General features: G+C 59.5%; 181 protein-coding genes, 1 tRNA gene, 30 pseudogenes and 1 riboswitch (2 of these 213 cut by a window edge). Of the genes and pseudogenes, 148 read left to right on the top strand and 64 right to left on the bottom strand.

The features are described from left to right. Positions 1 to 976 carry the 5' portion of an isocitrate lyase gene (gene aceA / locus EJ072_RS07085; protein ID WP_126079087.1) on the bottom strand. The gene continues 314 nt to the left of window position 1, outside the view, so only the first 976 of its 1,290 coding nucleotides appear in the window; the start codon lies at positions 974 to 976; the stop codon falls past the left edge of the window. Between the two features lie 248 nt (positions 977 to 1,224). Between aceA and EJ072_RS07080 the strand changes: the two genes are divergently transcribed. The 6 genes from EJ072_RS07080 to EJ072_RS07055 all read left to right on the top strand — a co-directional run bounded on the left by EJ072_RS07080 (position 1,225) and on the right by EJ072_RS07055 (position 8,490). Next, positions 1,225 to 2,667, top strand: a complete 1,443-nt coding sequence (locus EJ072_RS07080; RefSeq protein ID WP_126079086.1) for an XRE family transcriptional regulator — start codon at positions 1,225 to 1,227, stop codon at positions 2,665 to 2,667. A 211-nt stretch (positions 2,668 to 2,878) separates the two neighbouring features. Beyond that, on the top strand, positions 2,879 to 3,829 hold the full coding sequence (locus EJ072_RS07075) for a DMT family transporter (protein ID WP_126079085.1): 951 nt from the start codon (positions 2,879 to 2,881) through the stop codon (positions 3,827 to 3,829). Between the two features lie 558 nt (positions 3,830 to 4,387). Continuing rightward, positions 4,388 to 5,485: a polyamine ABC transporter substrate-binding protein gene (locus EJ072_RS07070; RefSeq protein WP_126079084.1), complete on the top strand. Its 1,098-nt coding sequence runs from the start codon at positions 4,388 to 4,390 to the stop codon at positions 5,483 to 5,485. Between the two features lie 79 nt (positions 5,486 to 5,564). Continuing rightward, complete coding sequence (locus EJ072_RS07065; RefSeq protein WP_112131118.1) at positions 5,565 to 6,704, top strand: ABC transporter ATP-binding protein; 1,140 nt, start codon at positions 5,565 to 5,567, stop codon at positions 6,702 to 6,704. Between the two features lie 8 nt (positions 6,705 to 6,712). Continuing rightward, positions 6,713 to 7,675, top strand: a complete 963-nt coding sequence (locus EJ072_RS07060) for an ABC transporter permease subunit (protein ID WP_126079083.1) — start codon at positions 6,713 to 6,715, stop codon at positions 7,673 to 7,675. Next, complete coding sequence (locus EJ072_RS07055; RefSeq protein WP_042640957.1) at positions 7,672 to 8,490, top strand: ABC transporter permease subunit; 819 nt, start codon at positions 7,672 to 7,674, stop codon at positions 8,488 to 8,490. Before EJ072_RS07060 ends, EJ072_RS07055 begins: the two co-directional genes overlap by 4 nt. Before the next feature lie 32 nt (positions 8,491 to 8,522). Here the strand turns inward: EJ072_RS07055 and EJ072_RS07050 are convergent, their stop codons facing one another. Continuing rightward, positions 8,523 to 10,403 (bottom strand): AsmA family protein, encoded by a 1,881-nt coding sequence (locus tag EJ072_RS07050; protein WP_126079082.1) that lies wholly within the window; start codon positions 10,401 to 10,403, stop codon positions 8,523 to 8,525. Between the two features lie 265 nt (positions 10,404 to 10,668). On the opposite strand from EJ072_RS07050, the gene EJ072_RS07045 reads away from it, so the two are divergent. Then, positions 10,669 to 12,627, top strand: coding sequence for an acetoacetate--CoA ligase (locus tag EJ072_RS07045; protein ID WP_126079081.1), 1,959 nt, complete (start codon positions 10,669 to 10,671; stop codon positions 12,625 to 12,627). 249 nt (positions 12,628 to 12,876) lie between these two features. Here EJ072_RS07045 and EJ072_RS07040 read toward each other — a convergent pair whose 3' ends face one another. Beyond that, on the bottom strand, positions 12,877 to 16,911 hold the full coding sequence (locus EJ072_RS07040; protein ID WP_126079080.1) for a PAS domain S-box protein: 4,035 nt from the start codon (positions 16,909 to 16,911) through the stop codon (positions 12,877 to 12,879). A 270-nt stretch (positions 16,912 to 17,181) separates the two neighbouring features. Here EJ072_RS07040 and EJ072_RS07035 point away from each other — a divergent pair, with 270 nt between their 5' ends. The 3 genes from EJ072_RS07035 (at position 17,182) to EJ072_RS07025 (ending at position 19,551) form a co-directional block, all read left to right on the top strand. Next, entirely contained in the window at positions 17,182 to 17,649 is a 468-nt protein-coding gene (locus tag EJ072_RS07035) for a phasin (protein ID WP_126079079.1), read from the top strand. Between the two features lie 334 nt (positions 17,650 to 17,983). Beyond that, positions 17,984 to 18,060: transfer RNA gene (locus EJ072_RS07030), tRNA-His, on the top strand. Positions 18,061 to 18,189: 129 nt separating this feature from the next. Further along, on the top strand, positions 18,190 to 19,551 hold the full coding sequence (locus EJ072_RS07025; RefSeq protein WP_095814960.1) for a DUF6538 domain-containing protein: 1,362 nt from the start codon (positions 18,190 to 18,192) through the stop codon (positions 19,549 to 19,551). A gap of 379 nt (positions 19,552 to 19,930) precedes the next feature. On the opposite strand, the pseudogene EJ072_RS07020 reads toward EJ072_RS07025, so the two are convergent. Then, positions 19,931 to 20,086 (bottom strand): annotated as a pseudogene (locus EJ072_RS07020) (ribonuclease Z); the annotation flags it as partial. 490 nt (positions 20,087 to 20,576) lie between these two features. Between EJ072_RS07020 and EJ072_RS07010 the strand changes: the two are divergent. From EJ072_RS07010 to EJ072_RS07000, 3 genes and pseudogenes are all read left to right on the top strand, one after another. Continuing rightward, positions 20,577 to 20,840: pseudogene (locus EJ072_RS07010) on the top strand (glutamate synthase-related protein); the annotation flags it as partial. 316 nt (positions 20,841 to 21,156) lie between these two features. Further along, on the top strand, positions 21,157 to 22,347 hold the full coding sequence (locus EJ072_RS07005) for a hypothetical protein (RefSeq protein WP_245429457.1): 1,191 nt from the start codon (positions 21,157 to 21,159) through the stop codon (positions 22,345 to 22,347). Between the two features lie 61 nt (positions 22,348 to 22,408). Beyond that, positions 22,409 to 22,906, top strand: a complete 498-nt coding sequence (locus tag EJ072_RS07000) for a GNAT family N-acetyltransferase (protein ID WP_095814958.1) — start codon at positions 22,409 to 22,411, stop codon at positions 22,904 to 22,906. Positions 22,907 to 23,088: 182 nt separating this feature from the next. On the opposite strand, the gene EJ072_RS06995 is transcribed toward EJ072_RS07000, so the two are convergent. Both EJ072_RS06995 and EJ072_RS06990 read right to left on the bottom strand, forming a co-directional pair. Continuing rightward, positions 23,089 to 23,451: a hypothetical protein gene (locus EJ072_RS06995; RefSeq protein ID WP_126079078.1), complete on the bottom strand. Its 363-nt coding sequence runs from the start codon at positions 23,449 to 23,451 to the stop codon at positions 23,089 to 23,091. 213 nt (positions 23,452 to 23,664) lie between these two features. Next, a pseudogene (locus EJ072_RS06990) lies at positions 23,665 to 23,822 on the bottom strand (transposase); the annotation flags it as partial. Between the two features lie 401 nt (positions 23,823 to 24,223). On the opposite strand from EJ072_RS06990, the gene trxA reads away from it, so the two are divergent. Next, the gene (trxA, locus tag EJ072_RS06985) at positions 24,224 to 24,544 is read left to right on the top strand and encodes a thioredoxin (protein ID WP_095814957.1); all 321 of its coding nucleotides are present in this window, start codon (positions 24,224 to 24,226) and stop codon (positions 24,542 to 24,544) included. Between the two features lie 63 nt (positions 24,545 to 24,607). On the opposite strand, the gene EJ072_RS35850 is transcribed toward trxA, so the two are convergent. Further along, positions 24,608 to 24,781: a hypothetical protein gene (locus EJ072_RS35850; protein ID WP_189343237.1), complete on the bottom strand. Its 174-nt coding sequence runs from the start codon at positions 24,779 to 24,781 to the stop codon at positions 24,608 to 24,610. A 62-nt stretch (positions 24,782 to 24,843) separates the two neighbouring features. Here EJ072_RS35850 and EJ072_RS06980 point away from each other — a divergent pair, with 62 nt between their 5' ends. Continuing rightward, positions 24,844 to 30,021 carry a shikimate kinase gene (locus tag EJ072_RS06980; RefSeq protein ID WP_126079077.1) on the top strand — a complete coding sequence of 1,726 codons (5,178 nt, stop codon included), beginning with the start codon at positions 24,844 to 24,846 and terminating at the stop codon, positions 30,019 to 30,021. A gap of 143 nt (positions 30,022 to 30,164) precedes the next feature. On the opposite strand, the gene EJ072_RS06975 is transcribed toward EJ072_RS06980, so the two are convergent. Next, positions 30,165 to 30,806, bottom strand: a complete 642-nt coding sequence (locus tag EJ072_RS06975; protein WP_126079076.1) for an XRE family transcriptional regulator — start codon at positions 30,804 to 30,806, stop codon at positions 30,165 to 30,167. A 47-nt stretch (positions 30,807 to 30,853) separates the two neighbouring features. Between EJ072_RS06975 and EJ072_RS06970 the strand changes: the two genes are divergently transcribed. The 7 genes from EJ072_RS06970 (at position 30,854) to EJ072_RS06950 (ending at position 33,702) form a co-directional block, all read left to right on the top strand. Then, a complete protein-coding gene (locus tag EJ072_RS06970; RefSeq protein WP_126079075.1) occupies positions 30,854 to 31,450 on the top strand; it encodes a PLP-dependent transferase in 597 nt (198 codons plus the stop codon). 2 nt (positions 31,451 to 31,452) lie between these two features. After that, positions 31,453 to 31,689 carry a hypothetical protein gene (locus EJ072_RS06965; RefSeq protein WP_126079074.1) on the top strand — a complete coding sequence of 79 codons (237 nt, stop codon included), beginning with the start codon at positions 31,453 to 31,455 and terminating at the stop codon, positions 31,687 to 31,689. A 234-nt stretch (positions 31,690 to 31,923) separates the two neighbouring features. Next, positions 31,924 to 32,601, top strand: a complete 678-nt coding sequence (locus EJ072_RS06960; protein WP_210211641.1) for a VOC family protein — start codon at positions 31,924 to 31,926, stop codon at positions 32,599 to 32,601. An 88-nt stretch (positions 32,602 to 32,689) separates the two neighbouring features. Further along, positions 32,690 to 32,980 (top strand): hypothetical protein, encoded by a 291-nt coding sequence (locus tag EJ072_RS36355; RefSeq protein ID WP_210211640.1) that lies wholly within the window; start codon positions 32,690 to 32,692, stop codon positions 32,978 to 32,980. Then, positions 32,977 to 33,150 carry a hypothetical protein gene (locus tag EJ072_RS36350; RefSeq protein WP_210211639.1) on the top strand — a complete coding sequence of 58 codons (174 nt, stop codon included), beginning with the start codon at positions 32,977 to 32,979 and terminating at the stop codon, positions 33,148 to 33,150. Before EJ072_RS36355 ends, EJ072_RS36350 begins: the two co-directional genes overlap by 4 nt. A gap of 46 nt (positions 33,151 to 33,196) precedes the next feature. Further along, complete coding sequence (locus EJ072_RS36345; RefSeq protein WP_210211638.1) at positions 33,197 to 33,388, top strand: hypothetical protein; 192 nt, start codon at positions 33,197 to 33,199, stop codon at positions 33,386 to 33,388. 11 nt (positions 33,389 to 33,399) lie between these two features. Continuing rightward, positions 33,400 to 33,702, top strand: coding sequence for a hypothetical protein (locus EJ072_RS06950; RefSeq protein ID WP_210211637.1), 303 nt, complete (start codon positions 33,400 to 33,402; stop codon positions 33,700 to 33,702). A gap of 817 nt (positions 33,703 to 34,519) precedes the next feature. On the opposite strand, the gene EJ072_RS06945 is transcribed toward EJ072_RS06950, so the two are convergent. Continuing rightward, positions 34,520 to 35,029: a hypothetical protein gene (locus EJ072_RS06945; protein WP_126079073.1), complete on the bottom strand. Its 510-nt coding sequence runs from the start codon at positions 35,027 to 35,029 to the stop codon at positions 34,520 to 34,522. A gap of 117 nt (positions 35,030 to 35,146) precedes the next feature. Here EJ072_RS06945 and EJ072_RS06940 point away from each other — a divergent pair, with 117 nt between their 5' ends. Further along, positions 35,147 to 36,385, top strand: a complete 1,239-nt coding sequence (locus EJ072_RS06940; RefSeq protein WP_210211636.1) for a Shedu immune nuclease family protein — start codon at positions 35,147 to 35,149, stop codon at positions 36,383 to 36,385. A gap of 123 nt (positions 36,386 to 36,508) precedes the next feature. After that, entirely contained in the window at positions 36,509 to 37,261 is a 753-nt protein-coding gene (locus tag EJ072_RS06935) for a helix-turn-helix transcriptional regulator (RefSeq protein WP_126079072.1), read from the top strand. Here the strand turns inward: EJ072_RS06935 and EJ072_RS06930 are convergent. Beyond that, positions 37,258 to 38,136 (bottom strand): TIR domain-containing protein, encoded by an 879-nt coding sequence (locus tag EJ072_RS06930; protein ID WP_126083528.1) that lies wholly within the window; start codon positions 38,134 to 38,136, stop codon positions 37,258 to 37,260. The two genes, EJ072_RS06935 and EJ072_RS06930, sit on opposite strands and share 4 nt — an antisense overlap. Positions 38,137 to 38,450: 314 nt before the next feature. Between EJ072_RS06930 and EJ072_RS36340 the strand changes: the two genes are divergently transcribed. Then, complete coding sequence (locus EJ072_RS36340) at positions 38,451 to 38,897, top strand: NYN domain-containing protein (protein WP_210211635.1); 447 nt, start codon at positions 38,451 to 38,453, stop codon at positions 38,895 to 38,897. A 486-nt stretch (positions 38,898 to 39,383) separates the two neighbouring features. Here the strand turns inward: EJ072_RS36340 and EJ072_RS06920 are convergent, their stop codons facing one another. The 4 genes from EJ072_RS06920 to EJ072_RS06905 all read right to left on the bottom strand — a co-directional run bounded on the left by EJ072_RS06920 (position 39,384) and on the right by EJ072_RS06905 (position 41,198). Then, a complete protein-coding gene (locus EJ072_RS06920) occupies positions 39,384 to 39,893 on the bottom strand; it encodes a hypothetical protein (protein ID WP_126079071.1) in 510 nt (169 codons plus the stop codon). A 16-nt stretch (positions 39,894 to 39,909) separates the two neighbouring features. After that, positions 39,910 to 40,146, bottom strand: coding sequence for a hypothetical protein (locus EJ072_RS06915; protein WP_126079070.1), 237 nt, complete (start codon positions 40,144 to 40,146; stop codon positions 39,910 to 39,912). A 13-nt stretch (positions 40,147 to 40,159) separates the two neighbouring features. Next, the gene (locus EJ072_RS06910; protein ID WP_126079069.1) at positions 40,160 to 40,687 is read right to left on the bottom strand and encodes a hypothetical protein; all 528 of its coding nucleotides are present in this window, start codon (positions 40,685 to 40,687) and stop codon (positions 40,160 to 40,162) included. Positions 40,688 to 40,811: 124 nt separating this feature from the next. Then, entirely contained in the window at positions 40,812 to 41,198 is a 387-nt protein-coding gene (locus EJ072_RS06905; RefSeq protein ID WP_126079068.1) for a hypothetical protein, read from the bottom strand. A 158-nt stretch (positions 41,199 to 41,356) separates the two neighbouring features. Here EJ072_RS06905 and EJ072_RS06900 point away from each other — a divergent pair, with 158 nt between their 5' ends. Next, positions 41,357 to 41,536, top strand: a complete 180-nt coding sequence (locus EJ072_RS06900) for a hypothetical protein (RefSeq protein ID WP_126079067.1) — start codon at positions 41,357 to 41,359, stop codon at positions 41,534 to 41,536. Positions 41,537 to 41,670: 134 nt separating this feature from the next. Here the strand turns inward: EJ072_RS06900 and EJ072_RS06895 are convergent, their stop codons facing one another. From EJ072_RS06895 to EJ072_RS06880, 4 genes are all read right to left on the bottom strand, one after another. Further along, positions 41,671 to 42,408: an ATP-binding protein gene (locus EJ072_RS06895; protein WP_126079066.1), complete on the bottom strand. Its 738-nt coding sequence runs from the start codon at positions 42,406 to 42,408 to the stop codon at positions 41,671 to 41,673. 61 nt (positions 42,409 to 42,469) lie between these two features. Further along, positions 42,470 to 44,902, bottom strand: coding sequence for an AAA family ATPase (locus tag EJ072_RS06890; protein WP_126079065.1), 2,433 nt, complete (start codon positions 44,900 to 44,902; stop codon positions 42,470 to 42,472). Further along, the gene (locus EJ072_RS06885; protein ID WP_126079064.1) at positions 44,899 to 45,534 is read right to left on the bottom strand and encodes a hypothetical protein; all 636 of its coding nucleotides are present in this window, start codon (positions 45,532 to 45,534) and stop codon (positions 44,899 to 44,901) included. Before EJ072_RS06885 ends, EJ072_RS06890 begins: the two co-directional genes overlap by 4 nt. Continuing rightward, complete coding sequence (locus EJ072_RS06880) at positions 45,531 to 47,288, bottom strand: SIR2 family protein (protein ID WP_126079063.1); 1,758 nt, start codon at positions 47,286 to 47,288, stop codon at positions 45,531 to 45,533. The genes EJ072_RS06885 and EJ072_RS06880 overlap by 4 nt, the downstream gene beginning before the upstream one ends. A gap of 459 nt (positions 47,289 to 47,747) precedes the next feature. Here EJ072_RS06880 and EJ072_RS06875 point away from each other — a divergent pair, with 459 nt between their 5' ends. From EJ072_RS06875 to EJ072_RS06845, 7 genes and pseudogenes are all read left to right on the top strand, one after another. Beyond that, positions 47,748 to 52,592 (top strand): hypothetical protein, encoded by a 4,845-nt coding sequence (locus EJ072_RS06875; protein WP_126079062.1) that lies wholly within the window; start codon positions 47,748 to 47,750, stop codon positions 52,590 to 52,592. 484 nt (positions 52,593 to 53,076) lie between these two features. Continuing rightward, positions 53,077 to 53,202: a hypothetical protein gene (locus EJ072_RS37265; protein WP_281058981.1), complete on the top strand. Its 126-nt coding sequence runs from the start codon at positions 53,077 to 53,079 to the stop codon at positions 53,200 to 53,202. A gap of 180 nt (positions 53,203 to 53,382) precedes the next feature. Beyond that, positions 53,383 to 54,444, top strand: a pseudogene (locus tag EJ072_RS06870) (IS91 family transposase); the annotation flags it as partial. A 1,744-nt stretch (positions 54,445 to 56,188) separates the two neighbouring features. Then, positions 56,189 to 57,310, top strand: coding sequence for a histidinol-phosphate transaminase (gene hisC / locus EJ072_RS06865; RefSeq protein ID WP_126079061.1), 1,122 nt, complete (start codon positions 56,189 to 56,191; stop codon positions 57,308 to 57,310). 110 nt (positions 57,311 to 57,420) lie between these two features. After that, positions 57,421 to 58,455 (top strand): LLM class flavin-dependent oxidoreductase, encoded by a 1,035-nt coding sequence (locus EJ072_RS06860; RefSeq protein ID WP_095814947.1) that lies wholly within the window; start codon positions 57,421 to 57,423, stop codon positions 58,453 to 58,455. 493 nt (positions 58,456 to 58,948) lie between these two features. Beyond that, a complete protein-coding gene (locus tag EJ072_RS06850; protein ID WP_245467241.1) occupies positions 58,949 to 59,629 on the top strand; it encodes a transposase in 681 nt (226 codons plus the stop codon). Between the two features lie 209 nt (positions 59,630 to 59,838). Continuing rightward, positions 59,839 to 60,051 (top strand): cold-shock protein, encoded by a 213-nt coding sequence (locus EJ072_RS06845; RefSeq protein ID WP_095777381.1) that lies wholly within the window; start codon positions 59,839 to 59,841, stop codon positions 60,049 to 60,051. 1,068 nt (positions 60,052 to 61,119) lie between these two features. Here EJ072_RS06845 and EJ072_RS36650 read toward each other — a convergent pair. Further along, positions 61,120 to 61,435 (bottom strand): annotated as a pseudogene (locus EJ072_RS36650) (transposase); the annotation flags it as partial. A gap of 139 nt (positions 61,436 to 61,574) precedes the next feature. On the opposite strand from EJ072_RS36650, the gene EJ072_RS06835 reads away from it, so the two are divergent. Continuing rightward, positions 61,575 to 62,627 carry a cytochrome-c peroxidase gene (locus EJ072_RS06835; RefSeq protein ID WP_126079058.1) on the top strand — a complete coding sequence of 351 codons (1,053 nt, stop codon included), beginning with the start codon at positions 61,575 to 61,577 and terminating at the stop codon, positions 62,625 to 62,627. Here the strand turns inward: EJ072_RS06835 and EJ072_RS06830 are convergent. Next, on the bottom strand, positions 62,603 to 62,962 hold the full coding sequence (locus EJ072_RS06830; RefSeq protein ID WP_126079057.1) for a hypothetical protein: 360 nt from the start codon (positions 62,960 to 62,962) through the stop codon (positions 62,603 to 62,605). The two genes, EJ072_RS06835 and EJ072_RS06830, sit on opposite strands and share 25 nt — an antisense overlap. A 1,906-nt stretch (positions 62,963 to 64,868) precedes the next feature. On the opposite strand from EJ072_RS06830, the gene EJ072_RS06825 reads away from it, so the two are divergent. The 3 genes from EJ072_RS06825 (at position 64,869) to EJ072_RS06815 (ending at position 68,641) form a co-directional block, all read left to right on the top strand. Beyond that, positions 64,869 to 65,558: a hypothetical protein gene (locus EJ072_RS06825; RefSeq protein ID WP_245429452.1), complete on the top strand. Its 690-nt coding sequence runs from the start codon at positions 64,869 to 64,871 to the stop codon at positions 65,556 to 65,558. Positions 65,559 to 65,782: 224 nt separating this feature from the next. Beyond that, complete coding sequence (virD4, locus tag EJ072_RS06820; RefSeq protein WP_095814941.1) at positions 65,783 to 67,513, top strand: type IV secretion system ATPase VirD4; 1,731 nt, start codon at positions 65,783 to 65,785, stop codon at positions 67,511 to 67,513. 117 nt (positions 67,514 to 67,630) lie between these two features. Continuing rightward, positions 67,631 to 68,641, top strand: a complete 1,011-nt coding sequence (locus tag EJ072_RS06815; protein ID WP_245467240.1) for a hypothetical protein — start codon at positions 67,631 to 67,633, stop codon at positions 68,639 to 68,641. Between the two features lie 442 nt (positions 68,642 to 69,083). Here the strand turns inward: EJ072_RS06815 and EJ072_RS06805 are convergent, their stop codons facing one another. From EJ072_RS06805 to EJ072_RS35835, 14 genes and pseudogenes are all read right to left on the bottom strand, one after another. Beyond that, positions 69,084 to 69,995, bottom strand: coding sequence for an SIR2 family protein (locus tag EJ072_RS06805; protein WP_126079056.1), 912 nt, complete (start codon positions 69,993 to 69,995; stop codon positions 69,084 to 69,086). A 40-nt stretch (positions 69,996 to 70,035) separates the two neighbouring features. After that, a complete protein-coding gene (gene nifT / locus EJ072_RS06800) occupies positions 70,036 to 70,248 on the bottom strand; it encodes a putative nitrogen fixation protein NifT (protein ID WP_126079055.1) in 213 nt (70 codons plus the stop codon). After that, positions 70,245 to 70,571 carry a nitrogen fixation protein NifZ gene (locus EJ072_RS06795; RefSeq protein ID WP_126079054.1) on the bottom strand — a complete coding sequence of 109 codons (327 nt, stop codon included), beginning with the start codon at positions 70,569 to 70,571 and terminating at the stop codon, positions 70,245 to 70,247. The genes nifT and EJ072_RS06795 overlap by 4 nt, the downstream gene beginning before the upstream one ends. 91 nt (positions 70,572 to 70,662) lie before the next feature. After that, positions 70,663 to 70,857, bottom strand: coding sequence for a 4Fe-4S binding protein (locus EJ072_RS06790; RefSeq protein ID WP_066993254.1), 195 nt, complete (start codon positions 70,855 to 70,857; stop codon positions 70,663 to 70,665). Between the two features lie 32 nt (positions 70,858 to 70,889). Next, positions 70,890 to 72,371, bottom strand: coding sequence for a nitrogenase cofactor biosynthesis protein NifB (gene nifB, locus EJ072_RS06785; protein WP_126079053.1), 1,482 nt, complete (start codon positions 72,369 to 72,371; stop codon positions 70,890 to 70,892). Between the two features lie 251 nt (positions 72,372 to 72,622). Further along, complete coding sequence (nifA, locus tag EJ072_RS06780; protein ID WP_126079052.1) at positions 72,623 to 74,380, bottom strand: nif-specific transcriptional activator NifA; 1,758 nt, start codon at positions 74,378 to 74,380, stop codon at positions 72,623 to 72,625. Between the two features lie 156 nt (positions 74,381 to 74,536). Further along, a complete protein-coding gene (locus EJ072_RS06775; RefSeq protein WP_126079051.1) occupies positions 74,537 to 74,836 on the bottom strand; it encodes a ferredoxin family protein in 300 nt (99 codons plus the stop codon). Between the two features lie 12 nt (positions 74,837 to 74,848). Further along, positions 74,849 to 76,155, bottom strand: a pseudogene (locus EJ072_RS06770) (FAD-dependent oxidoreductase). 11 nt (positions 76,156 to 76,166) lie between these two features. Continuing rightward, the gene (locus tag EJ072_RS06765; protein WP_126079050.1) at positions 76,167 to 77,273 is read right to left on the bottom strand and encodes an electron transfer flavoprotein subunit alpha/FixB family protein; all 1,107 of its coding nucleotides are present in this window, start codon (positions 77,271 to 77,273) and stop codon (positions 76,167 to 76,169) included. Then, complete coding sequence (locus EJ072_RS06760) at positions 77,267 to 78,139, bottom strand: electron transfer flavoprotein subunit beta/FixA family protein (RefSeq protein WP_126079049.1); 873 nt, start codon at positions 78,137 to 78,139, stop codon at positions 77,267 to 77,269. The genes EJ072_RS06765 and EJ072_RS06760 overlap by 7 nt, the downstream gene beginning before the upstream one ends. Before the next feature lie 184 nt (positions 78,140 to 78,323). After that, positions 78,324 to 78,707, bottom strand: a complete 384-nt coding sequence (gene nifW / locus EJ072_RS36645; RefSeq protein ID WP_126079048.1) for a nitrogenase stabilizing/protective protein NifW — start codon at positions 78,705 to 78,707, stop codon at positions 78,324 to 78,326. 102 nt (positions 78,708 to 78,809) lie between these two features. Further along, positions 78,810 to 79,945, bottom strand: a pseudogene (nifS, locus tag EJ072_RS06750) (cysteine desulfurase NifS); the annotation flags it as partial. 63 nt (positions 79,946 to 80,008) lie between these two features. After that, complete coding sequence (locus EJ072_RS35840) at positions 80,009 to 80,155, bottom strand: hypothetical protein (RefSeq protein ID WP_189343234.1); 147 nt, start codon at positions 80,153 to 80,155, stop codon at positions 80,009 to 80,011. Between the two features lie 298 nt (positions 80,156 to 80,453). Further along, positions 80,454 to 80,603 carry a hypothetical protein gene (locus EJ072_RS35835; RefSeq protein ID WP_189343233.1) on the bottom strand — a complete coding sequence of 50 codons (150 nt, stop codon included), beginning with the start codon at positions 80,601 to 80,603 and terminating at the stop codon, positions 80,454 to 80,456. 73 nt (positions 80,604 to 80,676) lie between these two features. Here EJ072_RS35835 and EJ072_RS06745 point away from each other — a divergent pair, with 73 nt between their 5' ends. From EJ072_RS06745 to EJ072_RS06730, 4 genes are all read left to right on the top strand, one after another. Further along, complete coding sequence (locus EJ072_RS06745; protein WP_126083527.1) at positions 80,677 to 82,533, top strand: ABC transporter ATP-binding protein; 1,857 nt, start codon at positions 80,677 to 80,679, stop codon at positions 82,531 to 82,533. A gap of 634 nt (positions 82,534 to 83,167) precedes the next feature. Further along, positions 83,168 to 83,371, top strand: coding sequence for a CCE_0567 family metalloprotein (locus tag EJ072_RS06740; protein WP_126079047.1), 204 nt, complete (start codon positions 83,168 to 83,170; stop codon positions 83,369 to 83,371). After that, positions 83,368 to 83,685 (top strand): ferredoxin III, nif-specific, encoded by a 318-nt coding sequence (fdxB, locus tag EJ072_RS06735; protein WP_126079046.1) that lies wholly within the window; start codon positions 83,368 to 83,370, stop codon positions 83,683 to 83,685. Before EJ072_RS06740 ends, fdxB (EJ072_RS06735) begins: the two co-directional genes overlap by 4 nt. Beyond that, positions 83,682 to 84,335 (top strand): nitrogen fixation protein NifQ, encoded by a 654-nt coding sequence (locus EJ072_RS06730; RefSeq protein ID WP_126079045.1) that lies wholly within the window; start codon positions 83,682 to 83,684, stop codon positions 84,333 to 84,335. Before fdxB (EJ072_RS06735) ends, EJ072_RS06730 begins: the two co-directional genes overlap by 4 nt. Here the strand turns inward: EJ072_RS06730 and rpoN are convergent. Next, on the bottom strand, positions 84,332 to 85,792 hold the full coding sequence (rpoN, locus tag EJ072_RS06725; protein ID WP_126079044.1) for an RNA polymerase factor sigma-54: 1,461 nt from the start codon (positions 85,790 to 85,792) through the stop codon (positions 84,332 to 84,334). The two genes, EJ072_RS06730 and rpoN, sit on opposite strands and share 4 nt — an antisense overlap. Positions 85,793 to 85,878: 86 nt before the next feature. Next, positions 85,879 to 86,415 carry a peroxiredoxin gene (locus EJ072_RS06720; protein ID WP_126079043.1) on the bottom strand — a complete coding sequence of 179 codons (537 nt, stop codon included), beginning with the start codon at positions 86,413 to 86,415 and terminating at the stop codon, positions 85,879 to 85,881. A gap of 1,025 nt (positions 86,416 to 87,440) precedes the next feature. On the opposite strand from EJ072_RS06720, the gene EJ072_RS06715 reads away from it, so the two are divergent. The 32 genes and pseudogenes from EJ072_RS06715 (at position 87,441) to EJ072_RS06555 (ending at position 120,599) form a co-directional block, all read left to right on the top strand. Further along, on the top strand, positions 87,441 to 87,893 hold the full coding sequence (locus EJ072_RS06715; protein ID WP_126079042.1) for a hypothetical protein: 453 nt from the start codon (positions 87,441 to 87,443) through the stop codon (positions 87,891 to 87,893). A gap of 17 nt (positions 87,894 to 87,910) precedes the next feature. After that, positions 87,911 to 89,128 carry a cytochrome P450 gene (locus EJ072_RS06710; protein ID WP_126079041.1) on the top strand — a complete coding sequence of 406 codons (1,218 nt, stop codon included), beginning with the start codon at positions 87,911 to 87,913 and terminating at the stop codon, positions 89,126 to 89,128. A gap of 42 nt (positions 89,129 to 89,170) precedes the next feature. Next, entirely contained in the window at positions 89,171 to 89,416 is a 246-nt protein-coding gene (locus tag EJ072_RS06705) for a ferredoxin (RefSeq protein ID WP_126079040.1), read from the top strand. Between the two features lie 210 nt (positions 89,417 to 89,626). After that, entirely contained in the window at positions 89,627 to 90,166 is a 540-nt protein-coding gene (locus EJ072_RS06700; RefSeq protein ID WP_126079039.1) for a nuclear transport factor 2 family protein, read from the top strand. Positions 90,167 to 90,173: 7 nt separating this feature from the next. Next, complete coding sequence (locus tag EJ072_RS06695) at positions 90,174 to 90,410, top strand: hypothetical protein (protein ID WP_126079038.1); 237 nt, start codon at positions 90,174 to 90,176, stop codon at positions 90,408 to 90,410. Beyond that, complete coding sequence (locus EJ072_RS06690; RefSeq protein ID WP_245467239.1) at positions 90,401 to 90,946, top strand: hypothetical protein; 546 nt, start codon at positions 90,401 to 90,403, stop codon at positions 90,944 to 90,946. Before EJ072_RS06695 ends, EJ072_RS06690 begins: the two co-directional genes overlap by 10 nt. Positions 90,947 to 91,267: 321 nt before the next feature. Continuing rightward, the gene (locus tag EJ072_RS06685) at positions 91,268 to 91,747 is read left to right on the top strand and encodes a hypothetical protein (protein ID WP_126079036.1); all 480 of its coding nucleotides are present in this window, start codon (positions 91,268 to 91,270) and stop codon (positions 91,745 to 91,747) included. Then, positions 91,744 to 91,989 (top strand): hypothetical protein, encoded by a 246-nt coding sequence (locus EJ072_RS06680; protein WP_126079035.1) that lies wholly within the window; start codon positions 91,744 to 91,746, stop codon positions 91,987 to 91,989. Before EJ072_RS06685 ends, EJ072_RS06680 begins: the two co-directional genes overlap by 4 nt. Before the next feature lie 4 nt (positions 91,990 to 91,993). After that, positions 91,994 to 92,320 (top strand): hypothetical protein, encoded by a 327-nt coding sequence (locus EJ072_RS06675; protein WP_126079034.1) that lies wholly within the window; start codon positions 91,994 to 91,996, stop codon positions 92,318 to 92,320. A 987-nt stretch (positions 92,321 to 93,307) separates the two neighbouring features. After that, positions 93,308 to 94,129 (top strand): phage portal protein, encoded by an 822-nt coding sequence (locus tag EJ072_RS06670; RefSeq protein ID WP_245467237.1) that lies wholly within the window; start codon positions 93,308 to 93,310, stop codon positions 94,127 to 94,129. Positions 94,130 to 94,673: 544 nt separating this feature from the next. After that, the gene (gene nifH, locus EJ072_RS06665; RefSeq protein ID WP_126079033.1) at positions 94,674 to 95,534 is read left to right on the top strand and encodes a nitrogenase iron protein; all 861 of its coding nucleotides are present in this window, start codon (positions 94,674 to 94,676) and stop codon (positions 95,532 to 95,534) included. A gap of 104 nt (positions 95,535 to 95,638) precedes the next feature. After that, positions 95,639 to 97,144, top strand: coding sequence for a nitrogenase molybdenum-iron protein alpha chain (gene nifD, locus EJ072_RS06660; protein WP_126079032.1), 1,506 nt, complete (start codon positions 95,639 to 95,641; stop codon positions 97,142 to 97,144). Positions 97,145 to 97,270: 126 nt separating this feature from the next. After that, positions 97,271 to 98,812 carry a nitrogenase molybdenum-iron protein subunit beta gene (gene nifK, locus EJ072_RS06655; protein ID WP_126083526.1) on the top strand — a complete coding sequence of 514 codons (1,542 nt, stop codon included), beginning with the start codon at positions 97,271 to 97,273 and terminating at the stop codon, positions 98,810 to 98,812. A gap of 62 nt (positions 98,813 to 98,874) precedes the next feature. After that, a complete protein-coding gene (nifE, locus tag EJ072_RS06650) occupies positions 98,875 to 100,365 on the top strand; it encodes a nitrogenase iron-molybdenum cofactor biosynthesis protein NifE (protein WP_126079031.1) in 1,491 nt (496 codons plus the stop codon). A gap of 10 nt (positions 100,366 to 100,375) precedes the next feature. Beyond that, positions 100,376 to 101,758 carry a nitrogenase iron-molybdenum cofactor biosynthesis protein NifN gene (gene nifN, locus EJ072_RS06645; RefSeq protein WP_126079030.1) on the top strand — a complete coding sequence of 461 codons (1,383 nt, stop codon included), beginning with the start codon at positions 100,376 to 100,378 and terminating at the stop codon, positions 101,756 to 101,758. Next, the gene (gene nifX / locus EJ072_RS06640) at positions 101,724 to 102,221 is read left to right on the top strand and encodes a nitrogen fixation protein NifX (RefSeq protein WP_126083525.1); all 498 of its coding nucleotides are present in this window, start codon (positions 101,724 to 101,726) and stop codon (positions 102,219 to 102,221) included. The genes nifN and nifX overlap by 35 nt, the downstream gene beginning before the upstream one ends. A gap of 17 nt (positions 102,222 to 102,238) precedes the next feature. Then, positions 102,239 to 102,718, top strand: a complete 480-nt coding sequence (locus EJ072_RS06635; RefSeq protein ID WP_126079029.1) for a NifX-associated nitrogen fixation protein — start codon at positions 102,239 to 102,241, stop codon at positions 102,716 to 102,718. A 24-nt stretch (positions 102,719 to 102,742) separates the two neighbouring features. After that, positions 102,743 to 103,525: a response regulator transcription factor gene (locus tag EJ072_RS06630; RefSeq protein WP_126079028.1), complete on the top strand. Its 783-nt coding sequence runs from the start codon at positions 102,743 to 102,745 to the stop codon at positions 103,523 to 103,525. Positions 103,526 to 103,822: 297 nt separating this feature from the next. Continuing rightward, entirely contained in the window at positions 103,823 to 104,509 is a 687-nt protein-coding gene (locus tag EJ072_RS06625; RefSeq protein WP_245467236.1) for a universal stress protein, read from the top strand. Positions 104,510 to 105,320: 811 nt separating this feature from the next. Further along, a pseudogene (locus tag EJ072_RS06620) lies at positions 105,321 to 106,506 on the top strand (FAD-binding oxidoreductase). A 673-nt stretch (positions 106,507 to 107,179) separates the two neighbouring features. Further along, a complete protein-coding gene (locus EJ072_RS06615) occupies positions 107,180 to 108,484 on the top strand; it encodes a lysine N(6)-hydroxylase/L-ornithine N(5)-oxygenase family protein (protein WP_126079026.1) in 1,305 nt (434 codons plus the stop codon). A 192-nt stretch (positions 108,485 to 108,676) separates the two neighbouring features. Then, positions 108,677 to 109,455: pseudogene (locus tag EJ072_RS37495) on the top strand (phytanoyl-CoA dioxygenase family protein). Between the two features lie 313 nt (positions 109,456 to 109,768). Further along, positions 109,769 to 111,766, top strand: a complete 1,998-nt coding sequence (locus tag EJ072_RS06605) for a class I tRNA ligase family protein (RefSeq protein WP_126079025.1) — start codon at positions 109,769 to 109,771, stop codon at positions 111,764 to 111,766. Positions 111,767 to 112,092: 326 nt separating this feature from the next. Beyond that, a complete protein-coding gene (locus EJ072_RS06600) occupies positions 112,093 to 112,476 on the top strand; it encodes a hypothetical protein (RefSeq protein ID WP_126079024.1) in 384 nt (127 codons plus the stop codon). 22 nt (positions 112,477 to 112,498) lie between these two features. Next, a complete protein-coding gene (locus EJ072_RS06595) occupies positions 112,499 to 113,653 on the top strand; it encodes a TlpA disulfide reductase family protein (RefSeq protein WP_126079023.1) in 1,155 nt (384 codons plus the stop codon). A 778-nt stretch (positions 113,654 to 114,431) separates the two neighbouring features. Further along, complete coding sequence (locus tag EJ072_RS06585; RefSeq protein ID WP_126079022.1) at positions 114,432 to 114,635, top strand: CCE_0567 family metalloprotein; 204 nt, start codon at positions 114,432 to 114,434, stop codon at positions 114,633 to 114,635. Continuing rightward, positions 114,632 to 114,942: pseudogene (gene fdxB / locus EJ072_RS06580) on the top strand (ferredoxin III, nif-specific). The gene EJ072_RS06585 and the pseudogene fdxB (EJ072_RS06580) overlap by 4 nt, the downstream one beginning before the upstream one ends. A gap of 93 nt (positions 114,943 to 115,035) precedes the next feature. After that, positions 115,036 to 115,314, top strand: a complete 279-nt coding sequence (locus tag EJ072_RS06575) for an exopolysaccharide production repressor protein (RefSeq protein ID WP_245467229.1) — start codon at positions 115,036 to 115,038, stop codon at positions 115,312 to 115,314. A gap of 365 nt (positions 115,315 to 115,679) precedes the next feature. Next, positions 115,680 to 116,325, top strand: a pseudogene (locus EJ072_RS06570) (pyridoxal-phosphate dependent enzyme); the annotation flags it as partial. A gap of 1,492 nt (positions 116,326 to 117,817) precedes the next feature. Further along, entirely contained in the window at positions 117,818 to 118,174 is a 357-nt protein-coding gene (locus EJ072_RS36630) for a hypothetical protein (protein ID WP_245467227.1), read from the top strand. Positions 118,175 to 118,179: 5 nt separating this feature from the next. Then, the gene (locus tag EJ072_RS36625) at positions 118,180 to 118,851 is read left to right on the top strand and encodes a hypothetical protein (RefSeq protein ID WP_245467226.1); all 672 of its coding nucleotides are present in this window, start codon (positions 118,180 to 118,182) and stop codon (positions 118,849 to 118,851) included. A gap of 356 nt (positions 118,852 to 119,207) precedes the next feature. Next, positions 119,208 to 120,599: a hypothetical protein gene (locus tag EJ072_RS06555; protein WP_126079020.1), complete on the top strand. Its 1,392-nt coding sequence runs from the start codon at positions 119,208 to 119,210 to the stop codon at positions 120,597 to 120,599. Between the two features lie 284 nt (positions 120,600 to 120,883). On the opposite strand, the pseudogene EJ072_RS37260 reads toward EJ072_RS06555, so the two are convergent. Then, positions 120,884 to 121,024, bottom strand: a pseudogene (locus EJ072_RS37260) (ATP-binding protein); the annotation flags it as partial. A gap of 578 nt (positions 121,025 to 121,602) precedes the next feature. Further along, positions 121,603 to 122,346 carry a class I SAM-dependent methyltransferase gene (locus tag EJ072_RS06540; protein WP_126079018.1) on the bottom strand — a complete coding sequence of 248 codons (744 nt, stop codon included), beginning with the start codon at positions 122,344 to 122,346 and terminating at the stop codon, positions 121,603 to 121,605. 602 nt (positions 122,347 to 122,948) lie between these two features. Here EJ072_RS06540 and EJ072_RS06535 point away from each other — a divergent pair. Further along, a pseudogene (locus tag EJ072_RS06535) lies at positions 122,949 to 124,140 on the top strand (transposase). 289 nt (positions 124,141 to 124,429) lie between these two features. Beyond that, positions 124,430 to 124,589: pseudogene (locus EJ072_RS06530) on the top strand (ISNCY family transposase); the annotation flags it as partial. Positions 124,590 to 124,707: 118 nt separating this feature from the next. Here the strand turns inward: EJ072_RS06530 and EJ072_RS06525 are convergent. Continuing rightward, complete coding sequence (locus EJ072_RS06525; protein WP_126079017.1) at positions 124,708 to 125,682, bottom strand: LysR family transcriptional regulator; 975 nt, start codon at positions 125,680 to 125,682, stop codon at positions 124,708 to 124,710. Between the two features lie 435 nt (positions 125,683 to 126,117). Here EJ072_RS06525 and EJ072_RS06520 point away from each other — a divergent pair, with 435 nt between their 5' ends. Both EJ072_RS06520 and EJ072_RS36620 read left to right on the top strand, forming a co-directional pair. Beyond that, complete coding sequence (locus EJ072_RS06520; RefSeq protein WP_126079016.1) at positions 126,118 to 127,389, top strand: CapA family protein; 1,272 nt, start codon at positions 126,118 to 126,120, stop codon at positions 127,387 to 127,389. A gap of 110 nt (positions 127,390 to 127,499) precedes the next feature. After that, entirely contained in the window at positions 127,500 to 127,793 is a 294-nt protein-coding gene (locus EJ072_RS36620; RefSeq protein WP_245467224.1) for a hypothetical protein, read from the top strand. Between the two features lie 123 nt (positions 127,794 to 127,916). Here the strand turns inward: EJ072_RS36620 and EJ072_RS36615 are convergent, their stop codons facing one another. Next, the gene (locus EJ072_RS36615) at positions 127,917 to 128,069 is read right to left on the bottom strand and encodes a hypothetical protein (protein ID WP_245467223.1); all 153 of its coding nucleotides are present in this window, start codon (positions 128,067 to 128,069) and stop codon (positions 127,917 to 127,919) included. A gap of 142 nt (positions 128,070 to 128,211) precedes the next feature. Between EJ072_RS36615 and EJ072_RS37255 the strand changes: the two genes are divergently transcribed. Further along, complete coding sequence (locus EJ072_RS37255) at positions 128,212 to 128,343, top strand: hypothetical protein (protein ID WP_281058980.1); 132 nt, start codon at positions 128,212 to 128,214, stop codon at positions 128,341 to 128,343. Between the two features lie 224 nt (positions 128,344 to 128,567). Here the strand turns inward: EJ072_RS37255 and EJ072_RS06510 are convergent, their stop codons facing one another. Then, positions 128,568 to 129,953 (bottom strand): PLP-dependent aminotransferase family protein, encoded by a 1,386-nt coding sequence (locus EJ072_RS06510; protein WP_126079015.1) that lies wholly within the window; start codon positions 129,951 to 129,953, stop codon positions 128,568 to 128,570. Positions 129,954 to 131,100: 1,147 nt separating this feature from the next. Between EJ072_RS06510 and ectB the strand changes: the two genes are divergently transcribed. The 25 genes and pseudogenes from ectB to EJ072_RS06385 form a co-directional block, all read left to right on the top strand. Beyond that, positions 131,101 to 133,017 carry a diaminobutyrate--2-oxoglutarate transaminase gene (gene ectB / locus EJ072_RS06505; protein WP_126079014.1) on the top strand — a complete coding sequence of 639 codons (1,917 nt, stop codon included), beginning with the start codon at positions 131,101 to 131,103 and terminating at the stop codon, positions 133,015 to 133,017. A gap of 10 nt (positions 133,018 to 133,027) precedes the next feature. Continuing rightward, positions 133,028 to 133,414, top strand: a complete 387-nt coding sequence (locus tag EJ072_RS06500; RefSeq protein WP_126079013.1) for an ectoine synthase — start codon at positions 133,028 to 133,030, stop codon at positions 133,412 to 133,414. 65 nt (positions 133,415 to 133,479) lie between these two features. Then, positions 133,480 to 134,208 (top strand): annotated as a pseudogene (locus tag EJ072_RS06495) (IS5 family transposase); the annotation flags it as partial. Between the two features lie 114 nt (positions 134,209 to 134,322). After that, the gene (locus EJ072_RS06490) at positions 134,323 to 135,705 is read left to right on the top strand and encodes a PLP-dependent aminotransferase family protein (RefSeq protein ID WP_126079012.1); all 1,383 of its coding nucleotides are present in this window, start codon (positions 134,323 to 134,325) and stop codon (positions 135,703 to 135,705) included. 817 nt (positions 135,706 to 136,522) lie between these two features. After that, a complete protein-coding gene (locus EJ072_RS06485) occupies positions 136,523 to 138,109 on the top strand; it encodes a CocE/NonD family hydrolase (protein ID WP_245467221.1) in 1,587 nt (528 codons plus the stop codon). A gap of 81 nt (positions 138,110 to 138,190) precedes the next feature. Beyond that, positions 138,191 to 139,858, top strand: coding sequence for an ABC transporter substrate-binding protein (locus EJ072_RS06480; RefSeq protein ID WP_126079011.1), 1,668 nt, complete (start codon positions 138,191 to 138,193; stop codon positions 139,856 to 139,858). A 27-nt stretch (positions 139,859 to 139,885) separates the two neighbouring features. Further along, the gene (locus tag EJ072_RS06475; protein WP_126079010.1) at positions 139,886 to 140,860 is read left to right on the top strand and encodes an ABC transporter permease; all 975 of its coding nucleotides are present in this window, start codon (positions 139,886 to 139,888) and stop codon (positions 140,858 to 140,860) included. Next, positions 140,857 to 141,786: an ABC transporter permease gene (locus tag EJ072_RS06470; RefSeq protein WP_126079009.1), complete on the top strand. Its 930-nt coding sequence runs from the start codon at positions 140,857 to 140,859 to the stop codon at positions 141,784 to 141,786. The genes EJ072_RS06475 and EJ072_RS06470 overlap by 4 nt, the downstream gene beginning before the upstream one ends. After that, complete coding sequence (locus tag EJ072_RS06465; RefSeq protein WP_126079008.1) at positions 141,783 to 142,793, top strand: ABC transporter ATP-binding protein; 1,011 nt, start codon at positions 141,783 to 141,785, stop codon at positions 142,791 to 142,793. Before EJ072_RS06470 ends, EJ072_RS06465 begins: the two co-directional genes overlap by 4 nt. Then, complete coding sequence (locus EJ072_RS06460) at positions 142,786 to 143,787, top strand: ABC transporter ATP-binding protein (protein WP_126079007.1); 1,002 nt, start codon at positions 142,786 to 142,788, stop codon at positions 143,785 to 143,787. The genes EJ072_RS06465 and EJ072_RS06460 overlap by 8 nt, the downstream gene beginning before the upstream one ends. Positions 143,788 to 144,227: 440 nt before the next feature. Beyond that, a pseudogene (locus EJ072_RS06455) lies at positions 144,228 to 145,187 on the top strand (IS5 family transposase); the annotation flags it as partial. Between the two features lie 361 nt (positions 145,188 to 145,548). Next, positions 145,549 to 146,775, top strand: a complete 1,227-nt coding sequence (locus EJ072_RS06450) for an acetyl-CoA carboxylase biotin carboxylase subunit family protein (RefSeq protein ID WP_126083524.1) — start codon at positions 145,549 to 145,551, stop codon at positions 146,773 to 146,775. A 599-nt stretch (positions 146,776 to 147,374) separates the two neighbouring features. Then, entirely contained in the window at positions 147,375 to 147,626 is a 252-nt protein-coding gene (tnpB, locus tag EJ072_RS06445) for a transposase (RefSeq protein ID WP_245467343.1), read from the top strand. A 121-nt stretch (positions 147,627 to 147,747) separates the two neighbouring features. Then, positions 147,748 to 149,020 (top strand): annotated as a pseudogene (locus tag EJ072_RS06440) (IS66 family transposase); the annotation flags it as partial. An 812-nt stretch (positions 149,021 to 149,832) separates the two neighbouring features. After that, positions 149,833 to 150,996, top strand: coding sequence for an alanine racemase (alr, locus tag EJ072_RS06435; RefSeq protein WP_126079005.1), 1,164 nt, complete (start codon positions 149,833 to 149,835; stop codon positions 150,994 to 150,996). 96 nt (positions 150,997 to 151,092) lie between these two features. Beyond that, complete coding sequence (locus EJ072_RS06430) at positions 151,093 to 151,911, top strand: ABC transporter ATP-binding protein (RefSeq protein WP_066993418.1); 819 nt, start codon at positions 151,093 to 151,095, stop codon at positions 151,909 to 151,911. 40 nt (positions 151,912 to 151,951) lie between these two features. Beyond that, the gene (locus EJ072_RS06425; protein WP_066993421.1) at positions 151,952 to 152,734 is read left to right on the top strand and encodes a transporter substrate-binding domain-containing protein; all 783 of its coding nucleotides are present in this window, start codon (positions 151,952 to 151,954) and stop codon (positions 152,732 to 152,734) included. A 151-nt stretch (positions 152,735 to 152,885) separates the two neighbouring features. Beyond that, positions 152,886 to 153,638 (top strand): ABC transporter permease, encoded by a 753-nt coding sequence (locus EJ072_RS06420; RefSeq protein ID WP_126079004.1) that lies wholly within the window; start codon positions 152,886 to 152,888, stop codon positions 153,636 to 153,638. Continuing rightward, positions 153,638 to 154,444, top strand: coding sequence for an ABC transporter permease (locus EJ072_RS06415; protein ID WP_126079003.1), 807 nt, complete (start codon positions 153,638 to 153,640; stop codon positions 154,442 to 154,444). The genes EJ072_RS06420 and EJ072_RS06415 overlap by 1 nt, the downstream gene beginning before the upstream one ends. Positions 154,445 to 155,015: 571 nt before the next feature. After that, complete coding sequence (locus tag EJ072_RS06410) at positions 155,016 to 156,017, top strand: FAD-binding oxidoreductase (protein WP_210211633.1); 1,002 nt, start codon at positions 155,016 to 155,018, stop codon at positions 156,015 to 156,017. A gap of 296 nt (positions 156,018 to 156,313) precedes the next feature. Further along, the gene (locus EJ072_RS06405; RefSeq protein ID WP_126079002.1) at positions 156,314 to 157,306 is read left to right on the top strand and encodes a GlxA family transcriptional regulator; all 993 of its coding nucleotides are present in this window, start codon (positions 156,314 to 156,316) and stop codon (positions 157,304 to 157,306) included. 809 nt (positions 157,307 to 158,115) lie between these two features. Continuing rightward, positions 158,116 to 159,489, top strand: coding sequence for a hypothetical protein (locus EJ072_RS06400; RefSeq protein ID WP_126079001.1), 1,374 nt, complete (start codon positions 158,116 to 158,118; stop codon positions 159,487 to 159,489). A gap of 44 nt (positions 159,490 to 159,533) precedes the next feature. Then, entirely contained in the window at positions 159,534 to 159,857 is a 324-nt protein-coding gene (gene fdxA / locus EJ072_RS06395) for a ferredoxin FdxA (protein WP_126079000.1), read from the top strand. 19 nt (positions 159,858 to 159,876) lie between these two features. Then, positions 159,877 to 161,202: an aspartate aminotransferase family protein gene (locus tag EJ072_RS06390; protein ID WP_126078999.1), complete on the top strand. Its 1,326-nt coding sequence runs from the start codon at positions 159,877 to 159,879 to the stop codon at positions 161,200 to 161,202. Positions 161,203 to 161,263: 61 nt separating this feature from the next. Continuing rightward, a pseudogene (locus EJ072_RS06385) lies at positions 161,264 to 161,481 on the top strand (CoA transferase subunit A); the annotation flags it as partial. 376 nt (positions 161,482 to 161,857) lie between these two features. Here the strand turns inward: EJ072_RS06385 and EJ072_RS06380 are convergent. After that, the gene (locus EJ072_RS06380) at positions 161,858 to 162,775 is read right to left on the bottom strand and encodes a LysR substrate-binding domain-containing protein (RefSeq protein ID WP_245467219.1); all 918 of its coding nucleotides are present in this window, start codon (positions 162,773 to 162,775) and stop codon (positions 161,858 to 161,860) included. Between the two features lie 771 nt (positions 162,776 to 163,546). Here EJ072_RS06380 and EJ072_RS06375 point away from each other — a divergent pair. Continuing rightward, on the top strand, positions 163,547 to 165,103 hold the full coding sequence (locus EJ072_RS06375; RefSeq protein ID WP_126078997.1) for an aldehyde dehydrogenase family protein: 1,557 nt from the start codon (positions 163,547 to 163,549) through the stop codon (positions 165,101 to 165,103). Between the two features lie 475 nt (positions 165,104 to 165,578). Then, the gene (locus EJ072_RS06370) at positions 165,579 to 166,328 is read left to right on the top strand and encodes a LuxR family transcriptional regulator (protein ID WP_126078996.1); all 750 of its coding nucleotides are present in this window, start codon (positions 165,579 to 165,581) and stop codon (positions 166,326 to 166,328) included. 268 nt (positions 166,329 to 166,596) lie between these two features. Here the strand turns inward: EJ072_RS06370 and EJ072_RS06365 are convergent, their stop codons facing one another. Further along, the gene (locus EJ072_RS06365; RefSeq protein WP_066993458.1) at positions 166,597 to 166,878 is read right to left on the bottom strand and encodes a DUF2285 domain-containing protein; all 282 of its coding nucleotides are present in this window, start codon (positions 166,876 to 166,878) and stop codon (positions 166,597 to 166,599) included. 117 nt (positions 166,879 to 166,995) lie between these two features. On the opposite strand from EJ072_RS06365, the gene EJ072_RS06360 reads away from it, so the two are divergent. The 5 genes and pseudogenes from EJ072_RS06360 to EJ072_RS36600 form a co-directional block, all read left to right on the top strand. Beyond that, positions 166,996 to 167,229 carry a helix-turn-helix transcriptional regulator gene (locus EJ072_RS06360; protein WP_126078995.1) on the top strand — a complete coding sequence of 78 codons (234 nt, stop codon included), beginning with the start codon at positions 166,996 to 166,998 and terminating at the stop codon, positions 167,227 to 167,229. A gap of 181 nt (positions 167,230 to 167,410) precedes the next feature. Beyond that, positions 167,411 to 167,755 (top strand): annotated as a pseudogene (locus EJ072_RS06355) (transposase); the annotation flags it as partial. A gap of 582 nt (positions 167,756 to 168,337) precedes the next feature. Then, positions 168,338 to 168,742: a hypothetical protein gene (locus EJ072_RS36605; RefSeq protein ID WP_245467218.1), complete on the top strand. Its 405-nt coding sequence runs from the start codon at positions 168,338 to 168,340 to the stop codon at positions 168,740 to 168,742. Between the two features lie 63 nt (positions 168,743 to 168,805). Then, positions 168,806 to 168,892, top strand: coding sequence for a hypothetical protein (locus tag EJ072_RS37490; RefSeq protein WP_292278680.1), 87 nt, complete (start codon positions 168,806 to 168,808; stop codon positions 168,890 to 168,892). Then, positions 168,864 to 168,977, top strand: a pseudogene (locus tag EJ072_RS36600) (transposase); the annotation flags it as partial. The gene EJ072_RS37490 and the pseudogene EJ072_RS36600, both read left to right, overlap by 29 nt. 61 nt (positions 168,978 to 169,038) lie before the next feature. Here EJ072_RS36600 and EJ072_RS36595 read toward each other — a convergent pair. Next, positions 169,039 to 169,229, bottom strand: a pseudogene (locus EJ072_RS36595) (IS110 family transposase); the annotation flags it as partial. 3 nt (positions 169,230 to 169,232) lie between these two features. Here EJ072_RS36595 and EJ072_RS36590 point away from each other — a divergent pair. After that, positions 169,233 to 169,413: pseudogene (locus EJ072_RS36590) on the top strand (IS91 family transposase); the annotation flags it as partial. Positions 169,414 to 170,606: 1,193 nt separating this feature from the next. After that, positions 170,607 to 171,122 carry a DUF2285 domain-containing protein gene (locus tag EJ072_RS06335; protein WP_189343230.1) on the top strand — a complete coding sequence of 172 codons (516 nt, stop codon included), beginning with the start codon at positions 170,607 to 170,609 and terminating at the stop codon, positions 171,120 to 171,122. Positions 171,123 to 171,279: 157 nt separating this feature from the next. Here the strand turns inward: EJ072_RS06335 and EJ072_RS06330 are convergent. Further along, a pseudogene (locus EJ072_RS06330) lies at positions 171,280 to 172,357 on the bottom strand (IS256 family transposase); the annotation flags it as partial. Between EJ072_RS06330 and EJ072_RS06325 the strand changes: the two are divergent. Then, positions 172,279 to 172,647, top strand: a complete 369-nt coding sequence (locus tag EJ072_RS06325) for a hypothetical protein (protein WP_126078993.1) — start codon at positions 172,279 to 172,281, stop codon at positions 172,645 to 172,647. The pseudogene EJ072_RS06330 and the gene EJ072_RS06325 overlap by 79 nt on opposite strands. 367 nt (positions 172,648 to 173,014) lie before the next feature. On the opposite strand, the pseudogene queC reads toward EJ072_RS06325, so the two are convergent. The 4 genes and pseudogenes from queC to EJ072_RS06295 all read right to left on the bottom strand — a co-directional run bounded on the left by queC (position 173,015) and on the right by EJ072_RS06295 (position 175,077). Continuing rightward, positions 173,015 to 173,736 (bottom strand): annotated as a pseudogene (gene queC, locus EJ072_RS06320) (7-cyano-7-deazaguanine synthase QueC). A 4-nt stretch (positions 173,737 to 173,740) separates the two neighbouring features. Then, positions 173,741 to 173,983: a 6-carboxytetrahydropterin synthase gene (locus tag EJ072_RS06315; protein ID WP_126078992.1), complete on the bottom strand. Its 243-nt coding sequence runs from the start codon at positions 173,981 to 173,983 to the stop codon at positions 173,741 to 173,743. A 288-nt stretch (positions 173,984 to 174,271) separates the two neighbouring features. Further along, positions 174,272 to 174,730 carry an iron-sulfur cluster assembly scaffold protein gene (locus tag EJ072_RS06300; protein ID WP_126078990.1) on the bottom strand — a complete coding sequence of 153 codons (459 nt, stop codon included), beginning with the start codon at positions 174,728 to 174,730 and terminating at the stop codon, positions 174,272 to 174,274. 26 nt (positions 174,731 to 174,756) lie between these two features. Beyond that, on the bottom strand, positions 174,757 to 175,077 hold the full coding sequence (locus EJ072_RS06295) for an iron-sulfur cluster assembly accessory protein (RefSeq protein ID WP_126078989.1): 321 nt from the start codon (positions 175,075 to 175,077) through the stop codon (positions 174,757 to 174,759). 1,295 nt (positions 175,078 to 176,372) lie between these two features. Between EJ072_RS06295 and EJ072_RS06285 the strand changes: the two are divergent. The 4 genes and pseudogenes from EJ072_RS06285 to EJ072_RS36585 all read left to right on the top strand — a co-directional run bounded on the left by EJ072_RS06285 (position 176,373) and on the right by EJ072_RS36585 (position 180,915). Further along, a pseudogene (locus EJ072_RS06285) lies at positions 176,373 to 177,561 on the top strand (aminotransferase class I/II-fold pyridoxal phosphate-dependent enzyme). A gap of 55 nt (positions 177,562 to 177,616) precedes the next feature. Continuing rightward, positions 177,617 to 178,783 (top strand): methionine adenosyltransferase, encoded by a 1,167-nt coding sequence (metK, locus tag EJ072_RS06280; protein WP_126078988.1) that lies wholly within the window; start codon positions 177,617 to 177,619, stop codon positions 178,781 to 178,783. 98 nt (positions 178,784 to 178,881) lie between these two features. Then, positions 178,882 to 179,874 (top strand): adenosine kinase, encoded by a 993-nt coding sequence (locus tag EJ072_RS06275; RefSeq protein WP_126078987.1) that lies wholly within the window; start codon positions 178,882 to 178,884, stop codon positions 179,872 to 179,874. A gap of 774 nt (positions 179,875 to 180,648) precedes the next feature. Next, positions 180,649 to 180,915 (top strand): cold shock domain-containing protein, encoded by a 267-nt coding sequence (locus EJ072_RS36585; protein ID WP_348639285.1) that lies wholly within the window; start codon positions 180,649 to 180,651, stop codon positions 180,913 to 180,915. A 165-nt stretch (positions 180,916 to 181,080) separates the two neighbouring features. Here EJ072_RS36585 and EJ072_RS06265 read toward each other — a convergent pair whose 3' ends face one another. Beyond that, positions 181,081 to 181,542, bottom strand: a complete 462-nt coding sequence (locus tag EJ072_RS06265) for a MucR family transcriptional regulator (RefSeq protein WP_095811547.1) — start codon at positions 181,540 to 181,542, stop codon at positions 181,081 to 181,083. A 241-nt stretch (positions 181,543 to 181,783) separates the two neighbouring features. Between EJ072_RS06265 and EJ072_RS06260 the strand changes: the two genes are divergently transcribed. Next, entirely contained in the window at positions 181,784 to 182,086 is a 303-nt protein-coding gene (locus EJ072_RS06260; protein WP_126078986.1) for a DUF982 domain-containing protein, read from the top strand. Between the two features lie 265 nt (positions 182,087 to 182,351). Beyond that, entirely contained in the window at positions 182,352 to 182,600 is a 249-nt protein-coding gene (locus EJ072_RS06255) for a DUF982 domain-containing protein (protein ID WP_126078985.1), read from the top strand. 728 nt (positions 182,601 to 183,328) lie between these two features. Here EJ072_RS06255 and metE read toward each other — a convergent pair. The 7 genes and pseudogenes from metE to EJ072_RS36325 form a co-directional block, all read right to left on the bottom strand. Continuing rightward, a complete protein-coding gene (gene metE, locus EJ072_RS06250) occupies positions 183,329 to 185,683 on the bottom strand; it encodes a 5-methyltetrahydropteroyltriglutamate--homocysteine S-methyltransferase (RefSeq protein ID WP_126078984.1) in 2,355 nt (784 codons plus the stop codon). An 89-nt stretch (positions 185,684 to 185,772) separates the two neighbouring features. Then, positions 185,773 to 185,973, bottom strand: a riboswitch (cobalamin riboswitch). Positions 185,974 to 186,728: 755 nt separating this feature from the next. Further along, positions 186,729 to 187,502: an HAD-IIA family hydrolase gene (locus EJ072_RS06245; protein ID WP_126078983.1), complete on the bottom strand. Its 774-nt coding sequence runs from the start codon at positions 187,500 to 187,502 to the stop codon at positions 186,729 to 186,731. A 488-nt stretch (positions 187,503 to 187,990) separates the two neighbouring features. Then, on the bottom strand, positions 187,991 to 189,421 hold the full coding sequence (locus EJ072_RS06240; protein WP_245467341.1) for an NAD-dependent succinate-semialdehyde dehydrogenase: 1,431 nt from the start codon (positions 189,419 to 189,421) through the stop codon (positions 187,991 to 187,993). Positions 189,422 to 189,741: 320 nt separating this feature from the next. Then, positions 189,742 to 191,004, bottom strand: a complete 1,263-nt coding sequence (locus EJ072_RS06235) for a cytochrome P450 (protein ID WP_126078981.1) — start codon at positions 191,002 to 191,004, stop codon at positions 189,742 to 189,744. A 93-nt stretch (positions 191,005 to 191,097) separates the two neighbouring features. Continuing rightward, positions 191,098 to 191,790 carry an OmpW family protein gene (locus EJ072_RS06230; protein WP_126078980.1) on the bottom strand — a complete coding sequence of 231 codons (693 nt, stop codon included), beginning with the start codon at positions 191,788 to 191,790 and terminating at the stop codon, positions 191,098 to 191,100. Positions 191,791 to 192,775: 985 nt separating this feature from the next. Next, on the bottom strand, positions 192,776 to 193,084 hold the full coding sequence (locus tag EJ072_RS37250) for a macro domain-containing protein (RefSeq protein ID WP_281061015.1): 309 nt from the start codon (positions 193,082 to 193,084) through the stop codon (positions 192,776 to 192,778). 576 nt (positions 193,085 to 193,660) lie between these two features. After that, positions 193,661 to 193,963: pseudogene (locus EJ072_RS36325) on the bottom strand (TIR domain-containing protein); the annotation flags it as partial. 1,163 nt (positions 193,964 to 195,126) lie between these two features. Here EJ072_RS36325 and EJ072_RS06215 point away from each other — a divergent pair. The 29 genes and pseudogenes from EJ072_RS06215 (at position 195,127) to EJ072_RS06065 (ending at position 225,354) form a co-directional block, all read left to right on the top strand. Next, a complete protein-coding gene (locus EJ072_RS06215; RefSeq protein ID WP_126078979.1) occupies positions 195,127 to 195,321 on the top strand; it encodes a hypothetical protein in 195 nt (64 codons plus the stop codon). 1,048 nt (positions 195,322 to 196,369) lie between these two features. Further along, positions 196,370 to 196,587, top strand: a pseudogene (locus EJ072_RS36575) (IS481 family transposase); the annotation flags it as partial. Positions 196,588 to 197,048: 461 nt separating this feature from the next. Further along, positions 197,049 to 198,479: a phosphomannomutase gene (locus tag EJ072_RS06210; protein ID WP_126078978.1), complete on the top strand. Its 1,431-nt coding sequence runs from the start codon at positions 197,049 to 197,051 to the stop codon at positions 198,477 to 198,479. Beyond that, positions 198,479 to 199,894 (top strand): mannose-1-phosphate guanylyltransferase/mannose-6-phosphate isomerase, encoded by a 1,416-nt coding sequence (locus tag EJ072_RS06205; protein WP_126078977.1) that lies wholly within the window; start codon positions 198,479 to 198,481, stop codon positions 199,892 to 199,894. The genes EJ072_RS06210 and EJ072_RS06205 overlap by 1 nt, the downstream gene beginning before the upstream one ends. A 655-nt stretch (positions 199,895 to 200,549) precedes the next feature. Beyond that, positions 200,550 to 201,524: a hypothetical protein gene (locus EJ072_RS06200; RefSeq protein ID WP_126078976.1), complete on the top strand. Its 975-nt coding sequence runs from the start codon at positions 200,550 to 200,552 to the stop codon at positions 201,522 to 201,524. Between the two features lie 204 nt (positions 201,525 to 201,728). After that, positions 201,729 to 201,938: a hypothetical protein gene (locus EJ072_RS06195; RefSeq protein WP_126078975.1), complete on the top strand. Its 210-nt coding sequence runs from the start codon at positions 201,729 to 201,731 to the stop codon at positions 201,936 to 201,938. Continuing rightward, the gene (gene ubiM, locus EJ072_RS06190) at positions 201,938 to 203,119 is read left to right on the top strand and encodes a 5-demethoxyubiquinol-8 5-hydroxylase UbiM (RefSeq protein WP_126078974.1); all 1,182 of its coding nucleotides are present in this window, start codon (positions 201,938 to 201,940) and stop codon (positions 203,117 to 203,119) included. Before EJ072_RS06195 ends, ubiM begins: the two co-directional genes overlap by 1 nt. Positions 203,120 to 203,910: 791 nt before the next feature. Next, positions 203,911 to 204,504, top strand: coding sequence for a NodA family N-acyltransferase (locus tag EJ072_RS06185; protein WP_126078973.1), 594 nt, complete (start codon positions 203,911 to 203,913; stop codon positions 204,502 to 204,504). Between the two features lie 127 nt (positions 204,505 to 204,631). Further along, positions 204,632 to 205,144, top strand: a pseudogene (locus tag EJ072_RS06180) (glycosyltransferase family 2 protein); the annotation flags it as partial. Between the two features lie 87 nt (positions 205,145 to 205,231). Then, positions 205,232 to 206,175 (top strand): IS630 family transposase gene (locus EJ072_RS06175; RefSeq protein ID WP_189510039.1). Its coding sequence is split into 2 segments (ribosomal slippage): positions 205,232 to 205,568 and positions 205,568 to 206,175, totalling 945 coding nucleotides; the frame shifts between segments, so codons are not numbered across the junction. An 11-nt stretch (positions 206,176 to 206,186) separates the two neighbouring features. Then, positions 206,187 to 206,951 (top strand): annotated as a pseudogene (locus EJ072_RS06170) (glycosyltransferase family 2 protein); the annotation flags it as partial. Between the two features lie 43 nt (positions 206,952 to 206,994). Then, on the top strand, positions 206,995 to 208,017 hold the full coding sequence (gene nodI / locus EJ072_RS06165; protein ID WP_126083523.1) for a nodulation factor ABC transporter ATP-binding protein NodI: 1,023 nt from the start codon (positions 206,995 to 206,997) through the stop codon (positions 208,015 to 208,017). A 3-nt stretch (positions 208,018 to 208,020) separates the two neighbouring features. Next, positions 208,021 to 208,809 (top strand): ABC transporter permease, encoded by a 789-nt coding sequence (locus tag EJ072_RS06160; RefSeq protein WP_126078972.1) that lies wholly within the window; start codon positions 208,021 to 208,023, stop codon positions 208,807 to 208,809. 291 nt (positions 208,810 to 209,100) lie between these two features. Then, positions 209,101 to 211,116 carry a carbamoyltransferase gene (locus EJ072_RS06155; protein WP_126083522.1) on the top strand — a complete coding sequence of 672 codons (2,016 nt, stop codon included), beginning with the start codon at positions 209,101 to 209,103 and terminating at the stop codon, positions 211,114 to 211,116. Between the two features lie 761 nt (positions 211,117 to 211,877). After that, positions 211,878 to 212,072, top strand: coding sequence for a hypothetical protein (locus tag EJ072_RS06145; protein WP_126078970.1), 195 nt, complete (start codon positions 211,878 to 211,880; stop codon positions 212,070 to 212,072). 224 nt (positions 212,073 to 212,296) lie between these two features. After that, complete coding sequence (locus EJ072_RS06140) at positions 212,297 to 213,766, top strand: PLP-dependent aminotransferase family protein (RefSeq protein WP_126083521.1); 1,470 nt, start codon at positions 212,297 to 212,299, stop codon at positions 213,764 to 213,766. Positions 213,767 to 214,306: 540 nt separating this feature from the next. After that, positions 214,307 to 214,960, top strand: a complete 654-nt coding sequence (gene nodB, locus EJ072_RS06135) for a chitooligosaccharide deacetylase NodB (protein WP_126078969.1) — start codon at positions 214,307 to 214,309, stop codon at positions 214,958 to 214,960. 913 nt (positions 214,961 to 215,873) lie between these two features. Then, the gene (locus EJ072_RS06130) at positions 215,874 to 216,374 is read left to right on the top strand and encodes a hypothetical protein (protein ID WP_126078968.1); all 501 of its coding nucleotides are present in this window, start codon (positions 215,874 to 215,876) and stop codon (positions 216,372 to 216,374) included. 15 nt (positions 216,375 to 216,389) lie between these two features. Beyond that, positions 216,390 to 216,773: an excalibur calcium-binding domain-containing protein gene (locus EJ072_RS06125; protein WP_126078967.1), complete on the top strand. Its 384-nt coding sequence runs from the start codon at positions 216,390 to 216,392 to the stop codon at positions 216,771 to 216,773. Between the two features lie 9 nt (positions 216,774 to 216,782). After that, positions 216,783 to 216,992: a hypothetical protein gene (locus tag EJ072_RS06120; protein ID WP_126078966.1), complete on the top strand. Its 210-nt coding sequence runs from the start codon at positions 216,783 to 216,785 to the stop codon at positions 216,990 to 216,992. Further along, positions 216,989 to 217,795 (top strand): thermonuclease family protein, encoded by an 807-nt coding sequence (locus tag EJ072_RS06115; RefSeq protein ID WP_189343229.1) that lies wholly within the window; start codon positions 216,989 to 216,991, stop codon positions 217,793 to 217,795. Before EJ072_RS06120 ends, EJ072_RS06115 begins: the two co-directional genes overlap by 4 nt. Positions 217,796 to 218,120: 325 nt before the next feature. After that, positions 218,121 to 219,698 carry a hypothetical protein gene (locus EJ072_RS06110; RefSeq protein WP_126078965.1) on the top strand — a complete coding sequence of 526 codons (1,578 nt, stop codon included), beginning with the start codon at positions 218,121 to 218,123 and terminating at the stop codon, positions 219,696 to 219,698. Next, a complete protein-coding gene (locus EJ072_RS06105) occupies positions 219,682 to 220,857 on the top strand; it encodes a PAN domain-containing protein (RefSeq protein WP_126078964.1) in 1,176 nt (391 codons plus the stop codon). Before EJ072_RS06110 ends, EJ072_RS06105 begins: the two co-directional genes overlap by 17 nt. Beyond that, a pseudogene (locus EJ072_RS36570) lies at positions 220,854 to 221,123 on the top strand (hypothetical protein); the annotation flags it as partial. The gene EJ072_RS06105 and the pseudogene EJ072_RS36570, both read left to right, overlap by 4 nt. A gap of 85 nt (positions 221,124 to 221,208) precedes the next feature. Next, complete coding sequence (locus tag EJ072_RS06095) at positions 221,209 to 221,454, top strand: hypothetical protein (protein ID WP_245467402.1); 246 nt, start codon at positions 221,209 to 221,211, stop codon at positions 221,452 to 221,454. 949 nt (positions 221,455 to 222,403) lie between these two features. Continuing rightward, complete coding sequence (locus tag EJ072_RS06080; RefSeq protein WP_095811574.1) at positions 222,404 to 222,697, top strand: DUF2604 domain-containing protein; 294 nt, start codon at positions 222,404 to 222,406, stop codon at positions 222,695 to 222,697. Next, positions 222,690 to 223,307 carry a putative metal-binding protein gene (locus tag EJ072_RS06075; protein WP_095811716.1) on the top strand — a complete coding sequence of 206 codons (618 nt, stop codon included), beginning with the start codon at positions 222,690 to 222,692 and terminating at the stop codon, positions 223,305 to 223,307. Before EJ072_RS06080 ends, EJ072_RS06075 begins: the two co-directional genes overlap by 8 nt. Further along, the gene (locus tag EJ072_RS06070; RefSeq protein WP_126078963.1) at positions 223,304 to 223,792 is read left to right on the top strand and encodes a Mov34/MPN/PAD-1 family protein; all 489 of its coding nucleotides are present in this window, start codon (positions 223,304 to 223,306) and stop codon (positions 223,790 to 223,792) included. The genes EJ072_RS06075 and EJ072_RS06070 overlap by 4 nt, the downstream gene beginning before the upstream one ends. A gap of 2 nt (positions 223,793 to 223,794) precedes the next feature. Beyond that, on the top strand, positions 223,795 to 225,354 hold the full coding sequence (locus EJ072_RS06065; protein WP_126078962.1) for an E2 ligase fold family C protein: 1,560 nt from the start codon (positions 223,795 to 223,797) through the stop codon (positions 225,352 to 225,354). Positions 225,355 to 225,421: 67 nt separating this feature from the next. Here the strand turns inward: EJ072_RS06065 and rlxS are convergent, their stop codons facing one another. The 7 genes from rlxS to EJ072_RS06035 all read right to left on the bottom strand — a co-directional run. Next, a complete protein-coding gene (rlxS, locus tag EJ072_RS06060; RefSeq protein ID WP_126078961.1) occupies positions 225,422 to 227,389 on the bottom strand; it encodes a relaxase/mobilization nuclease RlxS in 1,968 nt (655 codons plus the stop codon). A 191-nt stretch (positions 227,390 to 227,580) separates the two neighbouring features. Beyond that, positions 227,581 to 228,264, bottom strand: a complete 684-nt coding sequence (locus tag EJ072_RS06055) for a lytic transglycosylase domain-containing protein (protein ID WP_126078960.1) — start codon at positions 228,262 to 228,264, stop codon at positions 227,581 to 227,583. Continuing rightward, positions 228,252 to 228,800: a S26 family signal peptidase gene (locus EJ072_RS06050; protein WP_095811579.1), complete on the bottom strand. Its 549-nt coding sequence runs from the start codon at positions 228,798 to 228,800 to the stop codon at positions 228,252 to 228,254. Before EJ072_RS06050 ends, EJ072_RS06055 begins: the two co-directional genes overlap by 13 nt. Further along, on the bottom strand, positions 228,797 to 229,057 hold the full coding sequence (locus tag EJ072_RS06045) for a helix-turn-helix domain-containing protein (RefSeq protein WP_095811580.1): 261 nt from the start codon (positions 229,055 to 229,057) through the stop codon (positions 228,797 to 228,799). The genes EJ072_RS06050 and EJ072_RS06045 overlap by 4 nt, the downstream gene beginning before the upstream one ends. Positions 229,058 to 229,207: 150 nt before the next feature. Then, the gene (locus EJ072_RS06040; RefSeq protein WP_095811581.1) at positions 229,208 to 229,531 is read right to left on the bottom strand and encodes a DUF736 domain-containing protein; all 324 of its coding nucleotides are present in this window, start codon (positions 229,529 to 229,531) and stop codon (positions 229,208 to 229,210) included. A gap of 536 nt (positions 229,532 to 230,067) precedes the next feature. After that, a complete protein-coding gene (locus EJ072_RS36555) occupies positions 230,068 to 230,568 on the bottom strand; it encodes a hypothetical protein (RefSeq protein ID WP_245467213.1) in 501 nt (166 codons plus the stop codon). Further along, on the bottom strand, positions 230,559 to 230,686 hold the 3' portion of the coding sequence (locus EJ072_RS06035; protein WP_245467211.1) for a ParB/RepB/Spo0J family partition protein. 1,111 nt of this gene lie beyond the right edge of the window; the window shows 128 of its 1,239 coding nt (coding positions 1,112-1,239); its start codon lies off the right edge, out of view; the stop codon is at positions 230,559 to 230,561. The genes EJ072_RS36555 and EJ072_RS06035 overlap by 10 nt, the downstream gene beginning before the upstream one ends.

The following is a 230,686-nucleotide window of genomic DNA, read 5'->3' as shown; positions in this document are numbered from 1 at the left end:
CGATCGTTGCGTCGTCGAGGTTCTTCTTCCAGTTGAACGACGGCGAGCAGTTGTAGGCGAGCAGCTTGCCCGGATGATGCTTGTGCACGCCTTCGGCGAACTTCCTGGCCTGTGCCAGATCCGGCTTCGAGGTCTCGCACCAGATCAGGTCGGCATGCGGCGCATAGGCCACGGCGCGCGCGATGCAAGGCTCGATGCCGTTCCTCACATTGTAGAAGCCCTCGACCGTGCGGCCTGCATCGTAATCGACAAAAGCCCGGTCGCGTTCGTCGATATCGGAGGTCAAGAGCTTCGCCGCTTCCGCGTCCGTGCGCGCCACGACCAGCGTCGGCGTGCCCATCACGTCGGCCGCCAGGCGCGCCGCGTTGAGGTTGCGGATATGCGCCACGGTCGGGATCAGCACCTTGCCGCCGAGATGGCCGCACTTCTTTTCCGACGCCAGCTGGTCCTCATAGTGGACGCCGGCAGCACCCGCCTCGATGAAGGCCTTCATGATCTCGAAGGCGTTGAGCGGGCCGCCGAAACCGGCTTCGGCATCGGCGACGATCGGCGCGAACCACGTCTCGACCGAAAGCCCGTTGCCTTCGGATGTCTCGATCTGGTCGGCGCGCTGCAGGGTGCGGTTGATGCGCTTGACGAGTTCCGGCGCCGCATTGGCCGGATAAAGCGACTGGTCCGGATACATGGCCGAAGCCGTGTTGGCGTCCGCTGCCACCTGCCAGCCCGAGAGATAGATCGCCTTCAGCCCGGCCCGAACCTGCTGCATGGCCTGGTTGCCGGACATCGCGCCGAGCGCGTTGACGAAATCCTCCTCGTGGATGAGCTTCCACAGCCGGTTCGCACCCATCTCGGCTAGCGTCTGGCGGATTTGCACGGAGCCGCGCAGCCGCTTCACATCCTCTGGCGAGTAGGGGCGCTCGATGCCATCGAAACGGCCTTCCGGCGCGGAGGGGACGAGGTTGTAAAAATCGGTCATTGGTCACTCCGGATCGTTTGAAAACTGCTTCAGCGCCACATCGCAAGGCCATATCCCCGACGTCTGTGTATGACAACGTTTACATTGCAGCGCGAAATAGGCCAGAGAAACCGCCGCTTGGTGCCGAAAATAAAGGAAAAGCTGTGTTGCCATTGACAAGTCCGCTCTGTTAATTTGTCATGATTGTAAAAGCGGCAAGGCGGGCGTTGGGTTCGATGCGCCTGTAAATCTTGTCAAAGGTGGAAGCGATGGCCGACCAGAAGATCTTTGCCGGGCCTCGGCTGCGCCGGCTGCGCAACGCCAGGGGGCTGACCCAGACGGCAATGGCCGAGGGATTGGGCATCTCGCCCTCCTACCTCAATCTTATCGAACGCAACCAGCGGCCGCTGACGGTGCAACTCATCCTCAAGCTGGCCTCCGTCTACAAGGTCGATCCGCATGAATTGCAGGGAGAGACCAAAGGCTCGATCGCGGCCTTGCGCGAAGCGTTCAGCGATCCGCTTCTTGCCGGCGAACTGCCCGGTGATCAGGAGCTGATCGACCTTGCCGAGACGGCGCCCAATGCCTCGGCGGCGATGGTGAAGCTCTTTCGCGCCTATCGCGAGCAGGCCGAGCGCCTGTCCGATCTCAACCAGCTGCTGGCCAAGGAGGGCAGGGCGACCGCCCTGTCCGGCGCGCGCCTGCCCGCCGACGAAGTCCACGAAGTGTTCGAACGTCGGCCGAACCACTTTGCTGCGCTGGAGGAGGAGGCGGAGGCTTTCACATCGCTCCTCGAGCCCGGCGACGATCTGTTCGGCGCGCTGAAGGCCTGGTTGAGGCGCGAGCACGGCATCGTCGTCAAGGTGCTGCCGGTCGCCACCATGCCCAACTGGCGCCGCCGCTATGACCGTCATTCGCAGCGCCTGTTCCTGTCGGAGCGTCTGTCGCCCTTCGATCAACTGCGCGAAGTCGCCATGGAGGCGAGCCTGATGCGCATGTCGGTGGCCGTCGCGGGCGAGATCCAGGGGCTGAAGCTCGGCACGGACGAGGCCCGCCGGCTCGCCCGCTTCGAGCTCGGCCGCTATGCCGCGCATGCGTTGATGATGCCCTACCAGGCTTTCCACGCCGCCGCCGTTCGCGCCCGCTATGATATCGATGTCTTGCGTTCCCGCTTCGGCGTCTCTTTCGAACAGGCGGCCAACCGCCTGACCATGCTGCAGCGGCAGGGCGCGGCGGGCGTGCCGTTCTTCATGCTGGAAGTCGACAATGCCGGCAACCGCTTCCGCAAGGCCGGCAGCCAGGGTTATCCGCAAAGCCGCTTCGGCGGCGGCTGCCCCAAGCTTCCCATTCACGCGGCCTTCTCGCAGCCGGGCCAGATCCTGGTCGAGGCGGTGGAAATGCCCGATGGCGCCGAGTTCCTTTGCATCGCCCGCACCCTGGAAGGCCCGCAAGGCGCCTTCTCCGAACGGCCGCGCCGCACCGCGCTCCTGCTTGGTTGCGATATCGGCTTTCGCGACGAGATCGTCTATGGCGCGGCGCTGCCGGCCGGATCCCCCGGCAAGCCCGGGCAAGGTTTCGCCACTCCGGTCGGCCCCGCCTGCAGGCTTTGCGAGCGCGCCGGCTGCCTGGCGCGCGCCGAGCCGCCGGTGACGCGCCCGCTCGGCCTTGACGAGATGGTGACGGGCCTCAGCGCCTTCGATTTTCAGGGATGATACACGCCGTCCGGACCTGCGCGTGGGCGCAGTTTCGACCTGTGTCGAAGTAAACCGCTGCGACGTTGTCCCACATTTCAGTGAATGCTGGATCACGCACGGCTTTCTACTTTGCGCTACGCGATTGAGACACAGTTCTGTCGTTTGAGACGCAGAGTTCCTGTTGTCCTTGGTGCACCATAGCGCGCATAACTCGCTGACAATCATGTCCATGACCGATACCGCATCGCCTCGCGTCGCCCTACCAGACGTCTCGCCGCGCGAGGAGCGGATCGGCATGCTGCTGGTCTTCCTCTCGGCGCTGATGTGGAGTTTTGGCGGCACCATCGCCCGTTTCATCCATGTCGACGACAGCTGGGCCGTGGTGTTCTGGCGCTCGCTCTGGGCGGTGGCCTTCCTCGTCGCGTTCATGGTCTGGCGCGACGGCTGGCGGGGCACGTTGAGATTGTTCCGCGACATGGGCCTGCCTGGTCTCGGCGTGGCCTTGTGCTTTGCCACGGCCTCGACCAGCTTTATCGTTGCGCTTGCCTATACGACGGTTGCAAACATTCTCCTGATGCAAGCCGGCGTGCCGCTTCTGGCCGCCTTGCTCGCCTGGCTGCTGTTTCGCGAGCGCGTGAGCCAAGCCACCTGGATTGCCATCGCCGCCGTCATCGCTGGGGTTGCCATCATGGTCTCTGAATCCCTCGACGGGGCCGTGTCCCCGATCGGCGACGGCCTGGCGCTGCTGATTGCGGTGATGTTTTCGTTCGCGACGGTGATCACCCGGCGCTTTGCTCATGTGCGCATGGTGCCGGCCACCTGTCTCGGCGCGCTGCTTGCCGGTATCTTTGCCGCCGCCCAGGCCTCGCAGTTTGCGGTGTCCGCACGCGACATGGGCTTCCTCTTCGCCTTCGGCGTCGTCAACCTCGGCGTCGGCCTCGCCTTTTTTGCCATGGGCGCCCGGCTCGTGCCGGCGGCAATCGCGGCGCTGCTCGGCACTTTCGAGCCGATCCTCGGGCCGATCTGGGTCTGGCTCGTCCATTCCGAGGTGCCGTCGGTGCGCACCATCATCGGCGGCGCGATCGTGGTCACCGCGCTGCTCGTCCATATCGGCCTGGAGTTCAAACGTCAGGCGCGGCCGGCGCGCCCCGGCATCACCGGCCTGCCGTCACCCAATTGACCAATGCATGTCGCCCAAAAGTGCGCAGCGGTTTTGGGAGAACGACATGCATCAAGACAACAGCATGTCACCCAGAAGTGTGCAGCGGTCCTGGGACAACGACATGCGATCAAGACAACAGCATGTCGCCCAAAAGTGCGCAGCGGTTTTTGGGCGAACGACATGCATCAAAACAAAGACCGAAAGCGCGTCGCCTGAACCCCTCTCGGCGCGACGCGCTTTAGGCAGCCTTCCCCATTGACAACCCCGCTGCCGGGCGGGCAGGCTGCGATCACGGCAACAACAAGACAGGCGTATCTTGCCAAGTGTCTCTGCCGGCCCGACCAGGGCCGGATCACATCGTCGTATCTCTGCCCACGCCACGGCGAACGCCGCTGACGCCGCCCGGGTACCTTACAAGGGCGCCCTGCGGGAGGTCTTTGACCACCGACCGGCAACCCGGCGCAGCGCCGACAGGTCGCGCTTGTTGCCCTTCGGAAAGCCCAATAGCCTGAAATCAATGCCGCGCCGCCATATCGCGACGAGCCGGCAAGGGAACACTCACCAAAGGAGAACATTATGATCCGCAAAGCGCTCTGGCTTTCGGCGACGTCGGTATTTCTGACGCTTTTCACGGCAGGCGGCCATGCCGAGGACCGCGTTGTCAACGTCTACAACTGGTCGGACTATATCGACAGCTCGATCATCGACGACTTCACCAAGAAGACCGGCATCAAGGTCGTCTACGACACCTTCGATTCCAACGAGATCCTCGAAACGAAGCTGCTGGCCGGCGGCAGCGGCTACGACGTCGTCGTGCCGAGCGCGAACTTCCTGGCGCGCCAGATCCAGGCGGGCGTGTTCCAGAAGCTCGACAAGTCGAAGCTGCCGAACATCTCCAACATGTGGGACGTCATCTCCGAGCGCACCGCCAAATACGATCCGGGCAACGAATATTCGGTCAACTACATGTGGGGCACCGTCGGCCTCGGCTATAACGTCAAGAAGGTGACGGCTGCGCTCGGCACCGACAAGATCGACAGCTGGGATGTTTTCTTCAATCCGGACAAGCTGGCCAAGCTGAAGGATTGCGGCGTCTATGTGCTGGATTCTCCCGCCGACATCATTCCGGCGGCGCTGAAATATCTCGGCCTTGATCCCAACAGCACCTCGCCCGATGACATTGCCAAGGCCGAGGACGCGTTGCTCAAGGTCCGGCCCTATATCCGCAAGTTCCATTCGTCCGAATACATTAACGCCTTGGCCAATGGCGACATCTGCCTGGCGATCGGCTGGTCGGGCGACGTCTTCCAGGCGCGCAACCGCGCCGAGGAAGCCAAGCAGGGCGTCGAGATCGGCTATTCGGTGCCGAAGGAAGGCGCCCAGATGTGGTTCGATCAGATGGCGATCCCGGCGGACGCGCCGCATGTCGCCGAAGCGCTCGAGTTCATCAACTACATGATGACCCCCGAAGTCATCGCCAAGTCGTCGAACTACGTGCTCTACGCCAACGGCAACAAGGCTTCGCAGCAATTCGTCGACAAGGCGATCCTGGAAGATCCAGCGGTCTATCCCGACGAAGAGACGACCAAGAAGCTTTATACCGTCAAGCCATATGATCCAAAGACACAGCGCGTCATCACGCGCACCTGGACCAAGATCGTCACCGGTCAGTAAGCATTGAGACACGACCCTGGCAGCCAACTGCCGGGGTCGCTTTCTTTTGGGGAATCAAAAAAGTAACGGAGTGGGGATCATGAAATCGCTTGGCAGCATCCGCAGGGATTTCGCGCCATGGAACGACCCGAACGCCAAGCCATATATCCAGTTCGACAAGGTCACCAAGAAGTTCGGTGACTTCACCGCCGTGAACAATCTGTCGCTGACCATCTTCGAGCGCGAATTCTTCGCGCTGCTCGGCGCCTCCGGTTGCGGCAAGTCGACCCTGCTCAGGATGCTCGCCGGCTTCGAGGAGCCGACGGCGGGCCGCATCCTGCTGGACGGGCAGGACCTGCGCGGCATCCCGCCCTACAAGCGGCCCGTCAACATGATGTTCCAGTCCTACGCGCTGTTCCCGCATATGACGGTGGAGAAGAACATCGCCTTCGGCCTCAAGCAGGAAGGTATGCCGGGGCCTGATATTGAAAAACGCGTCGCGGAGATGCTGAAGCTGGTCAAGCTCGAGCAGTTCGCCAAGCGCAAGCCGCATCAGCTCTCGGGCGGTCAGCGCCAGCGCGTGGCGCTTGCGCGCTCGGTCGCCAAGCGGCCCAAGGTTCTGCTGCTCGACGAACCTCTCGGCGCTTTGGACAAGAAGCTGCGCGAGGAAACGCAATTCGAGCTGATGGACCTGCAGCAGGAGCTCGGCCTCACCTTCGTCGTCGTCACCCACGACCAGGAAGAAGCCATGACCATGGCCGATCGCATCGCCATCATGGACAAGGGCGAGGTCATGCAGGTCGCCACGCCGGCCGAGATCTACGAGGCGCCGACCTCGCGTTTCGTGGCGCATTTCGTCGGCAACGTGAACATGTTCGAGGGCAAGGTTGCCGAGCACACGGCAAACGCGACGCGCATCACCGGCGCGACCGGCGCCCAGATCGTCGTCGACAATGGCGGCAACGCCGCTGCCGGCTCCGACATCGTCTTCGCGATCCGGCCGGAGAAGATCAAGGTCTCCTCGAAAAAGCCCGCCGATGCCGTCAATGCGCTGGAAGGCGAGGTCTATGACGTCGCCTATCTCGGCGACATGACCGTCTTTCACATCAGGCTCGACGACGGGCAGATCGTGCGGGCAAGCGCCTTGAACGCCTCGCGCGTCACCGAGGATCCGCTGACCTGGAATGACCGCGCCTGGGTCTCCTTCCGGCCCGATGCCGGCGTCGTGTTGACCCGATAGAGGCTGAGATGACCGATATCGCAGCGACTGCCGCCCCATTGACGCAAACCACGACACTGCCGGCGAGGCTGGCGAAAGGCTTCGTCAACCGCCTCGTCATCATCATCCCCTATCTCTGGCTGCTGTTCTTCTTCCTCGTTCCCTTCATCATCGTCTTCAAGATCTCGCTGTCGCAGACGGCGATCTCTATGCCGCCCTATACGCCGGTGCTCAACTTCAGCGACGGCATCTCGGGATTCCTCGCCGGCTTCCGCGAGCTCAACTTCGATAACTACACCTGGCTCACCCAGGATGCGCTCTATTTCAACGCCTATGTGACGAGCCTGGTCATCGCGGGGATCTCGACGATACTCACCCTGATCGTCGGCTATCCGATCGCCTATGGCATGGCGCGTGCGCCGGCGACGATCCGTCCGACCCTGCTGATGCTGGTGATCCTGCCCTTCTGGACATCGTTCCTGATCCGCGTCTATGCCTGGATCGGCATCCTCAAGCCCGAAGGGTTGCTCAATCAGTTGCTGATGTCGCTGCACATCATCAGCCAGCCGCTGGTGATCCTGAACACCTACACGGCGATCTTCATCGGCATCGTCTATTCCTACCTGCCCTTCATGGTGCTGCCGCTCTATTCGTCGCTTGAAAAGATGGACTATTCGCTGGTCGAGGCCGCGGAGGATCTCGGCTGCCCGCCGATCGGCGCCTTCTGGAAGATCACCTTCCCGCTGTCGCTGCCCGGCGTAGTCGCCGGCTGCCTGCTGGTGTTCATCCCGGCCGTCGGCGAGTTCGTCATCCCCGACCTTCTCGGCGGCTCGCAGACGCTGATGATCGGCAAGACGCTCTGGAACGAATTCTTCTCCAACCGCGACTGGCCGGTCTCCTCGGCGGTGGCCGTCATCCTGCTCCTGGTCCTGATCATCCCGATCATGTTCTTCCAGCAGGCGCAAGCAAAGGCACAGGAGCAGGGCAGATGAACTCGACCTGGAGCCGCTTCAACATCACCTCGATCGTGCTGGGCTTTGCCTTCCTCTATCTGCCGATCGTGCTTCTGATCGTCTTTTCCTTCAACGAATCGAAGCTCGTCACCGTCTGGGGCGGCTTCTCGACCAAGTGGTACGTGTCGCTATTCCACAATCAGGGCCTGATGGACGCCACCTGGGTGACGGCGCGCGTGGGCGTCATCTCGGCGACGGTGGCGACCGTGCTCGGCACGCTCGCCGCCATCACGCTGACGCGCTACACGCGCTTCCGGGGGCGGGTGCTGTTTTCGGGCATGGTCTTCGCGCCGCTGGTCATGCCGGAGGTCATCACGGGCCTCTCGCTGCTCTTGCTCTTCGTCGCCGTCGGGCTGGACCGCGGCTTCTTCACGGTGACGCTCGCGCACATCACCTTCACCATGTGCTTCGTCGCCGTCGTCGTGCAGTCGCGGCTGGTCTCGTTCGATCGCTCGCTCGAGGAGGCGGCGATGGATCTCGGCGCGCCACCGGTGAAGACCTTCTTCCAGATCACCTTGCCGGTCATCCTGCCGGCGATCATCTCCGGCTGGATGCTGGCTTTCACGCTCTCGCTCGACGATCTGGTCATCGCGAGCTTCTCCTCGGGCCCGGGCGCCACCACGCTGCCGATGAAGATCTACAGCCAGGTGCGTCTCGGCGTGACGCCGGAAATCAACGCCGCCTGCACCATCCTGATCGCGGTCGTGGCTGTCGGCGTCATCATCGCCTCGATCGCCAACAAGCGTCGCGAGATCCAACGCCAGCTCGACGAGCAGGCCGCGCAACGCGGTTGAGCAGTGGGTACGGGGACGCTTTGCGCCCCGCCTTACTGGCCTGAAACGCCGGGAGCGATCGGCGAGATGAACGGCGCGCTCCAGTTGCCGCCGACGAAGAACAGCGACTGGTTCGGCTGAGCGGGAGGCGGATTGGCCGCCTGGCCGTTGGCCTGCTGGGGCTGCTGTGCGGGCTGTCCGCTGGGCATCACGCCGCCCGAGAGCGCCAGCCCACGTCCGGCGTAGGAGGCGATGCCCGACAGCCAGATTTTGTATTTCTGCGCATTGATCTCGGCCTTGTCGAGGCGCGCCACGCCCTTCGAGATGCTTGCCTTGATTTCGGCGCCATCGATCGGCAGGGAACCATTGGCGACGTCGTCAAGCGCGAAGAAGCCGCCTTGCTGGTTGCGCTTGAGGAAGGCCGGCAGGTCGAGCCCGTTGAGCGTGCCCGGCCCGAACGTCGCGGAGAACGATCCGTCGGCATTCTCAAAAATCGAATTCCACGCCTTGCCCGGTCCCTTGAGGATGACCGACACCGTGCCGGTGCCGGCCGGCACCAGCCGCGTCATTCCCGCCGCGGTGGCAAAGGCTCCCGTATCCACATCCGACGCCAGGAGCCGCAGCTCCACCTGCGTGCCCTCAGGCTTACGGTCGAAGCGCAGGCTGCTCTGGATGGTGCCGTTGAAGGCCGACGCGTCGGATATGTCGAAGACGGCAAGACCGTTCTTGACCTGCGCGGTCGCCGCGACGTCGGCGAGCTGCACCGGTCCCGCCATGGCATGCGCCGCCGACAGCCTGAGGTCGAGGTTGATACGGTCGGCGAAGCTGGTGTCGATGTCGCCTGGGCCGGCCTCGCTGGTGGGCGCGACGGGCGTGAAGGCCGACAGGAAAGATCTTAGATCCAGCGTATCGAAGGCGAGCGTGCCGGCGATCACCGGGCGCCCTTCCGCGAAGGAGAAATCCAGCGCTCCCATGCCCGGATTGTTGTTCAGCGTGACGGTCGTGTTCTCGAATTTCGCGCGCCCCGCCGAGGCGTTCACCTTGCTGGCGACCGAGACCGCCCCGATCGCGGCGCCCGGCGCGAGGCCGGCCTGCGACCACTCCAGCACGCGCCGCAGCGACGGGGCTGCGAACTTGGCCTGTCCGTCCAGATAGGCATTGTCCGACATCGAGGCCGTTCCGTCGAAGGAGAATGTCGCTGGTGCCGCCTTGAAGGAGAGGGTGACGGGCGCCGCGCCTCCGGCAAACAGCACCAGCGGTTTCGCCGAGGAGAAATCGAGCTGCACGGTCTCGCCGCGCCAGATTCCGGTCGCGGTCAGCGATGCATCGCTGTTCATCGCCTCCCAGTTCACCTGGCCGCTCAGGCTGCTCAGGATTTCGGTGTCCTTGCCGTCGGCCGTCGTCACGACGCGGCCATCGCGGAACTCGACGGTGCCGAACGGATCGGAAGGCAATCTGCCGAGGTCTGGCTTCTGCGGGTTGGCCGCGACCACACCGCGCGCGGTATCGATCGAGCGCGTGATGCGCCCGCCGGTCGGAAGCGGTGGCAGATAGAAGCCGTTCGCCATGCGCTGCACCCTGATCGTCGGGCGCACCAGCCTTGCGGTCGAGAAGGCGACGTCGCCCTGCAAGGCGGCCATGGCTGAGAGATCGACCTCCACGCGATCGGCCTCGACCACCGGCGGCGCGTCGGTCTCTGTCCATTGCGACAGGGTCACGTCGCTGAGGATGGCCCGAAACTTCGGCCAAACCTCGATGCGCGGCGAGCCGTCGATCGTGACCCTGAAGCCGCTCCAGGCGCTCAATTCCCAGGCGATGCGGTCGCGCACGATGCGGGTCGAGGCAATCAGCGGCAGCGCCGCGACCGCGAGCGCGATGACGAGCACGGCAACGCCGATCGCCCACACCCCGCGCCGGATCAAAGATGATGGCATTTCGCCCCGTATGCTTCTATTGCCGACAAAATCGCCCGACGGTGTAACCGAGCGCCGACGCTTTTCAAGTCTTTATGGCCTTGCGATGGCATTTGCGCAGGGACAGCCATGGGTCGCGCGAACAAAATCTTGCTCTGCTGCGCTGCAATATGCATAAGCGAACCGTACGACCCCGGTCCACGGTTGCGCGCCGTTTTTGGAACGATGGCATAGGCGATGTTGAGCTTAACTGGCTCGTTCGCGACGCGCTTTGGGAGGAGCGATCATGGCCGCCGACACACCTTTGTGGACCCCGACGCAGGAGCGGATCGACGCAGCGCCGTTAACCGCGTTCATGAAGGCCGCGGCAGCGAAGGTCGGGGAGGCTTTCTCCAGCTACGCGGAACTTCACCGCTGGTCGATCGAGCATCGAGAAGCTTTCTGGAGCCTGGTCTGGGATTTCTGCGGGCTTGTCGGCGACAGAGGCGAGCGGGGCCTCATCGACGGCGAGCGGATGCCCGGCGCGGCTTTCTTTCCTGACGCCAAGTTGAACTTTGCCGAGAACCTTTTGCAGAAGACCGGCGGCGGTCCTGCCATCGTCTTTCGCGGCGAGGACAAGGTCGAGCGCCGGCTATCCTGGAACGAGCTTCACGCGCTGACCTCGCGGCTGCAGCAGCTTTTCCTGTCGCTCGGCGTCAAGGCCGGCGACCGCATCGCCGCCATGATGCCGAACATGCCAGACACCATCGCCGCGATGCTGGCGGCGAGCTCGATCGGCGCGGTATGGTCGTCCTGCTCTCCCGATTTCGGCGGGCAGGGCGTGCTCGACCGCTTCGGCCAGATCGAACCGGTCGTCTTCATCGCGCCGGACGGCTATTGGTACAACGGCAAGGCGATCGAGGTGGCCGACAAGGTGCGCGCCGTGGTGGCCAAGCTCACCACGCTGCGCAAGGTGCTGATCGTCGATTATCTCGGCACCTCGGCCGACGTCGCCGCCACCATCGACGGGGCGACCGCGCTCGAAGAAGCGCTCTCGCCATTCGCCGCAAAGACCGTCAGCTTCGAGCGGCTGCCTTTCGCGCATCCGCTCTATATCCTGTTTTCCTCGGGTACGACCGGCATCCCGAAATGCATCGTGCATTCGGCCGGCGGCACGCTGATCCAGCATGTCAAGGAGCATCGCCTGCATGCCGGCCTGCTCGACGGCGACCGTCTGTTCTATTTCACCACCTGCGGCTGGATGATGTGGAACTGGCTGGTCTCGGGCCTCGCTTCCGGCGCGACGCTTTTGCTCTATGACGGCTCGCCTTTCTACCCCGACGGCAATGTGCTGTTCGATTTCGCCGATGCCGAGCAGATGACCTATTTCGGCACCTCGGCGAAGTTCATCGATTCCGTTCGCAAGGCAGGGCTCAAGCCGATCGCGACCCACGATCTGTCCAGCGTGCGCACCGTCTCCTCCACCGGCTCGCCGCTGTCGCCGGAGGATTTCCGCTTCGTCTATGACGGCATCAAGAAGGACGTGCATCTGGCCTCGATCTCGGGAGGCACCGACATCGTGTCCTGTTTCGTGCTCGGCGTTCCCACCGAGCCTGTCTGGATCGGGGAAATCCAGGGACCTGGTCTCGGCCTGGCGGTCGACGTCTGGGACGACGACGGCAAGCCGATCCGGCAGGAGAAGGGCGAGCTCGTCTGCACCAAGGCCTTCCCGTCGATGCCGATCGGCTTCTGGAACGACCCCGAGGGCAAGAAGTATCACGCCGCCTATTTCGAGCGTTTCGACAATGTCTGGTGCCATGGCGACTTCGCCGAATGGACGGCGCATGGCGGCATGATCATCCATGGCCGTTCGGATGCGACGCTCAATCCGGGCGGGGTCCGGATCGGCACGGCCGAGATCTACAACCAGGTCGAACAGATGCCGGAAATCCTCGAGGCGCTCTGCATCGGCCAGGATTTCGACAATGATGTCCGTGTCGTGCTGTTCGCGCGGCTGGCCGCCGGCGTGACCCTGGACGAGGATCTGGAAAAGCGCATCCGCGCCAGGATCCGCACCGGCGCCAGCCCGCGTCACGTGCCGGCCAGGATCGTCGCCGTCACCGACATCCCGCGCACCAAGTCCGGCAAGATCACCGAACTCGCGGTGCGCGACGTGGTTCACGGCCGTGCCGTGAAGAACAAGGAAGCGCTTGCAAACCCGGAAGCGCTGGAGCTGTTCCGCGACCTGCCGCAGCTGGCGGGCTGACGGATGGCATGGTTAACGAAATCGGTACGGCGAATTTACCTAGATTTCACGGGTGGTACACATTCGTAAACTTTTCTGAGGTCCGGTAAGGACTTGTTAAGGGACGACCCCGATAGTCGCGTGTAACTTGAGGGAGAAATCCCGTTCCTCGTCCCCTGAGGTTCAGCTCAAGCCCCCGTTGTGACAGCATCCCATTTCTCAAGGCGTCCTCCCGGACGCCTTTTTCTTTGGCTGGAACCGAGGACGATCTTATTCGGCAAGCACGCGGGTCGAGGGGAAGACGACCTCGACCAGCGTTCCTTCGCCCGGCGTCGAGGTGATGGCGAAGCGGGCTCGGTTCGCCTCCACCATGGCCTTGGTGAGGGGCAGGCCGAGGCCAGTGCCGTCGCCGCGTCCGCGCTTCAGCGCATTGATCTGCTTGAACGGCTTCAGCGCCTGCTCGATCTCGGCCGGGGTCATGCCGATGCCGGTATCGCGCACGCGCATGACGACATCGCCTGAGGCTTCGTACGCGGTCGAGACGATCACCTGGCCGCCGGCCTGGGTGTAGCGGATGGCGTTGGACAGGATGTTGAGGGCGATCTGGCGCACGCTTCGCAAATCCGCCACCACTTCCGGCAGCCGCGAGGCGAAGCTGGAGCGGATGATGACGCGCTCTCGATTGGCTTGCGGCTGCATCATCGCCACCGTCTCGGCCAGCGTGTCGTTGAGCGACACCGCCTCGTAGTCCATCTCCTGCTGCCCGGCCTCGATCTTCGAGATGTCGAGCAGGTCGTTGACGAGGTCGAGCACGTGATTGCCTGACCGGTTGATGTCGCGCAGATAGTCGCGATAGCGGTCATTGGCGATCGGGCCGAATTTCTCGTCCACCATCAGCTCGGAAAAGCCGATGATGGCGTTGAGCGGCGTGCGGATCTCATGGCTGATGCGGGCCAGGAAATCCGTCTTCTGCGAGGACGCGCGCTCGGCAACCGCGCGTGCCTGGGTCAGGTCTTCCTCGGCCCGCTTCCATTGCGTGATGTCGCGCACCACGGCGCAGAAGCCGCTGTCGTTCGGCAGCCTGCCGATGGTCATGAACAGCGGGATGAAACGTCCCTGCGCCTCGCGGCCGATGACCTCGCGGCCGTCATTCAAGACGCTCGCCACGCCCGGCTCCGAAAGGCCCGCGAGATAGTCGCGCGCCGCGCGCTGGCTTTCGATAGCGAACAGCGAGGCAAAGGGCTTGCCGGCGACCTCGTCGCTGTCGAAGCCGAAAAGGGCTTCCGCCGGCCGGCTGATCGAGCGGATGTTGCCGTCGCGGCCGATCAGTACGACGCCATCCGTGGCGGTGTCGATGATGGTGCGCATCTCGGCGATGCGCGATTTCAATTCCGGAACATCCGGCTGCAGCGCCGGCTCGTCATTGGCGGCGGTGAAATGCGCGGCATCGTCCTCGCCGGAACGCCGCACCACCAGCATGAGCGCCTTGCCGCCCCGCCATGGCACCGAGCGAAGCAGGGCTTCGATTGGAAATTCCAGGCCCTGGCGGCTCTTGAGCTTAAGCGAGTGGTCGCTTTCGTCCGCGCCGGCATCCTCGGCATAGGGATCGGCAAACAACGCGCCCAGGCCCCCCGCATCCGCGAGGTCGTCCAGCGCATCGTAGCCGGTGAGTTCGAGGAAGGCGTCATTGGCGTAATGGAGCTCGTCACCCGAATGGATCAGCAGCGGCACCGGCAGCCTGGCGAGGATGGACGTATCGGGCGCCTTGGCTTCCTCTCCGGTCGAAAAAGCGGAGGGCACAAAGCCTGCGAGCTTGAGTGGCGGCACGTCCAGGCGTGGCCGCGCCGGCGTTACGGGTTCTTCCGCGGCCGTCGCCGCGTCGGCGTCGGAGCCGGCCCAATCCTCGCTGTCTTGCGCATCGCGGAAATCGTCGGCGGTCATGCTGTCATCATCCGCCGTCGCATCGCGCGCCGGCTTTTCGGCGACCAGCTCGGTCACTGGCCGTTCGACCGGCTGCCGCGCCTCAGAATCGGCACGCTCGGCCGCCTGCCGGGTGGCCGCTGCCCGGCTGTCCTCGGAAGCAGGTTCGACGCCGGCTTCTTCCCTGGACTTCTCACCACCTGCGTAGCTGAGCAGCGAGCCGGAAGCGGCCGGCGTCACCGTCTTGCCGGCGTCGCTCGTCGCGGCGGCGTCATCGATACCGTCGAGCCTCGCCAGGTCTTCCTGGTCTTCCGCCTCGGTCTGTGCTTCAGCAGTCTCCGCATCAGCCTTCGCGTCGGAGGTTTCCGAGGCTTCCGGTGCCGGCGTCGCCTCCAGCGCGGGGTTCTCGTGCGCCGCCTCTTCAAGCGTCGTTGGCTGGTTGGCCTCGGCCTTCGTTGCGACGGCGGGCTCTTTCGCTGTTGCCTCGTCCTTGCCGGCAACAACCGCATCGGTCTGCTTGCCGGCTTCGGCGGCGCCCGGCTCGGCGGGCAGGGAATTGTCCTTGCGCAGCCGCTCGCCAATCTCGCGGAAGGCGCTGCGCTCAAGGATCGACAGGCTCTTCTGACTTGCGGGCGTGTCGCTCCCCGGCTGCTTGTCGTTGACCGGCTGGCGGTGCTCGGCCAGCCTTATCACCTTGTCGGCGAAGCGCCGCTCCGGCTTCGGCACGATGCTCAGCGCCGGCACTTCGCCCTGGAACGGATCTGCGGGCTTTGGCTGTTCCGGCTGCGCCTGCTCCGCGGCTGGCTGCTCGACCGACGGCTCGCTCCCGGCAGGCGCGGCATTAGGCACCAGCGCCATGCCGAGCGCTTCGGGATCGACCACGGCGTCGGCCGCGCGTGCGACGCCAAAGCCGCGAAAACCCTCGAAGGCGCGGCTGCGGCCATAGACGGGCAGCGCCGCCAGATCGACCGGTATCTTCAGATCGGTTCCGGCCACCGGCCACAGCACCGATCGGCCTGACCAAGTGTCGCGCCGCTCGAGCAGACCGGCGATCTCGCCCGAGGTGTCGAGACCGAAGATGGTGGCGACGTCCTTGAAGCGGCGGCCGATCACATCGGCGGCGGGCTGGCCGACGATGTCTGCGAATTCGGGCGACAACGCGCTGAATTTGCCGTCGGCGTCGGTGCGCCAGACGAAGCGCAAGGGTGGCGCCGAACGGTCGATGCCGCGGGGCAGGGCTGGCCGAGATGGCATGACGGTTTCGCGCGCGGCCGTCTCGCCAACACCCGGCCGCAGGCCTTCGGCCGCGACGGCCTCCTTCGGCTCATCCTTCGCCGGCGCCGCCGGTTGAGCCTGCCCGGCGTCATCGTCGCCGGCGTTGAAATACCAATGGTCATGCTGGCCGGCGCCGGCGTCCGCGGCCTGTTGGCTGGGCTCGGCGGCATCCGCCTGATGATCGGTCCGGGCAGGCTGCTGGCTGGGCACGACCCGGCTTCCAGCGTCAGTCTGTGCATCGCCTTCAGAAGGCTCCGGGACCAGCTTGGCTTGTCCGCCGGCTGTCACGACCGGTGCGGGGCTGTTGTCCTGGACCGGCCGGGGTTCGGGCTCGGCGGCCAGGCTTTCACCCGACAGCGTGGCTGCAACGGTGCCTGGCGTCGCGCCTTGCTCACCATCGGGCCGATCGCCCTGGCCGGCGGTCGGCTGTTCCCCTTGGTCGCCGTCGAGCTGGTCTTCATCGATCACCACCAGCAGATGCCGTGTGTCGGTGAGCCGCGCGAAACCGGCCGGGTAGGAAGTGCCGCTGCCAGGCACAAGGCGCTTGACGACACGGTCGCCGCTGCTTGCCACATCCGCAACCAGCGCAGCCAGCGTCCGCGGCTCGATGCCGAGCGCCGCGAAGCCGTCCGAGGCTGCCTCGACGCCGCCTTGCGCGTCGACGAAGGCGATGAAATGCCCTGCCTCGGTAAAACCACCGATGGCTCGGCCGGCGACTTCGCCGGCGCTGCGTGAGCTAGTCTGCGCCGCCGGCACCGCCAGCATGATTGCCTTCTCGCCGTCCGGCATCGTCACGGCGCTGGCCAGGAAGCCCACGGCCCGGCTCACCATGCCGGTGGCCAGCCTCACCGTGATGGCACGGTCGCTGCCAATCTCGGGAAAGCCGCTGGTCGCCATGATCTGCCGTCGGGCAATCAGCGGCAGCCGCGCCGAGGCGCCGATGATGGCCTCGATATCCGGATAGCCGAATACCGACGCCCCCGGTCCGTTCGCCCAGATCACCTGCTCGAGGTCGGCCGACAAAATGGCCAGGGCGTCGCCAGCGGCAAAGCGCTGACGCACCGCGTCGAGCACGGCGACGTCGAGGAAGGAGTAGTTTTCAGGCGGCATGCGCTGGGCAACCCTCCGGAGCGGGCATTTCAGTTAACGCTTTGTTAATAAAAGCCCGCGGTCCGAAGGTCCACAAGCCCTGGCTTGCATAGGTCGAAATCTCTGGGCTCTTGGTTAACGGCCCAGCGGCTGACGTTACGGTTGACGTACGGGAAGATTTTATGGTGCGCTGCAACAAAGATGTTGCAATGCACAAAAAAGCCTCTATATTGCCACCATACATGAACGAGACGGCTTTCTGTCAAAGCCGCTACCCGAAAAGGTTGGAAAATGTCCAAGACCACCGCTAAGACCGCTGCCGAGACCATCGAAAACGTTGAATTCCCGAGCTTCGACGCTTCCAAGGCCACCGACCAGATCCGCGCCTTCGCCGAGAAGGGCGTCGAGCAGTCGAAAGAGGCCTATGCCAAGCTGAAGACCGGTGCCGAGGAGACCCAGAAGGTTCTGGAGTCGACCTACGAGACCGCCAAGGCCGTCTCCAGTGACGTTTCGCTCAAGGCCATCGCCGCGCTGCGCGCCAATGCCGAAGCCGGCTTCTCGCACCTTGAAGCCCTGGTCGGCGCCAAGACCCTTTCGGAAGTCGTCGAGCTGCAGACCGCTTTCCTGCGCAAGCGCGCCGAATTGGCCGTGGAGCAGGCCAAGGAGTTCCAGGCCGTCGCCACCAAGGCGGTCGAGGATGTCTCCAAGCCGGTCAAGAGCGCCTTCGAGAAGGCGATCAAGGACGTCAAGGCTGCCTAATTTTCGCGCACAACTGTGCGCTGCATCAAAACGTCGCATTTCGTCAGACAAATAGTTATGCGATAGAGTTGAATAACCAGATACCCGGAAGCGGAACCTCCTCCCTCTGTTTCCGGGGTGACCAGCCAGCACCTCCTCCCGCTGGCTCGTAACAGGAAAAGGCCGGCACCTCCTCCCGCCGGCCTTTTCTTTTGCCTTATGAAAGGTGCGACGAGGACAACCCGTCCTTTGCCTTATTAAGGGCCTTGAATTAGAATCCGATAGCCCGTATTGGACGCATCGCCAACGATGGAGCGCATCCTCAGGATTCCTGGATAGCGCTCGCCTGGAATGTGCCGTTGTAGCTCAGTTGGTTAGAGCACCAGATTGTGGATCTGGGGGTCGCTGGTTCGAGCCCAGCCAACGGTACCATTGCCTTCTCGCGTAAGCCACTGTTTTTTCGAAATAAATTGGTCAATTCAATTGAATGCCTTGCGTCTGTTTGCGATTTTGTGTCACAAATTGTGCTACCTATTGTGATACAAACGGAAGGCCGAGACGTTGGGACGAAGGCGCGAAGAGCACCATCCTGATCGCTACCTGCAACTCAGAGGCGGGCATTTCCACTATCGCCGGCGCGTGCCCCAAGAAGTTCGCGATCTGGACCACCGCGGCAGATTCGTTCGCAAGTCGCTCAACACTTCGGACAGAATAAGGGCGAGAACCGTCCGCGACATGTATGAGGCGGCCGACAACGCACTCTGGGCGTCGCTAATGATTGGCGCCAATCCGCAAGCGGCAGGTATGCGCTACAAGCTGGCGATTAAGCGCGCTGAGTCTCTCGGTTTTGTCTATCGGCCGCTTGCCGAGATTCTTACCGCAGAACCGCTGGAAACCATCTTGCAGCGCGTAGAGAGCACCATTGGCGAGCCAGCTAAGTCGCCTGCGTTGGACGCCGTCGCTGGCATGGTCGAGCGACCTGACGACAAGATATCTGACGCACTGAAGGTTTATTTCTCCGACATCGTCCGTGACGAGTTGCGCACCAAGAGCCCTGACCAGCGCAAGCGCTGGAAAGCCAAGCGGCAGATGAGCGTCGATGTGTTCATTGATTTGGTCGAAGACAAACCTATGAGCAAGATCACGCGTGATGACGCTCTCAAGGTCCACAAGTACTGGCTCGACCGCATCGCGCCGGAGGAGGGGCCAGGCGATCGCTCGGCGTCGACCGGCAACCGCAATATGGGAAATCTTCGGACGCTCTACAGCGACTATTTCCGCCACTTGGGTTTTCCGGAGCAGAAGAACCCGTTCGCCGATCTCTCCTTCAGTGACAAATCGAAGCGAAGCCGGCCGCCGTTTCCTACCGACTGGATCAGAGACAAGATTCTCGCGCCTGGCGCATTGGCGAAGCTCAATGCCGAAGCTCGAGGGATTGCGTTGGCGTTCGTCGAGACAGGCTGTCGGCCGAGCGAACTGGCAAATCTTCATGAAGGCGTGATTCATCTCGATCACGAAGTTCCGCACATCTCGGTCGAGCCGCGCGAGGATCCAGAGGACCCACGCGAGATCAAAACAGCGTCGTCAGTGCGGAAAGTGCCACTGGTTGGCGTGGCGCTGGAGGTGTTCAAGAAGCATCCCAACGGCTTCCCACAATACAAGGACCGAGAGACGCAGCTGTCTGCTACCGTCAATAAGCATTTTAAGAAGCACAAGCTCTTTCCGAGCGACAAGCACACATTCTATTCGCTCCGCCACTCATTCGAGGATCGAATGAAAAATGCCCGGCTCGACGAGGAACTGCGGCGTATGCTGATGGGTCACGCCATCGACCGACCCAAATACGGCGAAGGCGGCGAGATGAAGATGTGGCAGGAAGAGCTCATGAAGATTGCGCTGCCGTTCGATCCTTCGATCGTGTGACGCGCTCACGTATCGCGGCCAGGCGCTCTTCCTTTGCTCTATGATCCAGCAGAGCCCGCTCCAAGTGATCAAAAAGTGGAAGCCATGCCTCGCCTCGATCGCCGCGGGCAACAATTATTTCGGCAATGCGATCGAGAGCGCGCTCAAGGCGCTCGGTAGTCACTGGCCGAAAACTTGGCGAGTTAGGCTTCACTGCTCTGCGATCTACTCAGTGCGGGTTCGTAGTACGCAGGTTCTCTGATTGTTTTGGAAGGCCGTGCCCTACAAAGGGGGATAGACGACGGCTACGGCGCGCGAAGACGTCTGTCGAAGATCCAGTCGCGCAGGACTGTTACCGGCATTGGTCCGCTCCGATCGATCCGCGAGGCGATAGCTAATCCGATGCAGCGTACGCATCGGGTAAAGCCTGCGCAGTCGTGAGATGACCATAGTCGCGCGCCATGGCCGCATCTCGTTCCAGGAAGGTGGCCTCGATCACCAGAAGGTCGGCGCCGCGGACATGGTCTGCCAGCTCATCGGTGGATTCCGTATCGCCGAGTGACTGGGGACATTTCGGCAGGGTCGAAATCCGTGCGGCCAGTCGGCGGGCGGCATTTCGGTTTGGTGAGCCACTACTCAGACGTCGCGTTCGGGGCCGCAGAACGAACCCGCTACGCGGGATGGGCTGGGGTGAGGTAGAGATCACGAGCGACGTCGCGCTCTCATTGATGGTGGTTCGGCAGCGGCAGAGCATCACCGGCTTCTTCAACAAGGAGCCTGACCATGCCCTATCCTGTTCTTGAGGCTACCTGTCAGTCCACTTCGTCAGCGGCTGATCCACGACACGATGCTGCGCCGGTTCAGCCAGGAGACGCAGCGCAACTCATCTCGGCGACATCGGACGCCTGGCGACCTTCCTCGGCTGGTCGCCGGTTACAGCGACCACCGACGACATGCGCCGGTTCCAGATCGAGCAGCAGGACGACGATGTTCCCGTGCCGACGATGAACAGCATCGTGTCGGCGCTACGCTTCTTCTTCACCCATGTGCCGATCGTAGCCAAGGAAGTGGGGTCGGGCCTGTCCGCCTCGGTGGCCTCTGCCCGCGTCGAGGCGGGCGTGGCGTTGATCGATGCCGCGGGCGCCGGCGGCACCACGTCGGCGCTGCCAACGGTGAAGTTGATCGCGTCGGGCGGTATCCGAGACGGCGGCGACGTGGCCAAGGCCATCCGCCTGGGCGCGGACTTCGCCGGCCAGGCGGCCGGCATGCTGCCCGCGGCGACGGTTTCCACCGAGCCGGTCCATTCCCACTTATTCAACGACTGTTTTACAGTTCAGCCAGTGCGGTCAAAAACGCGCTTGTTCGAAAACCGACGCTGAGGCCGCGAGTATCCCCGTCGGTGGGGCCATTTCCTGCCATGTTTACCCGTCTTTCAAGCAAGGTCCGCGAAAAACCTGTGTTGGCATGCCGGTTGCAAGGACACCGTAAAGGACCCGCACGACCACGGCGGTCTCGCGGTCCTTACGCCAGAGTTCAAATGAAACTTTCAAGCTGACAGCGATGTAGCGCGAGTGCAACTCCGTCGCGCCTTGACTTCCCAGGAAAAATCAAAGGAGCCCTGAAGAAATGAACGTGCCAAGTTATTCCGCGGCCTCGCCAGATCAGCGGGCGGTGCGGGGGATATTTTCTCACCTAGCGGACCGCATCGATCGCCGCCTGCGAATACGCCCGCTTGGGATTATTAGCGATTTTGTCGCCGACCAACTCCCGCACCGTATCGCGGAGATCAAAAATAGTGAACAGCGGGCTGAAGCTGTCAAGGCGCTTGGGCATAGCATCAACGCCATGCTAGCGGCAGGGAACTATGAGGCGCACTTGCTGAATCTGAAACAGTCGGAGTTTGGGGTAGCCAAGACAGACATCCAATATCTCCTCAATATTGCTTATCAGATGTCTGCATTTGCGGGACTTAACCATCACGATGCGGAGTTAACGGTGGGAGAGCCGCTGAAGCGCATTGCAGCCTTAAGTTGCGAGCGGGAGCCTAGCATAAATGTTCTTTCCTATGAAGATATGATCCTTACCAATCCGGTGGAGAGCGATCCGCGCGTATACTGCCTCGACTCAGCTGGGGTCGAGGAGCGAGATTTTTGCCTGGGTCATCAACTCATTGAGAGAGATTTGCAGTTCGCAGTGGACACCCTGCTTGAGTTGCGTGACGAGGTCGGGGCGGATGCGCGCCGGTGTCTTACACTGTGCCTAGAGCGCCTGGAGTCGGCGAATTACATTCTGACCCGCTTTCATAATCATATGTCGCCCGATCTATTTGGCGAATTTCGTGAGTTCTACGGAAAAAACCCTTATAAGAATAGGCTGGCTCCAAGTGGCCGATTCTCGGCGCGCGTTGTCGCGGTTTCTGTGCTACTAATCGGTGAAGAAATTTTCCGCCAAAAACCGAAATTCTATAGGGATGTTTATCGCCTGTCGGAATACTACCCGCGAGGATGTATTGGTGCGGTCTTTGGCTGGTTGTCTTCAGATAAGAGGAGCACGGGGGCCCAGCCAGACTGGCTTAAGGGGAAAGCGGCCTTTCCTAAAATAGCAACCGTCTCGCCCGTGATAGAGGGGAAATGCACTCAAATCCGAGAGCTGTACGCGTCCTGTGTCTATGCGCTGGACCGGTTCACCCGGATGCACCGAAAGACGGCTTTGAAATATACGGTTGAACCCGGTCGCCCCATCGCCGGAGTTGAGGAGTGGGAAAGCATGGACGCTGTGCTTTCACAGCGGCTGCTAACGGCGGCGGATCAAAGCTAACAGGCACAAACGTCTTGTGAGCGCGATGCCAGCCTCGCAGGCGTCCAATAGGTGATGGTCGATGTTTCAAGACGACGTGATCTTTCGTAGGTTTGAACGTGAGGATGTCGATAATGTATGGCACCTGCATAGGAGTGCATCTGAGGCTGTTGGTGTGTATGGTCCGGAAGGGATGTGGGAGGATGATTTACGCAACATCGGAGAAGCATATATCGAATCTGGCGGAGACTTCGTAGTTGCGCATATTGGTCCCCAGCTCGCTGCTATGGGCGGATTGCAACCTGTCGACGATGAAATCGCAGAACTCAAGCGTATACGGGTCGATCCCGCCTTTCAACGACGTGGGCTTGGAAGAAGGATTGTTAGCGAGTTGGAATCGCGAGCCGTTGCTCTCGGATTCAAATGCATAGTGCTCGAGACGACAACGATCCAAGTAGGGGCTCAAAGGCTTTATGAGACGGCCGGCTATATTCGCCGCGGGAAAGGGAGGTTGCACGGATATGCCGTGATCTTCTACGAAAAGCCTCTCTCCGGCCAGGATGCTCTTGGTTTCTGCTGAGAAGTGCCCCACCATCCGCTGCATGTATGTTTCGAGAGTCAGGTTGTAAGCGGGCGCGTCTATATGCAGACCGACAGACCTTCGGTTCCGAGTTCACCGACCGCGTAACTGCCCCGGTCTGATGAGCCGCAGTGTCCGTCCTGCTGAGGATCAATGGGGTGCCAAGCCGCCTGCTCAACTCGTCACCCGTATTTTCGCCGAAACACGCCGAGGAAATCCTCATCCAAGCAGAGCCAGAAATCGTCCTGGTCGTAATCCAAATCACTTGATTCGGGCTCAAATCCATACTTCTTCTGATTCCTGTGCCTGCTTGGACATCCGGCGGCATGGTGGCTGCCGATGCCCGGCTTTATAACCAAGCGCGACTTTGAAGAATGTTGGCGCCGGTTCCTCTTACCCAGCCGGGATCCTGAAATACGTGCCAGTTTGGTCAGAAGAACGTTAGGTGAAACCATGAACCCGGTCGCAAACCCGACCGGATCGACCTTAGGATAGACGTTGGCCACAAATGCGCGCGACCGGCCGGCCGGCGGCTCGAGCAGCATCGTCTGGCGGCAAGGTGTACCAGTCCAGGGTAGGGCCAACGGCGTTTGCATCGGTAGCCACTAAGCCCGGACCATTTATCTAGGAACGGCACGCGCGGATCTCATCATGGCCTGGCCGCAACAGCGGCCCACTTGCAAGAGGCTGGATACATTTGTGTAGACTGCACCGTCCTGATCAAGACGACCCTTGCACGGGCGGGGCGGGTCATACATTCTTGAAACCAGTTCGCGAAGCGCGGCCGCGTCGAGCACTTGCTGGGCCAGAAGCTTCTTCGGCCTCTCTTCCAGGGCCCCAGCCGCTTCGCCTCGGAAATTTCCACGCCGCCGAATTTGGCCTTCCAATTGTAGATCGTGGCTTCGGAGATCCCATGATCAGGAGCCAGATCCAGCATGTCCGATCTACCACATTACGAGTGTAACCCGTTTCGAGTTGACGCTTCAGAATTTTGGATCTTCATTAAAGGACACGCTCCAATCGGCGTTCGATATTGAACAAAGCGGAATACTTTTCAGACCACATACTAAGGCGAATCCTCCATGGCCAGACCGGGCGACTGCCGGAGCCAAACCCGATTACTCAGCAAGTCGCCGCATCTGCTACGCCATTGTAGTGGGGCAGAAGGGAGAAGAGATCGATGGCACAAGCAACGGCGGGTATTGTGCCGCTAATGAAGCAGATACTTTCTCGCCGGCTCCCAGTGCTGTCGGTGATAGCGGGAAATATCACCGCACCGTCACATGTGGTTCAACATCTTCGGTCAAAGGAACAGCCATGGTTACCGTGAAAGTCGATATCAATAACTTCGAGTCGGAAGTTCTGGAATCCGCAGCACCCGTCGTCGTCGATTTCTGGGCCGAATGGTGCGATCCCTGCAAGATGATTGCTCCGAGCCTCGACGAAATCTCCGTCGAGATGGAAGGCAAGATCAAGGTCGCCAAGCTCAACATCGATGAAAACCCGGAACTCGCCACTCAATTGGGCGTGCGCTCCATTCCGACGCTGGCGATCTTCAAGGGCGGCGAGGTGGCCGATTTCTCGGTCGGCGCCAAACCGAAGGCAGCTCTTTTGAACTGGATTTCGAACGCTGCCTGACCGATATCGCTCGATCTGTACCGCAACGAAAAACCGCAGATTCGCCACGTAAGTCGGGCGAGTTCATAGCGATTTATGGGCGTTTTGTACAGGATTCAGCCCGTTGAGCTTCAGCCTGATGTCGGAGCGATCGAAGGCGAAGAAGCTTTTCATTGCGGCGTTGTCGAGGCAGTTGCCGTTGCGTGAATGCTGCGGCTTTTCAAGCACGCCGCTGCAGGCTCGCGTGACCGCACTCAAACCAATGATGCCCTGTTGTTGACAGGCTTAGGCGATGCGTTTTGCTGGATCGGAGAGGGAATATGGGCATCACCGGAGAGTTGGCCGGACCAGCAGGGCGATCTGATAACGAAGGAGGCCCGCACCGCATCTCCGACGCAATGTCGGACCAGCGGAAGACGCGCGAAGCAACGCTTGCCATCGCCGGCGCGGTGGTTGCCCGCGACGGCAATCTCGACGGATTTTCGGATTCAGAGTTGGCCGATTTTGTGAACGGCTTCAGCAGATGGCCGGACCAGCAGAAGACGCGCGAAGCGACGCTTGCCATCGCCGGCGCGGTGGTTGCTCGCGACGGGAATCTCGACAGATTTTCGTGTTCAGAGTTGGCTGATTTGGTGAACGGCTTCAGCAGATGGCCGGACCAGCAGAAGACGCGTGAAGCGACGCTTGCCATCGCCGGCGTGGTGGTTGGCCGCGACGGCAATCTCGACGGATTCTCGGATCAAGAATTGGCCAATCTGGTGAACGGTTTCGGCAAGTGGCCGGAACAAGAAAAAGCACGCAAGGCGATCGTTGCCATCGCCGGCGAGCTCGGTTCCAAGGGCCGTCGCTTCAGCGCTTTCAGCACGCCTGCCCTTGTCAGGATCGCCAACGGTCTGTCGCGGGGCATCGAGGAGGGAGAGACCGCCGGCGAGGTCGCCGAACCCGCCTTGCTGAAGGACCGACTGCATCAACTGGCGCACTACCTCCAATATGCCGAGGATCGGCTGCAGCAGGCCGATGTCCATGCCATAGCGAGTATATTCAAGGCGTTGGGCAAGGCGCAGTTGTCGGACGATTTCGGTGCACTGGCACAGCCGGGGCTGGACAGGCTCGAGGTGTTACGTGCCAATCCCGGGTTTGAGCTCGACAACAACCTCGAGACGATGGGCAATCTTTGCGCCTCCCTGCTGCCCCTAGCTCGCAGCCCGAAGCCGGTGTTGCGCTGGCACCGCAGACCGGCGCTGAACCTGCTCAACGCCATCCAGCCGGTGGTGGAACACAAGATCGATGCCCATCTCAACGCAGGCCAGGCCGAGCGCACCAGCGGTCCCAATGCAAGCCGCTGCCCGGCGCTTTCGATCTATCAGGTGCTCAAGACCCGGGCGGTGCTGGAGACGCTCTACCGGCGGCCCTATGTCGACGGCGACGAACTCGCCTTGCAGGCCAGGCAGGAAGAGCTGCAGGGCAAGACCAGGCAGATCCTGGACAGCTCCCGGGCCCTCATCTACGCCGACCTTTCCTACATGAGCTGGAACGTGATCGCCGAGATCGAGGCGAAAGAGCCGCTCGAAGCGCTCGACACCTTCATGGCGCAGAACGCATCGATGGTCCAGGCCCAGCATGCGGCCGCCAGCTTCGATGTCCATCGGGTCCTTCATACCATGGACCACGAGCCGAGACCGCCGCAAGGCGATGCCGGACTGATGCGGCTGCCGGTGGTCGACATGCAAGGCCGGCCGCTGGCCAGCGAAGCCGAATTGCGGTATTCCATTTTCCACCGCTTGACCTCGGGCGCGGTGCCGGTGGTGGCGGTGCAACTAAAGGGAACTCCGACCGGCGCCATGCTGACACGCACGTTCCCCGTGGAGGGCGTGCCCTACCGCATGGACCTGTTCGGCGGCAGCAAACTGAAGCCGCCGCAAAAGAGCCTGAACCAGCTTGCCTCTCACCTGCCCTTTGCGCCCGAAGAGGCCCCAAGCGGCAAGCTTTTGGCGATCCCTTATGCCGAGACGGCTCCGGGTACGGCCTTTGAGCAGTTGTCGCGGGCCTGGGCGCCGTTCAAGGAAGCCTATTACTATACCCAGCGCCGCGGATTTGCCGCGCCGCCGGGCATCCCCGACATTGGCCCGCATGATTATGCGCTGGAAGGGTGCTTCAAGCTGTCCCTTCTCCCCGACCGCCCCGCAGGCGCAGGGCATCCCTTCCGGGTCGAGGGGCGAGACGGCGAGATCGCCTTGCGGCCGCATGACGGCTGCGGCTTCATCAGGGCCTCACTGGCCGAGCGCATGCCGGCCATTGCCCGGGCTCGCCACGACGCTCCCGAGCGGATGCCTGCCTATGCCGGTAATAGCCAATCGGCGCTACCGCCTTCGGCGCTGCAACATTATCCGCGCAGCGTCGAGGTGGCACAGGAGACCCGCGAGAAGGCTCTGGCTTGGCTCGAAACCCATCCAAGCCTCACCCTCGAGGAGGTGTTCCGGACCGTCACGGGCGGGCACATCGAGGGTTCGGGCGCTATCGCCGTACCGTCGAGCGACGAATGCCTGCATGTGCCGACGGGCAAGAGCAAGACCTTGACCCGTGACGCCGGCGTGCTTGTCGGACGCTCCCCCTATGACAAGCCCAACCTGCGCCCGTTCGCCCCCGACCGGGTCAGGTCGGCGCGCGATGGCGATCGGACCGCCGCGTTCCTGGATCGGTGCGTGGCCTTCCAATACAGCTTCAACGTCGCGCACAGGTCGGGGGCTGGGCTAGCCGCCGACGATCCGACCTTCTTTGCCAAAGGCATCTTGATCGTTGTGCCCGACGAAATGTGGCCGGCGGACTTCGCTGACCGCGGGGTGGTGATGTCTGCGGAGGACGTAAAGTGCCATTCGCGCTGGCTGGAGGAAAAGAACCGGGTCAAGGCCGACACCGCGCTGGAGTGCGTCGGCATCCTGCAGGCGACGGAGGTGTTCGCGCCCGGCTCTTTGGTTGCGGTTCCGAGCGTCGAACAAAAAATGCTCGACGGCGATTTTGACGGCGACGCCGTCGTCATCATCGGCAACCGGCCTCGCCTTTACGAGCATGTGCGCCAGTTCGACGCGCAGCTGCAGGCGCTCGGCATCGCCTCGATGAAGCCCCCGAAGTCGCACACGCCGGCCATTGAGAAAGGCGACTACCAGTTCAGCCGGTCCAAGCAGATCCTGTCGGCCACCGGGCTGGTGCTGGAGACCTACAGCTGCCTGCAGCGCAACGTGCTGGCGCAGCCGCAGGAGGCGCAACGCTGGTTTGCCGAGCGTGCCATCTTCGGCACCTACGAGGGCATTCATCCTGGGCTCAAGGCCGACATCCGCGCACTGTTGCAGGAAGATCGGCCGGATGGCCATACCCTCCATGATCTTATCACCAGGGCTGGGGAAGACAGCAAGGCCGCCAAGCATCCGGTGGCCTGCGAACTGGCCGCCTTGCTAGTGGCCGAGCTCCAGGACTGGAACCGGCAGCTCAGCGAGCCGGCTCATGAGTCGGACGTCAAGCAGCAGTTAGCGCGATCCGTGGCCTCAGCCGGCGCGAAGCCTGCCGTCAGCGCCGACGCGGCCGCGCTCTTCCCGAAACTCAGCGAATCCTTTCCGGCAACCGCTGACGCCAGGAAGCGCGTCGACTTCCTGCTCAACCACTACCAGCCGCGCATCGATCCGCGGCCCGACGGCTACAACCCCGACGATCTGCATAAAAGCGCCATCAACCTGTTGAGCGTCGGCATCAAGGTCGGCACGGACGCCTACAAGTCCGATACCGGTGCGCGGGTGTTCATGCAAAAAACTACCGAATTGCAGCGGCTCTTGGAGCGCAGGCCGGGCTTCAAGCCGGCCCCCTATGTCAAGGCGCAGGCGGCAAAGCTCCACCAGGGCCGGTTCGACGTCGATGGCAGCCTGGCGGATCTGAAGGACAACCCCACGCTGGCGGCCTCGGTCATGGAGGCCTCGATCAGACTCGCCGTCGAAAAGCGCATCCTGCCGAGCGCCCTAGCAATCTCGGCCGACGACCCTGCCAGCAGGATAACGCTGAGCAGCGAACAGGCCCCGGAGCGCGCCAGGCTCGAAGCCGCCCCCGCCGAAGCGCAAGAAAGCGCGATTACCGAAACTGTGCATGCTGTTGCCGAGCTTTTGCGGCACGACGGCATCGAGGTGAAGGTGCCGCATCTTGACCAACGGTCGCGCGGGCAGGTCTGGACAGCCGACGAGTTGACCGGCCAGAGCGTGAGCGCGGCGCCAGAGGCCCAGCTGGTCACCAATGCCGTGCGCCATGTCTTCGAGATCCCGGACGAGGCTTTTACGCGCGCATTCAAGAAGGCGGCACTAGCCTTCGAGGAGCGGGACTGCAGCGAGGTCGAGACCACCAACTGGTTCATCAGGATGGACACGCCGAGGTTACGCGGCGTTCACACGGCATTCAGAACTGCGCAGAACTATCGCTTCGAGGTCGAGTTCCATACGCCGGCCAGTTACCGGGCAGAGCTCGCGCAGCGCGCGCAGAGCGAATGCGAGTTGGTCCCTATTCCCCCTGGCGCCTGGGAGATATTACACTGGGGCTCGTCAGGAGAAAGCAGGTCGAGGGCTGCAGGGACCTCCAGGTCGCCCACAATCGCAAGACAACAGATTGCGGTCGCTCGCTCCCCGCAAGCGGGCGAGATCCTCGCGGCTCTCGGTACGCGGCCGGTCGTGCTCGTCGGGATGCCGGCGAGCGGCAAGTCGAGCATCGGCGCCCAGCTTGCCAAGGAGTTGGGGGTGGAGTTTGTCGACATCGATAAGCGTATAGTCGCCGAGCACGGCAATCTGATGGAGATGTTCGCCGACCCTGGCCGCGGCGAGGCGCACTTCAGGGACCTGGAGACCAAAGAGCTGGCCAAGCAGCTGGAGAGAGGGCCTATCGTCATCGCAACCGGCGGCGGCTGCTTTGGCAACGACACTAATCAAGCCCTGATCCTAAATAAGGGGAGGTCGATCTGGCTCGACACCGAGCTGAAGGAGCTCCGCAGGCGCCTCAAGAAAGACACCAGCCGTCCGCTGCTGCAGGGCGCCGAGATCGAGCAGAAGGTTGACCAGCTGTACGAAGAGCGCAGTCCGTTCTACCAAAAGGCCGACATCGTCCCGCCCTTTCAAAAAGACAAGAAGGACGCTCGCATTTGCGTGAAGGAACTCTACGCTTCCCTGTGCAGCGAAAGAGAAGCCGCTCTGCCCGCTGCCGAGATATCACATGTCTCCGGTGCCTCCGGCACTACCATCACCATGTCCCCAACAGCTCAGCGTATGCACGATAATCATCACCACGGCCACGATCGCGGGGTCGGCGCCGGGGAAACTATCCAGGCGCCGATGGCACCATTGGGTGTAGGGCAACGGCCGCCGCCCCTCGAGACCCTCACCGCCGACCCGCAGCCTTTGCTGGCCGGCAATAACGCACGAGCGCATTTAGCGTCTTCCACGAGAAGCAGAGAACGCTCAAGCCGAGGACAATAAGCCTTAGGCGGACAATCAAGGGATTTTTCGCAGGGTTGGTGCAGTGTGCGCGTTGGCGCCGAAGCTAATTAAAGTGGGAAGGCGGGTGCGCTGCGGCGCGCGACAGCGTGGGTTGGTCACAAGCTACGGCTCCTCGCGAAGGCCTAGTCATCACCCAATCCAACAATCCAGTCGCGCTTGCGAGCGAGTCGCTGCCCGCCGCGCTCCAGGACAGCCATCGTGAAGCGTGTCCAGACATCGGCCGTGCCGATGTAGGAATGCGGCTGGTCGGTGATGAGGTGGGCGCTTTCGCCTTCCGCCAAGACGGTCGACTCTCTCCCCACGACGATGGTGAGAGCGCCGGCGGTCACTGTCACCAGCTCCCGCGTGTCGGGGCTGTGGGCGTCGGCATGGAATTCGTCGCCGGGTGCCAAGACCCACGACCAGAGTTCAAACATGGTGCGACCCGACGTAGAGGCCTGCAACTGAGCGCTACTGCCAGCGGGGCTCGTCCAAAGTGTTTTCGTGACAGTACGCTCAATACGCTTGTCGGCTTCTCCTCTCGGCGCATCGTTGATCAAGTCGCCTACGGACAGGGAGAACGCGGCCGCCAGCCTGCAAAGGATGCCTATGCTGGGGTTGGCCTTCCCCTTTTCGAGCGCCACCACCGTTCCCTTTGAAAGGCCGGTCAGCTTGGCAACCCCATCAAGCGTCAGGTCCTGATCGCGGCGCAGGTTGCGCAGCTTGGTGGCAATCGCCTGCCCCAGCTCCTGCTCGCGATCCGGTATGAATGACATCTCGGTCATTATATTGACTTTAGCAGTCGTGCGGGCTACCGTCAGCAACTCCGGCACTGCAGCGCCCGCTCGATCTGGGCGCCGACGCGGTCGTCCATTCCGCGACCAAATACATCGGCGGCCACTCGGACATGATGGCCGGCATCGTTGTGGTGCCCGCTTCATCTCCCCTTGAGCGGCCCCTGCAGATGATCCAGAAGCACAAGGGCAGCGTTGCCGCGCCGTTCGACTGCTGGCTGGCACTGCGCGGGCTGCAGACGCTGCCGGTGAGGATGCGCGCGCACTGCGACGCCGCGCTTCAGGTTGCTGAAGCCCTGTCGAAGTCACCCCAGGTCGAGCAGGTACTTTACCCGGGACTTGCCGGTGATCCCGGCCATGCGCTTGCCGCCCGGCAGATGAGCGCATTCGGCGGCATGTTGTCCTTTATCGTGAAGGGCGGCGAGCCGGCCGCGATGTGTGCGGCCGCTCGCCTGAAACTGGTAGTGCGCGCCACCAGCCTCGGCGGCACGCACTCCCTGATCGAGCACAGAGCGTCGGTCGAAGGACCCGAGTCGATGGCGCCAGGTGGCCTACTGCGCATGTCGGTCGGGCTTGAGGATGTCCAGGACATCATCGATGATCTGATGCAGGCGCTCGTCGGTCCGGCGAGTTGAGCATGCAACACCTTCTGGTCTGGGCCGCCCATATCGTCGCTGCGGGCAGTCCCGGCCCAAGCGCCATGAGGATCATGGGCGTCGCAATGCGGCAGGGCCGTCAGGCCGGCCTCGCCATGTCTGCCGGCGTCGCGACCGGCTCGATCTTCTGGGTTAATGGCAGATACCGGTATCTCGGCTCTGCTGTTCAATTTGCCCACGCTCTCATTTTGCTGAAATCTTTGGCGGCCTTTATCTGATCTACCTCGCGGTCAAGGCGGGTAGGGCGGCGCTGACGACCGTTTGCCCGGACGCACTCGATCCCAAGGCCGAGGGTCACAAGAGCGATCATGCGAGGATTGCTGAGGTGCATGAACAGGCCACGATTGGTCGGATTGCTCTGACCGTGAACGACTGGATGTCGTTGCGGCGTTTATGAAGACGTCATCGGCCCAGCCCCGATTGGTCGTGACGGCGAATCCGCGCTTCTGGGCGTGAACGGCCTGCCATTGGTCGAACTGCGCAAAGACATGGCGGCACAACGCCGCCCCACCGAAGCGGGGCTGTTTCACACGGCCTTCCTACTGCGTTCGCGCCGCGATCTTAGTCTTTGGACACGGCACATTCGGCAAGCCGGTGTGCAGCTTGATGGCGCGTCGGACCCTCTTGTCAGTGAGGCGCTTTATCTCAATGACCCGGAAGGGAACGGGATCGAAGTGTACGTCGATCGGCCTCGGTCCGACTGGATCCGCCATGGTGACGAGATCGAGATGGCCACGTTGCCGCTGGATCTCTCCGACCTCGCCAAAGTTTCGGGGGATTGGGCGGGTGCGCCGGACGGAACAGTGATCGGCCACGTGCATCTGCGGGTGGGTGATGTCGAGACGGCGGATGCCTTCATGACCGGGACGCTCGGCTTGACGCGAACGGCCCGCTTGCCATCGGCGGGTTGGTACGGTTCGGGCGGCTACCACCACCACCTTGCCGGCAATGTCTGGCACTCCCGTGGCGCCAAACAGCGCAGTCCAGGCTCGGCAGGACTCGCCGAGATCGAACTCCTCGTGCAGCCGCATACCCTGCCTGTAGGTGTGATCGAGGACCCGTGGGGCACGATATTCACCATCTCCGCAGCCCAAACCCTCACCCTTTTGAACCCAACCCAGCCCAACTGAAAGGATTGATAATGACCCCGAAGGAAACCGTACTGAGCGCTGAACCGCGCTCTTCACCAAGTTTGATCCGGCGGCGGCAAGCCAGCTGTTGAAGGAAGATTACATCCAGCACAATCCCGGTGTGCCGACAGGGGCGGCTCCAATTCTCAGCTTCCTGCCTGTGCTCAAGGACGCCGGACTGACCGTGAAGACCCATCGTGTCCTGTCGGAAGGGGACCTGGTGGCCGTGCATTCGACCTATGACAATGCGCAGGCCTTTGGCGGCCAGACCATGGTGGCGTTCGACGTGTTCCGGTCGAGGACAACAAAGTCGCCGAGCAGTGGGACAATTTGCAGGCCGCGGTCCCTGCATCGAAGACAGCCAATGGCAATTCGATGACGGACGGCGCGACCGAAATCCAGGATATCGAAAGGACCGCCGAGAACCGTGCGCTGGTTGAAGCCTTCGTCAATGACGTCCTGCTTGGCGCCGCGCCACAGAAGATCACCGACTATATCTCGACCACGACCTACACCCAGCACAATTCGATGGTGGGGCAATGGGCTTGACGGTCTCGGTGCCGCACTCAAGGCGATAGCGGAAGCCGGGCAGGCTTTGGCCTACACCAAGCGGCACCTGATCGTGGCGGAGGGCAATTTTGTCTTCACCGCGTCGGAAGGCAAGCCGGGTGACACACCGACAGCCTTCTTTGACCTCTTCCGCGTCGAGGGCGGCAAGATCGTCGAACATTGGGATACGATTGCCGCTATCCCGACCGAGATGGCGCATGGCAACGGCAAGTTCTGAGGACGGATGCCATGAAATCTATCCTTTTAGCCAGTCTCATCCTCTTTTCCTCCATGACAGGTGCAGTGATGGCCCAAGACAAGGGTGTCGTAGAAATCGTGACGATGAATTTGAAAGACGGCGTCTCGGTCGAGGCCTTCGCCCCAGTCGACAAGGCCATCGAGGATCAGCATGTCAGCAACCCGGCTTCGTTTCGCTTGAGACGGCCGTCAGCGGGCGCAAGTGGCTCGTCGTCGTGCATTGGAAGTCGGTCGATGCCGCGCAGGCTTCGATGGACAGCTTCGCCAAGGCACCGGCTGCGGCCAAATTCATGAGCATGATAGACGCATCCTCAATGACGATGACGCGTTACGAGGCGAACCGATAAGCGACCAAACCGGGTGGTGAGCCCACACGAAAACCGGATTATCATCGACAAAGCACAGGCTCGGGCCGCTCCTGTTGGTGCCGAGGCGATGAGTGCGGCCGGGTCTTGAGATGCGCTGCCTGGCAACACGGTACCGTGCAAGCTCGGACACATGAGTGACGCTCTCGGCTCGATCGCGGCAGTCTCGATATGTTGATGAGGTGTCGGTTGTTTGTCGCCGGGGATGGCTGCTCGTCGATATGCGGCGGCTCAATAGCCACCCGTCTGCTCCCGGCCTCAAAGCCGTCACCACACCGTTCCACAAATCAGACGCCGACTGCGGGTTCTCGTAAGTTTTCATCCTCTCTTCATTGCGACCTCCGCTCGAATTGCGCGTGCACAACAATGGGTGTCTCGATCCGCAATGGTGCAAACGTGATCGAAGTTCCATTCTGAGGACGAGTAGAGCGTTACCGCCAATACATCTCTAGAACCGAGTTCATCCGTTGACCGGACTTCGCAAGCAGGCCCGACAGGTTCAAAATCCCGTCCCCGCAACCAATTTTGTCATAAATCAAGATTACCGTCCCGGTCTAACCGGGGCGGTTTTTGCGTTTGGAAGGGCGCGCAATCGCTGATATCTACGGTCGGTGCGCGGCTGTGGCCGGCAGCTAGTCGGCGCCTCGCGATAACGCGCGCGGGCATGCTCCTGCAAGTTCTCTGCCTCGAGGGAGTTCGAGCACAGTCTCATCGAAGTTCGCACCTCTCAGGCGATGCTGGCGATCTCAGCCCTCAAGCAGCGCACCGTGCCTGTCGAGCGTCTTCATCAGGGCAGCGTTCGCTGTGGCGAAGTTACCGACCTGGCCGGCGAGTTGGTACTGCCACTTCACGCCATGGAAGAGGTTGTTGCGGTAACGGAAGATGATGATCAGCACCGCGGCGACGCGGTTGCGTGGGTCGTTGTCGCTGCCGTCGACCACAGCCAGGACCAGCGGCTCCTGATCGTTCCTGCGCACATGCAAATGGCCGAAGTGATCGGTGAAGGCGCCACTGTCGAAGTAGCGCTGTCGGAAGTAGGCGAGCTCCGGGTCCAGTGATGTCGCGTCGAGCGTGCTGTCCTTTTGCCAGCCATCGACCAGATCGCAGATGGCTCGGGCACTTCCTTCGCTGTTGAGAAGGCGCGACTCGAACAAAGCCCAGAGCAGCGAAAAGTCGGAGATGGCGTCCACCTCCTCGTTCGAGAGGTGATTGAAGCCGTGCGCTTTGGCGCGAAGCCAGTGGGTGACGTCGGTCATGCCATCCCTGTATCTGAATGTCGGTACCGCTGGTAGGTAGCATTGTGGTGTCTTCGTTCCAGACGGAAATGACGGCGCGATAGACTGACCTGCAGAGGAAGAATCGGGCGAGTCTGGGTGACACGGGAACTCGAGGCAGCGGGCAAGGTGATGCTGGGCCGAGTGTTCTTCTTGCGCACATCCGACCTCGTGGCGGGGATGGCGCACGGCGTGACGCATGACGATGAGGCGGACGAAGACGAGCGCCCGCTCTATCGGTTTCGATTCGCGACTACGAAACACAGATATCACCGCATTCCCGGGCGGATCCTTGGGATCGACAGGGATGTGCTGATCGTCGCGAAGGGGATCGCGCTGGACCGGAAAGTGTTTGTCGCCGAGCGCAACATCAGCATCTTTCGGCGCATTGCAAAGCTGAGGCCCGGCAGCGAAATCGTCGTTGGCGGCGACCGGGCCGACAGCATCGCTGTCGAGGCCTTCGGCGAACTGCTCGAGAGGTTCCCGAACAGCACCGAGGTCGACCGCTATGCCGCGGCGCGCGTGGAAACCATCCTCGGCGAATTCTTCGACGGCACGACCAGCGCGCGCGATCACTACGAAAGCTACCTGAATCGCCGGAACGCCGGTACGCGCGGCCGCGCCTTGCGACGGGATGAGCTGCTTCGCGCCGAGATCGACAAGTTCGTCTATCTGCGCGCGACGCTATTCTCCTGGCTCACCAGGGCGGCTAGCTACTCCGAGAAGGAGTGGCAGAAGATGGTTGTCGGCGTCATCCTGCTGCTGTTCCCGAAGTATGTGGCGGTGTTGGAGAATATCCGGATCACCGACTTCTATTCGACCCCGGGCAAGCGAAAGAACCGATACGTCGACTTGTGCGTGGTCGACACCAACGGCAATATCGACGTCATCGAGATCAAGAAGCCTTTTGACGACATTCTCCTGAGCAGAGGCCTCTATCGCGGCAACAGCGTTCCAGCGAAGGAGCTGTCAGGCACCATCATGCAGGCCGAGAAGTACCTGTTCCACCTATCCAAATGGGGCGTTGAGGGGGAGCGCGAATTGTCGAAGCGATACGGGTCAGCGCTCCCCGCCGACCTCCAGATTCGGGTGACCAATCCCAAGGCGCTGCTTCTGCTCGGCCGCGATCGCCGAACGGATGGCACAGGCGCGCTCACCGAGAACCAATCGTTCGACCTAGAGGTCATCAAGCGGAAGTATGCGAATATGATGGACATCGTCACCTACGACGATTTGCTCCGCCGCCTCGACAGAATCATCGACTCGCTGACGGCGCGCGCAGGCTCGGCCAAACTGAGGCAACGCGCTGACAAGCGCGTCACTGAACGGCGGGATTGAACCGAACAGGTGTGCGCGGTCGGCGGGGATGGGTCGGAAGCTGATGCGTGGTGAAGGGCGTTTCGACCTCTTTTGCTCGGCGGAGTTGAGGCATGTTCGTGGGCACGAAAGGAGACTTCGTTCATGAATGCCTCGGAACTTCTCGCTAAGATCAAGGAACTGCCCAACAAGCCGGTGGATGTGCCCACGCCGCCGGCTATCGAGCTCGTCGCCATGGTGGTACGCTGGGGCCGCCATCTCAAGCAGTGGAAGGCCGCCACGCTTGCCGACTTCGCGCGTGTCTCGCTGTCGACGGTCGAGCGCGTCGAACGCGCGGAGAAGGTCAGCGTAGAAGCGCTCGACCGCATCGCCCAGGCGCTCGGCCACGAGCCGGGCGCGTTCACCACGCCGCGCCTCCCTATCGGCCCGGACAAGGCGGCGGAACGCCTCGTCGAGAGGTATGGCCATCTCGAACCGGTGGAAGTGTCGCCGATGAAGACGCACAAGGCCATCCGCGATGCCGCTAAGTGCGACGCCTACCTCATCCACCGTCCCGGCGTGTCCGACACCTATCACGACGACATCGCTAGTCTTGGCGAATGGCTCGACCTCGCCTCGTTCATCCTCTCCGACCTCGGCGAGGAGCCATTGTCGTCGGGGCGTGGGCGGCGCCAGCTCTACAACGACATTCTAAGCGCGGTGTCCGAACTGGAGCGCCATGGACTGACGGTCTTGTCCGGTGTCATGGCCGCGCCCCAGCCGGGCATGCCCGACTGGAAGGTCGCCATTGTCTCGGTGACGCCACGCCTCACCGATCCCGGCGCGCCGAAGCGTCGCTACGTCATGGTCGACCGCCGGGCGGTTGCCGTGACGCCGGGCTGGCTCATCGACGATTAGGGAATGAGTGCGAGGCGCTCGGTGATGAACTGGGCGATGTCGGCGGGTTTGAAACGTCGCGCGTCGACGTAGCCGTCGGTGCGGAGCACGCCATCGACGGAACCGTCGTCGACGCGCACGTACATGATGCGCTGTTCGTCCCGAGCCATGATGATTTCGCGGATCGCGCGGAACTCAACGCCGCACCAATCCTTGCGCTGATAGTCGGCGCCGATGAACACGACGATGAGCTTGGAGCGGTTGCGATAGATGTCCTGCAACAGGGTGTCGAGCGACGGCCGGGCAAGCTGGGAGACGTAGTTGTTGTCGTAGAAATAGGCGTTCGGGCCGAGACGCGCCTCAAGCTCGCGGGCCACCTGCTCAACCAGCCCGCGGGCTTCGCCTGGAAACGAGAGGCCAACATCGAAATGATGCTGGGTGATGTCGACGGCGCGGCTAGCCTGCCGCGTCCACGAGGGCAGGACGATGCCCCGCGCAGCGTGCAGCTCTTTCGGCAGGTTGACATCCTTGATCGCCCAATGCGTGCGATTCATCTCCCATTTTCCGATATCGAGCTCGAAGGCGAGGACGTCGAAGTCGGCCGCCGTCAGGAAGGGCTGGACCGGGATGAACTCGTATTCGATCCGCACTTGGCCGCGCCGCACAGTCACCTCGCGGATTAGCCCGAACTTTGGATCGAGCTGACAGGCATCTTCGTAGGCGAAGATGGTGGGCAGCCGCGTCAGTTCGGTCAGCGCGGTCCCGTCGAGTTTACCGAACCTCTCGGCAATCTTCTGATCGGTGTATTCGTGCTGGCTGACGCAACGCGATAGGTCGAAGGTGCAGGGCGCCCCTTGCCATTCCTCTTCCCAGCCGGATACCAGAAGGTTGTACATCGCGTCGTCCTTGGGAATATCGAGCGGGCCTATAGCACGCATGAAGCTGCGCGTACGAGACGTCAGCCAATTCGGGTTCGAGTCGATAGACCGCTACATCGCGAGTCCCTCGATGAAGCACTCTTCTGCTATCGGCGACGCTCTGCATAGCCCGCAATGTCGCCGAAGATCGATCGAAATTAGGTGGCATGACCCCATGGTGTCGATAGGCCAACTGCCCCTCACGGCGCACCCGAGGGTGCTGCTTGAACCGTCGTGCGCACATCGCACATAGATGCTATCAATGAAGATGCGCAGGGAGGGCGAACAATCGAATGGAAAATGAGGACAGGTCGCGAACCACATCTGATCGGCGAATCGCCTTGCTCATCGATGCGGACAATGTGTCCCACGGCAAGATTGCAGCGATACTGGCAGAACTTTCAAAATATGGCACAGCTAATATCCGCCGCGCCTATGGCGATTGGGCAAACGCCCATCTCAGGAACTGGAAAGACAAGCTGCACAATTTTGCAATTCGGCCCATTCAACAGTTCAGCTATTCAGCCGGCAAAAACGCCACCGATATTGCGCTTGTGATCGATGCAATGGAACTTCTCTACACGGAGAAGCTTGACGCCTTCTGTTGGGCTTCCAGCGATGCCGATTTCACGCCACTAGATGCAGTTGAAAGCCAATGGACACGATGTCTACGGATTTGGGGAACGCAAAACGCCCACACCGTTTGTGAATGCCTGCACGACTTTCCTCTATCTCGATAGCCTGGACGATGCTGAGCAACCGACGACTCCTGTAGCCCCCGACGAGGGACCAAAGACCAAAGCGAGGTCAGCGGCCAGATCTAAAACACCGGCTGAAAAGCCCGCCGACAAGCGAACCGGCAGGCCTCTATCGCAAGATACGACCCTCGTGACGATCCTGCGCGGCGCTGTGGAAGCCACGGCCCAAGACGATGGATGGGCAGCTATGTCATCGGCAGGAAGCGCAGCGAAACGGCAGGCGCCAATCGACCCACGAAACTATGGAGTGAAGAACTTCCCTGCACTCTTCGCGGCGACTGGCCTCTTCGACATAATGAAAATGGAGAGTGGGCAGAGCTATGTCGCGGACAAGCGGAACAAGGACCGCTTACCACAGCCGAGCCGATAGGGGTAAGAAATCCATCATTGCCGTTGATGGCAAAGGTGAGCCACTTAGTTCTGCGCAACATCAGAAAATGCGACTTCAATTCCTCTTTCTGGGAATATCTACGCGTGGCTCGCTGGTGGATGTGGACGCCGTCGTAGTTTCTTAAGAGGCGGCCGCAGCCGATGTTCCATGCGCATGTATGGTGCGAAAACATCGGAGCCTTCATAATAGAACTGGGTGATTTCCTGCACTAGCCGCAAATGGTCATCGATATGCGCCTTGCGCTCCTCACCCTCGGTCTCCTGCATCATCGCTGAGGCAGCGCCGAATTTGATGAACCGCTCCCACATTTTGTCGAGGTAGTCGCGCACGTCCTTGCCGAACAGAAACTCCGCAGAGTTCATGGCGGTGAGCAAATCAATCTCGGCCTCGCGGCTGGTGCGCCCGTGTGTGTTGACGAACGAAACGGCCTTCCGTGCTAGCTCATAAACTGCCAGCCGACGCTCAAAGAGTTCGAGCACCAGTTTACTGTGAGCGGTTCGCCACTGCCGATAAGCGATGAAGCCAACGGTCAAAGCGATCGTCGGCGTGAGCAGAGCCTGAAGATATTGGATCCAGATCGGAAGCATGGCGCGCTCGGAAGCATCAAACGATGTTGGCGGCGACTTGAAACGCCGTGCCCAGGACGATGAGGATCAACCCACCTCGTCCGTACTTTTGGTAGCGCCCTTCTAACTCTACTTCAGCCTCATCGATCTCGTGAGTGATGAGATGGGTGACGCCTCCAGTTCGGACTTTGTAGGGCATCCCGTAGCGGAAAAGGACAACAACGCCGATGAGGGAAAAGGCCAGGCCAAGGATGTTGAGCGTTGCTGCCATCATCTTTGCTCCATTGTCATTCTTGAAGCTCCTTCCATGCCCGATCAAGGCCGCTCGGCGATCGAAGGTCGTACGCGCTGCGTAGCCGGCCGGCGAGTTTCAGCGCTTCTAGCCCACGCTCTTTCGCAGTCGCATGGTAATCGAACGGGTTTCGCTCCCACACATGCGCATAGTTGGCGAGAGATTCGGAGATCTTGGTGATGTTGGAGAAGGACAGCACATCGTTGGCGAGTTGGGGCGCCAAGGCCTTCCAATCCACGTCATTCGGGAAGTCTGGAGCCGGCGGCAGGGAACCGTTGGTGATATCTTGGTGCATCTGAAACTCGCCATGCCCCATAATGAAGACATGCCAGCAGTCGACCGCGTACCGCTCCAGTTCTGTGGCGCAGCGCATCGCGCCATAGCGTGCGGCGTTCCTTTTGCTCCACCAAGTCTTGAACAGATCCACACACCAGGAGGCGGCCGCCGTCACCAGGCCGGTCGCGACGATCGCGGTGACGATGTCCTTTGAGGTCCAAATGCTCTCGACCGGCGTGGCGACCATTATTTAAGCTCCTTGCGCCCGGAATGTTTCACGGGAAGTTCACCGAAACAAGACTGCCGGTTGGCACCTTGCACCCCTTTGCGGCCGGTCTTCGCTCCGCAAGGAGAATGGCCGCGACCTTCAGTCATGGGATGGCTTTTACGGCGCCCACGTGGAGAAAGCCGGCTGCTAGCAGCCCGCATCCAATAATGAAGCACAACAACGATAGTGTGACCGTGACAAAGCCGGCATACATCAGCTTGTTCGAGACGATTAGATGCGAATGGCTGTTCTCCCGTTCGCTTTTGTCGACGTAGCGCGTGGACATGAATGCAACCAACCATGTTGCCGATGCGAAGAAAACACCGGCCGCCCAGGCGATCATCGCTCGGCCCGCCTGGTCCGCTAGCCCTTGCTCGATGAGCTTGGCCGCCTGCGTCAACAAGGACGCAGCTGCTGCCCCGTTGACCAACAGCGCGGCCTTGATACCTTCCTTTGCGTATTCCTGGGAGATAGTGCGATAATCGGCCATGGTTATGTTCAACCTTGCTAATTTGGGCGATCTTTTAAACGGGAGGTTTGGACTGTGCAAATACCGCAACACGCTTTCGAAGACTTCATGCATGATGTCTACATCGCACGGGTGAAATACAAAGAGACACTGAAGAGCGTTCAGTCGGGCTGATACCCATGATCATGGGTATCGGCCTCTCGTGCTTCGCAATGGCATTCGTGCTGTTTGCCGCCGATCCGCTCGACTTCCATCCGGACCCGTTCCTGCAGGCGTTGGTCTGGCTGGGCCTTGGCGCTTGGTGCCTCGCTACAGCTTGGCGGCAACGCAACTGGCGTCCGCCACCAGACGAGCGCTGACCTCATCCCTACTGCAAACGCCTTCATTGCTGATCTGGTGGAACTTCGGGCTCGGCCATTACCGATGGCCAGCTGGCTTGGACGTTGATTTAATGCAGGGCAGATTGCGTGGGTGTCGTACTGGTCTCAAACGCTCACGGCGTGTCTGAGCGGTTTAGATTCGATGGGAGAAGTTTGATCTTGGCCGGATTAATGACTGGCCTAATGTCGAAGCAGCGCGAAATGCCTTTACTCGTCGCCGTCCGCCAAGCGAACTGAAGATCATTGCGAGTGACAGCTCGTCGTGCACTAAAGAGTTCTTCGATGGCATTGCCGCGCCTATTTATTTCGAGGACTAGGTCTCTGACTTCGCGTACTGTCATTCTTACGCTCCGTTCACCTCTTCGCGTATAGAACTGGCCATCAGAAGCAAGCCTGTGTGGCCCGATGGACGAACGCCCAACGCGCAGAATCACGACGCCAGCATCGCCATCCAAAGGCAATGCTCGCGCGGCAACCAGTGGCAGGCGGGGCTCAATGACGTCTTCACACGAGTCAGCGAGCCGTTTTGCAAGATCCTCACACCGGGGCACGGGAGATATTGCTCGTGCTCGCCTGGGTTCATCATCGGTCTCGTCAATACCGAGAATCAATGTGCCGCGTTCGGCGTTGGCAAAGGCGATGAGCTCCGCAAGTATCTTGTCTCGGGCGTAGTCCCCCACCCGGTCGCCCCGCGTAACCCAGCGGTCAGCCTCTTCTGTCTGCCCTTTCACGCGCAAGAATGGCAGATCTTTCTTGAACTCAAGGTCGTAGGTCTCGCGAACCTGATGAGCACAGATCTGCTCCAGGTCGGAAACTACAACCTCATCGAGAGATTTTTGCAGGATGCTCATGGTGCAGAGTTTACGTTGCGAGCAGGCTATCGGTTGCTACGCCTTTCGGTTCGCTGCGCTATTACGCAGCTACAAAGAGCGCTGTCTCCTCTTTGAACGAAAGTCGCGTCGACAGGCATACGCTGTCTCTGCGCGGTCCACGCGATAGCTCAAGCGTTAGAAGGCTGTCATCGGGAAATGCTGGACTGAGCTCCAGCTTTAGATAGTCGAACAACTGGCGATCGTGAACAGCTATCACAACTTGGCGGCCGTGTTCCTTGGACAAGGTTCTCAACAGCGCGGCGAAATGGGCAATATGGACGTCGTCCATAGACTGCACCGGATCATCAAGAACCAACCAAGGCAGTTCCTTCGGCACGGAAAGATGCAGTGCAATGAACAAAGTCAGCGCAGCCGTGTTCAGATTGCCAGCGCTCAACATGGCGCCTGGCGTTCCGCCGGCCTCGCCACCATCACGGTGCTCGGTGATGAGCTTCGGTTGAAGTCTCTGGGTGGACGATTGCGGAATGCGAAAAGCTGGCACGAACGGCTCGCTAGGCGCCAGCCGAACGAACAGATCCCGCCACAAGCGATTGAGCCGGTCATTGAACTCCCGGCGAATGATGGCTGACCGGATCTTGTCGACAGCGCTGCGGATCGCTGGGCCTTGATCGCGCAATCCCTGCGCTTGCTCAAGAGCCTGATCGGCACTCTTCCAAGATGCGGAGTCGCTGGAGATCTGGGTGTCGATTTCTTGGCGGCGAGTCATCGCAGAGCGGATGTTATCTAGGTGAGCCGCTCCGCTGCGCCTCATCGAGAGGCGGCGTTCCAACCGGGCGACGTGGGTGCTTAGCAGCTCTTCCAGCCTAGACGCTCCAGCCTGGAAGGACTCACCTTCGTCAAGAGCAGTTGTTCCGATGGAGAGTGCAAATGCGCTCAATGTTTCGCGCGCGGCGGCCAGGGAGACGTGGCGTGACTGGGATTCGCTGACCGCGCGCCTTGCGGCGATGTCAGCAGCGCGCAATCGTGCCCCTGCCTGTAGCGTTTCGATCATGTCCTCAATGTCTACGATTAGCGCCTGGATCGAGGCTCGTCGCCGATCTAACTCGGCAAGGACATTGTCCTCCAGCCGGCGTGCAGCGATCGATTCAATCTCCCGTTCAAGACGTTCGATCGTGACCTGAACCTCGCCGCGGGTGCGGCCCAAAGTCAGCAGCCGCTCCGCCGATGCTGATAGAGCCCGCACTTTGCTATGGACATGTTCTGCGAGCGAGCCCTTGCTGACCTCGCTGAAATTCCGGTCGCAAACCGGACAGATGTCATCGACGAGAAACGATGTCAGCTCTGCCAGCACAGAACCGAGACTGCCCGCGCTGCTAGACAAACGGGCCAGCTCCTCGTCAATCGTGTCGCGCTGACGAAGCGCGACGTCGCGCTCATCCTGAGCCGTGGCATACCGCGCAATCTCGGCCCGGGCCTGCGACACGTGCTCCGTCAACTGATTTTGCTCGGTACGGAGACGCTTCACCGCCTCGTCGGCGAACTGTGACAGATCGCTGGGCATTGAGATGTTGGGAAGCATGCTTTCAACAGTACCGCGAAGGCCGGTAACGCGGGGACCGTATTCTGCATCCCAGCGCGCGAACTCCTTGCTGGCGTCTTCTGCATTGGTAGGAGAAGGTAAATCCTCAAAACCGGTCGCGCTTTGCGCTTCATCGATCTCACGGTTGATCGACGCAAGCCTTCGCTGCTGATCAGTCAGGCGCGCAAAGGCCTCCAAGTCACTGGTTTTTGCAAGCGCCTCGGCGACTTCGTCAAGTGTGTCCTCGCCGACTTTAACGGAAAACTCGAGCGAGGAGCAGAGGTTGGTGAGCTCGTGGAGCGCGCTCTGTATTTGCTCATTCAAAGAGTCGCGTCTCTGCCGCTCATCAGCAAGGAGACGATCAATCCGCGTCTTCTCGTTCTCAGTTGCCTGCCAGCCGTCGACGATTTTGCGGACATTGCGAACGTCAACTAGCGGCTTCAATCCAGCCTCTAGCGCATCCAACCTGTCGAGCCCCAGAAGCTTGCCAACAAACTGCGCCAACGGTGACGACGCATCGTTCCCGGCATCTTGATAGATCTGGAGCAGTTGACCGAGCAGCGACTGGGGCAAAAACGCTCGCTCCCTGAAGAAGGCTGCTACTTTCTCATCCAACACGTCGACTGATTCGACACCATTCGCGCTCAGGTTCGCCTTGAATATCCGCTCAGATTTTTCTTCGAGAGCCCGAAGCACGATGCTGCCCTCGCTCGCGGACCGGAAAAGCAGTTGCTTCTCGTACCCTGGATCCGCGCGGGCAAGCGACTGCACGCCTCCGGTTAGTGCGAGCTCAATTGCTGATAGCAAACTCGTCTTCCCCGCGCCGTTCTCTCCGTGGAGAAGCACGACTTTGGCGTCGAGTGGCGCATGGATATGGCCGCGGATGCTGCGGAAATTTGTGACGTCGAGGCTCTTGAGGATGAGGTCACTCATTCTTGATCCTCCACCGGGTGAGATTCGAACGCACCGCCGATTACGAGCGCCACTGCATCGGCGACGGCCTGCTCTCCAGCTGTTGAGGCGTTTATCACGGCGTCGACAACCACTTTGCTCGTACCGGCGGGCAGCGCTTGAACGAGTTGATCCATGGCCGCGCCGCCGCCAACTTGGTTGTCCGGCATCGACAAGGGAAGCGTCAACGGCAGCAATATACGGATTCGATCATCAAGCTGACGCTCAGCAACGGGATCAGCAGGCTTGCCCTCGGCATTCAAAGCAATGCCTTCAACCTGTAGGACACGGCAAGTTTCTGACAGCGCCTCGACCCCACTGGCCAGCACGGCACCCGCGAGGATGGCGGTGACGACATAGCGTGATCCGGTGACGTCGAGCGCTCGACTCAATGCCTCGATCCGCTGGCGAACGCGTCCACCATCACGGTCGCCGAAATCCCCAGTTGTGGTGTCTACGAGCAGGACAAGATCGAGGGCTCGACCATCGCGCCCGCGCATCGCCCCAGTGAATGCAAACTCGACCCCGGCAACTTTAAAGGGGGTCGACAGATCGCTGTAGCCGGCGCTGCGAAGCCGGCCTTGAACTGCCTGCACAAGGGGCGAGCCAGTCACAGAATCATCTCCGAAACAAATTCTTGTTGCAGCATCACCGCATCACCACAACGCGAAAGTAGGTCGCCAAGGCTAACATGTATCTCGCCGACTCGCCCGGTCCGTCCAGGAGCTGCGCGCACACGACGCGCACTTGCGCTACCGCCTGTCATGCGATGCCAGGTATCATCGGCGTGGACGATGATCGCATTGTCGTTTGCAAAAGCGCCATCGCTTTGCAGAGCAATGGCGTCCGTCGCCGACTTGACGAGAAACAGCGGGCGATTGACCGCTCCGGGGCGGGATGCCTTGGCGGTCATTGCCCCCGAGATCAGGTCGCTGGATGTGGGCTGACTGAGTTGCCAATGTCCCGCTGCGCGTCCGTATTGTAGGAGCGCAAGCGCGACCCCAAGCCGCCCCAACCCCATGGCCTGGGCATTCTGGTCGGCGGCAATCAAGTTCAGCGTTGAACTGGTCAAGGCCTCATAAGCTTCAGGATTTACCGGAAGCGTCCCGCTACGGAACAGCGAGAGCATCCGCGACCACAGGGAGATGGCCAGATTCGTAAACGCGGTCCGGTCCTTGCTCCCAGGCACGGGTACAGCGAGGCCAGCGATGTCGTCCCGGAGCGATTTGATCAGAGGACCGAGTACAACCGCAATCGGACCTTTTCCCATCGCATTGAGGCTAAGCTCCATCAATCGTGTGAGCTTGTCTCCTATTAGCTTCAGGACCAAGGCGATTAAAACCTTCTCGCCCCAGGCGCGTAGCAGCGTGGCCTCATGGACGGCCGCAGGATCGTGATTGTATCCGTCGCCGTATGAAAGACGCAGCACATCCCGCTGGCCCTGCTGGATCGTATTCTCGCAGAAGATATGCGCTGGGGCATGCGGCGCGCATGGCCAAGGCCAAGCATGAACTTCCTTCGCTCGCGCAAAGATCGTCTGTAGATTGTTGTCCTGAATCGAAAGTCCGAGTACCAACGTTTTGTGGGTCGTCGCAAGGCCAACAACCTCGTTGCGCATCGCCGCGAATGCGGCAGTTTCTGGCCAGTCCATAATCTGGGTGCGGCTCCCAGTAAGATATCGTCTGAAGGTCAACGGTTCGCGGGTCGCATGCACGATACATCCGTGGAACTTCAGTAGCCGCGCTCGGCCTGCAGGCCCACGAAGTTGGTCGGGATCGACAACGACCTGGAGGACGCCTGGAACGCCGTTGCTGACGCGCTCGATCGCCGCTTCGATGAAGCCGTCCCAATTGGCTGACGCAACTGCCTGGACGGCGCCTTCAAGGATCAGCACGGCAATGCACAAATGCTCCGCAGCAGGAGGCGCTGGATGCTCGAATGCACGCCGGACGTCTATCGCTTCCCACAGGACGAAGTCCGCGTCCTGTCCGGCGATGCGAATGTCGAGGACACGCGAATAATTGGTCCATAGCCGATTGATAATATCACCATGCTGTGGCCAGGCTGCAAGAGCTTGCCCGAATTGGGCTTGAACACTTGCCGGCTCGATTTCGGCAAGTACAAGTGCCTCCTCAAGTGCCGGCATATAGGTGGCCGCCGTTTCCGGATCGACTGCTCTCTGGCGAAGATAGTCGAACGCTCGCTCGATGAGGTTACCGAGATTAGGCGCCTGCCTCGAAATCCCTGAGCCAACCCAAAGCGCGAACTCGCCATCCTCGACCGCTCGCGCTACTGGGGCAAATTCGGCCTCGAACTTCGCAAGCACATGTTGCACGGTAATCTGATCGGCGGTTGGAGCCAGCGCCACGCGTATTCATACCTCCCCCATGACGCGAACAGCGTCACTCCCTTATATGGAGACACTATTCTTGCACGCGACATTGTCCAGTGGTCCTGGAAATAAATTCCGTTACCGCAATCCATCTGGGGTCAACATTGACAGTTCGCCACTGACATAAGATTAAGCGATTCCCTCGATTCAACAATAACACCGGAGCGTTCATGCTAAACCGGCGAGATCTAGATAGAGACCAACGGGTGGATCCCATCGTTCGAGCTGGCTATCTGCCAACACGCTCGCTGGGACGTGGACGAAGATTCTTGCGGCCCGTTGGCTAAGGGTGAAGTGACCTAGTTTCGTTTGCCGATCCATTCCTGAAAGGCTTGGCGAACGACTTGCGTCCGTCTTCACTCGACCTTCGCTAGCGCAGACCTTGCTTCGCTCGCATAATTGCCGATTATCTCTCGCTATTTCAGGGCAGAGCTCGTGGATATTCTCGACGCACAGATCAATGCGCCAAGCAAGTGGCAAACCTTCGAGGACCTGTCCCGTGCGTTGTTCGCGGAAGTATGGAGGGATCCAACCGCGCAGAAGAACGGCCGGCTCAGCCAGCCGCAGCATGGCGTCGATGTGTACGGTTCGCCCGAATGGAAGCCGGGTACCTATTTCGGTGTTCAATGCAAGGGCAAGGACCGGGGCTTGGGGGCAAAGGCAACCAAGACTGAGTTCAATAAGGAACTTGCCAGGGCAGAGAGGTTCACACCAACCCTCGGGAAATGGTATTTTGCGACGACGGCCGAAGTTGATGCGGAGCTCCAGGAGCACGCCCGCACTGTCTCTGCGGCGCGGGTTGCCGCCGGCAAGTTCGAGGTAGATATTCTTGGCTGGGGTGCTCTCAAGGCCTTGATGGCAAAGCATCCCTCGGTCATCCGGCAATTTTACCCCGAGCTTGCCGCAGGCGCCGCCGATTTCGAACGCGTCGCGGAGGCCGCCCAGTCCGCCTTGGGGTCAATCGAGGACCGCTTGCGCCGCGGCAGTGAAAGTCTTCAACTGCCCCGGTCGGATCTCGTGGCGCGCGCGTCGGTCTACCTTACTGAGCATAATATAGTCCGCCTCACCGGTGAGGGCGGAGGTGGCAAGTCGGCTATCCTGAAGCGCCTGGCGCTTGAGCATTTGGGTCCGCTTTTTGTTCTGAAGGACAATAGGGTTCGGGCCGGCTCGCTTGCCGAATATCTGGTACACCTCGGGATTGGCGAGACACCTACAAAGCTGTTCGAGCGCCTCGGACGCGGCGGCAATCTGCTGGTCCTAGTCGACGGGGCAGACCGACTCCTGCTCTCGGAGCGGCGCGGGGTCGTGACCGACCTCCTGGCGCTCGCGGCACGTTATCTGGATGCCGGCAGCTGGCGGATGATTACTTCCGCTCGCGCGTATCAGGACAGGGACCTTGTGCTCGCCGCGCTCGATGACGCGGGGATCAGCAAGTCGGCGAGCCTTCCGATCGATGCGATAGGCAAGGAGGATTGTGAAGCAGTGGCGGACGCGTTCCCGGCCTTTGCATCGTTACTCAGACGGGATGATCTTGCCCAGCAGAACCGACGGCTCTTTCTTCTTCGCGAGCTTTTAAAACTCGACGTGCCGCCTGAGGGGCGTATCACCGAAATGGATCTGGCCGGAAAATGGGCCAATGCAGAGCAGAATGATGCCCGCCTCACCGCTTGCCGGACCAGGGCTCTGTCCGAGATGGGGCGGTGGCTTGTCGAAAATCCGGCGCGGGCGCCTGGGAGCTCCGTTTTCGATCCGGAAGGAGCGCTCTGCCTCATAAGCGAAGGCACGCTGGTCTCAGACCCTCGTGCCGACGCAATCACGCTTGCTTTTGACGTACACGAGGATTGGCTCATCGCCCGCGGTCTGCTGCCCGACTGCGACCGGCTTAGCGAACGTTTGCGCGACAGCGGTGAGCCGTTGTGGTGGCTTCGAGCGGTGAGGCTCCTCGGCCAATTGTGTCTTGAGCAAGGCCACTATGTCCGTTGGCGCGAAGTGTATGCGGAACTCGAGGCCGACACCTCGATAGATCCTGCTTGGGCTCGGGCCTGGCTCGTGGCACCGCTCTATACCGAAGCCTCTAGCGCAATCCTTGACGATCTCGGTTCCGCCCTCGAAGCCGATGACTTCCGACTGATCCGCCGTCTTCTTGACACGCTCCTCGTATCCGAGACACGGCTAGACGAAACGCTCCTACATTCGCCTCGCCTTGCCCATCTTAGCGAAAGCCAACGCTATGCGATCGCAGGCTATGGCAAGCAGCCGGTGTGGCGAAGCTGGGTTCCCTTTCTACGTTGGTCGCTGCCGAAATGGTCCAATTGGCCGAAGAGTCTTGTCCCTCAGCTTGCCGAGACCGCGCGCGTTTTCTGCCGAGCGACGCTCAACATCCCGAACGCCCATAGCCAGGCCATAGGACAGATCGTACGCACTTGGCTGGACGAGATCGAGGAATGCCGTCACTTGCTCCGTTGGAGCGATAGACGTGATCCCTTCGGGATCGATTTGCCGGACCGCGACGCTTGGAAGCTAATCGAAGAGAAACTTCGGGAGGCTCTAATATTCTGCGCTGAGTCGGACGCACGCGGTGTCGAAGCCTACCTCGTGCGTCTGGCTAACGATCGCCGCCTTGACAGCCCAAGGGGCAAGCTTCTGAAATCCCCTGGTTTCCTACCAGGCAAGTTTCCAGAAACTTGGACCAAGCTTTGCGCCTGCCATTATTTGCCGCCGCGACGCCGCTCGCGTAACGATCAGTCGATCCTCGGGCGTGAGCTATTTCCTTTTTCCGACGCTCATAGCGCTGGGCTCCCTGACGGTCAGAGTTGCTACCCGCCTGGCCCTTCACGCGCGGGTTTCCTTGAGTTGTTCGACGCAGACGAGGTGTTGGCGCTGAATCTTTTCCATCGAATCGAACGGCGGGCCTCGGTCTTTTGGCGCTGGTACGCCCGCTGCCGCGAAGGGGAAAAACCGCTTGCGCTGACGCTCAAGATCGATGGGCACACAATCGCTCTTTGGGGTGACGAGACCGTTTACCGCTGGTCCCGAGCCGTACTCGGATCAAACATCCTGGGTTCGATGCATCTCGCGCTCGATGAATGGATGCATCGGCAAGCATCCAACGGACGGGATGTCGGCGACCTTATTAGGCTTGCTCTCCAGCCCAACGGTCTGGTGGCGACGGCGGGTCTGTGTATTTCTCTCCTCAAGGCGCATGTAAACACGCCTGGTGCGATTGATCATGCTGGGCCTTTTCTCGGCACGCCGCGGTTCTGGAACTACGACATTCGCAAGCATATCGACGACCAACAACCGACGCATCGCATAAGCTACAGTTTCTCAGAGCGTAACCACCACTTCGATCAGGTCGAGGCGATCTTCGAGCGACATAAGGCGCAGTCGCCAATGTCGCACACGTTGATGCTGCCTTTCCGCCTCAAGGCGGGCGGGGACGCCCAAGCCGAGTTCGACGCGTTGCGCGGCGCATGGAGTTTAGAGAATCTCGCCGAAGACGAACGACAGCTTGCCGATTCATCCTGGGTGGCGGCGAACAAAGAGCGGTTTGCCCGCATCCTCTCGGATAGCGACCGGAATCAGGTCGAGATCAGCTACAATGAGACCGAGCAGCGTATTGAAGCCCATATCAATCCTCCGGCCGAGCAACTCAAGTTTATCGAGGCTGCAGAAGAAAACCGCCGCAGAATGGGACAGGTAAATCGGTTGGCGATGTGGGCGGTCCACTCGCGCGAGAAAGGTGGTGTCGACGAAAGCTTGACCCTCGGAGAGGCTATCGAACTAGCTGATCAAGTAATGGCTGAACCGCCCGAGGATGCCGATGATGGCGGATTCGGGCTGGCCCGAAAGATGACTGCCTTCGCCATTGTCGGAGCAGCAGCAATTGTCGTTGCAAGGGCCGACATGGCGTTTCTCGATGCAAGGCTCGAATGGGCTCGCGAACGGCTTGAGGCTGGTTGTCAGAATCGGCGCTCGCCAGCGGAAGAACAGTTTACTGTTGATGAGGCGCTACTCAGCTTCGACCCTCAGGATATAGGAGCATGGGGGCTCGCCGCCTATGCCTGCCGCCAGCGCAACAACGCCATCGAGCGGCGTGTCCTCGAACTTGCCGTCGATCGGCTGCATGGCCTTCAAAAGGCAGTGCTCGATGGACTTCTCTGGGACGCAAACCCGGACTTTGCTCGCCGGGTGACCTTTGCTGCGCTGGATGTGTGCGTAATCGACATCGGCCATTTCTGGTTTGAGGGCAGCCAGGAAAAGGCTGCGAGACGCATGGCGACGAGGCGATTGAAGATTATCAAACGCGCTGCAAAGCCATGTCCGATGAGCCGAGTTCCAGACCTTCCGCCAGCACCCTATCGGTCTCAGTGGATACGCGGTCGCAAATGGTATCATCCGCCGCGCCGCATTCGGCTGATCTCGCCTGTCGTGCTCGACTGGGGACGCGTGGCGGAAATTCTAACCCGCCTCGACTGGCGTCGGCTTACGAGCGAGGCAACGGGGCGCGACGCTTTCGCGACCTATTTGAAGGGTCTCGTCGAATGGACTAGGGCCTATTCGGAAGGCGAGGAGTCGCGGCAGCACGACCGCCGCTATCCCTTCGAATGGGCCCACAAGATGGCGCGCGAGGTCGGGCGCTTTGCGGCCTTCCACGGCGATGGGGCGATCTGGAGCAGTCTGACCCGGTTTGAAGAAAGAGATCACGGTCGGGAACTTGTCGGCAACTATATGGAGGCGACCGCCCACGAACTAATGGTTAGCGAGCGCAGGCCCGACGCACGCTTCTGGTCCGCTTGGAAGCCCGCGGCGGAATGGGTCATGGCGACGGCCATCCCATCTCGGCAAACCAATTATGATTCACTCGACGATTGCGTGGAGGCTGCAGGGTTCGTGGGCCCTTGGTCGACTCCGATTCCGCCCGGTTGGCTTCATCTTGCAGATCTTCTGGAATGGATCGACACTTGGCAGCAAGCGACGCTCCATCTCCGCCGAGCGGCATGGTTGTCATTGCGTGTGGTCGAGCGCATGTCGTTGGACGAACGGGCTTCGATCTACACGCGGTGGCTTGGCCGCCTTGTCGAGGCGCATGGGCGCGATCCGAAATTCTGGCAGTATGAAGATCTTGGCGACCGCGCCGCCGCGCTCGCGAAGCCGTTGGCCGATCACGCGGGCTTCGACAGGCCCGAGATGCGGCGCATATTGGCCATTATGGCCGATGCTGGTTCGAATGCTGCGCTTGCGATTGTCCCATTATTTGCGCAGCGGAAGGGCCGTTAGCCGGGTCGCCATAGACCTTAGAGCGATGCTCAGCTTGCACCAGTCAAGACGCTGCAACGGGTGAAGTTCAGTCGGATCTGCCCGTCGTTCGACATCCGGTTGAGCAAGGTCGGACGCGCGGCTTTCGCGTAGGCAGTCCGCGCGGCTTTGGCATACGACCCACTGTCGGCCGAACTGATGGACGCTATTCTGTCGGACGCGCCGTGCTGTGGCGGGAGTATTGCCGGCGACTCGATCTCGTCGCGAAGATCGTCGCGCTTAACGAGACGTGCCGGCGCCTCATTGCCATTCCCGCTGACAGCGCTGCCGCTCACTGCGGCGATCGAGGGTCAATCGCGCTTCCGCCGCTCGCGTGATGTCGCGGCCCACGTCGGCGGGTCGTCGCGGCGCCGCGGTCCGGCTCCCCGACTGATGTCCAGAACGCATCGCAAACGCTGGCGACGCGGCCGTACGGGGCACGCGCTCCGCAGGCGACGTCTGGTCGATGGCGCGCATCAAGGGCAAGAACAAGGTCAAGGGCTGGGGCCAGCCGATCGCCAAACGCTCCTCTCATCGCATGTCCCGTGCTGCAGAGGGGCGCAAACTGGCGTTGATCATGCGCGCGTTGTGAAGCGACGGAACGTTCTACGTCTGCCATCCGGCGGGAGCTTCGGCCGACACCGCGCAACGCGCGCATGGCAAGCCCGCGATCCTCTAGGCGCCTATAGATGAGCGGCGCGACGGAAATTGAAACGCATCGCGTTCGCACGGTGATGGGGCGCCATCTGACACAAGAAATCCGCTGCAGCGAATGAGGACCGATGCAGACCAGGAACGACGGAACGCACGTTATTGCCTGCGGCCGCGCCGATCTCGACACGTCCGGACCGTCGAGGCCTGCGAGGACTGCGGCCAGTGGCGCATCGCCTACAACTCCTGCCGCAACCGGCATTGTCCCGAGTGCCAAGGCGCGGCGGCGCGGACATGGCTTGCCGAGCGGAAGGCCGACCTGCTGCCGGTGGGCTACTTCCATGTCGTGTTCACGCTGCCGGCCGAGGTCGCCGACATCGCCTTCCACAACAAGGCGGCGGTCTACGACCTGCTGTTCAAGGCGGCGTCGGAGACGATGCTGATCATCGCCGCTGATCCGAAGCACCTCGGCGCGCGCATCGGCATCACCGCCGTGCTCCACACATGGGGCTCGGCAATGACGCACCATCCCCATGTCCACATGATCGTGCCGGGCGGTGACATCGCGCTCGACGGGAGGGTCTCCTCGCGAGCGGCCTTCCTGCTGCCGGTGAAGGTGCTCGGCAAGCTCTTTCGCCGCCTGTTCCTCACCCGGCTGCTCACGCTGCACGACGCTGGCCGGCTCGCCTTCTTCGGATCGATGGCGCACCTCGCCAAGCGACGGGCGTTCCTACGCCACCTGTCCCCGGTCAGGAAGAAGCGCTGGGTGGTCTACGCCAAGCCGCCCTTCGCCGGTCCTGAGGCGGTGCTAGCCTATCTGTCGCGCTATACGCACCGGGTCGCCATCACGAACCGCCGCCTGATCTGCTTCGAAGAGGCTGGCGTCACCTTCCGCTACAAGGATTATCGCCGCCCTGACGCCGACCGGCAGCAGGTCATGACGCTCGCGACCGACAAGTTCATCCGCCGCTTCCTGCTCCATGTCCTGCCGCGCGGCTTCCATCGCATCCGCCACTACGGCTTGCTCGCAGGCGGCTCTCGCAAGGACTGCCTCGCGCTCGCTCGCCAACTGTTGGCGGCCGCGCCTCCCGTCACGAACGATCCTCCGGCGGAACCGGACGACTTCCGCCTGCCGTACCCGTGTTGTGGCGGACGCATGATCCTCATCGAGGTGTTCGAACGCTGCAGGCAGCCGCGCGGACCGCCGGGCGCACGGACGACGAACCGGGAGACCGCCCCAACCGGCATGGCCCGTTTGGCCACACGACCGCGCTGCGTCGGCGCCGGTCAACGGAAACACATGTGCGCTTCGCTGTGGCGCCGGTCGCCCGGCACCCGAACCCCAGCGTCGTTATCGACAGGCTTCCCGACCCGGTCGGAAAGCTGCTTCCTCGACGCGCTGACAGCACCGAGCGCGGACGTTCGCGACAGTCGCTGGCACACCTCGAAACACAAATCCCCATAGCTCACCGCCCGCTGCCCGCGGGTTCCTGCATGAGAGGCTGCTTTCGGGCATCGGCACAGCGTAACTGAGTGGCTGATATGCTGAAGGGTTTCGGGTGGCTTTCGTACGCCTGACGGCACACAGAGCAATGGATTAAGCAAAACTCTCCGCTCCCTGGCCGCCGCACGCGCCTTCGGTGAACAAGCCGAGGAAACTGCCTTCGCTGATTTCGGCGGTCGTGAAGAGCAGGAATCGGCCATCATATAGGGTGCCCGCATTCTTGCGGAAAACCATGTTCAGACCGATTTTCGGAGATCGGCCGAGAGGTTTGTCAGGTTATCGCCTTCGCCTTTATGCTTGAGTGAGCCGAACCGGATGCCATTCTCGACAATGAATTCGATGTCGTCGTCCTTTTCGAGACCTTAGGTTCGGGGAGACACATCGGGGCGAATTGACCCGATCAACATGAACTTGGAACAACCATGACGCGGCAAAGGTGCTATCATGCGTCCACTGACCTCCGCCCGAGGCCATCCTGCACCGAACGGTCTCGCCAGCAATCAGTTAGACCCTGGTAGGCCACGCCGAGGACTGCCTTATTGCTTTCGACCGCGATTTCATGCGGCACGCTGATGGAATTCTATCATGAGCGCCGAGTTTCCTTTCGCAAATGAAAGAAAGCTCGATTGACTCTCCTGCCCCATTCCGGTCTGTTGAATCAACGTGCGGTTGCGGCGTGCAGAAGCCAGTCGACGGTCGCGATCCATGAAAGGAAAGCCATGCGCCTGCCATCGCCCCGCTGTGCACCCGACCACGTTCTGGCGCCCCGACTTATAGCCCGGACGTTTTTCGCGCTTGCCCGTGATCAGGTGACCGACCTCGAAACCCGCAATTGCATGCAGCGGACATGCGTACTAGCGCGGGGCCGTCGATGGGCAGAAACTACTTCGCCTGCACCACGGACAGTGTTTTTCCGCGGCGTCGTGGAAGAGCGGATCGGGCAACATGGTTGGTGCAACGGGGGCCGACGATGCCAGCAGGCCGGCCACACCGCCGAATGAGGCTGCTCCTTGGGCCGCCGCTACGGGGGTCCCGCCCGTCGTCAGCGATCAGAAACCGCTGGCGCCCGCCAGCGAAGCCTCGTTAAAGGTGCGAGTAGGTGAGATCGCGAGCGTGTCATCGCGGCCATGGAAAGATGTGGGGCAGTGCAGGCAAAGGCGGCGCCTGCTTGGACCGACGCCGCGCCACATTGGGTACACGCTGAGGAAATACTGCATCAAGCGTCCTTGAAAGGACCACCGAGGCACCATGACGAGTAGATGCGGACCTGAGCGTCGGCGTCAATTCGACCGGGACGACAGCCCGCCCGAGCTCACGGTGTCAATATGCTGACAGAGGCGGTGTAAACGTACCGTCAGTCGGCCAACTGCTCTCGACCATCGGTTCATCCCGGATTCCCTCTGCGACCGACACGGAGAAAAACATGTCCGATGCAAAACTGCAGAGTGTGCTCTCGTCCCTTTCTCAAGTGACGAGACAGTTAGATCCTCTGCCATCCAATAGAGCAGCGCCGGATGCAAGTTGGGTAAAACTAAATACGAATGAGAATCCATTCCCGCTTCCAAATATCATAATGCAAAGTGCGATTTCGGCTCTCGAACGCCAATATCTATATCCAGAAGACGATAACATCAGCTTGAGGGAAGCCGCCGCAAACGCCTACAGCGTCTCCGTGGATCAGGTGATCGCTGGTAACGGATCGTCTGAACTGCTTGGACTTGTCTACAGAGCTTTTCTTGCTTCGGGAGATAGCGTGGCGATGATGTCGCCAGGGTTTTCGTTCAACCGCAAACTTGCCATGTTGCAGGGTGCTCAATTTCTCGAAATCGAGTTTAGCGAAGATCATTCCTTGCCGATGGAGCAATTGCTCTTCGGTCCTGCAAAGGACGCCAAGTTCATTCTGTTGGCCAATCCGAACAATCCGACCGGAACGTTCATTCCGGTGGCCCATATCGAGCGCCTGCTGGCGAAATCGGACCGCTTGATCGTGCTGGATGAGGCCTACGTCGACTTTGCACCCGAGAATGGTCTGCGCCTCATCAATCGTTATTCGAACCTTCTGGTCCTTAGAACATTTTCTAAAAGCTATGCTGCCGCGGGCATTCGCGTCGGTTTTGGTTTCGGTCACCCCGAAATTATTGGCAGGCTACGCAACATCCAGAACGTCTTCAACATGAATGTGATCGGGCATGCGATTGGTATCAGCGTCCTTGCGCATCGCGCCGCCTATGCAGACAATCACAAACAAATCAAGCATCAACGACAGCGAGTGACGCTCGCGCTATCGCAACTTGGATTTTCCGTAACGCCTTCCCACACAAACTTCTTGCTAGCCCGCGTGCCCGCACCGGACGGCTCATGGTGGCAATCAGCCTTTGCAAAGGAAAAAATACTTGTTGCTTACTTTCCCGATAAAGGCTTGGAAAATCACATCCGCGTCAGCATCGGTACAAAAGAGCACATGGATGCTTTTCTCAGTGCTGCTGGGCATATTAGTAGGGCACTTAAGATGCCAGCATCAACACCTCATCTAGCACGGGGCTAGTCTCGGCGTCGTCAGTCAAATAATCAACGCGATACGTGGCGGAAAGACGTTTGAATTGCTTGTGACATGCAGGCAGTGGGGCTTGTCGTTTAAAATCTGGAGAAAATTTGATGAATAAGATCTTTCCTTCAGACCTAGCTGTCGGCATCTTCGATCATCTGGACGAGGACGGCCTTGATATAGCCCGACAATACGAAGATCGCCTGAAGTTAGCGGAGGCGTGCGATCAGCTTGGGTTCTATGCATATCATCTCGCAGAGCACCATTGTACCCCACATGGGAGAGGTCCATCACCGAATCTGTTCTTGTCGAGCGTAGCCCAACGAACCCGACGCCTTCGTGTGGGTCCATTGGTAATGCTGCTCGCCCTCTATCATCCGCTACGTGCGTTCGAAGAGATCTGTATGCTGGATCAATTGAGCGGTGGCAGGCTCGAACTTGGGATAGGGCGCGGCTCGCTCCCGATCGAATTAGGTTATTTTGGGATTGGCTCGGACGCGGCGCCAGACCACTATGCGGAAGCCAGCGAAATTCTTATGAATGCGCTGAAAGGCGGCACGCTATCTTATCAAGGCCGCCATTTCGAGTTGAACAGCGTTCCGCTGACGCTAAGAGCTCATCAGCGTCCGCATCCGCCGACTTGGATCGCCACGAACCGACCCGAACCAGCAGCCTGGGCCGCTGCGAATGGCGTGAACATCGCGTGCGTGGGACATTCCTCTTCCGTTCGCAGAATTACTGATGCCTTCCGCGCCGGTCGAGAGCACACCAGCGACGCGGGCGACCAAGCGCCATTTCTTGGATTGCTCCGAATGGTCGTGATTGGGCGTTCTGAAACGGATGCACGTTCACTCGCCGCACCTGCTTACGAACGGTGGCTTAAGAGCTTTAAATTCCTTTACGATCTCAACGCCATGCCGACTCCACCAAACCTGCCGCTGACTTTCGATGCGGCAATCGAGAAGGAATTGTGCGTAGTAGGAACGGCAGCTTCTGCGGGACAAGCTCTTCTTGACCAGCTGGAAAAGGCAGGTGCAAACTACCTCCTTTGTCAACTTGCATTTGGGAATCTGTCGTTAGATGCTTCCCTATATACGGCAGCGGCAATTCAATCGGCAATTATGGCTCGAGTTGACCGACCTTGATGCGGCAGCACTCCTTAAGACGCGTCCATCATGGATTCTGTCCATGTGCTCCTGAATCCGACGGAGCACGCATTCGGTCACAGCCAAGCCGACAATAGGGCGACACTCTTTGCGACTGAGCGCGGAAGATTGATCCCTGACAAGTTGACCGTAACACGGTGATCCACCATCAGAATATGAAAGAGAGGGTCTCCACTGTCGGCGCCGAAGCGACCTTCCGAAGTTATGAATTTGCCAGTAAAGTCACGTGGTGATCAGCTTGGGGTCAACCTTCGGCGCTTGCTCACAATCAATCGAGCGATGGGGCGAAAGTTCACAGCGGCAGCCTACCTGCTCACAAGCTTCATAAAAACGGTCTGTTCAGGGTGTGAATAGCCAGCAGGCTTGCTCGTGCCGTCGGATGCATATAGCTCGGGCGACAGCAGAAGGGCCAGACGTTCGTTCGTCGTCTGCCGCGACTTCCGCTTAATGCGTGTCCAACAAGGAAGAAATTATGAGGCGGCAGACCCGACCGTTCACCGTGGAGATAAGACAGAAGCGCAGTTCTCAAAAACGGGGTCGTTCCATCTGGAGCGATGTCGATCTCTCCGCAGCAATGGCCGAGACAACAAGGGAACTAGAGGAGATGGAGTTCCCAAATCGTCGCCTTGTTGACTCTAGTGCCGTAGCGCTTGATGCTGAACCCATGCCGAAACCGCGAGCGGAGCATCTCATGGCAAATCCCTTGGACGCTGAATCAGTAATAACTGCAACGGAACCGGCAGCCAAAGGGGAGACGCCTGGAAAGAAGGTAGCCGCACGGTTGCGGAAGGCGAAGGCTGAGTCTAGGCAGCCTGCTGGGAAGAATGCTGCCAATACGGCGCCTCAGGCGGAGGAAGCACCAGCAGTGGCCGTGCGGACTCGGAAGATTTACTCTGCAAAGGAGCGTCCCCAGATGCTCGCCCAGATAGAGAAGTCTATCAGTGGCGGCGCCACTCACAAAGCTGCCGTAAAGCAGGCCGGCATCTCGGAACAGACCTACTATCAATGGAAGAAGGCTGCGCAGCCTGCATCGGATGGTGACAATCTGAAGGACCTCGTGGCGCTTGAGGAAGAAAACAAGCGACTGAAGAGCCTGCTCGCGGAACGCTTGCGCAAGGAGAACGCGGAACTCAAGAGGAAACTGGGGTTGTAATAACGTTGAATCGCAGACCGGAGCGATGCGTATTCGGTCGCCGACGCTGTCCGAGCGCTCATCGTTTGGTCCAACGCCCGAGGTCGCGAGCCGCTTTGCGATTGAGCGGGGCTTTTGCATTTTCGCTTTTGCTGCTCCTGAAATCTCGGATATGAAGCGGAATGGCTTATGGCCTGCTCACATCGACATGGTTACAAAGGAATACGATTATGGCGACCGGAACGGTAAAGTGGTTCAACAGCACCAAGGGATTTGGATTTATCCAGCCCGACAATGGCGGTCAGGATGTTTTCGTCCACATTTCGGCTGTCGAGCGAGCGGGCCTTTCGACCCTTAATGAAGGCCAGAAGATCAACTACGAGATCGAACAGGACCGTCGTACCGGCAAGTCCTCCGCTGGCAGTCTCAGCAAAGCTGGCTGAACTTTCTGCGTCTGCCCGTCAAGAGCCGGGCAGACGTGCCACCGACCGCTCGCAAAGAGCGGCAAGAACATGGATCCCGTAGCGGGGGCAGCAGATTGTGGGAAGCTGCTAGTTCCTACTGAAACAAGATGTTGTGCGGGGGCAGGTTCCCGGTTTCTCATGTTGTGCTGTGAACCTCGCCATTGTGCTTGTTCCTGGGATGTGGGTCTGACGCTCTCTCGATCGAGTGTGGCCGGAGAATGAACGAGCAATTCAAGCGGCCTCCAGCGATTGACACCTCGGGGATCAAGAGGGCCGGGTACATTGGCCCCGACGGTACTTGGACCATCAAGCAGAGCAAAACCTCAGTTATGTACTGAAGATGTTCTCAAAGGAAAATTTATTCGTTCTCAACATCTATGAGCGTCCGACATGCGAGCGACTGGACACCCATCAGTATGTCATCGATGTCGCTGGACATGTTTCGACGAACCCGGCGCTGGCTGCGTTGGCGGCGATCGATGGCATTAGGATTCTGGGATCGTACCCACGTCTTTACTAGCTATTAGACGTCATGTTCCCAGGCGGAGAACGATGGCCCGCCCTTCGTGCGATCAAAAGCGAGGATTGCTTTTCGGCGTGTTGAAGTCAGCGCTTCTTGAGCTTTTCCGCTTCGCGGGCATCTGAGGTCTTTCGCTGGTCTTGCTTCTCTGCGGGATCGGCGCGCGACCGTCGCCTTGACGGGAATCAGAAGGAATCAGCGGAAACAATCTCGGAAGTGTCCTGATCGTGTGATGCGATCGTACTGCAACCCTCGCGAACTCACCTCATTGATCTTCCCGCGACGCTCTTTCCACCGGCTGGTGGAACCCTACGGGGTCATCCTTGTCACGCTCGCTCTGCGACCATGTTTCATCTCCCGTGTTCGACCGTCGCTACCTGGTTTCGGCTCGGCCGTCACGCGCAAGTGGCCGGTCAAGGGTGGCCGAAGGTCAGAGTGCGCCGCGACTTGCCCTTGACAGGCCCACTGCACGCGCCGGCAGGCTGCAATGGTCGGGCGCACGACCAGGCAGCTTTCGGCATGATGTCTTGTCGCTTCCAAAGAAACTCTGTGCCGTCGCGTGACATGCGATGCATGATCACCGCCAGCCGGCGAGCCAATGCGAGCATGGCCTTCTGTCGGCCGCGCCGCCTGCACATTCATCGCCCACGCCCTCAGCCAGGATCATTTCGTCATGCGCGTTAGCAGTGCCTGCGCGGCTTCGTAAAGCAGCGTTCGCGTCATGCCGTCGCCGCAGCGGGAGTTCCGGCCAATGCGGTGGTTTTCGCCCGACTCATCGAGCACTGGCGTCAGCCCAAAGATCGCTGGGATCGCCTTGCAGTAGCGAGAGCGGGCCGGAATTTCATGGTCGCCGTTCAGGCTGCGGCTCGATGCCGAAGAGCCCGGTCGGCAGGCCAGATTCGCTCGATCCGCTGATCTAGCGCAAGGCGTCAGCGAACCGCATGTGGAGAATGGTTGCCTGCTCACCGCAAGGAAACCATTTATGAAAATGCTATTCACTGCGACGGCCCTTGCCTTTCTGGTGGCCACTGCAGTTGCTGCGCAACTGATCCCAGTAGATCTCAGACAAATGGCACTGGCCACATTCAAGCCTTTGCCATCCAGGCCGGCGGTCGCCGACAACCCGATCACACCGGAGAAGATTGCCCTCGGCAAGGCACTGTTCTTCGATCCGCGCCTCTCCTCGTCAGGCGTCTTCTCGTGCAACTCGTGCCATAACTTGGCGACCGGAGGCGACGACAATCGCGAAACGTCGATAGGCCACGGTTGGCAGATGGGATCGCGCAATGCGCCGACGGTATTTAATGCTGTCTTCAACAAAGGGCAGTTTTGGGATGGTCGCGCCGCGGACCTGAAGGCTCAGGCCAAAGGACCCATACAGGCCGGTGCCGAAATGGCCAACACACCGGATCAAGTCATCGACACGGTTAAGTCGATGCCGCAGTACGTCGAGTGGTTCAATTCTGCTTTCCCGGATGAAGTGGATCGCATTTCCTTCGATAACGTTGCTAAAGCAATCGAAGCCTATGAGGCGACACTGATCACGCCGGCCCCCTTCGACGCCTTTCTCAATGGCAATGATGCCGCCATCAGTTCCGAACAGAAACAGGGCCTGGCGCTTTTCATCGAAAAGGGCTGCTCGTCTTGCCATTCCGGTATTAACGTTGGAGGCGAAGGGTATTACCCATTCGGCCTCGTTGAGAAGCCCAGCGCGGATGTTCTGCCCGAGTACGACAAGGGCAGATTTGCCGTCACCAATGCAGCTGACGATTCCTATGTTTTCCGCGTGGCACCGCTGCGGAACGTAGCAATCACGGCGCCGTACTTTCATTCGGGCAAGGTTTGGGACCTGAGACAGGCCGTCGCCACCATGGGGACCACCCAGCTCGGCGAAGACTTAACGGGATACGAAGTCGACCGGATCGTTGCCTTCCTTAGTTCACTGACCGGAAAGCTACCCGAGATATCTTATCCCGTCTTACCCGCTGAAACGGCGACAACACCTCGACCTCAATCGCAGATCTTGAGAAAATAGCGAACGCGTCGGGCGCGTGAGCATTTGATTTCCGTCATTGACTGGGCCAATTGCCACCAGCGCGACGTCATCGGATCGGGCCGCGATGCGTCGGGCGAAGATGGGAGAGCGCAGGTGGCTGGGGCAATAACTTTGCACCCAGCCGCGTTGGGTGAAGGCAGACCGGACACCAGCTGCTCGCCGAAATGCTGCACCATGTCGTTTCGTTCGAAGTCGCCGTGCACCAGCACGTCCGGCTCGATGTCCTCCTGCCAGAGGATCTCCGCCTCAGTCTCCTTCTTCAACGTCTGGTCACATTTGACAGGCGCGTGTTGGAAACGGTGATTCCCTGACACACATCGCCACCGTTTAGCCGCGCAGTGAACCTAATTTTCCACGAGGTAGCCGGCGTTGCCTGAGACGGTTCGGTCCGGCACCGGCTCAAACCCAGCCCCCTGCGCAAGGGTCGGTGCCGGATCGATCCACCCTGCAGCTCTTGCTTCGAGGAAGCAGGTGCTATGCCCGAACTGCAAATGGCGTGCTTCAAAAGCAAGCTGATCCGCTCTATTGATCGATACTGGTTCCCGATTTCGCAGCCCGCCAAAGACCTACACAGCCAGGGATTTGGGGCGGTCTCGGCCGGCAGGGGAGACGCATCTCGGGCCGGATCAGGCCAGAGGGGGAATCAAAGCGACCCAAGCTCGCATTGGGCGAGCCGCTCACGCTGGTGCCCGCTCGGGATACGGCCCCGTCGTTCCGATCAGCGGCTCAAGCCGGCAAGGAGGCTGCCCGCAAATGCGGAGCGCAGAACGGCTTCGAATGCTTCAGCTACAGCTTTTGCGCGCCATCCCGCTCCCGCCAACAGGCCTGTTAGAACCAGCATGGCCGGTGGATGGGTGACGGTCGAAGCGGGAAACTGACCCTGACGGCGCGAGGAACTGACCCTCTCTTTGTGAGTCCTGCCGTCGAGGGGCGATGCAGGGTAACCGGCGCCCCCGGCAAAGGGATATGCGTTTCCGTTGGCGCGCGCCGGATAGCGCGATCTGCCTTCGGCAGAGTGCTTGGTGCATCGGGTGGCGAGGTAAGCGCTGAAATCGCGATCAGCCAGGGCGGCAAGACTTGCCTCCCTATAGTGACCGAATCGACTGAGCTTGCGTTGGTTTGCCGCAGAGATTGTCCTTCATACCCTCCAGAAACGGGACGAGTTTGCCTGTAAGGGCGGCGACCCTTTGCCGAAAATGAGAACCGCCTAGATCCGGCAACCTATTTCCAGCAACTACCATATTCGGCGAGGCGCGGCGGCCACGCCACATATCTAAACCGATCGCGAGATCGTCGCACTGCTGGGGCGCTGCGACAATCGCAACCGATCAACCTCCATAACACGGGCCAACAATGCCTCGTTATGAGGTATCCACAGGCGCAGCGGCCTGTTCTCATCCGGTTGCAAGCAGCGCCGCGACAAATCATGTTGCTCCGGAGCTGGCACTTCTCGTTGAGAGAACCCGGCGGCCCAAGGCATTGAAATTGAAGATGTCGCGATTGCGTCTAGAGCTGCGATCGGCTCGCTCGGTCTAGCCCGCGGGCAGGACGGACGGACCGGCCCCGGTCGCCAGCGCTGGCCCCGACTGCCGCTGCACGACAGGCGGCGTCGAGGAGGGGCGGCGTTGCGCGCGGGGCTGTGCAAATAGCCGAGCGGGTCGCGACTGATTTGCTTGCAAGGGGAGGAGGACAGCCCGGGTGATTGGCTGGAAAAGGCGATGGTCGTCATCGAAACGCTCGAGCATATAGGAGAAGCTGCTGCGGACGACATCATGCCGGGGTTTTCCAACGGCGGTAGGAGCAGGCGAAAGAGGCCGCATCTGCCGTGCCATTCGTGCCGTCAGGCTGCGAAACATGCATGCCTTTGAGGCCAACTTCATCATATTTCTTTGGCTTAGACCGGCTCTCGGCGTGACGCAGAGAGCGGGGAGAAGCCTCTGCGAGACTACAAGTGTAACACCATATTGGTTTAGCAGATCAAGCTTGGGTGGTAACCTCATGGGGTAGAGAAACGCCTTTGGAGGCCGATCAATGGATCGCGATAGCAGACCAAAACGTGCAGCCGGAAGTTCATCCCGCGACGGGAGGAGGGCCGAGGAACAGCGCAACCACGATGGCCTTCCAGGGGGGCCACTGACCAATGTTGCCGAACGGTTAGTAACCGCTAACCCGCGCGATACAGCACGCGATCTTGGGAGCTTCAAATCCGCCGAGAGGCAAATGCGACGTGCCGTTCAGGACGTGGCACCCGGGCAAGAATCTGACCTCGGCAGATTTGATAGGCGCAACAACCAGCTCGGACGAGCAGCCAACGATCTGGTCGACAGATTGACGGCCGGGCTGGGGTTCAACTCGGATGATGTAGCATTGTTCCAAGTCCAAGCGGCTAGTAATGTAGGCCATTTTCTAGGGCCCCAGAAGCAGACTGCTCTTGTTAATCGCATTGGCAACATGGACCCAATGGAGCAAGCTCTAGGGGTTATGTTTGTGGCGCAAAACTTCAGTAAGTTTAATGACCAAAATAAATCGCGCATTTTTGAGCAGGCCATTGAATTGGCTGCTGATCCTCATCAGCACCACATGGTCAAGGTGACCGCCCAAAATGCCATTGTGACCGCGTATCACCAGCTGGACGCAAATCAGCAAGCGCAAGCTAACTCACTTCCCGACCTGCATGGCCTGTTGCAGAACATGCCTCCGCCGCGGCATGCAGCAGAGGAACGGAGTGTGAATTTGGACGACCGCATAGCAGGTATTGCGGCTTCAGTCCGTGATACAGTAGGACCGCAAACCTCCCATGAACAGCTGCGGCGAGGTGGCCAAGTCGGGCAGTCCATAAGCCAAGCCTACAATCACGCCCGAGAGGATCTAATGGCTGCTTCCAGAAGCAGAGATCGCTCCGGCCGTTGAGGTCTTGGCCGTGGTAAGTGACGCTTACTGCCCGATCCGTGCACGGCCTTGCCCTTTCCACTTCGCTGGCCGTTGACGCACCTGCTTTAGGGTAACTTTCAAAAACAACGTCTGCTGGGTGGTGCGATGCAAGCATCCCCCCGCTCCGGCATTGATCTGTCGAGCGGCGACATCGGGACGTCGGTTCAGTGTCTGAAAGCAAGCGCAGCATTAGCTACCGAACGATGGCTTCAACAAAAACGACCCCCAACATAGCTCTTAGCATCGCGTGCTCGCTCGCCTTGGGCTTCTGCGCGGCAAGTTTGTACGCGACGTTCCGCCACTGGCGTAGCGGCGCGGCTTTGATGACGTTTGACGTCCGGGCCTTTTGGTTTGAGACGCCCTTCTATCTGGGTTTCGCGACCCCCGTCTTCTATCGGGGCGTAGCTATCGTGCTTTCAACGTCCGCGGTGGTGTTGCTGATTCAGCAGATCGTAACACGGCGCAACCTCGAACATCACGGGACGGCGCGCTGGGCGCGAGTGGATGAGATGAGACGCCCGGGTTTTCTACGACGATACCGTGGCGTAACAGGCCCGGTATTTGGCAAGACGAGTGGCCCTTTCTGGCCTGGCTACTACCTAACCAATGGCGAGCAGCCTCACAGCCTTATCGTCGCACCGACCCGTGCTGGTAAGGGCGTCGGCATAGTCATTCCAACGCTACTTACATTCAAGGGCTCGGTTATAGCTCTCGACGTCAAAGGGGAGCTCTTTGAGCTTACCTCGAGGGCGCGCCAGGCTGCCGGCGCCGAGGTGTTCAAATTTGCGCCGCTGGATTCTGAGCGGCGCACGAATTGCTTTAATCCGTTATTGGACCTTATTGCGCTGCCTCCGCAGCAGCAATTCACCGAGGCCCGCCGCTTGGCGGCAAACCTAATTACGGCGAAGGGGGAGGGCGCCGAAGGTTTCGTCAACGGCGCGCGAGATCTCTTTGTGGCGGGGATCCTTGCCTGCATCGAGCGGGGCACGCCAACAATCGGCGCCGTCTATGACCTCTTCGCCCAGCCGGGGGAGAAGTTTAAGCTCTTCGCGCGACTCGCCATGGAAACCCGGAACAAAGAAGCGCAACGCATCTTCGACGACATGGCTGGGAACGATACAAAAATCCTAACTTCCTACACGTCCGTCCTTGGCGATGGCGGGCTCAATTTGTGGGCGGATCCCGCTGTAAAGGCAGCGACAAGTCGCTCAGATTTTTCGGTCTATGATCTTCGCCGTCGCAGAACGTGCATCTATCTTTGCGTTAGTCCGAACGATCTTGAGGTGGTCGCGCCTTTGGTCCGCCTGTTCTTTCAGCAAGTCGTTTCAATTCTACAGCGGTCGATGCCTCGCCAGGATGAAAAATACGAAGTCCTGTTTCTGCTCGATGAATTCAAACACTTGGGTAAGCTGGAGGCGATCGAGACCGCAATTACGACCATCGCCGGCTACAAGGGTCGCTTTATGCTCATCATCCAAAGCCTCTCGGCACTGACGGGGGCCTATGGTGAGGCTGGCAAGCAGAATTTTCTCAGCAATACGGGCCTGCAAGTGTTCATGGCGACTGCCGATGACGAGACTCCGAACTACATTTCGAAGGCCATCGGTGAATACACGTTTGAAGCCAAATCGATTTCCTACAGCCAAGCGCGAACGTTCGACTGGAACATTCAGAAGTCAAATCAAGGTGCACCGCTGTTGCGTCCGGAACAGGTTCGGCTGCTCGATGACGACTACGAGATTGTGCTCATCAAAGGTCTGCCACCATTGAAATTGAGGAAGGTGCGATATTTTTCGGATCGCATTCTGAAACGCATCTTCGAAAGCCAGGCGGGCGTCCTCCCGGAGCCGGCACCCTTGACGATAGCAGACGAGGGGCTCTCGGCAGAATCTCAACTCGATGACCCGCTGCCTGAATTGACGCAGCGACTTTGACGATACAGTTTGATGTGAGGCTAGTATGGACCCGCTAAATCGCAATCCATCCCGTGTGACAGCTTCCGTGCAGGACGCCGGCGTGGAAGAGGGGGGCAAGCGGTCCAGGCGCGGCAAATGGGCGTTGAGCAGCACCTTGCCGAGGCCCGGAGGCTGTTCGATCAAGCTGACGAATCGCCAACCAATCCAGAGGAGCTTCTGCGGCTGGAACAGGGGTTCCGCGAAGTGCTTCAGCAAGCGCAGGATGGTCAAGCCGCCTCGTCTTTTTTCAGTGGCCCAAGGATGCCCGCTGGACCGGGTGACCTCAACAGCATCGTGGCGGACGCTTTCGCAGCGACCGCCTCTGGGCACGCCGGGGTTGAGGCCGCCGCCCCGCCAGAATTAACTGCCAGCCGACAGCAGATCCGGCCCTCACCGGATCCGGGCCAGGGCGACCACCTGCCAACCGGGTGGGTCATCAACAATGAACATTCCGCGGCACAGTTGCGGCCAGCGGAGATGCAGAGGGCCCTCAATACGCCGCAAGCCGCCGTCACTCAGCAGCCGCTCAGCGAAGTCGGCGTTTCAGGCGGCCGCGTGCCGATGCATCTCCCCATGCAGCAGTTGGGTGGATGGCCATTGGAAGGGGTACCCGTTCAAGGGACAGGGTCCGAACACATCGGAAGGCTGCATGCGGAGGCCGCGCGCTCCGCATGGCCTGAGCTCCCGGCTGCGCACTCCATAAACGTTTCATTCGCCGTCCCCAAAGGCTTCTTCCATGGGGCCCAACGCGTGCCTGACGCGATGCTCTCTTTCTCGGGCCGCTATAACCTCTTGCCGGATGCGGGCAAGGCCCGGCAAGTGAGCTTTGAGCAGCACGGGGCCGACCCGCTCCAAGGTGAACCTGTCGCGAGTGGCACCCGTGATCCCTTCTATCCCCATCTCTCCGACGAACACCTGGACTTTATTGATAATGTGATCCTCCACGGGGAGGGCAACTTGGTTTTCGACACGGCGAAGCCAGACGGTACTCCGCGCAAGTTACTGGACGTAACGCGCATGCGCAATCTTGGCTGGAAAGCCAAAACCTCCCTTGGTGTCGGGTTGCGAGCGATGTATGAGGATTTTCTGCGCGTTCATGCGGCTTGACGTTGATGCACGCATCCTGGTTGGACTGCGCGGCCGACCGGGTGCAAGCTTGTTCAGTCAGGCCAAACAGAAGAGAGGGACGCATACACGCCTAGGCGGCCACAATATTGGCCTGCGCTAACGGTGCAAACCGGACCTATCCGCGACCGGCGATGCAGAGGATCAGTCGGAACCTTGCCCAAATGGGCCGCATTACCGGCCGCACCTGGAGGCTGTGCGTGAGCGCCGTCGACTCAAGCCGCCAGTTAGAACTGCTGCCGCAGCTTAGGAACCTGGCATCGCTACGAACGCCAACCGGGGCCCGCCATGCTCGGGGCATGCCTTATGGCAAGGCGGTACATGCGGTAATGGCGGACGTGGATGTATGCTGCTCGCAGCCGCAGGTGGGATCGTGTCCCCTAGGTGGTGTAGCTGACGGCCGTGCTCTCCGTCTGGGAATGGATCAAGCGATTGCACTTTTGCTTTCATGCAATGTCTTGCCCAGTCCGACCAGACGGGCCGCCGCTTGACCCGTAGGCATGTCAATGACCGTGATTGCCCTTTCTGCAAGGAAGCGCCGCTCGTTCCTGGTCAGCGTTGCTGTATCGATTGCCGCAAAATGTGGGCCATGAGAGCGCTTCATAATCTGTCGGGCATAGGTGCGTAGCATCTGATCGTTGAAGCGGCAGCCGAGGAAGAAAAGACCACGGCTGGCTCGCCGTTCCTTCACCAGGTCAGGGATCGGCGTTTGGATGTCGATTTCGCTCAGCACTTCAACGTAGTCGGAATCTGCCACGAGGAAGTTTGCGGCCGGCCTGGCACCGCCGTGAGGGGCGTAGAGAACCGTCTTCGCCGCTGGTGCGGATTCGAGTAATATCCCGGACAAATCGTAGGCTTTCGTCCAAATGTCACCGATCTCGTGCGCCCGTGTCACGCCCTGTATTTCGACGACGTCCGTTCGGCGGGCCTGTATTAGAGCCGCGCGCATGGCACCGTCGTACCAGCTGTCGACGATCACGGAGAGCGGCAGCGTTGCAAGCCAGGCATGCAAGATGGTCGGCACCACTGGGGCCGCGAATATTTCGGCCATCCAAACTTGAAGGGTCCGGCGGTGCCGGCGCTGTTCGATATACTGCGCTACCGACCACATGTTGGTGCGAATCTTCGAAGGGGCCGGCGTGCGCTTGTTGAGCGCTGCGGCAACGGCTTCGGGGGTATGCGGTACGGGCGGTCCCGCGGAGCGGATCTCAAGCAGACCTGGGCCGAGATAGGGGATGACCTCGTCGGCCGCGAGCGCTTTCTTCAAAAGGTCAAGCTGCCTTTCGGCAAAACTGTCCCGAACGACCACGAGGTGGCCTGAGGTCATTGTGTTCATGCTCGTATCCCTTTGCCGCTCTCTTGTGTCAACCCGACGGTCAGTCCTCGTCGGAAATCTTCCTTGCCTCCACGGTAATCGGCAAAGGCGTATCCCGCGGAAGGTCGGGCAGGACTAACCGCCAGCCGTTCTTCAGCGTCACAGCTCCACCCCATAAGTGTTCGTTGTCGACCTTGATGATCGGCTCTTCGATATCCTTTTTGGGAATATATGCCGACAAGCCAGCACCGGTCCTGCGGATCATTACCTTCATCCGGCCGTTCCTTCGTCAAACCCAGCGCCGATTTCGGCAGTGCAAGCAATCCCAGCCGTATCAAGGCTCATGAGTTCACGTGCACGCATGCCGACGACGGTGCCGCGATCGACCCATTCCACCGCATAGATGTAGAACTGCTGGAGAAAGGTGCCGATGTCGCGCACATAGCCTTGATCGCCCTTGCGCACCAGGTTTTCGCCGATCTCCTTGCCAGGATAGGTGCCGTCATTTTTTACGTGGCGAATGGCGCGGACACGCTCACCCGGCATGAATCGCGGGGGTGAACGGATTTCGACGTCCTGATCGCGTCCGAGGCTCATGGCCGTTCCTTTCTCGCGGCTGCAGCTTTTCAACAGCGGATCAATGGTCCGGCGCAGGCGCCTCGACCGTGTCGGTGGCCGAAATGGAGGTTCAGGCGGGGACGCAAGTCTTCGACACCGGACATACCGAGGCGCATTGCTGCGTTTCGAAGGCCCCCTCGCATTCGGTGCACTTTTTCGGATCGATCACGTAGGCCTCGCCCTTGAACTTGATCGCTCCGGAAGGGCATTCAAACTCGCAAGCGCCGCACTGGGTACATTGGGAAGCGATGATCTTAAAGGCCATTTTCAACTCCGGTTCGGTTGGAATGAGACGGCTCAGGCCGTCGCCGCCAGTGGCTCGCCCCCAAATTCGGCGGCGTAAAGCGCGCCGATGGCGGTCTCGATGTAGTCATACCCGTAAGCATCCGTTGCTCGGATGCCGCCTTCCTTGAGTCGATCCTCTGGGCAATTTCCAATTCTCGCGCACAGCAAGATGTCTACGCCTTCGAGCGTAGAGATGAGGCCGTCGAGACTCTTGTCCTCGGCCCAGCCGCCGAGGCAATACTGCTCGACCTTGCGATGACCGACGAAGCTGATCCCTTTCGGCGAGGCCTCATAAACCTGGAATTCCTTCGCATGGCCGAAATGCACGTTGATGCGGCCGCCACCCTTGGTCGCTACCGCGACAAGAAGCGACTTGCCGGAGCTCGCGGTCTTCACCATCCCGAGCGCCTCGCTCTTGGCCGCCATGCGATCGCCCCGCTCGCGCGCGACCACCGCCCGATAGGTCTCGCGCTTGCTGGCGTTGTAGGTGACCTTGTCGGGAAGCCGGTCGAGCGTGAATTCCTGGCCGCGATCCTCGCCGAGCAGGCCGACAGCATCGGCCCGGCACTGCCGGCAGTGGCGCATCAGCTTGGCGCCGCCCTCGAGACGATCCTGAAGGGCCTTCAGCTCCATTGCCTTGGGCCAGCGCTGCCCGCTCAGGCCGTAATGCGTACCGTGTGCCGGGTCGGAAATCAGCGGCATGACATTGTGCAGGAACGCGCCGCGCTCCTTGACCCATTTATTCACCTCGATCAGGTGCTCGTCGTTCACCCCGGGGATCATTACCGAATTGATCTTGGTCAGGATGCCGCGCGCCGTCAGCATCTCCAGCCCCGACATCTGTCGTTCGTGCAGGATCGTGGCTGCCTCGACGCCGGTATAACGGCGGTGATCATAGAAGATCCACGGGTAGATCTTGGTACCGATCTGCGGGTCGACCATGTTGATGGTGATCGTCACGTGATCGACATTCATTTCGGCAAGCTCGGCGACGTGGTCTGGCAGCGCGAGCCCGTTGGTGGAGATGCACAGCTTGATATCGGGGATTTCCTTGGCGACCCGTTCAAATGTCGCCCTTGTGTTCTTCCAGTCGTAACAGGCATCGCCCGGTCCGGCGATGCCAAGTACGGAAAGCTGCGGCACTTCGTTGGCGACCTCGATCACCTTGCGCAGCGCCTGGTCGGGCGTCAGTCTTTCCGAGACGACCCCGGGCCGGCTCTCGTTGGCGCAGTCATATTTGCGATTGCAGTAGTTGCACTGGATATTGCACGCCGGGGCGACCGCCACATGCATTCGCGCGAAATAGTGGTGCGCTTCCTCTGAAAAGCAGGGATGATCCTTGATCTTCTCCCAGACAGCTGTGTCCATCTCGTGCGGTTTTGCGGAGGAGCCGCAGGATGAAGATGCGCAACCAGTGGATTTCGCTCTCGCCGGCGACTGATCGAAAAATGTCGTGCCGGAAAGGTCCTGTGGCGAAATCATCGGTGCGGACATCGACCGGCTCCGTGCGTGGTGTGAACATCGCACTTCAGAGCGCAAGAGATATGCCAACTCGAAAAGCGGTCTTTATCCATTATGTTGGCTCTTACGTCGGCCTTTTGTGCCCAATTGTGTCAGTTTCCTGCGACACGGGTTTGTCAGGTCCCCGACAACAACAAAACGTGGTCGCGAAACGTACCGTGTTGTCTCAGTTACGTCCGTTGCGGGGAGCAACCGTACCCCAAATGTGATGTCATCAATGACGTTTAGAACTTCTTCACGCCGATACGATGCCGGCGCAAAGCATAGCCGACCTGGCGCGGCGTGAGACCGAGGACACGAGCCGCCCTGGCCTGAACCCAGCCGGCCTTCTCCATCGCATCGATCAGCCGGTCGCGTTCCGTCAGACGCGGGTTCATTGCAGGGCAGGCGGGATGGTTGGGGTCGCAGGTCTTGCCGGGCGATGCCTCATCCTGTGAGGCGCCGACTCGCGGGGCAGGCATCGGCGATGCAACCGGCATCATATTGCCACGTGCGGACTCGTCGACGGCATAGCCGCCATGTGAACGGGCGACTCCTTTCCACAGAAGCGAAGAAAGGCACTGGCTGTTCTGGCAGGCGAAATCCGACGGAGTTATTGTCGTTGAACGCGCAAGTGTAGCCGTCCGTCGCACACAATTCTCCAACTCACGCACGTTGCCAGGGAAATAGCATTGCGAGATCAGGTCAAGCGCCGACGGCGTGAAGGCAAGATCGCGATGGTTCTCCTTGTTGAATCGGTCGAGGAGAGCTTTCGCAAGGCGTGGAATATCGCCCGGCCGTTCTCTGAGGGGAGGCAGGACTATTGGCACCACATTGATGCGGTAATAAAGGTCGGCCCTGAACTCTCCATTCCGGACAGCCGCCTCGAGGTCCTTATTGGTGGCGCATATGAGCCGCACATCAACCTTTAGGGTCCTAGTGCCGCCCACTCGCTCCAGTTCTCCTTCCTGCAAGACGCGCAACAGCTTGGCTTGAAAGGCAGGCGAAATCTCGCCGATTTCATCAAGCAGCAGGGTTCCGCCATTCGCCAATTCGAACCGGCCGGCGCGCTGCAGGATAGCCCCGGTGAAGGCGCCCTTCTCGTGCCCGAAGAGCTCCGATTCCAAAACACTTTCGGGCAGTGCGGCGCAGTTCAATTTGACGAAGGATTTCTCACTTCGATGTGAAAGCTTATGGATGGCCTGCGCAAAGAACTCCTTGCCGGTACCGCTTTCGCCTCGCAGAAGCACGGTGGAATTGGTCCTGGCCACGACCGAGACGATCTCGAGCACCTGCTTGAGTGCGGGACTTTCTCCAATGATTCCGTCGATCTTGACATGCGGACGCGGGGCCGAACGGGTCCTATCCTCGTCGAGCGACTCCTCTGGTCTCGGTTGCTCGATAAGTGGCTGACGAGCTGTGCTTAAAGTGCGATGGAGGCGGATGGTCCGGCCGACCAGATTGGCGACCATGGCCAGGAAGCGTAAGTCCTCCTCGTAGCAGAACCTGGTGGTACCGTTCCTGACGCGGTCAATCGACAGTGCCCCGAAGATCTTTTCCTCTGCCTTTAGCGGGACACCGATAAAGGCAGTTGCGGTCGTATCGCTGCTCGATTGAGGATCAGCCTGAAATAGCTCAGACGTGCGTGTGTCTTGTATGACGATCGGCACTCCGGTAGCGGCGATCTTGTCTATTACGGCCTGGGGTACGACGCTGCCGGCGCCTGATTGAGGCACAGTGCCGCCGCTAGTTGCGCTAATCTGCGGCTGACCTTCAGCGTCCAGGACGACGATTGCACCACGACGCATTTGCACAAACGAGGAGAGGACATTCGCGACATTGGCAAGCGTAATCTCCAGCCGGGCCGGGGCAGTCAGAAGCTTGGATATCTCGTAGATTCCCCTGAGCAAGCTGTCCGCATTGCGCACGGCTTCGACCGCAGGTTCAGGCGGGGTGTTCCGAGATGCAATTTCACCGACCTGATCTCGAAGCATGTGAGCCATGCAAACACCTCAAGGGTTGTCCAAGGTGCTCCTCCCGAGCCCTTTCTTGTATTTTGAGTAAAGAAACATAGTATTTTCAGCTTTTCGCTAATTGCGAACGATGTTGACGGATGTTGACCGCAATTGCGAACCTCTCATTCTCGCTCTTTGTGCCAGTCATCCGAACTTGAAGAGGACCCCGAAGCCGCCGCGCGGGTAATTCCACACGATCTCACCGCTGGCCTCGCACAGCACGCGACAGGTGCCGCATTCCATGCAGCCGTCGGGAGTGGTTTCCACCTGGCCCTTGTCGTTCAGCTCATAGCACTTAGCGGGGCAGATGTGTGTCAGCGCGAGCAGGTTCGCGCTCGGCCTCTCGTGGGGTTGCACTTTGATATGCGGGCGGCCCGGATCGACCAGATAGCGATTCTGGTAAAGCTTCTCCTCGACGCGTAGCTTCGTCACGGCGATGGTCATCCTGTTTCTCCTTCAGCGCCATGCGAGTGCCAGGCGGACCACATCGTTGATCAGCCCCAGCGCGAACGCGCCTTGATGAAGGCAGCAGTGGTCGCCTTTTCCTTCTCGATTTTAGGGGTGCCGTCGACCCGCATGAAGTTCTGCGCGGCCTTCGACATCAACTGCGGGTAAGTCATGAAGAAATTTCGGGAGTTGGTGTGTATCAGGGCCGGCATGTCCTTATATTTCCGCAGGTCTTTGACTACGAAGGACTTGTCCAGCATGGTCTTGTAGAGGGCGAGGTTCTTCCTGATCATCGGCTGGTTGCGGCCCTTGATCTCAATGATCGCCTCGCCGGCGATGCGACCGGAAGTCATGGCAAGGTTCGAACCCTCGCGGTGAATAGCGTTGTTCAGTTGGGCGGCATCGCCGACCGCGACCCAACCGTCACCGAAGAGCTGCGGAATTGCCTTGTAGCCACCTTCGGGAATGAGATGCGCGGAATACTCCTTGACTTCCGAGCCCGCGATCAGCGGCCGGATCGAAGGATGGTTTTTAAATACATCGAGGAGAACGTATGGGCTCTCCATTGTCTTGGCGAAATCGGAGACGAGGCAGCCGATGCCCAGAGAGATCGACTCCTTGTTGGTGTAGAGGAAGGCAAGTCCGGCCATGCTGCGGGAGATCGTGCCCGCCGCTTCGATCACGCAGCCTTCGTCGCCCTGGAGGCCGAAGCGCTGCTCAATGACCTCATCGGGTAGGAAGTGCATTTCCTTGACAGCGAGCGCCACGCTTTCTGGCTTCGGCATCTTGCGCAGGCCGGCCCGTGTACCGAGCAGTCCGTTGACACCTTCCGCGAGCACGACGACGTCCGCGTAGATCGGCCCGCCAGCCCGGTCGGTGCGCACGCCGATCACCTTACCTTGGCCATTGCGGACGAGTTCGGTCACCGTCGTCTCGCACAGAACCGTCGCGCCGGCCGCGCGCACCTTGCGCGAAAACCACTTGTCGAATTGGGCGCGGATGATCGTGTAGCGATTGGGCCTCGCCTCGTTGAAATCATCCGACCGATACTGCATCCCGGTGTGGGAGGTGTCGTCCATCACCCAGAATCGCTGCTCGACCAAATGCCGCTCGAGAGGCGCATCATTCCGGAAATCCGGGATGATTTGCTCCAACATGTCGGCGTACATGATGGCGCCCTGGACATTCTTGGAGCCCGGATACTCGCCGCGCTCCAACTGCAGCACCGTCAGGCCCTGGCTTGCCATAGTGTAGGCGGCCGCGTTTCCGGACATACCGGCCCCGACGACGATGGCGTCGAATTCTTCCTCGATCATGGCCGTCTCCCTTAGCTCGCAAGCTTGTCGTGGCTGTGCGGCGACAGCCGCCGGGTGAAGGCTTCCGTCAATGCCGGCAGGAAACGGATCGCATCGGTTACGATGCCGAGGTGGGCAAAGTCGAAGATCGGGGCGTTCGGGTCGGTGTTGATGGCTACGATCAGATCAGCCCCCTCCACGCCAACCCGATGCTGAATGGCGCCGGAAATCCCGGCCGCTATGTAAAGCTTTGGCCGAATGGTCTTGCCGGTTTGGCCAACCTGCCGATCGGCCGGCATCCAGCCCTTCTGGACCAGCGGGCGCGAACAGCCATATTCGGCGCCGATTGCCCGCGCTAGATTCTTCACAAGCTGCAAATTCTCCGCTGAGCCGAGGCCGAGGCCTCCTGCAATCACGACGTCGGCGTAAGCGAGATTTGCCTTTGCCGATTGGCGATCGAGGTTGAAGCCAAGGACTTTGGTGATGATCTCTTCCTCGGTCATCGACAGCTTGTGCCGGATGACACGCCCGACTGGCTTATCCGTCCGCGGTGGCATGGCCATAACCCGCGGTCGTACGGTAGCCATCTGCGGCCGGTAGTTGAGCGTATAGATCGTGCATAGCAAGGAACCGCCGAAAGTCGGACGGGTCGCGGCGAGCGAACCGTCAACATCCACATCGAGTTCGGTACAGTCGGCAGTGAGCCCTGTCAGCAAGGTCGTCGCTACTGAGCCAGCGAGATCCCTCCCGAGCGTGGTCGCACCGAGAAGCAGGATCTCCGGTTTGTGGGTATTGACCAGATCCGACATCGCCTTGGTGAAAGGCTCGTTGCGATAGTCGGCAAGCAGCGGCGCCTCGACGAGGTAGACAAGGTCGGCGCCGTAAGCGAAGGCCTCGGCAACGGCATGCTGGGTGGCCTCACCCGGCGGTCCGAGCACGATTCCCGCAAGCTGGATGCCAAGCTTGTCGGCGAGCTTGCGGCCTTCGCCAATCAGTTCGAAGGAGACGGGATGGACCTCGCCGCGTTCCAGTTCGATGAAAACCCAGACATGCCGATAGTCCCTAAAGTGCTCAGGCAATTCCTTCTTGATGCCGGCACGGCCGGCGGAAGGAGGGGCTTCGCGGTTCGCGTTCAACATCTCTCTCCTTGCCGCCACTGGCCGCCGTCGAAGGCGAGTTCGTGTTCCAGCGCTGGCTGGCGGGTGAAGATTGCGGCGATCAGTTCGTCGGCGAGGTCATGCTGCGTCTTGTCGGTCATGTCGATCTGCGTCGCCTTTTCCGCCCGCGTGGTAGGGGCGAAAACGCGCTTGACGACCGTCGGCGAGCCGCGCAGGCCGCATTTGTTGAGGTCCTCAATGCCAGCTTCGGCCGCGCTCCACTTCTCGATGTGGCTGCGCGCGGCGCGCATGGCATCGTCGAGCGAGCCCCTGCGGATTTCGTTGGTGCCTTCCAGCATTGTGATGAGGCAAGGCAGCCTGCTTCTCAGCATCTGTGTACCGCCTTCCGAACGGCGCTTGACAGTGATCTCGCGTGCATCAAGATCGATAGAGGCGATCTTCGCCACATAGGTGAACTGCACGAGGCCGAGGCGCTTGGCGATGCCGGGCCCGACTTGGGCGGTATCGCCGTCAATCGTCTGCTTGCCGGCGAATACGATGTCCGGCGCGCCGAAGGTCTCGCCAATTCTCACGATTGCCCGAGAAAGCGCGAAGGAGGTCGCCAGCGTGTCGGAGCCGGCAAAACAGCGGTCCGTCAAGAGTACCGCGCGGTCGGCGCCGTAGGTGAGCGCCTTGCGCAGCGAATCTTCTGCCATCGGCGGACCCATCGTAAGCACGGTGATCTCGCCGCCATGGGCGCCGCGCAATCTAAGTGCCTCTTCGAGGGCGAACAGGTCGTAAGGGTTGATGATGGTCGGCACGCCCTGGCGCATGATCGTGTTCGTCACCGGGTGGACACGGATCTGCGCGGAGTCCGGCACCTGCTTGATACAGATTACAATGTGCATTGCGTCCTTCTCGGCTCCAACCCGCAAGCGGCCCTGGCGTTCATCTCCTTCGCAGCATCATTCGTGCCAACCGTTTTGCGTTGCTCTGTCCCCTTTGAGATGGGTTGTTTTCTTCCGAAAGGTGCCGTCGTGATGACCGGATTTGTCGGCTTTTCGACATTGTCGCGTCGCAACCGTGTCGCGCTCATTCTGTCCCGAACCGCCTCAAGATCGAATCGAACGGGACAAAGGTGTGGTCCCGAGTGGCCGGTTTGTCCGGATCGTGCTCTTCGAGAACCTTGAAGACCCGGTGCGTGAGTGGCGAGGATGTCGCGAAATCCTCATAGGCGCGTTCCAACGTCGCACGCGCCCGCGCGGCGATCACCCCGTCAGGAAGACCGGCGAAATCCTCTTCAGCGAGGTATTGGCCCATGCGCTTCATGATATGGAGCCGCGAGACATTGAGCACCTTCGGATCATAAGAGATGCCAAGGACTGCGAAGAACTCCTCCGCAGCCGACAGGCTCTTCAGCCGGGCGAGGATGTCGGTGACATCGATGGCACAGCTTTCAGCGAAACAACTGCGCATTGCATTTTCCTTGACCGGAAACGGCGGCCGGGGTTGCGTCGTCGCCCAGACCTGGAACCGATTGAAGTCCTCTGACCTGGCTGGCGAAGACGGGGAAAGGTCTCGCAGCTTCTTAACGATCCCGGGCATGACCTCGAGCACCCGGTCGACGTCCTCCTCGCCATTGTTGCGCGAAAAGGAGAAACGGATTGCGCCGTGTGCCGCGCTATTGGGGATATTCATCGCCACCAAGACGTGGCTCGGCTCCAGCGAGCCGGACGCGCAAGCAGAGCCGGAGGAGCAGGCGATGCCCTCGCGATTGAGGAAATGCAGTATGCCCTCACCTTCGATATGTTCAAAGGCGATGTTTGCGGTGTTCGGTAACCGCTTCAGTAAATCGCCGGCGACGAAGGTGTGTGGGATGCGCTGGAGAAGTTCTTTCTCCAGGCGGTCGCGCAACGCCTTTACCCGTGTGTTCGCGTCGTCCATGAATTTCAAGGCAAGATCGGCTGCCACGCCGAGGCCGACGATGCCTGGCGTATTCTCCGTGCCCGCGCGGCGGTTGCCCTCCTGGCGCCCCCCTTGATCAGCGGAGAGAAGCGCACGCCGCGCTTTACATAAAGTGCGCCGACCCCTTTCGGTCCGTGTAATTTGTGACCGGAGAGAGACAGCATATCGATTGCCGCCGATTTCAAGTCGATCGCAAGCTTGCCGACCGCTTGCACCGCGTCGGTATGGAAAAGGGCGCCGACTTCCTTGGCCAACTCAGCAAGCTCGACCACCGGGAAGATCGTTCCGGTCTCGTTGTTCGCCGACATGATCGAGACGATCGCCACGCGCGAGGTGACGGCGGCCTTATAGCTGTCGAGGTCGAGCCGGCCGTGGCGATCCACCGGGATCCTATGCACCTTGATGCCGCGCGTCTTCTCAAGGTGGGCGCAAAGCGTCAGCACGGCCGAATGCTCGACGGCGGAAGTCACGATCTCAATACGCTCAGGCATCACCTCGAGCGCCGAAAGTATCGACGCGTTGTCGCTTTCCGTCCCGCCCGAGGTGAACGTGATCTCGTCGTCGAACTCCGCGCCGATCAGCGTTTGCACCTGCAGGCGCGTCTTTCTCACCGCCGCCCCGGCGGAAGCACCAAAATCGTGGCTCGACGAAGGGTTGCCGAATTGGTCCGTAAAAAACGGCAGCATTGCTTGAACGACTTCAGGATCGACCCGTGTCGTTGCGTTGTTGTCCAGATAAACAGGCCTCATGGATGTGATCCTTCTCCTGAGCGCAATCACGCAAAGCGCACGCGCGGTCTGTCATGATGATGGCTAGCCGAAGGAGTTGCCGCCGCCACACTCGGCCCGCTCGCTTCTTGGAGCCGGCGCGGCCGCCCGCCCCGACTTGATGCGCCAGCCTTGCGCCGGCCCGAGAAAGCGCGGTCTTTTGGCCACGGCGTTTTCGGTGTGCTGGATCATGGACTGTTTCTCCTTCAGGCCGGGACGCGTTCGCGAACAGCTACGCATGGACTGTGCCAAAGAAGGAAATCATTTCAAAACAGCATGGTGGTCCAACACTGCTATGTCGCATGTCCGACATCCGCGGGAATTGTTCAACGCGCAACGCCATTGAATCGGGCGTGAATTCCGCTTCGCGTGAGGAGCAATTCTGTCGGCCGTTCGCCACGGATGCCCGCGCGACCAATGCGTCCTGTCGGGTTTGTCGGGTGCGCGACACGGCGCTGTTCCGCCCCGCTCCCTGCTGAGATCTCGTTTGTCATTGAAGAATATGCAGAAAATTCTTCTGAGCTTCTTTCCGAGCCTTTGGCACGGCTATTGCGGTTCTCTCCTCGTAAGGCAGCGCGTGCCCGATATTCATCTCGCGGATGACGTCGCGATCGATGGAACGAAGGAAAGAAAGCAGCATGTCAGGTCCAGATCAGCTACCCTCGTTCCGAGCGAAGTTTTCGTCCTCACACAAACCTTCCATTCCAGGTTTCTTGAGACCGAGCGTCCTGGTGCGCTCGTATAAAGCCAGGCGTCGTTTTCACATCGATCTGCGCGGCGCCGCCTTTCGCGACGTTTTCGCCTTCACCATACGCCACTGGAGCAGGCAGCCGGTCCGGCTCGCGATCATTATGATCGCGGTGCTTGTCGCAACGCTCCTCGACGTCCTGACGCCGCTCTATTCCGGACGGCTCGTAGACGCGGTCGCCCAAGGAGCGGCAGCCGACGCCGTCGTGTGGGATGCGGCTCTTGCGGCCTTTTCAATGTTGATTGCGCTCACACTCGGCGCCGTCGTCATGCGCAACGTCGCATTCATTGCCATCAATGACTTCATTCTGAACATGATGTCCGACATCGCCAGCGACGCGTTCCATCGCGTCCAGCGCTTTTCGACCGATTGGCATGCGAAAACCTTCGCCGGCTCGACGGTGCGCAAGATCACGCGCGGCATGTGGGCGCTCTGCCTCTTCAATGACACGATCCTTCTCGCGTTGTTACCCTCGCTCATCATGCTCGTGGGCTCGAGCGTTCTGCTCGGCTGGTACTGGCCGATGATGGGGCTGATCATCGCCTGCGGCTCGGTTGGCTATGTGGCGCTGATTATTATCCTGTCGCTCGGCTATGTGGCGCCAGCGGCAAGCCTTGCCAACAACTGGGATACGAGGTTTGGCGGCTCCCTCGCGGACGCGATAAGCTGTAACGCGGTGGTCAAAGGCTTCGGCGCCGAGGTGCGGGAAGATTATCGGCTCGAGAAAGTCATCTCCAAGTGGCGGCACCGCACCCGCCGGACCTGGGTGCGCGGGACGGTCAGTGGTGCATTCCAGGGAATCATGCTTCTTGCGATGAGAGCGGCTTTGATCGGCTATGCCTTATTTGTGTGGTCACGCGGCCAGGCTACTCCAGGTGACATCGCCTTGGTGCTCGCGTCTTTCACGGTCCTGTATGGCTACTTGCGTGATGTTTCCAAACACGTGCGCAACATCCAGCACTCTGTAAATGAGATGGAGGAATTGGTCCAAACCTACAGCCAGCCGCCCGACGTGGCGGATGTTCCGGGCGCCAAGCCGATCCGGATCACGAAGGGTCACATCGATTTTGAGAGCGTCCATTTCCACTACGGCAATCATTGGTCGCCATTCTACAGCGACTTGTCGATTTCGATTGAGGCCGGCGCACGGGTCGGTCTGGTCGGCCCCTCTGGCTCCGGCAAGACCACCTTCGTCAAGCTCATCCAGCGGCTTTACGACCTGGATGCTGGACGAATCTTGATCGATGGGCAGGACATCTCGCGGGTGACGCAGGCCTCGCTGCGCTCGCAGATCGCGATCGTACAGCAGGAGCCCCTTCTGTTCCACCGCTCGCTGGCCGAGAACATAGCCTATGGGCGGCCGGGTGCTTCTCGGTCCGACATTGAGCAGGCGGCGCGGCTCGCCAGCGCGCATGACTTCATTGCGCGCCTGCCGAACGGCTACGCTACGCTGGTCGGCGAACGCGGCGTGAAGCTTTCAGGCGGCGAGCGCCAGCGTGTGGCGATAGCGCGCGCCTTCCTCGCCGATGCCCCGATCCTGATTCTGGACGAGGCGACATCGAGCCTCGACTCGGAATCGGAGGTGCTGATCCAGAAGGCGATGGAGCGGCTCATGGTCGGGCGCACCACGCTCGTCATTGCGCACCGGCTCTCGACGGTGCGGGAACTCGACCGGCTGCTTGTCTTCGACCGCGGTTGCATCACCGAGCAGGGCGACCATGCCATGCTGATCCGTCACGACGGCATCTACCGCCGCCTGTTCGAACGGCAGGCCTTGGAGCTGACAAAGGGGTGGGATGAGACCACTGTGCAACGCGGTTGAACGCGGCGTGAATTCAGCTTGCCTCTCCAGCAATCCTGTCGGGCCGTTGCTGAAAAAGCGGCCGCAACCTGTCGCCGGATCTTTCGAATCCACGACACGCCTGGTGCCGACCAGTCTTCATGCCGCGCTCTCGAGTAAGCCGATGAACGGGAGGCAGGCAATTCTTTATGAGCTTCGTCCTGCGTTCCCGGCACGGCGCTTGAGGCTTCCTCCTGAGGCGGCAGCCGCGCGATCATTTAGATCCTGCTTGATGCGATCATTGGAGCGAAGGAAAGCAACGCGCCGGGTCCGCGGCAGATACGCGTTCTCCGGCATAAAGGTGTCGCCAAAATCGACTCCCGCCCAGCATGCGCTAACCCCCCGGGTCGACGTCGGGCACAAGATCTTGATTGTCGCTGCGACCCACCGCTCTTATGCCGAACTCGAAGCTGCAACATACGGACCTGCGTCCCGCCGCGCGGGATTGCATAAGCTGGCTGTAGCGTCTCCCATGCACCATCGGCATCAACGGTTCGGCTCGAGATGTTTCGAAAACTCGCCGAGGTCAGTACGAAACCGGCGATGCGGTCGCGGCCTTCGAAGCGCGTCCCGACATGGTGCGGGCGTAAGAAAACCGGCTTGCGAGGAGGAGATCATGTTAGACCGTGAAATGTTGCAGAAGAAGGTCCGCAAGCTGCAGTCGCGCGCGGGAGCCGCCAAGATGGAATTGCACGGCCTTGCCGAGGACCTGCCGCTCAACTGGACCGAGATCAAGGCGGTCGCCAGGAAAGCCTCCGGGATTTTTGCCGAATTAAATGCGGCAGAGGAAGAGCTCGCGGCGTTGGAGAATTCACAATGACGGGCGCTTTTGTCACCCGCGACGGCTCTCCATGGACGCCGCACTATCTGACGGCGATCGATCGCGCGACCTGCATCGGCTGCGGCCGCTGCTTCAAGGTCTGCTCGCGCGAGGTCATGCACCTTCATGGCGTCGATGACGCAGGCGAAATCCTGGGCATCTGCGCGGGCGAGGACGACGACTTCGACGGCGAACTCAACCGCATGGTCATGATCGTCGACCATGCCGGCCGCTGCATCGGCTGCGGTGCCTGCGGCCGCGTCTGCCCGAAGAACTGCCAGACCCACCTTGCGGCCGACACGCTAGCTGCATGAGCTGGGGACAAGACCAGGAGAACGGCGCCACGTTCGCACATCACTATGGCTGTTTAAGCACCAGCCAATGGCCGCCGACCGACCAGGCGACGGCGTTCGACCAGCATGTGCTTGCATGTGTTATCTACCTCGCGCTGGAGGAGGTTGAGGCCGGCAAGGCGACCGCGACCGAAGCAACCGGCCTTTCGCGCGCCGATCTGCGAGATCTCGTTACACGCTGTTTCCCCGCTATGCCCGTCAACGCCTTCGCGCTGGAAAAGCTCACTGATCCCGAGCCGGATATGGAGGAAGGGCTTCTGCGCTGCCTGCTCATTGGGCATGCCAGGCCAGGCGATCCGGCGAGCACCCTCTTCGCCAAGATCATCGCCAGGCGTAGTTTGCGCAATGACCATCTGTGGCAGGACCTTGGCCTTTTGAATCGCGCCGAGCTCAGCCGCTTGATCGCCAGGCATTTCCCGGCGCTGGCGGCCGGCAACACCAACAACATGAAATGGAAGAAGTACTTCTATCGTAAGCTCTGCGAGGCTGAAGGCTTTTCGCTATGCACCGCGCCCAGTTGTCAGGAGTGTCGAGATTTCGAAAGCTGTTTTGGCCCGGAGGAAGGCCAAAGCCACTTGGCACGGGTCAAGGACGGGTTCGCATTGGATTAAGAGCCACTTTCGTGGGCGCCGCCGCCCGGGCTTGATTGGCATCGAAGCCACACGCGCTTTTCCCGGCGACGTCGCGAGGAGGACGGGATGTTTAGCGCCTCACGATATTTCGCAACCGTACGGCGAGCAATGTCAATCCCCGTTTCCTTGAGCCGGGTGGCGATGTCGTCGTCGGAAAGCACTTCGTCGGGCGATTCCAAGGTAACCATCGCCTTGATACGATGGCGGACAGCTTCGGCGGAGTGCGCGTCGCCGCCTTCGAAGGAGGCGATCGCGACGGTGAAAAAATACTTCAGCTCGAACACGCCACGCGGGGTCAGCATGTATTTGTTCGACGTCACCCGGCTTACCGTCGACTGGTGCACGTTGACCGCATCCGCGACAGTCCTGAGACTGAGAGGCCGCAGGTGGTCGACGCCGTGTTCCAAAAAAGCGTCCTGCTGGCGGATGATTTCAGCCGCGACCTTGAGGATTGTCTTGGCGCGCTGATCAAGGCTGCGGATTAGCCAGTTCGCGTTTTGGAGGCATTCGTTGAGAAATGCCTGATCTTTCGAATTGTGCGTGCTTAGGCGCGAGACCTCGGCAAAATAGGTTTGGTTCATCAGCACTTTGGGCAGCGTGTCTGGATTGAGTTCGATTTGCCATCCGCCTGCGGGCGAGGGCAGGACCAAGACGTCGGGTATGATCGCTTCAGGCCCTCCGGATTGGAATCGGTTTCCAGGCTTGGGATCGAGCGCGCGGATTTCGTGCAACATATCGAGAAGGTCGTCTTCGTCGACACCGCAGTGGCGCTTCAATGCCTGAAAATCGCGTCGCGCTAGCGCTTCAAGATTGGCGACCAGCGCTGCCATCGCCGGGTCGAACCTGTCTAGCTGCCGCAATTGTATCTCAAGGCATTCGCTGAGAGTTCGCGCAAAAATCCCCGGTGGATCGAACTGCTGCAAGGTTCCGAGAACCCGTTCCACGTCAGCCTCCCGGACATTCAGGCTGCTGGCTAGTTCCGAAAGGTTCACCTGAACGTACCCGTTGTCTTCCAGATAACCGGCAAGCTCGCCAGCTATTCGCCGCTCCAGCGGCGCGAATGCGCTGAGAGCGATCTGACGAGCGACATGGTCGTGCAGTGTTTCGGTGGACGTGCAGGTATCTTCGAGAGCATTGTTTCCCCCCGTTGCGACATTGTTTTTGCCGCGGATTGATTTCCACTCCGAGGCCCGATCCGATATTCCGCCCGTCGTCGGTCCGATGTGGGGGTTTTCGGCCGAGATCGACGGAGTATCCTTCGGCGCCCGGCCATCGTTTGATGCATGTTCCAGAAAGGGGTTCTTCTCGATTTCCTGCTCGACGAACTGATGCAGTTCGGGATGCGCCAGTTGCAGCAGGCGAATTGACTCCATCATTTGCGGTGTCAAAACGAACGATTGCTTCTGACGCTGAAGCAGGCTTGCTGAGGACTGCATGGTTAGCGTGAAACTCCTACCGAGCGACTCTTGGCCTTGTGCAGTGGGATCTTTCGAGACGTTGGCTCTTCTGGATCATGCGGCCGTCACGGATTTGCTGCTTTCAGCGTTTCAAGGACGTTCTGTGGCGACGATGTGCCATAGGGGTCGGTCTCGCAGTTGTCGCAGAAACCGTCCTCCTCGAACCACCGCTCCACCACGCCATTGTTGATGACGGCAGCGTAGCGCCAGGAGCGCATGCCGAAGCCGAGATTGTCCTTGGCAACCAGCATGCCCATCTTGCGGGTGAACTCGCCCGAGCCGTCTGGGATGAGCTGGACTTTCTCCAGCCCCAGGGCCTTGCCCCAGGCATTCATGACGAAGGCATCGTTGACGGACATGCAGTAGATCGCGTCAACTCCCTCCTTCTCGAACTCGTCGTAGAGCTCTTCGAAGTTGGGCAGTTGATAGGTCGAGCAGGTCGGGGTGAAGGCGCCTGGCAGCGAGAACAGTATGACGCGCTTGCCGACAAAGTAGTCGTCGGATGTCTTTTCTTCCCAACGGTATGGATTTGGCCCTTGGACTGAATCATCGCGAACACGCGTTAGAAAGGTGACGAAAGGAACCTTTTTTTTGACGGTCATCAATGTTGCTCCTGGAGTAAAAACTGATGCGCTGCTTTTTCGGTTGAAACTGACACGGCATCGATCTCGGCCGAAAATTCCGCCGAGCGCCCCGCGCTCGCGTGCCGGCCTTGGATCAGCCGTGGCAACACCGCTCGCGAGCACGCGCGTTTGAAGAAAACGAGGTCTCGAATTGTGGCAACGAGAACTGTTTCACTACGCACTTGTATGGGGCGTCGCGATGTCAGCAATGGTCTTGCTCCTGTCCACCTTGTGATGGGTTCTGCCACGTATGACGCAAGCGCTATGCCATTCGATTCTAGGCAGGGGTTCACAGTGATTTTTGCAGCGACACTCTTTGCCTTGAGCGGCCAGAAACCATGCCTTCGCCGAGACAGAGCGCGCCCATAATCACCTGATCGTGAGCTCTGGGCAGAGGGGATCCTCTTTAGCCGTATCAAGGCCCGAGCCTCTTTTGTCCGAAGCTGGACAACAATGTCGGAAGTCGGACCAGAGGGTCGCCCGGTCGCCGGCGCAGAGAATATGTGGCTCGTATTCGGAGCGAAAATCTGGGGCTCATACTCGGAACGAGGGACAGGAGTCGATCGGGTTAACTTGACGAGGGTCCCTATTGGCCTCCGTTCTCAGGATTGAGCCGGCTGACGGGCCTACGCGCTTCGCCCTATCGAGGCTCGCAGACAGCTTCGAAATCGGCAATGGGTACAAAAAAGCCAGCACGTCCTTTAGCAAGCTGGCCATTTGCATCTTCCTGAACTGCGCTTGCGTGAGGCGGGCACTGTCCCGAGGTGACGGGAAAACCGCCTTGCACTCGCGGAGCATTTTGAAGCTGCCGCGACCTTGCTGTCAGGTCTGTCAGGTCCGCGACACGGCTGTGCTCCGCCACGCTTGCGGCTGCGAAGTCACTCAAACTGTTGAACGGTATATAGAAAATCTCCTGCAGGGCTCTTCCGCGCCGCTGGCACGATTTTTGAAGCTCTCTCGTGAGGCGGCAGGTACCGCCTAGCGTTCATGTTGTGGGTGACACCGTGATCAATGCAACCAAGGAAGACAACATGTCGGGTACGCGTCGAGCCGATCTGTCCAAAGGCATCGCCTGTGAAAGCCCGACCGGCGTGACTGGCGTGGACACCCGCAGTTCGCCTGGCACCGGCCAAAGGCCATCGATCGAGGAGCAGATGAGATTCGACCAGCATGTTTGCTCATGCCCTCATCGCCTGCGCTCGCGGAAATCGGCGAAGCGATGTCGACGGGTACCGCCTCTCGCGTGCCGCGCTACCGATGTCCTGGAAGAGATGACCGGCCTGAACCCGTTGTGGGAAAGAGCTTCATTTCCGACTCCCCATTCGAAGCTGGAAAACGCTGCTTCTCCGACGATTTCGCTCGTAGGCTCTTTGGCGGGCAGGCAGCGGTCTGGCCAAGACGGCAACAAGCTTCCGGATGGCCAAGATGCCATGCCGCGCGGCCTGGTTAATGGTTAGACGGCAGGAGAAATCCAATGGCGATCAACCCGGTTCCGGATCATGTCCCGCCCGAAATGGTGAGAGACTTCAGCCTGTTCACATCGCCAGGCATGCCACCAACGCCCAACGGGGATCCACACGCAGCCGTCGCTTGCGCCCATGACGGGCCTCCAATCTTCTATTCCCCCTACAACACGCAAGATGGCCGGGGCACCTGGGTCATCACCCGCGCCGCAGACCAGCGTAAGGTGTTGCAGGACGCTGAAACTTTTTCCAGCCATCGCAGCATCTTCTCCTCTATACTGGGCGAAACCTGGCCGACGATCCCGCTTGAGCTCGATCCACCGGCCCATGGCGTCTTTCGCTCGCTACTCAGTCCGCTGCTTTCGCCCAAGCGGGTGACGGCACTGGAACCGGCTATCCGTGAGCGAGCGATAGCCCTGATCGACGGGATCACCGCATCGGGCACGAGCTGCGACGTCATGAAGGATTTTGCCTTTCCGTTCACTGTCAGCATCTTCCTTCGCTTTCTGGGGTTGCCGGATCAGGGACTCGATACATTTGTCGGCTGGGCGAAAGATCTGCTCCACGGCAACGATGTGGAACGACCTGTGGCTGCCCGCAAGATTGTGGCTTTCATCGACGAACTTGCAACCAATCGCCGCAAGGATCCGGTCGACGATCTCATGACCTTCATCGTGCAGGCACAGGTCGAGGGCCGCCGGCTAACCGACGAGGAGATCCGTGGCATCGGCGTGCTTGTCTTCGTCGCGGGACTTGACACCGTCGCAGCAGCTATAGGCTTTGACCTGGCTTATCTAGCGCGCAACCTCAAGGATCAGGAACTGCTGCGCAGCGAACCGGACCGCATCCTGCTCGCAACCGAAGAATTGCTGCGGGCCTATCCGCCCATTCAGTTGATCCGCGTGGCTACGAAAAATATCGACTTCGAAGGCGCGCCGATCCGAAAGGGGGACTATGTGTCCTGCGCCACGATGATTGCAAATCGCGACCCGGAGGAATTCGACTCCCCCAACACGGTCGATCTGGCGCGAGAGCACAACCGCCACGCCGCCTTTGGCTATGGTCCCCACCGTTGCCTTGGCTCACACCTTGCCCGGCGCGAGATTGTCATTGGCCTGGAGGAGTGGCTGGCGCGCATACCGACCTTCCAGATCAAGGAGGGTACAGCGCCCATCACCTCTGGCGGCCATGTGTTCGGGATCGAAAATCTGATCCTGGACTGGTCATGACCATGCTGTCCCGAGCCATGCCAAGACAATGGAGGCAGCGCTATGCGCATTATCGCCCACAATGCCAAATGCCAGGGTCACGCGCGATGCTCGGCGCAAGCGCCCGAGATCTTCAAGCTTGATGACGAGGGCTACATCCTGCCGGGTGACATTGAGGTTGCGGAGGGGGAGCAACTGCGTGCGTCACAAGGCGCGCGATCCTGCCCCGAACGTGCGCTGGAAGTCGATCGCACATCGGCCGCGCGGTTCGAACCAGCCGCCATTCAACCAAGAGCTGGGGAAGATTAGGTGGAATCGACGAGACGTAGCCCCACACCGCAAAGCAAGGCGTCCGGCCGCTTCCCTGCCTACCTCCTCTCCCGCATCGAGACCTCCATGACACGCACACGACACGTGAAGTTCGCCTCCGTTCTGGCTTCTTCAATTGCCGATGGGTTCGTCCTTGCACGCACCTAGAGGCGCGAAACGCCTTCCAATCTCAGAATTTGCGACAGAGCGATGGGCCAGGAAAAAATCACCGAATTACTCGACCGCGAGGCGATCCGCGACTGCCTTTATCGGTACTGCCGCGGTATAGACCGCGCGGATGAGGCTGCGCTGCGCAGTGCGTATTGGCCCGATGCGCATGACAATCACGGCGCCTATTGTGGCTCAGCCGAGGGCTTCATTGAGTTTGCGCTTGGTGTCTTCAAGACCGGACCGCGCTTAATCCACCAGATCACGAACGTATTGATTGAATTCATCGATCCGGCGGAGGCCGTGGTCGAGAGCTATTTCACCGCGCTGCAACGCGGACCAGACAACGACGGAGAAGCACGCCAGGTGCTCCTCTGCGGCCGTTACTGCGATCAGCTTCAGAAGAGGGAAGGGGCGTGGCGCATTGCCGAACGGACCGTGGTTTACGATTGGTTCGAAGAGCAGACCCCACCAGCGGTCCCCGAGGAAGAGCGGTTCGGCTTGCGGCAACCTATCGGAGCAGCGCATCCCAATGACCCGGTTTACGCGCTCAGGAAGCGCCGCAGCTCGTCATCAAAATGAAAATGCGATGCTTGCCACCCCAATGCTTTCCAACGTCCCAACTGGAGAGCCGCATCGCGGGAGCGGTCCCGGAACGCTACGCGATTATCGCGAGCACATCGATGTGCTGTGGCCCGGCGATGTCGTCTCCTACAAGGCGCATGTTCGCGGCAAGGGCTTGGGCAGCGCACGAATTGTCTATTTTCACGGCGTTCCGAAGCCGCCGGCAGTCGATGAATCTTGGGTGACGGAGTATTGGAATTGACCTGCATTGTAGGCTTGGTTTCCGGCAAGGAAGTATTGATTGGCGGCGACAGTGCCGGAGTTTCGCGGCTTGACCTTATAGTAAGGTCTGACTCCAAGGTGTTCCGAAATGGCCCGTTTGTAATCGGCTTTACAACATCATTTCGGATGGGACAACTACTCGCCCACTCTTTCACTCCGCCAGTTCGCCGGACAGATCAGGATGTATATGCATTCATGGTAACTGACTTTGTAAATGAAGTCAGAGCCTGCCTAAAAAACGGCGGATATGCTGTGCGTGTAAACGAAGCAGAAAAGGGTGGGGATTTTCTGGTAGCTTACGAGGGACGTCTTTTTGTAATTAGTAGCGACTATCAGGTAGGAGAAAATATGGATGGAATCGCGGCTTGCGGTTGCGGCGCACAAATAGCCCTTGGCGCGATGTTCGCCACGCCGAAAGTAAACCCCAAAGAGAGAGTTATTTTGGCGCTTCAGGCGGCAGAAAACTTTAGCGCGGGCGTCAGGGGTCCATTTCTGATCGTCTCCAGCAAAGAATGATCGATCCGGGGAAGGTCTGCCTGTTCATTCCGGGCCACCTGAAAAAGTTCAAGCTCGATCTGTTCAATCGCATAGGCGACAGGATCAAAGCCGCCGGCGGGCAAATCGTCAGGGCGGAATTCGCGGCGCTCGATCGCTTGCCTGACGCGATCATTCCGATCGTCGGATGCACGCCCGAGCTCAAGCGGTTCATCGACAAATGGCGCAGGACGGGGCGCCGATGGATACTGGGATCGCGGCTATGCCCGACGCGTCTTCGCCACCGATCTGCCGACCGGCGACAATGGCGGCTACTATCGCTGGCATGTCGGCTCGTTCCAGATGCAGTCCATCCGGGATGTTCCCGGCGACCGCTGGAAGGCGCTGAAAACCGAAGTCTGGCCATGGGCAAGGACCGGCCGCCACATTGTCGTAGCCGAGCCGTCCGAGACCTATGAGCACTTTCACGGCATCGAAGGCTGGACGCGGCAGACGGTGGCGAGGCTGAACAAGCTGACCGACCGGCCGCTGCTGATCCGCAACAAGGAAATGCAGCGCTTCGGCCGCAAACTGCATGAGGATCTCAAGGGCGCGCACTGCCTGGTCACGCAAGGCTCGAACGCCGCGGTCGAGGCGGTCATCATGGGCTGCCCGGTGTTCGTGCACCAGGACAGCGCCGCTGCGCTGGTCGGCCGCTGCGGCCTCAGCCGAATCGAAGAACCTTACTATCCCGACCGCCAGCCCTGGCTCAATTCGCTGGCCTGCTGCCAGTTTTCGGAACGGGAACTGGTCGATGGAACCCTGTGGAAGATGATCGAATGAGCTATCTGACACAGTCCGAGGCTTCACTGCTGGCCGACATCATCGCCGGCCTTGAAGATCGTGGCTTCGACTACAATCCGCTGACGACATCGTTGCCTCAATATCTGGCGACGTGCCTGGGTGACGCAACCGCCTATAAGCGAAAATCCGTCGCGCAGATGCTGGCCGAGCTGAACAGCATTTCGGCGGCAGCGTCCTTTCGCACCTCACGTCTTCAGTGGCGCAGCTGCGGGAGCGCTTGACGCATTGGTGGGGAGCGAGGGAGGGGCGCAGTCCTCGTTCAGCGCCATCGCCAATCTCGTTGCGGCCGACAACCGCGACGTCAATATTTTGGTTATTGGGGATAGCACCAGTAACGAAACGTCTGAGTGGGTTTATCTCTTCTTTTCTGGTGCGATCGCGCCGACACATTCGATTGTCTATCATCTGTGGGACGATGTTGCTGTAGCCTATGCCTCACCCGTCACACTGTCGACCGGATCCGGCGCTCATACGATCCATGTTTGGAATGCCTCCGTTTCTGGCGCGCGCGCCATGTTTCTTTTTGGGGTAAATTTCAGCTTGCCATCGTAGATACCGACCCCGACCTGGTGATCTGGAACGTTGGGATCAACAATAGGACGGCCGGCAGCGATCCTTGTCCCTAGCGAAATCGTCTCGCCGCTCGAAGATGTTCGCCGCGCGTTTCCGACGATCCCCCACATTGCCATTTGCCAGCAGCCGAATCGCGACGACAACTCCATGGAGGTCGTTAACGACGCTTGGCACTGGATAAAAGACAGATGGGAACGGCCTCGAATTGATCGAGCTCTACGCGGAGATGGTCGCGATAGGGAAGCCGGCAGATTACTACGCAGACGCCACGCACCTCAACAGCACTGGGCAAAACTTCGAAGTCGCGCTTATTCAGGCCGCTTGGAACGCCAGGCTTCCCACAACTGTAGCAGTCGATGTGCCATGGACTGCCACTGTCGCCGAAAGCATCGTGTCTAAACGCAGATTTTGCCGCATTTTCGGGCGCGCTCCCCGATAATTGGGCATCGGTGGGCACCATATCGGCAGCCAAGGAACTCACCATCGTCGACGCTGGTGACCCATACTCAGTCAGGATCACCGGCGTTGGCTCCCAGCCCCGTTTGCGGCAGGCTATGGCCGGCACAGAGCGAAACAAGGCGCGGGGCAACTCCGTCACCTTGTGGGTTCGGCAGGACCTGCCGGCCGCCGTCGCATCGACCGGGGTCGCATTTCTTTTCCTACAGCAGCGTGCTGGGAGGTGACCTTACCTGACCTCAAGAGCGGCTGTTGATGCGCGGGATGGTTGGCATTCCTTGATGCTGGTTGGGATACCGGTCCCGGCCGATGCTCTTAGCCCGACCATACAACTGTATCACGATAGCGCGGCTTCGCCCGACACTGACCCTGCATATTTCGCTCACGCGGGCATGGCGGTCAGCGAAGTACCGCGCGGCATCTAGGGCAAACACCTGATGAACATACTCGGCTTCAACATTTCGCGCACCAAGGCCGCGCCGCCCGTTCCGGTGTCTGAGAATCGCGGGGGTGGTACAGGATACTGGAAAGTTTCACGGGTGCTTGGCAGACCAACACCGTCGTGGAGTTCAACAGCGTGCTGGCCAATCACGCCGTCTTCGCCTGCATGACGCTGATCGCCTCGGATATTCCAAGCTCCGCGTCAAGCTGGTCGAGCAAGACGCCAACGGCATCTGGACGGAGACCAAGAGCCCCGCGTTTTCGCCTGTGCTGAAAAAGCCGAACGGCTTCCAGAACCGCATCCAGTACTGGGAGAATTACTTTCTCTCCAAGCTGATGCGCGGCAACGTCTACGTCCTGAAAATCCGCGACGGCAGCAGGGTGGTTCGCTCGCAGATCGTGCTGGCGCCGGATCGCGTGACGTCGCTGGTCGCCGATGACGGCTCAGTGTTCTACCAGCTGCGCACCGACAATGTCAGCGGGATCAAAGAGGACATCATGGTCCCCGCCAGCGAGATCATCCACGACCGCTTCAACTGCCTGTTTCATCCGCTGGTCGGGCTGTCGCCGATCTACGCCGCCGGCGTGGCGGCAACGCAAGGTTTGAACATCCTCGACAGCTCGACGCAGTTTTTTGGCAACAGGAGCCGGCCCGGCGGCGTTCTGACCGCACCCGGGTCGATCAGCCAGGAAACCGCCGATCGTCTCAAGGCCGCGTTCGATACCAACTACAGCGGCGAGAACGCCGGCAAAATTGCCGTGCTTGGCGACGATTTGAAATTCGAGCCGATCGCGATGAACGCCACCGATTCGCAGCTGATCGAGCAACTGAAATGGACGGCCGAAGTGGTCTGCTCGACCTTCCACGTTCCGCCAAGGAACCCTCTTTAGCCCCCATGAGACCCGACTTTATGTGGCGGATACCGGATGAATGCGTGGATCCGACCCAAAACATTCTCTGTGTCTTTGACGTCGGCAAATTGTCTGAAGGAGAGGTATTTCACGCCGTCAGCCGGTATGACAGATTAAGACATGCCGGCCTATTGGCCAAAAATCTTACCAAAAGTTCGGTTGGGGCTTGGCCGACACAACAGCGCTGGACTTTACAACTGGTGCGTCGCCTAAGAAAAGGCCCGCCTGGTCGCTCGGCGATGGGGTGGTTGCCGTCTTCCCCTAACGATCAATAGCGGTCGCAAGTAACGCAATCCGACATCTCCTGTCGCCTATGTCGGGTTCGCCACACAAGTTTATTTAGCCAGTTTAATATTTTTCCCAAATGTTAAATAGCTGAAAAGCAAACATAAAATTTCTTCTTCGATCCAACTGGCCAAATTGGCACGAGTTTTGAGACGATCGGTGCGAGGCGCCGGGATCTGCCGACCGGACTTCAAGTCGCGGGTAGCCGCTATGGATGGAAAGAAGGAAGGAAAGCAACATGTCAGGTCTGCGTCAGATCGCATTCTACGGAAAGGGAGGCATCGGCAAATCCACCACCTCTCAAAATACGCTCGCTGCCCTGGTCGACCTCGGACAGAGAATCCTCATCGTCGGCTGCGACCCGAAAGCCGATTCCACCCGCCTGATCCTGAACGCAAAGGCGCAGGATACGGTTCTGCATCTCGCCGCCCAGGAAGGTTCTGTGGAAGACCTTGAACTCCAGGACGTGCTCAAGATCGGCTACAAAGACATCAAGTGCGTGGAGTCCGGCGGCCCCGAGCCGGGTGTCGGCTGCGCCGGCCGCGGCGTCATCACCTCGATCAACTTCCTCGAGGAGAACGGCGCCTATGACAATGTCGACTACGTCTCCTACGACGTGCTGGGCGACGTGGTGTGCGGCGGCTTCGCGATGCCGATTCGCGAAAACAAGGCCCAGGAAATCTACATCGTCATGTCCGGCGAGATGATGGCGCTCTATGCCGCCAACAACATCGCCAAGGGTATCCTGAAATACGCCCATTCGGGCGGCGTGCGGCTTGGCGGGCTGATCTGCAACGAGCGCCAGACCGACCGCGAGCTCGACCTCTCCGAGGCGCTGGCCGCAAGGCTCAATTCCAAGCTCATCCACTTCGTGCCGCGCGACAACATCGTCCAGCACGCCGAACTGAGGAAACAGGCAGGGGAGTACCGCGCATTGGCCGAGAAGATCCATGTCAATTCGGGCCAGGGCACCATCCCGACCCCAATCACTATGGAGGAGCTCGAGGACATGCTGCTCGACTTCGGCATCATGAAGACAGACGAGCAAATGCTTGCCGAGCTTCAAGCCAAGGAAGCGAAATTGGCCGTCGCTCAGTAACCGCCGCTACCGACAGGGGGCGCCGACCGTGACCTGGCGCCCCTTTCTACGAAACAAGGCCTCGTTGGCGAGGCGTTACCCGAACCTTGAAAGGGGCAGGTCCCATGGGCCTCGACTATGAGAATGACGGCGCTTTGCATGCGAAGCTTATCGAGGACGTGCTGTCCCAATATCCAGACAAGGCGGCCAAGCGCCGCAAGAAGCACCTCAGTGTCGCAACGAGCAAGGACGAGGCCGGAGGGGAGGACAAGGGCCCTTCCGAATGCGACGTCAAATCGAACATCAAATCCATTCCGGGCGTGATGACAATCCGCGGCTGCGCCTATGCCGGCTCCAAGGGCGTGGTGTGGGGTCCGGTCAAGGATATGGTCCACATCTCGCACGGGCCGGTCGGCTGTGGGCAATATTCCTGGTCGCAACGCCGCAACTATTACGTCGGCACGACGGGCATCGACACGTTCGTGACAATGCAGTTCACCTCCGACTTCCAGGAGAAGGACATCGTTTTCGGCGGCGACAAGAAGCTGGAAAAGATCATCGACGAGATCGAGGACCTGTTTCCGCTCAGTGGAGGCATCTCGGTGCAGTCCGAATGCCCGATCGGCCTGATCGGGGACGATATCGAGGCAGTGTCGCGCAAGAAAGCCAAGGAGCACGAAAAGACGATTGTACCGGTGCGCTGCGAAGGTTTCCGCGGCGTTTCACAATCGCTCGGCCACCACATTGCAAATGATGCGATCCGCGATTGGGTGTTCGACAAGGAGGATGTCGAGTTCGAGTCCGGCCCATACGACGTCAACGTCGTCGGCGACTACAACATTGGCGGCGATGCCTGGGCTTCGCGAATCCTGCTCGAGGAGATTGGGCTTCGTGTGGTCGGCAACTGGTCGGGCGACGCCACGCTCGCCGAGATAGAACGCGCGCCCAAGGCCAAGCTCAACCTGATCCACTGCTACCGGTCGATGAACTACATTTGCCGGCACATGGAGGAAAAGTACGGCATCGCCTGGATGGAATACAATTTCTTCGGCCCCTCCCAGATCGAGGCCTCCCTGCGCAACATCGCCAAGCATTTCGGCCCGGAAATCGAGGAGAACACCGAAAAGGTCATCGCCAAGTACCGGCCCTTGGTCGATGCCGTCATCGCCAAGTACCGACCGCGCCTCGAAGGCTGCACGGTGATGCTCTATGTCGGCGGCCTGCGCCCCCGTCACGTCATCACTGCCTACGAGGACCTCGGTATGGTGATCGTTGGCACCGGCTACGAGTTCGCCCACAACGACGACTATCAGCGCACCGGCCATTACGTGAAGAATGGCACGCTCGTCTATGACGACGTCACGAGTTTTGAACTGGAGAAGTTCATCGAAGGCATCCGCCCTGATCTCGTTGGCTCCGGTATCAAGGAGAAGTACCCGGTGCAGAAGATGGGCATCCCGTTCCGCCAGATGCACTCCTGGGACTATTCCGGCCCGTATCACGGCTATGACGGCTTCGCCATTTTCGCCCGCGACATGGATCTGGCCATCAACAACCCTGTCTGGGGTCTCTACCGCGCGCCGTGGAAGAAGATGAAGGACGAGCCGCTGAGGGCAGTCGCCGCCGAATGAGGACTGGCCTCCCGCCAGGCAGGGAGGCCGATAAATGCTCGGGGCACTCGATCCGCGGGAGGCCCTTTAACGTCTTGATGTCCCTGTGCTGCCGCTTGGCGCGGCCAGATGGAAAAGGTGACCACCATGCCGCAATCGGCCGAAAAAGTTCTCGACCATGCTCCCCTGTTCCGCGAGCCTGAATACAGACAAATGCTTGCCGAGAAGAAACTGAATTTCGAGTGTCCGCACCCTGATCAGATCGTCACCGACCAACGCGAATTCACCAAGACTTGGGAATACCGCGAAAAGAACCTCGCTCGCGAGGCGCTTGTCATAAACCCCGCCAAGGCCTGCCAGCCGCTCGGCGCGGTGTTCGCGGCCGCGGGCTTCGAGCGGACCATGTCTTTCGTCCACGGTAGCCAGGGCTGCGTTGCCTACTACCGCTCGCATCTGTCGCGACATTTCAAGGAGCCTTCGTCAGCGGTTTCCTCCTCGATGACCGAGGACGCGGCAGTGTTTGGCGGCCTGAAGAACATGGTCGACGGGCTCGCCAATACCTACAAGCTCTACGACCCCAAGATGATCGCCGTCTCGACCACCTGCATGGCCGAAGTCATCGGCGACGACCTGCGTAGCTTCATCGAGAACGCCAAGAACGAAGGCTCGGTCCCGAGCGACTTCGACGTGCCTTTCGCTCATACGCCTGCCTTCGTCGGCAGCCATGTCGATGGCTATGACGGCATGGTGAAGGGCGTGCTGGAGCATTTCTGGAAGGGCAGCGAGCGCGCGCAAGCCGCTGGGGCCATCAACATCATTCCAGGATTCGACGGATTCTGCGTCGGCAACAACCGGGAACTCAAGCGCCTCCTCGACCTGATGGCTGTCACCTATACCTTCATTCAGGACGCCTCAGACCAGTTCGACACGCCGTCGGACGGCGAATACCGCATGTATGACGGAGGCACAAAGATCGAAGACGTGAAAGGGGCACTCAATGCGGAGGCGACACTGTCGCTGCAGCACTACAACACCCGCAAGACGCTGGAATATTGCAATGAGGTCGGGCAAGCGACGGCATCCTTCCACTATCCGCTAGGTGTCCAGGCGACCGACGAGTTCCTGATGAAGGTCTCAGCCATTTCCGGCAAGGAGATCCCCGAGACAATCCGGATGGAGCGCGGCCGACTGGTTGACGCCATGGCGGACAGCCAATCATGGCTGCACGGCAAGAAATACGCAATCTACGGCGATCCGGACTTCGTCTACGCCATGGCCCGCTTTGTCATGGAAACTGGTGGCGAGCCGACCCACTGCCTCGCGACCAACGGCACCAGTGCCTGGCAAGCCGAGATCAAGGAGCTGCTCGCCTCCTCGTCCTTCGGCCAGGATGCCCAGGTCTGGGCGGGCAAAGATCTCTGGGCAATGCGCTCGCTGCTCTTTACAGAGCCGGTCGACCTGCTGATAGGCAATTCCTATGGCAAGTATCTGGAGCGCGATACCGGCACGCCGTTGATCCGGCTGACGTTTCCAATCTTCGACCGACACCATCACCATCGCTTTGCGCTGATGGGCTACCAGGGCGGTTTACGCGTGCTGACGACGATCCTCGACAAGATATTCGACAAGCTCGATCGCGAGTCGAGCGAGACTGGCGTGACGGATTATTCCTATGACCTCACCCGCTAAGAGCCGGTGCCGGCTTTTGCCGTGGCCGCCCATCGCCCAATTGGACTTCGGAGACTGACGCAATGACCTCGCTCAGTGCCAAGATCCAGGATGTTTTCGACGAGCCCGCCTGCGATAAAAACCGCGGCAAGGATGCCAAGGCGCGCAAGGAGGGCTGCTCGAAGCCGCTGACCCCCGGGGCGGCCGCCGGCGGCTGCGCCTTTGACGGCGCCAAGATCGTCCTGCAGCCGATCACCGACGTTGCGCACCTGGTCCATGCACCCCTCGCCTGTGAGGGCAATTCCTGGGACAACAGAGGCGCAGCTTCGTCTGGGCCAACCCTGTGGCGGACAAGCTTCACGACCGACCTTACCGAACTCGACGTCGTGATGGGGCAGGGCGAGCGGAAGCTGTTCAAAGCGATCCGCCAGATCAAGGAAACATATGCGCCGCCGGCAGTCTTCGTCTATTCGACTTGCGTGACGGCGCTGATCGGCGAAGACATTGATGCCGTGTGCAAACGCGCGGCCGAAAAATTCGGCTTGGCCGTGGTGCCGATCAATGCGCCTGGCTTGGCCGGCTCCAAGAACCTCGGCAACAAACTCGCCGCCGAAGCGCTGCTCGATCATGTCATCGGCACGGTGGAACCAGACGACGACGGGCCCTACGACATAAACATCCTCGGCGAATTCAACCTCTCCGGCGAATTTTGGCTGGTGAAGCCGCTGCTTGATCGGCTCGGCATCCGAGTGCGCGCCTGCATTCCGGGCGATGCGCGTTACATCGACGTTGCATCCGCTCACCGCGCCCGGGCGGCTATGATGGTGTGCTCGAGCGCACTCATCAATCTGGCCCGCAAGATGGAGGAGCGCTGGGACATCCCGTTCTTCGAGGGCTCCTTCTACGGCATAACCGATACGTCGGAAGCACTTCGCAACCTTGCTGAGCTGCTGGTGAGGAGGGGCGCCGATGCGGAGATTATCGATCGCACAGACACGCTGATTGCTGAGCAGGAGGCGATTGCGTGGAAGAAGCTCAAGGCCTACCGCCGGCGGCTGCAAGGCAAGCGCGTGCTGCTCAACACAGGAGGTGTGAAGTCCTGGTCAGTCGTCCACGCCCTGATGGAGATCGGCATGGAGATCGTCGGCACCTCGGTCAAGAAATCCACCGTCGAAGACAAGGAACGGATCAAACGCATCCTCAAGGACGAAAACCACGTATTCGAGCAGATGGCGGCGCGCGATCTTTACGCCATGCTCTCAGAAGGCAAGGCCGACATCATGTTGTCGGGCGGGCGCACGCAATTCATCGCCCTGAAGGCCAAGACACCCTGGCTCGATATCAACCAGGAGCGACAACATCCTTATGCCGGCTATGACGGCATGGTGGAACTTGTACGGCAGATCGACCTCGCCATTCACAACCCGATCTGGGGCCAGGTGCGGGAGCCGGCGCCGTGGGATTGCCAGCCTGCCGTGAAGGACGATCTGGCGAGCACGAAGAACGGAACTGGGACTGTGAACGCTCTCGATGAATTCGCCGGCGCGACGGCTCAGCGCTCAGGCGAGCGTTGAGGAAGATCCGATGGCCCGCATCCTTCGCAATACCAAATCAGCGGCGGTCAACCCGCTGAAGTCGTCACAGCCGCTGGGTGCCGCCTTCGCTTTTCTTGGAGTCGACGGTGCGATGCCCCTGTTCCACGGCAGCCAAGGCTGCACCAGCTTCGCGCTCGTGCTCTTCGTGCGGCATTTCAAGGAAGCGATCCCCTTGCAGACAACGGCGATGGACGAGGTGGCAACCATACTCGGCGGAGCGGACCATCTGGACGAGGCGATCCTCAACCTCAAAATTCGCACTAAGCCAAAGCTGATAGGAGTTTGCACGACCGCGCTGGTCGAGACCCGTGGCGAAGATTGCGCGAGTGATATCGCCAACGTCAAGCTGAAGCACGTGGAAGAGCTCGCGGGGACGGAGGTCGTGCTGGCCAACACGCCTGATTTTGACGGCGCGATCGAAGAAGGCTGGGCCAAGGCTGTCGCGGCGATGATCGAAGGGATTACACGGTCGGGCGCACGGACCAGGCAACCGAAGAAGATCGCAATCCTGCCCGGATGCAACCTCACTGTCGCTGACGTCGAGCATTTGCGTGACATGGTTGAAAGTTTTGGCCTCAAGCCGATCATCCTGCCGGTCGTCTCCGGCTCGCTCGACGGTACGGTCCCTGACCGCTGGGTAACGACTACCTATGGCGGCACCAGCGTTGAAGAAATCCGCGAGCTTGGCACAGCCGCGCAATGCATCGTCATCGGCGAGCACATGCGCCACCCGGCGAAAATGCTGCACGGGTTGACCGGCGTGCCTTACGTGGTGTTGCAGTCGCTGACCGGATTGAAGGCTGTCGACCGGTTCGTCTCGGTGCTGTCGGCGGTTTCGGGCGCGGCGGTGCCGACCCGGGTGCGCCGTCGCCGGGCGCAATTGCAGGATGCTTTGCTCGACGGACATTTTCATTTCGGAGGCAAGAAAATTGCGATCGCTGCCGAACCAGACCAACTCTATCAGCTCGCAACCTTCTTCGCTGGCATGGGCTCCAAAATCGCTGCGGCGGTCACGACGACCGATATGTCGAAGATTCTGGAAAAGGTACCGGCGGAGTGGGTTCAGATCGGCGATCTCGGCGATTTGGAAGCTCTTGCCGAGGGCGCGGATCTTCTCGTTACTCACTCCCACGGTCGCCAGGCTTCGCAACGCCTTGGCATTCCGCTCATGCGCGTCGGCTTCCCGATCTTCGACCGGCTCGGCAGCCAGCACAAGCTCACAATCCTCTATGAGGGGACCCGCGACCTGATCTTCGAGGTTGCCAACATCTTCCAGGCCAATCAGCACGCGCCGACGCCTGAGGCGCTTGATCCATTCCGGAAACGAGAAATGCCAGATGAGCTCCGTCCGTCGCCTCTCACTCGTCACTGACGAGATTCGCGTACCGATGCCTGAACGACGAGCAGGTGCATTGCGCGTAGCAATCGCCACGCATGACATGAAGGATCTCAATGCCCATTTCGGGTCGGCCAGGCGCTTTGCTGTCTACGACGTGACGCGCGAGGAGTGGCATCTCGTGGAAGCCGTGGCCTTCGATGACGTTTCCGATGAGAGCGGGAAGCGTCGGACCGAGGGCGATGACCGCATCACGCCGAAGGTGGAGGCGCTGAAGGGCTGCCATCTGCTGTTTTGTCTGGCCATCGGCGGGCCTTCGGCAGCCAAGGTTGTTTCTGCCAAAATCCATCCGATCAAGGTGCCGCAGCCACAAACGATCCAAGAAGTGCTGTTGCGCACGCAGATGATGCTGAGGACATGTCCTCCGCCCTGGCTGCGCAAGGTGCTGGCCGACGCTGGTGTCGCCGAAAAGAAACCCTCCTTCGAGGACGAGGACTGAAACGAGGAAAGAGCAAAATGTTTGAAGTCGCGATCAGCCCTGCTGTCAACGACGACGAGGCGGCCCTTGCCAGCCCGTTCGTCAAATGCCTCGTGCGACTGATCCGTGCTCAGGATTCCCACGGATCCTGGGACGGTAAAGTGGACGCCGAGCTGCTGGCCGACTTCATAGTCAGCAAGGAACAGCGCCGTGCGATTCCAATCATTGGCGATCCCGATCCGGACGTGCTGTGGAGACTCGACAAGTTTTACACTGCCGTCGCCCTTGCGATCGAGGAGCGCTCCAGCCTGATGGCATCGCCGATGATCGAAATGAGCCATGAGGGCTTCGGGCGCGTGCTTTTCACCGCCGGGCGGCTGGTCGTTCTGTCCAAGACGCTGCGCGACGTCCATCGGTTCGGCTTCGAGACGTTCTGCAAACTCGCCGCGGCCGGTACGAAACTGGTCGACGATGCGATCGCAGCCATCGACGCCTATCCCGAGGTGGCACGGGCATGAAGCAGATTTTCGAGCAAGAGGATCATGTCAGGCCTTGAGGAGCCGCGACGGCCAGCCGAAGCCGAGGCGTTCGAGGCCAATTTGGTTCTCGGGGTAGCGCTGATGAAGCCACGCGTCCTGATCTGTTCGCTAGATGCAGAGTTCTACCTGTTCCTCAGCCACATACTGGAGGTGGACGGCTTCGTCAGTGAGCCGGCCGGCGGCGCCAAGGAGGCACTTGCAAAGGCCGACGAACGGGAGGTCCAGGCGGTCGTGCTGGACTGCGGTCCAACGAGCCTTACCGGGTCCGCAATCTGCGCCCGGCTCAAACGGGAGCCCCGGACCGTCGGCCTGCCCGTTATTGCCTTGATCGCGCCCGGTGCCGAGAACCAGCACCTCGATCTGTTGAAAGCCGGCATTGACGAGAGCTTTGTGCGACCAATGGCCCCGGCCAAGTTGCTCGACTGTTTGCGGTCGAAGCTGGGGTTGGCGAAGCCGGGTTCAAACGAGGTTGAAAACGGCAGCTGGCTCTCTTTTGGCAACGTTACGATGAATCTCGATGCCCGCCGGGTTTGCGGCAATGGCCATGACATTCATCTCGGACCGATCGAGTTCAACTTGCTGCGGCATTTGCTCGAGACTCCCGGCAAGGTCTTCAGCCGGGACGAGATGATCGGCGCGGCCTGGCCGGCCAATATCCATGTCGGTGAACGCACAGTCGATGTCCACATCAGTCGGCTCAGAAGGGCGCTGGAGACGGCCTCGACCGATATCGTCATCCGTACCGTGAGGTCGTCCGGCTACTCGCTCGAGAAGCTGGACGGCTGAATCAAGTGTCCGGTGTGGTGCCACTCCCTTTTCCTCACGCTGTGAGCCGGTCTTGCGGCCTGAAACGCCCTCAACGAATACTCAGGAAGAAGAAGGAAAATGGCCTACAGAACCGTACTCTGTCTGACCGGCGCTGACCATTCCGATCAGGACGTCAGAACTGCTGCCGGCTTGTGTGCGGAAATCGGCGCTCACCTTTCCGTACTCGTTATACCCGCTCCGACGCTCCTTATGTGGCATCGGATCGGAGAGGGTGTCCTCGAGTGGCCGGTAGGACGTGGACGGGCAATTGCCATATTGAACAAACGGTTGCGGCAAATCGATCGATTTGCACAGGACGCGGTCAGGCTGGAAAATCGCTCCAGAGATATCAAGAAACTGCTGGAATCTATGTCGCTCGCCTACGACGTTGACACCGACTATTACGACCCGGCGAGCCTCGGTGAAGTGGTACGACAGCGGGCGATCTGCGCCGACCTCACGATCACCGGACCGGGGCTCCTCAACGACGAGAATCTCGGACCTCCTGTGGTCAACGGCTGTTTGTTCGACACGGGAAAGCCGATGCTCGTTGTGCCGAACGGGGCCAAGGCGACGCTGTGGCCACGGCGCGTCCTGGTCGGTTGGGATTCGCGAGTCGAGGCGTCCCGTGCGGTTCGCGAAGCGCTGGGGCTGCTATGCGTTGCTGAGGAAGTTCGTGTCGCCCTGGTCGATCCGAAGGCCAACTACAACGGGAACGGGGCGGAGCCCGGAGCCGACATCGCTGGCTATCTCACTCGGCACGGTGCTCGGGTGTCGGTTGACCTACTGCCAAGCGCCGGCAAATCGGCGGCCACGGTGCTTGCACAGCACGCAACCGACATTTCTGCCGACATGATAGTCATGGGCGCCTATGGCAGCCGTGGGCTGCGTGAGCGGCTCTTTGGCGGTGTGACCAGATGGATCTTTGATAAGCCGACATTGCCGCTGTTTTTGGCTCGATGACGGTTTCCGAAGCCGTGCCGATGCTGTTCGGGGCTTCGCTGTGCCTGTGACATTCGCAATGCCCAATGCGGATCGCTGCGACCATCCCGCTGAGTTGAAAACACTCCCTAGAGGAGCAAGATAAGTGGCGTTCTTTTGCGTTGGTCTCGGCGCTGGCACACCCAATTGAGCCTTGCTGTGGAAGATACTCGAAGAGATTGCGCAAGGGGACTGTTCCTGGATTGGCAGGTCGATACGCTGGCACCCAGGCAGCGCAATGGATGAGGCCAGCTGGCGGCCGTTTTCGAACAATATCGTCACCGACGCGGGGCGGCTTAATGTGCTGTGCGCCGCCTGCTCGACCTGGCGCGCCGAAAATCTCGCGCCAGTGGCGAAAGCACGTCGATTGGTGCCGGGCTGGCACCGCTGCCGGTCCAGGACGGCCGGCACTTCCGAGGCCAGCCGGAGAGACCAGCCTGTCGGCCAAGAACGCGGCGATCGTGCTCGCCAATCTCATCGACAATTCCGCGAGGCATGGCGCCACGCTGGTTTCAATCACAGCGGCGATGGGGACGGCAGGCCATTGAGAGAGCGAGGGGGGCGGGGCATTTCGCCAGCAACCGGACCGGCATTTTCCGAGCCATCTTCCCTACACGACGCGATTTCGGCGGCACCGGCATGCCTGCCTCGGCATCGTGCTGGCCCTCCTGAGAGCGCATGATGACATGATCCGCCTGGCTGAGCGCGCTACCCACTTCGAGATCATCCTGCCGGTTGTTTGAATGGAGCACGAACTTTTCCGAAAACCGGCTTTCCGGATCATGCTCTAGAACTGGAGAAGCGAAAAAATGCTCTACGACATGACATCGTCATCATCGGCGGAGCCATCGTCGGCTCCTCGATCGCTTACTATCTGCGCGAGGAAGGGTTTTCCGGCTCGATCGCGCTGGTCGAGCGCGACCCGCAATTTGCCCATGCGGCAACGACTTGTCCTGCGCTTCGATCCGCCAGCAGTTTTCGATTCTCGAAAACATCCGCCTGTCGCAGTTCACGCTGAAACTGTTCCGGCGGCTGAGGGAAACTTTTGGCGCCGACGCCGATATCGGCTTTCGCGAAGGCGGCTATTTGATCCTTGCCGGCGACGACGGATTGCCGATTCTCAAGGCCAACCACCAAACCCAGATGGCCGCGGGCGCCGACATCGTCCTTGCGGATGCGGAGGCGCTCGTCCGCCGCTTTCCATGGCTGTCGGCCGAGGGCATCACTGCCGGCGCCTATGGCCGCAGCGGCGAGGGCTGGTTCGACGCGCATGCTATGCTGATGCTGTTTCGCAGGGCCCTGCGGGAGAAGAAGATCGATTTCATCACGGCCGATGTGACCGGCCTCGAACGGCAAGGCGACAGTGTTACCGGAGTAAGCCTCGACAATGGCGAGCGGCTCGACGCGGGTATAGTCGTCAACGCCGCTGGGCCGAATGCCGGCAAAGTTTCAGCAATGGCCGGACTGGCGCTGCCAGTGGAACCGCGCAAGCGCAATGTCTTTCTCTTCGAGGCGCGCGAGAAATATGAAGACATGCCGATGCTGGTCGATCCGACCGGCATCTACGTCAGACCGGAAGGCTCAGTCTACATTACCGGCGGCGCCGAACCTGAAAAGGGCGACGGCCCCGCCGACCCTAACGATTTCGAGCCCGACTGGCCGCTGTTCGAAGAGATGATCTGGCCGGCGCTGGCGACCCGCATTCCCGCCTTCGAAGCCATTAAGCCGACGCGCGCGTGGGCCGGCCATTACGACTACAACACGCTCGACCAGAACGCGGTGGTCGGGCCGCATCCGGAGGTCGACAACTTCCTCTTCGCCAATGGCTTTTCCGGCCACGGCCTGCAGCAGGCGCCGGCGGTCGGCAAGGCGCTGGCGGAGCTCATCGTGCATGGCGGCTATCGCACGATCGATTGCACGGCGTTCGGATATGAGCGCGTCGCGGAGGGCGGGCGTTCAGGGAATTGAATGTGATCTAACACTGGCGGGACAGCACCCCCTCTGCCCTGCAGCATTATGCTGCGAAATGGGAACGCACCATGCTTGCGTAAAAGCGCCGAGCGGCCGGTGCTGAATCTCGAACGTGGCGACGTAAGGACGGCGACGCGGCAAATTGGCCATCGGCGCAAGGTTTCCCCCTCATTGTCGGATACCCGACAGAATCACAAACCCCCTAACCGTTGCTTCCATGAAAGTTTCCTTCTGGCACGTTTGATGCGGGGGATCTTCCGAAAAACATCAGCGGATGCCCTCCTATGCCAGGCTCAATGTCGCCGCATTCGAGACCAGGCCCTCGCCGATCCCCAAGTCGGTCGAAGGTCGGCGTAGCATTGTGGAGGCGGGCGACTTTGCCGATTGAAACAAGGAACAAGACTCGAGAGCATTTCGCTGACCGAGACGCGATCATCGAAGCGGGCGGAGATATGTCGATTGTGTCCACGCCCACGAGTCGTGGACAGGAGGGTCGATCGCATCACTTGGCCCGGATCCATGGGCCCTCATACACGACGAAACGAAAGCGGGGACAAAATTCAGCAAATCCAGCGGCACCGAAGTCGAGATGGTCCGCGTGGAGACTCTGAAGCCGATGGCCCGAGCCGATTTTCCTCGCGAGTATCACTCAATTGGGAAGCACCTAAAGGAGCAAGACAAGTGGAGCTCTCTTGCATTGGAGTGGGAGCTGGGCCGTCGAATTTGAGCCTGGCGTGCCAGATGCACGAGCAAATTGGGCAACGGGCACTGTTCCTGGATCGGCAAGTCGACTTCCGCTGGCACCCAGGCAGCGCATTCGATTGCTCGGAGCTCCAGGTCAGCCACTTCAAGGATTTGGTCACGCTGGTGAACCCGCGATCAGCCTACACTTTCGTGAACTACCTGCATGAGAACGGGCGTCTGTACCACTTCCTGAATGCACAGTTCGAAGCGGTGCTCAGAGCTGAGTTCGAGCAATACCTGAACTGGGCCTTCCACAGGAACCCGCTTGTCCGCGGCGGCGAGACGGTGCGCGAAATCCGCTTTGACGGTGAGTTTCGGGTGCGCACCGACAAGGCGGTTCTCGGCGCCAGAAACCTGGTGGTTGGTATTGGCAAGCAGGCGCATATTCCGCCTCAGTTTCAAGGCTGGGCTGGCCGCAACCTTTTTCACTCATCTCAATTGCTGCACATTCATCCTGAGGTGCACAATAGCCATGTCTGCGTGGTCGGCGGCGGACAGTCCGGAGCCGAGGTGCTGTTGCACCTTGTTGGCCTGCCAAAAGGACGGCGGCCTGTCTCGATAACCTGGGTATCACAGCGGGAAAACTACCTTCCTATCGACAACAGCCCGTTCACAAACGAGTTGTTCATGCCCTGCTTTTCGGATCGTTTCGCGGCAATGAGCGAGTCGCAGCGCAAGCTGTTCTTGCGGCGCTTCGTGCTTGCTTCGGACGGCGTTTCGGAAAGCACGTTGCGCGCGATCTACCAGGCGCTATATCGCCACGCATTTCTAGAGCCAAACCGATGCGAAATCACACTGCGGCCGGGCTGCACTGTCTCGCACTGCATCAACGCCGGCAAGGGCCACAGACTCACCCTGCAGCATGGCATGGAGGAGGTTGAAGAAGTCACGGCCGACATCGTCATCCTGGCCACCGGTTACGAGAACGCGGTGCCAGGCTTCTTGGAACCGATCGCGAACCGGCTTGAAAAGATCGACAACGAATTGGCTATTCGCGAAGATTTTTCAGTGTGCTGGGACGGACCGCGTGACAGCCGCATCTTCGTACAGAATGCGAGCCTAGGACAGCGTGGGCTGGCTGACCCGAATCTAAGCCTGCTGGCCTGGCGAGCGCGTCGCATCCTCGACAGCCTTCTGGGGCGCGCGCCGCGTGCCAACCCTGAGCATCCCGGCTTCATTCGCCCTACCTCAGTCGAGTGCTGGTCCGACACCGTCGCAGAAGAAATGGGCAGCGGGATATGACCGGGCGACTGAGGAAGTTGGCGGTGGCATCCAAGGAACGCCTTCACTGCGGCGAAGGCCGGCGAGCGCGACCCCCTTAGCGTCGCCCATATGCCGTGGAGTACTGATTCCGTGACCCACAACCTGACCAGCGCCCGATTGCGCTAACCGAAATTTTCGACCAACCAGTCTTTCCAACAGGAGGCTTTTCGCATGTTGACTGATGCACAAAGAGAAAAGTGGGAGAAAGACGGATATGTCAGGATCGAAAGCTTCTTCGATCCCGCGGCTGTGGAGCGTATCTCCAGCTTTGTTGATAATATTTCAGGCTGGGACGTCAGCGATGACAAATGGATGCTGTGGTTCGAGAAGACGACGGATAATCGAAAGATCACATCTAAGGCCGAGAATTTTCTCGACTTCCATGATCCATTGCGTGATCTGCTCCTCGCCGATCAGCGCATTAACGCTGCGGTCGAGGAGCTGCTTGACGAAGGCTCGCGCCGGCTCAAGGAGTTGCTGATTTTCCACTACCCCGACAGCGGCGGCTATCGCCCGCATCAGGACATTTATCACATTCCACACAGGCTCCCCGACCGGATGGTCCATGCGGTCGTCGCCATAGGCATTGACGACTCCGACCCGGACAATGGCGGCCTTTTCTTTAGCCCGGGAACCACAACAGGGGAGTATTTTCCATGGATGCCGACGGGGTGATTGATCCTGAGGTCGCCGAGAAACTCTCCTGGGAACCCATAGAATGGAAGGCTGGGGACATCTTCATCTTCGACGATTACGCACCGCATTACTCGCAGCCGAATAAAAGCAATCGATCGCGGCGAACGCTCTACTTGGTGTTCCAGCGTGCTTCGACCGGTGGACCGACCCGCGCTGAATACAACGTGCTTAAGCGCGCTCTTAATCCGCCCGAGGGCAAAGTGGCTGATCTAGACAATCTCAAGCCGCCAAACGGCATTTTCTATCGCGACTGAGCGAGGCATGCATATGAAACTGGTCGACGCTAAAAATGCGGGCAGCATGGCGTTCTGATTTGTGGGCTACTGGAGCATCGCCGCAGTCGCGTTACGACGCTTCGGCACGTCGTATGGAGGTAGTCACCGGGCGATCTTCGCTGACGGCAAATTCCTACTGGCGCGCAGTCTTCGCCCGCCTGTGGGCTGGAGCCGGATTGTTCTCGCGGGGGCCGCCAACCGGTACCGGGCTGCCGCCTCTCTTCGCAACTTGCAGCAGAGGCTGTCGCGTTCGCAGCCGAAGATACCACTGTTTCAACGGCTGAGCTTCGTCATGCGCAAATACAGGTTTTCTCGAACGGAGCTGTCGCGTGCGTTCGGTATCGACATGGCCACGCTTGGAACGGGAAGCGCGGGCACCGGGTTTTCATTCGGCAAGGTGGCACCGGGGGTCACATCCGAGCCTCATCGGCACGACGAAATCGAGGCCTTCGTAGTCCTGTCCGGGGTGGGCAAGGTCCGGACCGACCTTCGGCAAATCCCAGTCAAAGCCGGCGACGTCGTTCTGTTCCACCCCTTTGAAGCGCATGTGCTGTGCAATGATGGGGACGAAGACCTAGATTTCGTCGATGTCTACTGGCGCGACGGCAAGGCCGCCCTCGAAGCTGCTGCACAGGTCGCGGCTCCCCGCACGCCGATCTTCGTCTTCTCCACGCCGCCGACGCCCAATGGCGATCTGCATCTGGGGCATCTTTCAGGCCCGTATTTTGGCGCCGACGTCTACACGCGTTTCCTGCGCATGAATGGGGCCGAAGCCTACCACCTGACTGGGAGCGACGATCACCAGAGCTATGTCGCCACGCGTGCCGATGATCAATCGACGCCCGCAAAGGTGGCGCGCCACTACGCCGACGAGATCATAGCCACGCTCGCGCTTCTCGACTGTGAGGTCCACAGCTTCCTGTCCACGTTGGGGGATGACGCTTACGCCGAGTTTCAAGCCACATGTTTCCGCACTCTTCTGAGCAGCCCGGCGGTAGATCTGCGCCAGAGCCGTGCGCTATTTGATGCAGTGACAGGCGATTACCTTTACGAACCGGATGTAAGCGGCCTCTGCCCCGATTGCGGCAGCTCCACTAGTGGCAACATCTGCGAGAAATGCGGCGCGCCGAACTTATGCCACGACCTAGGTGCAGTCCGGGCGCGGCACTCGGCCGAGGCGCCGGTGGTCGGCTCCGTGCGCCGTCCCGAACTTGCGCTGGATCGATGCTACGACGACATCGACCGGCATTTAAGGGCGTCGGGCGCTCCCGCTCGGATTTTGGACCTCTTCGCGCGTGTACGCCAACGCGGCGACTTTTCCGTGCCCATCACCCACCCCTCGGACTGGGGCCTGCCGGCCGAAGGGCTTCCGGGGCAGCGGATCTGGGTTTGGCCGGAGATGGCTTTCGGATTCCTTTACAACATCCAGGCGCTAGCTGGCTTGCTGGGGCGCGACTGGAATGCGGCGATGCCCAGCAATGACTGGCAGATTGTCCATTTCTTCGGCTTCGACAATTCCTTCTACCACGCGCTACTTTACCCCGCGCTTTACGCTGAGGTGTTCTCCCACTGGACGCCGCGTATCCGGTATCACGTGAACGAGTTCTATCTGCTCGACGGCCAGAAGTTCTCGACCAGCCGCGCCCATGCGGTCTGGGGCAAGGAGGTTTTGGGCTTAAAGACAGTCGACGCCGTGCGTCTTCATTTGGGCCTGACACGCCCGGAAGGTGAGCGGACGAACTTTACGCTAAACGCGTTACGCCGCACCGAGAACGAGGTGTTCAAAGGAACTTGGCTGAAATGGCTTGATGCGCTTCACCGGCAAATCAAGCAGGATTTTGGCGGCTGCGTGCCCGACGCAGGCGACTGGGGTCCCGCCGATCGCGCTTTCTTTGCTCGGATAGAGATCCATCGCGCGGCGATGGAACGCGCCTATTCGGATGATGGCTTCTCGGTCCGGCGCGCGGCCGCGCAGGCCTGCGATTTCGTGCGCGATTGCCTGATCTACCGTCAGGCGCAAGACTACGAAGCGGCGCGACGTCTCTATCCCGCCCGCACCCGGACCTCGCTCGCGCTTCAGGCTACAGCCGCTGCGATCCTGGCGCAGACACTCGCACCGCTGATGCCCCGATTTGCCAGCATGCTTGCGAGAGGCATCGGCGTCTCAACCGAAAAATGGCCTGCGTCCGTCCGGCGCCTTCCGCCAGGGACGATCTTTGATATCGGGCCCGTACTGGGGTTCTACGCGAAATCCGACAATCCGAAGGCCTTTGCGCCATCCGAATCTTGATCGGCGCGGCATATCCGACATCTCTACGGGCTGCCACCAGACAATCGAGACCAGACTGGCCCACCTGGACCCTCCTATTCAGCGAAGGGGTCGCGAATGCCCGCAGCAGCGGGTGGTCTACGCAGGAACCTGCAATGCTTCCAAAGCTCTTTCACGAAATATCGGCTCGTGAATGCGGGATCGGCCGTCTGGCCAAACATCATATGCGGTAACGGCGGCGGCTCGCAGTCGACGCGCTGGGCCTCACCGCCCCACCGACCCGGCCCAAGAAGGAAGGCTCAGCCATCAGCAGGCCAGGACGCAGTGGCTGCAGGCGGGAGCCGGTCGTGGAGATCGCCCGCGCACTTTCGACCGGCCCCGAAATGATGCTGTTAGACGGGCCGACGCCGAACATTGCCCCAGGCGAGACAGCCAAGCTGTCTTCGGTTCTCAAGCGTGAAGCATCAGTGATGCGTGTCGAAAACCAGACAGCGGCAGGAACCATGTCGGGTTCAAAACAATCGACCGCGTTCTACGCCCAAAGGTTTTCCGAGCTAACCACACACTTACGCTCACTAAGCGGGCTGGCACGACCATTGCTGGTTGAGATGCGGCAACAATGGGTGAGGACTAGCCGCATGCGAACGCACAAGACGAGTGCTGGTCACCGAACCGGTTTCTTCCATTTCTCAGAGGAGAACCGGCTCGTCAGAAACGCCCGAAAGGTGTGAGAATAGAGCTTTGGAGAACAATATGGTGTTGCATAAGGAGTCCCCGGCTCCTCCGATCAAAGTGGACGACTGGCTGCGTGGCGAGCCCCTCGCCAACTTTCACCCCGGCAAGGTGTACCTCCTGGAATTTTGGGCGACTTGGTGCGCACCCTGTGTGGCGGTGATGCCCCATCTGACGCAGTTGCAGGAGAAGTATCAAGACAGCGGATTTGAGGTCATCGGAGTCGCAGCTGGGGAAAAGGGCCCGACCGCCGAGGAGACGCGGACTAGCTTGGATGCTTGGCTGACAGAGAGATTCCCGAATCTGAATTATCGTATCGCGTTCGATTACACAGGCGAAATGAATAGACTATGGATGGAACCCAGTTCATCTCTGGGGATTCCCGCCTCGTTCTTAGTCGACCGCGACGGCCTCATCGCTTTCATAGGACATCCGGCGGAACTCGATGACGTTTTGCCAAAGGTTCTCAACGGCAGTTGGCGCAACAGCGATGAAGCTCAACGCGCCGATGCAAGGCGGATCGCTACTAACCAATCCAAGGCACGCGAGCTAGCACTGACCCGACCGATTTACGCCAAGCTTCACCCGGCGATGCAGGCCGAGGATTGGACGGCGGCGGTCTCGGCCATCGAAGAAGGCCTCGCCTTAGTGCCCGATTATAGCGGGTTCCGGGAAACGCACGCGAATCTACTGCTTCACAAGCTGCGCGACATGCAGACCGGCTTGCCCGTCATGCGCCAGTTGGTCGAGGACGCCATCGACAAAAAATTCGATGCCGTCTCTTGGATGGTCATGGCCCTGAACCAACTCTTCGATCCCGCGATTGACAACTCACATATCCCCCGTGCTGAACGCTTCGCGATGGGCCACGAGCTCGCGGAACAGATACTGACACTGAATCCCCCACACGGCGAGGGGCCTCTTAAATTCCGGTGGTACGTCCCGGTCGCTCAGTATTATTACGAGAGCGGCAACAAGGGTCGCGCAATCGAGTTGATCGAGGTGGCGCTGAAATCTCTGGGGAATCCAGGGATGATGCCGGACCATATCAAACAATACTGCCTTACCGCATTGCTCCAAGCCCTGGCCAACTACACGGGTGAGAACGCATGCTCCGGGGATCTTTGCGTGGTTCCGCAAAACACGGCCGCTGAAAATCAAAGCACAGTCGCCTGATGAGCGAAGAGACGACAAGTGAAAAAGAACCCTGGTCAATCCGCCAGTTTCCGCGGGGCGCCCGCGGCAAGTATGCCCAGGCAGCACAGGGATGGATCGTTTAGGCTCGAACCTGAGTACCTCTCACCGGATCGGCGCGGAAGAGATGCTCGAGCCGACTTGGGCCTATCGGAAGACGTCACGACCCAGGAGTGGTCAGCCCGAAGGGAAGGCATCGACGTGGGATCGGCCCGGCCAGGTCGGACGTCGGCTGCGCAACCAGGCCCGGAGTTGGCGTACCCGAAAGCAGAAATCGAGCACTGAAATCGAGCAAACCAAACGTCGCACGCGGCGCATGGCCCTGCCGTCACACGGACGGGGCGACGCCCGTACCCGCCGTACGCCTCCCGCGGTTGATCCGTGCTCGCCTTCAATGGCTCACGCCAAGGGAAATCGGACACCGGGTTGCTGGCCAATTTCATCATCACCAAGGAACTGCAGCGGAATATCCGATCATTGGCGATCCGGATCCGGACGCGCTGGGCGGCTCGGCATGTTTTAGACCGTAGTGGAGCTTGGGATCGAGGAGCGCTCAGACGAAATGAAACCGACCGGTGCTCCGGGCGCGTACTTTCACGGTCGGGCAGTTCGTCGGTCTGTCGAGGCGTCTATCGGTTCGGCTTCGAGACTCTCCGGAAACTCGCAGATACCGGGGCGAAACTGGTCGGCGATGCGACCGCAGCTATTGCCTATCGGGACGTGGCGCGGGCGTGAAGAAACCGATTTTCGAGGAAGGATCATGTCAAATCTGGATGAGAGGACGAAAAAAGTCCGAAAGCTTCAACTGCGCGCGGCAATAGCCAAGACGAATTTGCGCGACCTTGCCGAGGGTCTCCCGGTCAAATGGATTGAGATAGAGGAAGTCGCCGAGAAGACGCACGCCGTTTACGCCGAGCTGGATGGTGCCAGGGGAGAGCTCGCCAAAATGAAGACTTTGCGATGAGGAGCACATTCTTCAGCCGCAACGGCTCCTTATGGGTGCCGCAATACCTGATAGCTATAGATGGCATGGTCTGTATTGGCTGCGGCCGCTGTTTCAAAGTCTGCTCGCGCGAGGTCATGCATCTTTACGGTGTCGATGACGCGGGTGAAATCCTCGGCGCCTGCGAAACGACGATTTCGATGGTGAGCTCAATCGCATGGTCATGGTTGTCGACCATGCCGGCCGCTGCATTGGCTGCGGTGCCTGCGGCCGCGTCTGCCCAAAGAACTGCCAGACCCATGTCGCGGCCGACCAGATCGCAGCATGAGGTGCATGATTTGACGAGACAAAACCAGGAGAACGGCATTGCGCTTCATCACATTTTTGTCGGCTCCTCGGGCTGGTCCTGTGCGGCAACGCTGTGACGGTTTACTTCGCCTCGCATTATTCGTTCCGTCTAGCAGTCGTCACGACGCTGGGCTGTTCGCTACTTCTTCAGCTGGGTTATTTCGCAAGTGTGCTCTTTCTGATTTCGCGATCCAGCTGCGCTGTCAAAGCGGAGCAAAGCTCTGTTTTCGATAGATCCCAGGAAGTTCGGTACCAGTCGCCCGACGATGACGAGCGAAAGAATGAAACTCAAGACGGGCCCAGCGCAATCAAACGCTCGGCATATTGCTGCTCCTCCCTTGAGGCGCTGTGACAAGATCAGAGCCCAGATTTACTTTGTTCAAGTTCGATTAGTGAGGTCATGGCGCCTAGTATGGTCGAAGGAGGCGGCATTCTCATCGTTCTAACGCAGGGAATGTAGTTTCGGTCCCATAGACATTAGTGGTCGATCGCTGGGCAGGGCACGCACGTTGCTTCGTCGCGCTTTCGAACGAAGGGCCGGAAAACATGACAGTGGTCCCCTTTTGGAAGATCCGAATGCAGCCGACATCACAGTCAAACAAGCGTTTGGAACAGCTCGTGCATCGTGCATTGCTAGGTTAGCTCAATCTCACGTGCTATCGAACAAAACATGCCGGAAAATTCGAACCCTATCCGCTCACTTTTGACCCAACCCCATTGGGAAGCTCGACCGGCTCGGCAAGCCTCTGGGCGGCAAGGTAGAAATCTTCGCCAAACGAGAGGACTGCACCTCCGGTATGGCGTTGGGCGGCAACAAGCTGCGCAAGCTCGAAAACATAATCCCCGACGCGATCGCGTCGGGTGCCGATACGCTCGTCACCATCGGCGGCTTGCAGCCCGACCACACGCGGATGGTCGCCGCCGTTGCCGCCAAGATCGGCATGAAATGTCTCCTGTTTCAGGAGAGCTGGGTTCCCATGAGTGCCGTCTGCGACCGGGTCGGCAATATTCTCTTGAGCCCATCATGGGAGCAGAGGTGCGCCTGGTTGACGAGGGCTTTAACATCGGCATCCGCCGCAACTGGGAAAAAAGCGCTTTAGGATGTCTTATGCGGTACCAGCCGGCGGCGCCTCTGTCCACAAATACGGTGGCCTTGGCTATGTGGGGTTTTGCCGCGCAGTGCGTGCTCAGGAGAAGCAGCTTTGCACTGTACCGGTTCAACGCATTGCGGCATGATCATCGGATTCGCCGACGATGGTCGACAGCACACGGTTCGGTATCGATGCCTCTGCCAGTCCCGCAAAAGACCAGGGCGCAGGTCCGTCGTATTGCCCAACACACGGCGGGGCTCGTCGAGATAGGAGTAGCCACCGTAATTGAAGCTCGCGACTGATGCCAATTGCCAATCACGCGAGTTCGCGGGGGGCAATCCAGCTGGCGAGCGGTTCAGCTACATTAATCTCGAAGCGCGGGGGCCAGCGCGATCACCCGTGCGGGTTGGGGGCGTCGCTCCAGCGAAATACTCCCCGGCTCCCTTGCCAACTCCACACGAATAGTAGGGTGGTACTTCGCCTCCCTGCTGGCGCCAGTGCGGGCACCCGATGTTCGCGCCCCGTGAGCAACGTGATCTGAGTCACCACCCCTAAGTGCTCTCATAAGAGCACGCATGAGACCAGTCAGGTCGACCAAGGCGCGTCATGCCCGACGTTACGAACAAATACGAAACCTTCCGACATCTTCTGTCGGGTTTGTCGGGTCCGCCAAGCAGTCTTGTTTAGTCGATCTCCTGTTGCGCTAGGTTAAATAGCTGAAAAGTAGCTCAAAAATTCTTCTTCGACTCAATCTTTCAGATTGGCACAAATTTTGAAGTCTTCGGTGAAAGGCGGCGAGAGCGCCGGAGGGGCGTTCATGTCGCAGTAACCTAGATGGATGGAAACGGAGGAAAGGAATGTCAGAGGCGGCGTCACGTCGTTTTCGGAAAGGGTCGGCAACTCCAGCACGTCCCAAAATAGGCTTGGCTCTATGTGGGATTGAGCGGAAGCTGAAGAAATGTGCGTCTAATAGAGACGCGGTCCTTGGGCATTGAGACAAAGTTGCCAAAGCATACCAGACCATGATTTTTGCAGGCGGCAATGAAGAAGCAACTTATATCGCACGCAACACAGTTAAGGCTCTCTCTGGGCCTCCATAATATATAGGGAATTTGCAATGCCGGCGCCACACGTAACGAAAAGAGCGTCTATCTTGACAGACGATATCGGGTGCGTAAGACTACTGAATGCCCGCAACGTAAGTGTCCTCTCTACAGGTGACGATAAAGGCCGCGGCGTATTCTCTGCTCGCGATTTCTCACCTGGAGAGGTTGTTATCATCGGGCTGCTGGACCGGATGGAAAGAATTCGGACGACAAACTCGATCCAACTGGACTGGGATGTCCATGCTCTGTTTGAGGAGCCCGCCGTCGTTGTGAATCATTCTTGTAATCCCAACTTAGCGATCGTGCCGAACCGATTTGGAGCCTACGATTTTATTGCTAATCAGGAAATCATTTCTGGTCTGGAAGTAACGTGGGACTACGCCTCCTCGGAGTTCGAGTGCATCGGGGTCTCAGTCTGTCTTTGTTCAGCGGCAAATTGCCGACGTGCAGCCGGAGGCTTCTCAACGTTGCCTCCTGATCATCCGATACTCGTCTCAGGATTCCACGCACCATACCTGAGGAAGCCTTGGCCCAGTAGCCGAGGAAGATAAAGACCACTCCGAAATTTTTCGGAACTTGGACCCGCCGGCCCACAATGTGACCCACTGTCACGCACTGGTGTAGTGGTGCGTCGAGCAACTCGCCTAGGGAGCGCGAAATGGAACCGCAGATGCGAGACTTTTTTGCCGAGTGCGATAAGGCACCGCGATTGAATGAAATGGCCGATTTTTTTTCGGCAACCGCTGCGGCACAATCAGGAGTTCCCATCAAAATGCCGAGCGTTGATGCGCGCCTTTTCCAGGGGGATGTGTCACTGGAAAGCTTCACTGGCGTACATCGCCAGCTCTGGGGCCGTTTCGACCCTCATTATTTGGCAGTATCCCTTATCGCCTCGAGGAGGCGGTTCGCGTTGGTGATGCCCTCTTACGGTATGGATTTGCCATTGGGCATGATGAAAACCCCGCTCGCTTCTATGTGCTGGGGGACGCCGAAGGAACACTTGCCCGTACGCTAGGGCGCTTGGGCAACGGCAAGATTCAAACCCTTTCGTGCAGCCCCAATAAGGAAAACGAAGAGAGCTTCTTTCTCCACGGACAACCCGCCCATGCAACTTTCTTCCTCGGCCCATTCCACCACCTCACGAGGAGCAGAGTAGCGTCGACCCCAAGTTTAAAGCACTTTTCCGACGGATTCGACATCATCTTAGAAGACACTACTTTCCAAATGTATTCGCCCAATCGACGGGAGCAGGTTGGGTTTGTGAAACGACAACTGAAAGAAGACGGGATATTCCTCTTTTTGGAAAAATTCAGGCAAATTGAAGGCGACGAATATCTGCGCCGTGAGCTTCAAAAAGACCACGGATATAAGGCGCGTTTCTTCAAACCTGAGGAAATCAAAAATAAAAATAAGGTCATTCTCAAACGGATGAATCTCAACGAGACGACGCTAAACGATATGTCAGCAGCATTGGCCGAGTATTTCAAATACGGATGCGTGACATGGAATTGCGGCAATTTCTACACCCTTGCTGCCAGCAACAATGCGGACAATCTGCGGCGCCTGATTTCGTCGATGGCCCCGCCCTGCATTCCAAACGAATATGTCTACATAGAAGCTCCCGGTCAGCTACCGGGATTAGCCGTGGAACTACCACCATTCCGACGCTTGGGGCGTTCACCAGATGAGTGAAGCTGCGCCAGGACCGAAGCTCCTGCCGTGTGATCGATTTACTGCCGGTACGCTTGCGCGTCCAACATTGGCGCGCATTTGTATCTCAGGTGCTGCTTTTAGGGCAATTTGGGGCCGCCTGGTCGTCTTGGGTCGGTCATTGCGTGCCTGTTCCTTACCACTTGTTATTTTGAGTACGCGGGCCGAGTGGTATTTTACCTGTCATCGGGGCTTCGGCCTTGGGGTGCTGACGTTCGCGAACGTCCAAAGTTTCACGTTCGCCCTGTGCCCAAGTCGTCATTGAGTGAACTCTACAAGGCCGAGTTTTGATCGATGTTGACACAGTAGACGTCGGTTCAAATCACGGGATGAATGCGATGAAGTCGTTGTCTCCAAAGCCCGTCGCCGAAGCGTTGATTTGGCTTATGCCGTATATTTCGCGGTACTCGACTCTTCCAACGTGTGCGTATGCGCATGCCGTTTATAACGCGAAACCATCCGCTGCTCATCCTGTCCGCATGCACGCGCTGGAACAGATGGAACTGCTACTTGCAGATCGCGCCTTACGTCTGGGTTATGGGCATCAGCAGATTGCCGAACTCGGTAAACAGCTTCGCAGCCGACCGGTCATTCAGACCGGTCCACATTGTCATCTGATTGTTGAACCTGATGCATTCTATACGCATGTCTTTAGCGGCATGGGACTTCGCTCCCATAAAGACAGCTGGTATGTGTCCTATTCGGCTTCGACCGTAAAATTCACTGAAAGCGCGAAGAAGGGGCCCGGTTGGCTGAGATTGGGTGATAGAACCCTCAATGTGTTCGGATTATCGCGCAGCAAAATGGATCCATTCAGTATTTGCGGCCGCCATTCGCCACAGCGCTTCGCTCTGACGAGTTCCGAAAAGATGACAGGTGCGAGCCTACTAATCGAGGAGTTGCAAAAGAACCTCCCGGATGGTGAGTTTCCCTCGGCCGCCGATGCTATCAAAACAGCCAATCAGAGCCTCTGGCACCGCTTCTTCGCATCAGACCTACAGTTGCTGCAAATCGACGATCTGGACGTGGCGGACCTTGTTGCCCAGCATCTTCGCGATCCGTCATCGTGGCTTTCGTCAACGCTGTTTGGACCGGGCTCTTTTGCGAAGAGGCTGCTTACTCATTTGAAGTCGTTTAATAGGGACCAATGGAGCGGTTGGGCGAAGACGACAACCGACTTCTTTTGGCATTTGTCAGGAGGACGCATCTTTCCCCTGCGATTGGACGAAGGCCTCTTTTTGACCGAAGACAGGACCTTCTCACAAAGATGTGTGCCTGACGCGCTCGTGCCATCCTTGAATAAGGGTGAGATCATACCAAGTCTGTTCCTGTCATTCTTGGTGACGTCGATACTTCCTGGACTGCGGGCGCTCGGCGGCAGTCGCCAGATCGTCTACTATCCCATTATGCGCCAAGCCTTGCTGTCTACCCTCGCCGAGTTTCCGTCACCTGCAAATCGCAGCTTACCCGCCTCGATAGCGTCCGACGAAGAGCCGGGTATGTGGGGGCATCGGACGATCTTGCCTGGGCCTATCGATCCCTTCAGTCTGATTGCCCAGCCTGGCTCCCGTTTTGAGCAGTTGATCGACTTCTACGCCGCGATGCCTTTGAATAAGGCGTGGGGCAGCTTACCGGCGTTTACCGGCGATCCGCTGTGGCAAACGCTTTGCGAGCGGCTTGCAGAGGGCACAGCATTACAGGATCGCCCTATTTGGCTCGTTGGCACTTAGAGTCCTTTTTGAAAATCAGGGAGGGGCATTTCGTCGGACAAGCTCTCCACCATGGCTACGAGAATGGCGAGGCGGGATGGGCGATTTGTCCATGAGTTTCAGCCTGTGTAGCCGCTGTCGCCCGAACAGATGCTTCACCTAGGGTGCGCATTTCGCAAAAGCCGGACAGGGGTTCCGCTAATTCTCGGACAGTGGTTTCGCTAATGTCGGACAGTCTGCCGGCGTCGGTCCTTGGGTGCCTTGTTGCGTTCATGGATGATTGATTTCGCCGTTCTCGGTGCCGGTCAAGAGGGGCGCTGCCTTTGCTTTCGCATGTAATCGCGCTTGAGCACGATGCGGTGGGCGTTGTGAACGATCCTGTCGAGAATGGCGTCGGCGTCGGTAGGGTCTGCGATCAGGTCATGCCATTTGACCACGGGCCCGCGTGGCGGGGCAAAGTCGATGTCCTCGATGCAGGCTTCGCGAAAGCGCAGCCTGGCCGAGGCGAGCCGGTTCCGGACGCGCTTGTCGGCCCGTATAGCGACCTCGCGGTCGAGCATCAGGCCGAGCCACTCGTCACGGCTGAGCTCGTTGGGTGACGACGAGATGAATGATCCGGCCGTCGGGGCGCTCTTCGCTGTTCTCGCAGCGAAGCCGACGTCCGAAATACGGGTGCCACCGATACTGGACTTCGACCTCCTGCTCGACATGGGCAGAATGACCCCGAGATGGCCTCCGGCAGGAAGGCTTGGCTGTTCGAACGCTCCGAGCGGTGCCGATCGGGCCGCTTGATGGCGACGCTGATCAAGACATGCTTATGCCGCGCCCGGCATAAGCATGTTTATGACGACCGCCGAACTATGCCAAGCGCCTCTTCCGATCAAGGTGGTATGAAGCGCTTTGCCCGCCATTTTGACCAAGAACCCCTGGGAATAGCGAATATCCAAGCAAATTCAAAATACCCGAAATCGAGGCTTCTTTCGCTTTTCGAGATCACCGATCAAAGATCTGCCATCGCTAAGCCTCAGACTAGAGGCCGGTTACGCCGGTAAACCGAGATATGACGTTTGGATTCTTTGGTAAATGCACCTCTCGTCCAATCTCCCCAGCGCTCCGCTAATTCCAGTCCTACGCACTCGGCCATGGTATCGAGCTCCTGATGATAAACGTAACGAACGCGATGTGGTAAACGTCTGACCTCTGTACCGGAAAACCAGAGGAGGGTTGAAACGAACGTCTGAGTTAGTGGGTCGTGGATGGCAGAATTGAGGATCGTATTCTCATGATCCACGAATAGAGTACTGGTTTTCTGGCCGCTGACGAGCCCATCCAAGGGCGGCACGCCCACGTCTATCACTATAATCCCCCCATCATCTAGCGCTTCCACGGCAGATCGCAGGCAAGCTATTTGCGTTTCGCGCGTGACGAGCAGCGGGAACGTGTTCCAAACGCAATACACCAGGTTGTAGCGTCGCTCTGATCTGAAATTAGCAATATCCCCCTTCCAAGCTTTGACCAGATCGGTGCGCCTGGCGAGAAGTTCCAACATGCTGTCCGAATTGTCGATACCTTCGACCCTGACGCCGCGCTCGCTTAACGGCGCCGCAACGCGTCCGTCCCCGACACCAAGTTCGAGGGCACTCCCTCCACTCGCACATGGCTCAAGAAAGGCGACAGTCTCCGCTGCCTCATCCCTTTTACCTCGTAGGATGCTAAATTTTTCATAGATGGAAGCCCAATCCTCGTTGTAGATGAATTTGTCAGTCATATGAAACTCCTAGATTATCCGATTGCCAGGATGAATTGTCACATGCGAAAGTATACATTTTCTATACAATATGATGCAGTGGCTGTGAGGGTCACAATCCCAATTATCTGTGTGAATATCGAATGGCTTTGTTCCTTCGTGAACGTCACGACTTGAGCACGCAAAGGCTATGCCAACGCAAAAAACGTTTTGGTTCAACAAAGTTGGCTTTCGCTCTCGATTCTGTCTGTTCGCTACGGGACATTTGTCAGGCAACGGACAAGAATTGCGTCGCGAAGGGCACTTTGATTTGGCGTAAGAGTCGGGGAATGAAGTTAATCCAGCCGAACGCCGCGCCTGCGCCCGCATCGAGGCAACCACAAGGGCCTTGGCATCAGCGCCATCACGAAGCTCGACAAAGGCTCCGCCGATCACATCTATCGCGTGATCCACTGCGCCGGCCGCCCGCCCGAAATCTGATCAGATGCACAAGTTCCAGCTCGCCTCCGACCGGACCCGCTAGCTCTCACGGACCGGGCGCGCACTGCTGTCGAGGCGGCCATGGCCGGTCAAAGTTTCTCTAGAACTGTGATTGTTCACAACCCAATCCGGACAGACCGACCATGACCACTTCAGATTCTACACCCGCCGCCGCGGTCCTGGTAGCGATTGACATTGCCAAGGTGCGCAATGAAGTTCTGATCGAAGCACCGGGCCACAAGCGCCGGCGTCGCCTTTTGGTCCTCAACACCCGTGCTGAGCACGACCATCTGATCGGTGCTGCAGGCGGACGGCCGCCCTGTGGTCTGCGTCTTGGAGGCGACCGGGGAACTATTCACCGGCCGATAGGCCAAGAACGTTGCAAAGATGCTTAGGTGATGCTGCACCTGCTCAGGATCCAAGCGACGCAGGTCTACCATGATCCGCTGCGCGCCGGCGTCAACGGCGTGCAGGAACTGTCGAAGAACTACGAAGCGATCGCCAGGGCCAAGACCGAGATCCAGCACCGTATCCTGACGCACTCCCTGCCGCTGTATTTTCCCGGGATCGATCGCTTCCAGGGGAGCCGCAGCGATTGGTTCTTCGCCTTCCTTCATGCCTTTCCGATGCCGGCAGGCATCACGGCGCTGACGAAGGAGGAATTTGTGACAGCAGCGGGGGATGTCGTCGGCCGCAAGGTCAGCAAGACATCTGGTGGATATTTACGAGACGGCTCGCTCACCGATTGGACTGCCGCTGCCGCTTGATGGCCTGCCATTCGCATGGATGGTCATTGACGAGGCACGCAGCCTGATCCGGCAACGCAATTAGATCCAAGCGCAGGCCGATGAGCTGTTGCGGCACAGCCAGGATTATCAGCTCCTTCGCCAGATCCCCGGCATCGGGCCGATCAATGCGCTGACAATCATTGCCGAGCCGGCGATCTTCGCCGTTTCGCTCATCATCGCCAGTTTCTAAAGTTCTGCGGGCTGGACCTCTCGACACAACAGTGAGGCCAATATTGCGGCCAGACCCCTTTCCAAATTCGGCAATGCTCGGCTGCGCCGCACCCTGTGGATCGCCGGACCAGTCGCTATCCGCGAGCGCGAGAATGGCTTCCGTCATAAGTTCGACGCTACATTGCGAGGGATCGCGACAATCCCGATCTACGCCGCAACGCAATGACCCCCACTATCGCCAAGATGGCCTGCGTCGCGCACGCTGTCGTCAAAGGTGGTTCCGACTACCGGCCCTTCTTGAAGGCGGGTGCTAGGTGGAAGAACCTCTGTCACCGCTAGGGCCGTGAGGCAATCGCTTCGAGGACCCTGTAGATAATGCTCGGGTCTTCCGCCTGGATCAGAAGCTCGTGTTGAGGACGGTGAGGGCCGTCTTCATGCGGACCCAGTGTTTGCTGTGGACGAGACCTTTTCCTTGCCGGTGGAAGCCGCCTGGTTCGTCGACTTGACCAACGTCACGCAGCAAGGGCATGCTGATGATCAGAGAGACCTTGACTGCAGGCTCCATTTCGTTCCGCGCTTAGGAGGTTGTCCGACACGATCATGTTTAGTCGCGATGCTCGGCGACGATGTCGAGTTCCCGAGCAAGGGCCGCCGGCCGAAGCAGTGCGCTCCTCACGCAGCACCGCCAACTGAGTTATCAGGAGCTGCCCTTCCATATGGAGGACTCCGCATCGTTTCGGGCTTTGCGCGGCTGCCGTCGTCCATGCGAGCCCGCAGAAGTCGGTGCTGCAAAAGACGATCAGCGCGATCCGGCCTGAGACCTGGGGACGACATTTTGCCGACCACCAGCGCGCTCCCGCCCGCCCATACCAGACGATGCCTTCTGGACAAGCTAAATGCCTGTAATGCGTTAGAAAAGAAGCGTTTATGAACGAAGACCAACCTAGCGTGCGCCCGCCTCGAGCATCTCTGTCTTGTAACCGGGGCGTCGTTCTCTCGATGATTGGTCCCGCCTTATTACCTCTATAAATGCCTCCACAATTGCCGAGTGGCGCGAAAACTTTTCACTGCCGCGGCGCCAAAATACCACATAATGGTATGTGGCTGCCGGCTCAAAAGGAATGATCCTCAAATCGAACATTTGGTAATGCTTCGAAATAAATTCATTATCGACCGTGATACCGATTCCATAGGCGATAAAGGACGCATCCAAGCCTATTGTGTCCGAATAGATCTTAGGTTTTGCTGGAAATTCTCCCCTACCGAACGTCAAGTTTCCCATCTTGTTCGATGCGTATTCCGCCTCCAGAAGGATAAGCGGCTCATGTGCAATGTCGTCTACAGTTATGATGTCTTTATCAGCAAGACGATGGTCAGGATGCAATACGCAGACGCTTTTGCTTTCGGCCACTATGTGCCATTCAAAGAAGCGCTCGTCTAACGGCAGCCGAGAGATTCCGATGTCGGCCTCCCCCGTCACCACACTTTGTGCTATTTGATCGTATCGTTGTGCCTTGAAGTGAAACTCCAGTGACGGATCCAGATTGTCGACCGCGAGAACGATTTTCGGGACGAGTCCGAACGAGAGTATATGCGGTGCGGCAATGGTCAGACGGTTTTCCTTTTTGCGCAAAGAGTTGGTAATTTCCTTCTCGATGCGCCCTAGTGTCTCGAAGTATCTGTCGAGCCGATTATAAATTTCGATCGCTTGTGTGGTGGGGATTAGGCCACGGCGATCTCGCGTGAACAGCTTTTCGCCAACAGCGTCTTCGAACAGTTTGAGATACTGGCTTACGGCCGACTGGGTGATGCCGAGTTCTCTGCCAGCCCGCCTTGTGGAGCCGGTCCTAATGATCTCCCGGAAAATCTGAGCGGACCTGAACGCGGGCTTGCTGTTTCGGCCTGAAAGCTCTTCCATTGCGTTTGCCCGAATTTGCAGCTGCCGATAGCCCAAGGATCCATTTGTGACTATATCAGGAAAATTAATAGGGCGTCACAAAAATTTAATAAATTGACGATTTTTGCGGCTCCTCTCATCTTTCGGCATGCAAACTAGATGATCGAGCACGTCAGGGAAAAGCATCAGATCTGATGTAGTAGATTATCGGCCACCCGGCAGGCGCTGAGAGTTCATAATAAGAGAACACCCTAAAAGGATGACACAGATTTAATCGGCGCGTTCAACCAAACGTCCAAGGCAAAGCACAAGTGACCTTTCGCGTCAAAGTTGTTTGACAATCGTTCGGCGGCAATATCTCCTTAGATCCAAAAGTACCTATCAGGTTCACTGCAGTCTCTCTTGCTCTAAGGGAAGCCGCCGCTAACTTTGATATACAGAGGTCCGACTCAAATCATGCGCTCGTCGTTTACTATTGCGTTAACTGGACAGTCTCTCATTTACCATGACCTCCGGCACGTATCGGGTGGGGAATTTGCCGCAATTAAAGAACTGATCCAGAACGCAGACGTCTCGTTCACGAATTTAGAGACCACCATTCTCGGCCGGCATGGTGGTTGGCCAATGAAGGGCGCTTATTTCCAGTGCTCTCCATCGGTCGTCTTAGATAGTTTGAAGGATATTGGCTTTAGCGCACTTGCTCTTTCTAATAATCATGCGTTCGATCTTGGGCCTGCAGGAGTGCTGTCCACGCTTGAGGAAGTGGACCAGCGTGAGTTTCTGCATGCTGGAATTGGCGTGGATGCCACCGACGCGAGTAAGGCTGGTATAAAGCAATTCGGAAAGAGGAAGGTCGCTCTCGTCTCGATGGATGCCGGCCCCGGGCCAGCTATAATGTATGCTGACAATGCGACTGACACCCGTCCTGCTCGACCAGGGGTGAACAAACTCGACGTCTCGCGGGTATTCGAGGTGGATGATAAAAAATTCGCGAACCTGCGTGCCATTCAAGAAATGTTCCTAAGCAACGCTATGGAGCGCGGAAACTACGCGCAGCCGAACGATCCTCGCGAACCGACATCGTCCGATGAGATTGACTTTTACGGAACCATTTTTCGCCGATCGCCCGAGAACTGCCGCAGGATCATCCTCGATGAGGAAAGCCTACAAGCTCAGCTTGCAGCGATCCGGAAGGCCTCCTCCGCAGGTGCCTTCGTCATCTCCTACCTTCACCATCATCATTGGGAACCGGATTGGCGCGAGGTTCCGGGGTGGGTTCAGTCTTTTGCGCGATCTTGTGTTGATGCCGGAGCGAACGCGTTCGCCAGCCACGGCGCACCGGTGTTGCAACCGATTGAAGTTTACCGGGGAGCTCCGATCTTCTATGGATTGGGAAATTTCCTTTTTCATCTACCTGAAGGGGAGGACGAATGGAGTTCGCCGGACATCTGGAAAAGCATCGTCGCGACATGCAGCTTCGATGGCAAAAACCATTTGCAGTCAATCGACCTCACTCCAATCGTGATTGGGGGAGAGCAATGGCTTAGCAGCAAAAATTATCATGAGCGTATTGTGCCCGTACCCGCTTCAAAAGAGCTAGCTTATTCCATGCTGGAAGATCTGTCTCGACGCTCGCAGAAGTATGGAACAAGAATCGTAGTGGAGGATGCTCGGGTTATTTTGCCCTACGGAAATCGACGCAGCGTCGAGGTCACCGCGAGGACGTAGCCCCATCCACGCGCCTCGAACAGGCGCAGCACCCCGATGATTGGCGCCGGACGTGTTTTGAAAGCGCGCGATCCTAAGTGCGCAAATCCGACAATGAGAAAAAATAGGAAGTGCACAACGACCGCCTGTGCCTTCATGAAATCGCCCGGCGTGTGGACACCAAGAGCGCCGATTATTGTGCACTAAGTGATCGCATCTGGACCATGCCGGAACTCGCCTTCGAGGAGCATCGCTCGGTCGCTGAGCAGATCGCCTTACTGGAGCAAGAGGGCTTTCGCATCGGGAAAAAAGTCGGCGGCATGCCCACGGCCTTTCTTGGCGGAACATGGAAGCGGCGGGTCTATCCTCGGTTTTTCTGGGGGAGTTGGATGCGCTGCCGGGACTCGCGCAAGTTTCGGGCGTGACCGGGCACAGGCCTACTAGGAAGGGCGCGTCCGGGCATGGCCGTTGCGTTGAAGGATGCACTTGCAGGGAAGGCATCGCGGGCACGGTGCGCTATTACGGCTGCACCGGCGGAGGAGAGCGGCTCAGGCAAGACTTTCATGGCGCGGGCTGGTTTCTTCGATGATCTCGATGCCGCCTTCTGCTGGCACCCCAACGTTGTCGACGAGGTGCAAACCGCTTCGTCGCTTGCCTGCATCCAAGCTCGCTTCTGCTTCACGGGCCGCGGCGCGTCGCATGCGGCGGTTTCCCTCACGTGGGCCGTAGCGCGCTCGACGCGGTGGAGCTGATGAACGTGGGCGTGAATTACATCCGTGAGCACATGCCTTCCGATGCGCGCGTGTATTACGCTAGAGCGCGGGCGGCGATGCGCCGAACGTCGTGCCGGCCTATGCGGAATCACTCTATCTTGTGCGCTCGCCGCATTTGCTGGAGGCGGAACACCTATTCGAGCGGGTGAAGAAGATCGCTGAAGGCGCGGCGCTGATGACGGAAACCGCCCTTAAGGTGTAGGTCACGGACGCGAACTCGAACATTCTGCCCAACAAGGTGCCTAGCCGAAGTCCACGAGATCAGAGCTGGATTTGCTCGATCCCTTTTCAAGAGTTTAGGCGAGCTTGGTCTCTTACCGGGTGCGTATCGCGTACCGCGTGCGTATCGCGGAATGTAGGTACTACCGGCAGCACTTCCTCCTCGAACAACTTGGTCATGCGTGCGTTTTCTCGCCGAGGAGGAAATCAAAAAACTGGCACCAAAGGTTCTGGAGTCCCCCGTAGGGAAGATGCGACGATTTCAAGACCGGCGCGCAGTTCACCCTCCGTTGTTGACCCGAGTGAGATGCGCACGGCGGGCGTTCCGTCTCGGTCGGTCGTTCGAAATGAGGAGCCAGGCGCAACCATAACACCTCCAAGCCGAACCTGGGAGACAAAGGAATACTCGGTATGTCCGCGAGACAGCGGCAGCCAAAGATGGAGGCTTTGCGGATGGGCGTTATAGGAGAGTCCGGACAACATCTTAGCAGCAAGTGAATGACGGTTATTCAAGGCTTCGCGTTGCCATTTAACGAGTTCCAAAGCAGTTCCGTCGCGGACCCAAAGGGTCGCGATGTCGGCAATTGCTGGCGTTGCCGTCCAATTGGCAACTAGATGGCGGTTGGCAGCGGCAGCGACATAGCGGTCGGGTGTCACGAGGTAACCTAAACGAAGACCAGGCAACGTAATTTTTGTGAAACTTGTAATATAGATGGTACGGTCAGGTGCAAACGCTGCAATAGGTGGCGCGCGATCCTCGACCAGGGGGCCGAGAACATCGCTCTCGATAATAGCAACGTCATGGCGCGCCGCGACGTCGGCCAATTGTCTGCGCCTAGTCTCGCTCATCAACGCCGCCAGGGGGTTAATCACCGATGGCTCGAGGAACACGGCGCGGACCGGCCCCTTCCGACAAGCTTCGTCCAGCGCCTCTGGAATCATTCCCTCCTCATCAGTCACAAGTCCCTGCAGACGCAGTCCAAGATAGCTCGACAGTGGCACGAGCGTGTGAAGACTGAGCACCTCGGTGGCAATGCTTGATCCAGGTGGGGCAGCGCTCATCAGAGCAACCATCAAACCTGGCGTCGCGCCATTCGTTAGGCTGATGTTCAAGGGTGAGACATTTAGCCCGCAACAGGCAAGCCATTCGGCGCCGACCAAGCGATGATGCGGGAGAACTGTAATCGGGCGGAGCGACATAGCCGAGTCCGATGCGAGGTTGACGGAAAGCCATCTCAAGGCCTGACGCATCTTTTCGAAATGGATCTGCTCGCAAATTGGCTCCAAAATTGAAAGATCTATTAGATTGGGAAAACGCTCGGGTAGGTAAGGGGAGGCGGACACCTTCGGGAGCATCTGCACGAAGCTGCCGCGGCCTATCTGGGCCGAAATCAACCCGCGCTGGATCAGTTCATTATAGGCGCGGCTGATCGTCTGAACAGAAAGGTTTAGGGAATGTGCAAGCTTCCGATGCGGCCAAAGCCTTGTGCCGGCAGTCAGTCTACCGTCGCGAATCGCAGTAGCAATCTGCTCGGCAAGTGAGAGATAAGCCGGGCGTCGCAGGTGCGCCGGGTCAGGTCGCCAGTATGCCACTTTGTGCCCTTGGAGCGCCCTACCATATTGTATTCGGGGGTAAGGCGAATATAGTTAACCTACAGAAAAGCAAATATTACGCGATAGAGATAACTGCGGAGCCAGCAAATCTATCTAGTGTGGTCGAGAAATACACTGCACTCTAGGAAAATGCCTCACGGCTGCCATCCGAAAAATGCGTCCCTGAGAACAAGGGGTCGAACAAGCCTGTGGCGGTCCTTTGGAGACACTGCATTCGTCACTCGCCAGCGGAGGCTCGTAAGTCAGACGCTCGGTGCCCCGTGGTCGCCACATCAGGACATCTAAATTTTGCCATATGTAGCAGACCTGACAAATTTACTTTTCCTCAACTCGTCCAGCGATCCCGGTTCAGTTGGCGGCTCCGCCACCATGTGATGAGAAAGCAACAAGAATCGTGCCAACTGCCGCGGAAAGAGCTTTGAAAGGGATTCACGTTGTCAACGCAATGACTTAGATGAGAGTGAAGGAGGAGAGGGACCCCAAACACCAACGCTCCGCGCTGTCGACAAACCAACAGTGGTTATTGGGCACCGAATTTTTTCATAAACTTGGTCGAATTCACGAGTAGCCATCACGAAAAGCGCGTCCTCCAAGGGGGAAAGGCCAATGCGGCATTGGCCTTATTCGACAGTCATGGACCTACCGTGCTTGACCAGATACGAACGAACGCTGGCAGTGTGGAGCATGCAATTGGCCCGACCACCTTGCGGTGGGCTGATGCAACTTCGGGCCGGATCGCTTTGGTGGCCGTTTAGCAGCTCAAGCAGGCCAGGCAATACGCAAAGCGGTCGCTCGGCCTCTATTCAGAGCTTTGCAGCACTTCGAACATTGTTTGCAAGAGATCCCGAGTAACTGCCCATCCAAGCCCAACAAAGCTGAGATATCCCGCAGGAGTGCTTCTCAAAGTTCCAGCGGTGAGCATGTGCAAAGACGATTTTACAAAAATTTTACCCACAAGCGTGTTCGCGAGTGCTATCCCACAGTCGCTGCAGATTTCAGAAAAAACGGACTGCTGCAATGAGAAGCGACTCTTCACTAACGTGGCGTGTAACGCAGCTGGCTCTAGCAGCATCTCTGTGCCAACTGACGTAACACTGAAAAATGGCATTCGCCCGGAGGAGTTCCGATGGTCAGTGATCCCCAGAAGATCTCTTTACGATCCGGCGGCCGGTTGGCGGGAGTGACATTCCGACAGCCAACGGACAATCATGCAGTCGATGTCTGGGATCTCATCGCGCTCTGCCCGCAGCTGGACCGGAACTCGCTTTACTGCGAGCTCCTGCTCTGCACTGATTTTGCGGACACCTGCGTGCTCGCAGAGCGAGCTGGTGAGGTGGTTGGGTGGCTGGCGGCCTATCGACCGCCACGAGAGCCATCGACACTCTTCATTTGGCAGATTGCCGTGCATCCTAAGGTACGCAGCATAGGCGTGGGGAAAGGGCTGATCATCTCAGCTCTGAACAGGCTATCGTGCGAGAGCGTGACCCACGTTGAGGCCACCGTGACGCTCAGCAACAGGCCTTCCAAGTTGTTCTTTGCAAGTGTGGCTCGGGATCTGCGCGCGCCAATCCGGACGGCCGCGCGCTTCGACTGCGACGTCGATTTTAAGGGACAGCGCGAGAGCGAGTATACAATTGCCATCGGCCCGATCGTACGCTCCATCCTCCCTATTACGGCCATGCCCGCCGACCTGCCAAGCCAAGACGCAAATAAGGAGGCAACGATGAGTGACCGTAGTGCATTTGATCGCGGGGGCGAATTCGCGATTTTCCACCATCTTGAGTCTCAAGTGCGGAGCTACTCCCGTCGCGCTCCTGCAGTTTTCGTGAGAGCGCGGGGGGCTCAGTTGTTTGCGCGCGATGGAACGGTCTATCTGGATTTTCTGATGGGGTGCTCAAGTCTAAACTATGGTCACAATCCTCCTGAGCTGAAGAGCGCGCTCGCAGATTACATTGCGGGCGACGGCGTCACGCATAGTCTCGATCTCTATAGTGAAGCCAAGGAGTCTTTCTTGCGGGAATTGGATGAGACGATTCTCAGACCGCGACAGCTCGACTACGTCGTTCAGTTTCCCGGCCCAACCGGCGCTAACGCGGTGGAGGCTGCCCTCAAGTTAGCCCGCAAGATTACTGGTCGGTCCAACATCATAGCTTTTACCAATGGCTTTCATGGCCTGAGCCTTGGCGCTCTCTCCTGCACCGGCAACAGATACCACCGCGCCGCCGCCGGCCAGTTGCTTGGCGGCGTCACGCGGCTACCCTATGACGGGTATCTTGGGTCCACTGTAGACACCGCCGACTACCTTGATCACCTGCTCTCGGATCCCTCAGGCGGTGTGGACGCGCCGGCTGCGGTGATTGTCGAGACAGTTCAGGGCGAAGGCGGCCTAAATGTCGCGGGCGCCGAGTGGCTCCAAAAAGTCGCGGCCAGTGCGCGCAGACACGGAGCTCTGCTGATCGTCGATGACATTCAGGCGGGTGTTGGCCGGACCGATGCATTCTTCAGCTTCGAAGAATCGGGGCTCCGTCCAGACGTCATTACGATGGCCAAATCGATATCGGGGTATGGTTTGCCTATGGCTGTCGTCCTGATCGATCGAGTACTAGATCTGTGGCAGCCGGGAGAGCACACCGGGACGTTCCGCGGCAACTGCCATGCTTTCGTCACCGCGCGGGCAGCCCTAGAGCATTTCTGGCGAACGGACAACTTGGCAGCGTCGGTCAGGAAAAAGGGCAATCTGCTGAAGAGTCGCCTTGATCATATCGCACAAAAATACGCCCCAGATCGAGTGTCAGCCAAAGGTCGTGGTATGATGCGAGGCATCGATTTAAAGTCTGGCGAAGTTGCCGGTCAGGTCATCAACGCCGCCTTTCAGAATGGTCTTGTTCTCGAGGCCGCTGGTCCCAAAGACGAGGTCGTAAAGTGTCTGCCACCTCTCGTCATTGAGGAGGATCAGCTTAACCAAGGCATCGACATCCTCGAGGACGTTATCGATCGCGTGATGGGCAGACCAGTGAAGACGGTAGCGCAACACAAGGCATAAGAGGTGAATCATGATCGTCAGGGATTTGAATGAGGAGAAACTGACAGCCAGGCGGGTCCAGACGGCGAGCTGGGAAAGCGTGCGGTTGCTCCTCCAGAACGATGGGATGGGCTTTTCCTTCCATATCACGACGATGCATCCGGGCGCCCGGTTGAATATGCACTATCGGAACCACCTTGAGGCGGTTTACTGCATCTCTGGAAGGGGTTCCATCGAGAATTCACAGACACATCAGGTCCATCTCGTGCGAGCTGGTATAATTTACGCTCTCGACAAGAATGACCCTCATCTGCTGTGTGCCGAGACCGAAATGGTATTGGCCTGTGTCTTTGTCCCTCCCTTGGCCGGCGGGGAGGTGCATGATGACACAGGCGCGTATCCTCTAGCAGGCTGTTGAAGAAGTGCCCGCGCGGTTGTTTGGATCGTGATTCACTGCTTCCCGGGTGATTTGGGGATTTGTGGATGCGCGGCTCAGACGAACGGACAGGCTCGCTGTTTTCGTATGTCGACCTTGAGGCGCGTGTTCGACGAGACCAACCGCTACGGGTGATACGGGAGATCGTGAACGCGGCTCTTGTGGAGATGGACGGCGATTTTGCGGTGCTTTATCCGCCCGGACTCGGCCGCCCGTCGATCGCGCCGGAACGGTTGCTGCGCGCGATGCTGTTGCAGGCCTTCTATGGCATTCGCTCGGAGCGTCAATTGATGGAGCGGATGGAATTTGACCTTCTGTTCCGATGGTTCGTGGGGCTCGGCGTTGATGAGCAGGCCTGGGATCATTCGAGCTTTACCAAGAACCGGGATCGGCTGCTGGAAGGTGAGATTGCAGCAAAGTTTCTGCGCGCGGTGCTTGCTCAGCCACGGGTGAAGCGGCTTTTGTCGTCGGATCACTTCTCGGTGGACGGGACGCTGATCGAGGCCTGGGCTTCGATCAAGAGCTTCCGTCGTAAGGACGGAGACGACCCGGATGGAGCGGGTCGCAACGCCGAGCGCGGCTTTCATAAGGAGAAGCGCTCCAATGACACACATCAGAGCACGAGCGACCCGCAGGCGCGGCTCTACAAGAAGGGCGACGGGCAGCCGGCGAGGCTCTGTGAAATGGGGAATGCGCTGATGGAGAACCGTCATGAGCTTGCGATCGATGGTAGCATTACCCAGGCCACGGGCACAGGCGAGCGTGATGCGCTCTCGCACGTCATAGGCCTTGTCGGCGCCCAGTGTGATGCACCGCGCAACGGTCGACGATCCAACATGGCGTGCATTATTTCGATTGTCAATTGCACTGATTTCGATCTCTAATAACTCATGACATTGTGGCGTCCAGATCCTGCGCTCATCCGGCGGCCGGCCTATCAATCGCTCGCCGACCAGTTCGCGCGCGCCATCCATGACGGACGGCTGGCCAATGGCGAGCAACTGCCGACGCATCGCCGCCTCGCCGATGATTTGAAACTTTCGGTGCAGACCGTCAGCCGCGCCTATGAGGAACTGATTCGCCGGGGCCTGGTCTCCGGCGAGATCGGCCGCGGCAGTTTCGTGCAGACGCAGCGCCGCGAACCGGAGCCGCCCTATTTGCCGGAGCGCCTCGGCGAAGTCATCGACCTCTCCATCCTGAAGCCGGTCTGCGAGCCGATGCATCTGGAGCGGCTGAAGCAGGCCTTGGGTTGGCTCGCCGAAAACCTCCCGTCCAGTTCGGCGCTGTCGTTCCGGCCCAACATGGTGTTTCCGCGCCACCGTGCGGTGGCGGTGGACTGGCTGAAACTGTGCGGGCTGGATGTCTCGGCGCAGAATATCAGCCTGACCAACGGGGCCACGGCCGGGATGACGGTGGCACTGATGAGCGTCGCGCCGCCCGGCTCAACCGTCGCCACCGAAGCAATTGGCCACCACACGCTGGTGCCACTGGCGCGTTATCTCGGCTTCAACCTCGAAGGCCTGCCGATCGACGGCAACGGCCTGATACCGGAAGCGCTCGACGAGGCCTGCCAGCTTACCGACATTCGCGCGGTGTTCGTACAACCTTCGGTGATCAACCCGACGGCGACGCTGATGGACGCACGTCGGCGCGAAGAGATCGCCGCTGTCGCGCGTAAGCATGACATCGCCATCATCGAGAACGATGTGCTGGGACCCCTGGTCGAGGACCGGCCGCCGCCGGTCGCGGCTTTCGCGCCGGAGCGCACGCTCTACGTCACCTCCTTCACCAAGATTACCGTGCCCGGCCTGCGCATCGGCTATCTCGCGGCGCCCGACCGCTATGTTGCGGCCGCTGCCAACCGGCATCTCGTCTCGAACTGGATGGCGACGCCGATGGTGGCGGAGATCGCCACAAAATGGGTGACCGACGGCACGGCGATGGAACTCGTGCGATGGCAACGTTCGGCGCTGCGGTGGCGGCAGGAGATTGCCGCCCAGGTGCTTGCCGGGGTCGACTATCGTGTCCATCGTGACGGATTGCATCTGTGGCTGCAGCTGCCCGGCGACCGCGCCGAGGAAAGTTTCGTCTCGCAGGCCCGCCTGCATGGCGTGGCGATCGCGCCCGGCGCGTCGTTTCGCATTTCGCAGGAGCCTTGGCGGCCGGCAGTGCGCATCTCGCTGGGCTCGACCGCCGAGGGGGAACTACGCGCCGGGCTTGGCGTCGTTAAGCTGCTGTTTGGCGATCCTGAGCATCTTCTGTTGGCCATTTAATACATGTCGCCCAAAAGGCTGCCCTCAGGCCAGACCAAGGGTGTCCAGAAGTTTTGTGATAACAGCATGCACATACAACAGATTGCCCGAAATTGAGCGATCAGTAATCTTGTCATGAGATTGTTTCCTGATGACATGACTTAGTTCCCTCCGCATTGCAGGGCACAAGCTTCTCTAACGCGATGGGAACGCTAGTGCCCACTGTCTCATCGCGCTTTCCATTTTTTCTCGTTGTGGTGCCGCGCTGGCTGGATCGCCGCTAGCCCGCATTCGCCAACCGAAGACACCCGACTATGAAAGATGCACCCGCAGTTGACGGCGGGCCCAGCCCCTGATCCTGCCTGATGAGCCGCTCTATGCGATCTGCCATTCCTGCAGGTGCCTCAGTAGTCATTGCAACCATGCAGAATATTGTCATGATACGATATTGATATTGAAACGAAACAATTATGTGCTAGCCTGCATGTCAATGAGGTTGGGTCCTGCGGTGTCAGATACGGAAACAGTTCTGTTTATTCTACGGTAGCTCCACTCGTTGAGGCTCCCAATAACAACCTCGGTGACGTTGTGTCGTAAAGAGTAAGTGTGGTCTGTTATTGCGTAGCTATAAGCGATGGAGACGGTGGGAGATAGATCAGCAGATGATAATCAACGCCGATCTTAATGGAACTGAAGTGGTGCGCGATATCGGCTACGTGCCCATGGCCGACGGAACGCGCATCGCTTATATTTGCTATTACAAAAAGCTTGGCTCTCTAATCACTGCCCGAGCGTTTTCTGGTACTCCCCATACGCGGCGAGTTTCGCCGCCTTCGACGTGGCAAAGCCTTTTCTTGAAGCTGGCTACGCTTTCGTTGGCGCCAACTTTCCTGCGACCGGTTGTTCTGAAGGTATCATCGACAATTGGATGGACCGCAAGGAAGGGGTTTATGGCGCCGAAGTGGTCGAATGGATTGCTAGACAGCCTTGGAGCGACGGCAATGTTGGGATGATTGGCAATTCATCTGGCGGTACGGTTCAGTTCTGGGTCGCAGCAGAACGGCCTCCTCATTTGAAGGCGATCGTGCCGACTGGCGTCGAAGACGGGTACGAGGACTGGATATACCTGGGCGGAATGCTCCAACTCGACATAACTGCTGGATGGTCGCTCAACAGTGAATTCATCACCCAGGTTAGCGGGGCGGAGGGCCGTATCAGCGCGGGCGATACTGAATGTGCTGCAATTCGTGGGAGCGACAGGCAGGTCGTCAAGCGACAGTTCTTTGACGAGGTTCGAAAGCACCCACTAAAGGATGAATGGTGGGATTCGATCTTTCTGGCCCGTGATGAGATCGCCGGCAAGGTCGCTGTGCCCACCATGATTATTGCTTCGTGGCAAGACACCTACGGCTGTGCAGTTAGGGAAAGTGCTCGGGTATTTACCGAATTGATGCCGAACGTTGAGCACAAGAAGCTTGTCCTGATGAACGGTGATCACATGATTGGCGGACCTGGGCCGAACGGCTATAGCCTAGTAGACGAGGAGCGAATGAAATTCCTAGACCGTTGGGTGAAAGGTGTCGAGAATGGAATAGAGGACGACTCGCCGGTGACCGTATATTGGGAGGTCCGCCAGCCCAATGGAGATCCTAAGAAGTCGGTTGCGGGTTGGGTTACGAGGCACAAGACCTGGCCAGAACCGAAGGTTGAGCGCCGTCCCTATTATCTCACCACCGACGCTTGGATCTCGCCTGAGAAGCCTGTTGCCAGCTCGAACGAGGGCTCTCGCGCCTACCTCTACCCAGCGGGAACAGAACTCTACGGAAGCAATCAGCAATTCGCGATTCAGCCATATAAGGAAGGTGTTTTGAACTACCGGACGGCCGCAGCCGTCTCAGATATGACGCTGCTTGGAAACCCAGAAATAACGCTCTATCTCAGCATCGACAATGGGGATGATGCCGACCTGGAATTGACGTTGAAAGACATCGATGCTGATGGCAACGTACTTTTCCTTCAATCGGGCCTGCTGCGCGCTTCGCTCCGCGCAATAGACGACGCGCGGAGCTCTGCGGACGAAGTAGTTCATCTATTTCGCAAGTTCGAGAAACTCGTCCCAGGTGAAATCTACGAATTACGGATGTCATTGCTGGCACCGATCGCTCACGTTGTCCGGCAAGGGCACAGCCTCGAACTAACCCTCGGTGCTCCAAATCCCATCCCGCATCCCAATTTCGGCAGCATTCCCGCCGGCGCTCCGTCCATCAACAGGATTTATCATTCGGAGAGATACCCGTCGAAAATTCTCCTTCCCGTTGTTATGGGCGCGGTGGCCCAAGCGCCCGCGCCTGAATACAGCTCCTTGCGAGCTCAACCCTTTCGAAAAGGAACTGAATTCGTGCCTGGGGGGCTGCCCATTCCGTGATCCTTCGATCCAGCGCACCAGGCGCCACATAACTTGCCGTAGAATAACAGAAGCGGAATTAAGTTCCCGAGGGAGGATAGTATGAATAAATCGCACCGCCGAGCCGTCATGAAGGCAATGCTGGCTGTATCAGCTGCGCCCTGGATTATGCGCTCAACGGCATTTGCCGCATCTACATGCGGCAATCACACCGTGCGCATGGGCGCAACCGTTTCGCCCGACACGATGAACCCCTTTGCCACCTGGAGTTCGTTCTGGCCGACGGCCTTCACCTATGACTTTCTGGTCGGTGTGGACGCCCAGCGCCATCCCGATCGGAAGGGATTTGCCAAAGAGTGGTCCGTTGCCGACGACAACCTCACCTGGACGTTCAAGATCTGGCCTGGCATGAAGTGGTCAGACGGCCAGCCTGCCACCGCAAGAGACGCCGCATTCACCTACAACTATCTGCGTGACTCCCTGGGCACGCCCGACGAGCTGAGCATCGGCTGGAACAACACTACCGGCGTAGAGCAAGTCGAGTCCATCACGGCTCTCGATGACGAGACTTTGCAAATCGTGACCAAGGCTCCCACTCGTTGGCCAGTTGCCAACTTTAATATGATAGTCCCAGAGCACATCTGGAAAGACATCAGCCATGCGGATGCGCGCGGCAAGTTTCGCAATTCCCCGCCGCTGGTGGGCACGGGGCCCATGATCGTCTCTGAGTTTCAGCAGGGGCAGTTTGCCCGGCTCGTGCCGAACAAGTACTTCCGCGCGGGGCCGCCGGCGGCGGCCGGCATGGTCTTCCATTTCTTCGATACGGCTGATCCGATCGCGCAGAGTCTGAAGAGCGGAGATATCGATTATGGTGTGTATCTGACGGCAGCCCAATGGGCCGACCTCTCGGAGGATCCCGCCATCGTGGTCGGTCAGCAGCGCATCGAGCAGCGCATTTACCTGGCTTTCAACACCGCATCCGGAGACGGGGCCGGTAGTACAAAGGCCCTGCAGGATCGGGCGTTTCGCGATGCGATCGGCTACGCGATCGATCAGAAGACCATGGTGGATCGAGCCTTCCGCAGGCATGCCGATCCCGGCGTTGGACTGGCCATGCCGGTGGCGACCGATTACTACTCGGACTTGGGCGACATCAGGCGTCACTTTGATCTCGCCGAGGCTAATCGCCGGCTCGATGCTGCGGGCTATCGGGACATCAACGGCGACGGCGTCCGGGAGGACAAGGATGGAAACAGCTTCCAGCTGTCGCTGATTACCGGATCAGGTGCGAACTCGGTCGCGATACCGCCTTCGGCCGTACAACTCGTCGTTGGCTGGCTCGGACAAATTGGCATTCCCGTATCGGTCACCCAGTTCGACTCTGGTGCGCTTAATGCCAAGACGGCGGCGCCGGCGAAGGGTGGCGGCGGTTGGGATGTGCTGGTCGCCTCGAACTGGTTGACACCTTCACCCCAAGACCTCCTCGTCTTAGGTAGCAGCAAGGCAATCGGCCAGGACAACAGATCGTATTGGAAAAATGACAAATTCGACAAGCTGTTGTCTGAAGTCGAACATACCGTCGACCTAAAAAAGAGCCGGGAGCTGGTCGATCAGGCGGCGCGCCTGATTTACACCGAAGCGCCCTATATTATTCTTTGTTACCCCTTCGTCCTCGACGCCTATAGGAAGGACTGCTTCGAAGGTTGGGGGACCCAGGACGCCTTGTCCATGTGGAGCTACTTTCCACTCGATCGGGTGAAGCCACTCTAAGATGGCGCTGATGGAAAGCGAGACCCGATGAGCCGGCGCCTCGGACGGATTTTCCTCAGGGCGATTGTGACGCTCTTGATGGTGGCGACCCTGAATTTCATCCTATTCAGAGTCATTCCTGGCGACCCTGCATCGCTCTTGCTCGGCGGGGCCCGCACCAGCGTCACCGCTGAGCAGATGGAGGCGCAGCGCCAGAATTGGGGGCTCAATCGGCCGCTGTTTCCGGACCAGATGGTCGACTACTTGACGGCGACTCTCCACGGCGATTTGGGCTACAGTTTCAAGTTCAGGGGTAGGCAAGTCTCTGACCTGATTTTGGAGCGCTTGCCGGCCACCGTCGCCCTGGTTGGTCTAGCCCAATTGCTCGCCATTTTATGCGGAGTTGTGCTTGGCATATATGCGGGCTGGCGCAGAGGAGGAGCCGTTGACCATATCGCTACGGGAGCTTCCTTGGCGCTCTATTCTACGCCATCTTTCTGGCTCGGCATGATCCTGGTTGTGATCTTCAGCACGGCGTTGGGTTGGTTCCCGGGCTATGGTGCACATTCGCCTGGCGCTGTCAGCGGTTCCCTTGATGGGCTGCTCGATTACATGCGGCATCTCGCCCTTCCGGTCACGGCGGTGACCCTTGGACTCATCGGCCAATACGTCGTTGTCGCTCGTGCTGCAATGAGCGACGTCGTCACAGAGGATTACATGGTCACTGCCCGGGCCAAGGGACTCTCCAATGGTCAGATGCTGATACGTCATGCATTTCGTAATGCTATGCTGCCAGTCGTAACGCTGATTACCCTCAATCTTGGCTATGTGGTTGCCGGCGCCATCACAGTCGAAGCCGTGTTCGCCTGGCCAGGGATCGGCGGGCTGACTGTGGAGGCGCTCAATGCGCGGGATTACCCAGTCCTTCAAGGCATATTCCTGTTGCTTGGTGCATCGATCGTTGTTGCGAACCTCGTAGCTGATCTTGCTTACGGCCTTCTTGATCCGCGAGTCCGGCAATGAGCGAAAATATTGTCAAATATTCTCCGCGTAGCCGGGCCCTGGTCATCAAAGATTTTCTGCGCCAATTTCTTGGCTATGGTGGGGCTAGGCTTGGCCTTTCTTGTTTGTTGTTCTTCCTTGTGCTGGCTTCTGTGCCCAATATCCTCGTTGGCCCGCTTGAGACCGTAGCCACCGCAGCTGGTGACTTCCTCGCATCGCCATCAAGCCAGCATCTGCTGGGGACAGACGAAGTCGGGCGGGACGTACTCAATCTGGTCGTCCATGGTGCCCGGATCTCGCTTACGATCGCGCTGCTGGCGACCGTGATTAGCCTCATCGTCGGGACTACGGTCGGAATGACCGCGGGTTACTTTGGCGGCTGGGTCGACGTCTGGCTGATGCGCTTGACCGATTTCTTTTTTGTAGTTCCCTCCTTCGTGCTGGCGCTGGTCATCACACCCGTGCTTCTCGAAGTAATGGGGCGCGGTGAAATCCTCGGTTTCCGTCCTTCTATTTTCGTAATCATTGTCGTTATCGGCATGACAAGCTGGGCGTTCGTCGCACGTATCGTTCGCAGCCAGACACTGTCGCTTAAGGAGCGAACATTCGTTGATCGCGCGCGCGTTGCGGGCAGCAGCAACCTCAGCATCATGCTGCGGCACATCCTCCCAAATCTCGTGCCGCAAATCGCAGCCAATGGTGCTCTGGTCGTCGCCGGCGCAATTTACGTTGAGACATCGCTTTCGTTCCTAGGGCTTGGCGATCCGTTGCAGCCTTCATGGGGCACCCTGCTTTCGCTCGCACAGCGCGCCGGTGCGGCCAGTGCTGGAGCCTGGTGGTACCTCGGCGCGCCCGGGCTATGCGCGCTCACGGTTTCGCTTAGCTTCGTCCTGATTGGCAATGCCCTCGACGACACATTCAATCCACGCCGCAGGGTGATTCCATGACAAGCCCCTCCCGGGACAGGGTATCGCTTCTGGAAATCGACGGTCTCGCTGTCGACTATGGGCTCAAGGGCGTTTCATTGCGAGCGATCGACAATGTGACCTTCGCGCTCCGCGCCGGCGAGGCCGTGGCGCTGGTCGGTGAATCAGGCAGTGGCAAGACCACGACCGCAATGGCGATCGCCGGCCTGCTGTCTCCCAACGCACGGGTCGGCAAGGGCGAGGTGCGCTATCGCGGTAGCCGACTGCCGATCGACAACGACGCGGCGATGCGGCCACATCGCTGGAGTGAAACGTCTGTGGTCTTCCAGGGCGCGATGAATGCGCTTAATCCCGTTCACCGCATCATCAAGCAGATTGCCGAGCCATGCATGCTGAAGCTTGGCATGTCGCGTGGCGAAGCAATCGCGCGGGCAAGAGAGCTGCTCGAACTCGTCGGCATTCCGGCCGATCGCGGTTCCGCCTATCCGCACGAATTGTCGGGCGGAATGCGACAAAGAGTGATGATCGCCATGGCCCTCGCGTGTCGCCCCTCAATCATTATCGGCGACGAGCCTACGACAGCCCTGGATGTTATTACACAGGCTCAGATCCTCAAATTGCTGGGTGACTTGCGATCCCGGCTTAACCTTGCCCTCATTTTGATCACCCACGATCTTTCTGTGGTGGCCGAGACTTGTGATCGCGTGATGATCATGTATGCGGGCCGGATCGTCGAGGACGGCGCTGTCGCCGAGATCTTCGCCAAGCCGAAGCATCCCTACACCAGGCTGTTGATCGACTCGATTCCGAACCCGGCGAATGGCAAAAAGATCATTCGGCCAATACCCGGTGATCCCCCCAACTTGATGAATCGGCCGTCAGGCTGCGCTTTCCATCCGCGTTGCCCGTCGGCTATGGGGGTTTGCGCGACGGTCATCCCTAGTTTCGATGAGTGCGGACAGGGACGTGTGGCCTGTCACCTTCACCGGTCCTTGCCGCAAGAAGAGAAGGTTGCAGCTCATGCCTGAAACCGCCGACATCCTGCGTCTCGAGAGCCTCCAGGTCCATTTTCCTATCCAGAGCGGGCTATTCGACTGTTTCCTGGGTCGACCTGCCGGCGCCGTGCGAGCGGTCGACGGGATCGACCTCGACATCGGACGGGGGGAGATCGTCGCCCTAGTCGGAGAATCGGGAAGTGGCAAGACGACGGTGGGCCGCGTCATTACCAAGCTTGCTCAACCAACAGGCGGCAGGTTGTTGTTCAAAGGCCGCGACATGACGTCGGTTCAAGGCGCCTCAGCCCTTCGTCCTTATCGGCATCGCGTGCAGATGATCTTTCAGGATGCATATCAGGCGTTGAACCCGCGACACACTGTGTTCGATATTGTGGCAGAGCCGTTACGTTCACTGCGGCTGGTCGTTAACGCCACCCAACTCGCAGAGCGGGTGAGCGAAGCTCTAGCGTCCGCCGGGCTCAATCCTCCCAGTGATTTCTTCGTCCGCTTTCCACATGAACTCTCCGGCGGGCAGCGCCAGCGGGTTGTGATCGCCGGAGCGCTTGCTGTGAAGCCCGAGCTCATCGTCGCTGACGAACCTGTGTCGATGCTCGATGTCTCGATACGCGCACAGATTCTTCAGGTCCTGGTTGACTTGCGCGACAAGCACAATATGGCGCTGCTGTTCATCACCCACGATTTGCCTCTTGCTTGGTTGATCGCCGACCGGATTGCCGTCCTCTACCTTGGGCGGGTGGTCGAGATCGGCAGCGCCGACGAAATCACATTCAACCCCCGCCACCCGTACACCGTCGCGCTTCGCAACGCGACCCCGCAGATTGGCGGCAACTCAGATCGCCCCCAGCTGCCGGCCCTGCAGGGCGATGTTCCAAGCGCCGCCCGTCTTCCGAAGGGCTGCCGTTTCCATCCGCGTTGCCCACGCACCTTCGGCCGCTGCAAGGAGGAGGAGCCGCCGGCGATCGAAGTGGGACCGCAGCACACGTCAGCGTGCTGGCTCGCCCAGTGAAACCCGTCTTGTGCTGCATTGGCTATAGGATCCGCGTCCTTCGGGCTTTCAACATCGGCTAATGAGCGGGAGGTTCATCGAGCTTATCCAAGGCTTGCAAGTTCACGGCGGCCCGCCAGCGCTGCCTCACGATATTGACTCAGTAGCCGACGTCGTAAGGAATGGCGCTGCGAAGTAGTATTTGGGATTGTGCACAGCGGCGGTTTGGCCATTGCCAATGGTTGTCAGGGCTTCAGGCGCGCCTGAAGCATGCATGGTAAGTCGACCGTGAACTATCCGCAAGCCATTGATCTGGCATGTTGATTGAGGCGGATGGCGGCTTTGGAATTGCAGGGATTCGCGATTTATGAGCTCTGTTTCCTGCAATTCGGTTTGCGATTCCCTTGTGCTGCGGAGCGTGATTCACTCGGTTCGGCGGCGGCGAATCGAGGGGACGGCGAATGTCCAAGCCACGCGATAAGCGCGAGACGGGAGAGCAGGATCTGTTCCGCTCCAGGCTCGATCAGATCATCAACATGAAGCACGAGCTGGTGCGGCTGGCGCAGGCGATCGACTCACCGGTGCTGGAGGAGCGTTTCGGCGCCGTCTATTCGGACGGCCCCGGCATGCCGCCGCTGCCGACCCGGCTGATGGGGCTGGCGATCCTCAAGCACACCTTCCACCTGTCGGATGAGGTTGCTGTGCGAGCGCTGGGTGGAGAACCCTTACTTCCAGTATCTCACCGGCGAGACGTTCTTTTGCCATACGCTGCCGTTTGACCGCTCCTCGATGACGCGTTGGCGCAGCCGTATGGGCGAGGAGCGGATCGTGGCGCGGTTGCAGGAGAGCCTCAGCCTTGCGGTCAAGACCGGGGCGATGAAGCCGGCCGATACGCGCGAGGTCATCGTCGACACGACCGTGCAGCCGAAGAAAGTCATGTTCCCGACCAACGCCAAGCTCATCCACCGGGCGCGCGAACGGCCGGTGCGGCTGGCCAAGAGGAAGGGGCTCCATTTGCGCCAGAGCTATGCGGGTCGGCAAGCTGGCGCTGATCAGCCATCAGCGCTATGCCCACGCCAAGCAGTTCAAGCGGGCGAACAAGGCGCTGCGCAGGCTCAAGACCTATCTCGGCCGGACCATTCGCGACATCGGTCGCCAGATCGCCGGCGATGCGGGGCTGGATGCGCTCTTCAAATGGCCGCGCTACCAGGCGGCCACCGTTGCAACGCCAGCGCCAGCGCGGCCGCAAGATCCACAGCCTGCACGCACACGCGGTAGAATGCATCGGCAAGGTCAAGGCGCATATGCCCTACGAGTTCGGGGTGAAGGTGTCGGTGGCCACTACGCTGAAGCGCTCCAAGGGTGGCCAGTTCGCCCTGCATGCAAAAGCACTGCCCGGCAATCCCTATGACGGCCACACGCAGTCCCACCGCACACGTTCCTGAACTCGTTGTTCCCTCAATCGTAATTGTCCCCGCGTTCGTCACATCCGAACCACCGTCTTCGCCACCGCAGATGCAATGCTCCTTTTCGTGCGGAACTCGGCATCCCGCCAACTCGCGACATTGGACCTTGCAACTCCAGAACCCGTCGAGACGCTCCTATCACACAGCCGGCTACCAAATCTTGCAACAGATCCTTTCACTAATTTTTACGAAATCTTTGCAACCGCAGAGCGCTGAGAATGCTAGCTTCATGGCACGGCTGAGGGAAGGCACGGCAAAAAAGCTGGTCCATCTACACTCTGACCGCCGCGCAGCTCGCAACAGAGGATTAAAAGCAATGGGAAGGAAAGCATTCATCTTGGTGGAAGGCGGTCCATGGGGTTGTGGTCTGCTATACGTCCAAGCGGCCCAGCGTCTTGGTCTTCACCCAATTATCTTTTCGGCTGGTCCAACTTGCGACGACTATCTTGCGGCGGAAGGGATCGAGGCAATCCGCGTCGACACAAGCGATGTCAATGCGCTAATCCGCGAATGTACCCGGATACTTGCGACCTATCATATTGCTGGAATTACGGGCAGAGTGATGGACTATTCGACGGTTGGTGAGCTCTGCCGGCGTTTCGATCTACTTGGACCGAACCCCGCATCTATTGAAAGATGCCGAGACAAATTCACTCAACGTCAGCTTCTTGCGAAGGCAGGCGTTCCGATGCCTGCCTTTCGCGTGGCAGCGAATGCTAGGGACGTTGAAAGGGCTGCCGCAGAGATCGGTCTGCCGGTGATTCTCAAGCCAACTGTAAACGGCGGCAGTATCGGAGTCCGATTGTGCCGCAACTTCGACGAGGTGGCCGAGCATACGGCCTATCTGTTGAGCGAGAAGCACATATGGCTATCCTCGCGGAGGATACTGGTCGAGGAATTCGCACAAGGCCCCTACTATGCTGCTGACATAATGGGAAATGAGGTAATTGGGATTGGCGCCGGTGACTTCGGCCCTCCGCCGCATTTTGTCTATCGTCAGTACACCTATCCGGCCATGCTAACTGGTGAGGAGTATGACCGTATTGCCGATATTTCGTTGAGCTGTTTGCGAGCTCTCGACCTTGGCTGGGGCCCAACGAACATTGAATTCCGGTGGACGAGGGGTGGCCCAGTAGTGATCGAAGTTAACCCGCGAATGGCCGGCACGCCCGATCCCCAACTGGTTCGGCTGGCTTACGGTGTCGATCTAATCACCGAACATATCAAGTTAGCGATCGGCGACGAATGGGATCTGCGCAAGGGGGACCTGCAGACTGCAGCCGCGCGGTTCCTTGTTGCTGATCGCGACGGCACCCTAGCTTGGATTGGCGGCGACAGCCGAGCAGCCGCTGTGTCAGGTGTCGCCGAGGTCAAGTTCTATGTTCAACCCAAAACGCCAATCGTCAGGAAAGGCGATTACCGAGACACGATCGGACATGTCATCGTCGCTTCACCTAGCCATGCTCAGACGGAGGCAACGCTGCAGCGAGCGGTCGACTTAATCGATTGGTCGATCACACCATTTCCGACCCTTGCCGAATAGCAACAATCTGCTGCTGGCACCTGCCGCCGCAGGTGGCGTAATGGTAAGAGCTGATCGTGGCCGTACATTGGTGCAATTGTCTCATCCCGGATGCCAAAGTTGAGGCGTGTGGGATAGGGTTTGTTTCCATAGCCTCGTCATAGCACCCAACTCAGAAGTAAACTGATAAGAGTTTCAATAAACGCCAGGAGCGAGGAATCTCTGCGCGGCGGGCAATTCGCGTCGTGCTTTGGGCTTATGTCTGACGACAGAAGTCTCCATGTTCTTGAGGGGTTGCTAACCGGCCGGAGGCAACCCGCGGCGGCGCTGTCGGAAGAAGCGATGGCATGGAATGCGGCTCGGCCTGGCTGTCGAGGTCGCCCAAAGTAAGCGTCAAGCTGACCCCATCTGGCGTGGCTTGCGGCGATGAGCGAGACATACTGACACTGAAGCAAGGAGCCCAGGAGCTTGCAGGGTGTCAATTCCTATGTCTGCGCTTATGCCTGATAGTAGAAGTTTCCATGTTCTTGAGGCGGCCCCGAAGCGGCTGGAGGCAAGCCCGCAGCGTCCGCGCCGGCGCTGGTCGGCGGAAGCGAAGCCGCGGCTGACTGTTGGCGCTGGTGCGCGATGCCGGCGCGGATCAGTGGCGGGCTTTACGTCTTCCGCGCGAAAGAGCAGACAGGATCAAGATTCGTGTGGTGGACGGCAGCGGCGTGTGTCGTTACGCCAAGCGGCTGGACGAGGCGAAGTTCTGCTGGCCGGATCGGCCACGGGTCCAGCTCAATCATGCCCAGCTCATGGCTCTGGTCGACGGAATGGAGTGGAAGCGAATTCGGACGGTGACGGTCTGGCGGCCGCAATCGGTTGGGTAAAACCCTGCGGCAGAATGAATCAGGAAGCTGAACGCGGGAAAATTGCCCGCGAATATGCTCTGAATTTGGCCATGCCGGCACCGATCTTGGGCTCCCGGATGACGTTGACGCGCTCAAGGCGATGTTTATTGCCATGGCCGAAAAGGCCGCCCTTCTGGAGGAGCGCAAGGTCCATCTCGAGCTGGTCAACAAGAGCGCCGAGGAGCGGATCGCAGACTGACGGCAACCGTGAAGATGCTGGAGGGGTCGCGCTTCAGCAGCCGCTCCGAAAGGCTGCGGACCGGCGCGCTTAGCGAGGAGCAGTATGCTCTCGTCTTCGACGAAATCGAAATCAGCGTGGAAGCGCAGATGGAAAAGGCTACGGGAAGCTCGAAAGTGAGGCGCGCGCCGCGCGCGCGCAAAGGCTTTGCGGCCCATCTCGAACGGGTCAAGGTGGTGATTGAACCCGAAACGCCAGCCGGTTGCCCGGGATTGGAAGGGATTCTGATCGGGGAGGACGTGCACGAACCGAACGGCTTGATGTCACCCCGGCGAAGTTCCGGGTGATCGTCACGCGTCGCCCAGATATGCCTACAAGGTCTGGACGGCATCATCGAGGCAGCCGCACCCGCCCGCATCGTCGAAAGCGCCAACCCGATCTAAGCGCTGATGGCCCAGATCGCGGTGTCGAAATACGCCGATGGCCTGCCGCTCCATCGCCAGAAAGCGATCAATGCCCGCGATCAGGTCGAAATCGGTCACAGATGGCGCGGGCTTCGAGCTCGAGCCGCTCGCCGATTATGCACTGACCCGCATCAAGCAGAGTGAGCGGGTCTTCGCCGATGAGACCACGCTGCCAGCGCTGGCCGGGATCGGGCAAGGCCAAGACGGCCTACCTCTGGACCTGTTTCCGCGATGATCGGCCGTTCGGGGGACAGCGGACCGCCCATCGCCGCTACCGCTCCAAGACAGTCGTGCCGGCGAATGTGTCGCCCGCCATCTGGACGGCTATCGCGGCATCCTGCCGGTCGACGGATACGCCGCCTATAACCGGCTGGCCCGATCCAATCGGGGCAATGATGGTGTGATGCTGGCGGTGTGCTGTCGCACGTGCGGCGCACGTTCTACGAACTGCATGCGGCAGGCTCGCAGACGGTGGCGCAGATGGCCCCCCTGTGGGCCGCCGAGGAGGCCGTGCCAGGTAGCTCGGATAGCTGCGCGTCAGGAGAAATCAACCGCCGTCCTTCCCGCTTCTCTGCGCTGTGGGAAAAGGAGCTGCCGAAGCGTCAGGAAAATTGAAGCCCGCCGAGGCGATCCGCTGTGCACTCGCCGGCGTGCCGCGCTTGAACGCTTCCTGACCGACGGACGCATCGAAATCGACTCCAATACCGTCGAGCGCGCCCATCCGGCCACAGACGAAGACTGATTCAAAATGCACCTCCTTTTCAAATGGCGGAAAACAGCGATTCCTGGTTGTCGTCGTGGATGCGACGCGGAGTATTGCGCGCCAAATCGGCCTTGGTCCCTTCGTCTTCGAGATCGCTGGCGCGGATCTAGTAGGGCGCGCCGCGCATGACCTGCTCAGCGGGCGCCGATGTCGGCCAGGATAATTTGACCAGGATTATTCGCGCGGTGCGTCAAGCATGATCCCGGTTTGCCGCCAGGTCATCCGTTGATTTAAGAAAAGGTCCCACATCCTTCTGGCCTTGGTGCGCGATGCTGGCTCGGACCTGTTTCAAGGCGCGCTTTACGTCTTGCGCACCAAAGAGCCGACTGGGTGAAGATCGCTTGTGCGACAGCTGGACAAGGCGAAGTTCTGCTAGCCGCGGATCGGCCTCCACCGGTTAGCTCAATCGTGCTCAGCTCCTGGCACTGGTCGACGGAATGGAATGGAAGTGGTGCGGATGCTGACCGTCAGGCGACCACGGTCGGTTGGTGAAATGCTGCGGCATCATGGCGCTACATGAAGACAAAACACGACAGACGGACGTTGCGCTCCTCCAGAAGGGCGGCCTTTTCGGCTGTGGCAGTAACTATCGCCCTTGAGTCAACGTCGTCGGGGGAGCTCAAGATCGGGTGCCAACATCACAAAAATCAGAGCACATTTGCGGGCAATTTTCCCGCTTTTCAGCTTCCTGATTCAGTGCGGGCTATATCAGTAAAATTAATAGGGTGTCACAAAAACGTAATAAATTGACCGGTTTTGGGATTCCTTTCATCGTTTGACATGCAAACTAGTGAGCAAGCTCAAACGGATTGTTCTTCATGGCGAGGATTTGCTCCCGCTCGGCAAAGCGCGGCATCCCGGGAGAGCTGGTATGAAATCGATCTCGGTGCGATCAGGCACAATTATCGTCAACTGCGCGCGCATCTGCCCGGGACGGTGAAAATTTTCGCTTGCTTGAAGCGCAATGGATATGGCTGTGGAGCGGGGCCCGTCGCCCGCGCCCTGGCGGCAGAGGGGGCTGACGGTTTTGCTGTCGCCACGCTGCCGGATGCCATGTCCATTCGCGAAATTGGTATTGATCTCCCGGTTCTGCTCTATCCCGGTCCTCTGCCGATATCAGCGAAAACAATTGAAGCGCTCGGGCTCACCGTGACCGTCTCCAACGTCGATGAACTGGAGCGCTGGCGTGAGGCCATGAGCACCACCCGCATCTTTGTTAAGGCGGACCTCGGGTTCTTCAGAGCCGGGGCCACGCCGCAGGAGATGGGTCGACTTCTCGCGGCCGCGCACGCCTGTAACGACGTCGAAGTACAGGGACTCTACGCCCATCTCAGTGAGTTGCCCACATCGACTGCAAGCGAGCAATTCTCCCGCCTGCAGCGGATTCTACGGGAGGCCGAGGCGTCCGGCACTCGTCCTGCTATCACCATGATGTCGAGCACCGCAGCCGTGCTTCGGTATCCCGCGATGGATCTCGATGCGGTGGATCCCGGGGCCTTGTTTTTCGGTCTTCCTGAGACGGATCGACCCATGCGGCCCGTCACCCTACGGCCGGCTCTTAAGGCCATTTCGACATGCCTCGTCTCCGTCAAGCGGATCGATGCTTCTCTCGGGCGGATACCAGACATACCCGGTTTTCGGCCGAGAATGACGATCGGTGTCTTGGGTATGGGGTGGGGGGATGGCCTACCGCGTCACGTCCCAGTCCAGGCGGAAGCGTTGGTGAGGGGGCAGCGCGCGCGCTTGCTTCCTCCCGCCCATCTCGAACACCTGCGCATCGATCTTACGGACGTCCCTGATGCGAGGTTCGGCGACCAAGTGCTCCTGCTAGGGCAGCAAGGGCTCCAGACAATCACGCAGGAAGAGGTCGCCGCTCAATGGGGGACAGACCTCATCGGTCTCTATGCCCAACTCCGAGATCACATCCCCCGTGTCTATGTCTGAAATCCAAGGCAAGAAAGAGGAATTCGGAATGAATGCAATCAAAACAGCACCGTCACTCCTAGTAGTAGCAATGTTCGGTCAGGAGAGCGGGCAGCAATGACGGCCATTATAAGGGCTGTTCCTAGCCCTCGCCATACAGTGGCCAACGACGCCGCCGAAGCGATCCACGTCGAGAACCTGCACAAGAAGTTTGGTGCGCTCCATGTATTGAAGGGGGTCTCTCTATCTGCGCGCGACGGCGATGTGGTCGCGGTCATCGGTGGCAGCGGCTCCGGCAAATCAACGCTACTTCGCTGTATCAACTGCCTGGAAGACCCGACTAGCGGTGTTATCAGGGTGAATGGTGAGGAAATTCGCCTGAAGCGGCATGGCGCTGGGAACAGTGTCCCGGCGGACCGAAAGCAGATCGAACGCATACGTTCCAGGCTCGGCATGGTCTTTCAGAGCTTCAATCTCTGGAGTCACATGACCCTACTCGAAAACGTGATCGAGGTGCCGGTTCATGTGCTCGGCGTCAGCCGGAAAGCAGCGATTGTTGATGCCGAGAAGCTGCTTGCAAGAGTGGGGCTTCTGGAAAAACGGACTGTTTACCCAGCATTTCTATCAGGCGGCCAGCAGCAGCGTGGCGCAATCGCTCGGGCGCTTGCGGTCCAGCCACGTGTCATGCTCTTCGACGAACCAACTTCATCACTCGATCCTGAACTCATCGGCGAGGTGCTCGGCGTCATTGGCGGTTTGGCTCGTGAAGGTCGCACCATGATCCTGGTCACGCACGAAATGAAATTTGCCCGGGAAGTCGCTACCCACGTGGTCTTTCTCCACGAGGGCCGCGTCGAGGAAGAAGGGCCACCGGAAGCAATATTCGGATCGCCGAAATCGGAGAGGCTTCAACAGTTCATCCGCAGAGTAAGGTAGCGAATGGAAAACCAGCGAATACCTGTAAAGGGGAACAATCATGAATGTACTTTCTAAAATTTTGACAGCAGCAGCAATCCTTTGCGCATCGACTTTGATGGCGCAAGCGGAGCAGGTGAAGGTTGGAATCGCTGCAGAGCCTTCCCCACCGTTCGCGTCCCTGGACGCCTCAGGAAAATGGGTCGGCTGGGAGATTGAAATCATTAACGCGATCTGCGCCGAGGCAAAATTCGACTGCGCCGTCACCCCCGTTGCTTGGGACGGGATCATTCCTTCTCTGACGTCCAAGAAAATCGATGTCATCATGGCCGGGATGTCAATCACACAGAAGCGCAAAAAGACGATCGACTTCTCCGACAAGTACTTTAGTGACAGCGGATACACGATTGCCGCCCCAAAGGGCGTTGCGATGGATCCTACCCCTGAAGGCCTCAAGGGCAAGATTCTCGGAATTCAAGTCTCTACCAATGCCGAAGTCTACGCAAGCAAGCATTTCAAAGACAGGTTGGCCGAAATGAAAACGTACCAGACACAGGATGAGATCAATCAGGACCTAGTCGCCGGCAGGATCGACGCCATTCTCGCCAGCCCGCTTACCATTGATCAATTCATGAAAACTGAACAGGGCAAGGCTTGCTGCGAGATTAAAGGCAAGGTTGCGAATGATCCTGATATTATGGCGCCGGGCGTCGGGGCGGGTCTGCGCAAAGGAGACACCGCGCTCAAGGAAAAGATCAACGCTGCGATCAAGGGAATTCGTGCAAACGGTAAGTACGACGAGATTACGAAGAAGTATTTCGATTTCGACATCTATGGGGGCTGAAGACACTTTTTCCTTGGTGAAATTTTCCTGACAAATTCACGCCCAGTCACCTTTCCTCCCAGACGGGAGAGAGGACAGCGTCCTTCCTCGCACACCAGTGAACGCCAGGTTTTGGTGAGGGTAATTCTCAATGCTGTTAAGGGAAGCGCTTATGATCGACTATCTATTTTTGCCGCTGGCTCAGACCGGCATTTTCGAGTTGCTTGCACCTGCGCCGCCTGGATGGGGCGGAAATCTGCTGCGCGGATTCATTAATTCAGTCGAGATCGGCGTCGGAGCCTTTTCCTTGGGACTCCTTATTGGCACTGGCGGTGCATACGGCAAGCTCTATGGTGGACATGTGCTCCGCGATTTGCTTCAAGTCTACACCACCCTCATCCGAGCGGTGCCAGAACTCGTGCTAATTCTGCTCATCTATTTCGCGGTTCCGGACCTGATCAATCGCCTCCTGGACATTGTCGGCTCCGGACGGATCGATGTCAGCGGGCCCGTAGCAGGCATCGTTGCGCTCGGCTTCGTACAAGGTGCATACGCAACGGAGGTGCTGCGCGGCGCGATCCTCGCGGTACCGCAAGGCCAAATCGAGGCGGGACGAGCCTTTGGTATGACGCCTACGTTGCTGATGCGACGCATCACACTGCCTGCGATGCTGCCCTTCGCAATCCCAGGTCTTGCGAATCTCTGGGTGGTCGCATTCAAGAGCACAGCTCTTCTGGCCGTTGTCGGCTTTAACGAACTGACCCTCGAAACACGACAGGCTGCGGGCGCTACAAAAGCCTACTTCACGTTCTTCATGGCCGCTGGCATGCTTTACTTATTCCTCACCTTGATCTCCAACGTTCTGATTGGAGGCGTCGAGCATTGGGCGAGGCGCGGCCAGCCGCCGATAGCGGAGAGCCGCTGATGACCTATTCCCCCACTGCCTCCGCGAGTTGGCGCCCGGTTGCCTGGTTGGCGCCACATCGCATTGCATTGATCGCGATAGCCATCGCCTTGATCACCTTAGCAGCTGTCTTCATGCGATGGGACTGGCTTGCCGATTACAACACGCTTGCGATTGTCGGTTTATGGCGAACGATCTGGATTCTGATCGTGACCAGTATCTTTGGATTTGTTTTAGCTGTGCCGCTTGGACTCGCACAAGTGACGGGGCCGATTTGGCTCAGTCTTCCAGCGAAAGCCTTCTGCACCGTCATTCGGGGCACGCCATTGCTTCTGCAAATCTGGTTGCTCTATTATGGGCTTGGCTCGCTCTTCCCGCAATATCCATGGATTCGCGAATCCGATCTCTGGTCCGTCGTTCGACAGGCGTGGCCCTACGCTGTACTCGCTTTGACACTGTCCTTCGCAGGATATGTGGGCGAGATTATGCGCGGTGCTTTGGCTGGCGTGCCGCGCGGCCAGCTCGAGGCCGCACGCGCATTCGGTATGAGCCGTTGGAAACTATTTCACCGGGTGTGGTTGCCGCTAGCAATCCATAAGGCGTTGCCGACGTTGGCTGGTGAAACAGTGGGCCAACTTAAAGCGACACCGCTCGTCGCTACGATCACGGTTATCGACCTCTATTCCGTCGCTCTCCGGGTTCGTCAGGACACATTCGTCATATACGAGCCATTACTCCTGCTGGCATTGGCGTACATGGTCCTAACGGGATTCCTCGTGTGGTTTTTCAATAGTCTCGAGGCGCGTATCCCGGTCCGAGTAGGGTGACGCGGGCTGAACGGGCGCGGGGCGGGCAGTTAGTCTGCCGCAATCCACGATCATTGGAAGCTCCAATGTGCCCGTACGGCAATATGACTGACCTCCAGGTTGTGGATTCAGCGAATGCTTTGAGCGAGAGCGATCGATGCGCCGCGTCGGCCATTTCGACGAGTACACAATAGCTATGAACAATTCTAGTGACGCCATCCAGCTGGCCAACAAGCCAAGCAATCACCCCTCCAACCCCCTTATATCAGGGGCCTCATTGCACCGGAAACCGATCATCAATGCGCGGAAGCAGAATAGGGTGTGCGATGCATGAGGTAAGGTGGGCGGAGTTTATCTCTACACTGAAGACAGGAAGTCACTTAGCGTCCCATTGCACGTCATCCAGCCATCAGAGTACCCGGAAAGACGAAGATGTCGCTCGTTGGCGGGGACTTGCCAAACCGATGCACACTCACGAGAGCGCAGCCACCAGTCGTCGGGTTAACGCAAATGACACGTTCAGACTCCCCTACTTCGGGACCCATCCGGTTCCTGGTTCCTGGTTTCTGATTTCTCCAAATTTTTGATTCCAATGCAAAATTTCTACGAGGCAACTGTTTCCCGTCAGGTCTACCCACAACTGACGTGCACACTGGACACGCAGGTCTGCATCGTCGGTGCCGGGCTCGCCGGCCTATGCACTGCGCTCGGACTCGTGGAACGCGGTGTGCGCGACGTCGTGGTTCTCGAGGGCGAGCGGGTCGGCTTTGGCGCATCGGGCCGCAACGGCGGATTCGTCTTCGGCGGTTACAGCCTCGACAACGCCGAGCTGCTGCTCACGCTCGGGCGCGACGAGGCACGTCGCCTGTACCGGCTTACAATCGACGCGGTCGACTTGATCCGCGCGCGGATTGCTCGCTACGCCATCGACTGCGACATCGTCGACCGCGGCGTGATGTTGGCAAACTGGTTCGACGATCAGTCTCGGCTGGACGGACTGCGCTCGCTGATGAAGCGAGAATTTGACATCATATGGGAGCCGGTCGCGACGGAAGCGCTTCGCTCACGGTTGAGGACTAGGCGCTATCACGGTGGTCTATTTGAGGCCAACGCGTTTCATTTCCATCCACTCAAGTACGTGCTCGGCGTCGCCCAAGCGGCTATGCAAGGGGGCGCGCGTGTCTTTGAGCAATCCCCGGCCTGCGCGATTGAGCGCGACGGCATGAGCTTCGTCGTGCGTACGCCGGAAGGCGCGGTGCGGGCGAAAGATGTCGTGTTCGCAGGCGGTGCCTACACGCGGGGCGTATCACCCCAAATCGAGCGAGCCATACTGCCGATCGCGACCTACGTGATTGCAACTGAGCCGCTCGGTGCCCGCCTTGCCGCGGCGATTGATGCTTCGCATGCAGTCTATGATACGCGCTTCGCGTTCGATTACTATCGACCGTTACAGGACACACGAATTCTTTGGGGAGGGCGAATCTCGGTGTTCAACCGTGATCCAGGCGCCATCGCGCGCCTACTCCGGCGTGACCTTCAACGCGTGTACCCGCAGCTCAAAGACGTTCAAATCGATCACGCGTGGGGGGGATGATGAGCTACGCGCGCCACAAGATGCCGCAGATTGGTCGCACCGCTGATGGCCTATGGCATGCGGTCGCATTCGGAGGGCATGGGATAGCGCCGACCACGGTCGCGGGTGAAACAATCGCCGCAGCACTAGCCGAGGGCAGACCGGTGCCAAAGAGCTTCACTAGGTTTGGACTGACCCGTACGTTCGGCCTCGCGGGCCTCGCTGCCGCGCAGCTCACGTACAGTGCATATCAAATGCGCGACACGCTCGCTCAAGGCGTGAAGTTCCAGGTCCGATAGACTACGTAAAAAACAGTCATGAAGTCAGCGAATGAAGTTCCAGGGGGCGGCCAATTGAAAATTGGCTTCATCCTTGGCCGCTCTTTTACTCTTTCTGCGTTCGCGCTGTTCGTGGACATTCTCAGGTTGGCAAGTGACGTGGCCGACAAATCCGGTAGGGTTTTCGCCGATTGGCAGGTTCTGGGGAGCACCCCGCGCTTGATCCCCTCCAGTTGCGGGGTGCAGGTCGCGCCGACATCGGATTTCGTGGACCCTGTTGAGTTCAATTATGTCGTAGTCGTGGGCGGTCTCCTAAAAAGTGAATCTCCAGTTGACAACGAGACAGTCAGCTATCTCAAGAGAGTCGCAGCCAAGAACGTTCCATTAATCGGCGTCTGTACAGGGACGTTCATCCTGGCCGAGGCTGGGTTGATGAAGCAGCATCATACCTGTGTGAGCTGGCTCCACTATAACACCTTCCGCGAGCGCTTTCCGGGCCACCAGGTCCGGGCGGACCGTATATTCAATCTCGATCGTAGCAGGGGATCATGCGCCGGGGGCAGCAGCGCGGCAGATATGGCGGCGTCAATCGTCAGACGTCATATCAGTGCAGAGGCCGAGAGAAACGCACTCGAAGTGCTGCAGATTGAGAAGGCGCGCTCGGCTTTAAACATCCAGCCGCGCAGACCCCTTTCAATCGAATGCGACGACCCGCGGCTCAAAGCGGTTCTCATTATCATGGAGAGCCACATTGAGAATACAATCCCCATTTCCAAGCTGGCAGCTTCAGTCGGACTATCTCGGAGGCAACTCGAGCGCCTTTTCATGAAGAAAACAAAGATATCGCCGGCACTTGCGTACAAAAAGGTGCGTCTGGAAAGGGCGAGGCGCCTCGTGATGCAGACCAGGGTTCCGTTAGTTGAGATCGCCGTGGAGGTCGGGTTTGAAAACCTCTCGCATTTCTCGCGGCTGTTCCGTGAAGCTTATGGTCAACCGCCTAGCAAGCTCAGGGCAACAGTTTCAACTGACTGAATTTTTTCCGGAATGAGGCACGACCGCTTGGCCGACCGAGCTGACGTTCACTGGAGAAGGTTGAGATGCAATGATGCAATAATAAGACTTCCATATTCCAAAGCAGCAGGACGACCGGGGCGCTTCGAGATGTTCTGCTGCCACCTCGAGCGTCAGGTCTGCTTCTGTCTCAATGTCGCAAAATCCGTTCGCCTGCTGCTGCCCATTCCGCCCCGGATCCTAAGAGCGGTGTTTCTGGACCAACTCTCGGGAGTGGTTTCGATCTGTGAGGTGCCGGTTCTACATTGGAATCGGAGTTCGGCTTGTGCTGGAGCTGAATCAAAGGCTTCCGAGGTCGCCGGCCGATCATCTCAGGCCGCAGCAGGTCTTCGCCTTGCGCCGCGAAGCGCGCAACAGGCAACTGCGGTTGGACAAAATTCACTTGCTTTCGTGCCCGGCGGCGGTGCTAGCGCCGGATCTTCAACTAGGCTTCCATCGAAACAGCGAAGATGGAAAGCCACCCGAGACGCCAGTGTGCTCGAGTTTGAAATCGACGGCATCGCCATGCGCGTTGGCCGGGCGCCGACCCCAACGCAGCTGCGGTCCCAAAGGAACCAAGGACCGTCCTCATGAGAAGAAGTTACTGACTCGTGATTAATATACGTTTGTAAGTCCGGCTGCGGCATCCAACACTGAGGAAGTGAATCAACAAGTTGGTGCGAGACAGGCGTCATGCTGTGTCTTCTCGGACTTGAATACCCTTGGAGGCGCGGCGTGATTACCGTTCATAAATACATGCCCTCGCAGCGTGAGCAGGAATTTTGGGAAAAGTGGTCAACGGCAAATACGACCGGCAGATCATCACCGGCATAGCCAAATTCGCCAGCGGTGACGTGTCCCAGGACATGCGGGGGTTCTATTCCAAAGAAGAACTCGACCAGATTCTCGAGTTGAAAGACACCCCGAGAGATCTGGAGGTGCGGATGCCGATCAAGATCACGCGGCACTATTATGAGCAGGCGCAATACAGCCGGCCCATGCAGACTCTCGTAAAAGCTAGTCCGAAAGAAACCTACGATCTCGATGGTGCCGAAGATCCGGGCAAGCAAATGACCTACAGCCCGCGCGAAGGGCTGATCCACAAGTATGAGCTTGGTCTTCTGTATGTGGCGTCCACCTGCTCCGCTCACTGTCGCTTCTGCTATCGCGAGGAGCTGATCGGCCGCAAAGAGATCGCTCGCGAGGATGGGACCGTTGCTCCTAAGGGCTTGGCGCAGCTCGGCGAGATCGTCGAATACATTCGCGAGCACAACAGGGCGGTAACCGCGAATGGCGGCCTCCATCCAGAAAGCGGCCGTGAAAAGCTTCGCGAGATTCTTATGTCAGGCGGCGATCCCATGGTTCTGGGGAACAAAAACATCGCTGCCTGGCTTGGCGGGCTCGCGGAAGCCGGCGTCGAGAATATCCGCATCGGGACCAAGGAGTTGGCTTTCCATCCGCAGCGGTTCGATCAGACTTTCTTTGCGATGCTTGATGCCTTTCATCAAGCTTATCCGGAGGTCAGCCTGCGAATGATGGTGCACTTCAATCATCCTGACGAGTTCCTCCGCAGGACACCGGATGGCGGCTACCTCGACAATCCTGGCGGTGGCTTGGAATGGATCGCCGAAACCCGGGTTGCAGTCAAGGAACTTGCCCGGCGCGAATGGATCACCATCCACAATCAGTCGCCGATTATTCGCGATATCAATGACGACGCCGAGGCGCTGCGGATCATGCAGCGCGAGATGCTCCGAAACGGAATCAACAATCACTACTTCTTCTGCGGTCGCGACATAGTCGGGCATAAGGCGTTCAATGTGCCAATCGAACGAGCGTGGCAGATCCTGAACGAATCGCAGAAGGGCTTGTCGGGGGTCGAGGCCCATGCGCGGCTTTCGATTACCCACTACAAGGGCAAGACCGAAGTGGCGGCCGTCACCAACGAGCCGGTGCCGGGCGTCCCTGGCGGTGAAAAAGGCGTTGTTATCTTCAAGCTGCTGCGTTCGGCCGCTGATGCACGCGATCGGTGCAAGGTGACAATCGTCGGCAGAAACCCGGATGCAATATGGTTCGGCGGCTATGATGATCGCGTTATCTTCGATGAGGCTGGCCTTTATTCCATGTACGGGATCAGGCCCGCATTCCTGCAAGCTGCGGAGTAGCGGCGGATACGATCTGCTATTTCCAAACGGGTATGGGGGCCGGCGTGACCTATGTCGTCACCGAGAACTGCATCAAGTGCAAATTTACCGACTGCGTCGATGTGTGTCCGGTCGATTGCTTTCACGAGGGACCTAACTTCCTCGTTATTCACCCCGACGAATGCATTGATTGCGATGCCTGTACACCGGTTTGTCCGGCAAAGGCCATCTACCGGGACACGGATTTGCCTGCAGATATGAGGCACTTCCTGGAGCTCAACGAAGAGCTTTCGCGGTTGTGGCCCAACATAACCGATTCCGGGGAATCGCTTCCCGATGCAGCCACATGGGATGGAGTAGAGGGCAAGTTAAGCCATCTAGAGCGCTAGACGCTATCGGGAGATCCGCATGGACGCCATATACTCGGGAATATCCAAGAGTGCTGCCCTATTTGAGCGCGCCAAGTCCGTTTTGCCGGGCGGATGCAGCCGAAACACCATTCTGCGCAAACCGCATCCGATCTACGTCGAGCGAGGGCGAGGGTGCTACGTCTACGATGTAGAGGGTGTCCGTCGCATCGACTTTGCGAATAATGTGGCGTCGCTAATTCACGGCCACGCGCACCCGCCGATCATTGCTGCTGTCAGCGAGCAGCTGCGGAAAGGAACCGCTTTTACTGTCGGGACCGAAGCCGAGATCGATTATGCCGAGTACATTTGCAGCCGTAATCCTGCCTTTGAGAGAATCCGCTTCGTCAATTCGGGAACGGAGGCGGTCATGGCGAGCCTCAAAGCTGCGCGGGCATTCACCCGGCGGCCGAAGATCGCAAAAGTCGAAGGCGCCTATCACGGCCTCTACGACTATGCCGAGGCAAGCCAGACGGCCAAGCCGGACAGTTGGGGACAGGCGGACCGCCCGTCCAGCGTTGCGGTATCTCGCGGAACGCCTCAGCGAGTACTCGACGATGTCGTTGTGATCCCGTTTAACGACGTGCAGCGCGGCCTCAAGATCCTCGACGAGCACCGCGATCAATTGGCGTGCGTGCTCGTCGATGTGCTTCCCCATCGCATAGGTGTAATACAGGCCGCCGAAGACTTCGTTCGAGCGTTGAGACGCTGGACCGAACAGAACGGAGCGCTTCTCGTCTTCGACGAGGTGATCACGTTCCGGTCCAAATTCGGCGGGGCGCAGCAATGGTACGATGTCCAGCCGGATATCACCGCCTTAGGCAAGATGATCGGGGGTGGCTTTCCCGTTGGGGGCATTGCAGGATGCGCGGATGTGATGGAAGTCTTGAACCCACTAAATGGGCCGGCGCCTTTTCCGCTATCTGGCACTTTCTCGGCAAACCCAATCACAATGATAGCCGGCCTCACGGCAATGAAGTTGTACCACCGGGAAGCTGTTGAGAAGCTCAACGCACTGGGCGAGCGCGCGCGAAGCTCAATCGGCGAGGCGATCAGGATAGCGGACGTGCCTGCTTGTGTCACCGGCCGAGGATCGATGTTTCGGATCCATCTATGCGCGGATGCGCCTGAGAACTACAGGCAGGCTTACCTGTCGCCGGAGAAAGCTGCGCTTCTTTCTGCATTCGTTGGGCATCTTTTCGATGGCGGCCTCCTCATGGTCGAAACGGGCACAGGTTTCCTGTCCACTGCCATGTCGGACCAGGACATCGATGACATGGCGGCTGTGGTGCTCGTCGCCCTGCGTAAAATCAAGCCTTACCTGTAACTCGAGCTTTTCGCAGCCGGATTTTGCGCGACGCGAAACAGTCAAACCCGGAGCCGCGGTCTTGCTGAAGTTCTGCTCTCTCGCCGAAGCCCTTGCGGAGAACCTTTCGACGGTGACAACGTGGCGTTTGAGGGTTTCACACATCTCATACCGCATGCAGCGACGCACGAGGCGATCCGGCAGGGACGACGGGAATTGACCCTGATCCGCATGACGCCGGATCTGGTCTACGACCAGATGGTGGGGCTGGGGATGGCGAAAAAGCTCATCTTCTCTTACGCTCGAAATCGCCGGGCGCGGCGCGCGGCTGGCGCTAGCAACGATGTGCATCGGGTCGGCCAGGGCATTGCCATCGCGCTTGAGGGTGTGTGAAGTGCCCCACGAAACCAGACCTACCCCGAGGCTTTACGACGCTCGAGTTCGGGGCTGGCAGCGCCGGTTCACGGCTTCACGAGGGACGTGCTCACGTCGGTACTTCCGTTGCTAGCTGTTTACAACCAGTTTTGCGGCCGACGTTACGATTTTCGGTGCGAAGGCGGGAGCCGCAAGCGGATCCGAACACTTGCAAGCATTCCGCGACCAGCCGGTATGGCGATTGAGCAGGCGGGAGGGGCAATTCGAGATTGGCGCAACGTGCCGGTGCAATGGCGAGGAGCTACGTTCGAGCCATTGTCATGGTCCGCCGTGCAGTCGAGATCAGCCAGCGCGTAAATGCGTTTACCTGGGCGTTAACGTCGCCTGCTGCGCTGACTACAAAATAGCTGTTGTGCGTCTTCAGAGGCGTGTCGCTTAGCGGGATCAAAATTCCACGCTCGAGCTCCGTTTCAATCAGGTATTTGGGTAGGAGCGCGGCACCGAGCGAGGATGCGGCAGCCGAGATGATCATGGAAAACTGATCGAAATGTCGACCGCCCAGCAGCCGCTTGTCGCTGATTCCTTTAAGGGCGAACCAGTCAATCCACGCGCTTTCGCGAGTAATGAGGTGCAGAAGCGGAGCAGCCGCGAGGCGAACGGGCTCGGTTATCAGGTACACATCGCGGAAGGTTGGCGATGCAACTGGCAGCATTTCCTCATTGAACAACTTATTCATTCGCGCGTCTGGCCAGTTGGCTCTTCCGAAATGTATCGCAACGTCGAAGCGCTCTCGTGTGAGGTCGAACGGTACGGTTCGGGTCTCTAGCCTGATTTCGATGTTGGGATGATCTTTCACAAACCCCGCCAATCTGGGAATGAGCCAACGACTGGCAAATGTCGGCAGGATACCGACACGTAACGTCGAATTTCGCTCGCCGGCGGCAATCGCCCGCACGACCGATTGCTTAAGGTTCTCAAGATCGACCGCCAGATCCGCCGCAAACTGTTTGCCAGCCTCGGTTAATGAGACGCGCCGGCCTACGCGCCGAAACAGTGTCACACCGATCATCTCCTCAAGTTCCTTAACTTGTCGGCTGACAGCGCTTTGCGTAAGATGAAGCTCCTCCGCCGCTTGGGTAAAGCTGTCGTGCCGCGCAGCGCACTCAAAGCTGCGCAAAAGCGCATAGGACGGACGATTGCGGTGACCTATTGATTGCACAGGTCCAACACCTTCAATGAGCGGCAGTACAGTTCCCGCTGCTCTAATACATTTCAGTTATTTCATTTTCAATGGGAGTTTTTAGGATAGAAAGATCCCGAAGCAACATCCCCGAGCACCGCTGCCTGGAGTTCTTCCATGTAACGCAGTGTGTTGCAGCCCCAACCTGCACAGGCGAGATGGCTCATCGGTCGTTCGATTACGGCACCGGCATCTTCAGCAGAAAGAGTTCCGAAAGTAGCCCAACAGTCGTCTTTCCTACGGGCTCAAGGTTGCTTCGCAAACGCATTGTAGCGGGCTGGATTAGTTCTACCTTCTATGAGGAAATTCTTTGCGCGAGCTCGCGTCGAAGCTCATTTAGAGGGTAAGCGACAGACCATCGCGCGCTGTAAGGATCGCGTTCCATTTCTGCATCGCCACCTTCGGCTTAACCTCGGCGTCAGACAAATCGCACTCGACCTAAGCTTATGACGAAATGCGCTTTGTCTTCTGTTTCCGTCAAGGTGCTTCAATTTTGCTCCTCATTCCCATTTGGAATGGATTGTTGAACAAATGTCGATATCAAGGCCGGCCAGATGATGCTTTGATCGCATGCAGGTCACCGAAATAGCCGAATGCGGAGGACGCTGCTTCGGCCCCTCCCGCAGCAACTAGCCCGGAGTGGACGCAGACGCTGCGCTTCTGCTTATTCCGCGATGTTGCGAGATCGGATCACTGATGGTCCACCCGTCGCCGCGACTTCGACGCCCGTCCCTAACGTTAGGAAACACGATGACTTCGCGCGCAGCTCAGATCACAAATTCGTCACTCCGCCGCGAGGTCGAGGCGATCCTCGGTCGCTGCGGCGTCGATGCTGCTGCCCTTGCGGCTGGTGAGCTCGTTGTGAAATCCCCAATTTCGGGCGAAACGCTCGCCCTCCTGAAGATCGTAAATGCCGCAACCGCCGATGAAGCTATTGAAAACGCCCATTCGGCCTTCCTCGAGTGGCGGCTGGTGCCTGCACCGAAGCGCGGCGAACTGATCCGGCTATTTGGCGAGGAGCTCAGGGCGGCCAAGGACGACATCGGGCGCCTCGTTTCCATCGAAGTAGGCAAGATTCCTTCAGAGGGTCTAGGCGAGGTCCAGGAGATGATTGACATCTGCGACTTCGCCGTGGGCCTGTCGCGTCAGTTGCACGGCCTCACAATGGCTACCGAACGTGCCGAGCACCGGATGATGGAGACCTGGCATCCGCTCGGCGTGACCGGCATCATCTCAGCTTTCAACTTCCCCGTCGCCGTCTGGTCGTGGAACGCGGCGCTTGCGCTTGTCTGCGGCAATTCCATCGTCTGGAAGCCCTCGGAGAAGACGCCGCTGACCGCGCTGGCGGCTCAGGCCCTGTTCAACCGCGCAGCCAAGCGCTTCCAAGAGGAGGGCGGAAACGTCCCGGAAGGGCTGTGCAGCGTCCTGATCGGCGCCCGCGATATCGGGGAGGTGCTGGTTGACCATCCTAAAGTGCCGTTGATCTCTGCCACGGGTTCGACGGCAATGGGCCGCGCGATTGGCCCTAGGGTCGCATCCCGTTTCGGCCGTGCGATCTTGGAACTTGGTGGAAATAATGCGGCAATCGTCACCGCGACCGCAGATCTTGACCTCAGCTTGCGCGGCGTTGCCTTCGCCGCAATGGGCACTGCCGGTCAGCGTTGCACTACGTTGCGGCGCATGTTTGTGCATGAAAGCGTCTACGACAGCTTTGTGTCGCGGCTGAAAAAGGCCTATGCATCCGTGTCAGTTGGCAATCCGCTCGAATCCGGCAAGCTCGTCGGCCCGTTGATTGACAAGGCGGCCTTCGACGCGCTGCAGGCGGCGCTTGCCCTCGCAAAGGCAGCTGGCGGGACGATATTTGGCGGCGAGCGGGTCGATGCCGGCTTCGGCGAGGGGGCTTACTACGTCCGCCCCGCGCTCGTTGAGATGAACAGCCAGACCGGTCCGGTCAAAAGAGAGACCTTCGCTCCAATCCTCTACGTTATAGGCTACAGCGATTTCGATGAGGCGCTACGGCTGCACAACGCCGTGCCGCAAGGTCTGTCGTCGTCGATCTTCACGAGCGACCTGCGCGAGGCGGAGACCTTCCTTTCCTCCCGCGGCTCCGACTGCGGCATTGCCAATGTGAACATCGGCCCGTCCGGCGCCGAGATCGGCGGGGCCTTCGGTGGCGAAAAGGAAACAGGCGGAGGTCGAGAATCCGGCTCGGACGCCTGGAAAGCATATATGCGTCGGGCCACTAACACCATCAACTACGGCCGCTCACTGCCTCTCGCCCAGGGCGTAGAGTTCGACGTCGCGTGAAGGCGACCACGGGACACCCACCTATGTCGTGTCCATACGCCAGATCGCCGGCGCATATGAGCTCATAGGCATCTGAGGGGGTGTTGGGAATGCATTTGATCAGAACCCGAAAGATGTCACTTCTTGCCGCTGACGTCCGGTTCCCCAACGACCGCGACGCTATGGCGGCGCGCCCTGCCGATTTACCTCCCGACCGGCAGGGCGCCTTTTTTGAGACGCCGGATCGTGAACTCGCTTCTTCGAGTTAATACGCTGGGAGCAGCAATATGGATTATGTCGAACCTAGTCTAGATGACGTCCATCACATACATTAACTATGACAACCCTGCAATTTTCCATGTCTGAGGCACTGGAGCGCCGGCTACGCAGGTCGTGCGCGGCAGTGTTCTTGCACACTTGTCAATATCCTACCGCTGCCGCGTGATGTTAGCGTGAGCCGATGCCGGAAGGTCGAGAAAGCTGCTGAACGGCAAACATGCAGACTGTCTTCGAGAGATTTTTGGAACGGCTTTCAGAAAGTGTCGACGAGACGGATCTCCGCGACGCCCTGAACGATGTCGCATCAGGACTCGATCTGCTCGCTTTTGCTTACCTTTCCTTGCCACCCCGGTCTGATGACAAACCCACGCTGATCTCGAATTATCCGGCGCCCTGGACAGAACGCTATCTTGAGAACCGGTATCAGATCGTCGACCCGGTCATTGTGCGTGCACGCCGTGGCGGATGCCCGTTTCGTTGGGGATCCGATCTGAGCGGCGAGGAGCCTGCAGCGGCTCAGGTTTTCGAAGAAGCGGCGCAGTTTGGCATCTGCTGCGGCATGACGATCCCGATTATTGACCGCCGAGGAAATTTTGCAGCGATAACGTTTGCCGCTGACAAGCCCGACGCCGTATTTTTCCGCGCCGCAGCACGCCACGAAGAAGGTCTCCCGTATATAGCGACCTGTTTTCATATGTTCGTTCGCCGCAAACTGTCCGCCGATCGAATGATCGAGGGTGTCTTGCTAACGCCGCGGGAATATGAGTGCCTACAGTGGGCAGCACAAGGCAAGTCCGATTGGGAGATCGGCTGCATCCTGGGGATCACACAGCGCACCGCCGCCTTTCATCTGGGCAACGCTCGCCGGAAGCTTGGGGTGACGACCACCCGGCAGGCAATTGGGCGCCTGGCCCGTTCGGGTTTCGGTTTCACTGACGAGTTAGCTTCATGTGCGCGGCGGCGTTGAAACGTCGCCTGTGGCGCTTGAGTGCATCAATGCCCTTTGTGCTGCCTGGCCCTGATTAAACGTCGTTCTTCGGGGCATCCACCGATCGCCTGCCGGACCTTCACATCGCGAGATCGCTGAAATGCTGGGGAAGTCGAGTGCAAGCCGACTGGACGGATACTGGCGATCACCTCCGCCACCGCATCCGGCGCATCTCTCCGGCCGTGCGCTCAGGAACGGTGACTGTCGTGAGTTACTTGCCGGAAAACGTGACAGTTCCAGCCGTGCGTCAGCCGCCGAATAGTTCCTTGTAGCCGGTCGTTACCATCCAGTTCGCCCGGTCGATATGGCTGCGAACAGCCTTGCGCGCGCGCACCGGTTCAAGGACGGGGTCGATGCCGAGAATGAGTTCCGCCATTTCCTCTACGCTGGCATCGTCGGCGCAGGCGTCGAGGATGCGCAGGTAAATAGTGGAATGCTGCCTGTCGTAGCTCGTGATGCTGTCTGACCATGGGACCTGATCGAGCAGTGCCGAGCTTTCGGTCCCATCTGTTCCCGTTGATCGATTCATCTCTGCCGCCGAACCTCGGATGTTGATAGCTGGATTCAAGACAGCATATCCCAAAATGGGATAATCCGGAACCGGGATTAGTGGCTGAGCCGGTCTTTACCTCACCGGTTCGCCTACATGCCCAAAACACTTCGATCTGCCCGCCACCAGCGGTTTCTGGCCCGGTTGATATCGCTGCGCAAGGCCAAAGGCATGACACAGGCTCAGGTGGCCGAGAAGCTTGGCCGGCCGCAATCCTTCGTGGCCAAGTATGAGGGTGGAGAGCGGCGTCTCGATATCATTGAGTTTCTCGACGTAACTGTGGTGCTTGAGGCGGATCCTTGCGAGATTCTGTTGAGCCTACGGTCATAGCTAGCGTCGGTGCCTTCGCCGCGCAACGGCTGCCGGCGAATGAGCCGCTTTTCTAAGGCAAAGCTCAGGGGTCTCAGCCATTCGGCTCCCTGCCTCGTCAGAGCCGCGCAGCTCTTCTATGTTGGGCGTTTCCCGGCGGCGCAGGCTGGCGGCACTCCCCTCTAGGCCCGCCGCGGCATCCCGGATAGAGCATTACCTTGGCCTTGTTCCTGGTGAGCGGTCGACCGGAGAGACAGTCAGACGGGGCGGCATTACCAAGGCAGGGAATGGCCGCGTTCGTCATATGCTTGTTGAGAGCGCATGGACCTATACGCATGCGCCGAAGGTCGGCGCGAAGAAGCGGTATCGACGGAAGCAGGCGCCGCCAGGGGTGAGAGAGATCGCATGGAAGGCGCAGGCCCGACTGACGGCCCGCTATCGAATGTTGAGCGCACGAGGCAAGAAGACGACAGTGGTCTGCACGGCTATAGCCCGCGAACTGGTCGGCTTCATATGGGCTTTTGCCAGGGAGGAGCACGCAACCTGATCTAGTCACTGCAGGCGACACACATCCTTTGCTCATGGGCGGGGCGGGACCACGGCAGGGGAATGCCCGTCAGACGCTTTGTGGCCGGCAGATCGACCGACCGACGCCCGCGGTAAGATAAGAACAGCCCCGGACGCACAATCGGGAATGCGGAAACCAATCCGCGCATCAGAGCTTGATCACCGACGTCCTTCAGTTCAGCCTCCACCCATGCGCGATCATCAGAATGAACAACCGACCTCTCGATCGGCCGGACCCCCGCGTTCTGAGCCAAGAGTCAGTTGCTCGCTACTTCCGCCAACGTCCGCTACTGTCGTTCGGCCGATCTCATGATGGTCTACGGCTGCGGCGCCGATCCGCTTAAGCTGAAGCCCGATGCAAGCCGACGGTGAAGATCACGCTGCTCGAGCTCAAAGCCGGGCCTGAGAACAGCGCTCTGATGTCAGCTCTTGCTATCGCGCGAGACAATGCGCGCCGGCTGGCCACTCTAGGGAAAAACGCAATTACTCTGACGGCTGAGTTCGACCCATGAGGCCGATGCCCTAGCCAAAGCCATCATGGAAATGGTCGACCGGCTGACCGATGATCGCCGGTCTAAGCTCAGAACACGTGACGATCTGGCGCCGCTGCCAGGAACGTAGCCGAACTGACGTGCGAGCCAAAAGCCATCGCCGGGCGCATGCTGATGCAGCGGCCATCTGCGAGGCGGTGACGCGGCCCTCCATGCGCTTTGTACCGGTGCGATCGGTCGAGAGCCAGGCTGCGCTCATGCGCCAAAAGGTGCGCGAACTTTTGGTGGCACAGCGTACACAAATGCTCAATGCCCTGCGCAGCCATCTGGTCGAGATCGGGATCATCGCCGCGCAGGGACCGAACAATGTTCGTGCTCTGGCGGTTCTCATCATGGAAAGCAACGACATGATCCCGGCGATCGTACGCTCGGCGCTGTTGCCTGTCGTGCGTCGGCTGAACGAACTCGATCAATGAGATCGGACAAAGCGATCAGGCCATTCTGGCTCTCGCCAGAGCCGATGAGACCCGCGCCGTCTGATGAGCGTTCCCGGCATCAGTCCCGCGACCGCCTCTGCGCTTGTCGCAAGTATCCAGGATATCTCCGCCCTTCTCGGGCTCGCGTGAGTTCGCGGCCTTCCTTGGGCTAACGCCCCGGCAAAGTTCATCAGGCGGAAAGGAGCGGCCGGGGCGAGTATCCAAGATGGGAAACCGATATCTGCGCAAGCTGCTCGTTGTCGGCGCTCACGCGGTCCTCTTCTTCCAACGCAAACGTCGTTCTTCTGGCGACGCACATAGGCCTTCACATACGCTGGCGGCAACGGCCGCACGTCACGGCCAAAACTTGCCAGTTCGCGAGCCCAATGATGATCCGAGCCGCATGCTTCGATGCCGATATGCACGACGGTAGACGCTCGAAGAATGCCAGCACATCTTTGCGCCGCAGCGCACGAGACATGACGACACGGACGAGTTGCTGCCGGTTGCCTACTTCCATGTGGTGTTCACGCGGCCGGCCGAGGTCGCCGCGATCGCTTTCCAGAACAAGGCGATGGTTCTACACGATCCTGTTCAAAGCGGCCGCCGAGAGGCTACGCACAATCGCCGCCGGTCCCAGGCATCTCGAGCTGGCTGCGCCTGCGGTTTTAGCCGCGAGCTGGAAAGAAGCGGAGATCCGAGGACAAGGAATGGGGCACTGCTTATTGCCTGGTGTTATCAAGGCCCTGCCAGCAACCTTCGCTGCTCGTCCCTCGATCGTATTCCTGAAGTCTGTCGATCACGCGAGCAAGCTGCATCGGGCAAACACATGGCAGTGGCCGGTAGGGCATTCAGCTGCTGGCGAGCCGCCGGTCAAGGTACGATATGGTCTGGAGACAGGGGAGCTCCGGCTCGGCGGACTTTCTATGCGAGACGACCAATGGTCGGCGATGTTTTGCTGACGCCGCGCATTGGCTGCCCGCAAACCACGGACAGTGCGGCGTGGCAAGTTCTGCCTGGAGCAATCGCCTGCCGCCGCGACAGGCGGAGCCTGGCCGCGCTCCATCTCCATGCCGCTCGCAAACAGCTGCCGTGGGCACCACCCAAAGGAGCGATTGCTCGCCTCGAAAGTCGTTTTTGCGTTCGACTGAACAGTCGGCTTAACCTGTACAACTATACAGGCTGCCATGGCGTGAAACTTGGCCTCCAATGGCGGAAATTTCCCCTTAGGAGACCTGCCATGACTGAGTTAATAGCGCCGGCGCTACGACAAGTTGCCCACAATGAGCGTGCAATCCACCGCCACGCCACTGCGCCTTCAAGGAACGTATGGAACGCCACGCAGGAGCCGATCACCGCTATCAAACCGACTCCCTTGGCGTGCTCCGGCTGCCCTGGCTGTCGCTGCGCGGGTTCGACCGTCTGCTCGCTGTTTGCGGGCGTCTTCTGCCCTCGTAAGTGCCGATGGTACACGCTTCGACGAAATGCCTCCATCGAGGTATGGTGCCTTCGCCGACGGCGCTTTGCCAAGCGGCATGATGTTTCGACCTCCCTGGGGGCGGGCACGGGAGCACAGTCGTGCGTACAGTTCTCGTGACAGGCCCGGCTGATTGGTGCGATGAAAGATCATACGATTACACCTCAGGTCTGACGCCGCGCGAATGGGCTTGGGAGTTCTTGCGCCGCAATCCAGCATTTCGGCGTGAAGTGACCGCTGCAAGCCAGCAGACTAAAACTTTGTCCTACCACCCCTTTCTCGAGGTGGTCGCGTCGGCCGGCGACCTGTCGCGCTGGGGTGTCCTGTTTCGCCGAGGCTTATGGGCGAAATTCGCTCGTATTCTGGTCTCCAATCTGGTGCGTCCATGTGCTGCCGGTCATCGCAGAACAGCTGTCAGCATCGTGGGCGACATTGCCGTTCGATCTCTCGGCATTGCCATGTGCTGCGACGGTGGTGCTGTCGCCCGACAAAAGCCAGCATGTTCTTCTTCGCCATGTGGAGCATACGCTCCAGCTCGCCGTCTCTGGCGCGGACATCTTGCACTCTGTTTGCCTCCGTACCGAGGCGATCTGGCCAGCAAGGCTTTCGAAGCCCCGCCTGAGGGCGCTCGAGTGCCTCAATGCTCTAAGTCTGGGTCAACACCTGCCCGCCCGCTTGTTTCCGACGGAAAGACGCGGTCCCCGTTTGACCTTCGTTCTTCGTGCGCTCGACGGTTCACTTGCTGGAGCGTCACATCGCGAGCTCGCCGAAGCGCTGGTTGGTGAACTGCGCGTCCATGCCGACTGGAGGGATCCTCGCAACCATCTGCGCGACCGCATTCGCCGCGCCGTCTCTCGCGGCCGCTGGCTCATGAACGGAGGGTACAGAGATTTCCTCCTTTAAAAAGTGAGAGTCCGCCCTGCGTCACCGGCGAATCGTTCGGAGCTAGAACCGTCACCACCGATTGGCCTGGTCGACATGGCAGCCAACGGGCCTTCGGGGGCGCTCTGTTTGGGTTGTGTGCGTCAAGTTCTGCAAAAAGGGGCGGCCATGCTGCTGGTCATGCGGCTTGGCGTAGAGCGAGCTTCTTGTGCTCGCGCAGGTCGTCCATGTTGATGTAGCGGTTGGCCTCCATCCAGTTCTCGTTGGTCTCGACAGCCAGCGCCCTGACGAGGGGCAGGCAGCTTTCGGCGTTGGGGAAGATGCGTACGACATAGGTGCGCCGGCGGATTTACTCGTTGAGGCGCTCCAGCTTGTTGGTTGACTTGAGATGCTTGTGGTGCTGACGCGGCAGTCGGAAGCAAGTCAGCGTGCTGTCGATGCTCTCTTCCACCCCAGGCCATCAGCCGCGGATAGCGCGCCGACCATTTGGCCAGCCACGCGGCGGGATCGGCGAGATCGCGCCGGTCATAGAGCCAGCGCAACTCCTGCAGGCAGTCATCGGCGTGCTTGCGCGGCAGATGGTCGAGCGCATTCCTGACAGTCCCTTCCTGAGGAAGTGCACGTAGCAGCGCTGCCAGGCCGCTTCCTGGATCACCTCGCCGATCGCCGCGACCAGGCCGGCATGGTCGTCGGAGACGACCAGCTCGACGCCCCTCAGGCCGCCCGCCTTCATGCCGACGAGGAAGTCCTTCCAGGCCAAACGGCTCTCGCGATTGGCCATCTCCACAGCCAGGAGCTGGCGCCGCCCGTCCCAGTCGATGCCGACGCGCAATCAGCACCGCCTGGCTCGTGACGATGCCGGCTTCACGCACCTTCTCGCAGCGAGGGTCGAGGATGAGATAGGCAAGGGGCTCTTGCAGCGGCCGCTTGGCAAAGGCCTTCAGGCTCTCGTACAGCCGCTTGTCGATGGCCGAGATCGACGAGGCCGAGAAGACATGGCCGCACAAGTCCTCGGTGATCGCCTTGACCTTGCGGGTCAATACGCCCTGCACGTCATTTCCGCAAGGGTGGCCACCAAGGCGCGTTCGGAACGCTGGTTAGCGCTCAAACAGCTCGGTGGAGAAGCGCCCTTGCCGGTCCTGCGGAACCCGCAGCTCACAGATTATCGAAATCGGACATGAATCCTGGCGCTTCAAGAACCGCGGCTGATCACCACATCGTCCAAGACGATCCGCGCTCGCTGGGCTTCGCAACCCGGACCAGCTCCGCCCAGCCAGCGCTGAGCGCGACGCGCTGCAGCCAATTTTTGCCGGAGATATTCGCTGCGGGCAAGCAAGAGAGGCACCTTCTCAAAGCAAAACTGGTTTATTACCGGTGTAGCACCGCCAAGGTGCTCTACTGGCCGCATTTGCAGGGCGCGATTGACGGGTATCAGGAATCCTTTGATTGGGCCGAGGTAGGCCAGGGAGGGATACCCGCACATCGCTTCGCCGCAGGCGCCTGCGCCGCGTCGGCTTACGCAGGCGCCGGCATCGATTGCCGATGAGGTCGTCATTCGTCGCTTCAATGATGCCGATGGGTGCGGCCATGCTTGTTATGGACGTGCATGGACGATCTCTACATAAGGGCAGACTGCGGCATCAACCGCCTCTCGCCGAAACCACAACCTCCTTTTTCTCGGCAGTACGCTCCACGCTCAGTCCGACCGGGATCAAGCATAACAACGGCAGCCTGCTCGCCATGTTTGCTGCCAACGCACCACGGGAACGGCGAAGATCATCAAGGTCGATGGTATGGAACAGCCCCTTCGAAACGGCATCGTAGGCGCGTACCTGGTCGTGCTGAACACCACAAGAGAAGGAAACGATCTACGGAACAGATTGCCACCGTCGGCCTGGATCCGGGCGCTCACGTCAATTCACCGGAGGCCAAGGGTGCCTCTTTGCGGGATCGGAATGCTCCCATCCTGCTGCGCGAAGATTACACTCGAAGCAGGTCCCGCAACCGAAACCCCAGCCATGTCGATGCTCGCGGTCTCCGCTATAACAGGCGTGACTTTCTTCGCAGATGAGCTTCACCAGCGGCTCGCCACCCAGCCAATCCGCCAGCGCCCAGGTCTGCGCCTTGTCCAGCCGCATGAGGGGTGTGTGAATGACGAAACGCGTCTCCATTCCAAGGTTCAGGGGAAGTTGCATCGCTTTAACTGCGTCATCTCGACAATCCGGGTAGCCGAAATGATATCTCGGACACGCCGATCACGAGGTGTTTTGGCGCCGATCCGGTAAGCTATCGCGGCCGCAAAGCTGAGGAACAGAAGGTTGCGGCCAGGCACGAAGGTATTTGCTAGACCGTTCGCGTTCACTGCGAACTCGGCGTCGCGCGTGAGCGCGGTATCACTGATTTGGCCGAGCACGGTCATGTCAATCATGTGGTCCTCGCCTAGTCGTCCACCCCAGGCCGGAAAGTCTTTTCGAATGCGCCCGAGCAGGTATGGCCGCACATCGAGCTCGATCCGGTGCTGCTGCCCATAGGCGAAGCCGATTGTCTCGACGCGCTCGAAGTTCTCCAGCGCCCAGGTTGTCGAATCCTGCCCGCCGGAGAATAGGACGAGTGCGGTTCCCGAATCTCGTTGCATCAGGTCAACCCTCGTATTCAACCCAGCACAGCGGCGTCTCATAGACCGTTACCGAGCACATCTGGCCAATAAGCGGCTTGGTTTGGTTCCAGATCCAGACTACAATGTTTTCCGCGCTCGGATTTTCGAGACCCACAATCTCATTCAGATACTGATGGTCGAGACGTTGCAGAAGCGGTCCGAACACAGCCTCAACATCGAAGAAATCGATGACAAAGCCCTTGTCTGTCGGCAGCCCGCCCGGCATTTCGTCCTTCAGCTTGAAGAGTGTAGAAAATTTCCTTGACCGCATATGACATTGCTTAAGCGGCCTTGGAGCGAGCAAGGGAACATTTCTGCCGGCTTACGAGACGCGGCAAAAGGTGGGAAATGTACCGCCGCATGCTTTGCAGCTCGTTCCACCGTCGGGGCCCGATGCGGAAAACCAACACGTCCGAACTCCACGCGGGATCAGGTTTCGGCGGGTGGAAGCGGTGGGGAAGGATCTCTGGTTCCTCGAAGCCTATCACCACAAGAAATGCCGCTATCACGTCGCTCATGGTGATGACCCCTTGACGAGGACCAGGCGTGAGAATCCTGGCGTCTCCTCGAAAGCCTGCCTCACAGCACGGAAGAACTCGCTCATCAGCCGCAAGCCGCGCTCCAGAATGAGGCGGTCGAGCGCTGAGTATGTAGTGTGCGGCATGGCGCCGAGAAAATCCGCGATGTGCTCATCGGTGATCTGAAGGACTTCATCGATGGTCTTGCCGACGATGAACTCGGCAAGCGGCGAGGAAGCGGTTATGTCCGAGCCGCGGCCGAAGGTCTGGAACGTTGCGGCGAAGATCGTTTGCGTCTTACGGTCGAAAGCCATCGTCAATTTGAGCCCATCGCCATAGGCGACTGCGCCGACATTGCCGGCCGCTTTGGGGATGTCCAAAGCGCCGACATTGTTGGGGTTGATAAAATAGACCTTGTCACTGATGAGGTAGACGTTGTCGGTATCATCCCGCACGGCGCCGATCCTTGTCGTTCTGACGCCTAGCCGAAGGACTTGCCGCAGGCGCATTTGTCCCGCGCATTGGGATTGTCGAAGACAAAGCCCGAGGACTCCAGGTTCGTCACGAAGTCAACGGTCATGCCGGCGAGATGCGGCTGGGAGCTTGAGTCGATGAACACCTTGACCCCGTTCGCCTCCATGATGGCATCCCCCTCGCGAGAGACGCTTTCCAGGCCCATCTGGTATTTGAGGCCGGCGCAGCCGCCCGCCTCGACCATTATGCGAAAGCCTTCTGCCGGTTCGTCTGCGCGGGAAAGCGCGGCCTTGACGGCGGCGACGGCGTTTTCAGTGAGCGTGATCATGGACAATCTTCTTGCTTATGCGTTCGCAAGCCACGCTGCACAGAACGTGCCAGATAGGAAATTGGATTAAAAACAACGGGGTTGCTGATTTGGCCCCTTGTCTCACATCCAACAATTTGTCGGATGTCCGACTGAGTGAAACCTTGCGTACAAAAAGCGGCATCGGACAGATCGCCAATGTCGTCGCCTGAGCCAGCCTGCGTTTTCGATCATATGAATGTGAACCGGATGGGAACATTTCAGTCGTGCTGCGCTCCAAAAGCCGCCATCGTCACCACACAGTGCGGTGCGAACATCGGGTTGATAGCCGCTTCGATTGCGCCTTCTCGAAGCAGGCGCAGTCTGCGTCACCTGGTGGGTGCCGAACACCACTCGCGTGCTCGGACCGTGGCCTGCAGCGCGGCCGTCACCTCGCGAGGCCGACTGAGGCATTATAGGTACCGTGAAGCCAGGAGGTGGGCCAACGGTCGCCTAGGGAACAGCGTCGCTCGATCTGACGCGGTGGAGCTCTGTTCGCAAGCTCGTTGGCGCTGACGTCGGCATGACGGCTTGCGATCTTCTGTTACACGAAATCAAGGATGGCGGATTAGGTGCACCATGCAGCTTAAAACGTCGCCTGGTGAAAGGTGGCGCCGATCGCCTACCTTTTGGCCAAGCGTTTCGCCAGCTTGCCGACTTACAAGCGCCTCGCCAATCTCGTTGCGTTCTTGTTTAGACGTTGCAACAGATCCTTCAAAGAAATTCATGGAATCTTTGCGGCCGCAAATCCATGTCAGTGGTAGTGTCACCACAACTTTGAGTGGCGGCAGAAATCTGGTGTCCTTTTATTGTCCGCCGCCGAACAGCAGTTGCGAAGGGCGCGAAATGACAAAACCAGCAGGACCAGGGTTCGATTGTTAGGCGTTGTGCTTACCAATGTTGATGCTTGTCGATCGCCTAATGACAGCAGCACACCTTGATCGCCTTCGGATCCTGGGCCTTTGCGCGCATGCCGACCTGACTGTCTTCGAGCTAGCGGAAATTCTCGATCTTCGTCGGAGCGCGTTGCACGACATGTCCGGCTGCTGGCCAGAGCCGAATTTCTTTGCGGCAACGGACAACGTCCTTGGTCCTCATATCATCTCAATGCAGGGGGCAAGGACGGAGCGTTGGTTCAATTCTTGGTCGTTCTCCTCCCCCACGACGATGGCTGTCATAAGCTGGACCTGGAGCGGCTCGAGGCGGTTCAAGACGTGTTGTCCAACGGGACTGCTGCTTGATCGTGGAATAGTAGAACCAACTGGAGCGCAACTATCATGGACAACTCCGCCGACGGCGCCATCGCGCGGCCCGATACCAACAGACGGGCTAGCCTGGCCGCGGTCGATTGCCGCGTTCACGAACTGCTTCTAAGACAGGAGCGCCAGGAGCGGACAACCCTCAAACTTATCGCCTCCGAGAACTTTGCCTCCTCAGCGGTGCTGGAAGCGACCGGGTCGATTTTCACCAACAAGTATGCCGAGGGATACCCCGGTGCGCGCTACTACGCCGGAAACGAGATCGTCGATGAGCTTGAAAACGTCGCTATCGAGCGCTTGAAGGCGCTATTCGGCTGTGAACACGCGAACGTCCAGCCATATTCCGGCTCCCCGGCCAATCAGGCTATCTATCGCGCGCTTTTGAGCCCCGGTGACAAAGTCATGGGCTTGCCTTTACCCGAAGGCGGCCATCTGACGCACGGTTGGGCGGTCAACTTCTACGGCACCGATTATCAGCGAGTCCCGTACAGGCTGCACGAAAAGACGCAGCAAATTGACTATGACCAATTGCGCGAGACAGCCAAGCGGGAACGCCCGAAGCTAATTTGGGTCGGCGGAACTGCTTATCCACGTATTTTTGACTACGCGGCAATGGCCGAAATCGCTGCGGAGGCGAACGCCTATCTTGTGGCCGACATTGCGCACATCAGCGGCCTTATTGTCGCCGGAGCGCATCCGAATCCCGTGGCCCATTGCGACGTCGTCACCAGCACGTCTCGTAAGTCAATCCGTGGGCCCCGTCGAGGCTTTATTCTGTCGAAGAAGGAAGATCGCTATCTACGGTCAGCAGATCGTCAACAACGCCATGGCTCTGGCCCAGGCGCTTCTGGAGCGAGGTTATGAACTCGTCACCGGGGGCACTGACAATCACATGCTGATCGTTGATCTTCGGAACCGGCCGCTGTCAGGCAAAGCGTATTCCGATCGCCTGGCAAGGGCAGGCATCATTACGAACTGCAATATGGTGCCGGGCGACCGGCGGCATCCGGCGCTCACAAGCGGCATTCGCTTAGGGACACCAGCGGTGACGTCCATGGGCATGCGCGAGACGGAGATGGCGCAAATCGCCGATTTCATCGACTCGGTCTGCCGCCAGCCCGATGACCAGGAGGTTCATGCGAGCGTACGAAGAAAGGTTGCAAACTTCTGCACTGCGTTCGAGGTCCCCGGCATCACCGACCGATAAGCCACCCCAGTCCATAAACTCCTCAGCTAACCCCAACACTTGAAGCGAGGCATACATGACCAGGCAGTTCGTGTTCTCTTCCGAATCCGTCGGCGCGGGACACCCCGACAAGAACATCTCAGATGCCATCCTCGATGCCATTCTCCGGACCGACCCGAAGGCGCGCGTCGCCTGTGAAACGTTGGTGAAGACAGGGATGGTCGTTTTGGCTGGCGAGATCACCACCCATGCCCAGATCGATTACAGCCAGGTTGCCCGCGATACGATACTCGATATTGGCTATGACGACGATGCCATAGGCTTTGACGGTCGACGTTGCGCCGTCGTTCTGGCTCTCACCGAGCAGTCGCCCGACATTAGCCAGGGAGTTGACGAAGGACGAGGGCAGGATCTCGAGCAGGGGGCAGGGGATCAGGGCCTCATGTTTGGATTCGCATGCAACGAGACGGAAACATTGATGCCATTGCCGATCCAACTCGCTCACCGTTTGACGAAAAGACAGGCAGAGGTCCGAAAAACGGGACAGCTTGGCTGGCTGCGTCCGGATGTGAAATCTCAAGTGTCCGTACGCTACGAGGGTCTCCGCCCGGTGGCGCTGGATACCATAGTCCTGTCGACGCAGCATGACGAGGCAGTCTCCCAAGAAACAGTCCGCGAAGGTGTCATTGAGGAGATCATTAAGCCGCTCTTGCCGCCCTACTTGGATACGACGGGGATCAGATTTCTGGTCAACCCAACAGGGCGGTTCGTGATCGGCGGGCCTGCCGGCGACTGCGGCCTCACGGGACGCAAGATCATCGTCGATTCCTACGGTGGAACGGGGCGTCACGGCGGCGGCGCCTTTTCGGGCAAGGACCCATCCAAGGTTGACCGCTCGGCCGCCTATGCGGCGCGGTACGTCGCAAAGAATATCGTTGCCAGCGGCCTTGCAGAGGTCTGCGAGGTTCAGCTTGCTTACGCGATCGGCGTGGCCAGTCCGGTATCTGTCATGGTCAACACATTCGGAACCGCAAGGATTGAGGAAAAAAAGATCGAGCGCCTTATTCTTGAGCTTTTCGATCTCCGACCGAAAGGCATCATCAAGATGCTTGATCTCTTACGCCCGATATACCGCAAGACCGCGACATACGGGCACTTCGGCCGTGAAGAGCCCGAGTTCACCTGGGAAAAGACGGACAGAGCCGACGAATTGCTGCGTGAAGCAGGACCGGCGGCTGCGTGAGGGCCGTTTCAAGCGAATGCGGCAATCCATTTCAACTCGCTATACCCGGGCCCGGCCGGCATGCCAGATAGCCGGGTGGGTTCTGGGCGGAGATTTTGATGCCGGAATATGACGTGCTTTGCATCGGCAATGCCATTGTCGACATCATCGCGCAATGCGACGAGGCTTTTCTCGAGACCAACGGCATCATCAAGGGCGCGATGAACCTTATCGACGCCAGGCGCGCCGAACTGCTCTACAGCCGCATGGGGCCGGCGATCGAGGCTTCCGGCGGCAGCGCCGGCAACACCGCCGCCGGCGTCGCCAGCCTCGGCGGACGGGCCGCCTTCTTCGGCAAGGTGTCGAATGACGCGCTGGGCGAGATCTATACGCACGACATCCAGGCCCAGGGCGTGGCCTTCGACACCAGGCCGCTTACAGGCCAGCCGCCCACGGCGCGCTCGATGATCTTCGTGACGCCCGACGGCGAGCGTTCGATGAACACCTATCTCGGCGCCTGCGTCGAGCTTGGCCCGGAGGATGTCGAGGCAGACAAGGCCGCCGGCGCCAGGGTGACCTATTTCGAGGGGTATCTATGGGATCCGCCGCGCGCCAAGGAGGCCATCCGCCAGACTGCAAGACTGGCGCATGCGGCCGGCCGCGAGGTGTCGATGACGCTGTCGGATTCCTTCTGCGTCGACCGCTACCGCGACGAGTTCCTCGAGCTGATGCGCTCAGGCACCGTGGACATCGTCTTTGCCAACAGCCACGAGATCAAGTCGCTCTACCAGACCGCTTCCTTCGAGGAGGCGCTCGACGCCATCCGCAAGGATTGCAAAATAGCTGCCGTCACCCGTTCCGAGAAAGGCTCGGTCATCGTGCGCGGCGACGAGACCGTCATCATCGAGGCGACGAAGATCAAGGAACTGGTCGATACGACCGGCGCCGGCGATTACTATGCCGCCGGCTTCCTTTACGGCTACACGACCGGGCGCAGCCTCAAGGATTGCGGCGACCTCGGCTCGCTGGCCGCCGGGCTGGTGATCCAGCAGATCGGTCCTCGCCCGCGCCAGAGTTTGCGTCAGGAAGCCGAGCAAGCCGGGTCGATCTAGCCGGGCGGTTCAACGACGGGCTGCCCGTCTCCCCTCCTGCGGACCGTGCGGAGCGGTGCGCTTTAATCGAAATGTCGGATGCGCATCCCCGTGAGAAGCAGCCGCGGGGGCATGCCACGATGGAAAAGGGTGAGTATCGCCCTCCAGTGCGAACCTTCTGCCGTGCGATATGGGGAAGCGTTCGGATCAGTAGCTCGACCCGTTGCATATCTTGCTCACCCGCGATGGTCGACCTCGTGTGTCAACAGGTCGGCCGTGCGATACAGCGGGTAAGCGGCCGACTCGTGAATTGAAATGAACGTATCGCCCGATTGAGATTATCTTGCCGGGAGCGCAGTGCGCTGTTCAAGCCACTCGGACGATCATGAGCAAACATAAGCACCGTCGTGAGCCAAGCCGGCATCGCTATGACGATGACACGGTTTCTTTTGCGGAACGGTCTTCCGAGCCAAGCTATTTCTGCGTTCGCCACCGTAACCACACCAGCTGTCGACGCCGACGTGATCTTGTTCAGCACCGGCGAGGGTTTTGGCTTTGTCAAATTGCCCGAGGGCATAGAGACACATCCGCGTGCTGCAGGCGGCCGGGAAGCCCGGTGTTTCCGAAGAAACGCGTCTCAAGGCCACACTGGGAGAAGGTCCAAGAGGTCACCGTCTCTCAAGTGCTGGAGGTCGGTAATCAGACCGCGAAACTCAGCTACGTACGCGTAGCGCTGGAGAGCCCGCCGCCGGACGAGTGCCCAATTGGAGAGCGAGGGCACGGTAAAGTGGTACAATCCGCAAAAAGGGCTTCGGCTTCCTTGCTCCTGAAAACCGTGAGAAGGATATCTTCGTTCATGCCACCGGGCTGACCCGCTCAGGACTGAGCACGCTGATGGAGGGTCAGAAGGTGTTTGTCCAATGCGGGCAGGGCAAGAAAGGCCCGGAGGGTCGGAGCATCCGCTCGCTAGACCCATGCGTTGGTCGAAGACCGAAATCGCGTCTTAGACAAAGAAAAAGCCCGCTGCCGGGAGGAGGTGGCAGCGGGCTCGATTTCGAATGAGACACGGGAGGAGGTGCGCCCCATTCAGCGTCGGCACCACATCTGGGAGGAGTAGATGGCCGACAACATGATCATACCGATAGCCGCCGATATTGCAATGCACAAATCATCTCTCGCAGGTGCGAAATCATGCCGCATCGGCTTGGTCGATCGTTAAAAGTGCAGTCAGGCTGCGCCATTCTTGCGGGCACGCTTGGCAGGTGCCGACGTTTCCGGTTCCTTCGGCTTGCGGCCCAGACCCATGGTCTTGGCCAATGCCGAGCGGGCCGCAGCGTAGTTTGGCGCCACCATGGGATAGTCCGCCGGCAGCCCCCATTTCGCGCGATATTCGTCGGGCGTAAGGCCATGGTGGGTAGCCAGGTGACGCTTAAGCGACTTGAACTTCTTACCGTCCTCAAGGCTGACAATGTAATCGGGTGTAACCGATTTTCTGATCGGTACGGCAGGGTTGAGAGGTTCCGACTTTTCTGGTGCTGCACCACCGGCAGTGGCTTTCAATGCGATGTGGATCAGGCCGATAAGCCCAGGCAGTTCACTGACGGGAACAGGATTGTTCGAAACATAGGCTGAGATGACATGGGCGGTGAGTTCGATAAGGTTATCAGCTGTCTCAGTTTCTTCGGTCATGAAAACGCTCCTGCGGACTTAGACTAGGCGTGGGGAATCAATTCATAGCTTAATAGTGACGGCCGCCTTTGATGGCAACCAAGCCATTGCACGATCTGTTCGCGGATCGCTACACACCCGGCCGCAGTCGCAGGATAACTCTTCAACCGTCATCGTCCTGACAACACCGCTGTGCCATGGTTGTGCCGCGTCGATGCGGCGCCTCTTCACCCAAATTTATTCGGATAGTTCGGAGAAACGAATGAACGCTAAGGCTTTCAGCAACCCCCTTTTCGTGAAGCGCGCAACGCACATCATCCAAGAGATTGCCGGCCTTGCGGATGCCATCGATTTTCTCAATGAATGGCCTGAAGATCGCAGAGACATGATCCACGAGATCGCCCTGAGGGCATGCTACGATGCATACGATGGGCGCAAGCCGGTAAGTACGGCTCGCAATGCCTTTTTCGGCTTTGCGAAACGGGTCGACATATTGGAAGATCCAACCTCGGCGATGAAGTGGATTGCTGCCTGCAGATCGGGCAGTGGAAAAGTGCAGGTGTAGACCTCGACGACGTCTGGCAAGGCGCGTCAAACAGTGCACTATTGTCCGAGTTTCACGGCTAGACCGCGCGAATGAGAAGCAGTTCCTCACCGCCGACTACAAAAGTGCAGATCGCACGCAACCTGACTATGGCCAGACGCAGCTCATGGCGATCGCTTGGTCGTGAATGGCCAGCCTCAGTGGTGCAGGTGCATCGGTCGCGTTCGACTGAGTAAAGAAATACGACCGGGGCAGTTTGCCGCATAGTGGCTGTGGAGGAGGGGGGATGACCGGGTTGATCAGATTTGAGAGGCCAGTCGTTGTTCAGGTCAGCCGCCGCAGCTCAGAGCGCATCGTGGTGGACGTCAACGACGCGGCCGCTATCTTGCTGCGGGATCTGCATAATGAGACCGATAAACGCAGAATAGCGATGGACGTCTGTCTGCAGGTGTTACGCGGTAAGACCCATGCGCCAGCCGCTCGACGAGCTTTCGTCGCAGCCGCGCTCGAAGCACGCATTCTGCGCAACGATTGAGATTTATGACGCCGCTCATGAATTTCGGCCCTCTGCGCATCGCTGTTGGCCACGGTCCGAACATCCCTGCCGGCATCCGCCAGGAGCAAGCCAACCCCGTTACTTCCGCAATGGCTTTCCTGGTCGCGCGTGGGATCTTCCAACATCAAAACACAAGGGGTCCGCCAGCCAAGCTGCGGTCGTTCGGCTTCGCCTGCGCGGCGATCGTAATTGGAGACAGAGGCAGACGGGCCATTGAGCGAGAGTTGGCCGACTGCAGATGGCGGAGCGTCGATACTGTCACGATAGTCAACAGAAGTGCCGTTTGAACCTCCCCCCAGATTAGCCCTGCATCCGGTTTCCCGGAACACCCTTGGACCGGCCCCGCGTGATCGCCGATGCCTCTCCCGATGGTCGCCGATGTCGGAACGGAGGTTTCGGCGATCGCATCGGAAAGATGATAGTGATATTGGACTAGCTTAAATCCGGAGTAGTCCGAAACCGCTGGGGGTCAGCCGTCTGATCTCTGGCCGGCTCATTTGAGGGCCGGCCTGCTTCGATCGCCCGCCAACGCCCGCCTTCGGAACAGCTGGCGTGGCCGCGCCATAACAAGGCCCGACCAGACCAAGCTTACGGAGGCGCTTCGGTCGGCGGCAGGTCGATTTCTTTGGGTGAGCCGGATAGCCTCCTCAACCTACTTCGCCCGGGGTGCAGCGTCGCCGCTCACCGCCGGCAAGTGTCACCGAGTCCTACGCCGTTTGCGCTTTTTCCCGAATTGCGCGTGCCGCAGCCACCATGTTCACCAGGGCAGAGCGGACCTCCTCCCATCTGCGCGTTTTGAGGCCGCAGTCGGGATTCACCCACAGTTGGTCATCCAACAATCGATCGCGCGCAAGCATGATGAGGTTGGAAATCTCGCCCACTTCCGGGACCCGCGGCGAGTGAATGTCATAGACGCCAGGTCCGATATCGTTCGGATACTTGAAGGTTCGAAGCGTATCGAGCAGTTCCATCTGCGAGCGCGAGGCTTCAATGGAGATCACATCCGCATCCATTGCGGCGATAGCGTCCACGATGTCGCCGAACTCGGAGTAGCACATATGGGTGTGGATCTGGGTCGCATCCTCGACGGCCGTTGAAGCCAGCCGGAAGCATTCGACGGCCCAGTCGAGATAGGCCTCCCAGTCGGCCTGGCGCAGCGGCAAGCCCTCGCGCAGTGCGGCTTCGTCGATCTGGATCATCTTAGCGCCGGCCTTTTCAAGGTCGCTCACTTCATCGCGAATGGCGAGCGCGACCTGACGGCAGACGGCTGAGCGCGGAAGGTCGTCTCGGACGAAGGACCAATTGAGGATCGTCACGGGACCGGTAAGCATGCCTTTCACCGGCTTCAGCGTTAGCGACTGGGCATATCGCCACCAATGTAGTGTCATCGGATTTTGTCGCGACACATCTCCAATGATGATCGGGGGTCGCACAAAGCGCGAGCCATAGCTTTGCACCCACCCGTGTTGCGTGAAGGCGAAGCCGCAGAGCTGCTCGGCGAAATATTGCACCATGTCGTTGCGCTCGAATTCGCCGTGGACCAGCACGTCGAGTCCGATCTCTTCTTGCCAGCGAACGGCGGCTTTTATCTCTTTCTTCAGGAACGCTTCATAGTCGACGTAACTCAGCTGGCCTTTGGCATGAGCTGCCCGCGCCTTGCGAATCTCGGCTGTTTGCGGGAAGGAGCCGATCGTCGTGGTGGGGAAGGGGGGCAAGCCAAACACGTCGGCCTGAAGCTTGGAGCGGCCGGCAAATGCGCTCTTCCGGCGCGTCATGCCGACCTTGATCCTGGCGACCCGGCCTTCGACGAGCGGATCATGCACCTTGGCGGATGTCGCGCGAACGGCGGCAGCCTCAGCCGACGCCTCCAGTTCGGCGGCCACTGCGTCCCGGCCTTCGGCCAGGGCACGGGCGAGCACGACCAGCTCGTCGGTCTTTTGCGCTGCGAAGGCGAGCCACGACCTCACATCCGCATCGAGTGCCGTCTCCAAGTCCAGGTCGATCGGCACATGCAGCATCGAGCAGGACGGGGCAATCTCCACCCGCTCCAGCGGCCAACCGGCGACGATCGGCTTGATACGGTCAAATATCGCAGGCAGGTTCGCGCGCCAGACGTTGCGGCCGTCGATCAGCCCGAGCGAGAGCACAAGTTCCTTCTGCGCGAGCCGGCCGACGGCCTCCAACTGCTCTGGAGCGCGCACGAGATCCACGTGCAGTCCCGCCACGGGCAGAGAAATTGCGGTCTCGAGATTGTCTCCCAGCGATCCGAAATAGGTAGCGACCATGATCTTCAACTCGGGTGCTGCTTTCGACAGCCGGGAGTAGGCGAATTGGAGCGCATCCCGTTCGTTGGGAATCAGATCGAGCACGAGCGCCGGCTCATCGATCTGCACCCAATCGGCTCCCGCGAGCTTTAGCCTCTGCAGGAGTTCCTCGTAGACGGGCAGCAGCCGTGGCAGGAGCGCGATAGGGTTGAAACCTTCCTCAGGTGACTTCGCCAACTTGAGAAAGGTAACCGGTCCAAGCAGGACCGGGCGAGTGTGGATGCCGAGCGCCTTGGCCTCGAGGAAATGATCGACCGGTTTCGCCGACGAGAGGGCAAAGCTCTGATCGTCCCTGAGTTCCGGCACAATGTAGTGGTAGTTGGTGTCGAACCATTTGGTCATTTCCATCGCGGCAAGGCCCTGCCCATTGGCCGCAGGCTCGTCACCGGCAGGTCCACAATCCGCGGCCTGACCTTGATTGCCGCGCGCCATGGCGAAATAGATATCGAGTGGGACCTCGCCGTCAGTCCAGGCGTATCGTGCCGGAACGGCGCCGACCATGGCGACTGTGTCGAGCACGTGGTCATAAAGCGAGAAATCGTTGGACGGGATTTTCGACACGCCGCGATCGTGCTGCTCCCTCCAGCTAGCGGCACGCAGCGTCTTCGCCGTCGCGAGCAGATCGGCAGCGCGAGATTTTCCGGACCAGTAGTTTTCAAGCGCGAATTTCAGTTCCCGCCGTCGACCGATACGCGGCACGCCGAGCGTTGCTACAGGAATTCGTTGAGAGACAGTCATGCCATACCCCGATGGTTGGGGCGGGGGACAAGGAACCCGCGAATAGGCGGCACGAAGCCGAGCTACCGCGACCACCAGACACCCCGCCCGTGGACGTTGTTCGTCGTGGCAGGTCTCCTGGCTCGCGGGTCAAAGCCTCCGCCCGTCTTCCCGAGGCCGTTCGCCTCAGTGACATCAATGGGCTTGGCTCGCCGCTAACAGTTGCGGGGGCAGCGCCGGCATCGCACCGGCTTCCCTCTTAGCTCCGCTACGGCAGTGCCGCGCGAAGAACCATGACATGCGTACAATCACAGCCGCTTCGATCCTTGTCAATACCATATAACGAGATGTTTATGTGATTATGCGAGTAACACCTTGCGCTGATCGGTCTCTTTCGCCCAAAGCCGCTTACGAGGGTCGGGTCGGTCGAAAGGCATTCAGCGCCGCCCCGTCGCGCTCGAACTGCGCTCCACCGAAGTGCTTCAGGGTGTTTGCCGACTGGCCGGCCGTCGACGCAAGTGCCCGTTCGCCTTCCACAAACATGGGGGTCATCGGGTGCACTCACTTTTGGCCCGAAATCGAATTCGTCATGTCCGGACAACCAGACGAATGAAAGCGCGATGGCTTCCGTTTGATCGGCGCTCGTTGGAGGCGGCGCCCCTATTGTTGGAACGGCGTGATCATCAGGTGGTGCCTTCTCGGGTCGGCCGCGTCGCAGTGCTCTTGCACAGAGAACGCATCGTCGTGCCAACTGGGAAAATCGTTAGGAACGATGCAATCGCTCTGAAAGCATTGTGTGACATTGCGGACATCGTCGACGATCCGACAACGGGCGCACCCAATCACCGGATCAATTCCGGTGCGATCGCTGGAACGTGCAGAACCAAAGCAGTGAAGCTCACAATGAACTTGCTTGCCCTACATGGGTGCACTTCGACTAAGTTGTCACGCTTATCACTTCTTTTCTGGATGCGGGCCGGCTGTTCCTCCCGATCATTGCCCAGGTTGACGGCCGGCATGCGGAACGTAGAGGAGCGTTCGGTCTTCGTGTAGGGGTGCGTTCGGCTTATTGGTTCGCTATGATTTGGCCCAGATCGGCAAGGCACTCGACCACGTAGTCCGGTCTGAATGGAAACCGCTCTATGTCTGCCAGCTTGGTCACACCAGTAAGCACAAGGGCTGTTCTCAGGCCCGATTCCAGCCCCGCGAGCACGTCGGTATCCATGCGGTCCCCGACCATGATGGTATCGACAGCTCGAACTCCCAGCCGGTCGAGCGCGTCGCGCATCATGAACGGGTTCGGCTTCCCGACGAAATAGGGCTGACGGCCGGTGGCCTTCTCGATTAGTGCCGCGACAGCCCCGCACGCCGGATGGGAGCCCCGCTCGGTCGGGCCAGTGGCATCCGGGTTGGTGGCGAGAAAGCGCGCGCCCTTCGCCACAAGCTCAGCGCCAGTTGCGATCTGCTCGTAGTGGTACGACGTGGTGTCTCCGAGGACCACGAATTCGGGGGCAAACTCTGTTATTCGGCAGCCTGCCTGCCGCAGGGCCTCGACCAGACCGTGGTCGCCGATAACATAGGCAGTTGATCGGTGCTTTTGCAGCGCCATGAACCGCGCGGTGGCGAGCGCCGATGTGTAGATGTGCTCTGGCTGCACGGCGAAGCCAACCGCTCTTAGACGCTCGGCATGATCTTCTGGCGTGAACCGCGAGTTATTGGTGAAGATCTGAAAGGGCTCACCCTTGGCGACTAGCCCGGCAACATAGCCGACCGAGCCAGAAATCGGTTGGCCGCCCCGGACCAGGACCCCGTCCATGTCGAGCAGATGCGCTATAATCATTGGATCTCAACCCTCAATGTCTTTCGTGCATGCGCGGCCTGGGCACGTCTTGTGTCACTGAATCTTCTCCAGGCGAGAATGCCGGCGACTGTACCGATTCAGAGCGATGCGCGAAGGGGGCTCAGTGGGCCGTGCGGCAATAAGGAGGTTGCGGCGTAAACGTTTCGGTGCGCCAATTCGCCGTGCGGACGTCTTGCATCGTCGGGTTGACTACCTTCGCTGTCTCAGCGCACCTGATGCACAATCGCCTTCTTAGTTGCAGCAGACACCGGCCTGGCGAGACGTGCCGCGGTATGCATCTAGACGCCCAGCTACGTTGAAACCCCTCTACAGCGAGGAGGCAAGGTGCACCTGCGGACGGTAGGTTGCTCACCTATCCAAGCTTAAGGCGCGCAGGCGGGGGCACTGAAACGACCCGAAGCGGTCCGCGCTCGAATCATCTCTTTGGTTTGATCGTGCGCCGCCCGAGGTGTCCATCCAGATAGAGATCAGATGCCGCCCATGCAGAGGTATTTCATTTCGAGGTAGTCTTCGAGCCCGTGGCGGGAACCCTCCCGCCCGATGCCGGACTGCTTCATGCCGCCAAAAGGCGCCGCTTCCGAAGACATACGCCCCGTGTTGATGCCAACCATGCCGTATTCCAATGCCTCGGCAACGCGCCAGACACGCTTGAGGTTCGAGGCATAGAAATAGGCGGCGAGGCCGTAGATCGTGTCGTTGGCCTCACGCACAACCTGATCCGCATCTTCGAAGCGAATGATCGGCGCCAGCGGCCCGAAAGTCTCCTCTTGCGCAACAGCCATGATGCTGGAAATTTCGGTGAGCACTGTGGGCTTGAAGAAGGTGCCATCCTTGCCGATGCGTTCGGCCCCGCATCGAATAATCCCACCCTTGGCAACGGCATCTGCAATGTGCGACTCGATCTTGCGCAGAGCATGGATGTCGATCAGCGGTCCAATGTCCACTCCGGCAACGAAGCCGTCGCCAACCGACAAGTGCCGGACTTTGTCCACGAACTTCTCGACGAACTCATCGTGAACGCTCGATTGGACGTAAAGGCGGTTCGCCGAAACGCAAGTCTGACCGGCGTTGCGGAATTTCGCCTGGATCGCGCCGTCAACCGCAGCGTCGATATCGGCGTCATCAAAGACAATGAAAGGGGCATTGCCGCCGAGCTCGAGGCTGACCTTCTTGATCTGGTCCGAGCACTGGCGCATGAGCAGCCGGCCAACCTCGGTCGAGCCCGTAAAGCTGATCTTTCGCACCTTGGGATTTGAGCAGAGTTCGCGTCCTACGGCGTCACCTTCGGACGCATATACCAGGTTGATGACGCCGTCGGGAAAGCCGGCTTGATGCGCGAGGGCGAACATTGCGCCTGCCACGAGCGGCGTCTGTTCAGCGGGTTTAAGCACAATCGCGCAGCCCGCCGCCAGGGCCGGCGAGATCTTGCGCGCCACCATCGACGCTGGGAAATTCCATGGCGTAATTGTGCCCACGACACCGATCGGCTGCTTGATCACCATCATGCGACGGTCAATCGATGGTGGGGGGATCGTCTCGCCATAGATGCGATTGGCTTCTTCGGCGTACCATTGCAGATACGCGGCCGCATGCGACACCTCCGACTTGGCTTCGGCAAACGGCTTGCCCATCTCTGCAGTGAGTATCGCGGCAAGATCATCGGCGTGGTCCATGATCAGTTCATGCCACCGCCACAAAACGTCGCTGCGTTCTCGGGCGGGCAGTGCAGCCCATCTAGGCTGCGCCGTGTAGGCCTTGTCGATCGCAGCGCGTGTCTCCTTCACACCCATGTCGGGAAGCACCGCCAAGACTTCCCCGCTCGATGGATTGAGGACCTCGAATGTCCGCTCGCTAGCCGGCGTGCCGGGTGCTGGCAGGCGATCGATGGCGCCAAACAGGTCAGGGGATTTCAAGCGACGGATTATTGGCAGGCGCAGGGGCAATACCGGATTCCTCTCAAGAGCAGCGGAGTTGTATGTCGGCAGGCCTCGGTTTGTACTCCGCACCTGCGGGTTCCTTATAGGACCTCGATCATACGGCTGGTAGAGAATTGGGGGTCGCCGCGTCCGATACTGGGAAAAGCCAGCTGGAGCGAAGTCTGGACCAGGGCGTAAGCGACAACGTTTACCACCCGAGCTTCGGGATGACCTCCGGTACTGCGCCGAGCGCCTGCTTCCCATGCAAACGCAGAACAACTGGCCGAGCCTTCCACTCAGAATCAGTGAATCCGGGGCGAATGCCGCACTCTCTGGGGCATGGAAGGGCGGAAGGTGACCGGCAGGCTCTGCGGGCAGCGAATGACGTAAGACGGCATGTAGACCACGTCCTCCGCGGCGATGCTCAGCGCCAGATCCTCCAGCCGCCCGAATAGCGCGGGGAAGGCGCAGCCCAATTCCAGGCGCGCCAGCGCAGCGCCCAGGCACGAATGGGGTCCCTCGCCGAACGACAGGTGCGGGTTGTGCAGCCGGGTGACGTCGAACCGGTCGGCGCCGGGACCGAAGGCCTTTTCGTCCCGGTTCGCCGCATGTAACGCCATCAGCACGGCGTCGCCGCGGCGCACTATGCATCCGTCGATCTCCACGTCCTGGGTGGCATAGCGAAATGGCAGATTGGCCGCTGAGCTGCCCCACCGCAGAATCTCCTCGATCGCCTGTGACCACGGAACTTGGCCGCTGCGTACCAGGTGCAGTTGCTGCGGATGCGTCAGCAATGCCAGCATGCCATTGCCGATGACGCCGGCGACAGTCACGAAGCCTGCAGAGAGCACCATGAACAGCATGTCGATGAGCTCGGTGTCGGAAACGAGCTCGCCATTGTCGCGTGCGACGATCAGCGCCGAAGCCAGATCGTCGCCGAGCCGGCGACGCTTGAGCGCGATCAGACGACGGAAGAACTCCGGGATGCGCTGCCGCGTCTGTCTTACCTCTGCGGCTGTAGCGGAGGTGCTGGCCAGGCTGTAGGTGAGGGCGACGATCTCTTCACGCTGTTCGTCCGGCAAACCGAACAGTTCGGCGATCACGTTGGTGGGCAGCGGAACAGCGAACTCGCACATCAGATCGGCACTGCCGCCGCGCTGCGCCATCTCGGCCAGGAGTTGATCGACGCGTTGTTCGATCCGTGGCGCCAGCAAGGCGATACGACTGGGCGCGAAGCTGCTGGACAGCAGGCCGCGCAAGCGCCGGTGATCGGCGCCGTGCGCTGTGGCCATGTTGTCCACTTTGCACATCCCGATCAGCGGATGATCCTCGGGAATCTCGCCATCCTGCAGCGCCCGCCACTGTCGCCAGTCCTTGTTGAAACGCTGGTCGGAAAGCATCCGCCTGAGCGTCTGGTGACGGCCTGCCGCCCAGGCCACCACATCGCCAGGCAGCGCCACCCGCGCCACTCCCCTCTGCTGCAGAATCGCAGAAGACAGATCATCAAGTTGCGTGGGAGCGGCCGGCACACCGATCACGTCGCAATGATCGTTTTCTACGCGCATGCCAACAACTCCCTTTAGACCCATCGCGGTGCACTTCTCGGCACGGATGATCCGGGCGCGGACTTGGGAATGCCTTTTCAGGGTGCTTCGTCGTTAGAAGCGGTAGGTGAGACCTGCGCCTACCAGCCAGGGATCGAGCTTAGCCTTGCCTGTGAGCTTAGCGCCGGCGACAGTGACGTCGAAGTCGGGCTTAAGGAAAAGCTTCTTCACGTCGAAGTTGACGCCCCAGTGCTGGTCCACCATGTAGTCGAATCCGACCTGCAGCGCGGCGCCGAATGTGTTCTTGACCTTGAGATCATCGGCGCTGCCGGCTTGCTGGTGATAGAAGATCGTATAGTTCAAGCCGGCGCCGACATAGGGCTTGAAGGCGCCGAAATCGGTAAAATGATACTGCAATGTGAGCGTTGGCGGCAGCAGCCAAACCTTGCCGATCTTGCCCAGCCCGCCGATCGAACCTTGGCCATCGATGTTGGCATAGGTGGTGCCGAGTATGAGTTCGGCGGCGATGTTGTCGTTGAAGAAATACGATATATCGAGTTCCGGCGTCACGCTGTTCGAATAGGAAAGACCGGAGCCGGGCACCGCGTTGACGTAGCCCGAATCCTCGGTGATCACCCCCAACGCGCGCATGCGGAGCTGCCAGGGGCTTGGCGCTTCCGCGACCGGGGCTCCTACCTTCGCAACGCTCGCGGCTTGATGAATATCTGCCGCGCCGGCCTGTCCTGCAACGATGAGGACGACAGCCGCTGTTACTGCCCACGCCACGCTAATTCGCGCTCTCGCCATACTCTTCTCTCCTTGATCTTCAGAAGCGACGCACTGCGCCTTGATTGAATCCTGCTCGCATCAATCGGGATTGACGGAGCGGTCATGCGCGATAGCCCCCGCATAGGTCGTGCCAAATGACAAAATCATTGCGAAACAATGCGATCGCTCTGAGAGCGCTGTGTCTCATGTCCGACTTCGTCGAAGATCCGACAAAGAGTGCAGACGCAGCCACCCGGGTAGGCAAATGCAATCCAGAGTCGGCCGGGTTCTAGGGCGGGAACGGGCTGTACGTTTCAAGCCCTCGGAGATTTCACACGGCGTCAGCTGCCCATGTTCACGATGCGGTCGCAGACCGGGACCGTGGACACAAAGGGGAGTGGCTTGCCCGCGTACCTTCCCTGACTGGCAATTCGCCGCATGACGGCTCTGCACGAATGAGCGGCTGGAATGCGGGCACTGCTGTCCGGCAGCCTTTGGCCGCAAGCGCGGCCGCCTTTGTGCTGTCATCGGGCATTTGGAATACCGTCCGTTGGTAATCAGGCTCCCCTGTAGCCGGCGGGGGAAATGCGTTGTGTTTCTTCGTGTAAAGTAAGCAAATCACAGGTATTTGAGGGCCGTGCAACCAGGATATGTCAGGTTCGCCGTTCGCACGTCCAGCGCCTGCCGGAACAGATGTTTTACGGTGATGTAGTACTGGCTCACATCGCCACTCCCCGTCGGACGCGAAGTTAACCAACGCCTGAGCAACCATCAATGTCTGACAGCTGGAGAATCATTGACTGTCGATTTCGTTGAGCTTTCCCCGCAAATTGGCCGTGGGCGGGCGTATTGTTCAGGCGGCGATCTCCCAAAGGAACTGCCTGTCCGCAGCCTTGCCGACGTGCCTTACGCGCCCGGCCTTCGTAAGCTCTTGCCAACGGAGAGCCGTCCGTACACGGCGCATTTGCTGTCGCATACCGGGCGTGAGTACCGAACAGTGTGGAAAGGGGACGAACGTCAAGCGTCAGACCTGCAGGCTTTGAGCAAGGTAGTCTCGAACCTCAAAGAGATTCACCCCGAAACGCTCCGCATCACCAGGGAAGACAACGATCGAGAGCTTGTTTGAAAACACCTTGTCGTACGAAGCGTCGGCGAAGGATTGCGCGATCTTCTCGACTACCTTCTTTCTCGGCAGTCCAACGCGCCCGCGACCGGTGCCGATCAAACCGATCGCTATATCGCCCAGCTCGCCCTTCGTAGCCAAGAATTCCCAAAGAGCTTCTAGCGCTGCATCGAGCATTTTGGGCCTCGACTTGGCGGGTGCCTTCGTCATTTAGTTCGGCCATCGCCGAAAGGTAGAAGGTCTTCCCGTGCGAGCTGATCTTTGCGACCGTCCCGACAGGGTATCTCCGTTTTTTCCCTTTACCAGCCGGATGCTCCTCGAATGCCACACCTTTGAGGGACGTAGTCAGTTGCTTGTCCAACTCAACCGTGTTCCCCAAGAAATATTTGTTCGTGAACTTTCCCTGCAAGCTGTCTGGATTGATCAGCCGCTGGCTATGTCAGTGTCAAAGGTCGTGTTAGTGTTGATGACGATGTTGGTAGCGGGTGATTCCAAGAGGTCTCCAATAAGAACCTCGTAGCTAAAATCCTTTCTTGGAATGCGATAGGAAATCCGAGATATTGGTCGCCTTGAAAGGAGAGCTGCCACCACGGCAAAACCGACGACGACCAAGAAGCTATAGGCACTGTAGTTGTTCCGAGTGTACATACTAAAGAAGTCGAGCATGTCTAGAAGAAGGTATATCCCTCCGAGAACTGCGAGAATTCTTGCTAGACCATCAACCGATAGGAGTGCATACCGCCAATATGACCAAGTACGGATCGAGCTAACAAAATACTTCACGACTTACAGCCCGAGGTTTTTGTAGGGCTGATCGGTGTAGTAGTGCGGACCGGTTTGTCCCTCTTTCCGGTACATGGCGTGGCTGTCTGGCCAATTGGCCATGGCATACTCTACGATCTTAACCCCAAACGGGACGTAGATCGCTAAGCTCTCGCGAATTGCTGGCGGGCAGCGTTCGTCGCGACGCCTAGCGCCATTTAGATTCACGCCAATGATTGGTAAGCCAAGCTTGAGCGCGACGTCCATCTCCCACTTAACGAATTTCGTAAGCAGTTTTGTCTTCTCGCCGATAAGGACGACCATTAGCTTCGAGTTGGCAAAACGTTAGCGAAGTTGGCGCTTGATGCTTTCTTCTTGGCTTGTGTCTCGCGCCGTATTTAGGTCGTGCGCATTGTGGAAATCGAACGAGAATTTCTCGTTATCCGCCCATGCCGTCATGAGGCGATAGTAACGCATGTCCGTATCGCCGTCGAAGCAGATATAAGTCTTATTCCTGTATGCCATCTCTTTCCGCCGCCTTTTTGCGCGGAAAGACCTGTCACAGAACAAGAGAGACGTCTAGCCTGAGAATGCGCATTTTTCCACAACTAACAACTAACCCTCAATACAGCGGGACGCAAATTGTCAGTTGTCGTGGTTAGAGGCCCTTTGCTGTGACAGCTGGCCGCCTACCGGCCAAGCGTCTCGCTTTCAGCACCACCCCGATTTCGCAGTGAAAGGTCCGCTTTTAGGCAGTTCACGCCGCAACTAGCTGGTCCGGTTCCGTGATGAGTTTGTGGCGCCGGCAGGCGTGCGAAAGTCCCGAGGAAGGAACCCGCGAGCCAAGGCGGTGAGCTATGGGGATTTCGATTTGGGCTGCTGTGGGCGATGCGTGACTGTCCTCGAGAGACGCGGATTGACAGGGACAGACCGGGTTGTTGCGCCTGCGGGCGTTGTTGTCGGCACCGTGGGCGGCTGGGCGCGGCTCTGTCGGCGTCGATGATCACCCTGGGCACGCGTGGATCCGCTGCAACTTCGGCGACCTGCTGACAATAGCCAGGAACGTCATAGCGCGGGATGCCTTGAGCGGGCCCTTTCTGACGGCGAAGGCCGCCTCTTGCACGCGCTGTGCGGCTCACATCCTGGCAAGAAGACGCTGCGGGGGACGCGCTCGCGCATCAGGGCGGCCGGTAGCGACCTGTCCTCGCCGTGCCCCGGCGGAGACCAGGCGCTCACCTTCCGTATCGCGATGCGAGACGTCGGCCCCCTCGACAGGGCATGGGAATCTAAGGCAAGGCGCAGCGAATGTTTTAGCTTTGGCATTTCGACTGGCGCGAAGGCACTCAAACCGCCCGCCCGGAAACAACAATGAGATAGCGGGTAATATGTTCATGTCAGCTGTAATGCGCGACTGAGGTCGCACGGAATTGACTCGGTTCTGACTTTTTCTGGGTGTATCGTCTTCCTGTCGTCCGTCTGGGGAGACGAGCATGTCGGCATACGGTGTGGCGGATTCCGCCCAACTCGCAATTCTCACGAAAGCCCTGAACGACCGTTGTGCGAAGCACGCGGTCGCAGGCGATCATGAGCGCGAGCGCATAGCGCTTAAAGTCCTGGCGCTTTACCGGCGAGGCTTGATTGATCCCGACCAGCTATCCGCAGAACTTGAAGGGGTTGCCCGGTGATCCAAGAGATGCATCCATGGGGAACACAACGGCGGCTTGTCGATAGCGCGCGCCGCTTGATTGGCCGCACCCGCGCCGAAGTGGAAGATGCAAGATTGAAGGTCGAGCAATCGCGGCTTGCCCTTGAACAGTCCCGCAAGCACCTCCAGAACTCACACCGTCTGGAGACACAGAAAAGCCCCAGCGCAGAGGGTGATCGGCGCTAGGGCTTTCAGGCATGTACGCTGTACCAGCATGACCTTACGTTAGCTTGCGCTAATATCGTGAACGAAAAGTGAATCGCTCCCGCGACCCACCCCAAACCAGCGGGATGAATGCGGCACCCTAGACCCAAGTAGCCGGTTTATTGATCGGCTTCTTCCCCCTAAGCACCACATCCGGAAACTGCGATGCCGCCACCTCGCTTCTAGAGAGGGGGACGGCACGGGAACGACGCCGCGCGGCCGGCTTCGGCAAGCAAGTTTGTATCGTCGCCCCGTTGTGTCATCGCTCAAACACTACACCGACGACGCAGACCTCTTGGGTTACAATCCTGATGGGTTCGACTAGATCGGTATCATTCGTCACAAGATAGGCCACATCGAAGCATCGACGAAGGCGTCGCGGACGAGATGAGCGCCTCAATTGACGTCGCTGCCTTTCTCTTCTGTTTTGGCCACCTATACCACCGCTGGGGGTGGCATATTCCAGATGTAGCCATCTGGCGTAGCCTGAGGCGGGCTTACCAATCCAGCCCATTTTTTTGAATAAATTTTGAATACAAAAACCCCCCGTTATGAATGCTGGTTCTGAGACCGTCCTCAGCGCCGGCAGCAACACCTGCTGGCGTTTTGGCGCATCGTTGTCGATCTTTCCTGACACAGGGCTGTATAATATTTGTCGGCGCCGACAGTCGTCCCCTGGGGTACGATTAAACCCGCTAAAGGCCTCATACTCAGCCACTTAAATTGCGGCTGGTTTGGTTCTTAGTAGAAATTGCAAGCATCGATATAAAAGTTGCCTTCATGGGCGCCCCGCCCCGCCTACGCAAGCCGCTCGTATCTCGGCCACCGGCGATCGAAAGGAACAATCCAACAGCCGCGGCATCGGATGGGAGTTCGTCCATGTCTGCATCGATGACCCTTTGACGTGTCGCCTTCTCGCAAATCTTGCCGACGAGAAGAAGGAAAGCGCCTCCGCCTTTCCTCAAGGCTGCTCTCGCCCTCTGTGCCGGTCTCGGGATTACCGTCGGGCGTTGACCATAACGGCCCCTGCTACAGGTCCAAGACCTTGCCAAGGTTTGCCGCAAGCTCGGGCGGAAGCTCCACATCGAGCCGACCTTAATCCATTAGCTAAATCGCAGGGTTCTACGGCGCTGATCAAGAAGGCTTCCCAATCCATGCCATGGATGCATGCCATCCAAACAACCAAGTTTACCGATACGTCATGATGCTGCATAGCGAAGTACCGGCGGGCACAGACCGATCACTCCCTGCCTTGACCATTAGATGAGCGCGCCAAGAGATTCCGATAGAAGGAGAGCTATGGATGCCCCTGACTGCCAGTGGAGGCCCTAACTTCCGTTCTGAGCTCCTGTTTGGGTCGTTCTGCAAATTTGGTCGGCCGTTACCATGCTGAAGAGACCTCACGTCTGAATAGCAGGTGGCTGAGAACGATGCGCTTTCAATAGAAGCTACTACCCCACCGCAATATTATCCCACCTTACCTGTCCACAGCAAAGCGAAGTCATGAAGTTCGGGTCAAGCGGCGTTCGAGGTTTGGATTCGGAATTGCTCGGCAGGGCCAGCGGGCTTTATACTGAAGCTTTCGCCTGGCGTTTGAGTTCGAGCCAGGTTCAGCCGAATAGTTCGGTCTTCCTAGGCCGCGACCTGCGTGGCAGCAGTGAAGCGATAGTCAACAATTGCATGGCGGCGTTGGCCGCAAATCGTTTCCAGCCGATCGATTGCGGCGCCATACCGACGCCTGCCCTGGCACTGTATGCACGCAGACACGGCGCGGCGGCTCTTATGGTCACTGGGTCGCACATTCCAGCCGGTCGCAACGGCATCAAATTCTACGGCCCGAATGGTGAGATCAGCAAGGCGGATGAGGCCGCGATTACGCGCTTTGTCGCCGAAAGATCAAATGCATATTACTTGCCACCCGCTCCTCTGGGAACGACGTGGCCTATCCGCCATGAAGAAGCAATGGCCTGTTATCGAGAGCGCGCCAATGACATGCTGGAGCCGGGCTCCCTTTCCGGCCTGAGACTTGGAGTCTACCGGCACAGTTCGGTAGCAGCAATACTTTTGGTGGAAGTTCTTCAATCGCTCGGCGCCGGCGTGGTCGCCGTCGGGAAAACCGAAACTTTCGTGCCTGTCGATACCGAAGCCGTGGATGCAGCCACGATTGCAAAATTGAAAGAATGGGTCCGCGAATTCAATCTCGATGCCATCGTGTCGACTGATGCGGACGCTGATCGGCCACTGATTGCCGATGAAAATGGCGATCTGTTTCGCGGCGATCTGGTTGGGCTCGCCACGGCTCTCTTCCTGAAGGCGGATACCGTCGTGACGCCTGTGACCTCCAATTCCGGCATTTCGAAAGCTTTCGGCTTCGATGTCCTGAGGACAAAGGTCGGGTCACCATTTGTTATCGAAGCCATGGAGGCGTCACATCGTGCCGGCAGCATCGTTGTCGGCTTCGAGGCCAATGGTGGCGTTCTCCTGGGGTCGGATTACACGGCGAACGGGAAGACTTTGACCGCCCTGCCGACGCGGGACTCCCTTCTCCCCATCCTGGCTGTTCTCGGTACCATGGCATCGACAAAGAAGAAGCTGTCGCAACTGCGCGAGCTCTGGAAGCTTCCGGTATGCGCGAGCGACCGGCTGCAGGATTTCTCCGCCGAGAGTTCAAGCAGATTGATGGATCGCCTCGCAAACCTCGACGCGCTGCAGCAATTTCTCGCCCCGTTCGGGACTGTAGCCGAAGTCGACAAAACCGACGGCTTCAGGGTGCGTATGCGCACAGGCGAGATCATACACCTGCGGCCCTCCGGCAATGCACCGGAACTGCGCTGCTATTCGGAAGCTTCGAGCGAGAGCAGAGCCACGACGATCGTCGCCTCGGTGCTGAAAAGAGCACAGGCATTCGCGTCGCAGACGGTAGAGGGCATTTGATGAAAGTGGTTCCTGTCATCATCAGCGGCGGAGCCGGCTCGCGGCTGTGGCCCGCCTCCAGGCAGTCGCACCCCAAGCCTTTCCTCAAGATGGCGGACGGGCATTCGCTCATTCAGCACAGCGTGTTGCGCGCGGCTTCCATAGTGGGGGCGGCCGAGCTCGTCACCGTGACCTCCAAGGACCATCTCTTCCTCACGAAAGACCATTTTGACGAGCTGGATTCCGTCGTGCTGCCGCGCACCTTCCTGCTCGAGCCGGAGGGCAGGGACACGGCCGCCGCTGTCGCCGCGGCGACCATCCACGCCAAGGCGACACAGGGGCCGGATGCAATCCTGTGCATTTTTCCCGCGGACCAGATGATCGGTGACCTGGCGGCCTTTGGAAGCGCCATCAGTCGGGCGATCGAGCATGCGCGGCAGGGGCGCATTGCAACCCTGGGCATAAATCCAGAAAGGCCGGACACGGCATTCGGCTACATCGAGGCCGATGGCGAAAAAGTCGTCCGTTTCGTCGAGAAGCCGGACGTGGAAACCGCCAAATCCTATGTCGCCTCCAAACGTTTCTTCTGGAACGCCGGCATCTTCTGCTTCAAAGCGCGAGTCATGCTCGATGAGATGGCCCTGCATTGCAAGGAGCTGGTCGATGCCGTTCTCGGCAGCTACGAGAACGCCGCAATCATTGACGGCGAGCGCTTCGCCAGCATCGAGCTCTCTGCAAAGCATCTCGCCGTGGCTCCGCGCATCTCGCTCGACCGGGCGGTGATGGAAAAGGCGCACAATCTCGCCGTTGTCCCTTGCGAGATGGGGTGGAACGACATCGGTTCCTGGAACGCAATGGCCGAACTGATCCCTCCCGACGAGAGCGGCAACAGGATCCGCGGCGATGTCCATGTAGTGGACACGGTCGACACCTACATAAGCTCGGACAAACGAGTCATAGGGACGGTGGGCGTCAGCGACCTGGTGATTGTCGATTCCCACGATGCGCTGCTCGTTGCATCCCGCGATCGCGTCCAGGACGTCAAGAAACTGTTCGAGGGGCTCAAGGCTGCGGGACACGAAGCGCACTTGCTTCACGGTACCGTGCACCGGCCCTGGGGCACCTACACGGTTCTGGAGGAAAGCGAGCGCTTCAAGATCAAGCGCATCGAGGTTAACCCGGGCGGGCGCTTGAGCCTGCAGATGCACCATCACCGCTCCGAGCACTGGGTCGTGGTCAGCGGCACCGCAAAGATTGTCAACGGCGAGCAGGAGCTACTCCTGACCACCAATCAATCCACCTATATCCCGTGCGGCCACAAACACCGGCTCGAGAACCCCGGCAATATCGGCTTGGTTATGATTGAGGTCCAAAGCGGCGAATATCTAGGCGAAGATGACATTGTGCGGTTTGAGGACGTATACGGTCGAGCCTGATAGTCCAACGTCTACAGGTCATGATCAGAAGGGTACTTCGTTGAGGTTTCCGTTTTCTCGTTAAGCTAATGACGTGCCGAGTTGAAGCGAGAAGATTGCATTGATTACTGGAACAGTGAAGATGCTCCCATTCGGCCGAAATACCGGTTAAAAGAGCTATTCGGTCCGTTACCTGCGCTGTCGCACGTCCCCGTTCAATACAGTTTGGAACTCAGTTCCTTCGGCGCATGGCACCTCTATGCCCTTCATGCGTGTGCCTCGCGAAGGTTTTGGGGTCCCAAGTTTACGGCGAGGACAGAACACCACCGCAGAGACTGCGTTCAAAGCGACCGCGATCAGCAATGGCGAGTTGGTGCACTTGGCGACCGTTTCCCCAGCTTCCCCAGAAACAGAGTTGCCATTCAGGGGGCGTTTATAGGGCCCCGATCTCAAAAATACGGCTGTTCTCGATCGAAGGCTCGGCGGGGTCTTCTGTCAGACGAACTTCGGACATTGATCCTAACAGCATTTGCCACGCGCAACGGCTATTGTGCATTGCACAAAATCCGACCCCCAGCTAGACGTCCTTCCGCTGCGGGAATCGGGCTTGGAACCCAGCGGCGGGGCAGCGAGAACCGAGGCTTCGTCGATATCGCATTCATAGCTGAGGACCTTCATGACCCTTTCGAGCCCTGACAAATCCGGCACCGCTAGTCTCGAGGCAATCGCGCGAGACGGCGGCGTGCTGCGCCGCATCGCCGTGCGCATTCCCACCTATCTGTCGGACATTCGGGAGAACCCGGCATGGCTGCCGATGTTCGTGCTGGCCCGCACCATGCCGGCCCGCAGGATGCATTGGCGTGGGGCAAAGCCGGTTTGCGTGTCGCAAAAGGCCCACGACACGATGTTTGCCGGCGTCGATCGCCAGGACGTTGTCGAGGCGCTGCGGTCGGATGGGCTGTTTTGCGGGCTCGTCCTTCCGACTTTCATCCATGAGGAGATCGCCGCCTTCGCCCGGTGCACGCCTTGTTTCGGCAATTTCGATCGGCGTCTCGAATTCATGCCTGAGGACCATGCCGGGGCCGAGAAGCGTTTCGGCCGTTCCTTGCTCAGCGGCCACTATTTCGAACGCATCCTCGGCTGCGAGGCAGCGGTCGCAATCCAGAACGACCCGCTGCTGCTCGACATCGCCGCGCATTATCTGGGCGCTCAGGCGAAACTGATCACCACACGCGTGTGGTGGAGCTTTCCCACCGGCCAGGCTTCCGACGCCGACAAGAACCGTGCCTCGCTGGGGAAGTATCATTTCGATCTCGATGACTGGCGGATGCTGAAATTCTTCTTCTATCTGGCGCCGGTCGACGAGGGCACCGGCCCGCATGTCTATGTCCGGGGCAGCCACAAGCGGCGGATCCTCAAGCATCAACTGACGCTGCTCGTCGGCCATCCCGCGCATGAGGTTCTCAACGTCTATGGCGATGACAGCCCCGTCACGCTGACCGGCGAAGCCGGCCTTGGCTTTGTCGAGGATCCCTTTGGCTTCCATATGGGCACCGTGCCTTCGCGCACGCCACGATTGATGATGGAAGTTGGCTTCGGCGTGTCGCCGCCCTCGCGCCGGCGCTTCCATGGCGAGCCGGTCATTCGCTGATCTCGCAAAAATCCTGAAACAGCTTTCCCCAGATCACACGCCTGGTTCTCCCTTGGGCTAGCTGGGTGCCATGGCGTCGTCATGGGATCAGCTAGCACACTGCATCGAGGTCATCCGACCTCCGGTTGGGCCTCGACTGACCCAGATCAAAGCCATGTCCTTGTCGGCGTGGTTTGATCGGCCAGTTCTTCAGGGGAAACGCATGTGCTGACCGACAGCCTGATCGTCGCTCCCATCATCTTGACAATCCGGACCATACGGCGGGCAAATGACGCTTCACCAGCCAGAACCGACGCGAGAAACGCGCCTGAGGCGATGCGGCGGACCATGGATCGCAGCGCGATCGATGTGCGACATACGGCTCGACTCCAGCAGCGTTTCGCGAAGAGAGCCGACGCGCAGGCGGCACGCTGATGCCCAGCCTTGACGACAACTTCGACATCATTGTGGTTGGCGCCGGGCCGGTCGGTCTTTCCTTCGCCGCATCGCTTGCCCACAGCGAGTTCAAACTGGCGGTTGTCGAAGGACAGTCCCTGGGAAGACTGGCAAATCCGGCTTTCGACGGTCGCGAGATCGCGCTCACCCACGCCTCGATTGGCATCCTTCGCGAGCTCGGCGCCTGGGATGTTATCAGCGCTTCGGACAAGTCACCGCTTCAAGGCGCACGCGTCCTCAACGGATCGAGTCCCTTCGCGCTGTGTTTCGATTCGCCGGCCCGGTCCGCAGAACCACTGGGCGTTCTGGTCCCGAATTGCCAGATCCGCGATGCCCTTTTCAAGATCATCCGCTTGCAGGGCCACGCCCGGCTGTTGTGCGGCCACTCGGTCGTGCGTGCAACAAACAGCCGCCAGGGAGCAGTCATAACGCTCTCCAATGGCAGGCAACTGACCGCCCGGCTTCTCGTTGCTGCCGATTCGCGATTTTCCGCCACCCGCAATCTGCTCGGCATCGGCGCCGATATCAATCGGCTTGGCAACTCGATGCTGATTTGCCGAGTGAGGCACGAGCGCCCCCACAACCAGATCGCGATCGAATGGTTCGATCATCATCAGACGGTAGCGATGTTGCCCCTCGCGCAAGGCGTGTCGTCGCTGCTTTTGACTTTGCCCTCAAACGAGGCCGACGGACTGCTTGCCCTTGACGACGCGTTGTTCCTGATTGAATTGACAAAGCGCTGTCGAGGGCGCCTCGGCAAGATGAGCCTGGCAAGCCAACGCCATATCTACCCGTTGGTTACAACCTGGGCGCACAGGTTCCGGGCGCCGAGCGCCGCATTGATCGGCGACGCTGCCATCGGCATGCACCCGGTGACCGCGCATGGCTTCAACATCGGCCTCGGCGGCCAGAAGCATCTCGCCCATGCTATCGAGACAGCATGGCTTGAGCGTCGCGACATTGCCGATCCCGACATGCTCCACAGATATGAAAGCCGATTGCGCCTGTCGGCGGCGCCGCTCTATCATGCTACGAATATCCTCGTCGGACTCTACTCAAGCGAGCATCCGGCGGCACGGCTAGCAAGGCATGTGGCGCTGCGCCTGGGACAACATCTTCCCTTTGTCCGTCATGGCATTGCGGCCATGCTGAGGCGGTGAACCCCGGTCACATTGGAGTCATCATCAGCGTGGCGGCGTAGCCAATTTTTGACCCGCGCAACGCGCAGCCGGCTCCTGCTTGCACGCACGTCGTTCTCAGCTGGATACGGCGCAGCCGGCATACGAGACCTGTCCACCGCGCCCATTGGAAGCAGCGGTCCACGGCAACGGCATCGCAGCCCCTCGTCAAATCGACTGGACAGGAGGCAGCTCAAGACGACAACCTGCGCCGCCTATCAGGCGACCTCGCCATCCGGGCCGCCCTTCTTTCCGCCCTCAGGTGCTTTCACCGACAGTCCGGTTGACCGGCAACACTCGAGAGCATTGAATTCCTATTGGCGAGCGCGACAATCGCGCAATCGGCATGCCGCCTTGCCGCAACTTGTCGAGTCAGAGGCTTCCCGGGATCCTGTTGCCGCCGGCCAACCAGAGCTGCGACCGTGCCCCAACGGTCGCAGTGTTTGCTGACGCCTGACAGTCGGGCTCATGCTCCACTTGACCGCTGCTTCGGCACGAGGCGCAGCCACGCGCTGGCCGTCTTGAAGCAGGTTGTGTCACCGACAGCTGCCGTCGGCGCCGTCGCTCTATCGGCCCAATCGAGCACGACCAGAAGGTTCAGAGCAAGGCCTTTGAAACGCATGGTTTTAGCATCCAAAGCGTGGATGCTGGCGATCTAAACAATCAATTTTACCAATCTGTGCAGGTCGTTCATAGACCGCCCACATGACATGCACCGCCGCTCCACCAACCGCGTAGTGCGCAAAAGAACCCGAAAAAGAGGAAGTCTTCGCATGCGCTCTGACGTGCAGTGGAGGTTGTGCTGGGAAAATGAGTTGCGGCTTTCCGATCATCTCGAACTCTCTGAGTTCTTCCAGAAGATCTATGAGCCTGTCGGAGCCTTTAGTGCAAAGGCTTTCGCAGGCGGTCGAAGTTGGGCCGGTGCAAGGCCGGAGGTCCGCGCAATCGGCTATGATGTGCACGGAGTAGCAGCTCACTTGGGCGTGCTGCGCCGATACATCAAAGTTGGCGACGCTGATCTGCTTGTCGCTGAACTCGGTCTGTACGGGGTGCGTCCGGATCTTGAGGGGCTAGGAATCGCCCATTCGATCAGCGCGATGTATCCAGTGCTGCAGCAGCTTGGCGTTCCATTCGCTTTCGGCACGGTTCGGCCCGCGCTCCGGAACCATGTTGGCAGGTTTTGCCGCAAAGGCTTGGCAAGCATTTTATCGGGCGTCCGCGTGCGTTCAACCCACCCGGACGTGTACCCCGATCTTCCTCCCACGCGAGTCGACGACGACGTGCTCGTCATGGTGCTCCCAATTGGACGCTCAATGAGCCAGTGGCCGGCCGGCACTTTGATCGATCGGAACGGTCCAGAGCTATGAGGGACACCCGCAATGATATCAGTCACCGCGACCCGCCCCTCATCGCATTGACCGATCTGAACCCAGCCTTGACCACGGATTTATTGTCCGCTCGCTTCCTCAAATGCACTGAAAAATCTGACATCTCATGAACCTCTTTGTTCCAGCCAGTATTGTCGCCGTCTGCTCTTATGCGCTGCTGTCGACCGTCTATAAGACCGCGCAGGTTCTTCATACCCTGCCTGCAAACGTACCGCCGACGTCGGGCGAACCGGCCGGCTGTGAGCCTTGGCCGAGCGTCGATGTCATTATCCCGAGTTACAACGAGGCACCTCGCACCCTCTCGGACTGCCTGGCTTCCATCGCAAGTCAGGACTATGCCGGAGAATTGAAGGTCTATGTTGTTGATGACGGTTCTGGAAACCGCGATGCCCTCATAGATGTACACGAGGAATACGCGCGAGACCCGAGGTTCAACTTCATTGCGCTCCCAAAGAATGTCGGAAAGCGCAAGGCACAGATTGCGGCGGTTCGCCGCTCGTGCGGAGATTTGGTGCTCAATGTGGATTCGGACACGATACTCGCACCGGACGTCATCACAAGGCTTGCGCTAAAGATGCAAGATCAAGCGATCGGCGCCGCCATGGGCCAGTTGGCGGCTAGAGCACTTCCTGTGATCGATGAATCGATTGTGATGTGACGGCTGCGTTTTGTGCTGATTCAACGTCCACCTCGATGGAGGTTGACGATGGGAAAAGCATTGAGCATGGATCTTCGGTCGCGGGTCTTGAAGGCTTCGGACGAGGGCATGTCGGCGCGGCAAGCGGCGGCGCGGTTCGGCGTGGGAGTGTCCAGCGCGATCCGCTGGATTGCGCGGGCGAAGATCGGCGAACTGGCGCCCCGCCCGCAGGGCCGCCGCCGCGCCTCCAGCCTCGATGCGCATGAACCCTTCATCGTCAGGCTGATCGAGGAGCGCAAGGACATCACGCTGAACGAGATGGTGGAGCGGCTCGTCGCCGAGCAGTCGGTGCGCATCAGCCGCAGCGCCTTGAGCGCCTGGCTTCGCCGCCACGGCTGGACATTCAAAAAAAGTCCGCGCACGCACTGGAGCAGGATCGCCCCGACATCCTGAACCGGCGCCGGGACTGGTTCGACGGCCAGCTCGACCTCGATCCGGCGAAGCTCGTGTTCATCGATGAGACCGGCCTCTCCACAAAGATGGCCCGCCTGCGTGGAAGAGCGCCGCGCGGCGAGCGCTGCCGGGCCGGCGTGCCGCATGGCCACTGGAAGACCACGACCTTCACCGGAGCGCTGCGGCTGACGGGCATGACTGCGCCCTTCGTCTACGACGGCGCCATGAACGGCAACGTGTTCCTGGCCTATGTCGAACAGGTGCTGGTCCCGACATTGTCGGAGGGCGACGTAGTCGTCATGGACAACCTGCCCGCCCACAAGGCCGCCGGCGTGCGCGACGCGATTGAGGCCGCAGGCGCGAGCCTGCTCTACCTGCCGCCTTACAGTCCCGACTTCAATCCGATTGAGAACGCCTTCGCCAAACTCAAGGCGCTGCTGCGAGCAAAGGCCGAGAGGACCATCAACGCTTTGTGGGACGCGGTCGGTGCGGTCGTCGACCTCTTCACCCCAGCCGAATGTGCCAACTACTTCAAAGCCGCAGGATATGAACCGGATTAAACAGGACGCGCTCTAGCAATCGCAATGAAACTTGGCTGACGCGGTTAATTGACATGGAATACTGGCTCGCTTGCAACGAAGAGCGGGCAGCGCAGGCTCGGTTCGGTGCCGTCATGTGTTGCTGCGGTCCGTGTGCCATGTACCGGCGAACCGCGCTCGTTTCGCTGCTGGATCAGTACGAGACGCAGCGCTTTCGAGGGAAGCCGAGCGACTTCGGTGAGGACCGCCACCTTACGATCTTGATGCTGAAAGCAGGCTTTAGAACAGAATATGTCCCGGAGGCCATCGCGGCAACAGTCGTTCCCAACAGCATGGGGCCTTATCTGCGTCAACAACTTCGCTGGGCCCGGAGCACGTTCCGTGACACGTTGCTGGGGCTCCCACTGCTGCGCGGCCTTAATATTTATCTCACATTGGACGTGATTGGGCAGAATCTTGGCCCATTATTGCTGTCTTTGTCGCTCCTGGCGGGGCTCGCGCAATTCGTAACGACAGGTACCGTGCCTTGGACGGCATGCCTGACGATCGCAGTCATGACTTTTATTCGCTGCAGCGTGGCAGCGTTTCGTTCGCGCCAACTTCGATTTCTCGGATTCTCGCTCCACACACTCATCAACATTTTTCTCTTGCTCCCATTGAAAGCATACGCGCTGTGTACATTGAGCAATAGCGATTGGTTATCGCGAGGCTCTGCGGCCAATGTGTCAAACACGGGTGGCGCCATTCCAAAGAACAACTTGGTGAGACCTGACGCAACTTACAGCGAACAGCAATAGTCACGTAGGTGGAAGAGCTTTGAGCCAGGACCAGGAACATCAAGTGTTGAGTGGGAAGTTGGGCCATGAGGATTTGCGGCGGCTCGAGACTGGTCCGATCGAACGGAAGTCTCACGGGCAAACAAGTGCGAAAAGCTCCCTGCCTGAGTCTCTGTCGACCGTCGCTGTCGATTTTGCCGGCGTAACCAAGTCGTATGGGAACAAGGTCGTTGTCGACGATCTGTCGTTCAGCGTTGCGTCGGGCGAGTGTTTCGGCCTCCTCGGACCAAACGGGGCGGGCAAAAGCACGATAGCGCGCATGCTCCTTGGCATGACATGCCCCGACGCGGGCACGATCACGGTGCTCGGCGTCCCGGTGCCGGCGCGCGCTCGGCTGGCACGCAGGGGCATTGGCGTGGTCCCGCAATTCGACAATCTGGACCAGGAATTCACCGTACGCGAGAACCTGCTGGTGTTCGGCCGCTACTTCGGCATGAGCACACGCCAGAGCGAAGCGGTTATCCCGTCGCTTCTCGAATTCGCTCGCCTCGAGCGAAAGGCGGATGCGCGTGTCTCGGAACTGTCCGGCGGGATGAAGCGATGCCTGACGATGGCGCGGGCTTTGATCAACGACCCCCAGCTCATTGTGATGGACGAGCCGACCACCGGCCTCGATCCGCACGCGCGCCACCTGATCTGGGAGCGGCTGCGCGCCCTGTTGGCACGCGGCAAGACGATTATCCTGACGACGCATTTCATGGAAGAGGCTGAGAGATTATGCGATCGGCTATGCGTGCTCGAAAGAGGTCGCAACATCGCCGAAGGCCGCCCGCAGGCGCTTATCGACAAGCATATAGGATGCCAGGTCATGGAGATCTACGGCGGCGATCCGCACGAGTTGCATTCGCTGGTCAAGCCACATTCTCAGCGCATCGAGATCAGCGGCGAAACCCTTTATTGCTATGCGCCAGACCCTGACCAGGTGCGCACGCGACTGCAGGAGCGTGCAGGTCTGCGTCTTCTTCTGCGCCCAGCCAATCTCGAGGATGTTTTCTTGCGGCTGACCGGGCGCGAGATGGAGGAGTGAACGATGATTGAAGGTTTTGCCGCGGCGCTGCCGGCCAATGCGTGGAACTGGGTTGCGGTGTGGCGCCGCAACTATCTGGCATGGAAGAAAGTCGCACTCGTGTCGATTCTCGGTAACCTCGCCGATCCGATGATCTATCTTTTCGGACTCGGCACCGGTCTCGGCATAATGGTCGGCCACGTCGACGGTGCGTCGTATATCGCCTTTTTGGCGGCCGGCATGGTCGCGGTAAGTGCGATGACCGCCTCTACCCTCGAAACATTGTACTCGGCTTTCGCTCGCATGCATTCTCAACGTACATGGGAAGCCATGCTGTACACGCACGTCACCCTCGGCGACATCGTATTGGGTGAACTGGCCTGGGCAGCCACGAAGGCGTTCCTGGCCGGTACGGCAATTACAATTGTCACGGTAACGTTGGGCTATGCAGCCTGGCCGTCCGTCCTCTATGGGCTGCCAATCATTGCTCTGACGGGATGCGTATTTGCGAGCCTCGCGATGATCGTCACCGCACTTTCGCCCAGTTACGATTACTTCGTATTTTACCAGACGCTTGTGCTCACACCTATGCTGTTCCTGTCGGGCGCCGTTTTCCCATTGAATCAGCTGCCTGAGGCCTTTCAGAAGATAGCGCGGTGCATGCCGCTGTCACATTCGATCGACCTCATTCGCCCGATTATGCTTGATCGCCCGATCGCCGGCATCGCCCTGCACATCGGTGTGCTCGGCCTGTACGCACTCTTGCCATTCTTTCTCTCGATGGCGCTGTTGCGCCGCCGACTGATGCGCTGACGCGAAAGAGAAGGAGATAAATTATGCGCTATGGACGCAAATAAAACGACATCGCCAGCATGTGCCGCGAAGGGTTTAGCTGGCGTCGATTCAATCTCACAACGCTATGGAACAACCGGCGTCTCGAGCACAGGATCTTATGTTGATCCCGGTGGACCCAAGAGAATTCTTTGAGGTCAGTGATGTCTGACTGGCGTTAGCCGGGGGGCGAATGACAACGCAGCCGGTCTTTTGATCGGACCGCCTCGAGACAGGCCCATTTAGTATTCCACACGACAAATGGAGAGCAAGATGCTGTGTCTAGGATTGAACGGCGGATTGGACAAAGTCTATGAAAACAGGTTTCAGATTCCGAACACATTCATGCACGATGGCGCTGCGGTGCTCGTCCGGGACGGACAGGTCATTGCGGCAGTAGAAGAAGAGCGCCTCAATCGGATCAAACATTCCAACAAGCTCCCAATTAGTGCGGCTCAATACTGTCTTTCAGCAGCCGGGGTTCAGCTCAGCGAAATCGATCGTGTGGCGTTCTACGCTACCGAAGCCTACTCGAATGCCATGCTGGAAAACATGCTTGTTTCCCAGCCGGATGCCTCCATTCCGTTGGATGCTAAACTGTTGGTGCAGAAGCTGTTGGCGCAGGAATTCGGTACCGAACTTGACGCTTCGCGCATCTCGTTCGTAAGTCACCATCAGGCGCACGCCGTGAGTGCTTTTGCAATGTCGGGCTTCGAGCAAAGTCTGATTTTTGCGGTCGATGGCTCTGGTGATTTCCTGTCGGGCCTCATGGCGATAGGATCCGGTACTGAAATTAAGCAACTAGCGACTTTCCCAGAGAACAATTCCCTTGGGCAATTTTATCTCGAGACGATCCGGTATCTCGGCTACGGCTTGTTCGATGAGTATAAGGTAATGGGGCTTGCCCCCTACGGCGATCCCGTTCCCTATCGCGAGCTTTTCGAGCAGTTCTATGAACTGTCAGCAAACGGCGAGTATCGCGTCCACCTGGACCGCATCGGCCCGACTTTGCTCCGCAGCATTCAGGTTCGGCAAAAGGGAATGCCATTCACCCAGCAACACAAGGATGTGAGTGCGTCGTTACAGGAGGCGCTCGAACGCATCGTGTTTCACATTCTTCGGCATTATCGTGAGGCCACCGGGATGACGCGGTTGTGCCTGGCCGGGGGAGTCGCGCACAATTGCTCCATGAACGGCAAGCTGCTCTATTCAGGACTTTTCGAAGACATCTTCGTGCAGCCCGCATCGCATGATGCTGGGTGCGCACTTGGCGCTGCACTAATCGCGTCTAATGAGCTGGGCCGCCCCGCGCCGCGTGCGCGATTGCAGGAGGTTTATTGGGGGCCGGATCTCGCGAGTGATCACGCTGTCGAAGAGGAACTAAAGGCATGGGCGGGGCACCTGGAGTTTGAACGCACCGAGGAAGTGGCGGATAGGGCAGCCGAGTGGATGGCGGGTGGCGCCGTGATCGGCTGGGTGCAAGGTCGTTCGGAGTTCGGGCCGCGCGCGCTCGGAAATCGCAGCATTCTTGCCGACCCCAGGCCCGCCACAAACAAGGACCGGATCAACGCTATGGTCAAGAAGCGGGAAGGGTATCGCCCGTTCGCCCCATCAGTGCTGGAGGAGGATGCGCGCGAATTTTTTGACCTCCCGGGGAGCGCGTGCGAATTTCCGTTCATGAACTTCGTAGTTCGTGTGCACGATTCCAAACGTGGTTTGCTCGGCGCCATCACGCACGTCGACGGTACGGCTCGGCTGCAAACAGTATCGCGCAAGGCCAGTCCTGCCTACTGGAACCTCATCAATGCCTTCAAGCAGCGGACGGGCATCCCAATGCTGCTCAACACGTCCTTTAACAACAATGCCGAGCCGATCGTAGATTCAGTTGCAGACTCGATTGCCACGTTCTTGACGACAGAGCTGGATGGACTTGTGGTCGGGCCGTACCTCGTCAAAAAACGGGCCGCAACGCTGCAGGACTGGACTGCGCTCGCGGTTTCATTGCCGCCTTATGTATCCCTGCATAAAGTCCGCGAATACACGGCGCAGGATCGCCAGGAGACCGTCTGCGAAATTCGAACGGATAACCGTGACTGTGCGCGTATATCACATGACTTGTTCGATCTGCTGACGCGGATCGAAGGCGAGGCCGTGCTCGCGGATCTGCTCGACACGATTACGCTGGATCAAGCCAAGCGCGAGGCTCTCACATCAGAGCTGAGACGATTGTGGGAGCAGCGCCACGTTCGGATGCACCCCTCACAAGCTGTTCGGGTCCACCAGAAATGATGCCAGAGCCTGGACGACCGATACAAGCTGCCGAAACACCGGTGCATCCAAGAACCTTCCTATGACAGGCCGCCTGGTGCGGGGATCCGGAGCAATTGGCCGAACACCCGGATCCTGATCCACAGCCATTTATTGCAATCCGCAGGTCTTCGACTGGTGCCGCGCCAACTATATGGACTTCAGCCTCGGCCTGGCGCTCACACGACCTGCGCAAGGCATGTCGCGGATCTGGAGTCCCGCACAATGGCGCGCTTCGAGGCGTCGGCGAAAGGCGAGTCCGAAGATTAAATTCGTTCACGGAGCCGGCAGTTGGAGCCGCGTCGAACGCGTCATCGCCTCGTGTCGAGGTCAGCGAATGAGGGCGTGGCCAACGCGAGCTGTTGGACTTCGACGGGCGCATTGGATGTCGAAAATAAAACCGTTGATGTCGGCAGATCCGGAGGAAGGGGTTTGGCCGGTGAGGCTCTGAAGCGACCAGGTCGAAGCGATCCGTGGCGGCATAAGCCAGGCGATAAGGCGGCGCAAACTCGGATATCTGGCGGACGCGGGTCGGGCCGGCCGAGTGATTGATCGGACTATCGGCATCGCCAAGGATAAGCCGCGACGACGGGCCGCTCTCGGCGTCGGTCGATCTGAGCCAAGGTGTTCGAGCGCGAATGATAGCGCCGATATCCGGATGGCCGGGACGAGTGATGCCGTCCGTTGTCTGCTACTGCAAAAGCCCGATGTGACGGCCTGGCTCTCACATACCGAGCGTCTGAGTGCCTCCGGCAAGGGCGAACAGCCTCGGCGAATATTTCCGCCGCTTCCTCGACCGTTTCAGCAGAACGGTCGGTCTGCTCCTTTCGCTCAAGCACCCCGTTGTGCAACATCTCCAGCCGCGCGGCATGGTAGAGAGCGCTGCGCTTCTCAAGCTGCGCCACGCGTCGCTGAAGGATTTCCGCGAGGAACGTTGAACGTCTTCCTAGCGTGACGCGAACCTCAGTTGGCAACGCCGATCTAATCCATGCGAGTTCGACTGGAGCGCCGCAGCCTATCGCGCGGGTAGCCGAATTGGCCGCTCGCAAACTGTGCCAGTTTTTCAGTCTTGGAGCGGGGGTCGGGCTCGGGCATCGACTTCGGACAACTCTTGGCTTTCTGCAACAATAGCTGCAAACTGGTCCAGTTGGGAGGAAAAGAAATGGTCCAGTTTCCAAGTCCCGGTGGCTCAAACCGCTCGTACGGCATGGGTGCGCGCCAGATCTACGAATCGCTTCGCGAGCAGATCCTCAGAGGCGTCTACAACACCGGCAGCCAACTGCCCTCCTCACGTGGTCTCGCCGAGGAACTTGGAGTCTCGCGGACGACCGTCACCGCTGCCTACGAGCAGCTGGCGGCGGAAGGTTTCATCGACGTCCGTCAAGGCGCGCGCCATCGTGTCGCGTCCTCGCTGATCGGACCTGAGCTAACGGCCAATCCCCAAAAACAGGCCGGCCCGGGTCACTTGTCAAACTATGGCGAACGGCTGCGTGGCGCTCGGCGCTGGCCGGATTACCTGCCCAACAGGCTGAAGATCGATTTCCGATATGGCGACCTGGCGCCCTCAGATTTCCCGGCATCCGTTTGGAAGCGCACGATGAACGCGGTGATGGCGCAGCGGCCGGCACGGCTCGCCTACGACCATCCATGCGGTTCGCGCCGGCTGCGCCAGGCGCTTCAGGGCTATCTCTGGCGCGCTCGTACTGTGCGCTGCGACCCTGAGCAGATCGTCATCGTCAATGGTTCGCAGCAGGGGCTCGATCTCTGCGCGCGCCTGCTGCTCGACCCAGGGGACAGCTTCGTCATTGAGGACCCCTGCTACAGGATGGCGCGCGAGGTCTTTGCCAGTACAGGTGCCACGCCGGTTCCCGTCGAGGTTGACGAGCACGGCATGCAGACGGAGCAACTGGCGGGCGTCGCGGCCCGGCTTGCCTATGCGACGCCGTCGCATCAGTTTCCGCTCGGCGGCGTCATGCCGATCGCGCGGCGGCATCAGCTTCTGGAATGGGCGCGGGACGAGGGCGCCTACGTCATCGAGGACGACTACGACAGCGAATATCGCTACGATATCAGCCCCGTTCCCCCGCTGCACAGCCTGGAGGATCATGGGGCCGTCATCTACCTAGGCACCATCTCCAAGACGCTCTCGCCGATGCTGCGCATCGGCTATCTCGTCGTGCCGGTGGAATTGCAGCAGGTTTTCGAAACTGCCAAGCAGTTTGCCGACCGGCATTCTCCGATAGCCGAGCAGGAGTCATTGGCCTCCCTGATCGAGAGCGGCAGCTATGAAAACCATGTGCGCCGCGTGCGCCGCCTCAACGGCGAGCGCCGGGAAGTATTGCTGACCACCATGAAACGGAGTTTTCAAGATAGGATCGCCGTCCAGGGGGCAGAGGCTGGACTGCACGTCGTCATATGGTTCAACGACCTGCCGCGGTCGCGCGAAACGGCGTTGGTCGAAGCCGCGCGATACGCGGGTCTAGGTCTGCACCCCATTTCGCCGCTTTATCATCGGCAGTCGGGAGCAGGAGAGGCCGATCGCGTCGGGCTTGTCGTGGGCTATTCCGCCTTGGGCATCCGGCAGATCGAAAAAGGCGTCGAGATGCTGCGGGACGTCGTCGCTCAACTCTGAGACGCTTACGGTTTCCACGCGCGGGGTAGGCCACGCTCGTGGGTGCTCGCCGTAACCAGTCCATCGTCGGAATAATTGACAGCCGGGCACACGGACGCGCTCATGGCCGGCTCTTGGGGTTGATCTGCTTGCCACCCCGTGAGGGTGCGCTCGGTGGGTGCGTCGCACGACCAGGAGGTTCAGATTCAAGGCCTTTGTCTCGTCTATCCGCAAAGTGGATGCTCGTCATCGAAACAATCGATTTTGCCGATTGAAAGGACGTCGCATAGAACAATTCAAGATGCGGCCTTAGGTGGTGTTTGTCGGTGTATGCGTTTTCTGGTGTGTGCTTTCCTGCTCTGCGCCGAACTCTAAGCGAGCCGCTCTGCTTTTCGACCAGATCGTCGGTACGGCGTGGCGGCCATTGCGTCTACGTTCGCGAACGAGCCCACTCCGGAGTGCCGAACCCCGACCTGCACGTCTCGCGCGTTGAGCACGTGCTCTCTTGGCTATGCCGATTGCGCGGCCGATGTCCGGTACAACAATTGAGGATACGCAGCTATGAAGCATCTTGATAAGATATATGAGGTGCAGAGTGAATGCGCTGATGGAACCGGCCGTCCGAGCGTTTACCTGACGTTTGACGACGGTCCCGATCCATTTTTCACACCACAGATACTCGATGTGCTGGCGCAAAACGGGGTGCCAGCGACTTTCTTCGTCATTGGTGCCTATGCCGCAGAGCACCCGGATCTCCTTCAGCGAATGATCGCAGAAGGGCACGAGGTGGGCAACCACACGATGTCTCATCCGGATCTGTCCAAATGCGGCTTGGGCGAAGTGCAACGTGAGGTATTTGAGGCGAACCGTGCCATCATGGGAGCATGCCCGCAGGCTTCGATCCGCTACATTCGCGCGCCATACGGCGCCTGGAGCGAAGAAGTGTTCACTGCGTCACAGATCGCCGGGCTGGCCGCCCTTCATTGGTCGATAGACCCAAGAGACTGGGCGCGGCCCGGCACCGACGCGATCGTCGATGCAGTGCTCGCTTCGGTCCGGCCTGGCGCAATCGTGCTCTTGCATGACGGTTGCCCTCCCGACGATTCCGGCACTCAAGCCGGTCTGCGCGACCAGACCGTTGTGGCGCTGTCCAATCTGATTCCGGCATTACATGCCAGCGGATATGAAATTCGCTCGCTTCCAGTACATCACTGAAATGCAAGATCGTATGTCTGCTTTCCCAGCCTTTATCGTGTGGTCTTGCTTATGAAGGGCTTGCATATGACCCACTTCGCCATAAATGTTTTTATTGGACTTGCCGGAGGTTTACATCGCGCGCGCCTCGGGGATCGCGGATTACGTCCACAAGGTTTGGCCAACCAAGCCGCCGTTGCCATTATAAGGGGATACGCCCGACCGCTCGGCTGCGAATCAGGCCGGTCCTCCGACTCGCGCACCCCGCTGTGGATCTGCTCGTTGATCGTCACGATAATCCGGCGCGCGACGCCATCTTTCACCTGGCCGAGTTCGTGGTGCAGAACGGCGCTGCTGCGCTGGGCCTCCTCCCACCTGGTAATGGCGCCGCCGACATTGACATGCGCCGCCGACATGCGGCCATGTGGGCCTGCAAGCGAATGCGGTCATGGTGATTTTCGCCGCCCACCGCTCGCAGCCGATGATGAGGGGAAGGAGGGACGCAATCGCGCAAAGGTGCGTTCCTCTGCCATGGCCGTCACAACAATTTAGCGAATCCAAAGCATCAAGTCTCGCCGCCGTTTGAATAGCCAGCGCGGCTTCGACCGGCGTGCAGATGTCGACATCGCGCCCGGACTGTCACAATCAGGCATTTCGAAGCACAGAAGGCGAACACGGAGAGGCTGTAATGACGCTGGTTCGTGTTTGCTCTCCGATACGAGCGTACCTCATCCCCCGTCATGAGTGAGATGGTCTGGTCATTCGATGGAGCGGGTTGGCCAAGCATGCTTGCCAGCTGAGAGCGCCCGTTACACCCGGACAATATCAGACGACAGCAACTTCAGTTCAGCGTTCACCAGAATGGATTTGGTCTCTTGCGCTAATATTTGCTTTGAGAGATGCTGGCCTCAGCCATGGGAGGGGTTGGGGGGATATGCAAATAAAGGTGTTGCCGGCACTCTGTGCGGCTGCCGCTCTATGCGGCTGTCAAACTAGCAATCAAGCAGATTACGTTCAGATCGGGTATGGGCCGAGTTTCGATGTCGCTCATGCACAGTGCGAACTTCAGAAAAGGTCAGTAGACCAAGGCTATATTGCTATCGGGTCGCCGGGGTTTGTTGCCGGTGCCGGGGTTGGCAATGCTATCGGCAATGCGATTGCCGAGGATGATTTCATGAGAAATTGTCTCATCATCAGCGGCTGGAAGCGTGCGCCGCATGGACAAGCTGGCGCGGCAGCAGCGCCGGTTGTTACCGGTGCATCGGCTACGCCCTATGGGATTGCCCGCGCGCCTGGCAGCTGGATCAACACCGCCCTGTTGGACTGGAAGGATGCGAACAACAAATGCGTTGCTGGTGACAAGGCGGCTTGCGCCACGCGAGCTAAACTTGGAGTGAAGTTGAAATCAGCCGGCATCAATCCCTCCCCGGTGTAAGGCGGGAACGACGTCATGCGAAGGAAGATCTCGATGTGCGTCGCAATCGTGGCCTTGAGTGTTAGCGGCTGCGCGGCCGACTATCTCAACAACTACGACACGATGACGTTGGCGTCAGGTGACTCCGCTCGCCAGAACCAGCTTCTCCAGACGGTCGACCCGTTCAACCCCAACAGCAACAACACGAAGATCGAGGGCGACGGGCAGCGGATGACGGCTGTCATTCAAAGGTACCGCGGAACGCCGCAGCCGGCGTCTGCCTTGCCAAACAACGGCGCCGATCTGGACTGCGCCGGCGGTAGAGGCAACAACCCTGTCGTCCAGGGACCTGTCTCGGTCGGCCCGTCCGATCGCAACCACCTTGACCGTGATCATGATGGCGTGGGTTGCGAGAGGTAGGGGAGCAAAATGAAAGTGGGGATCCGCAGACCAAGCATCGAACGCAGCTTGGCGGCCAGAACATCTGTTAAGCGTATGGTGAAGCAAAGTCTCGGCATGAAGGCTCCACGCGGTTTGGGATGGGTCACCGACCCTAAGCGAGCCGCTTACAATCGGGTCTATGACCGCACCACCGTCAGTTTCTGGAGCCTGCTCAAAAGGCTGTTTGGCGGCAGATGAAGCATTTCCGCGCCAAGCGCTCTCGCGCCAGCCGTTGGGCAAGCGTGCCGCTCCGCCTCGTGCTGGTAACTGTGGCGGCGGCTACCGCCCTGGTGACGCAGTTTGTCATGCATAACACCGGCTCGCTGCCAGAGATCAATTTGCAAAACCTGATCAAGCCGAAGCCAGTCGCGATTGGTGGAGTCGCCTCGGTCATCGATGGCGATACGATCGAGGTACATGGTCAACGAATACGCCTCAACGGGATCGACGCGCCGGAGAGCCGCCAGTACTGCGACGATGCGAAGGGGTTCGAATATCCCTGCGGCCGGCGTTCCGCCCAAGCGCTGGATGATTTCCTGGCTGCCTCCAGGCCGATTCACTGCTCGTTCGTTACGTGGGATCGCTACGGGCGCTTTGTCGGAGATTGCACCCGATCTGACGGTGCCAACGTGGCGGCGTGGATGGTCGAGCATGGCGAAGCTCTCGATTGGCCGAAGTACAGTCAGGGCGAATATGCAACGCAACAATCGAAGGCCAGTGCTGCGAGGGTCGGTTTATGGGTGGGATCTTTTCAGGCGCCGTGGGACTGGCGAGCGCAACATAGTGACGACGAGCCAACGACTGCACCGCTTTCAGTTTTCAGTAGCGGAAATGCCGGCTGCAATATCAAGGGCAATATATCGGCTGAGGGCGAACGCATCTATCACATACCGGGACAAAAATATTATAGCGTAACCCTAATTAGCCCGGCTAAGGGGGAAAGGTGGTTCTGCTCGGAAGCCGAGGCCGTCGCAGCCGGTTGGAGACGGTCAAAGCGGTAGAGTTTCTCTACAGGACGGAAACCCCTCTTTGCAGTTCGAGCTCGGTCCCTGCGCAAAAACAGTGCGACAGACCTCCGCACTCGGGTTCTTGAAGTAGGCCCTTCGCGTTTCGACCAGCCGAGAAAGCGGCCAAAGGAGCCCATGTCTGAGCGCTCTGTTGCCGGCTTGTTCAACGGGAACACAACTCGTCCAGATCATAGTAAGGATATTTCCAACTTGTTGACCGCCTTGTCCCCTTTCAGAAAATTTCCTGATGCAAGCCCAGCAATTAAATGGCAGGGTAAGATGGGAAAGTAAAAAGGCGGGGCGCCGAGTGAATTCAAGCATGAGCCAAAAGCTGGCCAGCTACGGCCAGTGGACATACCGTGGCGCTTGGGCGCTCGAGATTACAGCATCCATCATCGGATTGGCCACCGGTCTGGCTTTGGGTGTTCAAGCCTTCGAAGCCAGCCAATCAGCCACGGCAATGGACTTGGTTCTGGCAAGCGCTCCGTTCTTCATCGTGTCGATTGCCGAACTCACCAAAATCCCGATCGCAACGCTTCTGTACAGCGCGTCCTGGTTCTGGAAGCCTGTACTTTTGATCTTCCTGCTCCTGCTTGCCGGCATCACTTTCGAAACTGTGCTGCTTGGCCTGGAGCGCGCCGGCACTCTTCGTGAACTGCAATACGAGGAGATAGCTGATGAGATCGACACTCTCACCAGGGAAAACGCAAAGCTGACCGCCTCGGATGAAGCGGCAAAACAGACGGATCAGGTTGCCAAAGCAAAGGCCGGTCTTGAGGAGGTGGGCACCCTTGCCGACAATGCACGAAAGGAAATTCAAGCGCGTATCGGGGATGTCGACGCGGAACTACAAGCCACCACGGCACTGACACCCGAGGCGGCAAAGGCAAGAGAACAGCTTAAGGATCAGGAGCAAAGGCGCACGGACCTGGTTGCGGAAAGAGACACAAGGGTCAAGCAAGCGGTCGAGGAATTTGAGCGGCAAAGAGACAGTTACGTCGAACGGATCAAAGACGCCAGGGTAAGCGGCGACGCGGCTTCAGCGAAGCGCTGGGAAGACGGGATCGGAAAGCTCGCTAATCCCCGCACGAAGACGGAGGCAAAGTACGACCCGCAGATTCAGGACCTTGATGAGCAGATCGCGGCTGCCCGCGCTGAGTTCGACCGGCTGAGGCTACAAAGCCCCAAGATGACCGATGAACAGAAACAGGTGCTGCAAAATCGGCGTGTGGATCTGGAGAAGTCACTGGACGAGATTTCGGCCGATTGGGAGCGACGGCTTTCTCAAGCGCGAGAAGACCTGTCCGCGGCGCAGAGCGCCGAAGCGACTGAAGGAAAGGTGCTTGCAGCAAACCAGGCGAGACGCGACGAGATAGCAAAGCAACTCAACGAGCTTGAGAAAAGGCGAATCCCGCTGGCTCGGACTGACCAGATCCGGCGAATTGCAGCGCGGTGGTACAGCGAGAAGCCTGAACAGGTAAGCGAAGGCGAGGCAGGAAAGATAGCGGCCATTTGGTTTGGCTCGCTTGCGGTCATCGCCGGCCTTGCCGGACCGATCACCGCGATGGTGGCTCTCGGTCTGCAGCGCATCGCTGCACAGGCTGAATCTCGTTCCGAGAACCGGTTGTCACGTCTGATCCGGCGTCTGCTTCTAAGGTGGCGCTGGCACCGAGTGCGAACTGTCAAAGTGCCCGTCGAAGTGCCGGTGGACAGGGAGGTGGAAAAGCGCGTCGAGGTCCCGGTCGAAAAAGTGGTGAAGGAGATTCTGTATGTTCCAGTACTCACCGACGATCCAGACGCGCTGCGCAAAGCATTGAACGAGGAATTGCCGGCGGACGTCGTGGATCTCGTGAAGGTAGCAGCAAAGGGCGGTCGCAAACGTGCTGGTCCGGCATAACACTGCACTTCTCGAAAAGGCGGTCGACCTGGTCGTCAAGCAAGCGGCAATTCCCACTCTGGAGGCTGAAGCTGCAGCCTACGACAGGATGGCCCGCGCTAATGCCTTCCGCAGGATGATGACGGGCGCAGCCGTGGCGGTTGCTGCGGTCGGCATTGGTTATGGAGCAGCATTGTTCTTCGGGCGTGAGATCAGACCGCCAGTCGCGCCTGATAAGCCGGTCGAGAAGCACACCGACAGACTCGATCCGTCTGACATGACCACACAACCCAAGTCGGTCCGAACCGATCCACCTAAGGAAGCAAAGCCGGTCGAGCCTTCACCGGCACCGCTGCCCAAGCCTGACAAGGTGACCGAGGATTTCAACAAGTTCCTCACGAAGGAGGTCGACTTCGGGGGTGCTCACTGGACGCTTACATCGGGGCACTACTTCACCGAAGAGAACGATCCCACTTGGGATCGAGCGTGGTGCTACACCCGTCGGCTTGTGAACGGCGTCGATGTCAACACAGACCTTGTAAACCGGCTGACCCCAACGGCGACGCCCCAAGCTCCCATCGCGCCGCCAGCGACACTCGCATCAGTCGGGCTAAACGACGATTCCGCCAGGGAGCTTGCATCCAAATGTGCTTGGCTCGACGGCAAGGCTTTTAGCCCAGCAGACTTCGAGCTCCCTTCTGGACGGGCCGAAGCGGCCAAGAAGCTCATCGCGCAAGATGGTTGGGACGCGATGGGGTTCGACCTCCAAGGAATGCCGCTCATGAACCTCTCGTTCGATCAATGCCAGACCAGATGCGAGGGTGACGATCAATGTCAGGCCATCACCTATGACAAGAAGCACTCCGCGTGCTTCCTGAAGGGCGATGCCTCGATCCTGGTTAGGGCTCCGGACGCCGCCATGGCAGCAAAGCCCGCGGTCGCGAGCAAGGTCGAGTATTCCAGCCTAGTCTTCTACAAGAATACGGTGGTCGTAGGCGATTCCTATTCGAACGAGCCTAGCAATTATGCCAGTTGCGTCACTGCTTGCGCCGTGGACCAGAAATGCTTGGGCTTCAATTTCGATGGTCCGAACAACATGTGTTCGATGCTGAACCAGGTGTCCTCGCTCTCTGTCTTCAAGGGCGTGGCTTCGGGAACGAAGGCAGCCGGCAATCAATGACCCGATCCCTGACAGGCTTCCTCGATAGTCTGCAGGAGCCGCGGACGCCCTACAACTCGCCGAAGCGGTTATCGCAGGCGCTCGGCGTGAAGGTAGCCAACCTGGCCCAGTTGACGGGGGTTTACCGCAACACGCTTCGTAACCCGTCATCGGAGCGCCTGCAGGGTCGGATGCGCGAGATGGTGAAGGTGATCTCGGCTGCGACGGAACTTACCGGCGACATAGACAAGGCGATCTACTGGTACCGCAACGAACCGATCGCCGACTCCTGGACGGCTGGGACGGCCCCTGGCAAAAATGGGACTGTCCCGGGCGCCAGATCGCTCGCATCGAGAAGAAAACCCCGCCATCATGGCAGCTTGCGGACATGGTCATCACGGCCGGGCTGCGCGGCATCCTGTCCTGTCGCTGCGTCATGCCGGTGGCACCGACCTGGTGATCTTTCCGGCCAATCTTGTCGACGGCGATCATGTCGCGGTTCACGATCCCGATCACCGGCTGCCACCCGACCAGTCGTCCTGTCCTGAGCCTGTCGCTGTGGCGCAAAGCGACAACGCCCAGGTGGTGCTAGCCGCCGGCGACCGACACAACTCATAAAGGGCGGCCGGCGAGTTCAGCGCGAATCTCATCGATGACCAAGTCAAGACACCCCTTGCCTACGACGCAGCGCGAGCACCTCGCGCGGCGCCGCTTCGTTGGCTGCAATGATCACCGCTTCGACGCGGCCCATCCATTCGGGCCAGCGCAGTTCCACCGGCTGATGTTCCCGAACAGCGACGCCTGATCGTTCGGCTTGCGGCGGGCGGACGCTTGGTTCATCGCTACAGCCCAAACAGCCGGAAGGGGGCGGCCCGACAGCTCGCGCACCGCCTCGAGCAGTTACAGTCGCTCGAACAGGCGCGGCGCCGCAAAGCGCGACAGGTTTTTGTCACAAGCGATCCGGCGACAGCATCTTCATTCGGGAGTAAAAATAACGTCGCCGGCGCCCTTGGCGCGCAGTTCTGGTGCCGCCGCCAAGAGTTTTCGGCGCGGCGACAGCTCGCCGGCCAGCCGGCAGGCACTTCAGCCAGCGCCAGGCAAACCGCCCGCTCAAAACGTTTGTTCCCAGCGCGGATGCGCTTGCCGCAACTATAAACCCTGCGTCAAGATTGCAGTGGCCAGAAGCCGCCCCAGCCAAATCGTCACAGCGCCCGAACATGAAATCATACCGGCCGGCGGACTTGCACGAGCTCGGCCGGCTGACTTGCACGGGGTCGGCCAACCTTGCACGCTGCAAGTGGAGCAGGCGAGTGAAGGAACACATGGAATCGGGGAGGGGTCTTCAATATTTTGCCTTGCTCTAATCGATTATAGTCGTGAAGAGCAATTTCCGTCCCTTTACTTGCCGCTCAAGTCACGGATAAAAGAACGCAGCACCGATTCGGTAGCTTATTCCCTGTCTTTCGCGTACTCGCGGTCCGTGGCGCCGCGTGGACGATTGAAGACCGACGGACTCACCAGCAGGTGGGCACGGGGGGCGGGATTGGCAAGCCACAGGAGTAGGATAATGTCGAAGGATTCAGGTAAGAACGATCACGCCGGCGGGCCAGGCAAGATCGAGATCACGGTGGTGGTGAACGGCCAGCCCACGCAGGTCGAAGCCAATCCCAACCAGCCGCTGCACGTGGTTCGTACCAAAGCCCTTGAAAACACGCAGAACGTCGCCCAACCGGCCGAGAATTGGGAATTCAAGGACGAGGCCGGCAACTTGCTCGACGTCGACAAAAAAGTTGGCGATCTCGGTTTCGCGAACACTGTGACCCTGTTCCTCAGTCTGAAGGCGGGCGTTGCAGGTGCCTGAACCCCAAACTGTGGATCCGGAGGTCTCCCGAGCGAAGTTTGATCGGGAGATCGGCCGTTTCCGGCCATATGCCGATGCCTATCGGGCTCAGGGCTGCTTCCTGCTTGAGGCGAGCTTCCCACGCGCTTTCTTTATTTTCGGAAGCCCCAAGTTAAAACCGCGGGTGATTAGCGCAGCGAGCGAGGTCGACTTCACCAACTACGACTTAAGACCGCCGTCGGTGGGCTTCGTCGATCCATTTACGCGCCAGCGGATTGCCCGGAAAGATCTATACCTGAAAATGCTGAGACGCCCGCCGCTGCCCGGGACGCCGCCGGAGATGATTGGAGCTCTCATCCAGCAGAACGCCGTGCCGCTGACGGACTTCATCCAGGCCAACGGGCCCGAGCACGAACCTTTCCTGTGCATGGCGGGAGTGCGGGAATACCACGATAATCCAGCCCATTCGGGTGACCCATGGCTACTTCATCGGGGTTCTGGAGAAGGCTGTTTGGCCTTCATTCTGGACAAGATCATCAAATACGGAATCAACCCTATAGAGCAGTTGCAGATTCAGCTCCAACCGACCATCGTGGGAATGGCGGTGTCGCCTCAGGCGATACCGGAATGACTGAATTGAAAGATGTAACGAGCGTGACTCTCCCGCGGAGCTGCATCTCCACCACGCATGCGCATCTGCGCTCAGTTGGTCGCGAGGGCAATGAGGGGATGGCGCTCTGGGTCGGCGTTCAGCAAGACCGGCAATTTGCCGTGACAGAGACGGTTATCCCGGCGCAGCGTCACATTCGGACAAGCGATGGCGTTTGCGTGATAGTTCCGGCCGAAGAACTGCACCGGCTCAACGTCTGGCTCTACAAAAGCGGCCTGAAACTGTTGGCCCAGATTCACAGCCATCCGGGCCGCGCCTACCATTCGACGACCGACGACGCTTATGCGGTTGCTACAACGGTTGGGTGTCTGTCGCTGGTGGTGCCGAATTTCGCCCGTGAGCCTTTCGATCTTGCTCGCGTCGCTGCCTATCGACTTGACGCAAAGGCGAACTGGAATGAGGTCGCGTCCGCGGCCCTGATGCGAATGATCACGATAACGAGCTGACGATGGCCCTTGCAAACTTCATCGACCGGGCTGCCACGGCGGCATCTCAGGTGCTGGCCGACTTTCATCTGGGCGACTTCAAGGCAGCTCTCGAAAAGCAGGTCGTGGCTGTCGCCTTCGACAATCAGGCCGCTTCGTGCGCCGAAGGCCGCGCGACGCTGGATCTTGCGGTGAGGTTGCTCGCCAGACTCTATCCGGTTCTGGCAATACTCCCCTTGGACAGCGCGGCAAACTCGCAAGCCCGAGCGCTGGAGCGCTTGGCAAAGTCGATTAATCCGAAAGTAGGCATCCGGCGCTCCGGCAAGTCTGCCAGCGTGTGCGTGGTGGCAGGGGCAACGCGCCCATCACTGCGGTGCCCAACCTTCTTCATGGGATCGGACGGTTGGGCGGCAAAGCTGTCGCGTACAGACCCGGTGGGCTCTGGCCCAAGTTTGCTGCCCTATGGAGCTGGCGCCGCCAGTTGTTTCGGCGCCGCCAATGTCTTTCGAACGATCTTCGCCGCCCAGCTGACCGGCGCCGAGTTGGACGAAACCATCGACCTCTCGCTATACAGCTACGACAAGACCAAGGCCGGCGATGCCGGCCCGATCGACTTCCCTGTCAATCTTGGCGAAACGCACCTCGTTGGGCTCGGCGCGATAGGTCATGGCGCGCTTTGGACACTAGCGAGACAACCCGGTCTCTCGGGTCGCCTGCATGTAATCGATCCCGAAGCGATCGAACTCTCGAACCTGCAGCGCTACGCATTGGCCGGCCAGGCGGAGATAGGCATGTCCAAGGCGGTCCTTGCAACCACCGTCCTTCGATCGACCGCCCTCGATGTCGAGGCGCACCCGGTGAAGTGGGCAGAATATGTTGCGCGCAGGGGCAATTGGGTCTTCGACCAGGTGGGTGTGGCGCTTGACACCGCCGCCGACCGTCTGGCTGTCCAAGGTGCTCTGCCCCGATGGATCGCGAATGCCTGGACCCAGGAGCACGATCTCGGAATCTCCCGGCATGGTTTCGACTACGGCCAGGCTTGCCTTTGTTGCATGTACATGCCGTCCGGAAAATCCAAGGACGAGCACCAGCTGATTGCCGAGGAACTGGGAATACCGGAAGCACAGGAGCAGGTGAAAACGCTCCTGCAGACGAATGCCGGAGTTCCCAACGACTTTGTTGTTCGGGTGGCTGCTGCGATGGCTGTGCCGTTTGAACCGCTAGCCCCGTTTGTTGGCCAGCCGCTGCGCACCTTTTATCAGCAGGCGATCTGCGGCGGTCTGGTGTTCCAGCTCAGTGATGGAAGTCGCCTCGTTCGAGCCGCGGTTCCGATGGCGTTTCAGTCTGCGCTTGCCGGGATTATGCTTGCCGCGGAGCTGGTCAAGCATAGTGCGGGTTTTCCCATGGGCCCGATGACGAGCACTCGGGTGAATCTTTTGCGGCCCCTTGGCTCTCATTTGCACGATCCGAAGGCCAAAGATTCCAGCGGCCGCTGCATCTGTAGCGACGACGATTTCCTTGCCGCTTACAGGCGCAAATACGGCAAGAGCGTTGAGCAGCTAAGCGATGTCTCCGCCGCCTAAGCAGACGCGGACGTCTCCCTTGCCGCAGGGCGGCGGCTTGTGCGACGTGACGATGGGGGCGCCACTATCACACGCTTGGCCCGCTCCTCTGCCGCCCGAGGGTCCAGGAAATCCCTTCACCGCGCACGATCCCGGACACCTCCTTACCGAGGTGTCGATCGAGCACAGGCCGCCATGGTACCAGCGTGAACTCGCGCGATTTCTCGATGACGGCATATTTGCCGCTGGCAAGCTCCAACTTTTCGCGCAGCCTGCCTGCTATCCGAACCCCAGGCTTGGCTTCGGAATACGACAGTCCAAGTTCGTCCGATAGTTGGCCAGCCACACGGTTCAACTCACGCTGCCGCAGGATCGAAAGCATGTTGGCGCGGTAAACGATCCGATCCTGCTCTTCGCGCGCGAGGTCTTGCGCGATCAGCCATTGCCGCCGGCGGGCTTGCGCTTCCCGGACGTCACGGCCAAAGCCGGAGTTGTGCAACGATCCCGGCATATCGGAGACCAGCTCGCGGTCGAGCCAGGTGGCGCCGTCAAAGCCGACCTGCCGCTCCAGGGGCATCGAAGTGAGCTTCTCGACGGTGACGGGCTCGGTCCTGGCCCGCTGGCGCTCGTAGTCGCAGACGCGATCGAGATGGTCCGTCGCGATGATCCAGGTGCCGTCCGGCTCGCGCTCCACGCCGCCGATGGCGCGCCGGATCGCCTCCAATCGACGGACATGCGTTTGCGCAAAGCTCTCGGTGGCGGATTTGTCGTGCTTCAAATGGATATCCACGTCGTAATGGCCGCCATGGGCGGCGGCGATCTCGGCGACAGTACGGTCGACCTGCCTCGGCTCGGTGCTCCTCGGGGTGGCACACACGATGCAGCCTTCGGGCGTGGGTTCGGTGGCCTCACCTTTGCCGATGTCGATCCAATGGCTTTTACCGTCAACTCCGTCGACGACAAGGTATTGCCGGTCATTGATTTCGTCGGCGAGCCCGCGCGCCACGACGCGGCCGACGACGGGCTGTGCCGCCTCGCCGGATCGATCGTGGATCACGCAGTCGGCGGCACTGCGCGTGAGCCCCTTGCCGGCCAGCTCGCGATGCATGGTCTTGATGATGTCGCCGCGCTCGCCGATGCGCCGCAGGGTGGTTTCCAGCTCGCCCTCGAGTCGCCAGCGGCCCGGGCCGACTTCATCAGCCAAGCCCATCCGCTCGAGCTTTCGCAAGCGACCCTGGTGCAGCGTCTGGCGAAAGGTGTCGCGGCCGTTCGTCGAAACAAGACCGTCATCGTCACGCATGCGCAGCAGTTGCCGGTCGATGCTGGTAAAGCGTTCCTGCTCCATTTCCTGGCGCAGGCGCTGTTCGATCTCGCGATCGGTGCGAGGTCCAAGGTCGAGGCTGACCAGCTCTGCCGCGCGCTCGCGGATTCCACTCGAGACATACTGCCTTGCGATGACGAGGTTCTCGCCGCGATCGTCCTTGCCGCGCACGATGATATGCGTATGCGGATGGCCGGTGTTGAAATGGTCGACCGCGACCCAGTCGAGCTTGGTCCCGAGGTCCTCTTCCACCTGAGCCATCAGACGTCGAGTCAGCGGCTTCAGGTCCTCATACTCGATGCCGTCTTCTGGTGCGACTATGAAGCGGAACTGATGGCGGTCGCCATCAGTGCGATCGGCAAACGCCTTACCATCGATGCGGTCGCTATCGCCGCCATAGAGCTCGCCAGCTTCGCCTTCGCGGGTGACGCCGTCGCGCTGGAGATAGCGCAGATGCGCACGCGCCCCGTCCGCGCCCTTGCCGGCGAGCTTGACGAAGCGGGCTTTGACGACGACCCGCCGCTGGCGGAAGGCGGCATAGCGATCGCGCGATTTCAGCAGCGCAGCCGCCGCCCCGCCGCGCCCTGTACGGCTTCCGGTGAAGCGACCACCGCGCTGCGGCCGGCCGCCGGCCCTGTTGATCGCGGCCCGAACCTGACCGGCATAGCGTTTGCCGGCCTTCGAACCGCGGGAGCCTATTTTCCCGAGCTTCGGTCGGAACTCATCATCCTGCATCCCGGCCTCCGGGTAATCCAAAGCCAGATCAACCGCTTAGGCGCCGCAGCCTCCTGGCGCCGCAAACTGCCTCCTGGAAAAACGATGTGCAGACAAAGACTTCACCACCTCAAAGAGGCGGTGCCTTTATCTTGCCTTACGCGCCTTGCCTCACGCGCCTTGCCCTTGTCGCGCGCCACCGCCCCAAACTCCTAGCCATGTGGCTCCTTTGGCCGCATGCCATCCTTGCCAAGCGGCACGAAGAGATCGCCGTTTCGCATGCCGGCGCGAACACGGTCGTGGAGGAAGAACAACGAGCGCCCCGAGGGTGCCTTTGGCCCCTCCGGAGCGACAGATTTGCCCTTGAATTGCTTCATGTCGGTGGCCGAAATCCCCGCCGCCCTGAGCTGCTCCAGGTAATCGACGGTCTCTTTGGGCAATGGCTTGCCGTGCTTCAAATACCCTTCGTAGCGCCCGGGGCCTGCGTTGTAGGCGGCGAAGAGGCCGGGGAATCCGAAGCGGTCATACATGGCTCGCAGATAGGCGGTGCCGGCCAGAATATTGTCGCGCGGATCGTGCGGATTTGGGCCGAGACCATTGGCCACGCGCATCTCCGCATAGGTGGCGGGCATCACCTGCATGAGGCCAATGGCGCCGGCGCGAGAGGTGATGGGGCGGCCGTCGCGCATGGTGTTGCCGCCGCTTTCGGCATTCATGACGGCGCGGATCCAGGCCTGCGGAACACGAAAACGCCGGCTGGCTTCCGCGACGAACTTCTGCCACTTTCCAAGCTGCGGACTTTGGGAGATGGCGACCGGCTCGGCGCCGGTCGAGGCGGAAAAGGCGCATGGCGCGGTGGCGATCATGCCCAACATCAGGAGGGTCACTCGGTCCATAGCGGCACGAGCCTCCCGATGATTTTTTGGGCCGGCACCGGCCCGAAATAGCGGCTGTCGAAGGAGCGATTGGTCTCGTTGCCGAGCAGGAACACCTCGTCCTTGGTGAGTGCCCGGCAGCCGTTCCACCATGGCAAGGGCCGGCCTTGGGCGTCGATCTTGAGCCGGCGCGCGACGATGTCGCCGCCGATGATGATGGCGTCATGGAAGGCGCAGACATGCTCGCCTGGCAGTGCGGCAAGGCGTTTGACCAGCGCCACATTGCCAGGCAGATAGCCGCGTTGGGCCGCCAGATACGCCACGTAATCAGGCGGGCGGACGAGCACCAGATCGCCCAGCGCCGGCGTGCCCGTAGCGATGCGATAGAGGCCGATCGGCGCGCTGGCCGAGGCGTTCCAGACCAGCCAGGGCGTGGGTTTTGCGAACGTGGTGAAGCCTAAAAGGCTGAGGCCAATCGTGGCAATGGCGATCGTCTTGCGGGCGCGAACGCGGCGCAGGCCGGAGCCGATGATGCGCAGAAAAGGACGCCGGCTCATGAGCGGCCCCCATCGTCGGCCGGCGTGGAACCGGCTTTGGGAGCGCCGTAGTGCGGATGGCCTTTCGACCATTCGTCGAGCTCGTCGATGTGATAGCGGACATAGCGGCCGTGCTTGCGGAATTTCGGGCCGCCGCCCTTGAGCCGCATCTTTTCGAGCGTGCGCTGGGAGAGGCCGATATAGAAGGCTGCTTGCGCGGTATTGAGAAACGGGCTGCCCTTCTTGGCGCGGGCGGCGCGTTCGTTTTCGTCGTCCATGATTGTCCTCGTGTCGCTTAAGGAGAAGCAATGGAGAGGATGGGCGAGCGAGGTCGCTGCGGGGACGGGCGAAGAGTCGGGGGCGAGTTTTCGCCGCTCTTGGGATGAGCCCCGCGCCGGTGGCGGCGCGGGGCTCGGAGCTCCGCCGTTTTAGTCGACGGGGTTCCAGATGATGGCGTAGGTGTCGTCATCGTCCTGGCCGGCGGCGCGGCCGAGATTGGCGTAGAGCTTGCGCGGACCGAACTCCGGGGCGGCGATCGACAGGCTCACATAGTCCTTGCCGGAAGCCTCGCCGATGCGGGTCCAGCCGGCGCCGACTTCGACGCCTTGCGTCAGCACCCGGAAGTCTGGATGATTGTCGGCGGTCTTGCCCTGGTTGGGCACGATGTCGATGTCGGCGCGGACGCTGAGCGTCTTGAGCTGGCCCTTGTAGCCGCCGTTTTCCTGCTTGGTGACGTATCCGATCGCGGTCATGTTAGTCTCCTGTTTTGCTGTCGCCGGGGACCATTCCCCTGCGATGGCGGACCGTGATGGGCGCGTCCGGCCCGTCTGAACCCGACAGGGCCGCAGCGGCAGCGCAGGACCCGAGCGGGCGGCTTTTTTGGAGCGAAGCGGGCGCGAGGAAGCCGCCATGGGCGGCGGGGAAAAAAGCTGCTGGCCGAGGGTTTCGGGCGGGCCGGAACCGCCCATAGGTCGACAAGCCAACCGCAGGGAAATGGTCCTGAAAGACGCTTGGGAGACAGATCGCGCGATCGGCTGGCACGATCCCCAAGCAACATGGCGGTACCGGGCTTGGCACGGGTTCAGGCACCGCAGCCAGCGACGACGTGCCTAACCCCGTGTGGCGCTCGGCGCGCATTCGGGCCTGGCACAGGGCTGGCGAAGGGCATCGATGTGCGTTGGACCACCGCCGGCAGTGCGCTGCAAAAATCGCGAAAGTGCGACCGGTTCTGCCCGAGAGGTGCCCCAAGCGGCGGCTTTCGAAATGCCGCCGCTCGAGGCTTGGCCGGTCACTCCGACACGAACAGGTGCCGGACCTTGGCCCACTGATCGGCGGTGCGGAAGCCGCCGCGCGCTGTGTAGCTTTCGGCGGGGAATTTCATCCAGCGCGGCAGCCAGCTTTCCACCTTCTCGCGACCGTTCTCGCCGGCAAGGAAGTCGCGGATGATCTTCTTTTGCGTCTTGACCTTCTGCGAAACATTGCCGTCGGCGACGGGCTTGCCACCGATGTCGGTGAGCATGGCATTGGCGACTTCCTTGTCGCGCAGTAGCTCGAAGAACGCCTCGTCCGCCTGCCAGGAAGCAGCCATGTCGACGTTCAGATTATGCCCAAGCGCCTCGATGACGGCACTGCCGGCTTCGAGGGTCTCGGCCATGACAAGGCTGAGAACGCGCAGGACGACGTCATCGGAGAGCGCCAGCAGACGGGCAAAGAAGCCGGCGAGAACGAAGGCGTCGCCATGGCCGCCGGCGAGCGGGCCATCGGCATCCGCTTGCCCAATCAGCGCCAAACCTCGCGCCGCTTCTCGGCGAAGGCCGCTTCGGCCTTGCAGGCGGCGAGGCTGGCGGCGACCGTCTCGTTCGCCGGGCGCTGCGGCTCGCGGCGCACCTGCCACAGGCTTGAGCCGG

Source organism: Mesorhizobium sp. M2A.F.Ca.ET.046.03.2.1 (assembly GCF_003952425.1).
In the GTDB taxonomy this organism is placed as follows: Bacteria; Pseudomonadota; Alphaproteobacteria; order Rhizobiales; family Rhizobiaceae; genus Mesorhizobium.
The sequence above is the reverse complement of the archived record's forward strand: the minus strand, read 5'-3'. Positions and strand labels throughout refer to the sequence as shown.

What these genes read in the sequence shown, in the direction of transcription:
- EJ072_RS07080 (WP_126079086.1), top strand. Translation starts at nt 1,225, where the DNA reads ATGGCCGACCAGAAGATCTTTGCCGGGCCTCGGCTGCGCCGGCTGCGC.
- EJ072_RS07075 (WP_126079085.1), top strand. Translation starts at nt 2,879, where the DNA reads ATGACCGATACCGCATCGCCTCGCGTCGCCCTACCAGACGTCTCGCCG.
- EJ072_RS07070 (WP_126079084.1), top strand. Translation starts at nt 4,388, where the DNA reads ATGATCCGCAAAGCGCTCTGGCTTTCGGCGACGTCGGTATTTCTGACG.
- EJ072_RS07065 (WP_112131118.1), top strand. Translation starts at nt 5,565, where the DNA reads ATGAAATCGCTTGGCAGCATCCGCAGGGATTTCGCGCCATGGAACGAC.
- EJ072_RS07060 (WP_126079083.1), top strand. Translation starts at nt 6,713, where the DNA reads ATGACCGATATCGCAGCGACTGCCGCCCCATTGACGCAAACCACGACA.
- EJ072_RS07055 (WP_042640957.1), top strand. Translation starts at nt 7,672, where the DNA reads ATGAACTCGACCTGGAGCCGCTTCAACATCACCTCGATCGTGCTGGGC.
- EJ072_RS07050 (WP_126079082.1), bottom strand. Translation starts at nt 10,403, where the DNA reads ATGCCATCATCTTTGATCCGGCGCGGGGTGTGGGCGATCGGCGTTGCC.
- EJ072_RS07045 (WP_126079081.1), top strand. Translation starts at nt 10,669, where the DNA reads ATGGCCGCCGACACACCTTTGTGGACCCCGACGCAGGAGCGGATCGAC.
- EJ072_RS07040 (WP_126079080.1), bottom strand. Translation starts at nt 16,911, where the DNA reads ATGCCGCCTGAAAACTACTCCTTCCTCGACGTCGCCGTGCTCGACGCG.
- EJ072_RS07035 (WP_126079079.1), top strand. Translation starts at nt 17,182, where the DNA reads ATGTCCAAGACCACCGCTAAGACCGCTGCCGAGACCATCGAAAACGTT.
- EJ072_RS07005 (WP_245429457.1), top strand. Translation starts at nt 21,157, where the DNA reads ATGAACGTGCCAAGTTATTCCGCGGCCTCGCCAGATCAGCGGGCGGTG.
- EJ072_RS07000 (WP_095814958.1), top strand. Translation starts at nt 22,409, where the DNA reads ATGTTTCAAGACGACGTGATCTTTCGTAGGTTTGAACGTGAGGATGTC.
- EJ072_RS06995 (WP_126079078.1), bottom strand. Translation starts at nt 23,451, where the DNA reads ATGCTGCTCGAGCCGCCGGCCGGCCGGTCGCGCGCATTTGTGGCCAAC.
- trxA (WP_095814957.1), top strand. Translation starts at nt 24,224, where the DNA reads ATGGTTACCGTGAAAGTCGATATCAATAACTTCGAGTCGGAAGTTCTG.
- EJ072_RS06980 (WP_126079077.1), top strand. Translation starts at nt 24,844, where the DNA reads ATGGGCATCACCGGAGAGTTGGCCGGACCAGCAGGGCGATCTGATAAC.
- EJ072_RS06975 (WP_126079076.1), bottom strand. Translation starts at nt 30,806, where the DNA reads ATGACCGAGATGTCATTCATACCGGATCGCGAGCAGGAGCTGGGGCAG.
- EJ072_RS06965 (WP_126079074.1), top strand. Translation starts at nt 31,453, where the DNA reads ATGCAACACCTTCTGGTCTGGGCCGCCCATATCGTCGCTGCGGGCAGT.
- EJ072_RS36350 (WP_210211639.1), top strand. Translation starts at nt 32,977, where the DNA reads ATGACGGACGGCGCGACCGAAATCCAGGATATCGAAAGGACCGCCGAG.
- EJ072_RS06950 (WP_210211637.1), top strand. Translation starts at nt 33,400, where the DNA reads ATGAAATCTATCCTTTTAGCCAGTCTCATCCTCTTTTCCTCCATGACA.
- EJ072_RS06945 (WP_126079073.1), bottom strand. Translation starts at nt 35,029, where the DNA reads ATGACCGACGTCACCCACTGGCTTCGCGCCAAAGCGCACGGCTTCAAT.
- EJ072_RS06935 (WP_126079072.1), top strand. Translation starts at nt 36,509, where the DNA reads ATGAATGCCTCGGAACTTCTCGCTAAGATCAAGGAACTGCCCAACAAG.
- EJ072_RS06930 (WP_126083528.1), bottom strand. Translation starts at nt 38,136, where the DNA reads ATGTACAACCTTCTGGTATCCGGCTGGGAAGAGGAATGGCAAGGGGCG.
- EJ072_RS36340 (WP_210211635.1), top strand. Translation starts at nt 38,451, where the DNA reads ATGGAAAATGAGGACAGGTCGCGAACCACATCTGATCGGCGAATCGCC.
- EJ072_RS06920 (WP_126079071.1), bottom strand. Translation starts at nt 39,893, where the DNA reads ATGCTTCCGATCTGGATCCAATATCTTCAGGCTCTGCTCACGCCGACG.
- EJ072_RS06915 (WP_126079070.1), bottom strand. Translation starts at nt 40,146, where the DNA reads ATGATGGCAGCAACGCTCAACATCCTTGGCCTGGCCTTTTCCCTCATC.
- EJ072_RS06910 (WP_126079069.1), bottom strand. Translation starts at nt 40,687, where the DNA reads ATGGTCGCCACGCCGGTCGAGAGCATTTGGACCTCAAAGGACATCGTC.
- EJ072_RS06905 (WP_126079068.1), bottom strand. Translation starts at nt 41,198, where the DNA reads ATGGCCGATTATCGCACTATCTCCCAGGAATACGCAAAGGAAGGTATC.
- EJ072_RS06900 (WP_126079067.1), top strand. Translation starts at nt 41,357, where the DNA reads ATGATCATGGGTATCGGCCTCTCGTGCTTCGCAATGGCATTCGTGCTG.
- EJ072_RS06895 (WP_126079066.1), bottom strand. Translation starts at nt 42,408, where the DNA reads ATGAGCATCCTGCAAAAATCTCTCGATGAGGTTGTAGTTTCCGACCTG.
- EJ072_RS06890 (WP_126079065.1), bottom strand. Translation starts at nt 44,902, where the DNA reads ATGAGTGACCTCATCCTCAAGAGCCTCGACGTCACAAATTTCCGCAGC.
- EJ072_RS37265 (WP_281058981.1), top strand. Translation starts at nt 53,077, where the DNA reads ATGGCGCGCATCAAGGGCAAGAACAAGGTCAAGGGCTGGGGCCAGCCG.
- hisC (WP_126079061.1), top strand. Translation starts at nt 56,189, where the DNA reads ATGTCCGATGCAAAACTGCAGAGTGTGCTCTCGTCCCTTTCTCAAGTG.
- EJ072_RS06860 (WP_095814947.1), top strand. Translation starts at nt 57,421, where the DNA reads ATGAATAAGATCTTTCCTTCAGACCTAGCTGTCGGCATCTTCGATCAT.
- EJ072_RS06850 (WP_245467241.1), top strand. Translation starts at nt 58,949, where the DNA reads ATGAGGCGGCAGACCCGACCGTTCACCGTGGAGATAAGACAGAAGCGC.
- EJ072_RS06845 (WP_095777381.1), top strand. Translation starts at nt 59,839, where the DNA reads ATGGCGACCGGAACGGTAAAGTGGTTCAACAGCACCAAGGGATTTGGA.
- EJ072_RS06835 (WP_126079058.1), top strand. Translation starts at nt 61,575, where the DNA reads ATGAAAATGCTATTCACTGCGACGGCCCTTGCCTTTCTGGTGGCCACT.
- EJ072_RS06825 (WP_245429452.1), top strand. Translation starts at nt 64,869, where the DNA reads ATGCGACGTGCCGTTCAGGACGTGGCACCCGGGCAAGAATCTGACCTC.
- virD4 (WP_095814941.1), top strand. Translation starts at nt 65,783, where the DNA reads ATGGCTTCAACAAAAACGACCCCCAACATAGCTCTTAGCATCGCGTGC.
- EJ072_RS06815 (WP_245467240.1), top strand. Translation starts at nt 67,631, where the DNA reads ATGGGCGTTGAGCAGCACCTTGCCGAGGCCCGGAGGCTGTTCGATCAA.
- EJ072_RS06805 (WP_126079056.1), bottom strand. Translation starts at nt 69,995, where the DNA reads ATGAACACAATGACCTCAGGCCACCTCGTGGTCGTTCGGGACAGTTTT.
- nifT (WP_126079055.1), bottom strand. Translation starts at nt 70,248, where the DNA reads ATGAAGGTAATGATCCGCAGGACCGGTGCTGGCTTGTCGGCATATATT.
- EJ072_RS06795 (WP_126079054.1), bottom strand. Translation starts at nt 70,571, where the DNA reads ATGAGCCTCGGACGCGATCAGGACGTCGAAATCCGTTCACCCCCGCGA.
- EJ072_RS06790 (WP_066993254.1), bottom strand. Translation starts at nt 70,857, where the DNA reads ATGGCCTTTAAGATCATCGCTTCCCAATGTACCCAGTGCGGCGCTTGC.
- nifB (WP_126079053.1), bottom strand. Translation starts at nt 72,371, where the DNA reads ATGTCCGCACCGATGATTTCGCCACAGGACCTTTCCGGCACGACATTT.
- nifA (WP_126079052.1), bottom strand. Translation starts at nt 74,380, where the DNA reads ATGGCTCACATGCTTCGAGATCAGGTCGGTGAAATTGCATCTCGGAAC.
- EJ072_RS06775 (WP_126079051.1), bottom strand. Translation starts at nt 74,836, where the DNA reads ATGACCATCGCCGTGACGAAGCTACGCGTCGAGGAGAAGCTTTACCAG.
- EJ072_RS06765 (WP_126079050.1), bottom strand. Translation starts at nt 77,273, where the DNA reads ATGTTGAACGCGAACCGCGAAGCCCCTCCTTCCGCCGGCCGTGCCGGC.
- EJ072_RS06760 (WP_126079049.1), bottom strand. Translation starts at nt 78,139, where the DNA reads ATGCACATTGTAATCTGTATCAAGCAGGTGCCGGACTCCGCGCAGATC.
- nifW (WP_126079048.1), bottom strand. Translation starts at nt 78,707, where the DNA reads ATGCGCAGTTGTTTCGCTGAAAGCTGTGCCATCGATGTCACCGACATC.
- EJ072_RS35840 (WP_189343234.1), bottom strand. Translation starts at nt 80,155, where the DNA reads ATGATCCAGCACACCGAAAACGCCGTGGCCAAAAGACCGCGCTTTCTC.
- EJ072_RS35835 (WP_189343233.1), bottom strand. Translation starts at nt 80,603, where the DNA reads ATGCTGCTTTCTTTCCTTCGTTCCATCGATCGCGACGTCATCCGCGAG.
- EJ072_RS06740 (WP_126079047.1), top strand. Translation starts at nt 83,168, where the DNA reads ATGTTAGACCGTGAAATGTTGCAGAAGAAGGTCCGCAAGCTGCAGTCG.
- fdxB (WP_126079046.1), top strand. Translation starts at nt 83,368, where the DNA reads ATGACGGGCGCTTTTGTCACCCGCGACGGCTCTCCATGGACGCCGCAC.
- EJ072_RS06730 (WP_126079045.1), top strand. Translation starts at nt 83,682, where the DNA reads ATGAGCTGGGGACAAGACCAGGAGAACGGCGCCACGTTCGCACATCAC.
- rpoN (WP_126079044.1), bottom strand. Translation starts at nt 85,792, where the DNA reads ATGCAGTCCTCAGCAAGCCTGCTTCAGCGTCAGAAGCAATCGTTCGTT.
- EJ072_RS06720 (WP_126079043.1), bottom strand. Translation starts at nt 86,415, where the DNA reads ATGACCGTCAAAAAAAAGGTTCCTTTCGTCACCTTTCTAACGCGTGTT.
- EJ072_RS06710 (WP_126079041.1), top strand. Translation starts at nt 87,911, where the DNA reads ATGGCGATCAACCCGGTTCCGGATCATGTCCCGCCCGAAATGGTGAGA.
- EJ072_RS06705 (WP_126079040.1), top strand. Translation starts at nt 89,171, where the DNA reads ATGCGCATTATCGCCCACAATGCCAAATGCCAGGGTCACGCGCGATGC.
- EJ072_RS06700 (WP_126079039.1), top strand. Translation starts at nt 89,627, where the DNA reads ATGGGCCAGGAAAAAATCACCGAATTACTCGACCGCGAGGCGATCCGC.
- EJ072_RS06695 (WP_126079038.1), top strand. Translation starts at nt 90,174, where the DNA reads ATGCTTGCCACCCCAATGCTTTCCAACGTCCCAACTGGAGAGCCGCAT.
- EJ072_RS06685 (WP_126079036.1), top strand. Translation starts at nt 91,268, where the DNA reads ATGCAGTCCATCCGGGATGTTCCCGGCGACCGCTGGAAGGCGCTGAAA.
- EJ072_RS06680 (WP_126079035.1), top strand. Translation starts at nt 91,744, where the DNA reads ATGAGCTATCTGACACAGTCCGAGGCTTCACTGCTGGCCGACATCATC.
- nifH (WP_126079033.1), top strand. Translation starts at nt 94,674, where the DNA reads ATGTCAGGTCTGCGTCAGATCGCATTCTACGGAAAGGGAGGCATCGGC.
- nifD (WP_126079032.1), top strand. Translation starts at nt 95,639, where the DNA reads ATGGGCCTCGACTATGAGAATGACGGCGCTTTGCATGCGAAGCTTATC.
- nifK (WP_126083526.1), top strand. Translation starts at nt 97,271, where the DNA reads ATGCCGCAATCGGCCGAAAAAGTTCTCGACCATGCTCCCCTGTTCCGC.
- nifE (WP_126079031.1), top strand. Translation starts at nt 98,875, where the DNA reads ATGACCTCGCTCAGTGCCAAGATCCAGGATGTTTTCGACGAGCCCGCC.
- nifN (WP_126079030.1), top strand. Translation starts at nt 100,376, where the DNA reads ATGGCCCGCATCCTTCGCAATACCAAATCAGCGGCGGTCAACCCGCTG.
- nifX (WP_126083525.1), top strand. Translation starts at nt 101,724, where the DNA reads ATGAGCTCCGTCCGTCGCCTCTCACTCGTCACTGACGAGATTCGCGTA.
- EJ072_RS06635 (WP_126079029.1), top strand. Translation starts at nt 102,239, where the DNA reads ATGTTTGAAGTCGCGATCAGCCCTGCTGTCAACGACGACGAGGCGGCC.
- EJ072_RS06630 (WP_126079028.1), top strand. Translation starts at nt 102,743, where the DNA reads ATGTCAGGCCTTGAGGAGCCGCGACGGCCAGCCGAAGCCGAGGCGTTC.
- EJ072_RS06605 (WP_126079025.1), top strand. Translation starts at nt 109,769, where the DNA reads ATGCGCAAATACAGGTTTTCTCGAACGGAGCTGTCGCGTGCGTTCGGT.
- EJ072_RS06595 (WP_126079023.1), top strand. Translation starts at nt 112,499, where the DNA reads ATGGTGTTGCATAAGGAGTCCCCGGCTCCTCCGATCAAAGTGGACGAC.
- EJ072_RS06585 (WP_126079022.1), top strand. Translation starts at nt 114,432, where the DNA reads ATGTCAAATCTGGATGAGAGGACGAAAAAAGTCCGAAAGCTTCAACTG.
- EJ072_RS36630 (WP_245467227.1), top strand. Translation starts at nt 117,818, where the DNA reads ATGGAACCGCAGATGCGAGACTTTTTTGCCGAGTGCGATAAGGCACCG.
- EJ072_RS06555 (WP_126079020.1), top strand. Translation starts at nt 119,208, where the DNA reads ATGAAGTCGTTGTCTCCAAAGCCCGTCGCCGAAGCGTTGATTTGGCTT.
- EJ072_RS06540 (WP_126079018.1), bottom strand. Translation starts at nt 122,346, where the DNA reads ATGACTGACAAATTCATCTACAACGAGGATTGGGCTTCCATCTATGAA.
- EJ072_RS06525 (WP_126079017.1), bottom strand. Translation starts at nt 125,682, where the DNA reads ATGGAAGAGCTTTCAGGCCGAAACAGCAAGCCCGCGTTCAGGTCCGCT.
- EJ072_RS06520 (WP_126079016.1), top strand. Translation starts at nt 126,118, where the DNA reads ATGCGCTCGTCGTTTACTATTGCGTTAACTGGACAGTCTCTCATTTAC.
- EJ072_RS36615 (WP_245467223.1), bottom strand. Translation starts at nt 128,069, where the DNA reads ATGCGACGCGCCGCGGCCCGTGAAGCAGAAGCGAGCTTGGATGCAGGC.
- ectB (WP_126079014.1), top strand. Translation starts at nt 131,101, where the DNA reads ATGGTCAGTGATCCCCAGAAGATCTCTTTACGATCCGGCGGCCGGTTG.
- EJ072_RS06500 (WP_126079013.1), top strand. Translation starts at nt 133,028, where the DNA reads ATGATCGTCAGGGATTTGAATGAGGAGAAACTGACAGCCAGGCGGGTC.
- EJ072_RS06490 (WP_126079012.1), top strand. Translation starts at nt 134,323, where the DNA reads ATGACATTGTGGCGTCCAGATCCTGCGCTCATCCGGCGGCCGGCCTAT.
- EJ072_RS06480 (WP_126079011.1), top strand. Translation starts at nt 138,191, where the DNA reads ATGAATAAATCGCACCGCCGAGCCGTCATGAAGGCAATGCTGGCTGTA.
- EJ072_RS06475 (WP_126079010.1), top strand. Translation starts at nt 139,886, where the DNA reads ATGAGCCGGCGCCTCGGACGGATTTTCCTCAGGGCGATTGTGACGCTC.
- EJ072_RS06470 (WP_126079009.1), top strand. Translation starts at nt 140,857, where the DNA reads ATGAGCGAAAATATTGTCAAATATTCTCCGCGTAGCCGGGCCCTGGTC.
- EJ072_RS06465 (WP_126079008.1), top strand. Translation starts at nt 141,783, where the DNA reads ATGACAAGCCCCTCCCGGGACAGGGTATCGCTTCTGGAAATCGACGGT.
- EJ072_RS06460 (WP_126079007.1), top strand. Translation starts at nt 142,786, where the DNA reads ATGCCTGAAACCGCCGACATCCTGCGTCTCGAGAGCCTCCAGGTCCAT.
- EJ072_RS06450 (WP_126083524.1), top strand. Translation starts at nt 145,549, where the DNA reads ATGGGAAGGAAAGCATTCATCTTGGTGGAAGGCGGTCCATGGGGTTGT.
- alr (WP_126079005.1), top strand. Translation starts at nt 149,833, where the DNA reads ATGCAAACTAGTGAGCAAGCTCAAACGGATTGTTCTTCATGGCGAGGA.
- EJ072_RS06430 (WP_066993418.1), top strand. Translation starts at nt 151,093, where the DNA reads ATGACGGCCATTATAAGGGCTGTTCCTAGCCCTCGCCATACAGTGGCC.
- EJ072_RS06425 (WP_066993421.1), top strand. Translation starts at nt 151,952, where the DNA reads ATGAATGTACTTTCTAAAATTTTGACAGCAGCAGCAATCCTTTGCGCA.
- EJ072_RS06420 (WP_126079004.1), top strand. Translation starts at nt 152,886, where the DNA reads ATGATCGACTATCTATTTTTGCCGCTGGCTCAGACCGGCATTTTCGAG.
- EJ072_RS06415 (WP_126079003.1), top strand. Translation starts at nt 153,638, where the DNA reads ATGACCTATTCCCCCACTGCCTCCGCGAGTTGGCGCCCGGTTGCCTGG.
- EJ072_RS06410 (WP_210211633.1), top strand. Translation starts at nt 155,016, where the DNA reads ATGCAAAATTTCTACGAGGCAACTGTTTCCCGTCAGGTCTACCCACAA.
- EJ072_RS06405 (WP_126079002.1), top strand. Translation starts at nt 156,314, where the DNA reads ATGAAGTCAGCGAATGAAGTTCCAGGGGGCGGCCAATTGAAAATTGGC.
- EJ072_RS06390 (WP_126078999.1), top strand. Translation starts at nt 159,877, where the DNA reads ATGGACGCCATATACTCGGGAATATCCAAGAGTGCTGCCCTATTTGAG.
- EJ072_RS06375 (WP_126078997.1), top strand. Translation starts at nt 163,547, where the DNA reads ATGACTTCGCGCGCAGCTCAGATCACAAATTCGTCACTCCGCCGCGAG.
- EJ072_RS06370 (WP_126078996.1), top strand. Translation starts at nt 165,579, where the DNA reads ATGCAGACTGTCTTCGAGAGATTTTTGGAACGGCTTTCAGAAAGTGTC.
- EJ072_RS06365 (WP_066993458.1), bottom strand. Translation starts at nt 166,878, where the DNA reads ATGAATCGATCAACGGGAACAGATGGGACCGAAAGCTCGGCACTGCTC.
- EJ072_RS06360 (WP_126078995.1), top strand. Translation starts at nt 166,996, where the DNA reads ATGCCCAAAACACTTCGATCTGCCCGCCACCAGCGGTTTCTGGCCCGG.
- EJ072_RS36605 (WP_245467218.1), top strand. Translation starts at nt 168,338, where the DNA reads ATGATCGCCGGTCTAAGCTCAGAACACGTGACGATCTGGCGCCGCTGC.
- EJ072_RS37490 (WP_292278680.1), top strand. Translation starts at nt 168,806, where the DNA reads ATGAGCGTTCCCGGCATCAGTCCCGCGACCGCCTCTGCGCTTGTCGCA.
- EJ072_RS06325 (WP_126078993.1), top strand. Translation starts at nt 172,279, where the DNA reads ATGAATCCTGGCGCTTCAAGAACCGCGGCTGATCACCACATCGTCCAA.
- EJ072_RS06315 (WP_126078992.1), bottom strand. Translation starts at nt 173,983, where the DNA reads ATGCCGGGCGGGCTGCCGACAGACAAGGGCTTTGTCATCGATTTCTTC.
- EJ072_RS06295 (WP_126078989.1), bottom strand. Translation starts at nt 175,077, where the DNA reads ATGATCACGCTCACTGAAAACGCCGTCGCCGCCGTCAAGGCCGCGCTT.
- metK (WP_126078988.1), top strand. Translation starts at nt 177,617, where the DNA reads ATGACCAGGCAGTTCGTGTTCTCTTCCGAATCCGTCGGCGCGGGACAC.
- EJ072_RS06275 (WP_126078987.1), top strand. Translation starts at nt 178,882, where the DNA reads ATGCCGGAATATGACGTGCTTTGCATCGGCAATGCCATTGTCGACATC.
- EJ072_RS06265 (WP_095811547.1), bottom strand. Translation starts at nt 181,542, where the DNA reads ATGACCGAAGAAACTGAGACAGCTGATAACCTTATCGAACTCACCGCC.
- EJ072_RS06260 (WP_126078986.1), top strand. Translation starts at nt 181,784, where the DNA reads ATGAACGCTAAGGCTTTCAGCAACCCCCTTTTCGTGAAGCGCGCAACG.
- EJ072_RS06255 (WP_126078985.1), top strand. Translation starts at nt 182,352, where the DNA reads ATGACCGGGTTGATCAGATTTGAGAGGCCAGTCGTTGTTCAGGTCAGC.
- metE (WP_126078984.1), bottom strand. Translation starts at nt 185,683, where the DNA reads ATGACTGTCTCTCAACGAATTCCTGTAGCAACGCTCGGCGTGCCGCGT.
- EJ072_RS06245 (WP_126078983.1), bottom strand. Translation starts at nt 187,502, where the DNA reads ATGATTATAGCGCATCTGCTCGACATGGACGGGGTCCTGGTCCGGGGC.
- EJ072_RS06235 (WP_126078981.1), bottom strand. Translation starts at nt 191,004, where the DNA reads ATGCGCGTAGAAAACGATCATTGCGACGTGATCGGTGTGCCGGCCGCT.
- EJ072_RS06230 (WP_126078980.1), bottom strand. Translation starts at nt 191,790, where the DNA reads ATGGCGAGAGCGCGAATTAGCGTGGCGTGGGCAGTAACAGCGGCTGTC.
- EJ072_RS37250 (WP_281061015.1), bottom strand. Translation starts at nt 193,084, where the DNA reads ATGACGAAGGCACCCGCCAAGTCGAGGCCCAAAATGCTCGATGCAGCG.
- EJ072_RS06215 (WP_126078979.1), top strand. Translation starts at nt 195,127, where the DNA reads ATGTCGGCATACGGTGTGGCGGATTCCGCCCAACTCGCAATTCTCACG.
- EJ072_RS06210 (WP_126078978.1), top strand. Translation starts at nt 197,049, where the DNA reads ATGAAGTTCGGGTCAAGCGGCGTTCGAGGTTTGGATTCGGAATTGCTC.
- EJ072_RS06205 (WP_126078977.1), top strand. Translation starts at nt 198,479, where the DNA reads ATGAAAGTGGTTCCTGTCATCATCAGCGGCGGAGCCGGCTCGCGGCTG.
- EJ072_RS06200 (WP_126078976.1), top strand. Translation starts at nt 200,550, where the DNA reads ATGACCCTTTCGAGCCCTGACAAATCCGGCACCGCTAGTCTCGAGGCA.
- ubiM (WP_126078974.1), top strand. Translation starts at nt 201,938, where the DNA reads ATGCCCAGCCTTGACGACAACTTCGACATCATTGTGGTTGGCGCCGGG.
- EJ072_RS06185 (WP_126078973.1), top strand. Translation starts at nt 203,911, where the DNA reads ATGCGCTCTGACGTGCAGTGGAGGTTGTGCTGGGAAAATGAGTTGCGG.
- EJ072_RS06160 (WP_126078972.1), top strand. Translation starts at nt 208,021, where the DNA reads ATGATTGAAGGTTTTGCCGCGGCGCTGCCGGCCAATGCGTGGAACTGG.
- EJ072_RS06155 (WP_126083522.1), top strand. Translation starts at nt 209,101, where the DNA reads ATGCTGTGTCTAGGATTGAACGGCGGATTGGACAAAGTCTATGAAAAC.
- EJ072_RS06140 (WP_126083521.1), top strand. Translation starts at nt 212,297, where the DNA reads ATGGTCCAGTTTCCAAGTCCCGGTGGCTCAAACCGCTCGTACGGCATG.
- nodB (WP_126078969.1), top strand. Translation starts at nt 214,307, where the DNA reads ATGAAGCATCTTGATAAGATATATGAGGTGCAGAGTGAATGCGCTGAT.
- EJ072_RS06130 (WP_126078968.1), top strand. Translation starts at nt 215,874, where the DNA reads ATGCAAATAAAGGTGTTGCCGGCACTCTGTGCGGCTGCCGCTCTATGC.
- EJ072_RS06125 (WP_126078967.1), top strand. Translation starts at nt 216,390, where the DNA reads ATGCGAAGGAAGATCTCGATGTGCGTCGCAATCGTGGCCTTGAGTGTT.
- EJ072_RS06120 (WP_126078966.1), top strand. Translation starts at nt 216,783, where the DNA reads ATGAAAGTGGGGATCCGCAGACCAAGCATCGAACGCAGCTTGGCGGCC.
- EJ072_RS06115 (WP_189343229.1), top strand. Translation starts at nt 216,989, where the DNA reads ATGAAGCATTTCCGCGCCAAGCGCTCTCGCGCCAGCCGTTGGGCAAGC.
- EJ072_RS06110 (WP_126078965.1), top strand. Translation starts at nt 218,121, where the DNA reads ATGAGCCAAAAGCTGGCCAGCTACGGCCAGTGGACATACCGTGGCGCT.
- EJ072_RS06095 (WP_245467402.1), top strand. Translation starts at nt 221,209, where the DNA reads ATGGCAGCTTGCGGACATGGTCATCACGGCCGGGCTGCGCGGCATCCT.
- EJ072_RS06080 (WP_095811574.1), top strand. Translation starts at nt 222,404, where the DNA reads ATGTCGAAGGATTCAGGTAAGAACGATCACGCCGGCGGGCCAGGCAAG.
- EJ072_RS06070 (WP_126078963.1), top strand. Translation starts at nt 223,304, where the DNA reads ATGACTGAATTGAAAGATGTAACGAGCGTGACTCTCCCGCGGAGCTGC.
- EJ072_RS06065 (WP_126078962.1), top strand. Translation starts at nt 223,795, where the DNA reads ATGGCCCTTGCAAACTTCATCGACCGGGCTGCCACGGCGGCATCTCAG.
- rlxS (WP_126078961.1), bottom strand. Translation starts at nt 227,389, where the DNA reads ATGCAGGATGATGAGTTCCGACCGAAGCTCGGGAAAATAGGCTCCCGC.
- EJ072_RS06055 (WP_126078960.1), bottom strand. Translation starts at nt 228,264, where the DNA reads ATGGACCGAGTGACCCTCCTGATGTTGGGCATGATCGCCACCGCGCCA.
- EJ072_RS06050 (WP_095811579.1), bottom strand. Translation starts at nt 228,800, where the DNA reads ATGAGCCGGCGTCCTTTTCTGCGCATCATCGGCTCCGGCCTGCGCCGC.
- EJ072_RS06045 (WP_095811580.1), bottom strand. Translation starts at nt 229,057, where the DNA reads ATGGACGACGAAAACGAACGCGCCGCCCGCGCCAAGAAGGGCAGCCCG.
- EJ072_RS06040 (WP_095811581.1), bottom strand. Translation starts at nt 229,531, where the DNA reads ATGACCGCGATCGGATACGTCACCAAGCAGGAAAACGGCGGCTACAAG.